Source organism: Pseudomonas sp. Y39-6 (assembly GCF_023651955.1).
GTDB lineage: Bacteria > Pseudomonadota > Gammaproteobacteria > Pseudomonadales > Pseudomonadaceae > Aquipseudomonas > Aquipseudomonas veronii.
On sequence record NZ_CP069594.1, the window covers coordinates 5090801 to 5321486 of the forward strand.

The window sequence follows — 230686 nt, forward strand, 5'->3', positions numbered from 1 at the left end:
GGGTCGGCGATCAGCGCTTCGAGCAGGTTGCGCCAATGTTCGGCCATGCGCGCAACGCGCGGCTCATCGAACAAATCGGTGCAGTAGGTCAGGCAGCATCCCAGGCGATGGTCAAGGTCGGTGACTTCCAGGTTGAGGTCGAACTTGGTCGCACGCGCATCGTTGGCCAGGTACTCGACGCTCATCCCGCCCAGTTGGCGGCGCTGCTGGAATTCCCAACGCTGCACGTTGCACATCACTTGGAACAGCGGGTTGTACGCCGCGCTGCGCGGTGGTTGCAGCGCTTCCACCAAATGGTCGAACGGCAGGTCCTGGTGAGACTGGCCCTCGATCACGGTGTGACGAACTTGCTCGAACAACTCACCGACGCTCATCTGCCCGTCGAGCCGGCAACGCAGTACCTGGGTGTTGAGGAAAGCGCCGATCAGCCCTTCGCTTTCCGGGCGAATCCGATTGGCCACCGGAGCGCCGATGCGCAGGTCGGTCTGGCCGCTGTAGCGGTAGAGCAACACCGCCAGCGTGGCAGTCATGCTCATGAACAGGGTCAGGCCGTGCGCAGCATTGAAGGCCCGAACGCGCGCGGCCAGTTCGTCGCTCAAATCAAAACGGTACAGCCCGCCGCGGTGGCTTTGCACCGGCGGCCGCGGGCGGTCGCCGGGCAGTTCCAGCAGCGGATGCTCATAACCCAATTGCGCGATCCAGTAATCGAGCTGGCGCTGGCGCTCGCCGGACTCCAGCCACTGGCGCTGCCACACGCTGTAGTCGAGGTACTGCACCGGCAGCGGCGCCAGCGGCGAGTCGCGCTCATCGATGAAGGCTTCGTACAGCGCGCTGAGTTCACGGGCAAAGATGTCCATGGCCCAGCCTTCGGTGACGATATGGTGCAAGGTCAGCACCAGGTAATGCTCCTGCGCGCCGGCCTTGACCAGGCACACGCGCAACAGCGGCCCGGTTTCCAGGTTGAACGGCGTGTGCGCCTCGACATCGGCCAGCTGCTGCAAGCGTTGCTCGCATTCGAGGTGGCTCAGCGCCGAGAAGTCCTGCCAGCCCATGCGCAGGCCGGTCTGCGCCGACACCTGCTGATGCGCCACGCCATCGACGCTCGGGAAGGTGGTGCGCAGGGTTTCGTGACGCATGACCAAGGCCTGCAACGCGGCCTCGAAACGCCCCACGTCGAGCACCCCGCGCAGACGCGCCATGCCGCCGACGTTGTACGCCGGGCTGTCCGGCTCCAACTGCCAGAGGAACCACATCCGCTGCTGGGAATAGGACAGCGGCACCGGCCGGCTGCGGTCGACCTGGGCGATGGCGGTCTGTTGGTTGCGTTGGCCGGCGGCCTGGATCTGCCCGACCTGCTCGGCAAATGCGCCGAGTTCGCTGGCTTCGAACAGGGTGCGCAACGGCAGCTCGACGTCACACGCCTGACGGGTGCGCGAGATGATTTGCGTGGCCAGCAACGAATGGCCGCCGAGGGCGAAAAAATCATCGCGCAGGCCGATCCGTGGCAGGCCCAGCACTTCGCGCCAGATCGCCGCAATCTGCTGCTGCAACGGGCTCTCGGGTTCAACGTGTTCGCGGGTTTGCCACACCGGCTCGGGCAGCGCACGGCGGTCCAGCTTGCCACTCGGGCTCAGGGGCATGGCGTCCAGGCGCATCAGGTGCGCAGGCACCATGTATTCCGGCAACCCGGCGGCCAGGGCGGCTTTGACGGTTTGGGCGTCGAGCGCGGCAGTGGCGGTGTAATAGCCGATCAATTGATCATCGCGCACCAGCACCACGGCCTGGGCGATACCGTCGAGGGCCAGCAGGCGCGCTTCGATTTCTTGCGGCTCCACGCGAAAGCCGCGCAACTTGACCTGCTGATCGAGACGACCGAGGTAGTCGAGCACGCCGTCAGCGCTCCAGCGTGCGCGGTCACCGCTGCGATACAGACGGCTGCCCGGCGCGCCCAAGGGGTCGGCGACAAAACGCTCGGCGGTGAGCCCGGCGCGGCCGAGGTAACCGCGTGCCAGGCCGATGCCGCCGATGCACAGCTCGCCCGGCACTCCCGCTGGCAACGGGTTGAGCTGTTCGTCGAGCACGCGGCAGATCACATTGCCCAGCGGTCGGCCAATCGGCGAGCGCTCGCCATCCTCGGCGCGGCAGTGCCAATGGGTGACGTTGATCGCGGTTTCGGTCGGGCCATAACGGTTGTGCAACTGCACCGCCGGCAACCGCGCAAGCACACGGTCACGCAACTCGGCGGGCAAGGCTTCGCCGCCGCAGAACAGACGGCGCAGGCTGGTGCATTCGGCCGCCAACGGCTCGTCGATAAACAGCTGCAACAGCGGCGGCACAAAGTGCAGAGTGGTCACGCCATGGGCCTGCACCAGTTGCGCGATGCGCTGCGGGTCGCGCTGCTCGCCCGGCCCCGCCAACACCAGGCGGCAGCCGGTGATCAGCGGCCAGAAGCACTCCCACACCGACACGTCGAAACTGATCGGGGCTTTTTGCAGCAGCACGTCGCTGTCATTCAGCGCGTAGGTGGCCTGCATCCACTGCAAGCGCTCGGCCAGGGCCGCATGGGTGTTGCCCACGCCCTTGGGCTGGCCGGTGGAGCCGGAGGTGTAGATCACGTAGGCGAGGTGCTCGCCGTCCAGATGCAGGCCCGGCGGCTGGGTCGGCCAGCGGTCGAGGTGCAGGCTGTCCATGGCGATCACGCACACGTCTTCGGCCGTGGGTAATTGCGCCAGCAACGCGGTCTGGGTCAGCAGCAGGTGGACGCCGCTGTCCTTGAGCATGTAGGCCAGGCGCTCGGCGGGGTAATCCGGGTCCAGCGGCACGTAGGCGCCGCCGGCCTTGATGATCGCCAGCAGGCCGATCAACAGTTGCGGCGAACGCTCGGCGGCGATGGCCACGCACACGTCGGGGCCGACGCCCTTGTCGCGCAGGTAATGGGCCAGGCGGTTGGCCTGGGTGTGCAGTTGGGCAAAGCTCAGGCTGCCGCCCTGCCAGACCAGCGCGGTGCGGTCCGAGGTGTGTTGGTTGAGCTGTTCGGGCAACCATTGCCGGGCCGGCGCGCAAGGCGCTTCGCTCCAGGGCCGCTGTTCGTCGTGTTGCATCAATTTGAGGTCGCCGAGGGCCCGCTGCGGTTGCTCGCACACGGCGTGCAGCAGGTTGATGAAGTGCTCGGCCAGGCGTTGGATGGTGGTGCTTTCGAACAATTCGTCGGCGTAGTCGAACGCCAGGCTCAGGCGCCCGTTGCGGTCTTCTTCGCTGTGCAATTGCAGGTCGAACTTGGCTTCGCGGCTGTGCCACGCCAGTTCTTCGGCGAGCAGGCCCGGCAGGCGACGCAAAGCGCCGAGGTCGCGCTGCTGATGGTTGAACATCACCTGGAACAGGCCCTGTTCACGGGCGTGGGGGAACGCTTCGAGCAGTTGTTCGAAGGGCAGATCCTGATGGGCCTGGGCGCCCACTGCCGCCTGGCGCGTGGCCGCCAACAGCTGGTTGAACGGCAGGCGCCCGTCCAGCTCGGCGCGCAGTACCAGGGTGTTGATAAAGAAGCCGACCAGGCCTTGGGTTTCCTGGCGCGGGCGGTTGGCGCTGGGCACACCGATGCGGATGTCGCGCTGGCCGCTGTAGCGGTAGAGCAAGGTCTGGAACGCCGCGAGCAACAGCATGAACGGCGTCGATTGGTTGGCCTGGGCAGTCTGGCGAATCGCCGCGCTGAGGCTTGCGCCCAGACGCACGCTGTGGCGCGAAGCACTGTTGCGTTGCCGCGCCGCACGCGGGTGATCGGTGGCCAGGCTCAAGGCCGGGTGTTCGTCTCCCAACTGCGCCTTCCAGTACGCCAGTTGCCGCTGGCCTTCGCCCTCGGCCAACCATTGGCGCTGCCAGTTGCCGTAGTCGGCGTATTGCACGGCCAGTGGCGGCAGTTGCAGGGGCTGGCCCTGGGACGCCGCGGCGTACAGGCGCGAGAACTCATCGATGAGGATATTCAGCGACCAACCGTCGGCGATGATGTGATGCAGCGTCACCAGCAACTGATGATCTTCGTCGTCCAGGCGCACCAGGCTCACCCGCAGCAACGGGCCGTTTTCCAGGTCGAACGCGGTGTGCGCCTGCTCCTCGCGGATCTGCTGCGCCCGGGCTTCGCGCGCGGCGGCGGGCAGGTCACCAAGGTCGATGACGTGCAAGTCGAATGCGCTGCTGGCCAACACCCGTTGGAAGGCTTGCCCATCCCGTTCGTAGAAGCGCGTGCGCAGGGCTGGGTGGCGCTGGATCAGGTGCGCGAAGCTGGCGCGCACCGCGTCTGCATCCAGCTCGCCGCGCAGGCGCAGGGCACCGGGGATGGTGTACGCGTGGCTCTGCGGGTCGAGTTGCCAGGTGATCCACAGGCGATTCTGTGCGAGGGATTGCGGCAGTTCATCCTCATGCGACAAGCACTGGATCGTGCCTTGGGCGACGCCGCCATCCTGCTGCAACTGTGCCACATCGGCAGCGAAGGCCGACAAGGTCGGCGCTTCGAACAGCAGGCGCAGGTTCAGTTCCAGGCCCAGGGTTTCGCGCAGGCGCGCAACCACTTGGGTCGCGCTGATGGAATTGCCGCCGAGCAGGAAGAAGTGGTCATCCGCCGCTACCGTCGCCACCTGCAACTGCTCGCACCAGATCGCCGCGATCTGGGTCTGCAAGGTGGACCCCAGCGCGACATCACTGGCCGCCCCTTGCAGACCGGGGAACTGCGCATAGCTGTCGAGGCTACCATCGGCGTAACGCAACGCACATGCCGAGCGCTGCAGCTTGCCGCTGGAGGTCTTCGGCAACGCGCCGGGGTTGAGCAACACCACCACGCACGGCGCCTCTTGATAGGCTTCGGCCACGGCTTGGCGGATCGCCGTGATCAGCGCTTGCGGCGCGAGGATTTTCTGCACGCTGCGGCTGATCTCAGCGGCGATACCGATGCCTTCCTGGCCCTGCTCATTCACCGCGAACGCCGCGACCCGGCCTTTGCGCACCACCTCCACTTCGCGCTCGATGGTCTGCTCGATGTCCTGCGGGTAGAGGTTGTGGCCGCGCACGATCAGCAGGTCTTTCAAACGCCCAGTGATGTACACCTCGCCCTCGCGGATAAAGCCCAGGTCGCCGCTGCGCAGCCAGGTGCGGCCGGCGTGCTGGACGAAGGTCTTGGCGCTGGCTTCGGGGTTGCGCCAGTAGCCGTGGGCAATGCTCGGGCCGCTGGCCCAGAGTTCGCCGACGCAGTTGTCAGGCAGTTCGCTCAAGGTGTGGGGATCGGCGATCAGCACCGCGTGGTCCGGCTGATGTGTGCCGCAACTCATGATCGCCGCGCCCGGCCCCGGCTCGGCGCGGTTGGCGGCCAGCGCCTGAGCATCCAGGCGCAGGCCCGGGATGCCGTGGCCACGGCGGCCGCCGGCGACAAACAGGGTTGCTTCGGCCAGGCCGTAGGAGGCGAAGAAGTTGTTCGCGGTGAAACCGCACGGGGCGAACTTCTCGGCGAAGCGTTCCAGGGTGTCGAGGCGGATCGGTTCGGAGCCGGAATACGCCACGCGCCAGCGCTTCAAATCCAGGCGTTCCAGGGCCGATTCGCTGACCCGTTCGCTGCACAAGCGATAGGCGAAATCCGGGCCGCCGCTGATGGTGCCGCCGTATTCGCTGATCGCTTCCAGCCAGCGCAAGGGCCGGCCGAGGAAGTACGCCGGCGACATCAATACGCAGGGCACGCCGCTGAAGATCGGTTGCAGCAGGCCGCCGATCAGGCCCATGTCGTGGTACAGCGGCAGCCAGCTGACGATCACGTCATCCGGGTTCAGGTCGATGCCGAAACCGCGCCGGATCAGCAGTTCATTGGCGACCAGATTGCCGTGGCTGACCTGCACACCCTTGGGCAAGGCGGTGGAGCCCGAGGTGTATTGCAGGAAGGCGATGTCGTCGGCTTGCACATCGGTGGCGACCCAGCGCTCGGCAAGCGCGCTGTCGAGGGTGTCGACCGCCAGCAGCGGCGGCGCGTTTTCGATCTGCGCCAAGTCATCGCCGAGGCTGGCGATGGTCAGCAACAGGCGCGGTTCGGCGTCGGCGATGATCGACAGCAAGCGCGCCTGGTGATGGTGACGAGCGGACTCCGGCGGATAGGCCGGCACCGCGATCACCCCGGCGTACAGGCAACCGAAGAACGCCGCCACATAGTCCGGCCCGCTGGGGAACAACAACACGGCACGGTCGCCCAGGTCGGCGTTGGCCTGCAGGGCGGCGGCGATGGCACGGGCGCGTCGGTCGAGGTCGCGGTAGCTGAGGACCACGTTGTGTTCGGCGGACTCAGCGAGGAAACGCAGAGCGATCCGCTCCGGAGTCTGCGCGGCGCGGCGTTGAAGGGACTGGGCCAGGGTGCGGGGAAGTTCGAAGGCGTCCATCATGGGGGTTCCTGCCTGAAATCGGCTTACGGGAAAATCGGGAAGGGTTCAGCCGGCGGTCAGTCGCCGCGCCGCGCCATTGCGCCAGCGCGCCAGGTGTTCCTCGGCGTAGCGCCGCACACAGCGCAGCACCGCGCTTTCGTGCTGCACCAGAAAGAAGTGGTGGCCGTCGAACAGGTCCAGGGAAAACCCGCTGGCGGCGTCTGCCTGCCAGTCGAGTAACTGGTCGGCGCGCACGCTGTCCTGCTTGCCGCCGAACACATGGATCGGCATGCCCAGCGGCTCGCGTCGGCCGTAGGCGAAGCTGCCGCACAGCAGGAAGTCGGCGCGCAGGATCGGCAGCATCAACTGCATCAATTCGCGGTTGGCCAGGGCTGCTTCGGCGGTGCCTTGCAGGTCGCGCAAGCGGGCGATCAGTTGCTCATCGGTCTTTTCGCGGGCGTACTCGCTGACGTCGCGCCGCGCCGGGCCGGCGGTGCCGGACGCAAACAGCGCCAGCGGCGCAGGCACGTTGCGCGCTTTGAGCGCGTGCGCCAGCTCGAACGCCAGCAGGCCGCCAAGGCTGTGGCCGAACAACGCGTAGGGGCCGTTCAGGTCACGACTGATTTCATCCGCCAACTGCGCGGCCAAGGCGCCGATGTCGCATTGCAACGGCTCGTCCATCCGCATACCGCGCCCCGGCAACTCCAGCGGGCACACCTGCAACCAGTCCGGCAGAACACGCCGCCAACGCACGTACACCATGGCGCTGGCCCCCGAATAAGGCAGGCAGAACAGGCGCAGTCGAGTCGGCGCGCTCATCGCTCGACGCCCCCCACCTGAAACGCGCCATATGCACGATAAAAACCCATCTCGCCCTCCTGCGGGTGCTGATCCTTGGCCGTTTTACCAACGAACCTGTCACCCAGAAGAACGGACGGCGCTGCCAAATAATTAGTCGTCGTGGACGAGCGAGACGGGGTTCACACCTTCAGCCCACGGACAAAATCAGTCAGACTTCTCATTTGACAATAATTATCATTCAGCATAATTTGTTGCCCGATGTGTAGGAGGCCTCAGCACGGACGCCCTCCCCTAACCTCTTTTGCGATCAAGGTGATTTCCATGACGGAACAAGTATCCACAGGCAGGTGCGACTCACCGCTGCTCCAGGCATTCGTCGATAATCGGCTGATTCTGGTAAAGATCGCAGCACGTATTACCGGCTGCCGCTCCCGGGCCGAAGACGTCGTGCAGGATGCCTACTTCCGGCTGCAATCGGCGCCGACGATCACCTCATCGTTCAAGGCGCAATTGAGTTATCTGTTCCAGATCGTGCGCAACCTGGCGATCGATCACTATCGCAAGCAGGCCCTGGAGCTCAAATATTCGGGGACCGAAGAGGAAGGCTTGAATGTGGTGATTCAGGGCGCGTCACCGGAAACTTCGCACATCAATTTCAACACCCTGGAGAACATCGCCGACGCCCTGACGGAACTGCCCCAGCGCACCCGCTATGCGTTCGAGATGTACCGCCTGCACGGCGTGCCGCAAAAGGACATCGCCAAGGAACTCGGCGTCTCGCCGACCCTGGTCAACTTCATGATTCGCGATGCGCTGGTGCATTGCCGCAAGGTGTCGGGCAGTCACAGCGATACATTTGCACGGCGGCTCTGAAACTCGCCCCGGCGCGAAGCCTGGTCTCCCGAAACCTCAGGGCACCGCCGTCACATCGATGCGATAGGGCTCGAATATCTTCAACAGCTCGCCGTCATCGCGCAAACGTTTGAGCAGGCCGGCAAACGCTGCGCTGCTGATCGGCGCCTTGGGCCGCAGCAACGCGTAGTGGTGGTACACCTGGTCGACGCGCTCCGAGATCAGGAACTGGGCGGCCATGTCGACGTTGCGCGCCAGAAAATCACTCAGGTACGAGCGGGTCACCAGGGCGATATCGGCGCGACCGCGCGCGACCATCAGCAGGTTGCTGTCATGGGAGTAGGTCAACGTCGCGTTGAAGTGCTCGGCCATGAACTTGGGGTCGGCATTGAAGTTGGCGAAGGCGTAGTGATAACCGCTGAATACCGCCAGGCGCTTGCCGCCAAGGCTGGCGAAATAATTCTGGTCGCGATCGGGCTCACGCTGGGCGACGAAGATTTCGGCATCTTCCAGGCCCATGTCGACCGTGGTGTGAGGAATCTTCTGCCAGCCCCAGTCGGGGTTTTCGAAAATCGCCACGTCGACCCGGCCCTGCTCGAAATCGCGAAAGCGTCGCGGGATCGAGGTCGGCACCAACACGAACTGATAATCGGTTTGCGAGGCGTTCAGGGCTTCGACCAACTGCGGCAGTAATCCGGTGTCGGCGCCCTGCTCGGGGCGCACGGTGTACGGCGGAAAATGCGCAGCGCCGATCCTCACCAATTGCGCAGCCGAAGCCGGCATCCACGCAACGGTGCCCAGTGCCCATAAAGTAAGTCCTGCAGCCAGTCGCCATGGCGAAAACATTAAGGCACACACCGTTTAACCTGCTGATGGCAATAAGCTAGGCGTTTTTGTCTGGCGAGACAACTTCCACCGGAAAATTAATAGCTTGCGCCTCAATCAGCCTTCAAAACCATCAACAACGCCTCTTCGGCCAACTGCTCGAGGGTCAAGCTGCCCTCGGCGCGGAACCAGGTGGTGGTCCAGGACAAGGCACCGGTGAGGAAGCGCCGGGCGATAAACACATCCCCCTTGATATAGCCGGCGGCCTTGGCCTCGCCCAGCACCTGCAGCCAGATCGCTTCATAGACATCACGCAAAGCCAGCACCTGGGCCTGGCCCTCGGCCGACAGCGAACGCCACTCGTACACCAACACCGCCATGGCTTCGCCGCTGCCGCCCATGATCGACTGCAATTCGCAGCGAATCAGCGCCAGCACGCGCTTGCGCACCGTGCTCGCCTCTTCCAGCGACGCACGCATCAGCGCAGTGTTGTAGCGGATGGTTTCTTCCATCACCGCGCGCAGGATCTCGTCCTTGCTCTTGAAGTGATGAAAGATGCTGCCGGACTGGATGCCCACGGCACCGGCCAGGTCGCGCACGGTGGTGCGCTCGAAACCCTTGTTGCGAAACAGGTGAGCCGCGGTTTGCAGCAACTTGCCCCGGGCGCTGTCGGGGTCGGTCAATTGGCCGCCGTCGACCATGGCGCGCATCACCCGCAGGGCTTTGTGCTCATCCATGCTGCTCTCCTTTACGTCTACTGACATCTTGGCCGGCAATTTAGGCCGTGCCTGCCAGCCAAGCAAGCGCTTGGCTGAAAACTTGTGCCCGGAGTTTACAAACCAAGCGCTTGCTTGGTAGTCTCGTCGCCAGCCATTCGAGGAAGGATTTCTCATGAGCAAGACGGTTCGCATCGGCTGCGCCAGCGCCTTCTGGGGCGACACCTGCACCGCCGCCGCCCAGTTGGTACACGGCGGCAAGCTGGACTATCTGGTGTTCGACTACCTGGCGGAAGTCACGATGTCGATCCTCGCCGCTGCGCGGATCAAAGATCCCCAGGCCGGCTACGCCACGGACTTTGTCGAGGTGCTGTCGCCGCTGCTGGCCGAGATCCAACGCCAGGGCATCCGCGTGATCAGCAACGCGGGGGGCATCCACCCCCAGGCCTGCGCCGCCGCCCTGCAAGCGGCCTGCGACGCGGCGCAACTGCCGCTGAAAATCGCCGTGCTGCTGGGCGATGACCTGCAGCCCCAACTCAAACACCTGCGCGGCAGCGTCGACATGTTCAACGGCGCGCCGCTGCCGCCGCTGTGCGTGTCCGCCAATGCCTACCTCGGCGCGCCGGGCATTGTCCGCGCGCTTGAGCTGGGGGCGGATATCGTCATCACCGGGCGGGTGGTCGACAGCGCGGTGGTCAGCGCTGCGTTGGTGCATGAATTCAACTGGTCATGGCAGGACTACGACCGCCTCGCCCAGGCCGCCCTGGCCGGGCATATCATCGAATGCGGCGCGCAGTGTACCGGTGGCAACTTCACCGACTGGCGCGACGTGCCGGATTACGAGCACATCGGTTTTCCCATCGTCGACGTCAGCGCCGACGGCCAGTTCACCGTGAATAAAGTCGCGGGCAGCGGCGGGTTGATCAGCGAGCTGAGCGTGGCCGAACAACTGCTCTACGAAATCGGCGACCCGCGCGCCTACTTGCTGCCCGATGTGATCTGCGATTTCAGCCAGGTCAAATTGCAGCAGCAAGGCAAACACAGTGTGCGTCTGCACGGTGCCAAGGGGTTGCCGCCGACCGCTCAATACAAGGTCAGCGCCACTTACCCGGATGGCTTTCGCTGCACCGCCAGTTGCCTGATCGCCGGGATCGACGCGGTGGCCAAGGCCGAGCGGGTCGCCCAGGCGATTATCGACAAGACGTCGGAGCTGTTCAGCCAGCGCGGTTGGGCGCCCTACACCGAGGTGAACATCGAACTGCTCGGCAGCGAAGCCACCTACGGCGCGCATGCGCGACGCCGGGACTGCCGCGAGGTGGTGGTGAAGTTGGCGGTGCGCCACCCGAGCAAGCCGGCGCTGGTGCTGTTCGCCCGCGAAATCGCCCAGGCCGCCACCGGCATGGCACCGGGGCTGACCGGCATCGTCGGCGGGCGGCCGACGGTGTATCCGTTGATTCGACTGTTTTCGTTCCTGATCGATAAATCGTCCTGTGAGCTGGCGATTGATTTGCAGGGTGAACGCCACGCTTGCGCGCTCCCGGCCAGCCACGCACTGGGCACGCCGGCGGCCGCCCTCGAACCGCCCAAACCCCAAGGCCGCGCCGATGCCAGCGTACCCCTGGTGAAACTCGCGGTGGCCCGTTCCGGCGACAAGGGCAACCACAGCAACATCGGGGTGATTGCCCGCGACCCGGCGTACCTGCCGTGGATCGCCGAAGCCCTGACCCCGGCCGTGGTCGTCGACTGGATGGGCCACGTGCTCGACCCGGTCCACGGTCGCGTCGAACGCTGGTACCTGCCCGGCAGCCACAGCCTCAACTTCCTGCTGGAAAACGCCTTGGGCGGCGGCGGCATCGCCAGCCTGCGCATCGACCCGCAGGGCAAGGCGTTTGCCCAGCAGTTGCTGGAAATCCCCATCGCCGTGCCGCAGCACATCGCCGATCAACTCACGTAAAGGAGCGTTGCCGTGGCCTTCGACTCGATCTTCAAAGCCGACCTGCCGGATGTCCTCAAAGGGGAGTCATAAACCATGCCGGTGATCGAAACCCTGATCGACGCCCACAGCCCAGACTTTGTGCGCAACCGCGAAGCGCTGCTAGCGAGCCTGCAGCAACTGCGCCTGTTGGAGCAGAACCTGTTGAGCAAGGCGCAGGAAGCCAAGCCCAAGTTCGACAAACGCGGGCAATTGCTGCCGCGTGAACGCCTCAACCTGCTGCTGGACCCTGGCGCGCCGTTCCTGGAACTGGCCAGCCTGGCCGGCTACAAACTCCATGACGACAAGGACGGCAGCGCCGCCGGCGGCGGGTTGATCGCCGGCATCGGTTACGTCAGCGGCGTGCGCGTGCTGGTGGTGGCGAATAACAGCGCGATCAAGGGCGGCACCATTTCCCCCACGGGCCTGAAGAAATCCCTGCGCCTGCAACAGATCGCGATGGAAAACCAACTGCCGGTGGTGACCCTCGCCGAAAGCGGCGGCGCCAACCTCAACTACGCGGCGGAGATTTTCGTCGAAGGCGCGCGCAGCTTCGCCAACCAGGCGCGCATGTCGGCCATGGGCTTGCCGCAGATCACCGTGGTCCATGGCTCGGCCACGGCGGGCGGCGCGTATCAGCCGGGGCTGTCGGATTACGTGGTGGTGGTGCGCGGCAAGGCCAAGCTGTTCCTGGCCGGCCCGCCGCTGCTCAAGGCCGCGACCGGCGAAGTCGCCACCGATGAAGCACTGGGCGGCGCCGAGATGCACGCGCAAATCGCCGGCACCGCGGAATACCTGGCGGAAAACGATGCCGACGGGGTGCGGATCGTGCGCGAAATCGTCAGCCTGCTGCCGTGGAACGAGCGCCTGCCGTCGATGCCCAAACGCACGTATGCCGAGCCGCTGTACCCCATCGACGAACTGCTCGGGCTGATCCCCGACGACCCGAAAAAACCCTACGACGTCCGCGAAATCCTCGCACGCCTGGCCGATGGTTCGAACTTCCTCGAGTTCAAGGGCGAGTTCGACGCACATACCGTGTGCGGCCACCTGCACATCCAGGGCCGCGCCGTCGGCGTGATCGGCAATAACGGCCCGATCACGCCCAAGGGCGCCAGCAAGGCCGCGCAATTCATCCAACTGTGCGACCAGAGCCGCACGCCGCTGCTGTTCCTGCACAACACCACCGGCTTTATGGTCGGCACCGAGGCGGAACAGCAAGGCGTGATCAAGCACGGCGCGAAGATGATCCAGGCGGTGACCAATGCACGTGTGCCCAAACTCACCGTGGTGGTCGGCGGCTCCTACGGCGCCGGCAACTACGCCATGTGCGGCCGCGGCCTCGACCCGCGCTTCATCTTCGCCTGGCCCAACAGCCGCACCGCCGTGATGGGCGGCGCCCAGGCCGGCAAAGTGCTGCGCATCGTCACCGAAGCCAAACAACGGAAAGACGGCCTGACCCCCGACCCCAAGATGCTCGACATGCTGGAACAAGTCACCGCACAAAAACTCGACAGCCAATCCACCGCACTGTACGGCAGTGCAAACCTATGGGATGACGGCCTGATCGACCCAAGGGATACCCGCACGTTGCTGGGGTTCCTGCTGGATATCTGCCAGGAAGCCGACATGCGGACGTTGCAACCGAACAGCTTTGGCGTAGCACGGCTCTAAAGTCATCAAGACAACAAAACCCTGCTGTTGCTCTGCTTTTGCTCTGCTTTTGCTCTGCTTTTGCTCTGCTTTTGATCTTGATCTTGATCTTAGGCGCCCCGTCAAACCACGCTGGCCGAACGCAGGCTTGAATCCGTGGGTAACCCGGCAGGACGCCGGGTTAGCCGTCCTGGGCCAGGGATGGCCCATGACGGCGGCCCACGGATTCAAGCCTGCGTTCGGGCACACCGAGCCTAGGCGAGGTGCCGAGTGGTGGGGCAAGAGCCCTTTTGGTTACTTTTGGGGCTCTTTTCCAAAAGTGACCCGCTGTAAGAGCGGAACCCATAGCAGCCGTTACCAAAGAAACGGATATGTACTCAACCCAAAAAAATGGTCGACCCAGAGGCCGCCATCGGGGGCAAGCCCCCTCCCACATTTGGAGCGAGGTGAGCCCAATTTCGAGCGAGGTGAGCCCATTGGATATCTACCCGCTGTAAGACCGCCAGCAAACCAGCTCCCACAGATGGAGCCATGCACACCCGAAGAACGCCCACACGGAGAACAATAAAAAATGATCTTCACCCAGGAACACCAGGCACTGCGCCGCACCGTCCGCGCCTTCGTCGACCGCGAGATCAACCCCCACGTCGACGAATGGGAAAAAGCCGGCCGCTTCCCCATCCACGATATCTTGCGCAAGGCCGGCGACCTCGGCCTGCTGGGCATCTCCAAACCCGAGCAATTCGGCGGCATGGGCCTGGACTACAGCTACTCCATCGTCGCCGCCGAAGAATTCGGCAGCATCCGCTGCGGCGGCATCCCCATGTCCATCGGCGTACAGACCGACATGTGTACCCCCGCCCTCGCCCGCTTCGGCTGCGACGCACTGCGCGAAGAATTCCTGCGCCCGGCCATCAGCGGCGAGCAAGTCGGTTGCATCGGCGTCTCGGAAGCCGGCGCCGGTTCCGATGTGGCCGGGCTGAAGACCCAGGCACGCAAGGACGGCGACGACTACGTGATCGACGGCAGCAAAATGTGGATCACCAATTCGCCGAGCGCCGACTTCATGTGCCTGCTGGCCAACACCTCCGACGACAAGCCGCACCTCAACAAGTCGCTGATCATGGTGCCGATGAACACACCGGGGATCAGCGTCAGCCCGCCCTTGGAAAAACTCGGCATGCACAGCTCCGAGACCGCCCAGGTGTTCTTCGACGGCGTGCGTGTGCCGCAACGCAACCGCATCGGCCATGAAGGCGCGGGGTTCATGATGCAGATGCTGCAATTCCAGGAAGAACGCCTGTTTGGCGCGGCCAATATGATCAAGGGCCTGGAGTCCTGCATCGACAGCACGATCGAATACTGCAAGGAGCGCCAGACCTTCGGCAAGGCGCTGATCGACAACCAGGTGATTCACTTTCGCCTGGCCGAACTGGCCACCGAAATCGAATGCCTGCGCGCCCTGGTCTACCAGGCCACCGAGCAGTACATCAAAGGCCAGGACGTGACGCGCCTGGCCTCCATGGCCAAGCTCAAGGCCGGGCGGCTGGGCCGCGAAGTCAGCGACAGTTGCCTGCAATACTGGGGCGGCATGGGCTTTATGTGGGACAACCCGGTGGCCCGCGCCTATCGCGATATGCGCCTGGTGTCGATTGGCGGCGGCGCCGACGAAATCATGCTGGGCATCATCTGCAAACTGATGGGCACCCTGCCGGGGAAAAAACCATGAACACCCTGCTGCTCGAACCCCATAACGGGGTGCTGCACATCACCCTCAACCGTCCGCAAAGCCGCAACGCGATGAGCCTGGAGATGGTCAATGAACTGCGCGCGGTGCTGGCGCAGTTGGACGATCAGGTGCGTGCGCTGGTGATCAGCGGCGCGGCCGGGCATTTCTGCGCCGGGGCGGACGTGAAAGACCTGCTCGGCGCCAGCGACAAGGCGCAATTGCAGGCGCTGAACCGCGCGTTCGGCACCTTGCTGCAGGAAGTTGAAGCCGTGCCCCAAGTGGTGATCGTGGTGCTGCAAGGCGCGGTGCTGGGCGGTGGCTTTGGTTTGGCGTGCGTCAGTGATATTGCGCTGGCTGATCACCAGGCGCAGTTCGGCTTGCCCGAGACCAGCCTGGGCTTGCTGCCGGCGCAGATCGCGCCGTTTGTGGTCAAGCGCATCGGTCTGACGCACGCGCGCCGGCTGGCGCTGACGGCGGCGCGGTTCGACGGGGTCGAGGCTGAGCGCTTGGGCGTGGTGCATTTTGTCGAGCGCGATCCGCAGGCGTTGGCCGAACGCCTGGATGAAGTGCTGGGCCAGGTATTGCGTTGCGCGCCGGCGGCGAATGGGCGGACCAAGGCCTTGCTGCTGGCCAGCGCGGAGCAACCGCTGGGGCCGTTGCTGGATCAGGCCGCCGCGTGGTTCGCCGAGGCGGCGACGGGCGAAGAAGGGATCGAAGGCACCCAGGCCTTTGTGCAACAGCGCAAGCCACGGTGGGCCGAATGAACAAGATCCTGATCGCCAACCGCGGCGAAATCGCCTGCCGCATCCAGCGCACCGCCCAGGCCTTGGGCTATCGCACCGTAGCGGTCTACAGCGACGCCGACGCCCAGGCCGCGCACGTGCAGATGGCCGACGAAGCCGTGAATATCGGCCCGGCGCCGGTGCAGCAGTCCTACCTGAATACCCCGGCGATTCTCAGCGCAGCCCAACGCACGGGTGCCGACGCGGTCCACCCCGGTTATGGCTTTCTCTCTGAAAACCCCGATTTCGCCCGCGCCTGCATAAACGCCGGGCTGACCTTTATCGGCCCCAGCGTCGAGGCCATCGAACTGATGGGCAGCAAGCGCCGGTCCAAACTCGCCATGCTCGAGGCCGGTGTCCCGTGCGTCGCCGGCTACCAAGGCAGCGCCCAGGACGACGCCACGTTGCAAATAGAAGCTGAACGCATCGGCTTCCCGCTGATGATCAAGGCCAGTGCCGGCGGCGGCGGCCGAGGTATGCGCCTGGTGCATCAGCGCGAACACCTGCAAGAGCAACTGCGCAGCGCCCGCTCCGAAGCCCTGAATGCGTTCGGCAGTGACGAACTGATCCTGGAACAGGCGCTGATCGAGCCGCGCCACGTCGAAATCCAGCTGTTCGGCGACAGCCACGGCAACCTGATCCACCTCGGCGAACGCGACTGCTCGGTCCAGCGCCGCCATCAGAAAATTATTGAAGAAGCGCCCTGCCCGGTGATGACCCCGGCCCTGCGCCAGGCCATGGGCGAGGCGGCGCTGAAGGCCGGGCGTGCGGTGAATTACGTCGGCGCCGGCACGGTGGAGTTCCTGCTCGACCGCGACGGCCGGTTCTACTTCCTGGAGATGAACACTCGCCTGCAAGTCGAACACCCGGTCACCGAACTGATCAGCGGCCTCGATCTGGTCGACTGGCAACTGCAAATTGCCGCCGGCCAACCGCTGCCGTTACAGCAAGCGCAGGTCAGCCTCAGCGGCCACGCCATGGAAGTGCGCCTGTACGCCGAAGACCCGGCCCAGGGCTTTCTGCCGCAAACCGGTGCGGTGTTGCGCTGGGAACCGGCCGCGGGCGTGCGGGTCGACCACGGGGTTCTCGAAGGTCAGCGCATCAGCCCGTTCTATGACCCGCTGCTCGGCAAGATCGTCGCCCATGGCGCCACCCGCGAGGAGGCGCGGCGCAAGCTGCTGCACGCCGTGGAGGACACGGTGCTGCTGGGCGTGGCGAGCAACCAGCAGCTGTTGACCGACCTGCTCAAGCACCCGAAGTTTATCCACGGCGATTTCAGCACCGCGTTGATCGCCGAACACTTCAGCGAGATCCGCCGCCCCCGCGCATCCGCCGAACAGTTGGCCCTGGCCGCCGCGCTGTTTTATCAACACAGCGCTCAGGCCCATGCCCCGGCCTTATCAGGGTGGCGTAACGGCGCTGACGTGCCGTGGAGCTATCAGTTGGCCGTCGACGATGCGGTCCAGGACATCACGGTCAGCGTCCTCGCCGACCATCACCTGCAGGCCAACGGCATCGACATCCGCCACCTCAGCAGCGACGGCCGCTGGGCCACCGCAGTGATCAACGGCATCCGCCGCCGCAGTGCCTACCACCTCGACGGTGCCCAGCTGTGGCTACCGGGCGTGAGCGTGACCAACCGCAACCACCACGTTGCCAACCGCCAGCCCCCAACCGGCGGCGGCAGGGTCGAGGCGCCGATGGACGGCGCCATCGTCGATGTGCGCGTGCGCGCCGGTGAACGCGTCACTCAGGGGCAACTGCTGCTGGTGCTCGAAGCGATGAAAATGGAGCATCCGCTGAAGGCCGGCATCGACGGCGTGGTCAAGGCCGTGCAGGTCATGGCCGGCGATCAGGTGCGCAATCGCCAGGTGTTGCTGGAGATCGAATAAAGCCTGGGCGGAACTACGCGGCCGGGCTACGCTCTATCCCCATCAGGACGGGAAGAGTACGGGAACCTGCACGATGCCTCATTGGCTGATTATTGACCTTGAAGCCACAACGGATGACGGCGGCTGGCCCGTGACGGAGATGGAAGTCATCGAGATCGGCGCAAGCCTGGTCAACCGCCAGGGCCGCGAGTTGGATCATTTCCAGCGTTTTGTGCGACCGCAGCGGCGTCCATTGCTGACGCCCTTCTGCCGCAAGCTGACCCATATCACCCAGGCGAACATGGACAGCGCCGCGCCTTTCGGCGATGTGTGGGCGCTGTTCGAGCGCTGGCTGGGCCAGCATCAGGCACACCTGGAAGGTTGGGCCAGCTGGGGCGACTACGATCGCCAGCAGCTCGAGCTGGAGTGGCAGCGCCATGGCCTGAGCAGCGCGCTGGCCCAAACGCCCCATATCAACCTCAAGCAACGCTTCGCCAAGGCCCGGCGCCTGGACAAGCCAACGGGGCTCAATAGCGCCCTGCAATTGGCGGGAATGCAGTTCAATGGCCAGCAACACCGGGCGCTGGAAGATGCGCGCAACACCGCACGCCTGTTACCGCTGATTTTGCCGGTCTAGGCAGCTCCCTTGCCCTTGGGCATACTGGCCGACCTTTCCAGACCCTTTTTCCGAGGATTCGCCCATGTTTAAAGTCAACGAGTACTTCGACGGCACCGTCAAGTCGATCGCTTTCGGCACCGCAGAAGGTCCGGCGACCATCGGCGTCATGGCCCCGGGTGAATACGAATTCGGCACCGCCCAGCGTGAAATCATGCACGTGGTATCCGGCGCCCTGACCGTCAAGCTGCCCGACAGCAGCACCTGGGAAACCTTCGCCGCCGGCAGCCTGTTCCACGTTCCGGCCAACAGCAAGTTCCAGCTGAAGGTCGCCGTGGACACCGCTTACCTGTGCGAATACCGCGGCTAAGCAATTCCCGCGCGAAAAAAATGCCCGTCTCGCAGGAGACGGGCATTTTTTTTGGGGGCGCATTATTCGAGGACAGTCACCGGCATGCCCACTTCCAGGCGGCCCACGCCATCGTTGACCAGGTTCTGGCCGAACATCGCGCCGTCTTCGGTCTTGCGATAGGCCTCCAGCGTCACGAACGGTTCGCGGTCGGCACTGCGCTCGCCGGTCTGCGGGTCGATGGTGGTCAGAATGCAGCGTGAGCACGGCTTGACCACACGAAACTCGACATCGCCGATGCGCAGGCGTTTCCAGCCGTCTTCGGCGAACGCATCGCCACCGTCGATCACCAGGTTGGGGCGAAAGCGCAGCATTTCCATGGGCCGACCGACGTGCCGGGACAGGTCGTCCAGGGAGGCCTGGCCGATCAGCAGCAACGGGTAACCGTCGGCGAACGCGACCTGATCATCGTCCTTGCCATAACCGGCTTGTGTGGTGCGCGCGCGCTCCAGCGGGATGTGGACCAGCCGCGTCGGCTTGCCGATAAAGTCGCTGACCCAGGCGGCGGCGGCATCGCCCGCATCCGGCACGCGCAAGGTGTCGCGCCAGATGGTCACACCGCGCAGTTCAGCCTCGCTGCCGGGCAACGCCACGTCCAGCGCTGCGTAGCCAGGCGAACTGAGGGTCAGGCCACCGCTGCGGTTCCACAGCGCCGACAGCTGGCTCATCGTCGCCACGGCGCGCTGCGTCAAAAAACGCCCGCTGGCTTCGTCCACCAGCATCCAGCGTCGATCGCCATCCAACCCGAGCTTGTCCAGGCCGATCTGCTGCAACGTTTCGGCCTTGCCGGATTTCAAAGGGTAACGGTACAGCGCGCTGAGACGGAGCATGAGCCTGCATTCCTGAGGGGCAAAACCGTCACCCTAAGGTCAAGCCGGCGCTTCGTCCAGCATCAGTCGCTGACGCACCACATCCACCAGCTTGTCCGGCTGGAATTTGGACAGGAAGTTATCGCACCCGACCTTCTTCACCATCGACTCGTTGAAACTGCCCGACAGCGAGGTGTGCAGCACCACGTACAGCTCACGCAGGCGTGGGTCATTGCGGATCTCGGTGGTCAGGCGGTAGCCGTCCATCTCAGGCATTTCGGCGTCGGTGAAGATCATCAGCAATTTGTCGGTCATCACCTGGCCGCTGTCGGCCCAGGCCTTGAGCATGTTCAGCGCCTTGAGGCCGTCACTGGCGATGTGCATCTTCACGCCCAACTGGCCCAGGGTGTCGCGCAACTGCGACAGCGCGACATTGGAGTCGTCCACCAGCAGCACTTCACGGCCACGGGCGCGCTCCAGTATCGGGTCATCGAGTTTATCGCGGGAGACCTTGGCGTTGTATGGCACGATCTCGGCGAGGACTTTTTCCACGTCGATGATTTCCACCAACTGGTCATCGACCTTGCTGATGGCTGTGAGGTAGTGCTGGCGCCCGGCGCTGGTCGGCGGCGGCAGGATGGCTTCCCAGTTCATGTTGACGATGCGATCGACACCGCCCACCAGGAACGCCTGCACCGAGCGGTTGTACTCGGTGACGATGATGGTGCTGTTGGGCCCCGGCACCAGCGGGCGCATGCCGATGGCCTGGGACAGGTCGATCACCGGCAGGGTCTGGCCCCGCAGGTTGACCACGCCGCACACAAACGGGTGGCGCTGAGGCATCAGGGTCAGCTTGGGCAGTTGCAAGACCTCCTGCACCTTGAACACGTTGATCGCGAACAGCTGCCGCCCGGCCAGGCGAAACATGAGAATCTCCAGGCGATTCTCACCCACCAATTGTGTGCGTTGATCTACCGTGTCGAGAATGCCGGCCATTAAAAGCTCCTGATATGCGCGCAGGTCGCGCTAAGGGATTATGCGGTTCGCTAAGCTTGTTATCGGCGGCAAGCGCCAGACCTTGACCCCTGTAAAATGCCACGCAAATCCATTGATGTCACACTGACATCATGCTTTACTGCACAGGCCTCTTCATTGGGCAGAATCGCAACATTGCGCGACATTCAAATCGGCGCAAGGTTCCGCTGCGTAAGGGATTCCCCTAGGCACAATCAGGCCCAACCTGATATTCGCGATATCTAATTGCCATTAATGTGACGCCATTCTCATTGCATGAATGGAGTCAGGCTTTTGTTTGCCATCGTAAGCCCAAGGCCCGCGGGCCTTCCGGACACTCACCTGTCGGCAATCGAAGTTGCGCAATCGGCCCCGATGACGAGGGCAGTGCGCGCCTCGCATGATCATTCAAATAAACGTCCTACTAAAGTATCAGAAGCGCCCTACAGATTTCAGTCATCTTTCAGCGGTAGTTTTACGCTATTCACGCAGTGCGACATCTCATCGCCCGACCGTATGCTGTGGAGACTTGCATGATGAATAGCGCGAACGAGTGGCAAACCACACTTCCCGAATTCCTGCTAGAGGCCGAAAAGCTGCTGAGAAAGTCGGAAGAGTGCCTGAGCCATCTGCATTTGATTCGTAATGACAGCGATGCCATCGACTGCATGAAATTCAGCCTCACGGCGCTCGCCGAAAAAGCCGATGACCTGGCTCTGCAGGCGATCAGCGAGTTCTCGCGACATATCCAGGACCTGATTGCCAACGCGCAGAGCCCTTTGCAACTGCACGATCAGGCCCTCGATGCCTTGAACAACTGCCTGACGTTACTGGCGTGGCAGCTGGAGTTGATCGACACCCGCACCGGTGAGTTGAGCCTGGATGAAAGTGAACAAACCTCACTGATTGCGACAGTCACTCTCCAGATCCCGCAGAAGGACTTCACCAATAAGCCGCAACAGCGTCTGCACCACGTTTCATGAATGACTGCGCCGTTAAGCACTAAGGTGTCGCTTTCACCCAGCGTCTTGCCCAAAAACGACAAGAATAACTAATGTGCCTTGCAATAAGTGGCGACAACCAAGTTGCCCGCGCTATAAAGCCAATCCATACCAAATAACCGCCAACATATAACTATTCTTAATAGGCATGCCCCCACTCCGTGCAAATGACGCCTGGCGACCAACGGTAAGCAAAGTGGTACCATGCCGCCCTCGAAGTGACCTAACGTCATGATGCATAAAACGTGAAAAGCATCCGCTATGTACGCCAGCCTCAAGTCACTCCTCGTCAAATCCGCTTCCCGCAGCAATGCCCGTCGACTGGTTCTCGTGTTGTGCCTGTGCTCACTGCTGCTGGGGCTGTGGGCCTACGCTCGCTCCACGCCCTTGCCATTGATGGTGTTGCTGATCAACGTGGCCACCCTGGTGCTGGTGGGCCTGCGCCAGTGGAACTCACGTAAATCGATCAAGTTCCAGCCCCAGGAACTGGCCGATCGCCTGTTGCAAGTCCAGGAAAACGAGCGGCACCGCCTCAGCCGTGAGCTGCACGACGATATCGGCCAATTGCTCACCGCCGCCAAGCTGCAAAGCGAATGGCTCAAGCGCCGCCTGCCGGAAGACCTGCAGGGCCAATGCACAGTGCTGTGCAACACCCTGAACGAGACCTTGGCCAAGGTGCGCGACGTGTCCGCCATTCTCAACCCGCGTCAGTTGGCCAGCCTCGGCCTGGAAGCCAGCCTGCGCGCGCACCTGCTCAAGACCCTGGGAAACACCTCGATTCATTGGAGCCTGGAATGCCAGCAACGGCTGACCGGCATTCCCGAAGAAATGGCCGTGGCCGCTTTTCGCATCACCCAGGAAGCGGTGACCAACATGCTGCGCCATGCCCAGGCGCAAAACCTGCTGGTTCGACTGCAACGCCTGCCCCAGGGCCTGTCGCTGTTTATCAGTGATGACGGCCAGGGCTTTTCGCCCGCCAGCAACCCAGGCCTGGAAGGCCAACGGGGCATGGCGGGCATGTCCGAGCGGATTGATCAACTGGGGGGCACCTTGTCCGTCAGCAGCCAGCCAGGCAAAGGCACCCGGATCGACGCACTTTTCCCCTGGGCGCCGCGCGCCCTCGAACGGGCCAGTCCCCTGAAGGTTCTCGAGTGACCCGCACTTTACTCCTGGTGGATGACCACGCACTGATCAGGGCCGGCGTCCGCGCACTGGTCCTGGACATTCCCGGCTACACGGTGATTGGCGAAGCCAGCGATGGCGCGCAGGTGCTGGAAACATTCAGCGCCCTGCTGCCGGATATCGTGCTGCTGGACCTGTCGATGAAACACACCGGCGGCCTGGATGCGTTGCACCAGCTCAAGACGGCCTACCCCAAGAGCAAGGTGCTGATCCTGTCGATGCACACCGACCCGGAGCTGATCATGCGTGCCCTGGAGGCCGGCGCCCATGGCTACCTGCTCAAGGACACCAGCGCCAACGAACTGGAGCAGGCACTGCTGGCGCTGAGCAATGACGAGCGCTACCTGAGCCCGGCGATTGCCCACACCGTGATCAGCCAGGCGCTGGTACGCAATCAGGCCCCGTCCTCCCCGGTCGTCCACAACCACAACCTCACCGCTCGCCAGTTGGAAATCCTGCGCCTGGTGGTGCGTGGCAAATCCACCCGGGAAATCGCCCACGGCCTCGGGTTGAGCATCAAGACCGTGGAAGCCCACCGCTCGCAAATCATGAAGCGCCTGCAGATTTTCGACGTGGCGGGCCTGGTGTTATTTGCCGTGCGCGAGCAGATCATCAGCCTGGACGACTAAGGGCGAACCCGGCGGCAGATGGACGCGCAGGGCCTTGGGCACGACCTCGAAATGCAGGTCATCGCCTTGCAGCGGTTCGCCATCCAGGTTGATATACAAACCTTGCGCCACCTTGATCTTGACCCATGGCAGGCGCGCGCGGACAAACATGGTGTCCAGGCCCCAGCCATTGTTCATCAGTTCACGCAGGGTGCCGACCACTTCCTGGGGGGCCGGCAAAATGCTGATGTCCAGCAGCCCATCGTCCGCCAGTGCGTCGGGGCACAGCACATGCCCACCGCCGGCCTGGCGGCCATTGCCGATGCCCAGCGCGAGCAGCTCGCCTTTCCAATGGAAATCCGGGCCTTCCAGCTCGCCATACGCGGCCTTCAACTCACTGAAGCGCGACAAGCCGGTGAACAGATAAGCCGCGCCGCCCAGCACTTTCTTCAGTTCTTCGGAGGTATTGGCGGTGACCTGGCTGCCGAAGCCGCCAGTGGCCATGTTGAGGAATACTTGCCCGCCGACGCGGCCGAGATCGATCGCCCTGGCCGGCACATCCAGCAACGCCAGGGCCTGATCGGGCTGCAGCGGCACACCGGCGGCGCGGGCAAAATCATTGGCGGTGCCCAACGGCATCAGCACCAGGCTCGCGTCGGTCCCGGCCTGGGCCATCGCCTCGGCCACATCGCGCAAGGTGCCGTCACCGCCGCCGGCAATGATGTGCGTGTACCCGCCGTCCAGGGCCTCGTTGACCAGCCGCTGCGCGTCGCCGCCCTCCCACGTCACCCGCACCGCCAGCTCCCAGCCCTGCTCACGCCGAGCCAGCACCGCAGCGCGCACGTCCTCGTTGAGGGCTTGCTTGCCGTGGAGGATCAACAGGGCTTTGTGGGTGGTCATGGGGGGAGCTCTCCTGGGGTCAAAGGTGCTTGAAGGATGTTGACCTTTGAGGAGATAAAAAAAGCCATCGGGTTTGCAATTTAATTGGCCAGGGGCGACGCCAGGCTGCTTTCCTGTAAGCGCGGGCAAGCCAGCGCCTACAGTTGGATCGCTAGATACCCATCAGCGCGCAATCAGCTTTTGTGCAACTTACTCATCAACTGCGCCTCAGCCTGGGTCAAGCCGCACGACTGCGTCAGCTCATCCACGGTCGCGCCCATGCCGACCAGCTTCGCCGCCTGGGCAAAAGACAGGCTGGAGGGATCACGCTGTTCAATCTGCGCCAGCTTGTCCGGCAACGGCCCGAGGATCGCGCGCAGTTCATGCACCTCATCCCCGACCCGCACCGCACTTTGCTGGAAGTGATCGACGCGCTTGGCCAACTCCACCACGCGTCGGTCACGCACGGCGTCGCGTTCGGCCTGTTGCACCACCCACTCGCGTTGCTGGCGCACGTAGCGCAGCAAAAAGGCCAACGTCCCGGCCCACAACAGGGCCAGGACGATCACCGCGGCTTCAAGGAACAATCAGATGCTCTCCAGTTCCGACCATTCTTCTTCGCTCATCATTTTGTCCAGCTCGACCAGAATCAGCAGTTCGCCGTTCTTGTTGCAGACGCCCTGGATGAACTTGGCCGACTCTTCGTTACCCACGTTCGGCGCGGTTTCCACTTCCGATTGGCGCAGGTAAACCACTTCGGCCACGCTGTCGACCATGATCCCGACCACTTGCTTGTCGGCCTCGATGATGACGATGCGGGTGTTGTCATTGACTTCGGTCGGTATCAGACCGAAACGCTGGCGGGTGTCGATCACCGTCACCACGTTGCCGCGCAGGTTGATGATGCCCAGCACGTAGCTTGGAGCACCCGGAACCGGAGCGATTTCGGTGTAGCGCAGCACTTCCTGCACGCGCATGACGTTGATGCCGTAGGACTCGTTGTCCAGTTTGAAGGTAACCCATTGCAGGATCGGATCATCCAAACCTTGTGCGGACGCTGACTTATTCATACCCCTGACCCCTTCAAATGCCGTTGGACACGGCGTGTGTGCTTCTTTGGCCGCACAACCGTGCGGCCGATCTTGTTCAATTAACTGCGTTGCTGGCCCGGCATCGACTTGACCGCGCCGCTGGCGATCAACTCGGCCAGTTCGGCGACGTCGAGCAACGCGCACATGTGTTCGATCACGGTGCCCGCCAACCAAGGGCGCTGGCCCCGTTGGCTGCGCCATTTGATTTCATTCGGGTCCAGGCGCAACGAGCGGCTGACTTGATGCACGGCCAGCCCCCACTCGTAGCCTTGCACCGAAATCACGTATTGCAAGCCCTGGCGGAAATCATCGCGGTAGCGGTCGGGCATCACCCAGCGCGCGGTGTCCAGCACCTTGAGGTTGCCGGCCTGGCTGGGCAGGATGCCGAGGAACCACTCCGGTTGCCCGAACAGCGGTGTCAGCTCCTGGCCTTCCAGGGAATAGATCGAGCCCAGGCACACCAGCGGCACCGCCAGGGTCAACCCGGCGACGTCGAACAGCAGGCATTCGAACGGCTCGGCGGCCCACGCCGGGCGGCCGTCGCCGGTGACCGGCGGCGGTGTGATGCTCGGCGGCAGGTGGACTTCAACCACCGGCTCGACCACCACGGGTGCGACCGGCACAGGCGCAACCACTACAGGCGCAACCACGACCGGTGGACTCGGCACCATCACCTGCGCATCACGCGCCTGTTCTTCCAGCACCGCCAACTGGAATTCATCCAGTGTGCTTTGTGCGTCTACGGCGGGTTCGAGGACCAGCAGCGGTTCCGGCAGTTCTTCCTCGGTCGCGTCCTGCAGCAAGGCATCCAGGTAGGATTCCAGTGCCAGTTGCGGCCGCGTCTTGACCTTGAGTTCGACAGGACGGTTCATCACGCCACCTGCGCCACAAGCTGTTGCGACAGCAGGTGCTTGAGCAGCGCGCGGTACGCCAGCACGCCGCGACTTTTACCGTCGAACTGCGAAGGGGTCAGGCCGGCGCGGCTGGCGTCGCGCAGGCGCGTGTCCACCGGGATATAGCCCTGCCAGATGGTGTCCGGGTAGGCATCGCGCAGTACGCGCAAGGTGCCGAGGGACGCCTGGGTGCGGCGGTCGAACAACGTCGGCACGATGCTGAACGGCAGCGCCTGTTTGCGTGAGCGGTTGATCATCGCCAGGGTGCTGACCATGCGTTCCAGGCCCTTGACCGCGAGGTGCTCGGTCTGCACCGGGATCACCAACTGCTGGCTGGCCGCCAAGGCGTTGACCATCAGCACGCCGAGCAACGGCGGGCTGTCGATGATCGCGTAGTCGAAGTCCTGCCACAGTTGCGCCAGGGTCTTGGCGATCACCAGGCCCAGGCCGCTCTGCCCCGGCGACTGGCGCTCAAGGGTGGCCAGGGCGGTGCTCGACGGCAGCAGGGAAATGCTTTCATTGCTGGTGGGCAGCAGCAGTTGCCCGGGCAGATCGCTCGGCACGCTGCCCTTGTGCAGGAACAAGTCGTAGCAGCTGTGCTCCAGCGCGTCCGGGTCGTAGCCGAAATAGCTGGTCATCGAGCCGTGGGGGTCCAGGTCGACCACGACCACGCGCTTGCCCGCCTCGGCCAGCAAGCCGGCTAAGGCGATGGAGGTGGTGGTCTTGCCGACTCCACCTTTTTGATTGGCAACTGCCCAGACTCTCATTCGGTTGATTCCTCCCGGCGGGCACAGGCGCGACCGAGACAGTGCATAGGTTATTGAGCCGGTGACGGAGAATTGACGGAGCTTTGCCGTACCGGCGGCTTTGCAAGGGCCGGTGCAGTTTGTGTGCCAGCCCGCTTCAATGCCGCGTCCGGGGTTGCATTTGCCGTGCCGGTGCCGGTCAGGCTGCGGCGCACATCCAGGTTGCGCGAGACCACCAGCACCACCCGGCGGTTGCGGGCGCGGCCTTCCGCCGTGGCGTTATTGGCCACCGGCTGGAACTCGCCGTAGCCGACCGACGCCAGGCGACCGGGGTTCACGCCCTGCATCGCGAGCATCCGCACGATGCTGGCCGCCCGGGCCGACGACAGCTCCCAGTTGGTCGGGTACTGCGCGGTACTGATGGGGATATTGTCGGTGAAGCCTTCGACGTGGATCGGGTTTTCAAACGGCTTGAGGATCGCCGCCACCTTGTCGATGATGGTGAACGCCTGGTCGCTGGGCATGGCATCGGCGCTGGCGAACAGCAGGCTCGAATTGAGCTCGATCTCCACCCACAACTCATTGCCGCGCACGGTCATCTGGTTGGAGCTGATCAAGTCGCCGAACGCGGCGCTGATATCGTCGGCGATGCTTTTCAGCGGGTCGCCGGTGCCGCCCATGCCGGCGGAGGTCTCATCGCTGTCGTTGACCAGCGGCTTGGCCGGGGTCACGGTCTTGGGCCGCTCTTCGCCGATCGGGATCGGCTTGAGCGAACGATCGGCGTCGTTGAACACGCCGATCAGCGCTTGGGAAATGACTTTGTACTTGCCTTCGTTGATCGACGAGATGGAGTACATCACCACGAAAAACGCGAACAGCAAGGTGATGAAGTCCGCGTAGGACACCAGCCAGCGTTCATGGTTGACGTGTTCTTCAGGCTCGCGACGGCGACGGCTCACAGACGATTACCTCCGCAAAACGAATCACCTGCAGGGGCGGGCTTGCTCGCGAAAAATCCGAGAGCAACGCGTTCGTCCAAAATGCCCGCGTCATCGTTGACGATTTTCGCGAACAAAGTCGCTCCTACACGTTTCATGTACATCAATCCATGAAGCCCTGGAGCTTCAATTCGATGGAGCGCGGGTTCTCGCCCTCGGCAATCGACAGGATGCCTTCGAGCAACATTTCGCGGTAACGCGACTGGCGCAGGGCAATCGACTTGAGCTTGCTGGCCACCGGCAACAACACCAGGTTGGCACTCGCCACACCGTAGATGGTGGCGACAAACGCCACGGCAATGCCGCTGCCCAGTTGCGACGGATCGGCGAGGTTGCCCATCACGTGGATCAGGCCCATCACCGCGCCGATGATGCCGATGGTCGGCGCGTAGCCGCCCATGCTTTCAAAGACTTTGGCCGCGTTAATATCGCGGCTTTCCTGGGTGTAGAAATCCACTTCCAGGATGCTGCGAATCGCCTCCGGCTCGGCGCCGTCCACCAGCAATTGCAGGCCTTTGCGCGCGTAGCTGTCGGGCTCGGCATCGGCCACGCCTTCCAGGCCCAGCAGGCCTTCCTTGCGTGCGGTGAGGCTCCAGTTGACCACGCGGTCGATGCCACCGGCCAGGTCGACGCGCGGCGGGAAAATAATCCAGATCAGGATCTGCATGGCACGCTTGAACGAACTCAAGGGCGACTGCAGCAATGCCGCGCCGACGGTGCCACCGATCACGATCAGCGCCGCCGGGCCGTTGGCCAGGGCGCCGAGGTGCCCGCCTTCGAGGTAGTTGCCGCCGATGATCGCGACAAACGCCATGGTGATACCGATCAGACTCAGTACATCCATCAGAGGCAGGCCTCCACCAAATGCCTGCCGATATCGTCCAGGCTGTAGATCGCGTCGGCCAGCTCAGCCTTGACGATGGCCATCGGCATGCCATAAATCACGCAACTGGCTTCGTCCTGGGCCCAGATCGCACTGCCGCCCTGCTTGAGCAGGCGCGCGCCTTCGCGACCGTCGGCGCCCATGCCGGTGAGTACCACCGCCAGAACTTTGTCGCCGTAGGACTTGGCTGCCGAACCGAAGGTGATATCCACGCAGGGCTTGTAGTTGAGGCGCTCATCGCCCGGCAGGATTTTGATCGCGCCACGGCCATCGACCATCATCTGCTTGCCCCCAGGCGCCAGCAGCGCCAGGCCAGGACGCAGGATGTCGCCATCCTCGGCTTCCTTGACGCTGATGCGGCACAGCTTGTCCAGGCGCTCGGCGAAGGCCTTGGTGAACGCGGCGGGCATGTGCTGGATCAGCACGATCGGCGCCGGGAAGTTGGCCGGCAGTTGGGTCAAGACCCGTTGCAGGGCAACCGGGCCGCCGGTCGAAGTACCAATGGCAACCAGCTTGTAGGCCTTGCGTTTCGGCGCCGGCGAATGGGCGCTTGGCGCAGGTGCCCGCGCGGGGGCCGCGGCAGGCCGGGCAACCGCTGCCGGCGCCGGGCGACCGAACGCCGTGCTGGTGGGCGCCGCCGGAGCCGCGACCGGCGCAGGCGCCGGGGCGCTGAACAGGCTGCGACGGTTGCTGCGCGAAATGCTGTGGACCTTCTCGCACAGCATCTGTTTGACCTTCTCGGGGTTGCGCGAGATGTCTTCGAAATTCTTCGGCAGGAAGTCCACCGCACCGGCGTCCAGCGCATCCAGGGTGACCCGGGCGCCTTCGTGGGTCAGCGAGGAGAACATCAATACCGGGGTCGGACAGCGCTGCATGATGTGTCGGACTGCGGTGATGCCATCCATCATCGGCATCTCGTAGTCCATGGTGATCACGTCCGGCTTCAACGCAATGGCTTGATCAATCGCCTCTTTACCGTTGGTGGCCGTGCCGACCACCTGGATCGTTGGATCGGCGGAAAGAATTTCCGAGACGCGGCGGCGGAAGAAACCCGAATCGTCCACCACCAGGACCTTGACTACCATAAACACTCCGTTAGGCGGGTCAGGCAATACCGCCCTGCCCCACCAGAATCAAATACGCCGTGCGGCGTAACGCTTGAGCATGCTCGGAACATCGAGAATCAACGCGATACGACCGTCACCGGTGATGGTCGCACCCGACATGCCCGGGGTTCCCTGCAGCATTTTGCCCAAAGGTTTGATGACCACTTCTTCCTGGCCGACCAGTTGATCGACGACAAAGCCGATGCGCTGGGTGCCCACGGAGAGAATCACCACATGGCCTTCGCGCTGCTCTTCATGGGCGGCCGAGGCGACCAGCCAGCGCTTGAGGTAGAACAGTGGCAACGCTTTGTCGCGCACGATCACCACTTCCTGGCCGTCCACCACGTTGGTGCGCGACAGGTCGAGGTGGAAGATCTCGTTGACGTTGACCAGCGGGAAAGCGAAGGCCTGGTTGCCCAGCATCACCATCAGGGTCGGCATGATCGCCAGGGTCAACGGCACCTTGATGACGATCTTCGAGCCCAGGCCCTTGGTCGAGTAGATATTGATCGAACCGTTGAGCTGGCTGATCTTGGTTTTCACCACGTCCATGCCCACGCCACGGCCCGACACGTCGGAAATCTCGGTCTTGGTCGAGAAGCCCGGCGCGAAAATCAGGTTGTAGCACTCGGTGTCGGTCAAGCGGTCGGCGGCATCCTTGTCCATCACGCCACGCTTGACGGCGATACCGCGCAGGATCGCCGGGTCCATGCCTTTGCCGTCATCGGTGATCGACAGCAGGATATGGTCGCCCTCTTGTTCCGCCGCCAGAATCACCTTGCCGTTACGGGACTTGCCCGCGGCTTCGCGTTCTTCCGGGGTTTCCACGCCGTGGTCGACGGCGTTGCGCACCAAGTGGACCAGCGGGTCGGCCAGGGCCTCGACAAGGTTTTTGTCGAGGTCGGTTTCTTCACCCACCAGTTCCAGGTTGATTTCTTTCTTGAGCTGGCGAGCCAGGTCACGAACCAGGCGCGGGAAGCGACCGAAGACTTTCTTGATCGGCTGCATCCGCGTCTTCATCACCGCGGTCTGCAGGTCGGCAGTGACCACGTCGAGGTTCGACACGGCCTTCTGCATGGCTTCGTCGCCACTGTTCAGGCCCAGGCGCACCAGGCGGTTACGCACCAGCACCAGTTCGCCGACCATGTTCATGATGTCGTCCAGGCGCGCGGTATCCACACGCACCGTGGTTTCGGCTTCGCTGGCAGGCTTGTCGGCCGCGGCGGCGGCCGGGGCACGCGCGGCAGCGGCAGGAGCTGCGGCAGCCGGGGCCGGGGCCGGCTTGGCGGCAGCAGGGGCCGCGGCTTTGGCCGGTGCCGGTTTGGCCGCCACCGGGGCTGCCGTCGCCGCAGCGCCAGCGGCCACTTCGGCGAACTTGCCCTTGCCGTGCAGTTCGTCGAGCAGGGCTTCGAATTCGTGATCGGAAATCAGCCCGTCGCCGGCAGGTGCGGCAGCGGCAGCCGCAGCAGCCGGTGCGGCAGCAGTTGCGGCAGCAGTTGCGGCAGCAGTTGCGGCGACTTCCGGCAAGGCATCGGCAGCAAAGGAGCCCTTGCCATGCAACTGGTCGAGCAACGCTTCGAATTCGTCGTCGGTAATGTCGGTGCCGGCGGCGGCGGTGGCTGCCGGAACTTGCGAGGTACTCGCAGGTGCTTGCGCCTCAGCCGCAGGTGCAACGGCGTCGGCAGCGAACTGGCCCTTGCCGTGCAACTGATCGAGCAGGGATTCGAATTCTGCGTCGGTAATGTCTTCGCCGGTCGGCGCGGCGGGCGCGGCCACTGCAGCGACCGCTTGCGGCGCTTCGGCTTCGGCCTTGACCGCATTGAGGGAGTCGAGCAGTTGCTCGAACTCGCTGTCGGTGACATCCGCTTCGGCTTCGACCACAGGCTCCGGAGCCGCTTCCACCACCGGCGCGGCCGCGGTGTCGGCAGGCTCCGCCAGACGCGCCAGGGCGGCCAGCAGTTCCGGGGTGGCTGCGGTGATCGGGGCACGTTCGCGAACTTCGCTGAACATGCCGTTGACCGCATCCAGCGCTTCGAGAATCACGTCCATCAGCTCCGAATCAACGTGACGCTCACCCTTGCGCAGGATGTCGAACACGTTCTCGGCGATGTGGCAGCACTCCACCAGCTCATGGAGCTGGAGGAAGCCGGCGCCCCCTTTTACAGTGTGAAAACCGCGAAAAATTGCATTGAGCAGGTTCGCATCATCCGGTCGGCTTTCCAGCTCGACCAGTTGTTCGGACAGTTGCTCTAAAATTTCGCCGGCCTCTACAAGGAAATCCTGAAGGATTTCTTCATCGGCGCCGAAGCTCATGGGTGTGCTCCTTAGAAGCCTAAACTGGATAACAGGTCATCTACGTCATCCTGACCTGACATAACGTCTTCACGTTTATCGGCATGAATCTGCGGACCTTCACCCTTGGCGAGATGTTTTTGTGGATCTTTTTCCGAGAGGATCGCTTCGCGGTCATGTTCGATGCCGGCAAAACGATCGACTTGGCCTGCCATAAGCACCAATTTGAGCAAGTTGCTTTCCACTTCAGTGACCAATTGGGTCACACGCTTGATCACCTGACCGGTGAGGTCCTGGTAATCCTGGGCGAGCAGAATGTCATTGAGGTTGCTGGACACCGTGTGGTTGTCCTGTTCGCTGCGCGACAGGAAACCCTCGACCCGACGGGCCAACTCACGAAACTCCTCAGCCCCCACTTCCCGACGCATGAAGCGGCCCCAGTCAACGCTGAGGGCCTGGGCTTCGTTGGCCATGCCGTTGACCAGGGGCGTGGCGTTTTCCACCAGGTCCATGGTGCGGTTGGCCGCCGCTTCAGTCAGCCTGACCACATAGGACAGGCGTTCAGTGGCATCGGTGATTTGCGAAATTTCTTCAGCCTGGGGCATGTGCGGGTCAATCTGAAAATTGACGATCGCACTGTGCAGCTCGCGCGTGAGCTTGCCCACTTCCTGATACAGGCCGCGGTCACGGGTCTGGTTAAGCTCATGGATTAACTGCACCGCGTCGCCGAACTGGCCTTTTTCAAGGCTCTCGACCAGTTGGTGAGCATGCTTTTTCAGGGTCGACTCAAAGTCCCCCTGTGACGTTTCTTTATGCTCCATAGCTCCCCCGCGATGGCATTAGCCGTGGATGCGTTCGAAGATTTTTTCGATCTTCTCTTTCAAGGCCAATGCAGTGAATGGCTTGACCACGTAGCCGTTGACCCCGGCCTGGGCGGCTTCGATGATCTGCTCACGCTTGGCTTCGGCGGTCACCATCAACACGGGAAGGCTGCGCAGTTTTTCATCGGCGCGCACATGGCGCAGCAAGTCGATACCGGTCATGCCGGGCATGTTCCAGTCGGTTACCAGAAAGTCGATGCTCCCGCTGTTGAGGATCGGAATCGCCGTAAGGCCGTCATCCGCCTCGACCGTGTTGGTGAACCCCAGGTCACGCAACAGGTTTTTTATGATCCGCCGCATCGTTGAGAAGTCATCAACGATGAGGATTTTCATGTTCTTGTCCAATTCGACCTCCAAGCAGTCTTAAAACGCGTCCAGCACCTGGACGCGCCATTTCAATCAACAGGCGTTACACAAAAAGGACTGCCCAGGGCACCACGAAACTCACCCGCGAAAACCAAGGGCCTCGCGGTAGTGTCTGCAGTGTCCCCACACTGCCTGTCAGCGCGCGCGCCACTCTCCCAGGCGTCCCCGCAAGCGGGCTGCGCACTGGCTGTGCAGCTGGCTGACACGCGATTCGCTGACCCCCAGGACCTCACCGATTTCCTTGAGGTTCAGCTCTTCGTCGTAGTACAGCGCCAACACCAGTCGCTCACGCTCCGGCAGATTGGCAATCGCGTCCGCCAGCGCCCCCTGAAAGCGTTCATCTTCCAGGTCGCGCGACGGTTCGAGATGAGCACTCGCGCCGTCCTCGTGCAGCCCTTCGTGTTCGCCGTCCTGCAACAGGTCGTCGAAACTGAACAGGCGGCTGCCCAAGGTATCGTTCAAAATCCCGTAATAATCGTCGAGACTCAATTGGAGTTCGGCCGCAACTTCGTGATCTTTAGCGTCGCGACCGGTTTTTGCTTCAATTGCACGAATTGCGTCACTGACCATGCGCGTATTGCGGTGTACCGAACGCGGCGCCCAATCCCCTTTACGCACTTCATCGAGCATCGCGCCACGGATACGGATACCCGCATACGTCTCGAAACTCGCACCCTTGCTCGCGTCGTATTTGGTCGATACTTCGAGCAGGCCGATCATGCCGGCCTGGATCAAGTCTTCGACCTGGACACTGGCGGGCAGGCGTGCCAGCAAGTGATAGGCAATGCGCTTGACCAGCGGCGCATAGCGCTCGATCAATTCGCCCTGACGGTCACGTGCCGAATTTTTGTAAAGGTTATAGCCGCTGGCTGTCATAGCACCGGTCCTGCGCTCGTCTGATGCACCAATCGCTCGACGAAAAACTCCAGATGCCCCCGAGGGTTGGCGGGCAACGGCCAGGTATCGACCTTCTGAGCAATAGCCTTGAACGCCAACGCGCATTTCGAACGAGGGAACGCTTCGTAGACCGCACGCTGCTTTTGCACGGCCTTGCGTACACACTCGTCATAGGGAACTGCGCCGACGTATTGTAAGGCGACATCGAGAAAGCGATCAGTGACCTTGGTCAACTTGGCGAACAGGTTGCGTCCTTCCTGCGGGCTCTGGGCCATGTTGGCCAGCACGCGGAAGCGGTTCATGCCGTAGTCGCGGTTGAGCAGTTTGATCAGGGCGTAGGCGTCGGTGATCGAGGTGGGTTCATCGCAGACCACCAGCAGGACTTCTTGCGCGGCGCGCACGAAGCTGACCACGGACTCGCCAATCCCGGCGGCGGTGTCGATCACCAGCACGTCGAGGTTGTCGCCGATATCGCTGAACGCCTGGATCAGGCCGGCATGCTGCGCAGGGCTCAAGTGGACCATGCTCTGGGTGCCCGAGGCGGCCGGCACGATACGGATGCCTCCAGGGCCCTGCAGCAGCACGTCGCGCAGCTCGCAGCGACCCTCGATCACATCGGCGAGGGTGTGTTTGGGCGTGAGCCCCAGCAAAACGTCAACGTTCGCCAACCCAAGGTCAGCATCCAGCAGCATGACACGACGGCCAAGCTCTGCCAGGGCCAGGGACAAATTCACTGACACGTTAGTTTTCCCGACGCCACCTTTGCCGCCGGTCACCGCGATCACCTGTACGGGATGCATGCTGCCCATTTTAATTCTTTACCTTGTCTTGCTTAGACGCAGGCTACATGGCTTGGCCGCGTGAATCGCTTGCAGACCATCGATGTAGATACATTTCATGGTGTTCATGCTGCCTCAACCCACCCGCTTTGCCGGGTTGTGGTAAAGGTCAGCGAACATATCGGCCATCGCTTCCTCGCTAGGCTCTTCTTGCATTTGCACGCTGACGGCACGGCTGACCAACTGATGACGGCGCGGCAGATGCAAATCATCCGGAATCCGCGGCCCGTCGGTCAGGTAGGCGACCGGAAGTTCATGACTGATAGCCAGGCTCAGCACCTCGCCCAGGCTCGCGGTTTCGTCGAGCTTGGTGAGGATGCATCCGGCCAGGCCGCAGCGCTTGTAGCTATGGTACGCAGCGGTAAGAACTTGTTTTTGGCTGGTGGTTGCAAGCACCAGGTAATTTTTTGCCTTGATGCCACGCCCGGCCAGGCTCTCCAGCTGCATGCGCAACGCCGGATCGCTGGCTTGCAGGCCGGCGGTATCGATCAGCACCACACGTTTGCGCAGCAACGGATCGAGGGCGTTGGCCAGGGACTGGCCCGGGTCGACGTGGGTCACCGACACATTGAGGATGCGGCCCAGGGTCTTGAGTTGCTCCTGGGCACCGATGCGGTAGCTGTCCATGCTTACCAGCGCGATGTTCTGGGCGCCGTACTTGAGCACGTAGCGCGCCGCCAGCTTGGCCAGCGTGGTGGTCTTGCCCATGCCGGCAGGGCCGACCATGGCGATCACGCCGCCCTCTTCCAGGGGTTCGAGTTCCGGGGTGACGATCATCCGCGCCAGGTGGGCCAGCAACATGCGCCAGGCCTGGCGAGGTTCTTCGATTTCGCTGGTCAGCGCCAGCAGGTCGCGGGACAACGGGCCGGACAGGCCGATGCGTTGCAGGCGACGCCACAGGTTGGCCTGTTGCGGCTTGCTGCCTTGCAGTTGGGTCCAGGCCAGCGAACCGAGCTGCACTTCCAGCAGCTCGCGCAGGCCGTTGAGCTCAAAGCGCATCGAGTCGAACACACGCTGGTCGACTGCGGCGGCCGGGGCAGGCGCGGCAGGACGCGGCGGTTCGATGAACGTCGGCTCGACCAGCGGCTCGGCGGCGGTCAGCGGCAGGCCGGCGAACAACTGGCGATTGGTGGTCGCATCGCTGTCGCCGCGCATGCTCAGTTCGGCCTGGGCCGAGACAATGCGCGAGGCCGTCTTGCGCAGCTCGTCTTCAAGCTCCATGTTCGGGACACGCGGGGCCAGCGCCGAAGGGGTGTAATCCAGGGCAGCCGTCAGCTCGACACCGCCGGCAATACGACGGTTACCGATAATCGCAGCGTCGGCGCCCAGCTCGTCACGTACCAGTTTCATGGCCTGACGCATATCGGCGGCGAAAAAACGCTTTACTTGCATAACCCACTACCTCAGCCGTTGGGCCCTACTGTCGCGACGATAGTCACTTGCTTGTTGTCAGGGATTTCCTGATAAGCCAAAACGTGCAAATTCGGCACTGCCAGGCGTCCAAACCGCGACAACATCGCTCGGACCGGGCCTGCCACCAGCAGAATCACCGGTTGGCCCTGCATTTCCTGACGCTGCGCTGCTTCGATCAACGAACGCTGCAGTTTTTCAGCCATGCTTGGCTCCAGCAGAACGCCCTCTTCCTGGCCCTGTCCTGCCTTCTGAATACTATTGAGCAATATTTGTTCCAACCTTGGCTCCAAGGTGATCACAGGCAGCTCAGACTCAATCCCTACAATGCTTTGTACGATAGCGCGGGATAATCCAACGCGCACGGCGGCCACCAACGCGGCAGTATCTTGACTCTTGGCGGCATTGTTGGCGATGGCCTCGGCGATGCTGCGAATGTCGCGCACCGGCACCTGTTCGGCCAGCAGCGCCTGCAGCACCTTGAGCAATTGCGACAGCGACAGCACGCCCGGCACCAGCTCTTCGGCGAGCTTGGGCGAGGCTTTGGCCAGCAAACCCATTAGTTGCTGGACTTCTTCGTGGCCGATCAGCTCGTGGGAGTGCTTGTACAGAATCTGGTTGAGGTGCGTGGCGACCACGGTGCTGGCGTCCACCACGGTGTAGCCGAGGGACTGCGCCTGGCTGCGCTGGCTGACTTCGATCCAGACCGCCTCCAGACCAAAAGCCGGATCTTTGGCGGTTATACCGTTCAACGTGCCGAACACCTGGCCCGGGTTGATCGCCAGCTCGCGGTCGGGGTAGATCTCCGCTTCGGCGAGGATCACGCCCATCAGGGTCAGGCGGTAGGCGCTGGGGGCCAGGTCGAGGTTGTCACGGATATGCACAGTGGGCATCAGGAAGCCCAGGTCCTGGGACAGCTTCTTGCGCACGCCCTTGATCCGCGCGAGCAATTGGCCGCCCTGGTTGCGGTCGACCAACGGGATCAGGCGGTAGCCGACTTCCAGGCCGATCATGTCGATCGGGGTCACATCGTCCCAGCCCAACTCCTTGGTTTCCTGGGCGCGGGCCGGCGACGGCAGCAGTTCCTGCTGGCGCGCGATTTCTTGCTGGGCCTTCACCTTGACCAAGTTCTGCTTTCTCCAGAACAGGTAGGCGCCACCGGCGGCCATGGCCGCCATGCTCAAGAACGAGATATGAGGCATGCCGGGCACAATGCCCATGATCGCCATGATGCCCGCCGCCACGGCCAGCGCCTTGGGCGAGGCGAACATCTGCCGGCTGATCTGCTTGCCCATGTCTTCGGAGCCCGACGCACGGGTCACCATGATCGCCGCAGCTGTAGATAACAACAGTGATGGCAATTGCGCCACTAAACCGTCACCGATGGTCAGTAGAGCGTAGACCTTGCCTGCATCGCCGAAGGTCATGCCGTGCTGGAAGATCCCGACCGCCATGCCGCCGATCAGGTTGATGAACAGAATCAACAGGCCGGCGATGGCGTCACCGCGCACGAATTTGCTGGCACCGTCCATGGAACCGTAGAACTCGGCTTCTTGGGCCACTTCCAGGCGACGCGATTTAGCCTGGTTCTGGTCGATCAGGCCGGCGTTGAGGTCGGCGTCGATGGCCATCTGTTTGCCGGGCATGGCGTCGAGGGTAAAGCGCGCGCTCACCTCGGAAATCCGCCCGGCGCCCTTGGTCACCACCACGAAGTTGATGATCATCAGGATCGCGAACACCACGATACCGACCACGTAGTTACCGCCGATCACCACCTCGCCGAAGGCCTGGATCACCTTACCGGCGGCGGCATGCCCGTCCTGGCCGTGGAGCATGACCACGCGGGTCGACGCCACGTTCAACGCCAGCCGCAACAACGTGGCGATCAGCAGGATGGTGGGGAACACCGCAAAATCCAGCGGCCGCAACGCGTAGACGCAGACCAGCAGGACCACGACGGACAAGGCGATGTTGAAGGTGAAGAACACGTCGAGCAGGAACGGCGGCATCGGCAACATCATCATTGCCAGCATCACCAGCAACAACAACGGCACACCCAGATTGCCCCGCGAGAGGTCAGTCAGGGTGCTGCGGGCCGTGCTGAGCATTTGAGAGCGATCTACCACCGGTACTCCTCGCATCCTTGAAGCAAACTTTTGACGCCGGGAGGCGTCCTGGAGGCGCTATTGCAAGAAGCCTTCCAACTTCTGTTCTCCGAGTTGGATCAGTGACTAGGGAGCAAGCGCCCTCGCCACAAGTGTTCGCCTGCAGAGGTTGCGAAACTTCCGATAAGTGTTTGAGGCTGCCCCTAGGAAACTCGCTCTCTAGTCTCCGTACTTCGCTGCACACGCAGCGGTCGGGCGTCGCGGCCCATGTAAATTCAGGCGCAAAGTGCCATTGTCCGCTTTCAGTTGACGTTTTTTTATCGTCTACTGTGCGGCGCTACGGTGGCTGTGCGCGGGATACCTTCGGGTATGCCGGTTTCCTGATTCCGGTCCGCGAACCTGCGTACAGCTGCCACCCCATCGCATCGCGGCGATCAGTGGCAGCTCCACTTAAATCAGGAGCGTCACAATGGTTAAACCAACCCCAAATCCCCCGCGCGGCACCAATACCCCACCCACCGTGCTGTTCACCCTCATCGACGGCATCAGCACCGAAGACCTGCTGGTCAACCTCACCGAAACCCTGGCTTGCGCACACGCCCTGACCTGCGACTTCGCCTTTGATCTGGAAGGATCACGGTGAGAAGGGGCGCTGGGAATTGCGCAATTGGTTGAGGTAGCGCGGTTATTGGCTGAGCGAGTACTGGATGACATCGAGCCATCAGCCGAGACAGAACTGGGTAAACCCTAGACAAGCGTCCAACCCAGTGATCGTTCCCGCCGATGGGAACGATCAACTTTTGCTTCAAGGGGACAGAGCGCTGATGGGCGCGGCGAAGGGATGCTATCAGTGGCGATCTTTATACAGGACGCACATTCTCGGCCTGCGGGCCTTTTTGGCCCTGCGTCACGTCGTATTCCACTTTTTGATTTTCTTCCAAACTTTTGAAACCGGTGCCGGTGATTGCTGAATAGTGGACAAACACGTCCGTGCTGCCGTCGTCGGGAGAAATAAAACCAAACCCCTTCTCCGCGTTAAACCATTTCACAGTGCCCGTTGCCATTGTCGTTCTCCGCACACTTCAATTAAGGACTTGCACAGCTGACATCAGATCAGCGTGATGTCGCATGCATAGACACCATCCGGTCGATGGATCATCTGAAACGCCACGTTCTGGCCCTCCGAAAGCTTGCATCCATCCGAACTGCGCAGATCTACCGACACGTCGTCTCCCCCGCTGTCCAGCGCAATCAAACCTTTTCCGTTCTGCGGGTCATAAGACTTAACCGTACCTGTGAATAGCTGCATTGCCCCACTTCCGACCTCTTGCTGCGCAGTACCTGAGGCAATGGAACCGTGAAAAGGCGATGCTGACTACTGTCAAAGTTGACAGGTAGACTGCAATTAACGACAAGCGGTAGAAGTGATGTGGCGAGCCCGCTTGCCCCAGAGGACACCTTGGCTGCACGTCAGGAATCGCGCCGCAAATCCGGCGGAATCGGCAGGTCCTTGAGCGGATCGGGGCGCTTGCCTTTGCCCGCACGATACTGGCGGATCTGGTAGACGTAGGCCAATACCTGGGCCACGGCCAGGTACAGCCCGGCGGGGATTTCCTGGTCGAGGTCGGTGGAGTAGAAGATCGACCGCGCCAGTTCCGGCGACTCCAGCAACAGGATGTCGTTGGCCACGGCGATTTCGCGGATTTTCAGCGCCGTGAAGTCGCTGCCCTTGGCCAGCAGCATCGGCGCGCCGCCCTTCTCCGGGTCGTACTTGAGGGCCACGGCGTAGTGGGTCGGGTTAGTGATCACCACGTCGGCGTCGGGCACCGAAGCCATCATCTTGCGCTGGGACATTTCGCGCTGCAGTTGGCGAATGCGCTGCTTGACCTCGGGGCGACCCTCCTGGTCCTTGTGTTCGTCGCGCACTTCCTGCTTGGTCATCAGCAGTTTCTTGTGGCTTTCCCACAGCTGGATCGGCGCATCCACGGCGGCGATCAGGATCAGCCCGGCGGCCATCCACAACGCACTCCAGCCCACCACTTGCACGCTGTGGATGATCGCCGACTCCAGCGGCTCATGGGCGATGCGCAGCAGGTCATCGATGTCGGAGGACAATACCACCAAGGCCACGAACAGAATCAGGATGAACTTGGCCAGGGCCTTGAGCAGTTCCACCAACGCCTTGGTGGAAAACATGCGCTTGAGCCCGGCGGCGGGGTTCATGCGGCTGAATTTTGGCGCCATGCTGCTCGCGGCGAACAGCCAGCCGCCAAGGGCGACGGGGCCGATCAGCGCGGCCAGGAGCAAGGTGATCAAAATCGGCTGCACGGCCAGGATCGCGATTTTCCCCGAATGCAGCAGGTACTGCCCCATGGCGCCGGGGCTGAGCAGCACTTCACGGGGCAGGCTGAAGTTGAGTTTCATCAACTCCATCAGGTCGAGCGCCAGGCCGCCGCCGTAGATCAGCAAGGCGCCGGCACCGGCCATCATCGTCGCAACGGTGTTGAGCTCTTTGGAGCGGGCAATCTCGCCCTTTTCCCGGGAGTCCTTTTTTCGTTTCTCCGTGGGGTCTTCTGTTTTGTCCTGACCACTCTCGCTCTCGGCCATGGCTCAGCGCGCCCGTGCCAGATCACGTAAGAACTGCAAGGCGTCGCTCGCCAGCGGTTGATACTGATTGAGAATGTCGGCCATGCCGATCCAGAAAATCCCCATGCCCAACACCAGGGTCAACGGGAAACCGATAGAGAAGATATTCAGCTGCGGCGCCGCGCGGGTCATCACCCCAAACGCGATGTTGACCACCAGCAGCGCGGTGATCGCCGGCAGCACCAGCAACAGCGAAGCGCCCAACACCCAACTGAGGCGCCCCACCAGTTCCCAGAAGTGATTGACCACCAACCCCGAGCCGACCGGCAAGGTGGTGAAACTTTCGGTCAGCACCTCGAACACCACCAGGTGGCCGTTCATGGCCAGGAACATCAAGGTCACCAGCATGGTCAGGAATTGCCCGATCACCGCCGCCGACACGCCGTTGGTGGGGTCGACCATCGACGCAAAACCCATACCCATCTGGATCGAGATGATTTGCCCGGCGATCACGAATGCCTGGAAGAACAGTTGCAGGGAGAAGCCCAGCAGCGAGCCGATCAGGATCTGCTCGGCAATCAGCATCAGCGCACTGAGGTCCAGCGCATTGACCGCAGGCATCGGCGGCAAGCCCGGCACCAGCACCACGGTGATCGCCACCGCGAAGTACAGGCGGATACGGCGCGGTACCAGGGTGGTGCCGAACACCGGCATGCTCATCAGCACCGCCGTGACCCGGAACAGCGGCAAGATAAACGACGCCACCCAGGTGCTGATCTGGGTGTCGGTCAACGCCAGCAGCGATTGCATGCGGTCAGCCGATCAACTGCGGAATACTGCCGTACAGCTGCAGGATATATTCCATGAAGGTTTGCACCAGCCACGGGCCAGCGACAATCAACGTGACCAGCATCACCAGCAGGCGCGGCAGGAAGCTCAGGGTTTGTTCGTTGATCTGAGTCGCGGCCTGGAACATCGCCACCAACAGGCCAACCAACAGGCTCGGCACCACCAGCACGGCAACCATCATCGTGGTCAGCCACAACGCTTCACGGAACAGGTCGACGGCAACTTCTGGGGTCATAGCCCTACACTCCGCCGAAACTGCTGGCCAACGTGCCGATGATCAGTGCCCAGCCGTCCACCAGCACAAACAGCATGATCTTGAACGGCAACGAGATGATCAGCGGCGACAGCATCATCATCCCCATGGCCATCAGCACGCTCGCCACCACCAGGTCGATGATCAGGAACGGGATAAAGATCATGAAACCGATCTGGAACGCCGTCTTCAGTTCCGAGGTGACGAACGCCGGCACCAGGATCGTCAGCGGCGCCTGGTCCGGCGTGGCGATGTCGGTGCGCTTGGACAGGCGCATGAACAGCTCAAGGTCGCTGGAGCGGGTCTGCGACAGCATGAAGTCTTTGATCGGGCCTTGGGCCTTGTCGATGGCGTCTTGCGCCGTGAGCTTTTCCGCGAGGTAAGGCTGCAGGGCTTGCTGGTTCACCTTGTCGAAGACCGGCGCCATGATGAACATCGTCAAGAACAGCGCCATGCCCGTGAGGATCTGGTTCGATGGCGTCTGTTGCAGGCCCAGGGCCTGACGCAGGATCGAGAACACGATAATGATGCGGGTGAAGCTGGTCATCAGCATGACAAACGCCGGGATAAAACTCAGCGCCGTCATGATCAGCAGGATCTGCAGGCTGACCGAATACTCCTGGGCCCCGGCCGCGTTGGTGCCAAGCGTAATCGCCGGGATCGACAACGGGTCGGCGGCGAACGCCAATGGCGCGGCCAGCCACAGCATGAGCGTCAATAAAACGCGCATTACTTCTTATCCTTCTGATCCTTGCCCAGCAACTCCATCAGGCGTTGGGCGAATTCTGGCGTGGCGGCTTGGGTCGGGGCGACGTTGACCGGGGTCTTGAGCACATGCAGCGGGGTGATGCGGCCGGGGGTGAGGCCCAGCAGGATCTGTTCCTCGCCCACCTGCACCAGCACCAGCCGATCACGCGGGCCGAGGGCGCGCGAGCCGATCATCTCGATGACCTGGGCGTTGCCCGGGCCAATGTTCTGCACCCGACGCATCAGCCAGGCCAGCACGAAAATCAGCCCGACCACCAGCAGCAGGCCCAGTACCAGTTGGGTCAACTGACCGCCGATACCGCTGCTCACCACCGGTGCCGCCGACGCGGCCGCTTGCGCGACCGGCTCGGCCGCGAGGGCGCTCAATGGCAGCGCCAGCAACAGTCCCGCCATCGAATACTTCATGTCAGCGCAGCTTCTTGATGCGTTCGCTCGGGCTGATCACGTCGGTCAGGCGAATGCCGAACTTTTCGTTGACCACCACCACTTCGCCATGGGCGATCAGCGTACCGTTGACCAGCACGTCCAGCGGCTCGCCGGCCAAGCGGTCAAGCTCGATCACCGAACCCTGGTTGAGCTGCAGCAGGTTGCGGATGTTGATGTCGGTGCTGCCGACTTCCATGGAGATCGACACCGGGATGTCGAGAATCACGTCCAGGTTCGGGCCGTCGAGGCTCACCGGGTCGTTGTTCTTCGGCACGCTGCCGAATTCTTCCATGGGCAGGCGGTTACTGGCCGGCGCAGTAGAGGCATCGGCCGCCAGCAGCGCGTCGATATCGTCCTGGCCGACATCGCCGGTTTCTTCCAGGGCCGCAGCCCATTCGTCGGCCAGGGCCTGGTCTTCGGCGGAAGTGTTTTCGTGTTCGGTAGCCATTACATGTCCTCGGCGGAGCAAACATTCATAAATAGGGGTGCATCAATACGGGTGACTCAACGCCGGTTGATCGGCTCCACCACTTGCAGCGCCAGGTTGCCCTTGTGGGAACCGAGCTTGACCTTGAACGACGGCACGCCGTTGGCGCGCATGATCAGTTCTTCCGGCAACTCGACGGGAATCACGTCGCCCGGTTGCATGTGCAAGATATCCCGCAGGCGCAACTGACGACGCGCCACGGTGGCGCTCAGCGGCACGTCGACGTCCAGCAGGTCTTCGCGCAGGGCCTTGACCCAGCGTTCATCCTGATCGTCGAGGTCGGACTGGAAGCCGGCATCGAGCATTTCGCGCACCGGCTCGATCATCGAGTACGGCATGGTCACGTGCAGGTCACCGCCACCGCCATCGAGTTCGATGTGGAACGTCGACACCACAATCGCTTCGCTGGGGCCGACGATGTTGGCCATGGCCGGGTTCACTTCCGAGTTGATGTACTCGAAGTTGACTTCCATGATCGCCTGCCAGGCTTCCTTCAAGTCGATGAAGGCCTGCTCCAGCACCATCCGCACCACCCGCAGTTCCGTGGGGGTGAATTCCCGGCCTTCGATCTTGGCGTGACGGCCGTCGCCGCCGAAGAAGTTGTCCACCAGCTTGAACACCAGTTTGGCGTCGAGGATGAACAACGCCGTGCCGCGCAATGGCTTGATCTTGACCAGGTTGAGGCTGGTAGGCACGTACAGCGAGTGTACGTATTCACCGAACTTCATCACCTGCACGCCGCCCACCGCCACGTCCGCCGAGCGGCGCAGCATGTTGAACATGCTGATGCGGGTGTAACGGGCGAAACGCTCGTTGATCATTTCCAGGGTCGGCATGCGTCCACGGACGATGCGATCCTGGCTGGTCAGGTCATAACTTTTGACGCTGCCGGGTTCGGCAGCCGTTTCGGTCTGTACCAGACCATCGTCCACGCCATGCAGCAGCGCATCGATTTCATCCTGGGACAGCAGGTCTTGCACGGCCATGTGGTGATCCTACTGCAATACGAAATTAGTGAAGAGCGCCTGCTCGACCACCACTTTGCCGAGCTCTTTCTGGGCCACTTCCTGCACGCTGGCAGTGACCTTCTGGCGCAGCATTTCCTGGCCCACCGGGGTGGCCAGGTTGTCGAAGCTTTGCGCGGAAAACAACATCACCAGGTTGTTGCGGATCACCGGCATATGCACCTTGAGCGCATCAAGGTCCGCCTGGTTGCGCGCCAGCAAGGTGATGCTCACCTGCAGGTAGCGTTGACGACCGTTCTGGTTGAAGTTGGCGACAAAGGCCGGAAGCATCGGTTCGAAGATTGCCGGTTGCTTGACGTTACTGGCAGTTTCGGCGGCGGGCGCCGGTTTGCTCGCACTGCTGTGCATGATGTACCAAGTGCCGCCCACGGAGGCGCCGATGGCCAGGACCAGGGCCAGGACAATCAACAGGATAAGCTTGAGCTTACCCTTGCCTGCAGGTGCTTTTGCTGCGTCGTCGCTCTTCGCCATGCCAATAATCCGTCACTATTCGGGGATTCATAGATCTACGGAAAGGCAAGAGCAAGTGTTATGCCAGAGTTGTCAGGCAGAGCAGGACAGCGGCCACGCCACAGATCCATTGTGGGAGGGGGCTTGCCCCCGATGGCGGAGTTCCAGTCGACCGATCCGTTGACGGGCACACCGCCATCGGGGGCAAGCCCCCTCCCACCTTTGGATTGCGATCGACTCAGGTCAGGCTTAATGGTCGTGATCATCAGGGGCAAGCCCCCTCCCACACTCAGGCCGGTGTTGGCCCTGAATCAGGCGTAGTAGTCGACGGCGCTGGAGCCGATCACGGTGGACGTCACCGGCGCGACGGCCGCTGCCACTTCGGCGTGATCGGCAACGTCGCCGTTGTCACCCCGACCGCCACGGCCACTGACACCGTTCGCCTGGTTCTGTTGCTGTTGGCTCTGACCCTGGCCCTGCCAGCCGCGGGATTGGTCGGACACGTTGACGTCGACCTGCCCCATGCCCTGCTGGGCGAACATCTCGCGCAACCGGCCGGACTGGCTTTCCAGCGCGTCACGCACCACGGCGTGACCGCTCATGAACGTGACCTGGGCCTGCTGGTCCGCTGTCATGTTGACCTTGATATCCAGGCGCCCGAGTTCGGCCGGTTGCAGCTGGATCTCCGCCGACTTGAGGTTGGCGCTGGACAGGTACATCACGCGGTTGACGATTTCCTCGGTCCAGCCGCTCTGGTGCATGGCCAGCGGTGCGTTGGTCACCGGCGGCAACGCGTTGGCGGTTTTCGGCGTGGCGGCCTGGGTCAGCGCGGCCAGGCGGTTGGCGAAGTCATCGACACGGGTGTCGCTGCTGGCGCCCTTCAAATCCTTGAGGCCTTCCTCGATCAACCCGCCAAAGGCTTTGTCGCCGCCCTGGTCGGTGCTGTCCTTGCTGGCTTGCTGATCCACCATGTTAGCCAGGCCCGTGGCGAAGTTCTGCGCGACAGTCGGCTGGTCCTGGGACGTCGGCGCGGCTTTCTGCGGCGTCTGGCTGCTGGCCGACACATGGCCGCCCTGCTCCATCGCCAGGCGTACCGCCGGCAGGGCGTCCAGAGGGTCTGCCGTGGGATCGAAGGCTGGCTTGGCCGCATCGGTCGCTGCCAACGGCGTCGTGACCAGCGGCTGGGCCTTGTCATCCTTGGCGGCGGCCGGGGCTGGCGTTTCCACCGGCACTGGCACCGGCACCGGCACCGCAACTGGCGTGACCGTGACAATCAACGCGGGGTCAACCACCGGCGCAACCGTCGGGTCTGCCGCAGGCTGCTGCGCCAGGGCGGGGTCGGCAGGCGGAGTTTGATCACTGCTGGCGCTGTCGGCCGGCTTGGCCGGCGGGTCGGCAGGCAAGGGTTTGCCGCTATCGGCAACCGCTGGCGTACCGGCGGCAGGTTTATCGTTGTTCGCGACAGGCTTATCGTTGCCGGCAACCGGTTTGGCACTCGCGTCGGCCGGCTTGTCGCGCGTGGGTTTGGCCGAGTTGTCGTCGGCCTTGGCCGAGGGCTTCGAACCTTGGCTGGCGAACACCTGAGCAAAGCCAGGGCCCTTATCCCGTGGCTCCGCAGCCGCCGCCGGTGGATTGGCGGCAGGCGCTTGAGGCTTGGCCGCGGAGGCAGCCTGAAGGAGCGAATTAGGGGCGACTGGCATAGGTAAGGTCTCCACTGCATGGGATCGGGGATGCAGTATCAGGAGATAGAGCAAGAGTCGGGCCAGCTCCTATCGAAAAGCCGTCCCGCGCCTGAAATTAAAGCTGGAAGCGCTGGCGCTCCGACTCATACAGCGGCTTGACCAGCGCAAACTCATGATCGATCTGATCGACCAAGGCCCCCAGGTCCGCCGCCGCCTCGACGGACTCAACCTCCAGGCGCTGGCACAAGTGCGCCAACCGCACCGCCCCGAGGTTGCCACTGCTGCCCTTGAAACTATGGGCGATAAGCGCCAATGCCTTGGCATCGTCGCGCGCCTTGCGCAGCGCTTCGACGCGCTTTTGCGAATCATCAAGAAAGGTATCGAGCAACTTGGGGTACTCGCCTTCCATGACTTCCTGCAAACCCGATAACACGTCCGGGTCCAGATGAACCTCAACCACTTGTTCGCTCCTTGATCAAGAATCGGCGGATTATGCCAGAGCCTCCCAGCAAAACTCCACGCAGACGCTGCGCCCGCCGTCGGACCAGCGTACATCGCTGCTCAGTTGCCGTACCAGGCTCAAGCCGCGACCGGACAGACGGTCGACATCCAGCGGGCGCGCCAGTACCTGTTCCACATCGAACCCGGGGCCGCTGTCTTCGATACGCAAGCTCATCCTGCCGCCGGTAACGGTGGGCGCCACCTGCACCTGCACGCGCACATAACCGCTGTTGAGCTGCATCAGCCGTTCGTTGCGCTCGCGGTAATACTGCGCGAACCCTTTGGCATCGCGCTTGAGCCGCGAGTCCAGGCCCAGCACGCCATGCTCCAGAGCGTTGGAATACAGTTCGGCCATCACGCTGTAGAGCGCCCCGCTCTGCTCGCGCAGGCCGTGGATCTCGAGCAGCAGTTGCAGCAGATAGGGCAACGGGTTGTAACGCTTGAGGGTCTCGGCGCGGAATTCAAAGCCCACCGACCAATCCAACGGGCACGACTGGCCGCTGTCGGCGTACAACGGCCCCGTCGCACGCATCGACTGGCCGGCCTGCAGGGTGATTTCGACCATGCTCACATCATCCCGCACCTCACCGCAAAACGCCGCCAGAGCCTGCTCGATATCCTCGAACAGGCGGTCGGGCTCGCGATTGGCGGCAAACACCTGCTGCAAGCGCTCGGCGCCGAACAACTGTTCGTTGGCGTCGGCGGTGTCCAGCACGCCGTCGGAGAGCAGAAACACGCGGTCGCCCAGGGCCATCGGCCAGACTTCGGTACGATCCTCGAACGCCTGTGCCGACAGCACGCCCAACGGCAAATGCCGTGACACCAACGGTGTCCGCTTGCCGGTGGCGACTTCGTGTACATAGCCATCAGGCATGCCGCCATTCCAGACCTCCACCACGCGCCGCTGCGTGCTCAGGCACAACAGCGCGGCGCAGCAGAACATGTCCACCGGCAGGATGCGTTTGAGCTTGGCGTTCATCTCCCGCAGGATCTGCGTCAGCCCGTAGCCCTTGGCCGTCATGCCGTAGAACACTTCCGCCAACGGCATCGCGCCGACCGCCGCTGGCAGGCCATGCCCGGTGAAATCGCCGAGCAGCACATGCATATCACCCGCCGGCGTGTAGGCCGCCAACAACAAGTCACCGTTGAACAGCGCATACGGCGATTGCAGGTAGCGAATGTTCGGCGCCGCGTTGATACAGCCGGAATGGGCAACCTTGTCGAACACCGCCTTGGCCACGCGTTGCTCATGCAGCAGGTAGTCGTGGTGCTTGGCGATCAGGTCGCGCTGCTGCAATACCGTGGCCTGCAGGCGGCGCAGGCGGTCCATCGCATTGATCTTGGCCGCGAGGATCAGCGGGTTGTAGGGCTTGGGCAAGAAGTCATCGCCACCGGCATCCAGGCATTCGGCCAGGGCTTCGCTTTGGCGCAGGGAGGTGAGGAAGATGATCGGCACCAGGGCTTCGCCCGCCAGTTGCTTGATCCGGCGCGCAGCCTCAAAGCCATCCATCACCGGCATCAGGGCGTCCATCAGCACCAGTTGCGGGCGTTCGCGGGCGAACAGGTCGACCGCTTCCACACCGTTGCTGGCGGTGAGCACGTGGTGGCCCTGGCGCCGGATGATGGTCGACAGCAACAGCAAGTCGGTGGCGCTGTCTTCGGCGATCAGGACGGTCAGCGGTTCGAGGACCGGAGCCAGAGCGCTCAATTGATATCGAACAGTTTATCGAAGTTGGATATCGCGAGGATCTTGCGCACGTCGGAGCTGATGTTGATCACCTGGACTTCCGCATCATCGCCCCCGGCATGATCGCGCAGCAGCAGGAGCATGCCCAGGGCGGAACTGTCCATGTAGGTGGTTTCCTTCAGGTCGACCACGTACACGTCCGGCACCTTGTAGAAACGCTCGTAGGCCTCACGAAAGATCTGGTGGCTGCCGAAATCGAACCGGCCTTTGATTGCAATCGTCAACTTTGTCCCATCCAGGGATACTTCTGACACGACTGACATGTGACTGCTTCCTTGTCATGGGTCTAGATAGAAGGTGTAGCAGGCGAATGGGCTATGGGCAACACGGCGAATCAAATATGGGAGACAAGCCCCTTCCCACATTGAACAGCGGGCCTGGCGCTAGTAGGGATTCTGCCGCGGCAGGCGCTGGGACAGCTCGTCGAGCAGCTTCTGCTCGCGCTTATCCTCGATCGCCCGCGCTTCGTCGATATAGCGCTGCACCAGCTTGCGCAAGCCTTCGACCCGGGCATACGCCTGCTGCCAGCTCTCGCGGGCCTTGTCGAGGTTGTTCTGGTGCCAGGCCAGGCTCTGGCGCTGCTGGCCGACGGCGGTCTCAAGTTGGTTGAGAAAGCCCTGGTAGCCCATCAGCCACTGGCCGGACACGCCTTTGGTGCCGCGCTCGATCCACTGCTGCTGGTACTCGCCGCGAAAGCGCTCCAGGTCGCCGAGCTTGCTTTCTGCCAGGCGCACCTGGCCCTGGAAGTAACCCAGGCGCTGGACCGCGGTTTTTTCGGCCTTTTCGGCCATGTCCACCACCGGGGCCAGGCGTGAGGAGCGGCTGCTGGCCATGGCTTAGCCGCCTGGCGCGGGGGCGAAGATGGACTGCAAGTGCGCTTCGCTTTCGCCCATGCTGATGTTGTCGTTGAGACCCTGGCGCAGGTAGGTGACCAATTGCGGTTGCAGGGCAATCGCCAGGTCGGTCTCACGATCGCCACCGGCCACATAGGCGCCGACGCTGATCAGGTCGCGACTCTGCTGATAGCGCGACCACAGCTGCTTGAACTGCTGGGCGCGGGCCATGTGCTCGGGCGTGACCACCGACGGCATCACCCGGCTGATGGAGGCTTCGATGTCGATCGCCGGGTAGTGCCCCTCTTCCGCCAGGCGCCGCGACAGCACGATGTGACCGTCGAGCACGCCGCGCGCCGAGTCGGCGATCGGGTCCTGCTGGTCATCGCCTTCAGACAACACGGTGTAGAACGCGGTGATCGAGCCCCCGCCCGCCTCGGCATTACCGGCGCGCTCGACCAGCTTGGGCAGCTTGGCGAACACCGACGGCGGATACCCCTTGGTGGCCGGCGGCTCGCCGATGGCCAGGGCGATTTCCCGCTGGGCCTGGGCGAAACGCGTGAGGGAATCCATCAGCAACAGGACGTTCTTGCCCTTGTCGCGAAAATATTCGGCGATGCGCGTGCAGTACATGGCCGCGCGCAAACGCATCAGCGGCGCATCGTCGGCCGGGGAGGCAACCACCACCGAACGCTTGAGGCCTTCTTCACCGAGGCTGTGCTCGATGAACTCCTTCACTTCCCGGCCCCGTTCGCCGATCAGCCCCACCACGATGATGTCGGCCTCGGTAAAGCGGGTCATCATGCCGAGCAACACCGACTTACCCACGCCGGTACCGGCGAACAGGCCCAGGCGCTGGCCGCGACCGACCGTCAATAAACCGTTGATGCTGCGAATGCCCACGTCCAGCGGCTGGCTGATCGGGTTGCGCTTGAGCGGGTTGATGGTGGGGCCGTCCATCGGCACCCAGTCTTCGGCCTTCATGCCGCCCTTGCCGTCCAGCGCGCGACCGGCGCCGTCCAGCACGCGGCCGAGCATGCTCATGCCCATGGGCAGGCGGCCGGTATCGGCCAGCGGCACCACGCGGGCACCGGGGGCGATGCCCGCCAGGCTGCCGACGGGCATGAGGAAAATCTTGCTGCCGGAAAAGCCCATGACTTCGGCTTCGACCTGCACCGGGTGGTAGCTGTCGTCGTTGATCACCAGGCAGCGGCTGCCCATGGCGGCGCGCAGGCCTTCGGCTTCGAGGGTCAGGCCGACCATGCGCAGCAGGCGCCCTTCGAGAATCGGCTGGCCGGGCAACCCAGTGGCCTCGATATAACCACCCAGGCGTTTGGCGAAGCTGGTGCGATCAAGGCGCATCGGCGGCGTCCAGGTCCACGCTCATGTCCGGTTCGGCCGGGTTCAGGAGCTGCTCGTGGACCTGATCCAGCAGTTGGGCCATGATCTGGCTGATGCGCGTTTCCACAGTGGCGTCGATGCGGCTGTATTCGGTCTCGACGCGGCAACCACCGGGCTGCAGATCGGCGTCTTCGACGATGCGCCAGGTTTCTTCATGGCGCTCGCGCAGGGCTTTGACCTGTTCGAAATCCTGCGGGTTGATGTGCAGCCGCACATTGCCGACGCCCAGGGGCAGCAGCTTGAGGGCTTCGCGCATGACGCTTTCGATCTGGCTGGAGTCCAGCACCAGCTCACGCTGGATCACCTGACGGGCGATGTGCTCGACCAGCCCGACCATGGCTTTTTCGATCTGCGAATCCTGCTCGGCGATGGGCTCGAACAGGCTGCCCATCAGGCGTTCGAGGCTGGCCAGCTTGACGCTCAAGGCGACCTCGGCTTCCTGGCGGACCTTGAGCGTGGCGCTGCGAAAACCATCTTTTTCGCCAGCGGCGAAGCCTTCGTTGTAGGCCTCCTGGCGGATGCTTTCCAACTCTTCCAGGGTCAGCGGCTGGACTTCCTCCAGCGGCACTTCTTCCATTTCCGCCGGCAGTTCTTCCACAGGCTCGGGTTCGGGCTCCGGCACATGCGGATCGAAGCTGGGCAACGACCAGATGTCGAACCCGCCCACGTCCCGCGCGCGAATCAGATCGCTGGGCGTCTCATCTTTGTTCGACATGCGAGGCGCCTTAGATCATTTCTTCGCCGCCCTTCCCGCCGAGAACGATTTCTCCGGCTTCGGCCATACGGCGGGCAATGGTGAGGATTTCCTTCTGGGCGGTTTCCACGTCGCTGACGCGCACCGGGCCTTTGGCTTCCAGGTCGTCGCGCAACAGTTCCGAGGCGCGCTTGGACATGTTCTTGAAGATCTTCTCCTTGACGCCTTCGTCCGAGCCCTTGAGGGCCAGTACCAGCACGTCGGAGGAGACTTCGCGCAACAGCGCCTGGATGCCGCGGTCGTCGACATCGGAGAGGTTGTTGAACACGAACATGAGGTCTTCGATCTGGCCGGACAGGGTGTCGTCGATCTCGCGGATCGAGTCCATCAACTGGCCTTCGACCGAGCTGTCGAGGAAGTTCATGATGTCGGCGGCGCGCTTGATACCACCCAAGGTGGTGCGCGAAGCATTCGAGTTGCCCGAGAACTGCTTCTCGAGAATCGTGTTGAGTTCTTTCAGGGCCGCCGGCTGCACGGTGTTCAACGACGATACGCGCAGGATGATGTCCAGGCGCACTTTATGGTCGAAGTGGCCGAGCACTTCGCCGGCCTGGTCCGGGTCGAGGTACGCCACCACGATCGCCTGGATCTGCGGGTGTTCGTAGCGGATCACGTCGGCGACGGCGCGCGGCTCCATCCATTTGAGGCTGTCGAGGCCGCTGGTGTTGCCGCCCAGCAGGATGCGGTCGATCAGGCCGTTGGCTTTGTCTTCGCCGAGGGCCGAGGTGAGCATCTTGCGGATGTAGCTGTCGGAGCCGACGCCCAGGCTGGTCTGGTCGCCGACGATCTCGACGAACTCGCTCATCACCTGTTCGACCTGCTCACGGTGAACGTTGCGCATTTGCGCCATGGCCACGCCGACCCGTTGAACCTCTTTGGGGCCCATGTGGCGCAGCACTTGGGCGGCGTCGGTTTCACCCAGGGACAGCAGCAGGACTGCGGCTTTGTCGACCTTGGTGAGTTTGGCAACAGCGGCTCGATTATCACTCATCTGCGTTAATCCACTCTTTCACGACCTGGGCCACACGGCCCGGGTCTTCTGCCACCAGACTCTTGATTGCGTTCAACTGAGCGTCATAGCCTTCGCTCGGGCTTGGCAACAGGATGCTTTGCGGGCCGCCGAGGCTGACGCGGTCGTTGGCCAGTTCGCCGTCCAGGCCGCCCATGCCACCCAACTCGACGTCGCCGCCAGCGAAGGCCGCCAGTTGTTTCTTGCCATTGCCGGTGATGTTGTTGAGCACCGGACGCAGTACGCCGAACACCAGCACCAGGATGAACAACACGCCCAGCACTTGCTTGACGATGTCCCAGAACCACGGCTGGGTGTAGAACGCCGCTTCGGCGATCACTTCGCCACGCTCGGCGGAGAACGGCATGTTGATCACGCTGACGCTGTCGCCACGGCTGGCGTCGAAACCGACGGCATCCTGCACCAGGCGGGTGAAGCGCGCCAATTCGTCGGCGCTCCACGGTGCGCGGGTGACGGCGCCGTCAGCGGCGTTGACCTTGACCTGGTCATCGACCACCACCGACACCGACAGGCGGTTGATCCGGCCCTGTTGCTGCTTGGTGTGGCTGATGGAACGGTCGAGTTCGAAGTTCTTGGTCGACTGGTTACGCTTGTCCGCCGGGTACGGAGCGAGCATCGGCTGGCCGGTGGCCGGGTCCATGATCTGTTGGCCGTTGGCGTCCAACAGTGGCTGGCCGGGAGCGATGGCGCCCGCGGTCGCGGCAGCGCCGCCGGTGGTTTGCGGTGCCGAGGCCGGGGCCGGCGGCTGGTTGCTCAGGGCACCCGGTACGCCTTGCGGGCCGTTGCTGGCGGTGCGTTGTTCGCTGGTGGACTGCTCGCTGCGCAGGGCCGGCTGGTCCGGGTTGAATTGCTCGGAGGTCGACTCGACAGCGCTGAAATCCACGTCGGCGGACACTTCAGCCTTGTAGCGGTCGTTGCCCAGCACCGGTTGCAGGATGTTGTGGACACGCTGGGTGAGCATGCTTTCCATGCGGCGGCTGTAGTCGAACTGCTTGCCGGCCTGGGTCAGCGCAGAGTTTTCGGCCATGTCGGACAACAGGTTGCCCTTCTGGTCGACCACGGTGATTTGCGACTTGCTCAATTCGGGAACGCTGGTGGCCACCAGGTTGATGATCGCCAACACCTGGCCAGGCTCCAGGGAGCGGCCGGAAAACAGTTCGACCAATACCGAGGCACTTGGCTTGCGCTCGTCGCGCACAAACACCGAACTCTTCGGAATCGCCAGGTGGACCCGCGCGCCCTTGACGTTATTGAGGCTGGAGATGGTGCGCGCCAGTTCGCCTTCCAGGCCACGACGGTAGCGGGTGGCTTCCATGAACTGGCTGGTGCCCAGGCCCTGGTCCTTGTCGAGGATCTCGAAACCGATGTTGCTGTCGGACGGGGTCACGCCGGCGGCGGCCAGCTTCATGCGCGCCCGGGCGACGTCATCGGCCTTGACCAGCAGTGCCCCGGAGTTGGGCTCCACGGTGTAGGCGATGTCGGCGGCGGCCAGGGTTTCCATGATCTGCTTGGAGTCCATACCGGCCAGGCTGCCGTACAGCGGCCGGTAATCGGGTTGCTGCGACCACAGCACCACAGCAAAACCAATCGCCACGCTGGCCGCCAGGCCGACCATCAGGCCCACCTGACGCAGCATGGTCATTTCCGAGAGGTTTTCCAGGAACGACAGGCCAAACAGCGGCGGCTTGCCGTCTGTCTTGGCGGGTACGTTGTCCACGACTGCTTCTGCCATGACTTAAATCTCGTCCTTAAACCGGCATCTGCATGATGTCTTGATAAGCCTGGACCAGTTTGTTGCGCACCTGGGTCAAGGCTTGAAAGGACACACTGGCTTTCTGCGAAGCGACCATCACGTCGGTCAGGTCCACGCCGCTCTTGCCGATCTCGAACGCGGTCGCCAACTGGTTGGAGGCTTGCTGGGTGTCACTGACTTTGTTGATGGCCTGGCCGAGCATATCGGCGAAACTGCTTTGGCCCAATTCCGGCGCTTGTGCGACGGATTTCGGTTGAGCCATGGCGTCCATTTGCATGGAGCGCATATCCAACATCAACCGATTGAACTCAATACCCTGGCTCATGACCTTCTCTCTCCGACGACCCGCAATTTTTTGACACTACGCAGCGGTTACTAGGGGTGGTAGCAACAAGGGTGCCAGCTCTGTATCAACCTGTAAGAAAAGGCGACAAAACTTGTCGACCTTGTTACCGCTCAGATAGCAAACAGATAAGCTTCCACGTCCATTCCCGCATCCCGCATCTGCGCCAACTTGTAGCGCAGGGTGCGTGGGCTGATGCCCAGGCGCTCGGCCGCTTCTTTACGGCGGCCGCGTTCGGCGCGCAGGGTGTCGATGATCATCTGGAATTCACGGCGGCGCAGATCGTCGCCCAGGGCCCCGGCGGATTCGGCTTCGGCGACCAGCGGCGCGGGCGCCAGGCTCGGTAACGGCGCGGCGCCGCTGCCCATGGCCAGGCAGAAGTCCTGGGGTTGGATCAAGCCGCCCTGTTGCAGAATCAACGCGCGCTGAATGGCGTTGTCCAGCTCCCGCACGTTGCCGGGCCAGGGGTAGCCGATCAGGCATGCCTGGGCTTCGGCCGACAGCCGCGCCTGAGCGTGCTTCATTTTTTTGACGTGGTTGTTCAGCAGGCGCTCGGCCAGCGGGATGATGTCCGCCGGGCGTTCGCGCAGCGGGCGCCAAGCCAGGGGGAATACCGAGAGGCGGTAGAACAAGTCTTCACGAAAGCGCCCCGCCGCCACTTCACCCGCCAGGTCGCGGTTGGTGGTGGCGACCACGCGGATATCCAGCTGGATCGGCTTGCGCGCACCGACCCGCTCCACTTCACGCTCCTGCAGCACCCGCAGCAGTTTGGCTTGCAAACCCAGGGGCATTTCCGAAATTTCGTCGAGCAGGATGGTACCGCCGTCGGCCTGCTCGAACTTGCCCGCCTGGGCCGCGATAGCGCCGGTGAAGGAGCCCTTTTCGTGGCCGAACAGCGTGGCTTCGAGCATGTTGTCGGGGATCGCCGCGCAATTGATCGCGATAAAGGGCTGCTGGGCGCGCCCCGATTGCTGGTGGATATAGCGCGCCAGCACTTCCTTGCCGGTGCCCGACTCGCCGGAAATCAACACGGTGGAATCACTGCGCGCCACGCGGGCCGCGAGCTCCAGCAATTGTGCGCTGGCCGGCTCAAAAGCAATCGGGCCGTCTGCCTCGCCGACAGGAATCACCCCCAGGGCATGCCGCGCCACCAGCTCGATCAACGCCTTGGGCTCGAACGGCTTGACCAGGTAATCCGCCGCGCCCTGGCGCATGGCATCCACTGCGCGCTCGACGGCGCCATGGGCGGTCATCAGCAGCACCGGCAACTGCGGCTGGCGTGCGCGCAGCAGCGCGAGCAACTGATGGCCGTCCATGCCAGGCATGTTCACGTCGCTGACCACCAGGCTGAAGGCCTCTTGCTCCACCGCCGCCAAGGCGTCCTCGGCAGAACCGACCGCCCGATAGTCATGGCCCGCCAGCAGCAGCGTGTCAGCCAATGCCTCACGCAGGGCACGATCGTCTTCCACCAACAGAACCTTGATAGCCATAGCCTTTTACTCCGCGCTTGCCGCGCATGAAAACAGCGGCAAGGTCATCAATGCACAAGTGCCACGCCCCAAGTGGGAACGCAGCTGCAATTCTCCCTGATGGGCGCGCGCCACAGCCTTGACCACCGTCAGGCCGAGGCCCGTACCGTTGGTCTTGGTGGTGAAAAACGGTTCGCCCAGGCGCTGCAGCACCTGCGGCTCGATACCGCTACCGCTGTCGCTGATGCACAGGCGCAGGGTTTGCGCACGGGCGTACACATGCACCTTGAGCCGCGCACCGGGGCCGCTGGCCTGGGTCGCGTTTTCGATCAGGTTGAGCAGCGCGCCCACCAGGGTGTCGCGGTTGCACAGCAATTCGCCTTGGTGGCTGTCGCACTGCCAGCGCACCTTGGCGTCCTGCACATGGGTGGCGGCCGCCGCTTGCAACGCCTGCATCAGGCCGGACGGCGTGATGCGGTCGGTCAGCGGCAATTCGCCGCGGGCAAACACCAGCATGTCGCGTACCTGGTGCTCCAACTCATGCAAGCGCTCCTTGAGGCGTCCGGCAAAACGCTGGTGGGTGTCGGCGGGCAATTGCTCATCAGTCAAATGACTGGCGTAGATCAACGCCGCCGACAACGGCGTGCGGATCTGATGCGCCAAAGAAGCGACCATCCTACCCAGCGACGACAAGCGCTCATGGCGCGCCAGTTGGTCTTGCAGGTGACGGGTTTCAGTCAGGTCGTTGAGCAGCACCAGTTGACCGGGCTCCGCGTCCAAGGAGCGAGTGGCGATGGACAAGCGGCGCCCATCCTTGAGGGAGATTTCATGGCCGTCATCTTCACGCGGCGCGAAGCAGCGGCTGATGACATGGCGCCACAGTTCGCCCTCCAACGGCAGTCCGAGCAGGTCGCAGGCGGCCGGGTTGGCTTCGCGCACACGGCCCTGGTCGTCGATGACGATCACACCGCCAGGCAACAGATCGAGCAGGTTCTGCAGACGGTTGGCCAGGCGCTCTTTCTCGGCCAGCTCTTCCATGCGCTGGGCACTGACCACCGCCAACTCGCCCTTGAGTTCGGAGACCCGCGCTTCCAGCAGGCTGTAGGAGTCGGTCAACTGGCTGGACATCTGACTGAACAGCGAGAACGCCTGCTCAAGGCCATGCCGGCTGAGCTGTTCGGCGGACGGGACAGGCCCCTGGAGTTCAGGGGCCGAAGGTAGTTGGGCGGCGTGGGGCATCATGCTCTCTCGCTTGGCTGACCGTCAGTTAAACGGAACGTTGCGAGGGCTGTAGCAATACCCGTGCCTAAAAAAATGCGCTTAGTTTTCAGTTACTTGAAAAACAGGCGTCAATCATCTGCCTGTTCATCACCGTCTCGACGGCTCATCCCGTACTTGCGCATCTTTTCCACCAGGGTGGTTCGACGGATGCGCAGGCGCTCGGCGGCACGCGCGACGATGCCGTTGGCGTCGTCCAGGGCCTGCTGGATCAACCCTTGCTCAAGGTTGCCGAGGTAGTCTTTGAGGTCAAGGCCTTCCGGCGGCAGCATCGCGGTGGCACCGAAGTCCGGGGTATGACCGTTGATGGCGATCCGCTCTTCCATGTCGCTGCGCAGGCTGTCCACCAGATGCTCGTCTTCTTCGTCGACGTAGCGGAATTTCTTCGGCAGCTCGACCACGCCGATCACACCGTAGGGATGCATGATCGCCATGCGCTCCACCAGGTTGGCCAGCTCGCGGACGTTGCCCGGCCAGCCATGGCGGCACAGGGACATGATCGCTGCCGAATTGAAGCGGATCGAACCGCGCTTTTCGTGCTCCATGCGCGAGATCAGTTCGTTCATCAGCAGCGGGATGTCTTCCACGCGCTCACGCAGCGGGGCCATCTCGATCGGGAACACGTTGAGGCGGTAATAGAGGTCTTCGCGGAAGCTGCCGACCTCGATCATGCTTTCGAGGTTCTTGTGGGTGGCCGCAATGATCCGCACGTCGACGCTCTGGGTCTTGTTGCTGCCCACGCGCTCGAAGGTGCGCTCCTGCAACACGCGCAACAGCTTGACCTGCATTGGCAGCGGCATGTCGCCGATTTCGTCGAGGAACAGCGTGCCGCCGTTGGCCAGCTCGAAACGCCCGGCACGGCTGGTGATCGCCCCGGTAAAGGCGCCCTTCTCGTGGCCGAACAATTCGCTTTCGAGCAGCTCTGCCGGGATCGCCCCGCAATTGACCGGCACAAAGGGCCCGTCGCGGCGCTTGGAGTGATAGTGCAGGTTGCGCGCGACCACTTCCTTGCCGGTGCCCGACTCGCCGAGGATCAGCACACTGGCGTCGGTATCGGCCACTTGCTGCATCATCTGGCGCACGTGCTGGATCGCCCGGCTGGTGCCGACGAGGCTGCGGAACAGGTTGGGTTCGCGGTGACGACCGCGCTCACGGGCCTGGTCGTACATCTCGCGATAGACCTGGGCGCGGTGCAGGGAGTCGAGCAATTTGCTGTAGCTGGGCGGCATTTCCAGGGCGGACAACACCCGGCGGCGCTGGTCTTCCGGCAGGTCGAGCGAAGAAATATCGCCCATCAGCAACACCGGAAGGAACTCATCCCAGGTTGACAGTGTCTTTAACAAGCCCAGAACTGCGCCAGGAGCGTTTACCGTCCCGATCAGTACACAAATGATTTCACGGCTCGAGGACAACGAGCTGACCGCCTGCTGCCAATCATGGCTACCGCAGGGCAGATTTTCTTCGCCAAGAAAATTTAAAATCACCGCTAAATCGCGGCGGCGGACGCTATCGTCATCAATCAGCAGAATTTTGGTTTCACGCCACATGCAATAGCAACTTCCCTAGTAAAACGCTCTGCCCCAGAGTGAGGGCAATCTAGACGTTTGTAAGATTTCTTACCTTACTAGACGTCTGAAATCTGAAAACAGCACTAGTTAAGTCAAAAATGCTGGCACAGTCAAATATATGACGCACCGTTCGGATTAACTGAGCCCATTCAGCCGAACAAATGGTAAACCTTTGACGCACTTTCCGCTCGGTTGATCTGCGACATCTCTTCGAAAATCGCCTGGCGCTCACCGGTCGTCACCTCAAGCAACTGCTGATACACCGCCAGCAAGCTCTCCAGCTTTTCCCGCAGGGCGTCCTCGTCCACCGGCGCTTCGCTGAGTACCTGATCAATCACCGCGCGACAGCCCAGGTCCAGTTCGCCAACGGCTTCCCAGTTGCGCTCCGCCAGCGCGCCGATCAGGGCTTCGCGGGTTTCATCGATGCGTTGCAGTGCTTGGCTCATGATCAGTTCCTCAAGGCCGAGGCCTTACTGTGCGGCACCTTGTGGTGCGGCAATGGCATCCCAGCCTTCTTTGACGGTAATCAACAGACGAGCGACTTCGTCGATCATGTCGACATCGTTGTGCAAATTGGCTTCCATCAGACGGTTGGTCATATAGACATATAGACCGTCCAATTGCTGGACGTATTCCTTGTTGTCGCTTTTTTCCGCATCCAGGCCATCACGAAGGCCAATGAGGATGTCAGAAGCCTTGCCGAGCATCAGGCCCTTCTGAGCGATATCGCCACGCGCCAGCGCCCCTTTGGCTTGCGCCATACGGTCCAGACCGCCCTCCATCAGCATTTGCACCAGGCGATGCGGGCTGGCTTCGGAGATCTGAGCATGGGAATTGACCTTCTGATATTGGCGAAGGGCTCTCATGGGATTCATGTTTCTACCTCGTGACAGGCAACAGCTAGATGGGTTGCAGTAACCATTATGTCGACTGGATCGCAAAAAACTTTAACCCGCCGGCGCTATAAAGAACAAAGCCCAGGTCAACGGACCCGGGCTTTTTCACGCACATTCAATCAGCTGCTGCTTTTGGAGTTGCTCAGCGCACTGAGCGTGCCAAGGATGCTGCTGCTCTGTTGCCGCAACTGCGCCACCAGCGTGTCCATGGCCGTGTACTTGCGGGTCAAGGAGTCCTGCATCGTCGTGAGACGATCATCCAGATCGGTTTGCTGCTTGGTCAGGTCTTTCAGGCTGTCGGCCAACGAAGTCGTGCGCGTCGCCAGAATCCCGGTGGAGGCCTTGGCGTAGCCATCGGTAGCCGCCGTCAGGCGCGCCAGCAAGCCGGTCTTGCCGCTGAAAATACTGTTGATGTCGGCAGCATTGGTGGCGACAGCCTTATCCCACTGCTTGCTGTCGATACTCAGCGCCCCGGTGTCCTGGTCGGTCGTGACGCCGAACTGCGCCAGGGACTTCAAGGTGCCGTTGCCGGACAGTGCGTTGAACTCGTTGCGGATCGCCGACTGCAAGGTACGCATGGTCGAGTCGCCAGTCAGGGTTGCGGCGATGGAGTTACCGGCAGCATCCTTGGTGACCTTGGTCTCGGCGTTCATGGCCTTGAGCAGAGCGTTGTAGGTGTCGACGAAGCCCTTGACCCCGGACTTCAGCGCGGTGGCGCTGGTGCTGACCGAGATGGTCATGGCGGTACGAAGCGGGTTGGTTGTATTCGGATCGTTGGCCGTGACCGTAGGCGACAGCGACAGCAACTTGATGCTTACCCCACTCACCGCATCCGTGATGCTGTTGGACTTGGACTCCGCCGCAATGCCATCGATAGTGTACTTGGCGTTCTGAGGCGGGCTGACTACCGTGTAGCCGGTATCAATCCCAGAGTTGCCCGACATCGTCAGGTCCGAACCGACCCCGCCATTGGTGGAGGTCAGGATCAGACGCGAACCGGTGGAGTCGGTGAGGATGTTGGCACTCAGGCCGGCGGTGCCGAACGTGGAGTTGATCGAATCACGCACCTGTTGCAGTGTCGCGCCTGCCGGCACACTCAAATCAAAGTTCTTGCCCGACTGCGTGATTGTCAGCGTTGTCGGCGTGGTGCCGGCGTTGACGACTGTCGACTGGCCACCGGCAAACGTTTTGGTCGATAGCTTCGAAGGCGTGGCCAGCTGGTTGACGATCAGCGAGAAGCTGCCGTTCGCCGCACCTTGGTTGGCCGTCATGGTGGCGACCTTTTCGTCCGAAGAGGTACCGGTCAAGCCGCTGAAGCTGTTATCGGTGCCCATGCTGGTCAGCGCACCACGAAAGGCGTCCAGGGCTGCCTGGATCTTGCCGATCGACGACAGCTGGGTAGTTGCCTTTTGCGATTGGGTGTTGATCTGCGCCTGTTTCGGCGCTCGCTCGGCATCCACCAGGGATTTCACAATTGCCTGGGTGTCGAAGCCCGACCCCACGCCAGTAATCGTTGTACCCGCCATCATCTTTCTCCTTTACGGTGGCTGCCGTTATCTTGACGAAGAACACTTCAAGCCGTAACAGCAACAATTTTCATGCCAGCTCAAGCCTTGTCGTCAAACAATACGTGACTGGCGCTGGACAAACTTTGCGCCAGCTTCAAGGCCGTTTCCGAGGGAATCTGGCGGATCACTTCACCGGTGTCGGTGGCAATGACCTTGACCACAACCCTATGGGTGGAATCATCAATGGAAAAATCCAGATTACGCTGGGCCGCTTGTACGAATTCTTTAATATCGGTGACCGCTTTTTCCAGATCGCCCTTTTGGGGCTTATCCGTGGTTGGCGCGGCCGGCTCAACCTTAGTCTTGTCTTTGTCAGCAACCACAGGTGCCACGGGGCCTTGAGGGGCCTGTGGCGGATAAGACAAGTTCAGTTTTACATTCATGTCCATGCCCAATCTCCTCTGATTGGAAAAGACGAAAGGGCACGTAAACGCGCCCCCCCATCATTTACCCAGTGCCGTGATTACTGAAGCAGCTTCAGTACAGCGGATGGCAGTTGGTTAGCCTGCGACAGGATCGCGGTGGAAGCCGACTGCAGGGTTTGCTGCTTGGTCAGTTCAGCGGCTTCGGAAGCGAAGTCGACGTCCTGAACAGTACTACGGGCAGATGTAGTGTTTTTCTGGATGTTGGTCAGGTTATCCACAGTGCTGGTCAGACGGTTCTGAACAGCACCCAGGCCCGAACGGGAGCTGGAGATGGTAGCGATAGCCTGGTCGATCACGGACACAGCGTTCTGAGCCTTGGTGGCGTCAGTCACGTCGGTCTGCGATACGGAGGTCTTGGCCGAGGCAGCGGAAGTCGCGGCACCGAAGAGACCGGTCACACCAGCACCTTCCAGGGAGTAACCCTTGGAGGAGTTCATGTTCACAGCACCGGTAGCGATGATGCCGTCAGCCAGGGCAGTAGCAGTACCGTAGGTACCGGAACCGTCTTTGGTCGCAACAGTGATGGTACCGGCAGCGGTCGAAGCGCTGAAGGCCAGGTTTTCACCAGTGTCGGATTTAACCGACAGAGTGCCTTTGGATTCATCGTAGTTAACGCTGATACCCAGTTTGGCGGAGTTCGACTTCAGTTGGTCAGCCAGGCTGGCGGTATCTTTCACACCGACGAACGTGGTGGCTTGGCCGCCAACGGTCATGGTGAACGAAGCCGGAGCAGCAGCAGCACCCGCGCCGACAACGAACTGAGCTTCAGTGCTGGCAGTAGCGCTCAGGCCACCGACGGCGCCACTCAGTTGGGCAGCGATGGTTTTAGCGGAAGCAGCGGCAGCTACGGTTACGCTGGTAGACTGACCGTTACCAGTCACAGCGATTGCGCCACCAGCAACACCAGCACCAGGGGTGATGCCCAGGCTGTTGATCTGCTGCGAACCGATGTTGTTGGCAGCAACGTTGTCCAGGCTTACGTTGATGGTTTCGTTAGCGTTGGCGCCAACTTGGATAGCTTTAGTACCGTACGAACCGTCCAGCAGTTTCTGGCCGCCGAAAGTGGTGGTTTGCGAGATACGGGTCAGTTCCGAAGTCAGAGCCTGGTATTCGTCGTTGTTCGACTTACGGTCGTCGGTGCTCAGGGAGCCAGTAGCCGAAGACAGAGCCAGGGTACGCATTTTTTGCAGAATGTCGGTCGAAGCCTGCATTGCGCCTTCAGCGGTTTGCGCGATGGAGATACCATCGTTGGCGTTCTTGACTGCTTGACCCAGGCCGTTGATTTGGCTAGTCATGCGGGTAGCAATACCCAAGCCGGCAGCGTCGTCTTTAGCGCTGTTGATACGCAGGCCGGAAGACAGGCGCTGCATGGAAGTGGCCAGGGAGCTGCCAGCTTTGTTCAGGTTGCCCTGGGTAGTGATGGAAGCAATGTTGGTGTTTACTGTTAAAGCCATGACGAAATCCTCGTTGGATGGATACTGCGGCTTCCGGCCCTGGCAACCGCCGGGTGTGGCCTAGAGAACCTACGTAATAGTTATCGTCGTGGTAGCCGGTTGCTTGAGGAGTTTTTTGATTTTTTTTACTAGCACCGTGCCACCCCTTGTAATTCAAGGGCTTAGTCCGGCAAAAAGGCCTGATTTCATTGGTTTTTCTGGCGCCAAATAAAAAACGCCGATGATCGTTCGATCATCGGCGTCTTCATGCTTGAAGCGCGTGCAACCTATTTAAGCGTCACGGACGATAGAGAATCGCCGAGCCCCAGGACAGGCCCACACCAAATCCGCTGATTGCCACGCGTTTCCAGGTGGAGTCCATCGCGTGCTTTTCCAGCAGCAACGGAATGCTCGACGACACGGTGTTGCCGGTCTCGACCATGTCCTTGATGAATTTTTCCACTGGCGCATCTTCGAAACGCCGCGCCACGGCGTCGACAATCGCCGCACTGCCCTGGTGAATGCAGAAGGCATCGATGTCGTCGGCCTTGAGGTCCGACTCATCGAGCAGCGCGTGCAAGTGCGCCGGCACTTTGAGCAAGGCGAAGTTGAACACCTGGCGGCCATTCATGAAGAACACGCCGTCGCTGACTTTCAAGTGCGGTGCGCCGGAGCCGTCGGTGCCGAACTTGGCCTTGCCGAGCAACCACGAGGCATCTTCACCCATCCAGGTCGCGGTGGCGGCATCGCCGAACAGCATGGTGGTGTTGCGGTCTTCCGGGTCGACGATCTTCGAATACGGATCGGCGGTGATCAGCAGGCCGTTCTTCAGGCCGGTGGCCTCCATGAAGCCCTTCATCGCGTAGATGCCATAGACGTAGCCGGAGCAACCCAGGGAAAGGTCAAAGGCAGCGACGTGAGTCGGCAGGCCGAGCTTGTCCTGGACGATGGCGGCGGTGTGGGGCAAGCCCTCTTCGTCGCCGTTCTGGGTGACGACGATCAGCGCGTCGATGGACTCACGCTTCAACTGCGGGTTGTTGGCAAACAATGCATTGACCGCTTCGACACACAGGTCGGAGGTCTCCTGCCCAGCTTCCTTGCGCGGCAGGAATGCCGACCCGATCTTGCCAATGATGAACTCTTCATCCTTGGCGAATTTGGCACCCTGGGCGTAATTATCGATCCCGTCGGCCGGCACGTAACTGGCGATGCTTTTTATGCCAATCATTGTGGCTTCCCAATACTAAATAGCTGGAGAACACCCCTCGGACGACGCCTGGAGTGCTGACAATAAAGGGGATAACCCCATGACAATTTCGCTGAAAGCCGTCCCGCAAGGACCCTGTGACGACTTATCCTTTTCATACGATACAGTGAAGATGCGCTTTATGACTCACAGGTCACTCAATTTTGTGCGGTTTATGCAAAACCTTTGAACAATTGAGCCGTAAAAACGACAACGGCCCACCCTGTTTCCAGAGCGGGCCGCGGTGTTGTCACGCTGAAATCACATTTTGCTGAACAGGCTCAACTGGGAAATTTTAACGAAGGCCAGCTGTGAAGCCTGCAACATGGTCTGCTGCAGCGTCAGATTGATCGCCGCCTCTCCCATGTCGACGTTAGCCAGGTCACTCATGGTGCTGGTGTTGGCCAGACCGACGCTGGTGTTTTCGCCGGACTGAATATCCAGGGCGTTCCCCCGCGCACCGATGTCACCGCGCACGTTAGTGATCTGGGACATTGAGTTGGCCAAGTTGCTGATGGAGGCATCCAGCACGTCCTTGAGCTTGACCGTCGCCGCCGGATTACCGTCGGCCGGCAGCTCCAGCGCCTTGCGCAATTGGCCGAGGGTGTCCAGCGCATTCTGCGTTTTCTGGGTATTGGCACCGACGGAAAACTGATCGCCCGCTTGTGGCGTACCGCCGCTGATGTCAAACGTCACCCCGGCCGCCGTCAAGGTCGTACCGCCACCGGTATCACCGGTGGCAATGGTTTTGCTAGCGGCCGTGTAGGGCTGGGCGTACACCTCGTAGGCGGTCGCGCTGGTGAACTTGATCAGCGCCCCGCTGTTGCTCGGGAACGTGCTGGCATAGTCCGTCTGGTTGGACACGGTGGCACCGTTCAATTGCGCAGTAGACGTGTTGCTTGGCGTGCGCGAGATACTGAACGTATCCGGCTTGGCTTCCAGGCTGAACGAGCGATCCTTGACCAGCGCATCGGAGTTGGCGCCCGGGGCAACATCCCCGAGGCCCATGGTGATGTCGAACTTCACCCCACGCAGTGCCACGCTGGTGCTGCCTTCCTTGGTGGCATCGAAGGTGCCGTTACCCGCAATCTCCGAGGTCACGTCAGTGCCGTTCTTATCGGACACCTTGTATTGGGTGCTGCTGGTAAAGGTCAGCTTGTACGGCTGGCCGTCGGCGAACTTGTTGGAGTAGTCGGCGCTTGAAGTCACCAAGCCGGCCGACAGCGCAACCTTGTTGTCATTGACCGTCGGCGGCACCGTCTGAGGCACAGGGGCAAGCCATGTGGCCTGGGTGCGACTGGTGTTGGCGGCGCCCTCCAGAATGGTCTTGCCGGTATCACCGGCGCTGATCTTCAACGTATTGGAGACTTGCAGGGTCAGCGGCGTTTCATCGCCTTGATAACTGTAAGTGCCGTCATTGTTGCGGCTGTAGGGCGGGGTCTGGGTCTTGGAACCGGAAAACAAGTAGTTGCCGGAAGAGTCCTTGCTGTTGAGCATGCCCAGGACCTGATCCTCGATCGCCCCGACTTCACTGGCAATCGAGCGGCGATCGGCATCGCTGATCGAGCCGCCGGCACGCAGGGCCAACTGAGTGGCGCGCTGCAAGGCATCGTTGATCGAGCTGAGCACGCTTTCTTCGTTGGTCAGGGAGTTTTTCAGGCTGGTGATATTGCCATTGAACTGACCCAGCATGTCTTTCTGCTGTTGCAACAACAACAAACGGGCGGCCGCCACCGGATCATCCGCGGCGGTTTGCACACGCACACCGGAACTGGCCTGATCCTGGGCCTTCACCACACTGGAATAGTTATCCGAATACTTGGCGGAACTGGTTTCGAAATACTGCTGTGTAGAAATTCGCATCGTCCCAGACTCCCTTAAAGACTATTGATCAGCGTAGTGAAGGTTTCTTGCGCAGCCTTGATGATCTGCGACGACGCGGTGTAATACTGCTGGAACTTGATCATGTCGCCCGCCTCTTCATCCAGGTTGACCTGGGACACCGAGTTGCGTGCGTTTTTGTTGGCCGTCAACAACGCGCCGGTGGCCGTGGTGTCAGTAGTGGCCGAGGCGGCCTTGGCCCCCACGGTGGACACCAGGCGGCTGTTGGCCGCGACCAGGCTCACCCCGCCCCCGCTGCCATCGGCCAGACCGACCGAGGCCTTGGTCTGCAGATTGAGCAGTTCCTGGGCATTGCGGTTGTCCGACCTGCCGGAAGCATTGAAAGAGAACGTGGTGCTGTCGCCATCGGTCGGCGAGCCGCCGACGGTCGTATCGAAACCGAAGCTCGCGGCCGGTACGACGAGCGCACCACTGGCATCGCGCATCGGTACGTTGACGGTGATCTTGTTACCCTGGCCCGGCACAATCGTGCCGCTGCCTATCGAGTTGCCCTGAGCATCGTTGAGCGTGTAGGCCTGGGTACCGTCGGCTGCCGGCTTGCCGAAGACCATCTTCACCGGCATTGAGTGTTCAATCCCGGCGCGCAGTTGAGCGGTAGTCGCGCCGCCATGAATGTCGATCGGCAGCGTCAGGCTCGGTGGTGTGAAAGTGCCAGTCCCCTGATTGGTTTTACTGCTTTCGCCCAGTAAAGGCCCGGCAAACGCGATTTTATTGGAGTCCGTCATATCGGTGCCGATATTGGTGGCGCCAGTCGCGGTGGGGCTGACCTTGAAGCTATCGCCCGCCGCCATCGCCCCCTTGCCATCCAACGCCAAGGTGAACCCATCGATCACCGGCGGCGGCGTGGTGGTGACGTCGAACGCGCCCATGGCTTTGCCGTCGGAACGCACCACGGTGTAATTGTTGGCGCTGCTGAAGGTGACCTTATAGTCATAGGTCGACAGCTTGCTGGTATCGGCGATGCTCACATTCAGGTTGCCGGCACTGCTGTTACCAACGGCGCCCTGGCTGCGCTGGGCAATCGCTGTCGCGCTGTTGATGTCCTTGAACAGCGAGGTGCCGAAGTCGCCATTCAGGTCCAGGCCTTGGCCCAACTGATTGTTGACCGTATCGGCCGTCGCCAGGGCGATACGCCCCAGATCGTTGATGGCCGGCATCAGCGCATCACTGCGATAACGCAGCAACCCGCCGATGCTGCCGCCGGACAGCACGTTGCCCAGGTCCACAGAGGTCCCGCCGCCCACGTTCAACTCAATGGTGTACTGGCTGGTGTCGCTCTTGCTCGGCACGGCGGAAATGCTGTTGGACTGGTCGCCCAGCACCAGGGACTGGCCCGAGCCGGTGCTGACACTGAACACACCGTTCTTTTCACTGGTGGTCACCCCCACCAGCTCATTGAGCGAGCGCACGGCTTCATTACGCGCATCCAGCAAATTGGCCGGCGCGGTGTTGGTCGAGCCCTGGACCTGACTGATCTGCTTGTTGAGCGAGGCAATCGAGGAGGTCAACTGATTGACCTGATCACTCATGGTGCTCAACTGGCCGTTGATCGACTCTTTCTGCTGGTTCAACTGGGAGGAGATCGAGTTGAACCGGTTGCTCAGGGTCTGCGCGCTGGTCAGCAGCACCTGCCGGGCGGACGTGTCACTGGGGTTGGCGGCCGCGGTCTGCACCGCGGAGAAGAATGCACTGAGTACCGAGGACATGCCGGTGGTCTTGTCCGACAAGGTCTTGTCGACAGCACTGACCTGATCGGCATAAGCCTTGGCATCGCTGTTGAGCGACGTGCTGTTCTGGTAGGCCGCGTCCAGGAATTCGTTATAGACCCGGCGCACATCCGCCAACGTCGTGCCACTGCCGATGAACACACCGCCGTACTGGTTCGAAGCGCTGGCGCTCTGAGTGGTCTGCTGACGCGAGTAGCCTGCGGTATTGGCGTTGGCGATGTTGTTACTTAAGACCGACAACGATCCTTGAGCGGCGTTTAGCCCCGACATCCCGATATTGAGCAAACTCATGATTCAGACCTTATAAATGAGTGGTCGCGCCCGCGGCAGCGTAGTTCTGGTAGCTGTTCATCGTTTTGGCAATCTGCGAAATCTTGCTGGCGTAATCCGGATCGGTGGCATAGCCGGCTTTTTGCAACTCGCGCACAAACTGTTCCGGGTTGTCGGCTGACTTCACAACTTCTTTATAGCGATCATTGCTTTGCAACAACGTCACCAGGTCATGGAAGCTGTCCTGGTAGGAATCGTAGGAACGGAACTGCGCCGTTTCCTTGACCATCGCGCCATCGCGAAACTCGCTGGTGATCGCGCGGGCCTGGCCGCCCTGCCAGCTCTGGCCGGCCTTGATACCGAACAGGTTGTGGCTGCTGCTGCCGTCGTCGGCACGCATCACCGACTTGCCCCAACCGGTTTCCAGGGCGGCCTGGGCCACCAGGTACTTCGGATCGACACCAATACGCGCCGCGGCAGCCTTGGCCATCGGCAACATGGTGGCGACAAATTCGTCCTGGGAACTGAAGGCTTTCTTCGCCGGGGCCAACGGCGGCTGGGCCACGGCGCGGCCGTAGACCTGCATGCGGCCGCTGGGCACGGCAAAACTGCGTGCGCTGCTGTTGATCACGTTGTCATCGGCGACGCTGTTACGCAGTGGCGCGCGATTGGCATCGATCGCGACCGGCGCGCTCGGCACGATGCCGGCGAGCAGTCGATCGGTCAGTTTGCTCGGCAAGGCGAGGCGGCGCTGGTTCATCAGAGCCACGTCGTTGGTGTGAGCGCTGGCGCCTTCGGGGACAGCCACGCGGTAGGCCCACAGTGGGCGCTGGCCATTGGAGCGGCCCAGCGGCCCGGTCGCCTGGGTGCCGGCGGCGATTTCCGTCGGTACGTCGACTTTCTTCACCGGCTCAGCCGCCGCCGGGCCCTGCAAGGTGGCCGCCTGGGCGTCCACCGGCTTGTTCTTCTGCATCTGACGCATCAGCACGTCGGCCAGGCCGATACCACCGCCTTCGCGGGACATCGAGACAGCCAACTGCTGGTCGTACATTTCCTGGTACTGCTTGGCGGCCGGAGTGTTCAGCGGATTGTCCTTGCCCAGGGCGTCGGTGGCCGAGCGCATCGACTTGAGCATCTCGCTGAGGAACAGCGACTCGAACTCCTGCGCCACTTTGCGCATGTTGCCGTCGCTGTTCTTGTCGGCGCCGACCTTGAGCTGGTTAAGCCGGTTCAGGTCGGAATAAGACCCCGAGTCCGCCGTGCTGCTGATCCCGCTGTTGCGCATATCCATGGCCATGGCCTCAGATCACAATCAGGTCGGCTTGCAAGGCGCCGGCCTGTTTCAATGCTTCGAGGATCGCCATCAAGTCGCCGGGCGCCGCGCCCACCTGGTTCACCGCGCGGACAATCTCGTCCAGGGTGGTGCCGGGGCCGAACTTGAACATTGGCTTGGCTTCTTGCTGGGCGTTCACCCGCGAGCGCGGTACCACGGCGGTCTGGCCATTGGACAACGGCCCAGGCTGGCTGACGATCGGGTCTTCGGTAATGGTCACTGTCAGGCTGCCGTGGGTCACCGCGGCCGGCGACACTTTGACGTTCTGGCCGATCACGATAGTGCCGGTGCGCGAGTTGATAATGACTTTGGCCACTGCCTGGCCGGGGTCGACCTCGAGGTTTTCCAGGATCGACAGGTAATCCACGCGCTGGCTTGGGTCCAGCGGCGCAGTGACCCGGATCGAGCCGCCGTCGATGGCCTGGGCGACGCCAGGGCCGAGCATGTCGTTGATCTTGTCGACCACGCGCTTGGCGGTGGTGAAGTCGGAACGGTTGAGGTTCAGGGTCAGGCTGTTGCCCTGGTTGAAGCCGCTGGGCACGGTGCGTTCAACCGTGGCGCCGCCAGGGATGCGCCCGGCTGATGGCACGTTCACCGTAATCTTCGAACCGTCGCGGCCTTCAGCGTCAAACCCGCCCACCACCAGGTTGCCCTGGGCGATGGCGTAGACGTTGCCGTCAATACCTTTGAGCGGCGTCATCAACAGGGTGCCGCCGCGCAGGCTTTTCGAGTTACCGATGGACGACACGGTAATGTCCACCACCTGACCCGGCTTGGAGAACGCCGGCAAGTCGGCACTGATGGACACGGCCGCGACGTTTTTCAGTTGCACGGTGCCCGAGCCCGACGGCACCTTGATGCCGAACTGCGAGAGCATGTTGTTGAAGGTCTGCAGGGTGAACGGGGTCTGGGTGGTCTGGTCACCCGTACCGTTAAGCCCGACCACCAGGCCGTAGCCGATCAACTGGTTAGAACGCACGCCGGAAATGCTGGCGATGTCTTTCAGGCGTTCAGCCTGGGCGACTGCGCTCAGCGACAGCAACAGTGCCGCCGCCATCAGCTGTTTGAATTTCAAAGTGGCCACCTAGAAAGGGAACAGCGGGCTAAGGAAGAAACGGTCGAACCAGCCCGGCTGACTCGCATCAGCAAACGAACCCGTACCCGAGTAGGTAATGCGCGCATCGGCAATACGCGTCGAAGGCACCGTGTTGTCGGTGGCAATGTCATCGGCACGGACCATGCCGGCGATGCGTACCAGCTCGTCACCACTGTTGAGGGTCATCCACTTCTCACCGCGCACGGCGATGATGCCGTTGGGCAATACATCGGCCACCGTCACGGTGATCGAACCGGTCAGGCTGTTGTTCTGCCCAGCGGAGCTTTTGCCGTTGGTGGCGCGGTCACCGCTGTAGCCGGCGCTCAAACTCAAGTCGCCACTGCCCAAGGGGTTGTTGGTGTTCGGCACGGCACCAAACAACGAGGTCAGGCCAATACCGGTCTTGCTGGTCTTGCCCACCTGCGAGTTGGCGTTCTTGCTGGCCGTGGTCTTCTCGTTGAGGGTGATGGTGATGATGTCACCGACCCGGAACGCCTTGCGGTCGCCGTACAGGTTCTGTTCGAAACCGGCCTGGTAGATCGAGCCGTTATTGGCCGCCGCCGGCAGCGGTGTGCGTGGCAACACCGGCGCGTAGTACGGGTCATTGGGTTTTGGCGTCGGGGCGACACAGCCCGCGAGCACGGCAATCCCACTCAATGCCAGAACGGAAACATAGCGATTCATGACCCTAACCTCACGGTGTTGCAGGCGCCCTCAGGAGCGCCCCATAGACTTGATTACAGATTCTGCGTAACGAACGAAAGCATCTGGTCGGCGGTGGAAATCACCTTGGAGTTCATCTCGTAAGCGCGCTGAGTGGTGATCATGTTGACCATCTCTTCCACCGTGCTGACGTTGGAGGTTTCCAGGGTGCTTTGCAGCGTGGTGCCGAAGCCGTTCAAGCCCGGGGTGCCGATTTGCGGCGCGCCACTGGAGGCGGTTTCCAGGAACAGGTTGCCGCCGATGGCTTGCAGGCCGGCCGGGTTGATGAAGTCGGCGGTTTGCAGGTTGCCGATCACTTGCGACGCCGGGTTGCCCGCCACGGTGATGGACACGGTGCCATCGTTGCCGACGGTGAAGGTCTGGGCATTGGCCGGCACGATAATGGCCGGTTCCAGGGCGAAACCGTTGGACGTGACGATCTGGCCGTTGGAGTCCAGGTGGAAAGAACCATCACGAGAGTAGGACGTCGTTCCGTCTGGTTGCAGGATCTGGAAGAACCCTTTGCCGTTGATCGCCATATCCAGAGGCTGACCGGTTTGCTGCAGGTTACCGGCCGTGAAGTTCTTCTGGGTGCCGACGATCTTCACACCGGTACCCAATTGCAGGCCCGACGGCAGTTCGCTGTCCTGGGTCGACTGGGCGCCTGGCTGGCGCTTGATCTGATAGAGCAGGTCCTGGAACTCGGCGCGATCACGTTTGAAGCCCGTGGTCGAAACGTTCGCCAGGTTGTTGGAGATGGTGGTCAGGTTGGTGTCCTGGGCGGACAGACCTGTTTTGGCAACCCATAGAGCCGGAAGCATGCTGTTCTCCTTCGTGCGCCTGTTTGTTGGCGCTGCGCCGCAAAATTAGTATTCAGTGAAACCGCTATCAGCTCATCGCCAGAACGCGGGTCATGGCCTGGTCGTCTTCTTTAGCGCTGTTCATCATCTTGATGTGCAGCTCGAACTGCTTGGAAAGCGCCAGCACCGCGGTCATTTCTTCCACCGCATTGACGTTGCTCGCCTGCAGGAACCCCGAGGTCAGCTTGACGTTCGCGTCGGCCTGGGCCGGCTGGCCGTCCTTGGTGTGGATGGTGCCGTCCAGGCCTTTGGTCATGTTCTTGAGGTCGGGCTGGACCAGCTTGATCCGGTCCACTTCAGCCATCACCCGCGGGCCTTCACCCATTGCGCGGATGCTGACGGTGCCGTCGGCGCCTACTTCGATCTTCTGCTGCGGCGGCACGGCGATCGGACCACCGTTGCCCATGATCGGCATGCCATTGCCGGCCCGCAGCACGCCGAGCGCATCCACATTCATGCTGGCGCTGCGCACGTAGGCTTCGCTGCCATCGGGGGTTTGCACGGCCATCCAACCGTCACCGCTGACCGCCACATCGAGGTCACGACCGGTTTCGATCATGGCACCCGGAGAGAAGTCGGTGGCAGGCCGCTCGGTCATGGCAAACGCCCGCGCCGGAAAGCTGTCACCGAACACCGGCATCGAGCGCGCCTGCTCAAGGTCACGCTGGAAGCCGTTGGTGGAAATGTTCGCCAGATTGTTGGCATGGGCCTTCTGTGCCAGAGCATTCTGGCTGGCGCCGGTCATTGCCACGTAAAGGTACTTGTCCACGCTCTATCCTCTTTCTGACGGACGCTTGCCGCCCACCGCTGTACTGATGAGGCTTAAGCAATTTGCGAACCAACTTTCAAAAAGTGCAGAAAGCCCAGGCGGGGCAAGGGTTTGCGGCAAGACGTGAAAAAAGGCAGGCCCAGGCGGAGTCGAAAAAACGGCGGAGTTATGCCGCAGACGGCAACGCTTGGTGTCCCGCAGGCTTTTCCCGGCGCTCAAGCGCTACGCATGGGTGGAGCGCGGAGCACGCCGAACCGCTGAAACACTTGGCAAGCCACTGGGCACTTGCCCTCCCCGTTGGCCACCTCGAAACGATGGGGCCGAGGTTTTGTTGTCCGACCATTACAAGCGCCAAAAAAACCATATGCCTGACGGCCCCGTAAATGCGTGAGTACATATGTAGCTGGCTTGATTTTTATAAAACCCAGACAAAGCCAACTCCAAACAAGAATAGTCCGATAGCTTTTTACATTTACTGATCAAAACCCACTTGGCGTTCAAATACAGCACCCGTAACTTCGGTGCGTCGCAAAGCGGTCACGACTACTTCCCGATCACTCGCACCTTATCAACTTATTATTTTCCAAGGATACTGAAATGCCTGGTATTGATAATGCACCCCATACGCACATGACGACAACTTGGCAAAAACAATTTTCTTATAACGAAATTCTAGACCGGTTCGAGCCATTAAGCAGCCTATCGCCCGAACAACGGCGCGAGTTGGAGGTACGCCCGGAGCTGAATCCTAACAATAAAGAATACTGGGAAAGCCGAGCTGGGGAATACGATGCCGGGACACTGCCGCCCTGTTGCGACCTAGACCCGACGACCTCGGCGTTCCTGGAGCTGCTGGACAACATCCCCGGCAGGACCATCGAGACCGGCCTGGGCGTGTCCGCCAACGATGTACGCAGCGGCAAGTTTGGAGCGTTATCGCACAGCGCACTCAGGGAACTGGAAAAACTGGATAAGAACCAAAACTACCAATTGGTCTCTCGCGTTAAAGAGGAGAATGACTCAATAAGCGGATCATTGGCATGGTTCCCTGAAAACGGCGGCAGCCCCATTGAAATCGAAAGTTCTACAGAGGGGACGGTATTTCCGCCCAATGGCTCAGCGTTGCTTGAACATATCGACTTATCAATGCTTATACCCACCTATAACAACGAAGGGATTTCTGCCAACGAACTGAGATCCGGAAAGTACGGGCGTCTTCCCCCGGAGATCAATCAGAGCCTTGAAAAACTGCAGAACCATAAAGACTACGCACTGACCACACTCTTTTCCCCCCCACCCAATGAAGCGCCTTACATGGCCTGGGTTGAGAAAGAAACAGATGACACCGTGCTCATCCATCAAGATCCAAGCTACGCGATGTATTGACGCCGCCGTGTCACCCCTCGCAGAAAAACCCTGGACATGGCGCCTATCGAGCAGCGTGTTCAGGGGTTTTGCCCTCCTTGCCCAAACCATAATCCCGCAACTTGTTGGCAATCGTTGTATGGGAGACGCCCAAGCGCTTGCCCAACTGCCGACTGCTGGGATGTTCGGCATACAGACTTTCCAGCACGGCCTTTTCAAACCGGCCGACGATGGCTTCCAGGCCGCCCTCCAGAGAGAAATCGCCAAGCGGCTGACGCACGCCATAGTCCGGCAGACGAATGTGTTCAGCCTTGACCGTCCCGCCCTCACACAGCGACACCGCCTGGAACAGGACGTTTTCCAGCTGCCGTACATTGCCCGGCCAGTGGTAATGGCTGAGTCGCTCCATGGCCGCCGAAGCCAGTTTGGGCAACGGGCAGCCGATCTGCCGGCTGGCTTGATCGAGGAAGTGTTCCACCAGCGGCGCCAGGCCATCGAGGCATTCGCGCAGCGGCGGGATATGCAGCGACAGCACGTTCAGGCGGTGATAAAGGTCCTGACGGAATTCGCCCCGCGCGCAGAGTTCCGAGAGGTCCACCTGGGTTGCGCAGATCACCCGCACATCCAGGTACACCTCTTCATCGCTGCCGACTCGGCGAAAGCAACCGTCCTGCAGGAACCGCAGCAACTTCACTTGCAGGCGCGCGCTCATTTCCCCGACGCCATCAAGAAATAGCGTACCGCCCGCCGTCAGCTCCAGCAGCCCCAGCTTGCCCTCGGCCCGTGCCCCTTCAAAAGCGCCGGGGCCGTAGCCGAACAGCTCGGTCTCGGCCATCGACTCCGGCAAGCCGGCACAATTGAGCGCCATCAACGGCGATTGGCCACGAGGGCTGGCCAAGTGACAGGCGCGGGCAAGCAGCTCCTTGCCGGTGCCGGTTTCGCCTTCTATTAGTAGCGGCGCATCCAGCGGCGCCATGCGTCGGGCCTCACGGACCACGGCAGCCATGACCTTGGAACTCTGGAAGATGCTGTCGAAGCCACGCAGCTCCTGCTTGCGCACATTGTAGATGCGCTCACCGACGCGGTCGGCACGGTGCAGGGTCAACACTGCGCCGGCCATGGCTTCGCTGTCGTCGTGTTCGGCGGATTGCAGCGGCGCGATGTCCGCCAGGAATACGTCACCCTTGACCTTGACCCGCAGGCCATTGATCCGCGATTTGCTCGCGCGCACCAGTTCCGGCAAGTCGAAATCCTCGGCGTAACGCGACAGCGGGATGCCCGGCACCTCGTCCACCCGCACCCCGAGCAACTGCGCGGCCGCGCGGTTAGCGGCGACGATCGAGCCGCCCATGTCGATGGACAGCACCGGAAACTCCAGGGCCCCGAGCAACGCATTGAGCTCCATATGCCGACGTTCGCTGGGCATGAGCCCCACACGCTTTACGCCAAACACCCCGGCAATCGCCTCGAACTGCGGGCGCAACGCCTGGAATTGCATGTTCACCAGATTCGGACAGAACAGGTAGATGGCATTGCCATGCTCACCGCCGACCTCGCCCTTGGCGACGTTGACGCCGTACTCCACCAACAGGTTGAGAATGTCCCGCAGGATGCCGATGCGGTTCTGGCAATGCACTTTGATACGCATGAAAAGGCCCGAAGAAGGGTAGGCGCCGCGTCTTTTTGTCGCTGGGCGCAGATAGTCGTCAAGATTATGTGACAGTCAGCCGTCTTTTCACAGCCCGACGCATCAATGAACGGCCAATCCGTAACGAATACTTTACGAATATCGGTAAACTTTCCTACAGCACCCTTGCGTAGGCCGCTGGAATCTCACCCCAATCGGGTTATCAATACGTACATCGCAGGACATAACAAGAACGAATGCCTAGCAGGAGAGCCGTATGAAGCAGACGCACTACGTGGCCCGCGAGCCCGATGCGCAAGGTTTTATCCACTACCCGCCGGAAGAACACGCGGTGTGGAACACCCTGATCACACGCCAGTTGAAGGTGATCGAGGGCCGGGCCTGCCAGGAATACCTGGACGGCATCGACAAGCTCGGCCTGCCCCTGGACCGCATCCCGCAACTGAGCGAAATCAACACGGTGCTGGCCGATACCACCGGCTGGCAAGTCGCCCGCGTGCCGGCGCTGATCCCCTTCCAGACGTTCTTTGAATTACTCGCCAACAAGCAGTTTCCGGTGGCGACTTTTATTCGCACCCGTGAAGAACTGGACTACCTGCAAGAGCCGGATATTTTTCACGAGATCTTCGGCCACTGCCCGCTGCTGACCAATCCCTGGTTCGCCGAATTCACCCACACCTACGGCAAGCTCGGCCTCGCGGCCACCAAAGAGCAGCGCGTGTACCTGGCGCGCCTGTACTGGATGACCATCGAGTTTGGCCTGGTGGATACGCCCGCAGGCCGGCGCATCTACGGTGGCGGTATTTTGTCGTCGCCCAAGGAAACGGTGTACAGCCTGTCGTCCGAACCCGAGCACCAGGCCTTCGACCCGCTGGAGGCGATGCGTACACCGTATCGCATCGACATCCTGCAACCGCTATATTTTGTCTTGCCCGAGCTCAAGCGCCTGTTCGATGTCGCCCAGGAAGACATCATGGGCATGGTCGAGCGCGGCATGCAGTTGGGTCTGCACGCACCGAAGTTCCCACCCAAACCCAAAGCGGCGTGAACCGTAGGTTTTGATACCAGGTGAATCTGTTCCCTGGCTCCGCGTTGCTTTAGGGTGACGCCACTGACGACCGTTTTCCAGACACTCGAATTCAGGACACCCCACATGACCACCTTGAACCAAGCCCACTGCGAAGCCTGCCGCGCCGATGCCCCGCAAGTCAGCGATGAAGAACTGCCGGTGCTGCTCAAGCAGATCCCCGACTGGAACATCGAAGTCCGCGATGGCGTCATGCAACTGGAAAAGGTTTTCCTGTTCAAGAACTTCAAGTTCGCCCTGGCCTTTACCAACGCCATGGGCGCCATTTCCGAAGCCGAAGGTCACCACCCTGGCCTGCTCACCGAGTGGGGCAAGGTCACGGTGACCTGGTGGAGCCACTCCATCAAAGGCCTGCACCGCAACGACTTCATCATGGCCGCGCGCACCGACGAAGTGGCCAAGGATGCCGAGGGCCGCAAATAATGCACTTCGATGCGATTGGCCGCGTGCCCGGCGACCCGATCCTCGGGCTGATGGACCTGTATGCCCAGGATGCCAACCCGAACAAGTTCGACCTCGGCGTGGGCGTGTACAAGGACGACCAGGGGCTGACACCGATCCTCCCTTCCGTGAAACTTGCCGAGCAGCGCCTGGTGGAGCAGCAAACCACCAAGACCTACATTGGCGGCCACGGCGACGCTGCGTTCGGCAGATTGATCAGCGAACTGGTGCTCGGCGCCGAGTCCACGCTGCTGCGCGCACACCGTGCCGGGGCGACCCAGACTCCAGGCGGCACCGGCGCCCTGCGCCTGAGCGCCGACTTTATCGCCCACAGCCTGCCCGGCCGCGGCGTATGGCTGAGCAACCCGACCTGGCCGATCCACGAAAGCATCTTCGCCAAGGCCGGGATCAAGGTCAGTCACTACCCTTACGTCGGCGCGGACAATCACCTGGATGTGAGCGCGATGCTGGCGACCTTGTCCACGGTGCCCGAGGGCGACGTGGTGCTGCTGCACGCCTGCTGCCATAACCCGACCGGTTTCGACCTGTCCCAGGCTGACTGGCGCCAGGTCCTGCAGATCGTGCGCGAGCGCCACCTGCTGCCGCTGATCGACTTCGCCTACCAGGGCTTTGGCGACGGCCTGGAGCAGGATGCCTGGGCGGTGCGCCTGTTCGCGAGCGAGCTGCCGGAAGTGCTGATCACCAGCTCCTGCTCGAAGAACTTCGGCCTGTATAGCGACCGTGTCGGCGCGCTGATCGTGTGTGCGGCGGATGCCGAAAAGCTGACGGATGTGCGCAGCCAGTTGGCGAATATCGCGCGCAACCTGTGGTCGACTCCGCCGGATCACGGCGCGGCAGTCGTCGCGACAATCCTCGGCGATGCCAAGCTGAAGGCGCAGTGGAGCGACGAAGTCGAAGCCATGCGCTCGCGCATCGCACAGTTACGCGCCGGGCTCGTGGAGGCCCTCGCGCCACACGGGCTGGCCGAACGCTTTGCACATATCGGCGCGCAACGTGGGATGTTTTCCTATACCGGCTTGAACGCCGAACAGGTCAAGCAACTGCGCGAGAAACACAGCGTGTATATGGTCAGTTCGGGGCGGGCCAACGTCGCGGGGATCGATGCGACGCGATTGACGCTGCTGGCGCAAGCCATTGCAGACGTTTCGCACACTTAACCGAAGAAATGCAAAGCCCAATGTGGGAGGGGGCTTGCTCCCGATAGCAATGGATCAGTCGCCAAATACAGTGACTGACACTGCGCGATCGCGAGCAAGCCCGCTCCCACTTGTTGGGCCGAGCCAGGCCTTAACCCGCGACCATCTCCGATTTCAGCTGCGCCTCTTTAGCCTGCGCATCCGCCAACCGATACAACTCGATATGCCCGTCCCAGTGCTCGATCAACGCCGAGCACGACTCCACCCAATCCCCGCAGTTGAGGTAATCCACCTCGCCCACCTTGCGAATCTCCGCATGGTGAATATGCCCGCACACCACCCCATGCAATTCGCGCCGGGTCACTTCATGGGCGATGGCTTCTTCGAAATCGCTGATAAAGCTCACCGCCGTCTTCACCTTGTGCTTCAGATACGCCGACAGCGACCAGTAACCGTAGCCATACCGCGCACGCCAGTGATTCAACCAACGGTTCAACGTCAGGGTGAACTCGTAGGCCGAGTCGCCGAGGAACGCCAGCCAGCGGTGATAGCGCGTGATCACATCGAACTGGTCGCCGTGGATCACCAGGAGATGGCGGCCATCGGCGGTGACATGGATGGCTTCGTCCACCAACTGGATGTTGCCCAGGATCAGCTTGGAGTAGCGACGCAGGAACTCGTCGTGATTGCCGGTGACATAGATCACCTCGGTACCGCGCTTGGCCATGGTCAACAGGCGGCGGATCACGTTGGTATGGGCCTGGGGCCAATACATGCCGCCGCGCAGTTTCCAGCCGTCGATGATATCGCCCACCAGGTACACCTTGTCGGCGTGGTAGCCCTTGAGAAATTGCGCCAAGTGTTCGGCCTGGCAATCCCGAGTGCCCAGATGTACATCGGAAATCCACAGGGTACGAACCCGTTGCTTGCGGCTGGGTGTAGCGAATTCGGCACGGGTCATGGGCATCCCTCGACGGTGTTTTCGCGAGCTTGCGCCCTGGCGATTAATAGCCCATGACAGCTGTGCGTCAGTCTGATGACAGCGCCCGCCGACGGCGAAGCGTTGTAGACTGGCAACCTGCTGCCCAGGAGAGCGCGATGAGAGCGTCCCTCACGCTACGCCACTACATCGAAGCACCCATTGCCCACAGCCATGACCATGCGCAGTTGGTCTTCGGCCTGTCCGGGCACCTGGACCTTGAAGTGGAGGGGCGCGGCAGCCAGGTCCGCGAGAGCAGCGTGATGGTGTTGCCCTTCTCGGCCCACCACACCTGCGGCAGTCGCGATGGCAGCCGATGCCTGGTGCTGGACGTGCCCACCGAACACTGGGTGCTGCAATCGTTGGGCGAGCATGCCGATGCCAGCCGCCGCCTGCTCGACCAACCGGCGCGTCTGGCCCTGGATTCGCGGCAAAGCCAGTTGGTGCAATGGCTGGCGCACAGCCCGGTGGACGACCCGCTGATCGTCCAGCAAGGCGCGGTACTGCTGCTGGCCAGCCTCAATCATCCGCTGGCTCCCAGCGCGCCGGGCCGCCGCCTGCCCTATGCCGCGTTCAATGCACATATCGAACGGCACGCCGCCCACCCTCTGCAAGTCGCGGACCTTGCACGCCTCGCCGACCTGTCGGTAGCGCGCCTGCATGCCCGTTTCATCGCCGAGTGCGGGCAGACGCCCATGGACTTCATCCGCAGTCGCCGCCTGCATAAGGCCTTGGGCCTGTTAAGGGAAACGCCGTTGCCCATCGGCGAAATTGCCGAACGCGTCGGCTATGCCTCGCAAAGCGCGTTTGCGGCAGCGATGCTGCGCGAATTCGGCGCCGCGCCCAGCGCGCTGCGGCGCACCACAAAATAGCGAGTCCTGCGCTAAAAATCGCCAGTCGGGCGACAGACACTCACGCCCCCAACCTCTAGACTGCGCGCCAGTCACCCCGTTGGTTCAAGGATCCCAATGACTCCCCGCTCAGCCCTCGGCGCCCTGCATATCGGCGCATTGATGTTTGGCCTCACCGGCGTATTCGGCAAACTGGCGGCCGCCTCGCCGACCATCATCGTGTTCGGTCGCGCCGCGTTTGCGGTGATTGCCCTGGCGATCTTTGCGCGGTTCGCCAGCAATGCGCCGTGGAAACAGCTGCAGATGCGCGACTGGCGCCGGCTGCTGATCAGCGGTGTATTGCTGGCGGCGCACTGGGTAACGTTCTTCATCGCGGTCAAAGTCGCCGGCGTGGCCGTCGCCACCCTGGGGTTTACCGCGTTCCCGGCGTTTACCGTGATCCTCGAAGGCTTGATCTTCCGCGAGCGCATCCGCGCCAACGAAGTGCTGCTGGTGGCCCTGGTCACGGTGGGCCTGGTGCTGGTGACACCGGACTTCAACCTCGCCAGCCAAGCCACGGGCGGCCTGCTCTGGGGCATCGCCTCGGGGTTGCTGTTCTCCCTGCTGTCACTGAATAACCGCGCCAGCTCCGGCCGGGTTCCAGCGGTACAGGCGGCGCTGTGCCAGAACGTGGTGGTCGCGCTGTGCCTGCTGCCCGTGGCGGCGCCGGGGCTGGCGGATGTGCGCGCGCTCGACTGGCTGTGGATCGGCCTGCTCGGTGTGTTCTGTACCGGCCTGGCCCACAGCCTGTTTGTCGCCAGCCTCGCGGTGATCAAGGCCCGCACCGCCTCGGTGGTGTTCGCCATGGAACCGGTCTACGGCATCACCGTCGCCTGGCTGCTGTTTGCCGAAACCCCGACCTTGCGCATGCTGTTGGGCGGCGCGCTGATCATCGTCGCCATCGTGCTTTCCGGCCTGCTGGGCAGCGCCAGCCAGGCCAAACAGCCGGCTGCAACGGCCTGATCTATACTCTGCCCATCCGCAACAGTGTGTCGTCGTCGACGGATAAAGACTTCTCGACGACAGCCAGGGTGTTTAACGGTGCTGCAAGCGAGTGGTCACGCCATTAACGCTATGCAGGAGTTGCATCATGGAAACACTTATCAGCTTGCTGGTTCAGATCATCAGCGGTGCCGTCGGCGGTAATCTGGCGGGGATGACCAAGCAGAGCCTGGGCACCGGGCTCAATACCTTCCTCGGCGGTGTCGGCGGCCTGGTGCTGGGCCAGCTCGTCTCGGCGCTGACGGGCACATCCGGCGGCGAAGCCATGGATGTGGCGACGGTCGGCAGCAACATCGTCGGCGGTGGCGTCGGCGGCCTGGTGCTGACGTGGGTCGTCGGTTTCATCAAGAGCAAGATGGCCGCCAAGTAGGGGCGCATCGCCCGGTCACCGCCCCTGTGCGGCGGTGACCTTCACACCTTGCGATCGTTGTGCCCCAGGTCGCGCTGCGGGTCGATCTGGTCGCGCACGCGCTGCTTGAGCACCTTGGCCTCCGGAAAGCCGCCATCGGCCTTGCGCTCCCAGATCTGCACACCGTCGCAGGTGATGCGAAAAGCGCCGCCGGTAGCCGGTTCCAGCGCCACTTTGCCCAGGTCGTCGGCAAAGGTACTCAACAGTTCCTGGGCCAACCATGCGGCGCGCAACAGCCACTGGCACTGGGTGCAATAGGTGATGACGATCTCGGGTTTATTCGGCGACATAATTTGACAGGTTCCTGGCGTAACGGGCTGGGAGGGTCGGGTGGCTATAATACCGGCCTTTATCGTCCAGCCCCGAGATTCATGATGCGCCGCCTGTTGTCCTGCCTGTTGCTGTGCCTGCTGCCCCTTCTTGCCGAGGCGGTTGAAACCCCACGCCCGAAAATCGGCCTGGTGCTGTCCGGCGGCGCCGCACGCGGGCTGGCCCACATCGGCGTGCTCAAGGCCCTGGAGGAACAAGGGATTCATATCGATGCAATTGCCGGCACCAGCATGGGCGCGGTGATCGGCGGGTTGTACGCGTCGGGCTACAAGATTGATGAGCTGGAAAAGCTCGCACTGGGTATCGATTGGCAGCAGGCACTCTCCGATGCGCCACCCCGGGAGGACGTGCCGTTTCGCCGCAAGCAGGACGACCGGGACTTCCTGGTCAAGCAGAAACTCAGTTTCCGCGACGATGGCAGCCTCGGCCTGCCGCTGGGCGTCATCCAGGGCCAGAACCTCGCGCTGCTGCTGGAAAGCATGTTTGCCCACAGCAGCAACACGCGAAATTTCGACAAGCTGCCGATCCCCTTTCGCGCCGTCGCAACCGATATCACCACCGGCGAAAAAGTGGTGTTCAGCAAAGGCCATCTGCCCCAGGTGATCCGCGCCAGCATGTCGATCCCGGCCGTGTTCGCGCCAGTGGAACTCGACGGCCGACTGCTGGTGGACGGCGGCATGACCGATAACATCCCGCTGGACGTGGCGCGGGAGATGGGCGTCGACATCGCCATCGTGGTGGACATCGGCACGCCGCTGCGCTCGCGCAAGCAACTGGCCACGGTGGTGGACGTGCTCAACCAGTCCATCACCCTGATGACCCGGCGCAATTCCGAAGAACAACTCAAGGCCCTGCACCCCAAGGATGTGCTGATCCAGCCGCCTCTGGCCGCCTACGGCGTCACCGACTTCGGCCGCGCCAAGGACATGATCGACGCCGGCTACCGCGCCACCCGCGCCCTCGATGTGCGCCTGGCCCACCTGCGTCCCGCCGAGCCGATCGACCCGGAACTGGTGGCCGCGCGCGCGCCGGGCGAACGGACTCCGATCATCACTTCGATCAGCGTGGAGAACGACTCGAAAGTCAGCGACGACGTGATCCGCTATTACATCCACCAAGCCCTCGGCGAGCCGCTGAACCTGAGCCGCCTGCAAGTGGACATGGGCACCTTGTATGGCCTGGATTACTTTGAACAGGTGCAATACCGCGTGGTGAAAAAAGGCCACGACAACACCCTGGTGATCAGCGCACGCGGCAAACGCAGCGGCACCGACTACCTGCGCCTGGGCCTGAACCTGTCGGACGACATGCGTGGCGACAGCGCCTTCAACCTCGGCGCCAGCTACCGCATGAATGGCATCAACCGCCTCGGCGCGGAATGGCTGACGCGGGTGCAGATCGGCGATCGGCAAGAGCTGTACAGCGAGTTCTACCAACCGATGGACACCGGCTCGCGCTATTTCGTCGCCCCTTACCTCAAGGCCCAGGCGCAGAATGTCGAACTGATTCTGGACAACGACCCCATCTCCGAATACCGCCTGGAACGCTACGGTTTCGGCCTGAACGTCGGGCGCCAGATCGGCAACAGTGGCGAGCTGCGTTTCGGCGTCGGCGAAGCCTGGGGCAAGGCGGATGTACGCATCGGCGACCGCGACCTGCCAAGCGTGAGCTTCAGCGAAGGCTTCTACGAACTGAAGTACTCCTTCGACTCCCTGGACAACGTGTACTTCCCCCACACCGGCGAAGACATCGGCCTGGCTTGGCGCGAATTCGAACCGGGGCTGGGGTCCGATCAACGCTACCGGCAATGGGAATTCAAGCTGGACAAGGCCATGAGCCACGGCCCGGACACACTCGTACTGGGCGGCCGCTACGGACGCACCATGGATAATACGGACGTGGTGATATCCAGCTTCCTACTGGGCGGCGCACGGCAGCTGTCGGGCTTCCGTCAGGACGCGATCTCGGGGCAGAACGTCAGCTTGATGCGCGCCGTGTACTACCGCCGCCTGACGCCGCGCTCATACTTGCCGTTGGATTTCCCGCTGTACCTGGGCGCGTCGCTGGAACGCGGACGAGCGTGGAACAACGACAATGAGTTCGACAGCGGTTATATCAACGCCGCGAGTATTTTCCTGGGCTTCGACACACCGTTGGGGCCGCTGAATTTCAGCTACGGGTTCAACGACGACAATCAGCAGGCGGTGTACCTGAACCTCGGCCAGACCTTCTGAAACGCTGACCGTAAAAACCAAGATGGGAACTGGCTGGCTTGCGATGGCGGTATTTCAGTCGCCAGATCAATTGACTGAATGTCCGTTATCGCAGGCAAGCCAACTCCCACCTATTCGATCTCTGTTGCGCCTGACGTCAGGACTTTTCCAGATTCGCCAGAATGTGCCCGTGCACGCGCATGCACACCCGCAGGTCCTCTTCATTCACGCCCACGAACAACTCATGGCGTAATGCAGTGGCGATGGTTTCAATCTGCTCGATCAACGGTCGGGCGCTGTCACACAGCAGGATGCGCTTGGCGCGCCGGTCTTCCACCACCGCCTGGCGCTGCACCAGCCCTTGGCTTTCCAGGCTGTCGAGCAAGCGTGCCAGTGTCGGCCCTTCGACGCCGACACTTTGTGCCAACTCACGCTGCGTCGGCGCTTCTTCGAAACGCGCCAAGTGCAGCAGCACCAGCCAGCGTGCCTGAGACAAGCCCAGCCCCGCCAAACGGCGATCCAGTTCGGCGCGCCAACCTCGGGACATTTGCGCCAACTGCATGCCAAAACGGTGTTGATCGGTTAACGGCATAAAAAACTCATGGTTTAGACTGAAAACAAAGTATGACTAATTATTAGTCAGCTAAGCATGAGCCATGTCAGTAGGCAAGCGCTCGTCTGTACTGATTCGTTTCATCGTCGCAATTGGCACACTAAATTTCGAACTCAGACTGCAACGCGGCACGCACACAGTACAAAACACCCTCGGGAACCCGACCCGTGAACAGCGGTGCAATCTCCGCAACTGGTGGCAGTTCGCCTTCACCATCCAGGAAGGCATCCTGGATTTCACCGAGCAAATCTTCTGGCAAATCAAGGGCCTGCTCTAACGACAACTGTTGCTTACCGATGGATTCGGCCAGCAGCGTGTAGACGTTTTTTTCCGAGCATTGCAACTGGCCAGCGATCTGGATCGGGGTCATGCCGGCTCGCGCCAGGCTGATCAATTCGTGGCGAATATCGGCAATTTCCTTCGGCGCTTCGGCCTGACCGCCGAGCACTTCGAGGAAGGCCTGGCCATAACGTTCCAGCTTGCGTGCGCCCACACCACTGACCCGGCCCATTTCGGCCAGGGTGGTCGGCTGCTCGCGCAACATCTCCAGCAAGGTCGAGTCGGGGAAAATAACGTAAGGCGGCACGCTGTGTTCCTGCGCCAGTTTGCGCCGCAGGGCACGCAAGGCTTCCCACTGTTCACGCTCCTCGAAGCGCACCAACTGGCTGGCCTGGCTGGTACTGCTCTTGGCGGTGGTCTGCGGCTTGAGGTCGCGGCGCAGTTCCAGGCTCACTTCCCCCTTGAGCAACGGCCGGCAACTGTCGTTCAGGCGCAGGCCGCCGTAGCCTTCGATGTCGATGTCCACCAGGCCGCGCGCGACCATCTGGCGGAACAGCGATCGCCATTCGCCTTCGGCACGGGCCTTGCCGACGCCGTAGACCGAGAGTTTCTCGTGGCCGAAGCTGCGCACCTTCTCATTGTCCTTGCCCAGCAACACATCCACCAGATGGCCGACGCCATAACGCTGGCCGGTGCGGTAGATGGCGGACAAACCCTGGCGCGCCGGTTCAGTGGCATCCCAGGTTTGCACGCCGTCGACACAGTTGTCGCAATGGCCGCAGGGTTCGGGCATGTCTTCGTCAAAATACGCCAGCAAGGTCTGGCGGCGGCAACGCGTCTCTTCGCAGAGTGACAGCATGGCGTCGAGCTTGTGCTGTTCCAGGCGTTTGTGGCGCTCGTCACCTTCGGAGTTCTGCAGCATTTGCTTGAGCATCACCACGTCTTGCAGACCGTAGACCATCCACGCATCGGCCGGCAGGCCATCACGCCCGGCGCGCCCGGTTTCCTGGTAATACGCCTCGAGGGACTTGGGCAGATCCATATGGGCCACGAAGCGCACGTTGGACTTGTCGATGCCCATGCCGAACGCGATGGTTGCCACCATGATCAGGCCTTCCTCGTTGAGGAAGCGCTTCTGATGATAGGCACGCAAGTCGTTGGGCAAGCCTGCATGGTAGGGCAGCGCCGGATAACCCTGCTCGCACAGGAAGGCGGCCACTTCGTCGACCTTCTTGCGCGACAGGCAATAGACGATGCCCGCATCGCTGCGCCGCTCGGACAGGAACGCCAGCAACTGCTTGCGCGGCTGCTCCTTGGGCACGATGCGATAGAAAATATTCGGCCGGTCAAAGCTCGACAGGAAGCGCTCGGCGTTCTGCAAATGCAGGCGCTCGACGATTTCTTCGCGAGTGCGCTTGTCGGCGGTGGCGGTCAGGGCGATACGCGGGACGTCGGGGAACAGTTCCGCCAACTGCCCCAACTGCAAATATTCGCGACGGAAATCATGCCCCCATTGCGATACGCAGTGCGCTTCATCGATGGCGAACAGGGCGATTTCCAGGCTCTGCAAGAAGGCCAGCATGCGCGGCTGCACCAGGCGCTCGGGGGCCAGGTAAAGCATTTTCACTTCGCCGCGCTTGATACGCGCGGCCAGGTCGCGCTGCTGTTCGGCGCTGAGCGTGGAGTTCAATGCGGCGGCAGCAACGCCGAGTTCCTCAAGGGTCGCCACCTGATCGTCCATCAGCGCGATCAACGGCGACACCACCACGGCAAGGCCGTTACGCAGCAACGCCGGCACCTGGAAACACAACGACTTGCCACCGCCGGTCGGCATCAGGACGAGGGCATCACCGCCATTGGCCACGCGCTCAATGATCGCACCCTGGCGGCCACGAAAACTGTCGTAGCCGAAGATGTCCTTGAGGACGCGTTGAGCCTGCTCGAGCATGTAAAACTCCAAATATCGCCGAAATCCCTCCATACAGGCTGGCCGAAAAAGCGCGTATCTACGGAAAATAATCCGTAAGCGAAGTTTTCTCGGGTTGGCGCTGGCCTGCAGGGGGCATCACAAAACGCGGCAGTATACCCGAGCGTCGGCCGGCAAAGGGCGCGGCTGACGAACAGCGGCCGCTATCTAAAACCGGCCAAATATGCAGTGTGGCTGGCCTGGGCGCTCAAGAAAGCCTAGAATTCAGCATCGTTTATTCCCAAGGTAGTCCTTCAATGTCCTTCGCTGAGCAACTAACCCGCCTGCAAGCCTTCCTCGACGCCGATGAGCTGCATGACGAGGCGCTGGACTACGTGGCCGCCCACGGCTACCTGACCGCCCTGTCGATTTCTTCCGACATCGTGCCGGACCGTGAGTGGATCGACGCCTTGTTCGCCGAAGAGCCTCATTACGCTGACGCCGCCCAGCGCGAAGAGATCGAAGCCACCCTGCTCGCCCTCAAGGCCCACATCGGTCGCCAACTGGCCTCCGACGAGGAATTCGAGCTGCCGTGCGACCTCGACCTGGGCGAAGAGCCGGACGACTCCGACCTGCGCGGCTGGTGCATCGGCTTCATGGAAGGTGTGTTCCTGCGCGAAGCCGCCTGGTTCGAAACCGCCGAAGAAGAAGTCAGCGAAATGCTGCTGCCGATCATGGTCGGTTCGGGCCTGTTCGACGACCAGCCGGAGTTCTCCGACATCGCCGCCGACGCCAATCTGATGGACGACATGATCGTACAGATCCCGGAAGCCCTGACCGCCCTGTACCTGCTGTGCAACGCCCCCGACGAAAAACCGGCGCTCCTCAAGCCACGTCACCACTGAGTCGCACGCCCGTGATCGCCATGGGCAAGCGCTCGCCGCTCCTGCGTTACGCACTGCTGGCCATCGGCTGGCTGAGCGTAGCGCTGGGGGTGATCGGCATCTTCCTGCCGGTATTGCCCACCACCCCCTTCCTGCTTCTTGCCGCCGCCTGCTTCGCGCGCAGCTCCCCGCGTTTCTACGCCTGGCTGGTGGAACACCCGCGCCTGGGCCCATGGATTCGCGACTACCTGGACGGCAATGGCATCCCGCTCAAGGGTAAGGTCTACGCTATCGGCCTGATGTGGCTGAGTATCGGTTTTTCCTGCTACCTGGTGCCTCTGCCGTGGGCCCGCGGCTTCATGCTGACCAGCGCGGTGCTGGTGACGATCTACATCCTGCGCCAGAAAACCCTGCCGCCGCGCTGAGCCTCTTTAACACCGTGCCCTGCGACATTAGTGCTCACAAGACCTTGGTCGACACTGACTAATCCCCAGGCATCATGCGAGACTGTCCAACCGGGCCCGAAATGCCTGGGCGTGTTTCTGTCCGGAGTTACCATGACGCTGTCCAGCGGGCTGATCGCCGCCGTTGCCTTGGCCTATATGGCCATTATGTTTTCCATCGCCTTTTACGGTGACCGCCGCCATGCGCCGTTGCCGCCGCGCATGCGTGCCTGGGTGTACAGCCTGTCGCTGGCCGTTTATTGCACCAGTTGGACCTTCTTCGGCGCCGTAGGCCAGGCGGCCGAACAACTGTGGGCGTTTATACCTATCTACCTGGGACCGGTGCTGTTACTGGTATTCGCCCCCTGGGTCCTGCAAAAGATGATTCTGATCAGCAAGCAGGAAAACATCACCTCCATCGCTGACTTTATCGCCGCACGCTACGGCAAATCCCAGTCGTTGGCGGTGGTGGTCGCGCTGATCTGCATGGTCGGCGTGCTGCCTTACATCGCCCTGCAACTGAAGGGCATCGTACTCGGGGTGAACCTGCTGATCGGTGCCGGCGCAGATGCCACCGGCACCCGCGCCCAGGACACGGCGCTGATCGTATCGCTGGTGCTGGCGCTGTTCACCATTGTCTTCGGTACGCGCAACCTCGACGCCACCGAACACCACCGCGGCATGGTGCTGGCGATTGCCTTCGAGTCGCTGGTCAAGCTGTTCGCGTTTCTCGCGGTCGGCGTGTTTGTGACCTACGGCCTCTACGACGGTTTCGACGACTTGTTCAGCCAGGCGATGCTGGCACCACGCCTGGAGGAATACTGGAACGAAACCGTCAACTGGCCCACGATGGTGGTACAGACCGGCGTCGCGATGATGGCGATCATCTGCCTGCCCCGGCAGTTTCACGTCACCGTCGTGGAAAACATCGACCCCCAGGATTTGCGCCTGGCCAAATGGGTTTTCCCTGCGTACTTGATCCTCGCCGCGCTGTTTGTCGTACCGATCGCCCTCGGCGGCAAAATGCTCTTGCCCGGCTCGGTGCTACCCGATTCCTACGTGATCAGCCTGCCCTTGGCCGAGGCCCATCCGGTCCTCGCCCTGCTGGCGTTCATTGGCGGCGCGTCGGCCGCCACCGGCATGGTGATTGTGGCGAGCATCGCGTTGTCGACCATGGTGTCCAACGACATGCTGCTGCCTTGGCTGTTGCGCCGCTCCAGCGCAGAACGGCCGTTTGAAGTGTTCCGCCACTGGATGCTCTCGGTACGCCGCGTCAGCATTGTGCTCATCCTGCTGCTGGCGTATGTCAGCTACCGATTGCTCGGCTCCAGCGCGAGCCTGGCGACGATCGGCCAGATTGCCTTCGCCGCGGTGACCCAACTGGCACCTGCCATGCTCGGCGCGCTGTATTGGAAACAGGCGAATCGACGCGGCGTGTTTGCCGGCTTGGCGGCAGGCACGTTCCTGTGGTTCTACACCTTGGTCCTACCGGTTACCGCGAAAAGCCTGGGCTGGTCGCTCAGCCTTTTCCCCGGCCTGACCTGGTTGCATTCCCACCCGCTTGGCTTGCCCCTCACGTCGCTGACCCTGGGCACCGTGTTCTCCCTGGCGGGCAACTTCACACTGTTCGTCTGGGTCTCGATGCTTTCGCGTACCCGGGTGTCCGAACACTGGCAGGCCGGGCGCTTCATCGGCCAGGAAACCAGCCAACGCGCCAGCACTCGCTCCATGTTGTCGGTCCAGATCAGCGACCTGCTGAGCCTGGCCGCGCGCTTTGTCGGCGAAGAACGCGCGCAGCAGAGCTTTATCCGCTTCGCCTATCGCCAGGGCAAAGGCTTCAACCCCAACCAGAATGCCGATAACGATTGGATCGCGCATACCGAACGCCTGCTGGCGGGTGTACTCGGCGCCTCTTCGACTCGCGCAGTCGTAAAGGCCGCGATTGAAGGTCGGGACATGCTGCTGGAGGACGTAGTACGGATCGCCGACGAAGCCTCCGAAGTGCTGCAATTCAATCGGGCCCTGCTGCAAGGCGCCATCGAAAACATCACCCAGGGCATCAGCGTGGTGGATCAGTCCCTCAAGCTGGTGGCGTGGAACCGCCGTTACCTGGAGCTGTTCAACTACCCCGAGGGATTGATCAGCGTCGGCCGGCCGATTGCCGACATCATTCGCTATAACGCCGAGCGCGGCTTGTGCGGACCGGGTGAGGCCGAAGTGCATGTGGCGCGACGTCTGCACTGGATGCGCCAAGGCCGCGCGCACACCTCCGAACGCCTGTTCCCGAATGGACGGGTGATTGAACTGATCGGCAACCCGATGCCCGGCGGCGGTTTCGTCATGAGCTTCACCGACATCACCGCGTTCCGCGAGGCCGAACACGCACTGACCGAGGCGAACGAGGGCTTGGAACGACGGGTCACCGAGCGGACACACGAGCTGTCGCAGCTAAACGTGGCGCTCACCGATGCCAAGGGCGTGGCCGAGTCCGCGAACCAATCGAAGACGCGCTTTCTCGCAGCGGTCAGCCATGACCTGATGCAACCGCTGAACGCTGCACGCCTGTTCTCCGCCGCCCTTTCCCACCAGAACGACGGCCTGTCGAACGAAGCCCGGCAACTGGTGCAACACCTCGACAGTTCGCTACGTTCCGCCGAAGACCTGATCAGCGACCTGCTGGACATCTCGCGCCTGGAAAACGGCAAGATCAACCCGCAACGCCAGCCGTTCGTGCTCAACGAACTGTTCGACACCCTCGGCGCCGAATTCAAGGCGCTCGCCCAGGAACAAGGCCTGCGCTTCCGCTTGCGCGGCAGTCATTTGCGCGTGGACAGTGACATCAAGTTGCTGCGCCGGATTTTGCAGAACTTTCTGACGAATGCTTTCCGCTATGCCGACGGCCCAGTGCTGCTGGGTGTACGCCGACACCAGGGCGAGTTGAGCCTGGAAGTCTGGGATCGCGGCCCCGGCATTCCGCAGGATAAACAGAAGGTGATTTTCGAGGAGTTCAAACGTCTGGACAGCCACCAGACCCGCGCCGAAAAGGGCCTCGGCCTGGGCCTGGCGATTGCCGATGGCCTGTGTCGCGTATTGGACCATCGCCTGAGCGTGCGCTCATGGCCGGGCAAGGGCAGCGTATTCAGCGTGCGCGTGCCGCTGGCTCGCAACCAGACCAGCACACCGGTCAAGACCGCGCAGGAAACCGGTCTGCCCCTGAGCGGCGCGCGGGTGCTGTGTGTGGATAACGAAGAAAGCATCCTGATAGGCATGCGCAGCCTGCTGACGCGCTGGGGCTGCGAAGTATGGACCGCCACCGACCAGGCACAATGCGCGGCGCTGCTGGCCGACGGCGTGCGCCCACAACTGGCGCTGGTGGATTACCACCTGGACCACGGCGAAACCGGCACGGAGTTGATGGGCTGGCTACGCACACAGTTGGCGGAGCCGATTCCCGGCGTGGTCATCAGCGCCGACGGTCGTCCGGAGATGGTGGCGCAAGTGCATGCGGCGGGGCTGGATTATCTGGCCAAACCGGTGAAGCCGGCGGCGTTGCGCGCCTTGCTCAGCCGGCATCTGCCCCTTTGATCAGCCACCTATTCGGGCAGGTGCGCCACCCCGTCGGAGTCGGTCATTGCCCGCTCCAGCAGGTCGGCGGGCAAGCTTTTGCTGGCGCGGGCGCCGAGCAACCTTAACTGTTCGGTGCGGCTGACCAGATTACCGCGACCATCTGTCAGCTTATTCCGCGCTGCGCTGTAAGCCTTATCCAATTGCTGCAGACGGTTACCCACTTCATCCAGGTCCTGGATAAACAGCACGAACTTGTCGTACAGCCAGCCGGCGCGCTCAGCGATTTCCCGGGCGTTCTGGCTCTGGCGTTCCTGCTTCCACAGGCTGTCGATGACCCGCAGGGTGGCGAGCAAGGTGGTGGGGCTGACGATGACGATATGACGGTCGAAGGCTTCTTGGAACAGGTTGGGCTCAGCCTGCAAGGCCGCCGAAAAAGCGGCTTCAATCGGCACGAACAGCAACACGAAATCCAGGCTGTGCAAGCCCTCCAGGCGTTTGTAGTCCTTACCGGCCAAGCCTTTGACGTGATTGCGCAGGGACAGCACATGCTGTTTGAGCGCCGCCTGGCCGATCACCTCGTCGTCCGCCGCCACGTACTGCTGATAGGCCGTCAGGCTGACCTTGGAGTCCACCACCACCTGTTTGTCACCGGGCAACATGATCAGCACGTCCGGCTGGAAGCGCTCACCGTCCGGACCTTTCAGGCTGACCTGGGTCTGGTACTCGCGGCCCTTCTCCAGGCCGGCGTGTTCCAGCACGCGCTCAAGGATCAGTTCACCCCAGTTGCCCTGGGTCTTCTGGCCTTTCAGCGCACGGGTCAAATTCGTGGCTTCGTCCGACAGACGCAGGTTCAGTTGCTGCAGGCGTTCAAGCTCCTTGCCCAGGGAAAAGCGCTCGCGGGCTTCATTCTGATAGCTTTCTTCGACACGCTTTTCGAAGGACTGGATGCGTTCTTTCAAGGGATCGAGCAACTGTCCGAGGCGCTCCTGACTGGTTTCGGCGAAGCGCTGTTCGCGCTCGTCGAAAATCTTCCCGGCCAGCTCGGCGAACTGCGCCCGCAATTCGTCCCGCGAGCCCTGCAGGTCGGCGAGGCGTTGCTGATGGCTGTCCTGTTGCTCGCGCAGCTCCGCACGCAAGGCCGCCGACAACGCGTCAAGGCGACGCAGTTCGGCTTCCTTGGCGCTGCGGTCGAGGTTCCAGGCGTGGGCGGCGTCGCGGGCATTGTCGCGATCGATCTGCAGCAATTCGACTTCGCGGCGCACGGCGGCCAGGTCTGCCTGCTTGGCGGCGTTGGCCTGGCTGAGGTCGCTGATTTCGTCACGGCTGGCGTCCAGTTGGGCCGCCAACCCTTCCTGGGCCAGTTGCGCGGTGGTCAGGCGCTCTTCAAGCAATTCCCAGCCGGCCATGCGCGCGGCCAGACGGCGCTGAAGCTGCCAGCACATGGCCAATAACGGCACTGCCGCGCCAGCAAGTCCCAGGGCAATACTGGTCCAGTCAAAAGCCATAGCCATGTCTGCCATCACCGAAAAAGAGCAAGGTTAACCAAGCAAGGGGGTTGAGGACAGCTCAGTCTTCGACCTGGCCCAATTCACGCTGGGCGCGGCGGTCACCGGCACGGGCAGCCAGGCGCAGCAGGTCGTGGCCGATGCGGCGGTCGCGGGCATTGTCGCATTCGCGGCACATCAATTGGCCGAGTCGGCTTTGCGCTGCGACCACGCCATCACGGGCCGGCTGTTTGAGCAAGCGCCCGGCAAAATGTTTGATGTTGGTGCTGTGACCAAGACGCGGGCTGTCGAGCAACCACAAGGCCACTTTCAAGGAGAAACGTTTGGGTGGGGTAACAACCGGAGGGGTGTCGGTAACAGAAGATGATACTGAGCGAAACTTCATAAAGCACTGCGGGACAGAACGGAAGGCGCGCCACTCTACTCTTTTTTTCGTACAGGTAAAGCCGAAAAAACCCTGCACGCCCGTGCTAGAGCAAGCGCTCGGGACAATCCACAGAAGCTGTGGATAACTCAGTGGACAACCCACCTTTAACTCGCGCAAAGCCCCATGGAATGGGGGCCGCAGTCAAACTGACGATTTTTTCACCAATAAAAAAAAGCGATATTTTTCATTGACTTAAATTTTCATTACAGGCAAATGGGGCCCGATGGAAACACTTGACAGAACGGTGACACATACCGTGAACAATGTGTACAAGTCCCTTTGCTCCGGTTATATCGCCAAGGTTTTTTGATCCGACATGGCTTGAATATGTTACTGGCACGGCCAGGCAGGGACTTTTCAAATTCAATGCGGGTCGCCACACTGCCGCACCTACAACGCAACCATGTACGGGTCGATGAAAGGAATTCTGTTATTCACCGTGTTGCTGCTGGCCATTTGCGCGACCTCCCTGGGAATCAACGCCGCTCTGCCTTCGCCGGACGGCGCATTGTTTGCGATCGCGATCCTGCTCTCCGCCGCGTTCACCGCCGCCAGCCTGTGCATCGAGTTGGGCGAGGGCCGGATCAATGACATGGGCGATGTCATGAAAATGATCGAGACCGGCCAGTCCCTGCGCCTGACCCTGGCCGCGTATGCGCTGGGCTGCTCGCTGGCGGCAGCCGTCACGGTGCTGGTGTATCACGGGGTGCTGGAGGGCTGACTGAAGTTTTTTTACCGATACGCTTCCATTCCCCGCTTCGATCCGTTACTATCCGCGGCGTTAGTACCAAGCTGAAAGTCAATTCTGGTCGAACAACTCCCCTGAACAACACGGGATCGACCACCTTGATGGTTTCCAGGTATCACTTGCGACGACACAGCCTTTGAACAAGCAAAGGGTGTCGCGAAGTCTCAATACTCTGACCGAACCAACCTGCCAATTGATCAGGATCTTCACCCCGGGCCCAGAACCTTAGCCCCTGTTGTGTTGCCTGCCCTCCTAAGTACCTACCTGCCAGCCCAAGCGCGCCTAAACTATTAGCGCTTCAAACTGGCTGCTTTGTTCCAGTCGGGTTCTTCGTTCGATCAATAGTGATCGACGTCACTGGAACGTTTTAACGTTGCGCGGTTCTTAACCGTGTCATTTGTAGGAACACCCATAATATGTCCACTCAAATCCATACTCAGGACGCCATTCGCGCCCTCACCAACGCTTTTGCACCAATGAACTGCCTGATCATGGCCGCTCGCAAAGGCTGCTTCAGCTTCACCCTGGTCAACGAACACGGCATCGCTCGTCACAGCGAACGCCTGTACCCCGATCAATACTCCAGCGCAGAGCCGCTGCAGGCCGTGATCGAGCGTACCCGTCAGGCACTGATTGCCTGATCGACCGAAGTCGCTGAAACCCAAAAACCCTGTTTAACAAGCAGGGTTTTTTATTGCCCGGTATTCAGGTTTTGAATATTTGCACTCAGCACGAATAGATATAAACGTTATAACTGAATAAAGAAGATGTTTTTAAAACAGTCCTTTACACCACGAATATGACACTACACTTCAACTCAAGCGGCATGATCCGCTTCCGACGGGCCTGAGATCCGATCCACCGCTGCCAAGCCCCCACCCGCTCAGGCTTCGTCGACCACTTTCACGGATAGAGGCGAGTATGGGTATCGCTGCCAGCGAATTGTGTCGTTATGTGATCAGGCCGACGCTTGTTTACCTCGGGCGCCACGACCAGACCGCTGAATCCCTGCTGCTGGGTATTGCCGCCAGCCAGTCGGAACTTGGCTCCGCCTTGCACGACCGTCGCGGCCACGGCCTCTACAGCATCTCCGACCAGCGTCACCGCGCCTTATGGGACACCTACCTGGCGCTGGACCCCGAACGCGCCAGCCTGGTACGCGGCTTGGCCAGCCAGCACGCCTTCCTTGGCGCGCCCCAGCTTGAGCTGACCGTCAACCTGCGTTATGCCACCGCCATCGCCTGGTTACTGGTGGAACAACAGCGCCCCGCCTTGCCCGAACCGGGTGACATATTGGCCATGGCGCGTATCTGGAAAGAAATATTTCACCCTCAAGGCCGTCTTCGCGATTTCACCCACGCCTGGAAAACCTGTGTTTCATCCATGAATCAGGTGACCTGCTGATCGGGCAATTTACAAAATCCGGTAAAATGCGGCGATTTTGGTAGGATTGTCCTACAAAACGGCTCTATCTCCTGTGTTACAGCCTATAGCGCGATGTGTAATTTGTTGATACTTTCCGCTGCGGTGATCACACGGAGTTCTAATAATGAAAAAAGTAATGCTCAAGACCACACTTAGCCTCGCCGTTGCCATGGCCTCTTCCCACGTCTTCGCAAGTGGCTTTGCCCTTAACGAACAAGACGTCGCCGGGATGGGTACGGGCTTCGCAGGACGCTCTTCTACCGCCGAAAACGCAAGCACTGTCTACGGTAACCCTGCTGGTATGGCTCGCCTGGAAGGCCAACAAATTACCGGTGGTTTCGCGGTGATCGATGCCTCCACCGATATCAAAGATGCCGGCGGCCGTTCCAGCGGGACCAACAAAGGCGACATGGTGCCTTTCACTGGCGTACCTTTCGGTTTCTACACCAACAAACTCAACGATCAATGGTCTATCGGCTTCGGTGTTTATGCACCGTTCGGCCTGAAAACCGACTACGAAAGTGGTTTCCAAGGTCGCGGGTTTGGTAGCAAGAGCGAAGTATCGGTCATCACCTTCCAACCGACTGTCAGCTACGCGTTCAATGATCGCGTGTCCATCGGTTTTGGTCCGACCATCAACCGTATCGACGGCACCCTGGAATCGCGGCCGAGCCTGGCTGGCCTGGGGATGCCAGGCGACAACAAAGTCAAAGTCAAAGGCGACGACACCGCCCTGGGCTTTAACGCCGGTATCCTGGTTCAAGCCACCGATACCACTCGCGTCGGCCTGACCTACCACTCGGCAGTGAAGTACAAACTCGAAGGCCACACCGACGTCACCAAAGCGTCCACGGTTCCATCACGAGTGCTGGCCAATAACCGCTACGACGCCTCATTGAAAGTCGACACGCCTGAATCCTGGGACCTGTCGGTGACTCAAGACCTCAGCGACGCCTGGAAACTGTATGCGGGTGCGACCTGGACTCGTTGGAGTCGCTTGAAAGACATCACCATCAAAAACGAAGGTGTGACAGCGGCTAGCGGAGGCGCATTGGCACCTGCGCTTGTCGGCACTATCACTGAACCGCAGAACTGGCACGACACCTGGGCTTACGCCTTGGGTACCTCGTATCAGGTCACCAAGCAGGTGGTACTGCGTACCGGCCTGTCCTTCGACCAGTCGCCAACCAACAACACCGATCGTTCGCCGCGCATTCCTACCGGTGACCGGACCATCTTCAGTGTTGGTATGGGTTACGCAGTGACGGAAGACCTGACCGTTGACGTGGCTTACTCCTACCTCAAGGAAGAGCCGGTCAAAGTCAACAAATCCAACGCACTGGGTTCCTACAGCTCCAAATACGAAAACAGCGCCAACGGTTTCGGCCTGGGCGTGACTTACAAGTTCTGACCTGCTTGCGCATAAAAAGCCCCGCTCTCCGGTAAAGGAGGCGGGGCTTTTCAATGGGTAACGATCAGGGTTTCGACGCCAACGCTGCCTCTACCGCCTTGAGCAAGTCCGGACTGTCCGGCTTGGTCAGGCTGGAAAAATTGGCGATCACCTTGCCCTGGCGATCCACCACGTACTTGTAGAAATTCCACTTTGGCGCGCTGCTCTGCTGCGCCAGCACCTTGAACAGATGCACTGCGTCCGGCCCCTTGACCGCCTGCGGCTCGGTCATGGTGAAGGTGACGCCATAATTCACGTAGCAGACCTTGGCGGTTTCCTCGCCGGTCTTGGCTTCCTGCTTGAAGTCATCGGACGGCACACCAATCACTTCCAGCCCCTGGTCCTTATAGCGCTGGTACAGAGCCTCAAGGCCTTTGAATTGCGGCGCAAAGCCGCAGAAACTGGCGGTATTGACGATCACCAAAGGCTTGCCGGCAAAGCGCTGGCACAGGTCGATGGATTCCTTGGCGCGCAACTTGGGCAACTGCCCCTCCAGCAACGGCGGGCAACTGGCGGCCATCGCCGCACCGCTAAAAGCAGCCATCAGGACGGGTACTGCAAGCCAGCGCATCTGCATGTCGTGTGTCCTTCAAAATAGTCAGACCACGAACTTAACAGATCGACATACCCAGTTGCATCAACGCCAGCCCACCGCGCTGCCAGCCCCACCATGCCAGAAGCAGCAGCAGCGTTGCCGCCGCGGCCCCAACGAACCAATACCCATTGGAACTCATGCCGCCTCCATCTGCGTCTGCAACCGCGCCACCGGCCGCTCGCGCACCGGCCAGTTCAGAGCGGCGGCGAGCAGGCTCAAGAGAATCGCCACTTGCCAGATCAAATCGTAGTTGCCGGTTCGATCATAGACCACCCCGCCCAACCAGCCACCGAGGAACGAACCGAGCTGATGGAACAGGAACACGATCCCACCGAGCATCGAGAGGTTTCGCACACCAAACAGCGTGGCGACCGTGCCGTTGGTCAGCGGCACGGTGGACAGCCACAGGAAGCCCATCGCCATACCGAACAGGTAGGCCGTGACTTCAGTCACCGGCGCCCACAGGAACAGCACGATCACCACCGCGCGCAACAGATACAAAGCGGTCAGCAGGCGCGGCTTGGACATGCGCCCGCCGAGCCAGCCGGCGGTGTAGGTGCCGGCGATGTTAAACAGGCCAATCAAGGCCAATACGGTGGTGCCGGTAGTCGCCGGCAAATGCTGATCGACCAGGTAGGCCGGCAGATGCACGCCGATAAACACCACTTGGAAACCGCAGACGAAAAAACCGAACGCCAGCAACCAGAACCCGGAGTGAGAACAGGCTTCCTTCAGTGCTTCACGCAAGGTTTGCTGGCCGGCCATCACAGGCAGCGGCCGATCCTTGAGCATGCTCACCAGCGGCAGAATCAGCGCCACCATCAAGCCCAACGCCAGCAGCGCCGCCGACCAGCCCAACCAACTGATCAAACCCAGGGTGCCCGGCACCATGGCGAACTGGCCGAAAGAACCGGCAGCGCTGGCAATGCCCATGGCGATGCTGCGTTTTTCCGGCGGTACCGCACGGCCGACCACACCCAGGATCACCGAGAATGAAGTGCCGGACAGGCCGATACCAATCAACAAACCGGCGCTCAACGACAGTGACCAGGCCGAGTCGGACATGCCCATCAATACCAGGCCGACGGCGTACAACACCCCGCCAACCAGCACGGCCTTGCTCGCCCCAAAACGGTCGGCCAGGGCGCCGGTGAACGGCTGCGCCAGGCCCCAGATCAGGTTCTGCAGGGCGATAGCGAAGGCAAACGTCTCACGGCCCCAGCCGAATTCGGCGCTCATCGGTGCCAGGAACAGACCGAAGCCATGCCGTACACCCAGCGACAACGCCAGGATCAGCGCACTTCCCACAAGAATCCAGCCACTGGTGCGCCACATCGAAGTCATTTCTTATTCTCCATTTACGGGTATATACCCGCTTGTAGTCGGACAAACCCGCGCTCAGGCAAGTTCATCCAGCAAGGCCAACAGGGTTTCGCGTTTTTCCGCGCCCAGCCGATCAATCAATTTCTGCTGCGCCGCTTCCCACGCTGGCAACGCTGCGGCCAGTCGTTCGGCACCGGCTTCGGTCAACAGCACCAGGCGGTTGCGCAGATCGTCGCCTTCGACCAACCGCACCAGGCCTTCGCCTTCCAGCACGCGCAGGTTGCGCCCCAAGGTACTGCGATCCAGGCCCATGGCGTCGGCCAGGCTGGAAATGCTCGGTTGATCGAGACGCTGCAAATTGCACAGCAGAGAATACTGGGCGACGTTGATCCCGAAGCCGTCGAGAGCGCCGTCGTAATGCCTGCTGACGCCACGGGCGGCACGTCGCAGGTTGGTGCATAAACATTGGGAGGCAAGCATGGAACGTGTATATACCCGCGATTAAGGAAATGCAAGCAAGTGTTACAGCGCCAATCCGACCACAACCGCCACTTCCAGCAGCTCCAGCAGGGCGCCAGCGGTGTCCCCGGTGGTGCCGCCGAGACGCCTGACCATCAACTGACGCAAGCCGATAAAACACAGCGCCGCGAGCAGGACCGCGATCCCACCGCTGAAACCACCGATCAGCAGGCAGGCCAGGCCGCTGAGGATCAGCACCTGCTGGCCGACAATCCTTGGTAAGTGGTCCGACAATGCCTGGCCCAATCCTCCGGCACGCACATAGCGCGTGGTGAGAAACAGCGCGAGCATCGACGCACGCCCGATCAGCGGCGCGAGGATCAGTGCCGCGCCGTTGTGCTGCTCGATCAGCGCCACCAGGGCGGTGAACTTGAGCAGCAATACCAGGCCGAGGGTGACCACGGCGATCGGCCCGCTGCGCGGGTCCTTCATGATGGTCAGGGTGCGTTCGCGATCGCCGAAGCCACCGAGCCAGGCGTCGGCGCTGTCCGCCAGCCCGTCCAGGTGCAAGCCGCCGCTGAGCAACACCCAGGCCGTCAGTAACAACGCGGCGTGCAGCAACAACGGCGCGCCCGCCAACGCGAGGTTCAGGCCCCACAACAGCAGGCCGAACAACAGGCCCACCAGCGGATAAAACAGCAGTGAGCGCCCCAGTTCCTGGGGTTGCGGCATGCCCGGCAGACGAATCGGCAGGCTGCTCAGGAACTGCAGGGCGATCCAGAACGGCAGCATGTTCAGCGCCCTTCCTTCAACGCGCCGTCGGCCGCAACCTGCAGGCTGAACAGTGCGCCATGGGCGACTTCGACATTCAGCAACTGCGCTCGGGGCAAACCGCGCGCCCGGGCCAGCAGCAGACGCATCACGCCACCGTGGCTGATCAACAACACACGCTGTCCGGCATAAGCCTGATGCAAGCGTGAGACCGCGCCGAGAACCCTATCGGAAAAGTCGCTGACACGTTCACCGTCAGGTGGCGTGAAGCTATAGGGGTCGGCCCAGAACGCGCCCAGCCCGTCGGCGTCGGTCTCCATCAACGCCGCCGCGCTCTGCCCTTCCCAGGCGCCGAAGTGCAGTTCCTGCAGGGCCTTTTCCAGGCTCACCGGCACCTTGAGTGTTGCGCCCAGTTCTTGCGCGAACCGCGCACACCGTTGCAGCGGCGAACTGATCAATCGGTCCCATGGGCCCTGCCCGGCCACCGCAGCACGCATCTGCGCCCAGCCGTTTTCAGTGAGCGCATCGTCGAGGCTGCCGCGCAGGCCACCGCCCAATTCGGTTTCGCCGTGGCGCAACAGGTCCAGGTGCAAGGTCATGCCGGGCGGTCCGCCACGGCGGCTTCGGCGAATGTCGCCATCTGCCCGTGCAGCGCGCAGGCCAGGCGCAGCAGTGGCACCGCCAACGCCGCGCCGCTGCCTTCGCCGAGCCGCAGGCCGAGTTCGAGCAACGGTTGCGCGTCGAGGCAGTGCAGCACGTGGCGATGGCCAGGCTCGGCGCCGCGATGGCCGAACACCAGCCACTCCCGGCACGCCGGGTTCAGCCGCGTGGCGACCAACGCCGCGACGCTGCAGATAAAGCCGTCCACCAGCACCACGATGCCGTCCTGGGCGCAGGCCAGATAGGCACCGACCAACGCCGCGATCTCCAACCCGCCGAGGTTGAACAGGGTGTGCAGCGCATCACCGCGTTGCGCGGCATGCACCGCCAGTGCGCGTTCGATGACGGTGACTTTATGGCTGACACCCCGGGTATCCAGGCCGGTGCCCGGCCCGGTCAAATCGCTCACCGGGCAATCGAGCAAGGCACACGCCAACGCGCTGGCGGCGGTGGTGTTGCCGATCCCCATCTCGCCGCCGATAAACAGCTGCGCGCCGCTCGCCAACGCACGGCGCGCGCTGTCGCGACCGGCCTGCAGCGCCAGCCGCCCTTGCGCCTCGGTCATCGCCGGGCCGTTGACGAAGTTGGCGGTGCCCGCTGCGATATTCAGGTGACGCACGCCGGGCAGGTTCAGCGACGGCGTCACCGTGCCGAGGTCGATCACTTCCAACTGCGCCGCCAGTTGCTGCGCCAATACGCTGATGGCCGCACCGCCGGCGACAAAGTTATGCAGCATCTGCCCGGTGACTGCCTGGGGATACGCCGACACACCTTCGGCCACCACACCGTGGTCGCCGGCAAAGATGGCGATCCACACCTGCTCCATCGCCGGTTTGACCCGGCCTTGCAGGCCGGCCAACTGCACCGCCAACGCTTCCAGGCGACCGAGGGAGCCGGCCGGCTTGGTCAATTGCTGTTGGCGCGCCAAGGCGTGTTGATACGCCGAAGCGTCGCTGGCCTTGCACGGGTTGAGCCACCAGGTTTCCGTCATAACGCAGTACCTTTCAAAGTCAGGGGCAGGCCGGCAACGGTCAGGACAACGCGCTGACACCGTTCGGCCAAGGCTTGATGCAGCCAACCGGCTTCATCCACATAGCGGCGAGTCAATTCGCCCAGCGGCACGACACCCAAACCGGTCTCGTTGCTGACAAACAGGATTTCACCTGGCAATGAGGCCAGGCTTTCGAGCAATTGGTCACGCTCAAAAGCCAGGCGCTCGGGGTTATCGAGCAGCAGCAGATTGGTCAGCCAGAGCGTGAGGCAATCCACCAGCAGGCAGCGCTCGGGCGTGGCGTTTTCGCGCAGCACCCGTGCCAGTTCGATCGGTTCTTCGATCAGGCCCCAGTGATCCGGGCGGCGCTGGCGATGCAGGGCGACACGCTGGTTCATCTCACCGTCCAGCGGTTGGCTGGTGGCGATATAAATGACGGGCAACGCGCTGTCGCTGGCGAGTTTTTCCGCCAGGCGGCTCTTGCCGGAACGGGCGCCGCCGAGAATCAGTTGGAGCATGGGATGGCACCTCGGTATTCGAGCCGGGCTCGGTCAACGGTGGGAGCTGGCGTGCCAGCGATGCAGACACCTCGGTGTCTCAGGCAAGCCCTCAAATCCCACACAACCTGCGCAACAGCGCGGTATCCAGATGCTGTTCCACCAGGTCCGCCAACCGTTCGATGTCGCGCTCGCGCAAGGCGTGGTAATCGACCTCTTGCACCGCCTGCACACCGGCCCAGCGCAACAAGGCGCTGCACGCGGCCGGGGTTTCGAATACACCGTGCAGATAAGTCCCGAGGATTTGCCCGTCGGCGCTCTGGGCGCCGTCATGTCGGCCATCGTCCAGATGCACAGCAGGACGTTCCAGAGCCGCGCCGGACGTCACGCCCGCATGGATCTCATACCCACTGACCTCGGCGTCCTCCAGCAACAGGCGCCCACGCACATTGCGCAACTGCTTCTCTTGCGCCAGCGTCGTACTGAACGCCAGCAGCCCCAGACCGTCACTGGAGCCGGCCGGCCCCTCGAGCCCGAGCGGGTCATGCACCTGCTCGCCGAGCATCTGCAACCCGCCGCAAATTCCCAGCACCTTGCCGCCGTAGCGCAAGTGCCGCGCCACCGCGGTGTCCCAGCCATTGGCGCGCAGGTACGCGAGGTCACTGCGCACGCTTTTCGAGCCCGGCAGAATAATCAGGTCGGCGGCGGGAATCGGCTGGCCCGGGCCGATGAACTGCAAGTCCACCTGGGGATGCAGGCGCAGCGGGTCAAAGTCGGTGTGGTTGCTGATGCGCGGCAACACCGGCACGACCACCTTGAGCACCTCGGCCGCCTTGTCGATCTGACGCTGGTCGATGCCGTCTTCGGCCTCCAGGTGCAGGTCCATCACGTAGGGCAATACGCCGACCACCGGTTTGCCGGTGCGCGCTTCCAGCCAATCCAGGCCTGGCTGCAACAAGGCGATATCGCCGCGAAAACGGTTGATGATGAAGCCTTTGACCCGTGCCTGTTCGGTCGGCGAAAGCAATTCAAGGGTGCCCACCAGATGCGCGAACACGCCGCCGCGATTGATGTCGGCGATCAGCAGCACCGGGCAATCCACGGCCTCGGCGAAGCCCATGTTGGCGATGTCATTGGCGCGCAGGTTGATCTCCGCCGGGGAGCCTGCGCCTTCGACCATCACCACCGGGTAGGCGTCGCTCAAACGCGTGTGGGACGCCAGCACCGCCTGCATCGCGATGGCTTTGTAGTCGTGATAGGCCACTGCGTTCATGCTGGTCACGGCGCGGCCATGGATGATCACTTGGGCGCCGGTGTCACTGTTGGGTTTGAGCAGCACCGGGTTCATGTCGGTGTGCGGCGCCAGGTTGGCGGCCTGCGCCTGCACCGCCTGGGCGCGGCCGATTTCGCCGCCTTCGGCCGTCACCGCGCTGTTGAGCGCCATGTTCTGCGGCTTGAACGGCACCACCGCCACGCCCTGGCGCACCAGCCAGCGGCACAAGGCGGTGACCAGGGTGCTTTTACCGGCATCGGACGTCGTGCCTTGCACCATCAGCGTACTCATACCGCGTCCTTGTAGGCGATCAGGGCCTGTTCCAGGCGCTGCCAATCGGCGTCGGTGTCGGGCAGGCCAAAACGCAGGCTGCTGTCGTGGACAAACAGGCGCAGCAGAATGCCGCGCTGGGCCATGAAGTTGTGCATGCGTTCGGCGTGAGGGGTGATCAGCCATTGAAACAGGGCGCAGCCGCCCTGGGGTTGGAAACCTTGGCGCTCGAGCAAATCGAACAAGCGCTGGCCGGCTTCCAGGCAACGGTTGCGTTGCCGGGTGTGCCCGGCGGTATCGCGCAGACACGCTTGGCCGATCACCCGCGTCGGCCCGCTGACCGCCCACGGCCCGACCTGTTCGGCCAACAGCTTGAGCAACTTGCGCTCCGCCAGCACAAACCCCAGGCGCACACCGGCCAGGCCGAAGAACTTGCCGAACGAACGCAGCACGATCAGGCCGACCTGATGGGCCTGGCCGGCCAGGCTCAGGTGCGGCGTGACGTCCATGAACGCTTCGTCCACCACCAGCCAACCGCCGCGCTGGGCCAGCCGCGCATGCCAGTCGAGCAGCCGTTGCGGGGTCAGGCTCAGGCCCGTGGGGTTATTCGGGTTGACCACCACCAGCACGTCCAGGCTGTCGAGAAAGAAGTCGACCTCCTGCTCCTGCACTTCGCGCACCACGTAGCCGGCGCGACGCCAGGCCTCGGCGTGCTCGGCATAGCAAGGTGACAGCACGCCGACCTTGCCGCCCCGGCGCAAGCGCGGCAGCAGTTGGATCGCCGCCTGGGAACCCGGCACTGGCAATAAATGCGCGGTGCCATAGTATTCGCTGGCGGCTTGCTCCAGACCGTCGTCGGTTTCCGGCAGACGCGCCCAGGCGCGCAACGGAATCTCGGGGACCGGCCACGGCCAGGGCGCCAGGCCGCTGGACAGGTCGAGCCATTCGGCCTCGGCAATCCCATATTCAATCGCCGCCTTACGCAGCCGGCCACCGTGCTCAAGCATACAATTGCCCCCCGACGCATAGGATCAGCAGCCACAACCATACGCCGCGCTGCACCAGTTGCCAGCCGCGGTCGATGGCGTCCGCATCCGCCGCCGGGCCTTCGCCCAGTGGCGGACGCTGGTGCAGCTCACCGTGATAGATCGCGGCACCGCCCAACTCGACGCCCAAGGCACCTGCCCCCGCCGCCATCACCGGACCGGCGTTGGGGCTGTCCCAAGTCGGGCCCTGACGGCGCCAGCATTTGATGGCCAGCCTGGTTTTACCGAGTACGGCGTAGGTCAACGCCACCAGGCGTGCCGGAATATAGTTCAGTACATCGTCGATCCTGGCCGCCGCCCATCCGAAACGCTCGAAGCGTTCGTTGCGATAGCCCCACATGGCGTCGAGGGTGTTGCTCAAGCGGTACAGCACCACGCCCGGCACACCCGCGACGACAAACCAGAACAATGCGGCAAACACCGCGTCGCTGCCGTTTTCCAGCACCGATTCGGTGGCGGCGCGAGCGACTTCAGTGCGATCCAGTTCACTGGTCTGGCGACTCACCAGGTAACTCACGCGCCGCCGGGCTTCGTCCAGGTCATCGCCGCGCAGGGCCTGGGCCACCGGGATCACGTGCTCGCCGAGACTGCGCATGCCGAGGGCACAGTACAACGCGAGGATCTCCAGCACCCAGCCGATGTAAGGCGCCCACGATAACGCGGTGGCCAACAGCGTCAACGGCACCACCGCAATAAACCAGGCGGTCACGCCATGGCTGCGCCAGCCACGGCCACCGCTGTTGAAACGCTGCTCGATGCGCGCGGCGAAGTTGCCGAACGCCACCAGCGGATGCCAGCGCCTGGGCTCGCCCAGCAGCGCATCCAGCGCCACCGCAGCGACACACAGCAAGGCCACACTCATTGACGCACTCCCCAGGTATTTTCATACAACATGTCACTCAGCGGGCGCGGTTCGGCCCAGCCTTCGAGCTGCAACATCGGTGCCGGATAGAACGCCTCGACCGGCCCCAGGCACAACACCGCCAAGGGTTTCGCGCCGGGCGGCAAGCCCAGCAGGTCGGCCAGGGCCTGCGGTTCGAACAACGACACCCAGCCCATGCCCAGGCCTTCGACCCGCGCGGCCAGCCACAGATTCTGGATCGCGCAGGACAGCGAGGCCATGTCCATTTCCGGCAAGGTACGCCGGCCGAAGATATGTCGCTCGCGCTCATCCATCAGCGCCGCCACCAGCACTTCGGCGCAGTCGTGGATGCCTTCGACCTTGAGCTTCATGAACGTATCGGAACGCTCGCCCAGGGCCTCGGCGGTGCGTATGCGTTCTTCCTCCACCAACTGTTGAATCCGCCCACGCAATGGGCGATCGCTGATGCGGATAAAACGCCACGGCTGCATCAAGCCGACGCTCGGCGCCTGGTGTGCGGCCTGGAGCAAGCGCTGCAGCAGTTCGGGAGCCACGTCACCGCCGCTGAAGTGACGCATGTCACGGCGTTCGGCGATGGCACGGTAGACGGCGTCGCGCTCGGCCTGGGGGAAAGCGTTGTCGGTCATGAGCCTATCGCGGGCAAGCCCGCTCCCACCGTGGATTCGTGCTGTTGCACAGCGTGCGGTGCGACTCGCTCGGGCGCAAACAGCGCGGCCACGGCCCGGGGGTTGGAGGGGAAGTAGAAGTGAACGTAGGAAGCGGTCAGCCGCCCCTGTCGATACACCGCCTCGGCCCCGCGCCCGCCATTGGGGCTCACGCCACGGGCAATGGGCACCCAGTCGGTGCTGGTCAGCGAGTGGTGATAGGTGTGCCCACGCAACACGCCCTCGGGCAATTCGACGCTTTGCAGAGCCAGCGCCGCGAGCTTCTTTTGCATCACCGCAGCGCCCTGCAGCAGGCCGACCAGTCCGGCGCGGAGGCCGTCGACATCGGTGAGCGAATCCAGCAGATAGAGCATGCCGCCACACTCGGCGAGCAGCGGTTTGCCGGCAGCGTGATGGGCACGGATCGCCTCCAGCATCGCGGTGTTTTCCGACAGTGCCTGGTGATGCAATTCCGGGTAACCACCGGGCAGATAGAGGCTGTCGGCGTCTGGCAATTGGCGATCATGGATCGGCGAGAAGAAGCTCAACTCGGCGCCCATCGCCCGCAGCAGATCGAGGCTGGCACCGTAAGTGAAGGCGAAGGCTTCGTCACGCGCGACGGCGATCCGCACGCCAGCCAGCAACGGTTCGGTGCGGGTTACCGGCGGTGCGGCAAAGGTGACCGGCGGCGGCAACGCAACCTCGCAGCTGCTGCCCAACGCTTGGGCGGCGGCGTCCAGGCGCAGGTCGAGGTCATTCAGTTCGCTGGCTTGCACCAGGCCCAGGTGGCGGCTGGGTAATTCGATAGCGGTCTCGCGGGACAGCGCGCCATACCAGCGCAGGCCTTCGGTGAGGCTGCCTTCGAGCAATTGCGCATGGCGCAGGGTGCCGACGCGGTTGGCCAGCACGCCGGCGAACGGCAAGTCCGGCTGATAGCGTGCCAGGCCGAGGGCCAGGGCGCCGAAGGTCTGCGCCATGGCCGTGCCATCGATCACGCCGAGCACCGGCACACCGAAGTGCCGCGCCAGGTCGGCGCTGGAAGGTGTGCCGTCGAACAGCCCCATCACGCCTTCGATCAGGATCAGGTCCGCCTCCCCCGCTGCTTCCCACAGTAGGCGGCGACTTTCCTGCTCGCCCACCATCCACATGTCCAATTGATACACCGGCGCACCGCTGGCGCGCTCGTGGATCATCGGGTCGAGGAAGTCCGGGCCGCATTTGAACACACGCACCTTGCGCCCCAGGTTGCGATGCAAGCGCGCCAGCGCGGCGGTGACCGTGGTTTTGCCCTGGCCGGACGCCGGTGCGGCGATCAAGACAGCCGGGCAATGGCGGGGCTGATTCAAAGTTCGACGCCTTTCTGTGCCTTGATACCGGCCTGGAACGCATGCTTGAGCATGCCCATGTCGGTGACGGTGTCGCCCATTTCGATCAGTTCAGGTTTGGCGCCACGGCCGGTGACCACCACGTGCTGCATCGGCGGGCGGGCCTGCAGGTCGCTGAGGACTTGATCGAGGTCGAGGTAGCCGTGCTTGAGCGCGATGTTCAGCTCATCCAGCACCACCAGGCCGATGCTCGGGTCTTGCAGCAATTGGCGGGACACCGCCCAGGCGGCCTCGGCGGCCGCGATATCGCGCTGGCGGTCCTGGGTTTCCCAGGTAAAGCCCTCGCCCATTACATGGAAACGCACTTGCTCGGGGAAACGGCGGAAGAACAGTTCTTCGCCGGTGCTGTTGCGCCCCTTGATGAACTGCACCACGCCGCACTGCATGCCGTGGCCCATGGCGCGGGCCAGCATGCCAAACGCCGAGCTACTCTTGCCTTTGCCGTTGCCGGTCAGCACCAGCAGCAAGCCGCATTCGTTCGGGGAATTGGCGATGCGTTCATCGATCACGGCTTTTTTGCGCAGCATGCGCGCCAGATGGCGTTCGTCGCGCTCGGGGGAATCGGTCATGGCAGCTCTCCGTTGGGGCTGGACAAAAAACGGCGGGCAGGAAAAAACAACAACAGACAGCCAAGCATCGCCCACCGTGATGCTGTTGGATGATCCAGGCCGGTCTCCGGGCTCATGAGTGGCGCGCTAGAGCGCACGCCGACGGCGCGCCTTCCCATATCGCAGGCGATACAGTGGCAAACAGCACCGTCTTGACTCATTTACCGTTGCGGGGGCAGCGCCGGAATCGCGGCAGCACTGTGTACAAGTGCGCTCACTCACCGGCTTCCCTGTTTCACTCAGTCGACCCGTGGGTCACAGAGCACCTGGAACAAGCGGCGAAGGTTAGTGGGTTGGGGGTGGAGCGTCAATTAAAGCTGGCCTTGCACTTGAACCATCGCCGCATCGGGCGCCTCTACCCTTACAGGCATCCAGGAGAAAACCATGCATAAAACAAGACTCGCCTTACTGATCATGCTCGCGGGCACCCTCGCCGCCTGCGGGGAAAGCTCGACCCTGAAGGTGTCCGATGGCACCGGGCCTTCACCGCAGCTGCCGGAGCCGAACAAGACCCTGATCCCCACCGTGAACATCGCTCCGGCCATCGGCTGGCCGGCGGGCACCCAGCCCACGGCCGCCGCCGGCACCCAAGTGGCGGCGTTCGCCGAAGGCCTGGACCACCCGCGCTGGCTGTATGTACTGCCCAATGGCGATGTGCTGGTGGCGGAAACCAACGCGCCGCCCAAGCCGGACGACGCCAAAGGCCTGCGGGGTTGGGTGATGCAGAAAGTCATGGGCCGCGCCGGCGCCGGTGTGCCGAGCCCGAACCGCATCACCCTGCTGCGCGATGCTGACCATGACGGGGTCGCGGAGACCCGCACCGTGTTCCTGGAAAACCTCAACTCGCCCTTCGGCATGACGCTGGTGGGCAATGACCTGTACGTGGCCGATTCGGACAAGCTGTTGCGCTTTCCCTATCAGACCGGCGAAACCGCGATCAAGGCCGCCGGCAGCAAGGTCATCGACCTGCCAGCGGGCAGCATCAACCATCACTGGACGAAAAACGTGGTGGCCAGCAAGGACGGCAGCAAGTTGTATGTGAGCGTCGGTTCCAACAGCAACGTCGCCGAGAACGGCCTGGAAGCGGAACAAGGCCGCGCGGCGATCTGGGAAGTCGACCGCGCCAGCGGCCAGCACCGTATCTTCGCCTCCGGCCTGCGCAACCCGAACGGCATGGCCTGGGAACCGCAGAGCGGCAAGCTGTGGACGGCAGTGAACGAGCGCGACGAGATCGGCAGCGACCTGGTGCCGGACTACATCACCTCGGTCCAGGATGGCGCCTTTTATGGCTGGCCCTTCAGCTATTACGGGCAGCACGTGGATGTACGCGTCACACCGCAGAACCCGGACCTGGTGGCCAAAGCCATTGCGCCGGACTACGCCGTAGGCCCACATACCGCCTCGCTGGGCCTGACCTTCGCCGAGGGCAGCAAACTCCCGGCGCCCTTTATCAACGGCGCGTTTATCGGCCAGCACGGCTCGTGGAACCGCAAGCCGCACAGCGGCTACAAGGTGATCTTCGTACCGTTCGAGGGCGGCAAGCCGAAGGGGCCGCCAGTGGACGTGCTGACCGGGTTCCTCAACAGCGAAGAACAAGCCATGGGACGACCGGTTGGCGTGGTCATCGACAAGCAGGGTGATTTGCTGGTGGCGGACGATGTGGGGAATAAGGTGTGGCGGGTTTCTGCGGCTAAGTAACTATTACAAATGTGGGAGGGGCGGTGCGACGATTCGACTTGCCCACGATAGCGGTGGGTCAGTCACTGAATGCATGGACTGACACGCCCTCATCGGGAGCAAGCTCCCTCCCACATTTGGATCCTGCTTTGGCTTAGGGGTTGCGGGCCAAGTGCTCAGCCGGCAACACGCGCTTGGCGCTCAGGTAGGCGTTCTGCCAGTAGGCTTTGGACAAGGTGTCCAGCTTCACCGTACCGCCCGTCTGCGGCGCATGCACAAAGCGCCCTTCGCCGACATAGATCCCGGCGTGGCTGACCTGCGAGCCGCCACCCGTGGCGAAGAACAGCAGGTCACCGGTTTGCAGGTTCTGTGCGCTGACGTCCTGGGCGCGCATCACGATCAGTTCGCGCGTGGTGCGCGGCAGAGAGATACCCGCGGCATCACGGTAGACAAACCCGATCAACCCGCTGCAATCGAAACCGGAGTCCGGCGTATTGCCGCCCCAACGATAAGGCGTACCGACCAGGCCCAGCGCGCGGAACAGCACGTCTTCAGCGACCGGCGAACTCTGGCTGGAATAGTTGAACACTGGTTTAGGCTTGGCCGCTACGGGCGCAGGCTGCGGGCGGCTTACGCAGGCGCTGAGCAGCGCGGCGCAAACAATAAGAATCAGGCGGGCCGAGGTCGACATGTGCAGAACAATCCTGGTCTGGATGCGGCTTTCGCTGCCGAACGCTGAAAACCAGAACGCGCAAGCATGGCTTGCGCGAACGGATTACAACAATGTCCAGAGATTCTAGCGCTTACACGTCAAACTTCAAGTATCACTTTAACTTTACTTGCTAGCGGTAATCGTCGTCGGGGCCATGGCAAGTGCGCGCTTGGCTTCGATGAAGGTTTTGCTCCAGTAGCTGTCGCCCAGGCTGTCGACTCGAACACCACCGCTGCGGCGGCTGCTGGAGTGGATAAACTGGTTATCGCCCAGGTAGATACCGGCGTGACTGACGCGACCGCGGCCACTGGTACTGAAGAAAAGCAGATCCCCAGGCTTGAGGTTGTTACGCGCGACCAACGGTGCATTCACGTTGATCATTTCGCGGGTGGAGCGTGGCAGGTTCATGCCAGCTTCTTCGCGAAACAGGTAACCGATAAAACCGCTGCAATCAAAACCGGCTTCAGAGGTACCGCCGAAACGGTAACGGGTCCCGATCAGGGACATGCCGCGTTCGAGGATGCTGTCGGCCAGAACGGGAAGCTGATAAGGCTTGTTGCCAGCGAAGGCGGCCAGTTCTTTTTCGGTTGCCAGCTCTTCCTCATAAACAGTGGAAGACTGCGCAGCAACGAATTTTGCCTGATTTTTATACTGTTGATTGTGCTGCTCGGCCACTTGTTGAGGGTGGGAGGCGCAACCAAACAACAGAGCGACAAGTGCGAGAGGCACGAGGGGTGCGAAGCGATTTAGCATGGGCACGACCGTGGCTGATGTGTAAAGAAGTCGAGACTATGCCTTCTATCACATCGATTTGCAAATTCAATCGTGATCCATGTGACTTACTGTTTGCGTTATGACATCTAAGCCCTTAATACCCTTTGCGCGTGTTTTGCGTGGTCAAGCCGGCCAAAACGCAGGTTTCCTGGCGCCTGAAATTTGCCGAAGCCCCCGAAATACAAGGGCTGGCTACCAGCCGAGGGTTTCCTTGAGGAAGGGAATCGTCAGCTTGCGCTGGGCCTGCAAAGAGGCCTGATCGAGCTGCTCGAGCAAATCGAACAATGCGCTCATGCTGCGGGTGCCGCGGGTGAGGATAAAGTGCCCGACCTCGTCGGTGAGGTGCAGGCCGCGACGGGATGCACGCAATTGCAGGGCACGCAATTTGTCCTCGTCGGACAGCGGGCGCATCTGGAAGATCAGCGCCAGGGTCAGGCGCGACTTGAGGTCGGCCAGCTTGACCGGCAACTCACGGGGCGAGGTCGAAGCCGCGATCAACAGGCGGCGCCCGCTGTCGCGCAGGCGGTTGAACAGATGAAACAGCGCCTCTTCCCAATCCGCCTTGCCGGCGACGGCCTGCAGATCGTCCAGGCACACCAGTTCGTATTGTTCGAGGTTGTCGAAAATCCCGATCCCGCGGTCCATCAACTCCGCCAACGGCAGGTAAACCGCCGGTTCGCCCATCTGCTCGAAGCGCAGGCACGCGGCCTGCAACAGGTGGGTGCGCCCCACGCCTTGCTTGCCCCACAGGTAGATCAGGCTTTCAGTCCACCCGGCGTCGGCTTCGCAGAGCCGCTCGACATAGCCGAGTGCTGCGGCGTTGGCGCCTGGGTAGTAATTGATAAAGGTGGCGTCGTCACGCAGACGCACACCTAAGGGCAGCTGAATCGGTTTCATGCTGACTGAACGGCTCCGATCGAACCGTTAGTGGCCTCTGTGAAAAGTTTGCAAAGTTTATACCCGTGACGCCGGGCGCACAATGCAGCAGACCATAAGCAAAATCAAAGGTTTGCGTTAACTTGTTGGATTTACGCAAATTGTTTGACGCCACAGCGCCAGAAACAACAAACCCGGCCTGGGCCGGGTTTGTGACACCGCGATTACAAATCGGGGTCTTCAACGCCCCCGTACATATCCGAATCCTTGTACAGATCGTGGACATGACGCACCAGCACCATGATCACCGCCGCCACCGGCAGCGCGAGCAGGATGCCGGTAAAGCCGAACAACTCACCGCCAGCCAGGATCGCAAAGATCACCGCGACCGGGTGCAGGCCGATGCGATCACCCACCAGCAACGGGGTCAGCACCATGCCTTCGAGGGCCTGGCCGACCATGAACACCGCGACAATCCCGAGCATCGGGTACAGGTCACCGCCAAACTGGAACAGCCCGGCCACCAGCGCCGCACCGATACCGATCACAAAGCCCATGTACGGCACGATCGCGGCCAGACCGGCAATCAAGCCAATCAACAGGCCCAGCTCCAGGCCGATCGCCATCAAGCCGGCGGCATAGATAATCCCCAGGGCCAGCATCACCAGCAGCTGGCCGCGCACGAACGCCCCCAAGACCTCATGACACTCCCCAGCCAGGGACACGATGCGCGCTTCACGGTCACGCGGCAGCAGGCTGCGGATCTTGGCCATCATGATGTCCCAGTCCCGCAACAGGTAGAACGCCACCACCGGGATCAACACCAGATTGGTCAGCCAGCCGATCAGCGCCAGGCTGGATGCCGTTGCCTGGCTGAGAACCACGCCGACGATGTCGGTGGTCTGGCCCATATGCTCGCTGATCGCAGCCTTGACCTTGTCGAACTTCCAGAAGCCATCCGCCAGCCCCAGCTTGGCCTGGGCCCACGGCATCGCCGTGTGCTGCAGCCAGTCGAGCATCTGCGGCGCCAGTTCATACAGACGGAACAACTGCTTGGCCAGCATCGGCACCAGCACCAGCACCAACGCCGTGATGATCAGCGTAAACAGCGCAAACACCGTGACCACCCCCAAAGTCCGCGACAGGCCGGCTTTCTCCAGGCGATCCACAACGGGATCGAACAGATAGGCGAGCAACAGCGCGACCAGGAACGGCGTCAGGATCGAATGCAGCAAGAACACAAAAACGCACAGCAGGGCGATCCCGCCAAGCCACACCCAACGACGCGTATCCGCCATACACCACTCCATCTTTTATCGGCTGCTATATAAAGCAGAACATTTACCAACGAAAACGCAGTTGCGCCTGCGGCTCAGGGGCGGCGACCGGCTGCGTGCCGTCCACTGGCGGTTGCGCAGCCAGTGCTTCACCCGCGGGAATCTCCTGCAACCTGGCCAGGCTCAGTTGAGTACGCAACTGATCGGCGCTGCCATTGACGCGATACACAATACGATTGCCATCCACGCGCTGCGGCTGGCCGCCAAACGGCTCGAGCAAGTGGCCCAACGCGGCGTAGCGCTCCAGGGTCATGCCCTGCACTTCGAGCAATTGCTCGGTGCTCGCGCCCGGCTTGACCACAAAGCGCGGCGCCAGTTTCTGGCTGACCGCCAGCATCACGGCATCGGCCACGGCGGCGGTGTCGGCGCCTTGCGCGGTGCCCTGCTCGCTCTTGTCGCCCAACCACAGGCGCCATTTGGCCTGCCATTGGCTGCCTTCCTGGCGCGCATGCACTGCGAGCATCGCATCGGCGCCGTAGCGTTCCGAGGCTGCACGCAACGGCGTGGCGTCCGCGCTTTCGAGGTTGGGCGCGGTGGCGACCACCTGTTCATCCAAATCACCCAACGGCAGGCGCAGCGGCAAGCCGCGATGTTGCGCCGCACGGCGCAGCGCCTGCGCGACGGCCTGGCCATCCCCGACCAGGTTGCTGCCGTCGGTGGAGTCATTCAGCCACCAACCCAGGATCGACGGCCGATTGCTGCCCCAGATCGACAAGCCGGCCTCACGCAAGGCGCGATCGGTGCTGACGGGGTCGAAATCCACTTGCAGGCTTTCCGGCGGGCCGGCGTCGTAGCCGTATTGCGTGATGATTTGTTGCGGGTCCTTGCGCACCGCCGCCAGGCCGGGGCCTTCGGCGGCCTTGGCGTCGCCAGTGAGGCGGATCACCAGGGTCTGTACGGCGCGCTGGGTCGCCTGGTCGCGTTCTTGCGGTGACTGGCTGCTGACCGGCTCCAGTACTTGATAAAGGCCATTGAGGGTTTCGGCATGACTCGCCAGGCTGACCAACGACAAGCAGCCTACAAAAAACACATTACACAGACGCATGGAAGATTCCCGAACGACAAAATTAGCGGCTGGAACAGACCGCGTGATCTCGGTTTGCCAAGGCTGTGACCACAGCGATCGGTAAAACATTCACGGGGTCTCGGTAAGTTTTCCTACTGTCATAACGATAGCGGGTTCAAGGCTATACCTTAATACGGAGCTGGGCAGACCCGATTAGCATTTTTTTAACCGGCTTTTTTATCTATGTGGCTCTGCCCGTCGGCCCGAGGATGGCCGCTGACCCTCAAGCCTGATAAAATCGCGCGCCTTCGCAGACCGTCAATGGCTGGGCCTTTTCACAAGAGCCCTTGCCCAATCGGTCGTTACCCCTGAATCCCCCCTAAAGGCCTGGATCATGAGCAAGCAACCCTCCCTGAGCTACAAGGACGCCGGTGTAGACATCGACGCCGGTGAAGCATTGGTCGAACGCATCAAGAGCGTCGCCAAGCGCACTGCGCGCCCCGAAGTCATGGGTGGCCTGGGCGGTTTTGGCGCCCTCTGTGAAATCCCGGCCGGCTACAAACAGCCCGTGCTGGTTTCCGGCACCGACGGCGTGGGCACCAAACTGCGCCTGGCCCTGAACCTGAACAAACACGACAGCATCGGCATCGACCTGGTCGCCATGTGCGTCAACGACCTGGTGGTGTGCGGCGCCGAGCCGTTGTTCTTCCTGGACTACTACGCCACCGGCAAGCTCAACGTCGAAACCGCGACCCAAGTGGTCACCGGCATCGGTGCTGGCTGCGAATTGTCGGGTTGCTCTCTGGTCGGCGGCGAAACCGCTGAAATGCCAGGCATGTACGAAGGCGAAGACTACGACCTGGCCGGCTTCTGCGTCGGCGTGGTCGAAAAAGCCGAGATCATCGACGGCTCCAAAGTGGCTGCCGGCGACGCCCTGCTCGCCCTGCCGTCGTCCGGCCCGCACTCCAACGGCTACTCGCTGATCCGCAAGATCATCGAAGTGTCCGGCGCCGACATCGAGAACATCCAGCTCGACGGCAAGCCCCTGACCGACCTGCTGATGGCGCCGACACGCATCTACGTCAAGCCACTGCTCAAGCTGATCAAGGACACCGGCGCGGTCAAAGCCATGGCCCACATCACCGGCGGCGGCCTGCTGGACAACATCCCGCGCGTCCTGCCCAAAGGCGCCCAGGCGATTGTCGACGTGGCCAGCTGGCAGCGTCCTGCGGTATTCGACTGGCTGCAAGAGAAAGGCAACGTCAACGAAACCGAAATGCACCGCGTGCTGAACTGCGGCGTGGGCATGGTGATCTGCGTGGCGCAAGAGCACGTGGAAAGCGCGTTGAACGTGCTGCGCGAAGCCGGCGAACAGCCTTGGGTCATCGGCCAGATCGCTGCTGCCGCCGAAGGCGCGGCTCAGGTTGAACTGAAGAACCTTAAGGCGCACTGATGTCTGCAACCTGTGATGTCGTGGTGCTGCTCTCCGGCACCGGCAGTAACTTGCAGGCCCTGATCGACAGCACGCGCACCGGCGACAGCCCGGCGCGCATCGCTGCGGTGATCTCCAACCGCAGCGACGCCTATGGCCTGCAACGCGCCAGGGAGGCAGGCATTGCCACGCGCACCCTGGATCACAAGGCTTTCGAAGGTCGCGAGGCCTTCGACAGCGCCCTGGTCGAACTGATCGACGCCTTCAACCCCAAACTCGTGGTACTGGCCGGCTTCATGCGTATCCTCAGCGCTGATTTCGTGCGGCACTACGCTGGGCGGCTGTTGAATATCCACCCTTCCCTGCTGCCCAAGTACAAAGGCATGCACACCCATCAGCGCGCCCTCGACGCGGGCGACAGCGAGCATGGCTGCAGCGTGCATTTTGTCACCGAGGAACTCGATGGCGGGCCTCTGGTCGTACAGGCAGTGGTTCCGGTAGAGTCTGACGACTCGGCGCAGACGCTTGCGCAACGGGTTCATACGCAGGAACACAGGATTTACCCGCTGGCTGTTCGCTGGTTTGCCGAGGGGCGGTTGATTCTTGGTAAACAGGGTGCATTATTGGACGGTCAGTTACTCGCGGCCAGCGGCCACTTGATTCGAACCTAGGAGATTTTATGCGTCGCGCCTTGCTCTTCGCTTTTGCGCTGTTCGCCTTGCCTGCGGTGCAAGCAGCAGATTTACATCCTTTCTCCGCCAGCTACACCGCCGACTGGAAACAGTTGCCCATGAGCGGTTCGGCCGAGCGCAGCCTGACCCACAATGGCGATGGCACCTGGACCTTGAACTTCAAGGCTTCCATGATGATTGCCAGCCTCACCGAAACCAGCGTGATCCAATTCGACAAGGACGCCCTGCAGCCGAAGAGCTACACCTTCGAACGCGGCGGCCTGGGCAAGGCGAAAAGGATCAACCTGGACTTCGACCAGACCGCCAAGAAAGTCACCGGCTTTGAAAACAAAGACCCGGTCAACGTTGCCCTGCAAAGCGGCATGCTCGACAAGTCGACCTACCAGTTGGCGCTGCAGCGCGATGTCGCGGCCGGCAAGAAGAGCATGAGCTACAACGTGGTTGAAGGCACCGACGTCGACACTTACGACTTTCGCGTGATCGGCCCGGAAAAGGTCCAGACCAAAGCCGGCTCCATCGACGCGATCAAGGTCGAGCGCGTGCGTGACCCGACCCAAAGCAAGCGCATCACCCAGATGTGGTTTGCCAAGGACTGGGGCGGCATCCTGGTTGCCCTGCGTCAGGTGGAAACCGACGGCAAGGAATACAACATCATGCTGCAAGACGGCACGGTTGACGGTCAGCCTGTCAAAGGCAGCTGATTGAACTGATACGTTGGAAAAGAGCCTCGCGCAATGCGGGGCTTTTTTTCGCCTGGAATATTCAGGCAAGGCCGTTATTGCCTGACGCAATCATGAAGCTTTTGTCATAAAACCCAGCCGCCTGTGGCGCAATGTCGCGGTTTACGCGGCCTGCACAATTGTTGCTATTTCTGTAAAGGACTGTTGCAGGAAAAATCGGTTTACTTAGCAAGCTAACAAAACATATAACAAATGCCTGCGACGACTTGCCGCAGATCAACCAGAGATTGGAGCAAGCAGATGACTGTAAAAGTGACTGAGCGCGACGACGAACATATGTCCCACGAAGCATTGGGCCATGGGATTCACATCTGGGACGTACACCAACAAGACCTGCTGGTCGGCATGTTTCATAACGAGAGCGACGCTCATAACTATAAAAACGAGCTCGAAACCCTTGAGATGAAACGCCAGGCACAAAGCTCCTGACTATTTGCCAGACTCAGGCGCCAGGCCCACGCAGCCTGGTTGCCTGAAAACAAAAACCCCGCCGGTGAGCGGGGTTTATTGTTTTACAGCCTTACCACATCAGATCATCCGGGATCTGGTAGGCGGCGTAAGGATCATCCTCATCCGGCACCTGGCTTTCGGTGAGGATATTGAGCTGGACGATACGCTCCGGCGCGCGCTCCTGGATCTTCAGCGCCGCTTCGCGCGGGATCACCTCGTAACCGCCGGCGTGATGCACGATCGCCAGGGAGCCGTTGCTCAGCTTGTTGCGCATCAGCGTGTTGACCGACAGGCGCTTGACCTTCTTGTCATCCACGAAGTTGTAGTAGTCCTCGGTGGTCAGCTTGGGCAGGCGCGAGGTCTCGATCAGTTGCTTGACCTGGGCCGTGCGGGCCTTGGCCTCGGCTTTCTCCTGCTGCTGGCGGTTCAGCTCCTGGTCGCGCTTGACCTTCTCGGCCATGGCTTCCTGGGCCAGGCGTGCCTGGGTGTCATCGGCCTCGGCCTGGCCTTTGTGGACCAGACGTTGATGTTTCTGTTTCTCTTTGCCGACCTGCTTGGCCTGCTTTTGGTTGACCAGACCTGCTTTGAGCAACTGGTCGCGAAGGGAAAGGCTCATGGTGCTTACTCACTTAGGCAACTGCTCAACCGCAGCTGGACACGTTCTTTTCCTGGCGTTTGGCTTCGCCCCACAGGGCGTCCAACTCTTCGAGGGTGCAATCTTCCATGGATTGACGCGTATCGCGCAATGCCTGTTCGATAAATCGGAAACGTCGCTCGAATTTGGCATTGGCACCGCGCAAGGCGGTTTCCGGGTCGACCTTGAGGTGACGGGCCAGGTTGACCGCGGCAAACAGCAGGTCACCGACCTCATCGGCGATGGCCACTGCATCGTTATCGGCCATGGCTTCGAGCACTTCATCCAGCTCTTCGCGCACGTTATCCACCACCGGCAACGCAGCGGGCCAGTCGAAACCGACCTGGCTGGCGCGCTTCTGCAATTTGGCGGCACGGGACAGCGACGGCAAGGCGGTGGGCACATCGTCGAGCAGGGACAGTTGCTCGGGGGCGCCGGACTTTTCCGCGCGCTCCTCGGCCTTGATCTGCTCCCAACGCGTCTTGACCTGCTCTTCGCTCAACTGCGGGATATCCAGCGGCGCGTACAGATCGCCGGTGGGGAACACATGGGGATGACGTCGAATCAGCTTGCGGGTGATGCTGTCGATCACCCCGGCGAACTCGAAGCGCCCTTCTTCCTGTGCCAGCTGGCTGTAATACACCACCTGGAACAACAGGTCGCCCAACTCGCCTTGCAGGTGATCGAAGTCGCCGCGCTCGATGGCGTCGGCGACTTCGTAGGCCTCTTCCAGGGTGTGCGGGACGATGCTCGCGTAGGTTTGCTTGATGTCCCACGGGCACCCGTATTGCGGGTCGCGCAGGCGATTCATCAGGTGCAGCAGGTCTTCAAGTGAATACATCATTCTATTTCCGATCAGGTATGAACACCGCCGATCAACTGTGGGAGGGGGCTTGCCCCCGATTGTGGTGGATCAACCAAGAATCTGGTACCTGACACTCCGCTTTCGGGGGCAAGCCCCCTCCCACATTCAGCCTGCATTCATCCAGATGCTCATGGGGTACGGTTGCGCCGCGTCTCGATGATGTTCGGCAACTGGGAAATCCGCCCCAGCAACCGCCCCAACGCGTCCAGCCCCGGAATCTCGATGGTCAGGGACATCAACGCGGTGTTGTCCTCCTGTTTGCTTGATGTCCCACGGGCACCCGTATTGCGGGTCGCGCAGGCGATTCATCAGGTGCAGCAGGTCTTCAAGTGAATACATCATTCTATTTCCGATCAGGTATGAACACCGCCGATCAACTGTGGGAGGGGGCTTGCCCCCGATTGCGGTGGATCAACCAAGAATCTGGTACCTGACACTCCGCTTTCGGGGGCAAGCCCCCTCCCACCTTTCAGACTGTGTTCATCCAGATGCTCATGGGGTACGGTTGCGCCGCGTCTCGATGATGTTCGGCAACTGGGAAATCCGCCCCAGCAACCGCCCCAACGCGTCCAGCCCCGGAATCTCGATGGTCAGGGACATCAACGCGGTGTTGTCCTCCTGTTTGCTTGATGTCCCACGGGCACCCGTATTGCGGGTCGCGCAGGCGATTCATCAGGTGCAGCAGGTCTTCAAGTGAATACATCATTCTATTTCCGATCAGGTATGAACACCGCCGATCAACTGTGGGAGGGGGCTTGCCCCCGATTGCGGTGGATCAACCAAGAATCTGGTACCTGACACTCCGCTTTCGGGGGCAAGCCCCCTCCCACCTTTCAGACTGTGTTCATCCAGATGCTCATGGGATACGGTTGCGCCGCGTCTCGATGATGTTCGGCAACTGGGAAATCCGCCCCAGCAACCGCCCCAACGCGTCCAGCCCCGGAATCTCGATGGTCAGGGACATCAACGCGGTGTTGTCCTCCTTGTTCGAGCGGGTGTTGACGGCCAGCACGTTGATCCGCTCGTTGAGCAGCACTTGCGACACGTCGCGCAGCAGACCGGAACGGTCGTAGGCACGGATGATGATGTCCACCGGATAGGTGAGCACCGGCACCGGGCCCCAGCTGACCTGGATGATCCGCTCCGGCTCGCGCCCGCCCAGTTGCAGCACCGAGGCGCAGTCCTGGCGGTGAATGCTCACGCCACGGCCCTGGGTGATGTAGCCGACGATGGCGTCGCCCGGCAGCGGCTGGCAGCAACCGGCCATTTGCGTCATCAGGTTGCCGACGCCCTGGATCTGGATATCGCCACGCTTGCCGGGCTTGTAGCCGGTGGCTTTGCGCGGGATCAGTTCCAGCTGTTCGTTGCCGCGTTCCGGCTCCACCAGTTGCTGGGCCAGGTTGACCAGTTGCGCCAGGCGCAGGTCGCCGGCACCGAGGGCGGCGAACATGTCTTCGGCGATCTTCATGTTGGCCTTTTCGGCCAGCTTGTCGAAGTCCACCTGAGGCAGGCCCAGGCGCGCCAGTTCGCGTTCGAGCAGGCTTTTGCCGGCGGCGACGTTCTGGTCGCGCGCCTGCAGCTTGAACCAGTGGACGATCTTCGCCCGCGCCCGCGAGGTGGTGATGTAACCCAGGTTCGGGTTCAGCCAGTCGCGGCTCGGCGTGCCGTGCTTGCTGGTGATGATCTCGACCTGCTCGCCGGTCTGCAGGCTGTAGTTGAGCGGCACGATGCGCCCGTTGATCTTGGCGCCCCGGCAGTTGTGGCCGATTTCGGTGTGCACGCGGTAGGCGAAGTCCAGCGGCGTGGCGCCCTTCGGCAGGTCGATGGCGTGGCCGTCGGGGGTGAAGATGTAGACCCGGTCCGGCTCGATATCCACCCGCAGTTGTTCGGCCAGGCCGCCGATGTCGCCGAGTTCTTCGTGCCACTCCAGCACTTGGCGCAGCCAGGAGATCTTCTCTTCGTATTGGTTGGACCCGGCCTTGACGTCGGTGCCCTTGTAGCGCCAGTGCGCGCACACCCCCAGCTCCGCCTCTTCGTGCATGGCGTGGGTGCGGATCTGCACTTCCAACACCTTGCCCTCGGGGCCGATCACTGCAGTGTGCAGCGAGCGATAGCCGTTTTCCTTGGGGTTGGCGATGTAGTCGTCGAACTCCTTGGGGATGTGCCGCCACAGGGTGTGGACGATACCGAGCGCGGTGTAGCAGTCGCGCATTTCCGGCACCAGCACGCGCACGGCGCGCACGTCGTAGATCTGGCTGAAGGCCAGGCCCTTGCGCTGCATTTTGCGCCAGATCGAATAGATGTGCTTGGCGCGGCCGCTGATGTCGGCGTCGACGCCGGTAGCCTGCAACTCGGCACGCAGCTGGCCCATCACGTCGGTGATGAAACGCTCGCGGTCGAGCCGGCGCTCATGCAGCAGCGTGGCGATCTGTTTGTATTGGTCGGGTTCGAGGTAGCGGAAGGACAAGTCCTCCAGCTCCCACTTGATATGGCCGATACCCAGGCGGTGCGCCAGCGGTGCGTAGATGTCGAAGACTTCGCGGGCCACGCGGTTGCGCTTTTCGTCGTCGGCGGTTTTCACCGCTCGGATCGCGCAGGTGCGTTCGGCCAGCTTGATCAAGGCGACGCGCACGTCGTCGACCATCGCCACCAGCATCTTGCGCAGGTTTTCCACCTGGCCCTGGGTGCCCAGCACCATGGACTGGCGCGGGCTGAGGCTGGCGCTGATGGCGGCCATGCGCAGCACGCCGTCGATCAGCTTGGCCACCACGGAGCCGAAGCGCTGGCCCACGGTGGCCAACGGGATATGCCCTTCACGCACGCCGCGATAGAGCACGGCAGCGATCAGCGAATCCTGGTCGAGCTTGAGATCGGCGAGGATCTCAGCGATTTCCAAGCCGGTGCGAAAGCTCGAAGTGCCTTCGGCCCACAGGTTCTTGGCCGCATTGTCTTGCTGTTCAGACTCACGAGCGAACTCGCAGGCTGCTTTCAAGGCTTCACGGTCCAGTGCCGGGTCGACACTGATGGCATGATCCAGCCATGCCTCGAGATTGATACTGCCGTCGGTGTTGATCGGCTGGTGTGCTCTCACCTGTACCATCTTGCTTACCTTCCCTACGACGCACCTTCGATGCGCCAAAAATCATCGCTGACCTGCTTTATCACTAAAGCTCACACACTCCCTGGCAGGTCACGGCCCAGGAGAATGCAGGCCAGTCGGATTAAACGGGCATCCTAGCCCGCCTCAAATAACGCCATCGCCTCGACATGCGCGGTTTGCGGAAACATGTCGAGGATCCCGGCACGTTTTAGCCGGTAACCCTGCTTGACCAACTCAACCGTGTCCCGCGCCAGCGTCGCCGGATTGCAGGACACGTACACCAGGCGCTTGGCCCCCAGGCTGGCGAGCTTGCGCACAACCTCCAGGGCACCGTCGCGAGGTGGGTCCAAGAGTACCGCAGAAAAGCCCTGTTTGGCCCATTCCGCGTCAGTCAACGACTGGGACAAATCGGCCTGAAAAAACTGCACATTATGCAAATTATTGCTGACGGCATTCAGCGCCGCACGCTCGACCATGGCCTGCACGCCTTCCACCGCGACCACTTCGCGCACCTGGCGCGCAAGTGGCAGGGCGAAGTTGCCCAGCCCGCAAAACAGGTCCAGCACGCGCTCATCGGCTTGCGGCGCCAGCCATTCGAGGGCCTGGGCCACCATCGCCGCGTTGACCCCGGCGTTGACCTGGACAAAATCGCCCGGCCGATACGCCAGCTCCAGAGCCCACGGTTCCAACCGATAACCCAGGGCCTGGTCAGGCTCGACCGGCTCCGGCTGGCCCTCGCCATGCAGCCACAACTGGGCCTCATGGAAGGCGCAGAATTCTTTGAGGATCAGCAGATCGGCGTCGGACAACGGCGCCATATGGCGCAGCAATACGGCGATGGACGACCCGCTGAACAGCTCCACATGCCCCAATGCCTGCGGTTTGCTCAAGCGCCGCAGCATGTTGGGCAAACGCTGCATGATCGGTTGCAAGGCCTGTACCAGCACCGGGCAATCGTCGATGGCGACGATATCCTGGCTGGCCACGGCGCGAAAGCCCACTTCCAGGGTCTTGGCCTTGGCGTCCCAGCGCACCGCCACGCGGGCGCGACGCCGATAGCCCAACTCCGGGCCACTCAAGGGTGCCGCCCACGCCTGCGGTTCGACCCCTGCCACACGCGACAGTTGCTCGGCGAGCATGCGCTGTTTCAGGGCAAGTTGTTCAGCATGGGGCAGGTGCTGCACGCTGCAACCGCCGCAACGGCCGAAGTGCGCGCACGGCGCCGGGCGCCGCAGTTCGCTGGGCTTGAACACACGCTCGGTGCGCGCCTCGACCACTTTGCCGTGGGCGCCCAATACCCGCGCTTCGACCTCTTCACCGGCCAGCGCACCGTTGACAAACCAGGTGCGGCCTTCAAAGAACACGATGCCACGGCCGTCATTGGCCAGGCGCTCGATGGTCAGGCGTTGCTTCTTGCCCACCGGAATCTGTGGGGTACGGCTGCCGCCCGTCGGCTGGAAGCGCAGGCCTCTCTCGTGCTTGGCCATCAGTTGGGTTCGTCGAAAATGCCGGTCGACAAGTAACGGTCGCCACGGTCACAGATGATCGCGACGATCACCGCGTTTTCCACTTCCTTGGACAATCGCAACATGCCGGCCACGGCGCCGCCGGAGGACACACCGCAGAAGATGCCTTCTTCACGGGCCAGGCGGCGCGTGGTGTCTTCGGCTTCACGCTGGGCCATGTCGATGATGCGATCCACGCGCGTGGCGTTGTAGATCTTCGGCAAATACTCTTCGGGCCAGCGGCGAATCCCGGGGATCGACGCGCCTTCCATCGGTTGCAGGCCGACGATCTGGATCGCCGGGTTCTGCTCCTTGAGGTAGCGCGAGTTGCCCATGATGGTGCCGGTGGTGCCCATGGAACTGACGAAATGGGTAATCGTGCCCTGGGTCTGGCGCCAGATTTCCGGGCCGGTGGTGGTGTAGTGCGCCTCGGGATTGTCGCCGTTGGCGAACTGGTCCAGCACCTGGCCACGGCCTTCGGCGGCCATGCGCTCGGCGAGGTCGCGGGCGCCTTCCATGCCTTCTTCCTGGCTGACCAGGACCAATTCGGCACCGTAGGCGGTCATCGCGGCCTTGCGCTCGGCGCTGCCATTGTCGGGCATGATCAGCACCATCTTGTAACCCTTGATCGCCGCGGCCATGGCCAGGGCGATCCCGGTGTTACCGGAGGTGGCTTCGATCAGGGTGTCGCCCGGCTTGATCTGCCCGCGCAGCTCGGCGCGCGTGATCATCGACAGCGCCGGACGATCCTTGACGGAACCGGCCGGGTTGTTCCCTTCGAGCTTGAGCAACAGGGTATTGCTGGTTTCACCCGCCATGCGTTGCAAGCGGACCAGGGGCGTGTTGCCGACGCAATCGGCGATTGTAGGGTACTGCAAGGTCATGGCGTATTCGCAATCCAGACTGCGGGGCGAACATCATACCGGGAAAGCCTGGCGCGCCATATCACGCAAAGTGCGGTGCTTATGGCTTAAAGGCATAAGCACGCAATCAGCCGGTCACGAAGCGGGTCCACTCCTCGCGCGTCAATTGCTCAATCAATTGCTCCTCGTCGTGCGCCCTCAAGGCTTGCACCTTACGCACCAGCAGCAGGTACGCGCCTTCGCTCATCTCCGCACTTTCGACTTGCGCCTGCGCACGCTCCATTTCTCGATCGTATTGCCCAAGGCGCGCGTCGAACCGCGATCGGTATTTACGCGCCAGAAACTGCCGCCAATATTCTGCTTGCACCAATAAAGCCGGCCAGTCGAACTGAGCCTCGGCGGCCACGATCATTCCGTGCATCCTGGTGATTGAGTTCGCATTGGGGCCGCCCAGTGTCCTGGCCAAACGCTCTTCGAATCCAAGGGGTAAATCCAGGCTGTGCGCCAACGCAATGCGGCTGGCAAGGATCATGCTGCTCACCACATCCCACGTTTGATGGCGGTCGAAACGCAACACCATCTCATCAATGGCCTGCAACCGTTTCAGGGCTCGAAAGTAATTCAAGAGTGGCGCGGCATCACCGTCCGTGTCGCGGGCGAGCAGTTCGATCGGCAGGAACTCAAGCTCCAGCGCATTGAGTGATAACAGCCAGCCATCCACCCCGCGATTGAGCTCGAAGCGGTGCTGAAACAGGATCACGGCCAGCTGCTCGTTATGGGTTGCACTCTCGATCAACTGCCACACGCGGCGCGTCAGGTCTTCTCGCAGCGCCCGAAAGCCGGTGGCGATGAGCGACGGATAGGCCGCGATACATGCCAGCAGCTCAAAAAAGCGATCAGACATCGGGCGTTGCTGCAGTTGCGCCCAAAGTGCCTGGTAGTGGGGAACCTCAGCGAAAGGCAGCACCGCCAACCATGTGTCGGGGCGTGTGGATGCCGCTGCGGGCTGGGCGCCCAGGCCAAAATCGATATCCGCCTGCCCCGGCCACTCACGGTAGCGGCGCATCATTTGCAGGGAGCCCTGTGAAAGCGGGTTGCCTTGCAAATTCATCGCTCGATGAACATTCGGGTAAATGAACAAATCGAGGCTGGTCAAGATCGATATTCGATTGTCACGCAAATCAAAGACCTCCAGTGATCGCAAGATGGCGGCGCCAAGGGGCAGGCTTTCAATTTGCGTATTGCGCAGGTTAAGCACGCGCAACTTCTTCAACCCATGCAGCTTCAAGCGCTGCCCCAGTCTCAGTGGGTTTACCGATAAATCCAGTGTCACCAGGCTGGTCATTTCAGCGAGCAGTATTACGTCCCCCAGTTGAAGCTTGAGCCGATTATTCGAGAGGTTGAGCAGCGATAAATAGCCCAGCTGTGCCAACCCGACGGGAAGGCGCTGCAGATGATTACCGTTGAAAAACACCCAGCGAAGCTGCGGAAAACACCTGAAAAAACTGGTTGGAATGGTTTCCAGCCGATTGTTTTTCAGGCTCAACAGTTTTACATGACCGAAATAGGCGCCCAGCGGCGGCAAATCATTTAATGCCAAGTCATCCAGGATGAGTTCATACGGTACCCCGCGAACGGAGTCTTCTTTAGCCCAGCAGCGCTGAATGCGCGCCGCCGCCTCACGTTGTGCGGGCAAGTCCTCGGGCTTACCCTGTCGGCACCATCGTTCAAGGTTGGCATTCAAGACGGCGCGCTCTCTGAACATGAAGTTGATCGCGCTTTCCCGCTCTCGGACGGAATCACTCAGGCCCTGGAGCAGCGCGAAGGCCTGCTCATCGGTTTTCGCCGGAAACAGCTGCCGCAGCTTGGCGACGTGTTCACGGTCCACCGGCCCCCAATGATCACCGCCGCTCAACGGGTAACCCATGCGCCCATCCGCCAGGCGCCGTGGCGGGACGTACCAGGGGCGTCGCTGTGGGTCGAACAGGCTGAGGGCGCGTTGCGAACGCTGTTCGATCTCCCGGCGCAGCGCATCGTGGGTGTAGTGCAGTGCTTCACGTTCAATCGACGGTAACGCGTCCAACAGCACCGCCAGGAACGCCCCGGGACGCCCGGTCGGTTGCCGTTCACCGTTCGCTTGAAGAATGTAGGCCTGATAATCCACGTCGACCGCTTCCAGTATCCGTCTGAGCGCGCCGTCGACCGGGCCGATGCTATCGATCAGGCGACCGCGCTCCCACACCTCGACCCGCAGGTGGTTCGGCCATCCGTCGATGTCCGGCAATGTATGCAGGATCAGTCTCGAGGTGTCTTCACTCGCTGCAGCCGGCAGATACAATCCCTCCAGCGCCCTGATCTTGCGCGCGACGCTCACCCGCCAACGCGCGGCCGACATCAGGCTCAAGGGGATGCGGCCGGCCTGCAGGCTGAGGCGCTCCTGCGCGGTGACGTCGCGCACCAGCTCTTCGGCGAGTGCCGCCGTCAAACTGGGAAAATCGCGCTGCAGCACCTGCGCCAATGGATCGCCCGATGGCTGCTGTTTTTGGCCCAGCGCCTTGAAAAACAGGCGCTCCATGTGAGGCCGGTTGCGCGCGACCTCGGCCTCGAGCACCGCGACCTGCTCGGCGCGGGTGGTCGCCGCCGGCCCCACCAACGTTTCGGCGCTGTCGACACCGACCTCGCCGAGCAGCCTGTCGAAAAAATCCCGCCCCGTATCCACGCCGGTGTTGATCCGTTGATGCCGCATGAAGCGCTCGACGGTCTCCACCACGATTGCCGGCGCGCGCTCATTGCGCAGATGTATCCGGCGCAGGACGTCCGCTGTCACCCCGCTTATCTGCTGAATCTGCTCGATGGCATCCGCCGGCACTGCGCGGGTAAACGGCCCCAGGCGCTGGAACGCCTTGGCGCCGTCCCACGTCAGCGGGTTTTCCCATTCGTGCCGCCAGGCGCCGGCACCGTTGTGGCTCAACAGCGGGGCATACGCATCGTTCAGGGACGGGTGCAATAGGCGCCATGGCTGCTCCGCCACCTTGAAATAAGCATCGTCCAGCCACAGGTAGCGCTCCGCCCCCAGGTGGTAAAGGCCAAGGGCATCGGGCTCTGCGGCGATACGGGCGGTATCGACGTGACTGACGTAGTGCGCGATCTCGCGCCGGTCGGGATAAAACGCGCCATCCGGCGCACGATGGCGCAACAGGGCGCGAGCGACCTGACGCCGAAAGTCGGCAACGCTGTGCTCCGCGCTCAAGCCGAGTAGACGCCGGTCATCGTCGGACAGCTGGCGCATGATCGCCAGATAGAAACCGTTGGCGCCACTCAGCATGGCGCCGGTGCGCGACTCACGGTGGTAATACGGCGAAAATCGCCCTTGGCCCTGATCAATGACCACCACGCTGCGGTCCTGCGCCCCCTGCGAAACATAGGGCAGCGCTTGCGTGGCCGGGCTGACGAGCAACGCCTGGGCGCTGCCGTCGCGCAGCACGCTGTGGGCGAAATGCGCGGCCCAATCCTGGGTTTGCCGGTCAAATCGGCGCGGATGAAAAAGCCCATCGACGATGGCTTCGCGGCGCGTCACCAGGCGTGCGGCGCGCAATGCGTCGTAAAGCGCCTCGGGTTGCAGTTGCGACTGCAGCAGCTGGGTTTGCTGATGCTCCGATAACGGGTGTTCGCGCAACACCTCGAGCAACCGCGCCATGCTCAGTTCGGGGTGCAAGGCCCGTAGTTGGGTAATCACCGCCGGTACGGGCTGGTCGGGGCTGACGCGCTCGGGCAACAATTTGAGTACCGACGCACTGGCGCCCACCGCGTCAGCACGGCAGGTGTCGGCAAACCGCGTGAGCGCGTCAAACAGGTCGTTCCTCAAGGCCTTGGCTTTCGTCGCCAATTGCTGGCGAAGCAACAGCGCGTCACCCGAAACAAGCGCCGGCACCAACGCCACAATGGCCTGTGCCACATGGGCGGTGAAGCGGCGCGGCGTGGCATAGGCGAACTCATGATTTTCCAGCGCGGTCAGCGTAACCACTGCCGTTGTCGCACGCGTTGCCTCCTTGTTGTAGCGACGCACCTCCAGGCCCTGATGGTCTTCAATGCTCAACGACATTCCCGCCGGCCAACCCTCCAACTGAGTGAGCAGCGGCGCCATGACGTCCAGCGCGTCGACGGGTGCGGGGCGGCTGGGGTCAGCGTCTGCGGCCAGCCAATCGATCAGCCGGTCGGCGCGCAACCGATGCACGGCGTCGACCAAAGACGCCGACGCTGGCGCGCCCTCCCATACCTGGTTCAAGGTCTCTGCCGAGGTCGCGCTCGTTTCGAGTAAAATCTCGATTTGCCGTGGCAATACGTCCTGGCTGCCGAGCATTCTTTCGAGCACCTGCGGGCTCGACAGATGCCGGTGTTCAGGCACGGCGCTGTAGCGCTGGGACAAGCGTTGATACAAGTGCTGATGGCGACGCAGCACGCTGCGCCCCAAACGCGTATGCAATCGACCACTGATCAGTAAATCGGCAAGGTCGGCAAACCCCTGGAGCAATTCGGCAGGCTCGCCGAGCAGCGCCTGCCGCCCCCCTTCGACCAACGCTTGCTCCATCGCTATGAACATCGCAAACGCCCTCACCCGTCCCAACCCTTTTAACGCCCCCGGCACCGGGATCAGCAGCACATCGAGGATTTCCCCGATCAGGGTCTGGAACAGCTCGATCATGGTGGGCATGAAACCGGGCGTCTGGTGCGCCAATTCCTGCAGATTGGCGCGACTGCGCTCGCGATAGAAATCGTTCAGGCTCAGCGCCGGGGACTTTTGCACGACGTTGCGCACATAGCCGACTTTATCGACGATGTTGACGCTCGGAATGACACGGGCCAGCCAGTCGACCAGTTTTTCCAACCCCTCAAGGTCGCGACGCGGCTGCGCGGTTTTACCGATTTGCTTGAGTCGCGCACAGTCACGCAGCCACATGATCTGATACAGCCAATCGACCCGCCCCGCGCGGTAGGCCGCATGAAACTCCGCATGAAACACCTCGCAGGCTTGCCGATGGCTGGCATGATGACGCAGCGACCCGCCGGGGCGATTCGGGATAAAACTGAAAGCCCCCTTGCAACCGCTGACGGAAAAAACGATGTGGGGAATGCTCAAGCTGTCGCCGGGAGGCTGGCCGGCGTAATGCCCGACCAAGCCGATCGATTGTGGTAACCAACTGATGTTGTCCGTCCCATGGGGCACGAAAAGCAGCATTTCCTCTACGCGCTCCCAGCGCGCTTCTCCCGCCAGCGCACGTTTCACCTGCTGGTATTTGTCCCGGTCGACGCGGCTGGCTTCGGTGTTTCTCAAGGCCTCGATGAGGGCGAACTCAAACTCGGCATTCGCCAACCGCATGATGCTGCTGCCCAGCGAGGCGTTGGCCTGCAGCGCCTGGTCGAGACGGCGACGCAGTTGCCCGCCGAGATCGAGCCGGCGCACCAGCGCAATGAATTCGCCGGCGGTCGCGTTGATGTTCCTGTCGAGGTAACTGGCATCGGCCAGGCCGGTGCGGCCGGGGTAGCTCCAGCCGGTCAGGCCGTCATAGTTCATACAGGCGGCGTCCCATAAGGTCACGCTAGAGATCTTGATCTCATCGCCTTTCAATTCGCGCCGGACGCGACCGGAGTGCTTGAGGTAGCGGGTATTGATCTTCGCCACCTTGGGGTCGATGTACTGGCCGGTCAGGGTTATCAACGCGCTGCGCAACGACTCCAGGGCATGTAGCTCGAACGCTTCGGTGAGTTGGCGGATGCCCTGCTCCATGGTGTGCTGGGCATCGATCCAGGCCCTTTGCAGGCGCACGTACTCACGTTTTTCGGCAAGATCGAGCCCGCCGAGAAGGCCGTCGAACTCAGCTCTCAAGCCATCCAGGGCTTGCAGGACTGACCACTCCAGGCCGGCCATCAAGGGTGCGCGCTGCTGCGCGATAAAAGCGCTCAGCGTGTCCTGCGGTGTGGGGGTAATCGGCTCGCTCATGGCTCTGCTCCTGAAAAGCTCAGCCTATCGCCTCGCCGTCAGCGTCTCAGGTAGCTATGTAGCGCCATGGATCAGCCGTGGTTCTTGTCGAAAACCGCCGGTCCCATCGCCGCAATCTGGCCCTCGATCAACGCATCGAAGGGTTTGAGTAACGGCTCGAAAGAAGTGGGCGCCTCCAGCACCTGCAACGCCTGCACAATCGCCTCCACCGTCGACAAGGCACCGGGGCCCGGCGCCTTGCGCAGCCGGTAGCGCGAGACGGCGCCCGCGGCCAGCGTCACCCTGGGCAGCGCCGCCAGCAGCGGGTTGAGGTGCAACAGCTTGCGCGCCTTGCGCCAGGTGCCGTCGGGGACCACCAGCAACAACGGCTCGTCACTCGGCCCATAAGCCTGCAGCGGCTGGGCATCGTCTGCCGGAAACAACAGGCGCGCCTGATAGCCGGGCGGGTTCAGCAAGCTCGGCAGATCGTCGAATACCTCGCCCACCACCAACTGTGCATTGTTCAAGCCCAACGCCGCCAACCGCGCGGTATTGAGCGCATGGTTGACCTCGCTCGGGTGCTGCAGCAGCAACACGCGGGTGCGACTGTCGAGGCTGGGGATCAGCGCGCACAGGCAATGGGTGGCGGGCCGCAGGCAACGGGAACACTGGGGTCTGGACATGGTTTTTCAGGCCTGGTTGAGCTGGGTTTTGAGCAAGTCGCGAAACGTCTGGATCAGCGGCTCGCGGCTACGGCCACGGCGCATGATCATCGAGAACGGCGCCTGGTAGCCGAAGGTCGCCGGCAGCAGCACGCGCAGGTCGCCCTTGTCGGCCCAGGCCTGGGCGTAGTGTTCGGGCAGGTAGCCGATGTAGGCGCCGGACAGCACCAGGATCAGTTGCGCCTCCATACTTTCCACGGTGGCGGCGCTGTGCTTGAAGCCGTGGCGCGCCAGTTCCGCCTGGCTCCAGTAGCCGCGCCCGACCATGCGCTGCTGGGTGATCACCTGTTCGGGGATGCGCCGCTCATTGAACAGCGGGTGCCGGGTGCTGCAATACAACCAGTGTTGTTCACGGTACAGCGGCATGTAGATCAGCCCGCTCATGCGGTTGGAGAACGCGCCGATGGCCAGGTCCAGGCGGTTGTCCTGCACGCCCAGTTGCAGTTCGTAAGGGCTCAGCACCGACAAATGCAGGTGCACCGCCGGGTGTTCCAGGCTGTAGGCGCCGATCACCTCGGCGAACGGCAGGGCCTTGTCGCTGACGGTGGAGTCGAGCACGCCGAGCTTGAGCGTGCCGCGCAGCTCGCCTTTGAGCGCGGCGGCGTATTGCTCGAAACCTTCCAGTTCGCCCAGTAGCCGCAGGGTCTCCTGATGGAACAACTCGCCCTTGCTGGTCAGGCTGAACCCGCCCCGGCCACGGTGGCACAGCACCAGGCCCAACGCCGATTCGAGCTGGCTCATATAGGTGCTGATCGCCGAGGTCGACAGGTTGAGTTCGTGCTGTGCATTGGCGAACCCCTGGTGGCGCACGACGCTGACGAAGATGCGCAGGAGTTTCAGGTCAGGCAAGGCGTTGGCCATGGTCGGCTCCGGGGAGGTGATCGCAGTAGTCTACCTGCCGGCATTAGTTTAGAAAAATCTGAACTAAGTATTTGCCTCTGCCGATTCTTCCCACCCCGGGCTTTTCGCAGAATCGGCCGCTAATAAACACAACACGATGAGGCAATCCCGTGGACAAGATTTTCCACCAACCACTGGGCGGCAACGAAATGCCGCGCTTCGCCGGCATCGCCACCATGATGCGTCTTCCCCATTTGCAATCGGCCAAGGGCCTGGATGCGGCCTTTATCGGCGTGCCGCTGGACATCGGCACCTCGCTGCGCGCCGGCACCCGCTTCGGCCCCCGGGAAATCCGCGCCGAATCGGTGATGATCCGCCCGTACAACATGGCCACCGGTGCCGCGCCGTTCGATTCGCTGTCGGTGGCCGATATCGGCGACGTGGCGATCAACACCTTCAACCTGCTCGACGCCGTGCGGATCATTGAAGAAGCCTACGACGAGATCCTCGAACACAACGTCATCCCCATGACCCTGGGCGGCGACCACACCATCACCCTGCCGATCCTGCGGGCGATCCACAAAAAACACGGCAAGGTCGGGCTGGTCCACATCGATGCCCATGCCGACGTCAACGACCACATGTTCGGCGAGAAGATCGCCCACGGCACCACCTTCCGCCGCGCAGTGGAAGAAGGCCTGCTCGATTGCGACCGCGTGGTACAGATCGGCCTGCGCGCCCAGGGCTACACCGCCGAAGACTTCAACTGGAGCCGCAAGCAAGGCTTTCGCGTGGTGCAGGCCGAAGAATGCTGGCACCACTCCCTCGCGCCGTTGATGGCCGAAGTGCGCGAAAAAGTCGGTGGCGGCCCGGTGTACCTGAGCTTTGACATCGACGGCATCGACCCGGCCTGGGCGCCCGGCACCGGCACCCCGGAAATCGGCGGGCTGACCACTATCCAGGCGATCGAAATCATCCGTGGCTGCCAGGGCCTCGACCTGATTGGTTGCGATCTGGTAGAAGTTTCGCCGCCTTACGACACCACCGGCAACACCTCGTTGCTGGGCGCCAACCTGCTGTACGAAATGCTCTGCGTACTGCCCGGCGTGGCGCACCGCTGATGAGCACCCATGAGGTGTTGAAAGCGGCGGCCGACCTAGTGTCGGCCTTCGCACGCAACGACCGCGAGGCTTACTTCGGCGCATTCAGCGCCGATGCCAGCTTCGTGTTCTACACCCTGCCCCAGCCGCTGCTCAGTCGCGATGCCTACCAGGCATTGTGGGACAGCTGGCGTCGGGACGAGGGGTTCGAGGTGCTGTCCTGCGTCTCGAGCAACGCCGTTGTCAGCCTGCAGGGTGATGTGGCGATTTTTATGCATGACGTGGCCACCGAGCTGCGCATGAACGGGGAGCAATTCAATAGCCAGGAACGCGAGACCATTGTCTTCAGACGGCAAGGGTTGGACGTACAACAAAAACAAGGCCTGTGGCTGGCCTGTCACGAACATTTGTCCGCTATGCCGGAAGGGCTGCCGCCCCCTTAGCCAATGTGATCGGAGCTGATCATGAATAATAAAAACAACGAAAACAGTATTCGCAAGATAGAAACCAACGGGGTCGAACAGATCCCGGACCATGAACGTACCGCCGGGCCCAAGGACCTGTTTCGCCTGATCTTCGGCGGTGCCAATACCTTTGCCACAGCGGTGCTGGGTGCCTTTCCGGTGCTGTTCGGCCTGTCGTTCCAGGCCGGTGTCTGGGCGATTGTGCTGGGCGTGCTGGTGGGTGCGCTGATCCTGGCGCCCATGGGCCTGTTCGGGCCGATCAATGGCACCAACAATGCTGTGTCGTCCGGGGCGCACTTCGGTGTCCACGGGCGGATCGTCGGCTCGTTTCTGTCATTGCTGACGGCGATTGCCTTCTTCTCACTGTCGGTGTGGAGTTCGGGCGATGCGCTGGTCGGCGGTGCGAAGCGGCTGATCGGCCTGCCGGAAACCGACCTGACCCTGGGCCTGGCCTACGGCGTGTTTGCCATCCTGGTGCTGACGGTTTGTATCTACGGCTTTCGCTTCATGCTGTGGGTCAACCGCATCGCGGTGTGGGCGGCGAGCCTGCTGTTTCTGCTGGGGATCTTCGCGTTCGCGCCGACCTTCGACAGCCACTTCGCCGGCAGCGTGGCCCTCGGCCAGAGCGGTTTCTGGGCCGCGTTTATCGGTGCGGCGCTGGTGGCCATGAGCAACCCGATCTCCTTCGGCGCGTTCCTCGGTGACTGGTCGCGCTACATCCCGCGTGAAACGCCGAAAATTCGCATCATGCTGGCGGTGGTCGCGGCACAGATCGCCACCTTGATCCCGTTCCTGTTCGGCTTGGCCACCGCGACCATCGTCGCGGTCAGGGCACCGGACTACATCGCGGCCAACAACTACGTCGGCGGTCTGCTGGCGGTGGCGCCGAGCTGGTTCTTCCTGCCGGTGTGCCTGATCGCGGTGATCGGCGGCATGTCCACCGGCACCACGTCGCTGTATGGCACGGGGTTGGACATGTCCAGCGTGTTCCCGCGCCTGCTGTCGCGGGTCAAGGCCACGCTGCTGATCGGGGTGATGTCTATCGCCTTCATCTTTATCGGACGTTTCGCCGCCAACCTGGTGCAGAGCGTGTCGACCTTCGCGGTGCTGATCATCACCTGCACCACCCCGTGGATGGTGATGATGATCATCGGCCTGATCGTGCGTCGCGGCTTCTACTGCCCGGACGACCTGCAGGTATTTACCCGCGGCGAACGCGGCGGGCGCTACTGGTTCAGCCATGGCTGGAACTGGCGCGGCCTGGGGGCCTGGATTCCGAGCGCGTTGGTGGGGCTGTGCTTCGTCAACCTGCCGGGGCAGTTTGTCGGGCCATTGGGCAACCTCGCCGAGGGCATCGATATCAGCCTGCCGGTGACATTGGGGCTGGCCTCAGTGGTGTACCTGAGCTTGCTGCGCCTGTTCCCGGAACCGGCTGCCGTGTACGGCCCTACCGATCCACGCAGCGAACGCACGGACGTGCACGCTGAACCGGCGCTGCAAAAAGCCGCCTGATTTCCATAAAAAAGATAATCGGAGACCCGCCGTCATGGCTTTGGATTTATTCGTCGTACTCATCTACGCCGCCGGCATGCTCGTGCTCGGCTATTACGGCATGCGCCGCGCCAAGACCCACGAAGACTACCTGGTCGCCGGGCGCAATCTCGGCCCGTCGCTGTACATGGGCACCATGGCCGCCACGGTATTGGGCGGCGCGTCCACCGTCGGCACCGTGCGCCTGGGGTATGTCCACGGCATCTCCGGCTTCTGGCTGTGCGCCGCGCTGGGCATGGGGATCATCGCGCTGAACCTGTTCCTGGCCAAGCCGTTGCTGAAGCTGAAAATCTTCACCGTCACCCAGGTCCTGGAAAAACGCTACAACCCCATGGCCCGCCAGGCGAGCGCGGTGATCATGCTGGCCTACGCGCTGATGATCGGCGTGACCTCGATCCTGGCCATCGGCACCGTGCTGCAGGTGCTGTTCGGCCTGCCCTTCTGGATTTCGGTGCTGCTCGGCGGTGGCGTGGTGGTGATGTACTCGACCATCGGCGGCATGTGGTCGCTGACCTTGACCGACATCGTGCAGTTCGTGATCAAGACCGTCGGCCTGATGTTTATCCTGCTGCCGATCTGCCTGTACCGCGTCGGAGGCTGGGACGAACTGGTGGCCAAGCTGCCAGCGTCGAACTTCAGCTTCACCGCGATCGGCTGGGACACGATCATCACCTATTTCATGATCTACTTTTTCGGCATCCTGATCGGCCAGGACATCTGGCAACGGGTGTTCACCGCCCGTGACGAAAAGGTCGCCCAGTACGCAGGCACTTTCGCCGGTTTCTACTGCATTCTCTACGGCCTGGCCTGTGCGTTGATCGGCATGGCGGCCCATGTGCTGATTCCCGATCTGGATAACGTCAACAACGCGTTCGCCGCGATCGTCAAAGTGTCGCTGCCCGATGGCATTCGTGGGTTGGTGATTGCGGCGGCGTTGGCGGCGATGATGTCGACGGCCAGCGCCGGCTTGCTGGCGGCGTCCACCGTGTTGACCGAGGACCTGCTGCCACGTTTGCGCGGCGGCAAGCAGTCGAGCCTGAACATCAACCGCCTGTTCACCCTGCTGACCGGTATCGCGGTGCTGGGCATCGCGCTGGTGGTGAACGATGTAATCAGTGCCCTGACCCTGGCTTACAACCTGCTGGTGGGCGGCATGCTGATCCCGCTGATCGGGGCGATTTTCTGGAAGCGCGCGACGACTTCGGGGGCGATTACGTCCATGACCCTGGGCTTCGTGACGGCGTTGGTGTTCATGTTCAAGGACGGCTTGGACGCGAACACGCCGATCTACTACAGCCTGGCGGTGGCCTTGGTGAGTTTTGTCGGGGTGAGCCTGTTGTCGCGCCGACCTGAAACGGAACCGGCGCGGGCCGCCTGAACAAGCACGCGGGAAATCAGGTTTTCTTCAGCGGGTGCGACGTCGGATGTCGCACTCGTTTTTTTTTGCGTGGCGTACCAAGCATCGCGAGGGCGGGTTTGCTTGCTCCCACACAAGCCCGTTCCTACACAGATTCTGCGGTGTTCCGACGACTGCGGTTCAACGCCGACGTGGACGACGCTGCTCATCATCCGTGCGAATGGGCACCGGCTGCAGCGGGGGCTCGATCAGGCCCAGCGCAACGCCAAGGTCGTGGAGCCAGGTTTGGATTTTCTCTTTCATGATTGCCCCCTTTGAGGGTAGTGCGGGTCGGCGGAAATTCTTTCGCCTCTTCCTACAAATAGTAGCCCTAACTCCTACACATTGCATGAACGAAACCACAACGAACTATTACCAAATTCATGCAAATACGACAGATCGGTCAGGCGATCGCCCGGCTATCTTGCGGGAACCCTGCCTGGCCTTCGCGCTGCAGTTCGATCCATGCGTTGAGATTAGCGCCGAGCATACCCTTTCGCCACATCAGCCAGGTGGTCGCAGTGGCAAAAGGCTCAGATAGGGGATGAACGGACACGCTGTCCTTGCCTGGCAGGCTGTCGAGCATGGATTCGGACATCAAGGCCACGCCGGAACCGGCGATCACGCAGGCGAGCATGCCTTGATAAGACTCGATCTCAATGGCACGGCCCATCGCCACGTGCTCGTGGGAAAACCACGTCTCCAAACGTCGGCGATAGGAACAACTGCGTCGGAAGGTGAACACTGCGCGGCCGGCAACATCCTGAGGGCCGAGTACTGGCGGGTGGTCGGCTTCGCAAATCAGCATCAGCTTTTCGTCGCACAAGGGCACACCGTCCAGGGACGCGATAGTCAGCGGGCCGTCGACCAGCGCCGCGTCGAGACGCCCGGTGATCAAGCCTTCGAGCAGCTCGCCGCTGGGCGCCGATTGCACCTGCAGATTCACCATCGGATACGCCTTGTGATAGCGCGCCAACAGTTTCGGTAAGTGAATCGCGGCGGTGCTGTACATGCTGCCCAGCACAAAGTCACCGGCCGGTTGCCCGCCTTGCACGGCACCGTGGGCTTCGTCGTGCAGCGCCAGCAGACGGGTGCTGTAGTCCAGCAACACTTTGCCCGCAGGGGAAAGCTGCAGGCGTTGACGTTCACGAACGAACAACTCGACGCCCAGTTGCTCCTCCATCTGCTTGAGCCGGGTCGACAGGTTCGATGGCACGCGGTGCAAGCGCTCGGCAGCGCGGGTGATGGAGCCCTCTTCCGCCACGGCCTGGAAAATGCGCAATTGACTGAACTCCATACCTTTCTCCAAAACTGAACAAGTTGCTCACTATTATTCATTTTTACAGAAAGTCAATCCGCCTTAGCCTGCATGTCATTCGCTTTCCCGCAGGAAACCTTGCACATGTCGCCGTTGACTCGCCTCCTCGCCAGCTTTATCGCCCTGATGATGGCCATGGGCATTGGCCGCTTCGCCCTCACCCCGCAAATGCCACATCTGCTCAGCGAGGGGCAGATTGATCTGACCGGTGCCGGGCTGATCGCCGCCGCCAACTACCTGGGCTACTTCGTCGGCGCGGTGGATTCGATTTTCGCGCGCAGCCATCACCCTGTACGCGGTCGCTTGTACGGCGGGTTGTGGTTGTGCGTGCTGCTGACCCTGGCGTCGTACTGGGCCCATGGGTTCTGGCCGCACCTGCTGTTGCGCTTCGGCACCGGCGTGGCCAGCGCCTGGGCGCTGGTGATGATCACCAGCCTCAGCCAACCGCTGGCGATTGCCGCCGGGCGCCCTGGTGTTTGCCGGGCCGGGCCTGGGGATTCTGTTGACCGGCCTGCTCGCGCTGGGTTCGAACCTGCTGGGACAAAGCTCCGCAACACTGTGGCTGGTCTACGGCGGGGTGGCGCTGCTGATGCTGCTGGCGATCCTGCCTTTCCTGCCTCAACCGAGCGTCACTGACACGCCCGTCAGCGACGCGAGCAGCAATGCGAGCATCGCGCACCTGGGTTGGGTTTATTTCCTCTACGGCCTCGGCTACATCATCCCGGCGACCTTTCTGTCCCAGATGGCCAGCGCGCAGTTCAAGGGCGCCTGGCAGGCAGACCTGTTCTGGCCATGCTTTGGCCTGGCGGCTGCGCTCGGGGTGGTCGTGGCGAGCCTGCGCCGCAAGGCCGCGAACACAACCCGCCGCTGGCTGATGACAACCTTATGGTTGCAAGCGGCGGGCGTATTTACCTGCTTGCTCGGCAACGGCTGGGGCCTGGCGCTGGGCGTATTGCTCTGCGGCGCACCGTTTCTGGCGTGTATGCAGTTGGTGATGGCACGCTTGCGCGAGGTGGCGCCCCACGGCTACCAGCGCAGCACTGGGGTGCTGACCGCGAGCTTTGCCATCGGACAACTGAGCGGCCCATTGCTCGCGTCGGTGAGCAGCCACCTGAGCGGCGGCCTGCAACCGGCGCTGGTGATCGCCGGTTGCGGGTTGTTATTGGCCGGCGCGCTGTTGCTGCGCCCGGCCGCGGCAGTCAGCCAGCCATCAGCGGCGTTGGCACGCGAGCCTGTTCGCGCCGAGCGAGCACCAGGAAAAACAGCCCACCCAGGAAGCAACCGGTGAACCAGGCGAAGTTGGCCATGCCCTGCAAGGCCGGGGTGAACGTGATCGCGACACCCACCAGCGTCGCCGGCAACAGAGCCTTGACCGCCGTCCAGTTCACGCCGCCGTCGAAGTAATAACGCCCGCTCGGGCTGTCATCGAACAGCGCATCCACGTCGATCTGCTGTTTTTTGATCAGGTAGAAGTCCACCAGCAAAATCCCGAACAACGGCCCGATAAACGCGGCGAGGATGTCCAGGGTGTAGTGGATCATCAGCGGGTTGTTGAACAGGTTCCACGGGGTGATAAAGACTGAAGCCACCGCTGCAATCATGCCGCCGGCGCGCCAGCTGATTTTGCTCGGCGCAACGTTGGCGAAGTCGAACGCCGGGGACACGAAGTTGGCGACGATATTGATGCCGATCGTGGCCGTGACAAAGGCAAAGGCGCCCAGCAACACGGCCATGCTGTTGTCGATACGCGACACGGTGGCGATCGGGTCGTGGAGCATTTCACCGAATACCGGCAAGGTGCCCGAGACGATCACCACGGTCACCAGGGAGAACGCCAGGAAATTCACCGGCAGCCCCCAGAAATTACCGCGACGCACATCCTGCATGCTGCGACAGTAGCGGCTGAAATCGCCGAAGTTCAGCGTCGGCCCGGAAAAGTACGACACCACCAACGCCGTCGCCACAATCACCTGGCCAAAAGCCTGCCAGCCCGACAAGGACTTTTCCGCCAGGGTAAAGCTGATATTCGCCCAGCCCGCCTTCCACACGATCCAGCCGGCCAAGGCGAACATCACCGCATAGACCACTGGCCCGGCCCAGTCGATAAAGCGCCGGATAGACTCCATGCCCGCCCAGAATACGGCCGCCTGCAACACCCACAAGCTGAGGAAACCAAACCAGCCCAGGTAGGACAGGCCCGCGAAGTGCGGCTCTGCATACACGGCCATCTGTGGGAAAAAGCGCAGCACCACGATGATCAGCGCACTCGACGCCAGATACGTCTGAATCCCGTACCACGCCACCGCGATCAAGCCGCGTATCACCGCCGGAATATTCGCACCGAACACACCAAACGCCAGTCGGCAGATCACCGGGTACGGTACAGCCGCTTGCTGGCTCGGCCTGGCCACCAGGTTAGCGATCAATTGCACGATGCAAATACCCGCGAGCAACGCAATCAGCACCTGCCAACTGGCCAGCCCGAGGGCGAACAGGCTGGCGGCGAAGACATAGCCGCCGACGCTGTGTACGTCGCTCATCCAGAAGGCAAAGATGTTGTACCAGGTCCACTTCTGCGGCAGTGGGCCCAGGTCCTGGTTGTACAGGCGCGGGCTGTAGCCTTTGGGCAATTGTTCGGTCATCGCTTGGCTCCTCGAAATACCCGCCTGCGCTGCCGTAACGGGATGCATACGGAAGGCGGCGCGGTTTGTATACGAAAGAGTCAGCAGAATGCGTGCCAATGGCACACAATCCCCACGGGGCGGGGTACCAAAGGATGTATCGAGAGTTAGATCGGTGTATACCGCTCAGCAACGGTGCACGCCTTAATCCTGTACACAATCACTTGCACACCCGTTGTGCACACAGGTGCCTGACTGCGCACTAGGCGGCGCTGAGGAATGTGTTCAAGTTGCTCAGGTCATCTGCGCCGTAGGCCGACAGAACAAGGATTTACGGGGCATCGGCACAGCTTCTGTAGGAGCGATTCGCTCCTACAGAAGAGCAAACCGCACTCAGCTCAGTTCAATGCGATCGGCATGAATCACAATCTGGCCCTGCTTGTAGAGCGCACCAATGGCCTTCTTGAAGTTGCCTTTGCTGACGCCGAACAAGTTGCTGATCACCGCCGGGTCGCTTTTATCGCTGACCGGCAGGCTGCCGTTGTTTTCGCGCAACTTGGCGAGGATCTTCGAGTTGAGGCTGGAAGCCGCTTCCTGGCCGACCGGTTGCAGGCTCAGGCTGATATTGCCGTCGGCGCGGATTTCCTTGATAAAGCCTTTCTCTTCCTTGCCCGGGCGCAGGAACTTGAACACTTCGTTCTTGTGGATCAGGCCCCAGTGCTTGTTGTTGATGATCGCCTTGAAGCCCATGTCCGTGGCCTCGGCCACCAGCAGGTCGACTTCCTGGCCAACCTGGTAGTTGGCGGGCGTCTTGTCCAGGTAGCGGTCAAGGCGCGCGGTGGCGGTGATGCGCTTGGTGTGCTTGTCGAGATAGACATGCACCACGCAATATTCGCCAGCGGTCAATTGACGCTTTTCTTCCGAATACGGCAGCAACAGATCCTTGGGCAAGCCCCAATCGAGGAAGACACCGATGCTGTTGACTTCCACAACTTTCAAACTGGCAAATTCGCCAACTTGAACTTTTGGTTTTTCAGTGGTGGCGATAAGTTTGTCATCGCTGTCCAGATAAATGAATACGTTAAGCCAGTCTTCATCTTCACTGGGAATATCTTTGGGGATATACCGATTAGGCAAGAGGATTTCACCGTCTTGCGCACCATCCAGGTACAAACCAAAGTTAGTGTGTTTAACCACTTGCAAGCTGTTGTAGCGCCCGACTAAAGCCATTTCCAATACCCTCATTGCGTGGGCGGCATTCTACCCGAGTTGCGTCCGGCACGCGCGCACGCCTGAAAATTCGCGGGTTCGCATAGCATTCTACCGGCACCGCCCCGCTCGTCTGATCAATCGGCTGAATTCCGCCGCGCCGGCGGCGCCCGACAGACCGCGTGGTTTCGAGTTAAAACAGTAAGTTAGAGGCTTATTTCGACGACGAACTTTGCCGGTTTCAGCCAGCGCACCAAATACAAGGGGATATTTACCAAGCAATTGTCAAGCATTTCCTGTACGATGCCTGGCCAAGTTAATTTTCTACAGGTTAGTGGCCGCCATGCGCGTAAAAGCATCCAACAGCAAAGCAAAGCCAGCTCCCGCCGTCGAAACCAGCGAGTCGATCAACAGCCAGATCGCTGCGTTCCTCAAGTCCGGTGGCGAAATCCAGCAGATTGCCAAGGGCGTCAGCGGCCAGACTTTCGGCCCGTCCAAGCAGATCAGCCTGGGCAAAAAGTAAGCTGACCGCGCAACACACCTGGTCCCTAAGCGTCTTGCCAGCAAGGCGCTAGGACTAGAGCCCGAAACACCCCATTGCTTCTCCCGCGACACAAAATCGACCAACGGACCTCACCGCCTGGCATTCGCCGGTATGCTTGCACACGTCTAGCACGGGCATCTGCCTGATACCTTCCGTTACTGCTCCTCGCTTTTCATGGAGTGAAGCATGCTCAAAACCTGTATTTTCCTGATCGCCGCCCTCGCCGCCAGCCCTTTGGCCGAAGCGCAGATTTTCCAGCGCGAATTGGGCGACTTCGATCTGAAACTGGGCACCACGCCCAGCCGCAGCATGGCCCAGGGCCTGGTCAAGCCGACATCGCCGGGCAGCGACGCCTTCCACGGCGGCCTCGACCTGAGCCACGACAGCGGCCTGTACGTCGGCCAGTTCTCACCGAACATGGGCCTGTCTTCGGCGAGCAACCTTGAAATCGACTCGTACATGGGGTTCAAACACCCCTTCGACCAGACGCTCGGCTACGAAGTAGGGTTGATCCACTACAGCTATCCCTCGCTCAGCCCCCTTGACAGCCAGGAGTTCTATGGCGGCCTGAACCTGCTGGGCAATCGCTTCGGCGCGTCCTTCAGCAACGACCCCGACCGCCAGGACAGCACCCTGTTCGCCGACCTTGGCGGCACACAGCCGTTCGGCATCGGCGTCAGCATGAAGTACACCACGCATCAACTGGGCAGCCCGGTCTCGGTGGACGGCGGTTCGATCCGCAGTTTCAGTGACTGGTCGGTGCAATTCTCACGGGCGTGGATGGGCGTTGACCTTGACCTGATCTACAGCGACTCCAGCCTCAACGGCGGCGACTGCTCGGCCTACTCGGGACACAATTCGCAATGCGATGGGCTGTTGACCTTGAAGGCAGCGCGGACGTTTTATTGATGGGCTGAACTGTCGCACCCAGCGCGGGTTCACATGCATTAACCCCCTCTGCGCAAGGACCCGCCCATGCTGAGCCGGCTCAATTTTCTGCTGCCATTCGTGATCCTGAGCCTGGTGCTTGGCGGCTGCAACCGCGTGGGTTTGGCCTACCGCAATCTCGACGTGATCATCCCGTGGACCCTCAGTGACTACCTGGACATGAATGCCGGGCAGAAACGCTGGTTCAACGACACCCTCCAGCAACACCTGGCCTGGCATTGCACCACGCAGTTACCGGGTTATCTGGACTGGCTCGACCGCCTGCAACAGATGGTCGACAACCATCAGGTCAGCGACAACGCCTTGCAGAGCCGTACCGACGAAGCCAAACAGGCGGTGAGCGAGATCGCGCGCGCGATCACACCGTCGGCGGTCCACTTGCTGCGCGGGCTGGACGACCAGCAGGTCAAGGACATGAACGACGCCCTGGCCAAAGACCTGCGCAAGCGCCAGGACGAATACCTGAAACCGCCCCTGCCGCGACAGATCCAGGCGCGCGCCGAGCGCATGAGCAAGCGCCTCGATGCGTGGATCGGGCCGCTCAGCGCCAGCCAGCAGCAACGGGTGGTGGCCTGGTCTGCGGAGCTGGGTGACCAGAACCAACAGTGGATCGGCAACCGCGCCCGCTGGCAGGCGCAGTTCATCGACGCTGTGCAACAACGCCACGACCCTGACTTTGCGCAGAAAATGCAACAATTGTTGGTGGACCGCGAACGCGCATGGACCCCGGAATATCGGCAGGCCGATGCCCAGACGGAAACAGCCGCGCGCAGCCTGATCGTGGATCTAATGGCGCAAAGCAGCGTACAACAACGCCAGAAATTGACGCACAAAATCGCGGGCGTGCGCAGCGATTTCAAGGCGCTCAAATGCCTCAACGCCGCCGCAGACTAGAACGTGGGAGCAACATCGCGCCCACAGGCCCTTCAGGCAATCGCCGCCTTGGACGCCACGTCGTCGAACGTCGCCGGTTCCAGCGCATCCGCCTGCTCATCGAGCACCTGACGCGGGTGAGCGTGGCCCGGTATCGAGCTGTCGATCAACGCCAGCAATTGGGCTCCTCGTGGCGTCAGGATAAAGTTCTCACCATTACCACCCTCGTCCTCGGGCCGCGACTCGATAAACCCGCGCTTGAGCAACAGCGCCTCGTAATCCGCAGCGGTTTTTTTCAACACATCCAGATTGCCGGTGGACTCGCCCGCCATGACCTTCTCGGCGGCCTCCTGCTCGGCGTACTTACGCGGGGCAAAGCTGCCCTCGCCATTCTGCACTTCATGCAACAGCCGTTCGATCAGATCCCAGTTGTAAGTCGTCATCCTGATTCCTCCTGCGGGCCAAAAGGAAAAGCAGCCCGTTCAGAGTTGGGACACGTCTCGTCAGCGGCCGTTCAGCCGAATGGACAGGCGTCACTTCTGTGTACTTTCCAGACGTTCGCCGCCTCAACTGGGCGGAAAGAAGCTGCGGCCAAGGCAAAAAACCGCAGGCAAAAAAAAACCGGACAGCGTCCGGTTTTTTTATCGCGGCCCAGCCTTATTCGGCAGCCGGTGCTTCTGGCTTGCGGCGCTTGAGCGGCGCCATGCCGTCCTTGCTGACCAACGACAGGTTGTCGGTCTTCGGCCGGTTGGCGATCTTGCGCTTGGTCGGCGACTTGGCGCCGGCCTTCTTCTTGTCACCCTTGCCGTCGACTTTTTTCTTCTTCACGCCTACGGCCTTGCCCGAAGCCTTGACCTTCTTCGGCCCGGTGTAGGTGCCTTTGACTTCCTTGATGGTGCGGCGCTCGAACGACTGCTTGAGATAGCGCTCGATGCTCGACATCAGGTTCCAGTCACCGTGGCAGATCAGTGAGATCGCCAGGCCATCGTTGCCGGCACGCCCGGTGCGACCGATACGGTGGACGTATTCGTCGCCGCTGCGGGGCATGTCGAAGTTGATGACCATGTCCAGGCCGTCGACGTCCAGGCCGCGCGCGGCGACGTCGGTGGCGACCAGGATCTTCACCCCGCCTTGCTTGAGGCGGTCGATCGCCAGCTTGCGGTCCTTCTGGTCTTTCTCGCCGTGCAGGACGAACGCTTTGTAATCCTGCGCCACCAGGCGGCCGTAGATGCGATCAGCCGCAGCGCGGGTGTTGGTGAACACGATGGCCTTCTGATAGGTCTCGTTGGCCAACAGCCAGTTGAGGATCTGTTCTTTGTGGACGTTATGGTCAGCGGTGATGATCTGCTGGCGCGTGGTCGCGTTCAGGTCGCTGACATTGTTGACCTGCAGGTGCTCGGGGTTGTTCAGGACCTTGGCAACCATGTCGCGCAGGGTCGAACCGCCGGTGGTGGCGGAGAACAGCATGGTCTGCTGACGATTCACGCACTCGGCCACCAGGCGCTGCACGTCATCGGCAAAGCCCATGTCGAGCATGCGGTCGGCTTCGTCGAGCACCAGCACTTCGACTTCCTTGAGGTCGAGGTTGCCAGCGTTGAGTTGCTCGATCATGCGGCCCGGGGTGCCGATGAGGATGTCCGGGACCTTGCGCAGCATGGCGGCCTGGACCTTGAAGTCTTCGCCACCGGTGATCAGGCCGGACTTGATGAAGGTGAACTGCGAGAAACGTTCGACTTCTTTCAGGGTCTGCTGGGCCAGCTCGCGGGTCGGCAGCAGGATCAGGGTCTTGATGCTGACGCGGACTTTGGCCGGGCCGATCAGGCGGTTAAGAATAGGCAGGACGAAAGCGGCCGTCTTGCCACTCCCGGTTTGAGCCGTCACCCGCAGGTCACGCCCTTCGAGCGCGAGCGGGATGGCCGCTGCCTGCACAGGCGTAGGCTCGACAAATTTAAGCTCGGCCACGGCTTTGAGCAGGCGTTCGTGCAGGGCGAATTGGGAAAACACGGGTGCTACCTCGAAGAAATACAAAATATCAGCTGCATAGGGTAACGGTTTCGAGCGTCCAAACCGAGTTTCTTTACGCGAACAGGGCTAATCAGCTGCTTTTTTGTTAAGGCGTTTGTCTGTAACGCCAATGTAGCTGTACTTAAATGCTCTAATCGACCGGTCTTGTCTTACAGAAGAATCGGTTTCACCCATGGATATCAAACAGCTCTGGCTCAACGTCAAAGACCTTTGGAATGCCCTCGATGAACACCCGCTGCTGCATTCCAGCCTGGGCTTGCTGGTGTTGTTGGTGGTGGCGCTGTTGCTCGGACGGGTGGCGCGTTACCTCATCCTGCATGCGGTCAAATTGCTCGGCCGGCAACCGGCCCTGCACTGGCTCAACGACCTGCGCCACAACAAAGTCTTCCACCGCCTGGCGCAGATGACCCCGTCGCTGGTGATCCAGTTCGGCCTGCACCTGGTGCCGGACCTGAGCAAGACCGCAACGCTGTTCATCGGCAACGTGGCGTTGGCGTTCACCATCCTGTTCGTGGTGCTGGCCATCAGCGCGTTGCTCAACGCCCTGCTGGACATCTATGCGCGCACCGAACATGCGCGTACCCGCTCGATCAAGGGCTATGTGCAGTTGGCGAAGATGATTCTGTTCGTGTTTGGCGCGATCATCATCGTCGCCACCCTGATCGACCGCTCGCCGCTGTTGCTGCTGTCCGGCCTGGGTGCGATGTCGGCGGTTATCTTGTTGGTCTACAAGGACACCTTGCTGTCGTTCGTCGCCAGCGTGCAGTTGACCAGCAACGACATGCTGCGGGTCGGCGACTGGATCGAAATGCCCCAGGTCGGCGCGGACGGTGACGTGGTGGACATCACCTTGCACACGGTCAAGGTGCAGAATTTCGACAAGACCATCGTCTCGATTCCGACCTGGCGCCTGATGTCCGAGTCGTTCAAGAACTGGCGCGGCATGCAGGCCTCCGGCGGGCGTCGGATCAAGCGCAGCCTGTTTATCGATGCCAGCGCCGTGCGCTTCCTGCGCGACGATGAAGAAGTCCGCATGACCCAGGTCCACCTGCTCACCGACTACATCAGCCGCAAGCAGGCCGAACTCAAGGCCTGGAACGAAGCCCAGGGCCAAAGCGCGCAGTTGTCGGCCAACCGCCGGCGCATGACCAACCTCGGCACTTTCCGCGCGTATGCCCTGGCTTACCTGAAAAGCCACCCGGACATCCAGCCGAACATGACCTGCATGGTGCGTCAGATGCAAACCACCGCCCAGGGCGTGCCGCTGGAAATCTACTGCTTCACCCGCACCACGGCGTGGTCGGATTACGAGCGGATTCAAGGGGATATCTTCGACTACCTGCTGGCGGTGCTGCCAGAATTCGGCTTGAGCCTGTATCAACAGCCGAGCGGCACGGACCTGCGCAGCGGGCTGTTCGCAATGACGCAGAACACCACGACCGCCCAAGCGCTGGAGCGCTGACAAGGCAGACGGCGCGGGGCTCGCGTGCCCCTCGCCTGTCGAATCACCACGCGCCCCCGCGCCCAATCAGGCCTTGCGCTACAGGCCAGGCCAACTCGGTAAATAACCGAGGAACATGTCTAGTTGCCGCACGCGGCAAAATCAAACCGACGCCGCAACTAAGAAAACTCTACCTATACGTTTAGTGAATTTCACTATTCAGGCACCCGGTTTTTAATCTGTTTTTAGAAAAACCAAAGCTATAGCATCTGGCCATCGAACAACTCTGTGAGAAGGCGTTACTTATGTTATGGACAACTAAGCTTTCAGATGATGCGGCACACTTTGTATTAAGTTCGGATGCGGAAGCATTGACTCATTACTGCGGTGCAACTGCCTTTTCTCAACCTCGCGACTTTTATACCGACAGCCCCTACCAGCGGCCTTCAAGGCCGCAGGACGTGACCGATTCGATTATCAGCAGTTGCCTGACAAGCGAGCAACTCTCACACAGCCAGCATCTTTTGGCGCAACGTTTATTATTGAATATCTATGAGCAAGACTTGGTCTTTTTACCCAAGCCGCCCATGGCGCTGGATCTCAAGGTATTCAAGGAATTTTATGACCCATTGCATGCCGCGTCGGGTAAAAAGATTCGTCCGTTATTGGAGCACTACCTCTACAACTGGCTCAAGGAAGAGGTGCACATCAACGGCCCCTGGTGCCTGGACGCCTTTGTCGCCCACACCGACAAGGTCTTGGACGATGTGGCCCGCTCCGACTCAAAACTCCATGAGGTCCTGACCACCAGCCGCCATCCCGAACGTGCCGCACGGTTCTTCATGACGCAATGCGCCGGCGACTTCCTCAGTGAAGCCTCGGCCATGGCGCGCAATGTGCTGGGCAACAGCGGCGTGTATACCAGCGAGCTGTTCAAGATACTGATCGACGAATACGGCTACGGCATCGACAAGAAAAAGCACAGCACCATTTTTGAAGACATGCTCAAAGACATGGACATGTCCCATCACGTGCATCACTACTGGCAGTTCTATACCCCGGCCTCGCTGTCGCTCACCAACTACTTCCACTACGTGTCGGCCAACCATGGCGAGCTGTTCCGCTATATCGGCGCCATGTACTACACCGAAGCCACACTGGCCCTGACCACCCAGCATCAGTCACGCGCCATCAAGACCATCTTCAACGGCACCGTCTCCACCGAATACTTCGACGAGCACTCACACATCGATGTGCATCACGGAAGAATGGCCCTGCAACGCCTGATCCTGCCGATGATCAAGCAGTTCGGCAACGCGATCATCCCCGACCTTATCCGCGGTTTCGAGGAGTTCCGCTTACTGCAGGACATCGCCGACGAAGAGCTGTATGCCCATATCAAGTGGCATGACGAGTTGGACGAACACCGTGCCCAAGCCAGCGCCCTCCAAGGCCGCAAGCCAGTGGACCTGACGATCACCGAGCCTGAACACGAGCTTTCGGTGCTGCACACCCACCCCAACGACGAGCTGTTCTGGGTCGAATCCGGCGAGCTGGATTTCGTCGCCAGCCCCGAACTGAGCGTGCGCCTCAAGGCCGGGGAAGGCGTGGTGATTCCCAAGGGCATGCTGCATGGCACCCGCGTCGTCAGCCCGTCCTGCACTTACACCGTCACGGCCATTTGAGGACGCCGCCCCATGAAAGCCATCAGCCTGAACCTCAGCCATACCCACTATGTGGCGGTGGAAGGGAAAACCTACTTTCTCAAGCGCCATGCACATTCGACTCAACTGCTGCCGACCGCCTGCCCCCATCGCGGCGGCCCGCTGCACATGGGGGAAGTGACGGGTGACGGGCAAAGCGTGATCTGCCCCTGGCACGACAACGCCTACAAGGTCTGCAACCTGGAAAAGAAGTCGCTGCCCACCGTTCGCGTCAGAAACCAGATCAGCACCGTCATTGGTGACACCGAGCGGTGCGTGCCTCTCCTTAAACTCTCTCGTTACGACTGATGGTGCCCATGAATAATAAATCGACCCTTGCTGCGTTTTATTCGATCGTGACCCTCTTCACCGGCCTGGACATGGCGATTGTGATTGCCATGGTCTGGTTCGGCCTGGAGACCACCGGCTCGACCTTCCTGGTGGGCGCCACCTTATGCGTGGCGACCGTGGTGCCGTATCTGTGCGAGCAGTACATCGGCCGGTTCTTCACCATTGAACTGAGCATGAAACGGCTGTTGTACATTCGCCTGACCGCGTTCGCCGCCGTACTGGGGCTGTCCTTTACCGACGCGGCGCTGTTGCCGATCGGCTTCCTGGCGATTGCCTTCGTGGTGGGGGTCACCGACTACTTCACCATCAGTACCCTGGAATCGAAAAACACCAAGCTGGTGCTGGCCGGGCTGACCAACAGCGACACCTCGGCGCGCTTGATGCAAACCTCCATCCAGATCGGGGCCTTTGGCGGTGCGCTGCTGGGCGGGGTGATTGTGGATGTGTTCACGGTCAACCAGACCCTGCAGATCATCAGCCTGGGGGCGATCCTGTCGTTGGCGGCGATTCTTTTTGTCGCGGCCACGCCCACCGCCGACACCACCGAGCAAGTCGCCGACACCCACACGGCGCAGTCTCTACAGTTGCCGCGCAACCTGTACATCCTGATCATCGTGTTGAGCATGATCGGCTTCCATATCGGCGCCTTCAACAGCCTGGTGCCGATCGTGTTCCAGAAGCTCAACGAATGGAACGCCACCCTGTTTGGCGTCGCCAGCGGCCTGGCGGGCCTCGGTGCGTTCAGTGCCGCGGTGCTGCCACGGATCAAGCTCAACAGCTACAGCGCGATCCTGCTGGTGATCCTGGCCGACGTGGCAATCGTCTATTTCCATAACCTCTACGTGATGATGGCCGCCGCTTTCCTGCTGGGTTTCTGCATCAACAGCCTGCGCATCCAATTGCGTAAAACCCTGATCGAGTCGGCGCCCAACGCACGGATCGCCGACGTGATCGCCGCCAAAAGCTCGCTCTACTACCTGCTGGTCAGTGGCTCGGCGCCGATGATCCTGACGTTCTTCACCACCACAAGCTTCCTCGGCCTCGAAGGTGCGCGCGTGCTGATGATCGTCTCCGCCGCGCTGTTGGCCGCTGCCGTACTGGCGTGGAACCTCACCCCTGCCGTCGCGGCCACCGCCACCACAAAATAGGAGTACCTGCTTTGGAAACCGTACTGATCGTTGACCCGTTCTCCACAGGTAAACTCTACGCGCCCTTGCTCAAGGCTCAGGGCGTGAGGTGCTTTGCCGTGATTTCCACCGACAGCTTGCCCGCGCATTTCACCGATGACCTGATCAGGGAAAACTTCGAGGCGGTCTACCACTGGGAAGAGGGTTTGCTGGAGATCCTCGAACCGCTGTCACTGAGCGCCGTGATCGCCGGTTGCGAAACCGCGATCTACCTGACCGACTACCTCACCGAAGTCCTGCGCGTTCCCGGCAACAGCCGCGTCACCAGCGACCTGCGTCGCAACAAGTTCTCCATGCAGCACGCCCTGAAAAAACACGGGCTGGCGAACATCGAATCACAACTGCTGAGCTCGCCGACGCGCATTGCAGAGGTGGTTGCCACGCTGGACGACAAGACCACCTACGTGGTCAAGCCGCTCAATTCCGCCGCCACCGAAGGCGTGGTGTTTGCCCAAGGCCGGGCCGGCGTCAAGAGTGCCTTGGACACTGCGGCCTGGCAGCGCAAAAACGACCTGGGGGAAATCAACCTCGGTTTCATCGTGCAGCCGTTCGTATCGGGCCCGGAATATGTGGTGGATATGGTCGCCTTTGACGGCGTGTACATCATTGCCTCGGTGTGCAGGTACACCAAGGTCCAGAGAAACGGCAGCATGTTTGTCTACGAAAGCCTGGACACCCTCGACCCCCGCGCCGAAGACCTGCAACCGCTGACCGACTATGCCCGCCAGGCGGCCGCGGCGCTGAGCATCGAGGTCGGCCCGATTCATATGGAGATCATCTGGTCTGCCCACGGCCCGGTGATGATTGAAGCCGGCGGCCGCTTGCATGGCGGCATCGCACCGCTGCTGTTTCAACAGGTGTATCACCCGGATTTGCTCTCGCTGGCGATCGACAGCTACCTCGGCCGCCCACGCCCGCGCGCCGATGCGGTCAGCCAGATCAGCCACGGTCGGATCGGGTTCTTCTGCTCCGATGAACAACGCACCTTCGCCGCACCCTCGCCGCAGGCCCTGCAGAGCGTAATGGAGGACGAGGCCTATTGCGGCCACCGCTACTTCATCCGCCCGGGCGACACCACGCCGGTCACGATCGACTTCGCCACCTGTCCGGGGCTGTTCTGGCTGCAACACCTCTCGGCGCCGCAACTGGACATCAGCAGCGCCAATCTACGTAAACAGCTGTGGTGTTAAGACCATGAAAAGTCGTTTGATCATCCGAAAGTCAGCCAGTGATCTGGGCATCAACAACGCGTGCGCGGCGGTTATCGAAGACATTACCGTGTCGGACGACCAGAGCTTCGTCAGTGTCCTGCAAAGCAACCTGAATCACGTTGCGTCCCACCTCAACGAGCTGGACTCCAACGTCATTTACGAAGGCTTTGCCAAGCAACTCAAGAAGCTCGGCTACGAAAACACGGTGAGCGCCAACGAGAAACTGTTGCGGCGCTTCATCGCCAAGGGCGTATACCCCATCAACAACATCGTCGATGCCTATAACGCCGTGGCGATCCGGCATGGGGTCAGCATCGGCGTACACACCTACCATCGGCGGGACGACATCTACGTCATGCGCTCGGAGGCGCCCAGGGCTTTCCGCCCGCTGTTCGCCAAGAAGGAGATTACGATTCCAGCGGGCGATATCGTCTATACCTGCGGTGACGTGCCCCTGGCGAGCATCGGCAAGGTCGACGCCGACGCCCATGACTTCAGGCTGACGAAGGACTCGTCGAGCCTGCTGGTGGTGGTGCTGGGGCACGACGATACGCCGTTGGCCTTCAACCAGGCCGTCATCGAAGAGTTCGTCGACACCCTGCGCCAGCGAATGCCGGCCTTGAGTCATCACTTTCTCGAGACCGTACACGATCACGCCTGAGGCTGGAACCGCATAGCCGCTGCCAGAACAGCAGCGGCTACCGCCAGGCCTTGAGCACCGGGTTGACCACCACCTCGCGCACATGCTCGATCTTCAGCAGGTTGTCCTTGAACACCATCAGCTCTTCAAAGTTGCGGTATTTGACCTCGAGCATCATGTCGACGTCGCCGAACAGCGAATAAGCCTGAACCACTTCACGGAACTGGTAGATCTTCGGAAACACCAGGTGGCAGTTGCTGCCATTGAGCGTGAGCATCAAAAACGCCGATTGCTGGGCTTCTTCATCGGCGGCGACGTTGATGGTGAAGCCGAGGATAATGCCCTTCTCGATCAGTTTCTGAACCCGCGATTCCACGGCGGTTCGCGACTTGTGAACTTGTCGCGCCAGCTGCGCCAGGCTGACCCGGGAGTCGTCCTTCAAGGCAGCAATGATCTGTTCGTCAACCTTGTCCACTCTGCCGCCCCCACACTTTTCTCTTCTATAACAGACTTTCATTCCCGCTCACGCCTGCCCTGGGCCTATCACCTCGCAGACTGTACGCCAGGCCCGGGCTTTATGCCCAACCGACTGATCCACACTGCCGCCAGAATCACCAAGCCGCCCAGGGCCAGGCGGCCCAACGGCTCGTGCTGGTTCCAGATCAACAGGTTCAATAACAGCCCCACCGGCACATGCAGGTTGTTCATCACCGCCAGGGTTCCGCCGTTGACCAGGCACGCGCCCTTGTTCCACCAGTACATGCCCAGGGCCGTGCTGACCAGCCCGAGGAACACCAGCACGCCCCACTGCAGCGGCGCTTCGGGGAGGAAATCAGCCTTGCCGAACACCAGGAATGCCGGCAACACCACCAGCAGCGCACCGAGGTAGAAATAACCGAAGCGCCGGTAGTGCGGCAGATCACTGGGGTAGCGCGCCACCAACTGCTTGTACATGACTTGCCCGGCGGCGTAGGTGAAGTTGGCCAGTTGCAGCAGCAGGAAGCCCCCAAGGAAGTGCGGGGTGACTTGATCGAAGCGGATGACCGCCGCACCCGCCACCGCGACCAGCGCGGCGACCAGGGCCCAGGGGTTGAAGCGCCGGTTGAGGGCGTCTTCGATCAGGGTCACATGCAGCGGCGTGAGGATGGTGAACAGCAGCACCTCGGGCACCGTGAGCACGCGAAAGCTCAGGTACAGGCAAACGTAGGTCACGCCAAATTGCAGCGCACCGATGACCAGCATGCCGCGCATGAAGGTCGGCTGCACCGAGCGCCAGCGCGTCAGCGGAATGAACACCAGCCCGGCCAGCAGCACGCGCACCAGCACCGCGAAGTAGCTGTCGACGTGACCGGCAAGGTATTCGCCGATCAAGCTGAAGGAAAATGCCTGTATCAGGGTGACAACCAGTAAGTAGCCCATGCGCGCCTCGTATCGAATGGGCGGGACATTAAAGGTTTTCGGCGGCTCACGAAACTCGGCGCAAAAAAAACCCGACCTCGCGATAGCGGCAGTCGGGCAGGAGCACTCAGGAGCAACAAGTGCAAAGGGAGGTTTTTACGCGGACTTGAAGGGTTTGCGTGGTGAGATATAAACACCGCGCGATTATGTGACGATTAAAGGATCACGCGACTTGCGCCAGCAACGCCTTGGCGTGGTTGATGCCTTTTTCCTGGAAGTCGCCACTCAGGTTCACCCCTTCGGCGTGAATGAACGTCACGTCATGAATCCCGATGAATGCCATCACCTGACGCAGGTAAGGTTCCTGGTGATCGGAGCTTGCGCCGGTGTGAATCCCGCCCCGGGCGGTGAGCACGATGGCCCGCTTACCGATCAACAAACCCTGGGGGCCGGTGGCCGTGTATTTGAAGGTCACACCTGCACGCAACACGTGATCCAGCCAGGCTTTGAGGGTGCTGGGGATGGCGAAGTTGTACATCGGCGCCGCCATCACCAACACGTCGGCGGCGAGCAATTCATCGGTCAAGGTGTTGGAGCGATCCAGGGATGCCTGTTCGCTGGCGCTGCGCTGATCCGCCGGTTTCATCCAGCCGCCGAGCAGGTTGGCGTCCAGGTGCGGAAGCGGGTTGAGCGCCACGTCGCGCACGGTGATCTGATCCGCCGGGTGCGCAGCCTGCCATTGGCTGATGAACTGCCGGGTCAGTTGGCGGGAGATCGAATCCTGCTGGCGGGCGCTGCTTTCGATGATCAGTACGTTGGACATGGCTGCGTAGGCTCCATCTGTAATTGCTGTAAGTCGATGGAGAAAAGATTAACCAGAGCCAATTCGATAAAAAAGCGCAAAAAACTGCTACAACCCATCTAGAAATTTGTTTATAAGCGGAGTATTGCTGTAGGCATGCTCCGCTGTCGCTTTATTTCGGTGCACATTCCAGTGCGATACGCATCTTGATGATCGCGCGGTTGAACTTGACGGTGGTGTTGGTGCTTTTGCCCGCCGGCACGCTGACAGTACGGCGACGGGGTGATTCCGGGCCGTTGGTGAAAGTCACCGAACACAGCGCGTCGCGCGTGCCGTAGTTGTTCAGTTGGATCGAACTGATGTCACCGTCCACGTCGGACGCGGTGTAATCCACGCTCACGCCGTCGATCTTTTTTGTCACATCGATGGGGTAGGCAAACGCACTGAGCGGCAGCAGTGCCAGCACCACACAACACAATTTTCTCATTCGGCAGTCTCCAATAAGGACTGTCAGCTTAGGACAAGAGGAGCTCATCTTGAAAGCGCCCCGCGTTACCCTCGATCAATGGCGCACGTTGCAAGCCGTGGTCGACCATGGCGGCTTCGCCCAGGCGGCCGAAGCGCTGCACCGTTCGCAGTCCTCGGTGAGCTACACCGTGGCCCGCATGCAAGACCAGCTCGGGGTGCCGCTGCTGCGCATCGACGGGCGCAAGGCCGTGCTCACCGACGCCGGCGAAGTGCTGTTGCGCCGCTCCCGGCAGTTGGTGAAAAACGCCAGCCAACTCGAAGACCTCGCCCACCATATGGAACAGGGCTGGGAAGCCGAAGTACGCCTGGTGGTCGATGCCGCCTACCCGAATGCACGCTTGGTGCGCGCCCTGACCGCCTTTATGCCGCAAAGCCGCGGCTGCCGCGTGCGCCTGCGCGAAGAGGTGTTGTCGGGGGTTGAAGAGCTGTTGATCGAAGGCGTGGCCGACCTGGCGATCAGCAGCTTCAACATCCCCGGCTATCTCGGCACCGAGATGAGCAACGTGGAGTTTGTCGCCGTCGCTCACCCCGAGCATGCCTTGCACCGCATGAACCGCGAACTGAGCTTCCAGGACCTGGAAAGCCAGATGCAAGTGGTGATCCGCGACTCCGGGCGCCAGCAGCCGCGCGATGTCGGCTGGCTCGGCGCCGAACAGCGCTGGACCGTCGGCAGCCTCGCCACGGCCGCCAGTTTCGTCGGCAGCGGCCTGGGCTTTGCCTGGTTGCCCCGGCACATGATCGAGCGCGAACTCGCCGAAGGCGTGCTCAAGCAGCTACCCTTGGAGCAGGGTGGCAGCCGTCACCCCACGTTCTACCTGTACTCGAACAAGGACAAACCCTTGGGGCCAGCGACGCAGATCCTCGTGGAGCTGCTGCGCACATTTGACACCGCCCCCCTGGATGCGCCTTTCGCCGCACCGCAGCAAGCCTGAAACGGAGTTCATGCATGGCCTGGTTCGAACATGAAGGGTGCAGCCTGCATTATGAGGAATATGGTCACGGCACCCCGCTGATTCTGATCCACGGCCTGGGCTCCAGCAGCCAGGATTGGGAACTGCAGATTCCGGTGCTGGCCCGGCATTACCGCTTGATCGTGGTGGATGTGCGTGGCCATGGGCGTTCCGACAAACCCCGGGAGCGCTACAGCATCAAAGGTTTCACCCTCGACCTGATCGCCCTGATCGAACACCTGGACCTGCCCGCCGCGCACGTGGTGGGCTTGTCCATGGGCGGCATGATCGCGTTTCAACTGGCGGTGGACGAACCGGCGCGGGTCAAGAGCCTGTGCATCGTCAACAGCGCGCCCGAGGTCAAGGTGCGCAGCGCCGACGATTACTGGCAATGGGCCAAGCGCTGGACCCTGGCACGCGTCCTCAGCCTGGCCACCATCGGCAAGGCCCTGGGCGACCGGCTGTTTCCCAAACCGCAGCAAGCCGACCTGCGCCGCAAGATGGCCGAACGCTGGGCAAAAAACGACAAACGTGCTTATCTCGCCAGCTTCGATGCAATTGTGGGCTGGGGCGTGCAGGAACGACTTTGCAGAATTGCCTGTCCAACCCTGGTCATCAGCGCCGACCACGACTACACCCCTGTGGCGCACAAAGAAATCTATGTAAAACTGCTGCCCGATGCGCGGCTGGTGGTCATCGAAGATTCCCGCCATGCCACACCCTTGGATCAACCCGATGTCTTTAACGCTACCCTGCTCGATTTTCTAAAGACAGTCGAAACCACTACCCAGGATCACTGACCCATGCTGAAAAAAATCGCCTTCTTTGCCGGTTCCGTTCTGTTCGCTGCCAACCTGATGGCCGCCGAGCCCGCCAAGGCGCCCCACGTATTGATCTCCACCACCAACGGCGACATTGAAATCGAACTGGACCCGGTCAAGGCGCCGATCAGTAGCAAGAACTTCCTGGCCTACGTCGACAAGGGCTTCTACACCAACACGATTTTCCACCGTGTGATCCCGGGCTTCATGGTCCAGGGCGGCGGGTTCACCGCGCAGATGGCGCAAAAAGACACCAACCCACCAATCAAGAACGAAGCCAGCAACGGCCTGCATAACGTGCGTGGCACGCTGTCGATGGCCCGCACCTCGAACCCGGATTCGGCCACCAGCCAATTCTTCATCAACGTCGCGGACAATGCCTTCCTCGATCCAGGCCGCGATGCCGGTTATGCCGTGTTCGCCAAAGTGGTCAAAGGCATGGACGTGGTCGACATCATCGTCAACTCGCAGACCACCACCAAACAAGGCATGCAGAACGTGCCAATCGATCCTGTCCTGATCAAGTCGGCCAAGCGCATCGACTGAGGTCCGCAGGTAGTTCCGCGCGGCGCTCACAAGGCGTCGCGCGCCTTTGAACAGGAGAGCCCGCCGGGCGGGCGTCAACCCTAATGCTCTATCGTCGTTTCGAACAACTGATCGATATTTTCCGCGACGCGCCCAGCGCCGCCCCTCCCGATAAAGTCCTGCCTTTCTACCTCTACTACCTGCGTCAGGTGTGGCCGTGTTTCGCCGCGCTGTTGGTGGTGGGCCTGATCGGCGCACTGATCGAAGTCGCGCTATTCAGCTACCTGAGCCGCATCATCGACCTGGCCCAGGGCACACCGCCCGCGAACTTTTTCCAGATCCACAGCACCGAGCTGATCTGGATGGGCGTGGTCGCCCTGCTGCTGCGCCCGATCTTCGGCGCCCTGCATGACCTGCTGGTCCACCAGACCATCAGCCCCGGCATGACCAGCCTGATCCGTTGGCAAAACCACAGCTACGTGCTCAAGCAGAGCCTGAACTTCTTCCAGAACGACTTCGCCGGGCGCATCGCCCAGCGCATCATGCAAACTGGCAACTCCCTGCGCGATTCCGCCGTGGCGGCCGTGGATGCGATCTGGCACGTGGCGATCTACGCCATCAGTTCCCTGGTGCTGTTTGCCGAAGCCGACTGGCGCCTGATGATCCCGCTGGTGACCTGGATCGTCTGCTACAGCCTGGCATTGCGCTACTTCGTGCCGCGGGTGAAAGCGCGTTCGGTGATTTCCTCCGAGGCGCGCTCCAAGTTGATGGGCCGCATCGTCGATGGCTACACCAACATCACCACCTTGAAGCTGTTCGCGCATACCCAATCCGAGCAGGAATACGCCAAGGAAGCGATCATCGAGCAGACCGAAAAAACCCAGTTGGCCAGCCGCGTGGTGACCAGCATGGACGTGGTGATCACCACCATGAACGGCCTGCTGATCGTCACCACCACCGGCCTGGCCCTGTGGTTGTGGACCCATTCGCTGATTTCCGTGGGCGCGATTGCCCTGGCGACCGGCCTGGTGATTCGCATCGTCAACATGTCCGGCTGGATCATGTGGGTGGTCAATGGCATTTTCGAAAACATCGGCATGGTGCAGGACGGCCTGAAAACCATCGCCCAGCCGCTGGCCGTGGTCGACCGCGACAACGCTCCACGCCTGACCGTGCCCCATGGCGAAGTGCGCTTCGAGCAGGTGGATTTCCACTACGGCAAGAAGAGCGGGATCATTGGCGGCCTGAACCTGACCATCGAGGCCGGTGAAAAAATCGGCCTGATCGGCCCCTCCGGCGCAGGCAAATCGACCCTGGTCAACCTGCTGCTGCGCCTGTACGACCTGCAAGGCGGGCGCATCCTGATCGACGGCCAGAACATCGCCGAGGTCGCCCAGGAAAGCCTGCGCGAACAGATCGGCATGATCACCCAGGACACGTCGCTGCTGCACCGCTCGATCCGCGAGAACCTGTTGTATGGCAAGCCGGACGCCAGCGACGAGGAGCTCTGGGCGGCCATACGCAAGGCGCGTGCCGATGAATTCATCCCGCAGCTGTCGGACGCCGAAGGCCGCACCGGGCTGGATGCCCATGTGGGCGAGCGCGGCGTGAAACTGTCCGGCGGGCAACGCCAACGCATCGCCATTGCGCGGGTGCTGCTCAAGGATGCGCCGATCCTGATCATGGACGAAGCCACCTCGGCGCTGGATTCGGAAGTCGAAGCGGCGATCCAGGAAAGCCTGGAAACCCTGATGCAAGGCAAGACGGTGATTGCGATTGCGCACCGGTTGTCGACCATTGCGCGGATGGACCGCCTGGTGGTGCTGGAGAAAGGCCAGATCGCCGAGACCGGCAGCCATGCCCAGTTGCTCGCCCACGGCGGGTTGTATGCGCGGCTGTGGCAGCACCAGACCGGAGGCTTCGTCGGCATCGACTGAAACTGCCGGGCCTACACAACTCAAAAGGTGGGAGGGGGCTTGCTCCCACATGGGTGTCCTGGATTTGTGCCGCAACCGTGCTGTACTCAGTGCAGTGCCAAGACGGGCGCTGAAGTAAATCGCAGGGAGCATCACTGATTTACTGATTCGGTAGAGCGATCTATCAAGGACGGGTACATGTCTTTGTTCAAGCGTTCAGTCACAGAAGGTTTAGGTACGTTTTGGCTGGTGCTGGGCGGTTGCGGGAGTGCGGTGTTGGCCGCGGCGTTTCCCGCAGTCGGCATCGGGTTGTTGGGGGTGGCCCTGGCCTTCGGGCTCACGGTACTGACCATGGCGGTCGCCATCGGGCACATCAGCGGTTGTCACCTCAACCCGGCGGTATCGGTGGGGCTGGTCGTGGGCGGCAGGTTTCCGGCCAGGGAGTTACCGGCGTACATCGTTGCCCAGGTCATTGGCGGCATTATCGCCGCTGCGCTGTTGTATGTGATCGCCAGCGGCAAACCGGGGTTCGAACTGGCGTCAGGCCTGGCCTCCAACGGCTATGGCGAGCATTCGCCTGGCGGCTATTCAATGGCAGCGGGGTTTGTCTGTGAGCTGGTGATGACAGCGATGTTCGTGCTGATCATCCTCGGCGCCACCGACCCGCGTGCCCCGAAGGGCCTCGCCCCCATCGCCATCGGCCTGGCGCTGACCTTGATCCACCTGATCTCGATTCCCGTGACCAACACCTCGGTCAACCCGGCCCGCAGTACGGGACCGGCGCTGATCGTGGGCGGGTGGGCGATCCAGCAATTGTGGATGTTCTGGCTCGCGCCGATCCTCGGCGCGGTGATCGGCGGCGTGGTCTATCGATGGTTGGGCAAGGAAGAGCCGGCCTGAGGCAAAACGGGTTCAGCCCTGCCGATACGGCAGGGCTGCCCTCGCTTCTTCGGCATACGCCAGAATCCCCACCCGCTCGCGCTCCAGGAAGTCTTCGACGGCCGTCTTCAACCCTGGATGACGCAGGTAGTGCCACGACCGGGTGATCACCGGCTCGAACCCGCGAATCAATTTATGCTCGCCCTGGGCACCGGCATCGAAGCGCTGCAAGCCGTGGGCGATGGCGTAATCCATACCTTGGTAGAAGCAGGTTTCGAAATGCAGGCGGTCGAATTCCGCCAGGCAGCCCCAGTAACGCCCAAAGAAGCTGTCGCCGCCGATCAAGCTGAACGCCATCGCGACCGGGCGCGTGCCTTGTTTGGCCAGCACCACGCGGATCGCTTCGGGCATGCGTTCGGCCAGCAGGCTGAAAAACGCACGGGTCAGGTACGGCGCCTGGCGGCGCACCGCGTAGGTGTTGGCGTAGCAGGCGTAGACGAAATCCCACTGCGCCTCGCTCAGTTCATGGCCTTGCAACCATTCGAACTCGATGCCCTGCCCCGCCACCTGTTCGCGTTCCTTGCGCATCTGTTTGCGCTTGCGCGAACTCAAGGCGTCAAGGAAGTCCTGGAAATCCCGGTAGCCGCGGTTCTGCCAGTGAAACTGACAGCCCAGGCGCGGCAACCAGCCCGGCTGTCGGGCCAGGGCGTCATCCGCCAGCGGGTCGGTGAAGTTGATATGGGCGCTGGAGAGCCCTTCGATTTCCAGGTAACCGGGCAGGCTGCCGAGCAACTCGAAACCGTCTTCAGCGCTGGCGGCCAACAGGCGCGGGCCGCTGACCGGGCTGAACGGCACGGCGACCAACAGCTTGGGGTAGTAATCGATGCCGGCCCGCTCGCAGGCCTGCGCCCAACCGTGGTCGAAGACGTACTCGCCAGAGGAATGCCATTTGCGATAACCGGGCAATGCCGCCACCAGCCGATCACCGTCCCAGTGCAGTAAATGCTCAGGCTGCCAACCCGAATGCGGGCCGAGGCTGGCGCTGTCTTCCAGCGCGCTCAGGAACGCATGTCGCACGAAGGGCTGGGCCTGCGGCACCAGGGCGTCCCAGGCCTGCGGGGCGATTTCGGACAGGCTGTCCAGGCGTTGCAGCGGCATCGGCATCCTCACTACTTCAGGGCGTGAAAGCCTCGCGAGTATCGCTTATCGCCGCTGCCGACACACCTCCAAATCGCCGGACAAGGCTCTAAACCAATAGTTCCGTTCATAAATAATTTGTCATCTACCTGACATCAGTTCGCCACTGCGCCGTCATAAACGATCGCGATACTGACGCCTGTTTTTAGCGCGCCTGGTTCTACCCCGGCAGTTATTTTTTCCGTCCGTCATCGGTCGGTTGTGTCCTGGATGGTTTGCCATCCCTCCTCACTTTCGGAGATTGATATGCGTCTTGCTTCCACTAAAACTGCGGCGGCCCTTTGTGGCGGCTTGCTGCTGGCCCTGAGCGTTCCGGCCAGCGCTGCAGTCGACGCTAAATTGCTCGACATGCTCAAGGCCAACGGTCAAATCTCGGCTTCGCAGTACACTGAACTGCAAGCTGAGCTGGCCAAGGATCAGAAAGAAAAGCAGATCGCACAGCAAGCTCAACAAGAGACCAACGAACAGATCGCGGCCACCGCGAAAAAAGCCAACGACCTGAGCGTGTTCGACCAGAAACTTGCCTGGGCCGCCAAGACCCAGTTCAAGGGTGACGTGCGCTTCCGTCAGGAAACCGTGAAGATCCAGGGCGAATCCAACAACGGTGGCCGTGACAAGGACCGTCAGCGCATCCGTGCCCGTCTCGGCGCCTACACCGAGATCAACGACCAGGTCGACACCGGCATTCGTATCGCCACCGGCAGCAGCGACGATGCGCGCTCCACCAACCAGGACCAGGACAACTACTTCGACAAGAAGTCGATCTGGCTGGACCTCGGCTACATCGACTACCACCCGAAGCAGATCAAGAACCTGCACGTCATCGGCGGCAAGATGCTCCAGCCATGGGTAAACATGGGCGACGTGATCTGGGATAGCGATATCAACCCGGAAGGTCTGGCCCTGACCTACAAATACCCGCTGGGTAGCAGCGCCGAGCTGTTCGGCAGCCTCGGTAACTACAACCTCAAGGACAACGTCGACGGCGACGGCGTGCAATTCCGCCACGACCTGCGCCTGACTTCCGGCCAGTTGGGCACGCGTTTCTCGGTGACCGACAACCTGAAAATGACCCTGGGCGGCAGTATCTACGCCTACCAGAACGACGAAAACAGCACCTGTACGAGCAGCACCACGCCTTGCGCACTGGCGGTCAACGGCAACTCGGCGAACGAACAATTCCGTCTGTACGAAGGTTTTGCCCAAGCCGACATCGGTGGCCTGGCCGTGCCGCTGGCGTTCTACGGTCAGTACGTGAAGAACAACGATGCTTCCAACGATCAGGACACCGCCTGGTTGCTGGGTGCCAAGTCCAAGGTGTTCGGTTTCAACCTGGACTACAACTACCGCGATACACAACGTAACGCTGTGGTAGGCGCCTTCACCGATTCGGACTTCGCCAACGGCACCACCGGTTCGCGCGGTCATAAGATGAAGGTCAGCTACGACATCGACAAGAACTTCGCTGTCGGCGCCACGTACTTCCTGACCAAGGCTGACTACGCCAGCCGCACGCAGCGTGATGCCAACACCAACACCCTGCAGTTGGATGCTGAAGCCAAGTTCTAACTGTAAGTGCGACACGCCTTGGGCCAGGATGGCCCGGGGTGGCTGTAACAGCCTGGCGTGGGTGAATCGGTCCCCATCATCCGTCCGATTCCCCCACGCGAGTCTGTCTTCCCCCCGCCGTTACTGATCCTTGCGCCGCTCGGCGGCCAGCCGTTCAGCCAAGGCATCCACATCCTGTACCGGCGCCTGCGGCATGATCCGCAATGTGGCCTGCAGCAAGCGCATCTGACGGATAAAACGCCGGCAATTAGGGCAGAACATCAAGTGATGACGCACCAGCAGCCGCTCGCGAAAGGTCAACTGACCATCGAGAAAGTCACTGGAACGCGCCACTTGCTCTTTACACGTCAACATTCGCCGGTTTCCTCAAAATGCTCCACCGTGGCGAAGACTTTAAGCCGTGCGCGATGCAACAGCACCCGCACATTGGAGAGCGAAAGCGTCAGAAGATTACAAATCTCCTCCAACTCCAGGCCCTGGCGTTCACGCAGCACCAGTACGCTGCTTTGCAATTCCGACAAGCTCAGCAACGTATGTTCCAGGCATTTGCGCAGTTCGTCCTCCGTGAGCAGGGCTTCCGGGGTGTCCTGGTGCCAGGCAAAAGGGGCGACCGCCCAGTGACCGTCATCCGCGCTGAAACGCTCATCGCCGATCGTGCCGTGGGGCGAGGGCAAATCATCGAGCAACACTTCGCGACGATTCTGTTTGTAGCGGCTCTTGGCGGCATTGGCGGTGATGGTCAGCAGCCAGGTCTTGAGGCTGGAGCGCCCTTCGAACTTGGGCAGGTTGCGTACCACCGACAGCCAGGCGTCCTGTACCACTTCGTCGGCATGACGCTGACCGGCAATCGCGTAGGCCACCGCGCGCATGGCGCTTTGGTATTGGCTGACCAATTCCTTGTAGGCCCGCTGCTCGCCCTTGAGCAAGCGTTCAAGCAGGTGCGCGTCGTCCGCTACTGCCATTCGAGACCTCGGTTTCCAAGTGAGAACGCGATCGGTGTGGGGGCTGGTTTGCCAGCGCCCACATTTGACCGCGGCGAGCCGCAGGATCAGCGTTTGCGCAGGATCACGCTGCCGATCGAATAGCCAGCGCCAAACGAGCTGAGTACCGCCACGGCGCCTTTGGGCAGGTCGTCCTGGTAAGTGTGGAACGCGATCACCGAACCCGCCGAACTGGTGTTGGCGTAGGTGTCGAGAATCACCGGTGCTTCTTCCACCGTGGCTTCACGCCCCAGCAGCTTCTTCACGATCAGGTGGTTCATGCTCAGGTTGGCCTGGTGCAGCCAGAAGCGCTTCACGTCGTTCACGTTCAACTGGTTTTCCGCCAGGTGCGTGCCGATCAACTCAGCGACCATCGGGCAGACATCCCGGAAGACTTTACGGCCTTCCTGCACGAACAGCTTGTCGGGCGCGCCGATGCCCTCTTCCGCCGCGCGGTTGAGGAAGCCGAAGTTGTTGCGGATGGTATTCGAGAACTTGGTCAGCAGCTTGGTGCTGACCACGTCGAACTGGTGCTCGGAGGTCGCCAGGTCAGCGCGTTCGAGGATCACCGCAGTGGCCGCGTCACCGAAAATGAAGTGGCTGTCGCGGTCGCGGAAGTTCAAGTGGCCGGTGCAGACTTCCGGGTTGACCATCAGGATCGCCCGGGCCTGGCCCAGCTTGATGCTGTTGGCGGCGTTCTGGATGCCGAAGGTCGCCGAGGAACACGCCACGTTCATGTCGAAGCCGAAACCGGCGATGCCCAGGGCTTCCTGGACTTCGATGGCGATGGCCGGGTAGGCGCGTTGCAGGTTGGAGCAGGCGACGATCACCCCGTCGATGTCGGCGGCGGTCTTGCCGGCGCGCTGCAGGGCCTGTTCGGCGGCGCCGATGGCCATCTGGCAGAGCACCGACCATTCGTCGTTGCTGCGCTCGGGCAGGCGCGGGGTCATGCGCTGCGGGTCCAGGATGCCGTCCTTGTCCATCACAAAACGGCTCTTGATGCCCGACGCCTTCTCGATGAAGGCTGCGCTGGACTCCGTCAGCGCCTGCACGTCACCGCGCTCGATGGCGGCGGCGTTCTCCGTGTTGAACTGCTGCACGTAGGTATTGAAAGACTGCACCAGCTCTTCGTTGGAGATGCTGTTGGCCGGGGTGTACAGGCCAGTGCCGCTGATGACGACGTTATGCACGGTCGTTCCTCTAAATCTGTCAGGCAGAAGATATTGGTACCGTCGTACCAAACTGTAAGTCGTTTGATTCCGTCCAGCGGGCATCAAACTGGCAACGCTTTATTCCATCACGCCGCGGCTGCACACCAGCCCATCACGACGCTCCCGGCATTTATAACCGCGAAGTTTGCCACAACCCTGGGGATTTGGCGCCATATCCCGGATAAGCGCCATTGCCCATTGGTGTGATTACGCTTCGACCAGGCTCCATTGCTTGCTCAGGCGCTTGTCGGAAATCGGCACCCGGGTGCCCAACTGCTGGGCAAACAACGACACCCGATATTCCTCCAACCACCAGCGATAGAGCGCTAGCTGGGGGTCGTGCTTGCCTTCCTGAGCATGCTTGTTCAAACGGTTCTGGTACTGCGTCCACAGGCCCGCCAGCTCGCCGCTCCACACCCGATCTTTTTGCACCTGGCTGGGCAGTTTTTCCAGACGCAGCTCGATCGCCTTGAGGAAACGCGGCAACTCCTTGAACCACTGCGCCGGAGTTTCGCGCACAAAGCCGGGATAAACCAGATTGCTCAGTTGCAGCTTGATATCGTTCAAGGCCACCGCCTGGGCCAGGTCGATCTTACCTTTGAAGCGCTTTTGCAGGCCGTGCCAGAGTTTCAACACGTCCAGGGTCAAGCGCGCCAGGCGCTCGGCGTGCTCGGTCCAACCGCCACGCTTGCGCTCGGCCAGCGCCGCCAGCCCGGCGCCGTCACGCGGCAGGCTGGCTTCGCCTTCCAGCACGCAGCTGTCGAGGCTGGCCAGCAAAATATCTTCCACCAGCGCCTCGATGCGCCCCAGTTCGCGGTACATCAGGCCCAGCTCGGTCAGGCCGGGCAATTTGCCGCGCAGGAATTTTGCCGGTTCGGCCAATTGCTGCATCAGCAGGCGCTGCAAGGCCCGACGGTGCTGGAACTCGGCCTCGGCGGCGGTGGAGAAACGTCCTTCCTTGACCGTACCGTTTTCTTCCACCAGCGCCGGGTACACCGTCATCGACAGCCCGGCGATCTTTTGCTGGGTCTTCTCGGCCACCGCCGCGAACACCTTGGCTTCCACCGGCTGTTGGCTTTTTGCCGTTTGCGGCACGGCCAACGCGGCCTGGCTGGCCTCGGCAAAGCGCGCGGTCAGTTCGGCCAGGTCGCGGCCTTCGCCGAGAAACTTGCCCTGGCCGTCGACCACTTCCAGGTTCATCTTCAGGTGGCTTTCCACCTGCTGCGCGGCCTCGGCCCAGGCTTCATCGCTGACGCGCGCGCCGGTCATGCGCAGCAGTTCGCGCCCCAGCGCCTGGGGCAGCGAGCCCTGGGCGAATTCGATACGTTGCAGGGCGGCCCTGACGAAGTCCGGCACCGGCACGAAATTCTTGCGCAGGGCCTTGGGCAGGTTGCGCACCAAGGCGATGCACTTGGCTTCGATCACCCCCGGCACCAGCCATTCCAGGCGTTCGGCGGGCAAGGCCGGCAACAGCGGCGCCGGCACGCGCAAGGTCACGCCGTCACGCGGGTGGTTGGGTTCGAAGTGGTAACTCAAGGCCAGCGCCAGGTCGCCCAGGTGCAGGGTGTCCGGGTAATGCGCGGCGGTGACTTCGCTGGCGTCGCGGGCCAGTACGTCTTCCTCGCGCATGATCAACAATTGCGGGTCTTTCTGGCTGTTGACCTTGTACCAGCTGTCGAACGTCGCGGTCTGGTGGATCTCCGCCGGCAAGCGCGCATCGTAGAACGCGTACAGCGTCTCTTCGTCGGCCAGGATGTCGCGCCGACGCGCCTTGGCTTCCAGCTCGTCGAGCTGCTCCAGCAACTGCTGATTGGCGGTCAGGCACTTGGCCCGGGACTGGATTTCGCCGCGCACCAGGCCTTCGCGGATAAACAGCTCGCGCGACACCACCGGGTCGACCGGCCCGTAATGCACCGGCCGGCGCCCGACCACGATCAGCCCGAACAGGGTGATCTGCTCGAACGCCACCACTTGGCCGCGCTTCTTCTCCCAATGCGGTTCGAAGTGGTTTTTCTTGATCAGGTGCCCAGCCAGCGGTTCGATCCAGTCGGCATCGATCTTCGCCACCATGCGTGCGTACAGCTTGGTGGTTTCGACCAGCTCGGCGGTCATCAGCCACTGCGGACGTTTCTTGCCGATGCCCGACGACGGGTGAATCCAGAAGCGCCGCTGACGCGCACCCAGGTAATCGCCGTCTTCGGTTTTCTGCCCGATCTGACTGAGCAGGCCCGACAGTACGGCTTTGTGCAGTTTCGCGAAGTCGGCCGGGTCCTTGTTGACGGTCAGCTGCATGTCGCGGCAGATCAGGCTCAACTGGCGATGGGAATCGCGCCACTCGCGCAGGCGCAGGTAGTTGAGGAAGTTCTTGCGACACCAGTTGCGCAGCGGGCTGGCGGTCAGTTCCTGGCGCTGCTCTTCAAAGCCACGCCACAGATTGACCAGCCCGGCGAAGTCCGAATCGGCGTCCTTCCATTGTGCGTGGGCCTGGTCGGCGGCCTGTTGGCGTTCCGGCGGGCGCTCGCGCGGGTCCTGGATCGACATGGCGCTGGCCACGATCAGCACTTCCTGCAGGCTGCCCAGCTTGGCGGCTTCAAGCAGCATGCGGCCCATGCGCGGGTCCACCGGCAGGCGCGCCAACTGGCGGCCCAGCGGGGTCAGTTGGCTGTTGCGGTCGACCGCCGACAGTTCTTGCAGCAGGTTGAAACCATCGCTGATGGCCTTGCCGTCCGGCGGTTCGATAAACGGGAAGTCGCTGATTTCGCCCAGGCGCAGGTGCAGCATCTGCAGGATCACAGCCGCCAGGTTGGTGCGCAGGATCTCCGGGTCGGTAAATTCCGGACGGCCGATAAAGTCTTCTTCGCTGTACAGCCGGATGCAAATCCCCGGCTCGACCCGGCCGCAGCGGCCTTTACGCTGGTTGGCGCTGGCCTGGGAGATCGCCTCGATGGGCAGACGCTGCACCTTGGCGCGGTAGCTGTAGCGGCTGATGCGCGCGGTGCCGCTGTCGATCACATAACGAATGCCCGGCACGGTCAGCGAGGTTTCGGCGACGTTGGTCGCCAGCACCACGCGCCGGCCCGGGTGGGACTGGAAAATGCGCTGCTGTTCGGCCGGTGACAGGCGCGCGTACAGCGGCAAAATCTCGGTGTGCTTGAGCTGGGCCTTGCGCAGCATGTCGGCGGCATCGCGAATCTCGCGCTCGCCCGGCAGGAACACCAGCACGTCGCCAGGGCTGCGCCGCTCGCTGCGCTCGTAGGCGGCGATTTCATCGAGGGTGGCGAGGATCGCCTGGTCGACGGTCAAGTCGTCCTCGACGCGGTTGCCCTCCTCGTCCTGTTCCAGGGTCAGCGGGCGATACCAGGTGTCCACCGGGAAGGTGCGGCCCGACACTTCGACAATCGGCGCATCGTCGAAATGCTTGGAGAAGCGCTCCAGGTCGATGGTGGCCGAGGTGATGATGACTTTCAGGTCCGGGCGACGCGGCAACAGGGTTTTCAGGTAGCCGAGCAGGAAGTCGATGTTCAGGCTGCGTTCGTGGGCTTCGTCGACGATGATCGTGTCGTAGCGTTCGAGGTAGCGGTCGTTCTGGGTTTCCGCCAGCAGGATACCGTCGGTCATCAGCTTGATCAGGGTGTTGGAATCACTCTGGTCTTCGAAGCGCACCTGATAACCGACCAGTGCGCCGAGCGGCGTGGCCAACTCTTCGGCAACCCGGCTGGCGACGCTGCGCGCTGCGATCCGACGTGGCTGGGTGTGGCCGATCAGGCCGTATTGGCCACGACCGATCTCCAGGCAGATTTTCGGCAACTGGGTGGTCTTACCCGAACCGGTCTCGCCGGCGATGATCAGCACCTGATGCTTGAGCAACGCCGCCTTGATTTCGTCGCGCTTGGCGGCGATCGGCAGGCTGTCGTCGTAGCGGATCAGCGGCAGGCTGGCGCGCCGCGCCGTGACCTGGGCGCAGGACGCCTGCATGCGCGTCACCCACTGCGCCAGCTTCTCCTCATCGGGCTTCTTGCGCAGCTCGAGCAACTGCCGCCGCAAACGGTGGCGGTCGGCGAGCATGGCGTGATCGAGGTTTTTCAGCAGTTGGTCGATAGCGGGCGCTTGGTCAGTCATCAGGTGCGTTTTGGTCGTCTATTTATGCAGGGGGCGGATTGTCGCAGAAAACCGCCGGCATGCGCGCCCCTCATTCGTTCTCGCGTTCCTTGCGCCGGTATGGAAACACATCGATGACCTTTCCGGCGCGAATCGCGTCCTGCAGGCCCTTCCAGTAGTCAGCATCGTACAACTCGCCGTGCAGTTGATCGAACAGCTTGCGCTGGCCGGCGTCGGCGAACAGGAACGGCGGGAACTCTTCGGGGAACACATCCAGCGGGCCGATGGAGTACCAGGGCTCCGAGGCCATTTCATCCTCCGGCGTGCGGGGCGCGGGGATGTGGCGGAAGTTGGCTTCGGTGAGGTAGCAGATCTCGTCGTAGTCGTAGAACACCACGCGGCCGTGGCGGGTGACGCCGAAGTTCTTCAGCAGCATGTCGCCGGGGAAAATGTTCGCCGCCGCCAGTTGCTTGATCGCCAGGCCATAGTCTTCCAAGGCTTCGCGCTCCTGGGCGGGGCTGGCGTTGTCGAGGTAGAGGTTGAGCGGGGTCATGCGCCGTTCGGTCCAGCAGTGGCGGATCAGCACGGTGTCGCCTTCGACGGCAACGGTGCTGGCGGCCACGTCGAGCAATTCGGCCAGGCACTCGGGCTCGAACTTGCTCAACGGAAAGCGAAAATCGGCGAACTCCTGGGTATCGGCCATGCGCCCGACGCGGTCCACGCTTTTGACCAAGCGGTACTTCTCGATCACGGTGGCGCGACTGACGTTTTTCGACGGCGAGAAGCGGTCCTTGATGATCTTGAACACCGTGTTGAAGCCCGGCAACGTAAACACGCTCATGACCATGCCGCGGATACCGGGAGCCATGATGAACTGATCGTCGGTGGTGGCCAGGTGGTTGATCAGCGCGCGATAGAATTCCGACTTGCCGTGCTTGTAGAAGCCGATCGAGGTGTACAGCTCGGCAATGTGCTTGCCCGGCAGGATGCGCTTGAGGAAGCCGATGAACTCCGCCGGCACCGGCACGTCGACCATGAAGTAGGAGCGGGTGAAGGAGAAAATGATCGACACATCGGCTTCGTCGGTGATCAGCGCGTCGATCTGGATGCCCTGCCCTTCGCGGTGCAGCAGCGGAATCACGAGGGGCCACTGCTCGTCACGGGTGTAGATGCGTCCGACAAGGTAGGCACCCTTGTTGCGGTAGAGCACCGAGGAAAACAGCTCGACCTTCAGCTCAGGGTCCTTGCACACCCAGTCCGGCAGGTTCTCGCGCAGTTGCACTTCGAGGCGGCGCAGGTCGGCCGGCAGGTCCGCGTAAGGCTCGCTGAAGCTGTAATCAGCGAAAATCTGCGCCAGCATGTCGGAAATTTTGCCGACTGGGGTGTAGACCCGGGTTTGCGCCGCCCTCGCCCGGCGTAGGCTCGGCCGCGTGGTGTGGACGAACATGCAGCCGTCACTGATCAGGTCATGGCTGAACAGGCCACAGAAGATCGAGTTGTACCAGGTCTCGGACAGCTCATCGTCAAAGCGCAGGTCGATCAGGCCGATGTAGGCGCTTTTCACCAACGGCCAGGCCTCGATGTCCATCAGGGTGGCGTCATCGAAGCTCGCCCGCAGGCGGCTCGTCACTTCGCTGACTTTCTCCTCATACAGGTTGATACGCGCCGCCGAAGCCGCCTGGCCCTGCTGCCACTGGGCCTTTTCGAAACGTTCACGGGCACCATCGGTGATCTGGCGGAAGTGCTCGCGGTAATCGTCGAAGCCATCGAGGATCATCTGGGCGATAGCGAGGGCGGGTGTGCGCTGCGACATGCGGGAAACCTCGGACGGGTATCTGAAAGCCCAGAGCTTAGCCAGTGAATGCAGGCAGGAGAAGCAGTCATTTAGCATGTTGGTTTGTGGACTTTCGTTCATTTCGCCGATTGATGGGCGTTGCTGGAAACACTCAGCGCTGCCCCCCGCGCAAATTGGCCAGCAGAGGCCGGTGACGCGGTTTTTCCGGTAATCAGCGATTGTGTCGAGCCGGGCGCTGGGCAACACTCCCCGTCCGATTGATGTAGGAGTTTTCCGTGAGACCTGTCGACACCCTATACCTGCTGGGGCTGGCCGCGATCTGGGGCGCGAGTTTCCTGTTCATGCGTATTATCGCCCCGGAAATCGGCACGCTGCCGACCGCGTTCTTCCGCGTGTCGATTGCCGCCGCCGGGTTGCTGGTGATGCTCGCGGTGATGCGCGTGAACTGGGACTTCCAAGGCAAGTTCAAGACCATCCTGCTGCTGGGCGTGATCAACTCCGGCATACCCGCGACCCTGTACTCCGTGGCGGCCCAGGTGTTGCCGGCGGGTTACTCGGCGATCTTCAATGCCACCACGCCGTTAATGGGCGTGCTGATTGGCGGATTGTTTTTCAGCGAACGCCTGACGCCATCGAAAGTCGCCGGGGTGTGCCTGGGCCTGTTTGGCGTGGGCGTGCTGACCCGCGCCGGGCCGGTGGCGTTTGACCTGGAATTGTTGATGGGCGCGTTGGCCTGCTTGTTGGCCACCACTTGCTACGGCTTTGCCGGGTTTCTCGCGCGCCGCTGGCTGGATCAGCGCGGCGGGCTCGACAGTCGGCTCGCGGCCCTGGGCAGCATGCTCGGCGCGACCTTGTTCCTGCTGCCGCTGTTTGCCTACAGCGCCATCGTTCATCCGCCGGCAAGCTGGGGCGGCTGGCACGTGTGGTTGTCGTTGCTCGGGTTGGGGCTGATGTGTACGGCGTTTGCCTACGTCCTGTACTTTCGCCTGCTGACAGCCATTGGCCCGGTGCGATCGATGACCACCACCTTCCTGATCCCGCCGTTCGGGGTGCTGTGGGGTGCGTTGCTGCTGGATGAGCCGCTGTCGATGGCGCATCTGTATGGCGGGGTGCTGATTGCGGGGGCACTGTGGTTGGTGTTGCGGGTGGGCAAGTCAACCAGGTGAGCGTCGTGGCCGACGCATCGATTCACCTACCCTGAGCCCCGCTGAAGAGGCATAGTGCACGCCATCGGGAAATGACGCGGAATGAACCATGAATCACGCTATACATGAACGGGCCGTAAACACACTCGTTCTTTTGGCCTTGTCGGCCTCTTTCGTCATCGGCAATTTTCTTTGGCAAGGCCATGATAGTTTTAACCTCTGGGATGAAGGGTTCCTGTGGTACGGCGCGAAGCAAATCATTGCCGGGCAAATTCCGATCCGTGACTTCATGGCTTATGACCCTGGCCGATATTTTTGGTCTGCAGGCTACTTTTCCCTTGTAGGCGATACGGGAATCATGGCACTGCGCGCCTCCGTGGCGATGTTTCAAGTATTGGGCGTATATGCAGGGCTTTGGACCATCGCCATTGCGTTACGAGGAAACTCTCTCAAAAAGCTCGCTTTTCTATGTATCACCGGCCTTGCGCTCATGGCCTGGATGTACCCACGGCACAAGATTTTTGATATTTCGATTTCAATGATCATCGTTGCAGGCCTGACTTACCTCCTGCTTAACCCGACAGTAAAACGCTACTTCCTGCTTGGCGTGATCATCGGTCTCGCGGCCGTATTTGGCCGTAATCATGGCGTATACGGCGCCGTGGCCAGCGTAACGGCCATGAGTTGGCTCGCCATTAGGGCATCCGATCAGGGGCAACGATTCAAGGGCGTCCCGGCCTGGGCAGCGGGAGTGGCCGTAGGCTACCTGCCGGTCATCGCCATGTGTTTGTTCATACCCGGTTACTTCTCAGCCTTCATAGACACGATTGTGTTCATGCTCGAACAAGGCAACACCAATCTGCCGCTACCCGTCCCCTGGCCTTGGACCGTTGGCTTCGGAACCGCCGGCGTAGTCATCGAGACCAGATGGTTCCTCATCGGCCTCTGCTTCATGGCATTGCTGGCATTCGGTATTGGCGCACTGGGCTGGGTGTTTAAAGAACGGCTGCGAGGTAGACCCGTGCGCCCTGAACTGGTGGCCGTGGCTTGCGCAACGCTTCCGTATGCCCACTTTGCCTTTGCAAGGGCAGACGTCGGCCACCTCGCGCAGGGCATTTATCCGATGCTCCTCGGTATCTTCATCCTTTTGGCCACACTCAGAACGTGGGCGTCAAAACTGATACTGAGTGTGCTTACCGCCGCTGTCAGCTTGTTCATACTTGCCGCCTGGCAGCCTGGAATACTCGCTCGCACCCAAGATGGCTGGAGGCAGATCAACGTCTCGGGTTCGACCATATCCATGGACCCCGGTACCGCCGATGCGGTACAGCTCCTTAGGGACCTGACTGGCCGTTATGCCCCAGAGGGCCGAACGGTGCTGGTCCTGCCGTTCTGGCCCGGCGCCTACCCCTTGCTGGAACGGGAAGCGCCCCTTTGGGAGATATACGCACTTTCACCGCGCACCGAGGACTTCCAGCGCGCGGAAATCGAACGGATAAAGAATGCCGACCCAGGGTTCGTGCTGGTCTTCAACATGGCGATGGACAGTCGGGAAGCGTTGAGATTTTCCAATTCCCATCGATTGATGGACGACTATATCCGCGCCCATTTTGAACCGGTTCAGCCCACGCCTGATCCGGCCTACCAGATTTATAAAGCGTTACCCAAGGCGAAAATAAACCCGACCAGTGAAAAGGTTGTAGATTGATCGACAAATAGCCAGTTGATTTGTAAACTCGCCGACCGCGAGCATTGACATCGTTACATAGCGCCAACCTGAAAATTGACGCTCGCTCTGGTAACTGAAATTATTATGGATGAGGATGGATCGGTTTTGGTTAACTTTGATCGAAGCCTAGTCGGATTATCTGGCAGGCATGTAGCGATGGCCGTCGTTGCACTAATGTTTCTTACCTACTTATGGATAGGTGTTATTCCACTCCACGAAGGTGCGGGCTGGGACGGGAACGATTATGTCGCGTATGTAAAGTTACTGGCGACTGGTGTACCGATCACTAACGACCCGTATCGACTCGTCAGAATGTCAGGGTTTGTTCAATTGATGCCTTTCGCCTGGCGCGGAGAAGGGAAGGAAACACTGGTTTTCATTCAGCGGTTGTTCAACATCGGCATTATGGCCGTCGGAACAGGCTGTTTGTTCAGCTGCTTGCGGAAATTGGGCGTGACGCCGCACAAAGCCATTTTATCCGTGATCCTGTTTACATTCAGCTGGGCAAGTTTGGTAATCCCAGTCTTTTATCCGATCCTGAGCGACAACCTGGCGATCCCTTTTAGTTGTATTGCCTTGTGGTGCTGGGTTAATCAGAAAAAATTTGCCCTGCACATTATATGCGCCTGGTTTGTCTGGTTGTTCCCAGCGCTATTTGTTGTCCCACTGGGGTTAATTGCCTTTCCCTACGGCACTATTAACAACACCACGATCAACATCAAGCAAGTTAAACGTATACAAAAATCATTATTTGCACTGTTTTTAGTGATTGGGCTCCTAGCTTACCATCACTTCATGAAAGATATCACCACGCTGAAAATCTCCACTCATATTATCAGCGGCGGGCAAACAGCCCTCGTGGGCTTCATACCGCTCTCACTCTTGGTCCAGTGTATCATTATCGCGTTGCTCGCCTGGATTGCCGCGAGCATTGCGTGCAGCCCGCAACTCTATCGAGGCCTCAAACTTCAAAGCCTGGTGCTGGGCGTCTGTACGGTCGCCATCAGCTTCCTGGTCATGCGTTCCGTGATTGATTTTTCGACCGGTTTCCAAGGCCCGCCGCTGACCGCAAACCTGATGATGCAGAGCGCCGGGGCGCCTCTTAAACCCTGGATATCGCATTTCCTTTACTTTGGTTTCTGCGTTCTGATTGTGGCCATGTACTGCATCCGATGGTCGTTCAACGGCGACCGTACAGTACCGATCGGCCTGCTGGTGATATTCATGCTGTTCTCTCCACTCTTGAGTTTTGGCTCCGAGAGCCGGCAGTGGATCGGGATCTTTCCGGTGGCCATTGTGATCTACGCGCTGATGGAGATTAAATGGCGGCAGCAGGTGTTTCTTGCGATAGTCGCTGTCCTCTCTCTCTTCACGTTGTACGGGCTCAGGGACGCGTCTCAGGCTGCAGTCGAGCAAACCCTGGGGCTGCAAAGCTCCGAATGGCAGTACTACTTCGGTCGTCAAGGCCCGTGGATGTCTGTGGAGTCTTACGAGTCTGGCGTGGTTGCACTGATCATGGTGGCCATCACTTATCTTTACCTGGGTGTAACGGGTAACAAAAAAATGGCCGTACCCGATACCTGAAACTCATGACACAAGCGTCAAAAAGCCCGCCGTTGCGGGCTTTTTCATGGGCATAAAAAGGTATCTCTGCGCTCCCGAACGAATCGACATGCGAAATCCATTGACGGCCGGCGGCCATGGGCCCTCTGGCCGCACGTTATAGAAAGACGGGCAAACTTTCCACGCCAGCACTTTTACTTATAACTTTATAAAGCGCGGTCAATTAAATATTAATGACATTCGAAAACCGAAAAAACATAACCTCATCATCAAGCCCGAGCGGCTACCGCACTGAAAACCTTCACACTGGTTATCCAATGCCTTGTTTTAAAACATGCAGGGCGCGTCGCGGGGTCTAAAACCAGCTCCCAACCCGCGCAGGAGATACTCAACAGACGCGGTATCAATCAGTACCTGCTCACCGACGGCCCGATAAAAAGGCACGACGTGCGCCATCCAGCCATTCCCCCACTCTTGTACTGTGCTGCCAACCACTACATAATCCGACCGCTGAGGTTGATGTCTTTAGCAACAGGGACGGAGACTGTGCCGTCGATAAATCGTCAGTTTTCGCGATACGCCGATAGCACTGCCAAGCATTTATATAGTTAAGAAATCAATGCTATACACACACTGACACCCCTCAGGAAAAACCATGTACAAGATGATTGCGGCAATAAGTTTTCTCGCTTTAACTGCAGCGACAATGACAGGATGCAACGACAAGGATGGGAGCAAGGGAAATGCAGCTGCCGGTAAGACCACTTATTACCCATCAGACAAATGCACCTTTGACACCATCGGTGGAAAGACCGGCGCAAGCGTTTATGTGCCGCGAGGCGTTGTACAATTCACCGGCTGGGCTATCGACACCGTTAACCAAAGTTCGCCAAAGGAACTCAAACTTCGCCTGATCGGCTACAAGGGTGATCCCGCCACCTTCAAGGAATATACCGTTGTTGATCGCCCGGACCTGGTGAAGGCATTCAACAATCAAAAACTCTTGAAAGCCGGTTTCTCCTTCAAGGCCGATTTATCTGCGTTGGAACTCGGTGGTTACAGCGTCTCCATTGAGATCCCTGGAGAAAGCTCCTCGCTTCTGTGCCAATCCAAAGCGTTGCTGGTCATCGAATAACCCTGAAAGCGGCTGCCATTCTCGAAGGTACCGTCAACGGTGCCAAGAGCATGGGCCTCAAGGCGCGGCGCTGGAGCCTAAAGGCTTTACGCCATTGAAATGCGGAATTCAACGCAACAAAAAAGCCCCGGGACACCTCGCCGCATTCGCAGCAAGAGGTCCCGGGGCTTAAATTTGCCTGACGGTCAGGTGACGGCAGGCGCTTGGCACTGCAGTGTCAGCCTTTATCCATCAACCGCGTTTCGGGGCCGTGGAGAACACGTACCTGGAAAGAACAAACGTCATCGGTACCGTGATCGCGATCGCGATTAACGGAGCGACACGGCTATCAAGCCCAAGTTTCTCAACCCACACCCAGAGAATCAAAAGGCTGGTGAGGTATTGCGCCAGATAAACTAACGGAAATAAAGCGACCGATTTGATGCCCTGATGACTCTTGAAAACAAAGTACCGATTGAGGCTGTACGCAAGCACTATCCCGGCCACGTACGCGACCGTATAACTTGTTTTATAGGACAACACATTCAACAGCAGTAAATAGATTCCGTAGGTGACGAGAGTATTGAAACCGCCCGACACCAGGAACCGGGCAAAATCCACCTGCAGGATTTTAGCCGCTGCGCGCTTGATTCCAGGCATCATCGAGCGTTGGCAATCAGCGATTTGAATTCATCGTAGTTGCGGATGTAGTCGGCCGAATCGTAGTAATGCGACGCAAACACCATCAGCACTGCATCATGGGAATAACGATACTGGATGCCCCATGTCATCGGTGGCAGGTAAATACCCTTGTTGGGCTTATCCAGCACGAACTCTTCGCGGTTCCTGCCGTCGTCCGCGACCACATGCACCGAGCCTTTGACGGCAACCAGAAACTGGTGGCAGACCTTATGCGCATGTTCGCCGCGTGTTTCTGCGGTAGGCACGTCATACACTAGGAAATAACGTTCCGATTTGAACGGGATGGTGCGCTCGAATTCACCCGCGGACAGGCTGCCGCGAATGTCAGCGACTTCAGTCATCGTGTGCAACGTCACACCGCTGACCGTGGTTTGGACCACGCCCGGCTTGCTGGCAACCTTTTCAGCCCCCTCCTGGGAGGTGCTGACAGGCTTGGCATCAACGTAGCCGATAATTTTCGCAGGGTTGCCAACAACGATAGCATTGGGCGGGATAGAACGCGTGACCACCGCACCTGCGCCGATCATTGCGTTGGTGCCAATGGTCAGGCCCGGAAGGATCGTGCAGTTGGCGCCCAGCGAGGCGCCCTTGCGGATGATTGTGCGATCGAAGGCCTGCGGGTAGACCTTGCTGCGCGGAAACAGGTCATTCGTGAAGGTTGCATTCGGACCAATGAAGACGTCGTCTTCAATGGTGATGCCATCCCAGACCTGCACGCCGCATTTGAGCGTGACGCGGTCGCCGATGATCACATCGTTTTCAATGAACACGTTGTCGCATACGTTGCACTCACTGCCCAGGGAGGCCCCAGGCAGAATGTGCGCGAACGCCCAGACTCGCGTGTCTTTACCAATATTCTCGGATTCGCACAGTGCATGACTGTGAACGAAGTATTGCTTAGTGCTGCTCATTCTTATCTCCAAAATCTTCAACGCGCATTGGGATCGCCAAGGGTCGATTTTTTGTATTTTCGTAGGTACGCCATGCATAGGAGCCCACGATGCCCAGCCCCAGGAGATTCAAGCAGCCAAGGAAAGTGATTGTCAGCATGATCATCGCGTAGCCCGGCACTTCGATCATGCCGTGCAGCTTCGCCGCCAATGTGAAAACGCCGAACACCGCCGCCAGCACCGACCCGAAAGCGCCGACGCGGGTCAGCAACCTGATGGGCAGGTCCGTGAAGGAAAACACGCTGTCCATCAGGTAATTGACTTTCTTGCGCAGGGTCCAGGCCGAAGTACCGTGAACTCTTTCTTGACGAGTGTAGGTCACGACTTTGCGGCGATAACCCAACCAGAAAATCTGCGCGATCAGCGAGCTATGTCGCTCATCCAGCGTCAGCAGTGTGTCCCTGAATGCCCGATTGCAGGCAAACATATCGACGCCGCCCGGTGGAATCTCGGGGATGACATACCGGCGGTAAAGGCCCCAGAAGAGGCTGGACGCCATGCGACTGCCCCACGGGTCCTGCCGCCCTTCTCGAACACCAACGACAACATCGGTGTCCTGGCCCAACAGCACGCGGTTCATTTCAAGAACCAGTTCAGGCGGCTCCTGCAGGTCCGCAGCCATCACCGCAAATCGGTCGCCGCTGCCATTTTGCAACCCTGTACGAATAGCCATGAACGAGCCAAAGTTCTTCGACAGCAAAATGAGCTTGGATCGGAAAGGCTGCGCAGGCAGCTTCTCTCGCAAAATCTCATAGCAACGGTCCGGACTGCCGTCCACAACGAACACAACCTCAAGGTCGTTATCAAGCTGCGTATTCAGGCCAGCTATGGCGACGAGCAGATCGGGAAGATTGCCCTCGTTGCGATATACGGGGATGACCAACGTCAGCAAGGTTATTTCCCCTCAGAGAAGTAAGCAGTGACGGCCTCGATCACGCGATCGACTTCTTCGTCGGTCAGGCCAGGGTAGCAAGGCAGCGAGATAACCGTGTCACACGCTTGCTCGGTCACGCTCAAAGCGGCTGGCGTGGCAGCGTAAGCCGGTTGCTTGTGGTCAGCGATCGGGTAATGGATGTCGGTGCTGACGCTCTTTTCTTTCAACGCTGCAGCAAACTCCGCTCTCGCTTTCACACGCACGACGTAGAGGTGGCCTACATAATCTTCGCCGGTGGAGCACGGCAATTGCATATCCAGTGCCGCGAACGCCGCGTTGTAGCGCTTGGCGATCGAACGACGTTGCTCGTTCCAGGTATCCAGATGCGGGAGTTTCACACGAAGGATCGCGGCCTGCATTTCGTCAAGGCGGCTGTTGCGGCCGCCAGGGACGGACACTTGGTACTTTTGAGTCCAGCCGTATTGGCGCAACTGACGGATGCGAGTCGCGAGTTCGTCGTTATCGGTGACCACTGCGCCACCATCACCCAGGGCACCAAGATTTTTGGTGGGGTAAAAGCTGAAGCACGCAATCGTGCCAAAACTGCCGGCCTGTTTGCCATTGCGTCGCGCACCGTGGGATTGGGCGCAATCCTCCAACACCGGGACGCCGGCAGCCGAAGCGATACGGACGATTTCCTCGATGTTGGCCAGTTGACCGTAAAGGTGCGTCACGATCACCGCTGCGGGTTTGCTGTCCAATACGGCAGCAAGAGCTTTCGGGCAAATAGTCAAGCTGGTCGGGTCGACGTCAACGTACACAGGCTCTGCGCCGACCGCATGAATCGCGGTGCTGCCGTAGAAACCAGCGTTGGCAACGGCAACGACGTGGTGGCCGGACTCAACGCCAAGGCCCTTCAACGCAAGCTCAAGCGCATCTGAGCCGTTGGCAACACTGATGCAGTGCTTGATGCCTACATAGTTTGCGAATTCCTCTTCGAACAGCTTCACCTCGTTCCCGAGAACGTACCAGTGGCTGTCCAATACAGCTTTCAGAGGGGTGACGAAATCAAGGCCAGCGTTTGCCTTGACGGCCGAAAAAAGAACGATATTTTCCATAAAAAGTCCAAAAGTCACTGAGCAGGATGGTTGGCCTTGTCACAAAGGCTTGGCATTGCGAACAGCTGTAGAGATGAGGTGAGGGTGTAGAGAGTGACCTTGCAACCCTCTGTGTTGAGTGAGCGGGTAACCTGACCCGAATAGCCTGTGCGCAATGCCCTTGGAGCATTAAGCGCCTTGGCGACATCAGGCCGATCCTGGTCGACCGCCAATACGCCAATGACCTTTTCATTTTCAACGGCGATCACAAACTCCGGCGTACCGGCGCTTTCCGGCACATACGTCCAGCCGCTGAGCTTCCAGCCGTTGTCAGCCTTGGAACCCTGGTCGATATTGCCCATCGCCGACGCATCGGCAGCGCGCGGCAGCGTCAGGTACGCCTGCGCCGTTTCAGGCACAACCAGCCGACTGGACACTTCATCCTGAGCCAATGAAAACTTGCTCGAAGCGCCTTTACCGAGGCTTTGATAAAAAGCGTTCTGAATCGCACCACCGATGACCGACGCCTTCAGATTTCCGGCGGCAGTGATATTGACGCTCCAACTCAACAAATTGCTCAGCACCATGAAGACAAGCAACACGACCAGGGCGATGCCGATTTTCTTCGCAGCACCGGTGTTTATTGGTTCATGCTCGATCATTTGGCCATCCTTTCTATCAGCCGCTTGGCGGTCAACGAAAGAAGAAGGCCTAGAAAGGGAATGGTCACAAACAAGTACCTGCCCTGCGGCTGCGGAAGTGAGTTTTGAGAAGCAATGAGGCTGAATAATGTCATGGCGGGAAACAGACCAATGATCATAACAAGGGGCAATACGTAATCCAGCGCGATGTCCCGCTTGGACTCTGTGGTGTTCAACGGTTTGATCTGGTCAAGTGCTACGCAAATAGCGCCGACCAGGGCAAACGCTGCCAATTGGTAATAGGCAGTGGGGATGAATAAATTCATCCAGCCCGTCACAGAGAAATAGCTTTTCAAGGTCAACCCCAGCCACGGCCAAAGGTTCGCCATGTTCAAGAAGTGGTGCTCACACCGTAAGTAGCAAGTACCAAAACCTGCGGCAGGATTGAGCCTGTGCAGATTGACGAACTCGATCTGGCCGGATATGCCCGATATTTCGCCATATTTGTGATAGACAAGCACCAGCATGGGTGCGGCCAGCACAATGGCGGCGACGATCATCGTGGGCATATGCGTCAGCACGTGCTTGTTCTTGAACACGCGCACCGACGCGACCATGACGAAGGCAAACACCAGCGCTGGAATAAAATACAGCTTGGCCATCAACATCAGGCCGATTGCCAGCCCAAAATACAGCGCGCGCTTGCGGGTGGGTGACTGTATGAAACTCGTCAGTGTGCTGATCAATAGCGCAATACTTGCCAGCCCATAGGCATCGCTGTTCAGATAACAGAACACAAACGTCACTTGTGGAATCAGGGCAATAACGCCGGCAATCAGCGCCGACATGGCTGGCGACAACCCGCTCGCGCGGGACGTGCGGAACAGCGCGCAAATGAATACGCCGCCCAGAATCCAATTGAAGCTGCGGGCACCCAGGTAGAGCATGTCAGGCGACACTATCCAGCTGCTCACATACGTGGTTGCCAAGGCGCCCAGGATGTGTGGAAAAGGAAGCCCGTGGTACCAGAACTCGCCCTTTTGCCAGGTATGCCCGGAAATAGCACCCACGAAGGACTCATGCGGCTCGGTAGCGAGCGGCAAGGCATGCGCTGCGTTCAGGTACTCCAACAAGTAAAAATGGGTCGACTCGTCGGGCGCACCATTGAAGGCAATGCCCAACGACCAACTCGCAACCACCAGAAAGTAACACGTTGCCAGTAACTACTGCCAGCTAAAGTCAGATAAGCCTGTAGTACTACAAGTTCGAATTTCATTACCCACTATCAGGCCTCTGTGCTTAATCAAAATGAGTCATCTCGCGTGCAAAACTGCTTACAATTTTACGCGAGGCGGCCACGCCAAACCGAAATCTTCATGATCCAGGGTAAGGTTCGGATTGTATGTATAGTCTTCCTGGATCTTCGGCCAACGCGCCTGAACATACAGAACCTCTTTGGAAAAACGCTCCTTCTTCTCAGGCGTATCCTCAAGGCCGCGTGTAGCCGACTCATGATGATACAACTCGGCAAAAGGCGTCCAAACATTGATGTAGCCCGCTTCCTGAACCCTCAGGCAGAAGTCGACATCATTGAACGCAATTTTGAGGTTCTCTTCGTCCAGCCCACCCACTTGCTCGAAAATAGACTTCTTGACGATCAGGCACGCCGCAGTGACTGCCGAAAACTCCTGAATCAGCGCGGCCCTGCAGAAGTAGCCGTAGTCGCCTTTTGGCAGGTACTTATGCGAGTGCCCTGCGACACCGCCAACGCCGACCACGACGCCGCCATGCTGCAGGCGATCATCCGGGTACCAAAGGCGTGCCCCGACGGCGCCGATGTTTGGCTGCAGTGCAATAGACACCATCTCATCCAGCCACTCTGGTGTGATGACCTCAATGTCGTTGTTGATCAGTCCGATCAACTCACCGCGAGCCATTCTGACGGCACCATTATTTAAAGCCGAGTAATTGAACGGCCCATCGTCACGCATCACTCGAATATTATCTTGCTGATCGAGTTGGGCGAAATATTCTAGAGAGATGGGATCATCCGATCCGTTATCGATCAAGATAATTTCATAGTTAGTGTAGGTCGTCAGTTGCTGAATACTGTCAATGCACTGTTTTACCAGCGCGCAGGCGTTACGCGTGGGAATAATCAGCGTGACTAACGGCTCCACTGCGGGGCGGGCATAGTGAACCCGGTACATGCCCATCGGCAGCAGTTCGGTACGACCGATATTACCTTTGCGCTGCAGGTGCTCATCCAAGGCCTTGACGCCAGCAAGCGCTGCGTAGGGCTTTTCGTCGCCTGCCATTGCAGTACTGCCCGCGTGAATCCGCCAGTGGTAGAGCACCCGTGGAATATGCACGATTTGACTGCGATTGAGTTTCTCGGAGCAGCGCAAGGCAAGATCGTAGTCTTGAGCGCCTTCAAAGCCCGTGCGAAAACCACCAACCTCTTTCACCAGATCGGAGCGATAAACACCCAAATGGCAAACCATGTTCTGGGAGCGAAACAGAAACTCGTTCCAATCCGACTTAAAGTAAGGCGAACTGCGCTTGCCAGCAGTATCAATCTTGTCCTCGTCAGAATAAATAACACCTACATCCGGGTTGTCATGAATAGCACGGGCAACCCAATACAGAGCGTTCTCCGGCAGAAGGTCATCATTGTCCATCAAGGCAATGTACTGGCCCGACGCTAATATCAGTGCAGAATTGCTGGCGTTGGAGATATGACCATTTTCCTCTCGGAATACTACCTTGATACGCTTGTCTTGAGCCTTGAGTGACTCAAGATAGGTAATCACCTGCGCATCGGTGGAAGCATCATCGGCTATGCACAACTCCCAGTTCTTGTAGAGCTGCGACTGAACGCTCTCGACCGCTTCACGCAACAGGTCCAAAGGCGGATTGTAAACAGGCATGATGATCGAAATCAGCGGATTGGTTTTCCACTTGCGGATCTCTTCACTGATTTTCCAACGGCCGTTATCATCCATGGTGTCGTAATACTCGACCCACCGCGAATAGTCGTGGCGGTCGGGCACTTCACGGGTCTCCTGGCCAACAAAGGCAAAGTTACTTGCCCCGGCAACCCAAACTACCCGCGCCTTCAAGCCTGCAGCGCCTTGTTGGCGCCACACCGCGATCGCCTTGCGTGCTGTACTGCGTAGTCCACCACCTCGACGGATCACCGCTGGCAATAACCGCCACACCCTTTTAACTTGGCTAACGCGCCTTAAAAGATTGCGAAAGGGCGCGGTCGCCTTCCAGCTGGATGATAACTGCATGGCAATAATGTGCAAATTCAAGTTATGGATATGCGTGTCTTTCTGAACCTGCTGCAACCGCAATTGCTCTTCGAGGTTGCAGATGTGAGTATCCTTATCCTTCAAAGACCCTTGCCATTTGGCCAACGTATTTTGAAACTCTTCATCTTTAAGAGCTACCTGGTGATGCAGCGTCTCGATAATCTGTAGCCGCTCCACTTCTGAATGTGCATGTTCGAGCGCCGTAGAAGCGATGAATTCTTCGATCTGTGAGTCTTTTTCGCCCAGCGCAAGATTGTATTGCTCAGTCAGGAGCTGAAGGGCTGCCTTATGCTCCTCACTGAGAAGCTGAATGGAGACTTTGGTCTCTTCACTCAATAGACGAAGTTGCTCAACGACTGCCTGAACCTCTCTGTCTTTTTCTCGAGTAGTTTGAGCGATTACCTCGGTATAATTTGAAGTAATAGATGTCTTCAACAACCCAAGCACGTCATTGATTTGTCGATTAGAGTCGACAATCAGATCAAGCTTGCTATTTGAGTCAAGAATCTGGTCAAGTTTACTGCTTGAGTCCAGAATTAGATCGAGCTTGTTTTGCAGTTCGAAATTAGGATTTGTCAGTTCAGATTGATTCAGCACATTAATCTCTTGAGCAAGCTGCTCTTCCGTGAGTAAAGTAAGACTTACTTCCAGCTCAAGCAGGTCTATGCCACTGAGCACTTCACCAGCTAAAGGAATCGCTAAACTCGGATCATCACTCAGCGCCAGATAAAGCGTATTGCGACCAACTTGGGGAATTCGCACGGCGGATGCAATGACAAGCGGATGACTAATGTCATCCTGCCACTCCATAACCGTTTCGCCGCTAGAGTACACCTTGATGGTATGAATGGAAAAGCTTTGACGTCGGTTGATCGGGTCAAACCGCAACTGCACACCAGGTGGCAAGCCAGGAGGGAGGGTAAACCGGATCAGTTGACGCCCATCATCGACCACTTGGAGCAACGAAGACTCTTCTGAAAAGTGACCAGCTGTATCACTCACATAGAGTTTTGCGTGCTTGGAGGGCGGGTACACAGCTCCCAGTTTGTGAATAATTGCTTCGGGTGACCAGTTGAGAAACTGATTTGCGTCGGCACCGGTAACCCGCTCTTGAAAGGCAGCTTCGGTAGCGATATAGCGTGTGAGGTCCTCAGCGCTTATATCCATATCTGCGCTTGCTAACAGCTGCGTCACGAACTCCTGACGACTGATCGTAGAAGCACTGGGGTAGAAGGGATTCGCAGCGGCCATCAGCAAAAGTAGTGCCCGCATCATCAAATAGCCGAGTTCAACCCCCTCATCCATCTCCCACTCGATATCAATAAACTGCGGCTTATTGCGCTCATCGATTACGATGTTTTGCGGGACGGCATCAATATAACGGCCGGGAAGCAGAGACTTGGCTGAAGAAAGTTTTACGTCAGAGCCCTCTTCATCCAGTAGTATTTGCAGACAAGCCAGATACTTCTGTAAAAAGGGGGTAAACCCTTGCACGCTCCAGTCGCGGCGCGCAGCAACATTTAGGAACTCAAGGCTGAGCACGCTGCCTTTCGCGTAGGCGTCCACGCGGGGAAGCACATATTTGAAGCCGTCGTCGAGGTTCGCTTGCGCCTCATCGCCTATTAGATTACCCAGCTTTCTATAGTGGACCTGAATACCCTGCGGCGTTTTAACAAACAATGACTCCTTACAGTAGCGAGTCTTTCTACCCGTGCTGTAATGGTAGGCAAGCACGTCAGTGTCGAAAGGTTCGCTGTTTTCGGAAGACGCCACGACCAAGAAAGAGTTGGCTAGGTCCATGCCCAGACTATTGTCGATGACAACGGACCAAGCCTTCTCGAGGTTGAAAGTGGTCAGCTCTGGAAGCTGTGGGTCTTTCTTGACGTTCTGCCACGCCAAGGCAGAGGCATCGAAATCGTCGCATCCGAAGCCACTCTCAGTAATGATCGAGTTGGGTAGTTTATAATCCGGACTCGGCGCCAGAAAACTCGAAGCGGTAAACCCGGCTCGGGTGACAAGGTCCTTGAGCTCCTTCTTACCATAGGTTTTGGGCTGCCCATGTTCGTATCGGCCTTCGATGCCATACATTGTAATGCCGACATGGTCTTCAGGCGCACCCGCAAAATACTTGAGCCCCAACTGGTTTTCGATGGCGATGAAAAGATGCCCATCAGGCTTGAGCAATTGACGAACGCGCATCAGCATCGCCAAGGCGGGATCTTCCGCATTACTGAACATGCTTGCGTACTCGAGTACGCCAATAAGCGTGATGACATCGAATTGCTCATCGACCTTGAAATCGTCGAATCGCTCAGCCAGAACAGTTACGTTATCCAGTTCACGCGTGCGGCTCGCAGCTATTCCCGCCCGTCGAGGGCTGCCTTCCAGGCATAGAAGGTCTGCTCCGCATTCGCCGAGATAACGACTGATAGCGCCGCAGCCGGCACCGATTTCCAACACGCGAGACTTGAACAAGTGCTCAAACGGACGAAGGATATTAGCGCGTGTGGCGCTTAGGTGATAAAGCTTTGCCCAGTCGGTGCAGTACTGCGGAAGCTCATCTGACAAGACAGACACGTCTTTGGCGTTATGAATTATACCTGCGAGTTCAGCTTCGGAGCTATCACCATCACTGTAGGCAATACCCTGAAAATCAGAGCGCACCCACACATTTGTTTCACCATCCTTGGTATAACCATATTGATCGAGTTTAAACATTTGGGTCTACCGGATCGATTGTCATAGCAGCGGCAAGGTCAATCAGCCCCAACAACTTGGGAGTGGGTTCGACAACCAAATGAATGGAGTCATAACGCCTATCATGGGGAATGATGTCTTCGCCCTCTCTAGAGGCGATCCCTAAGGAAATAAAATAATCACCAGTCGCTAGTCTGTTTACGAACTTCACGCTGGCGATGGCCACGTTCCCAGACTCTCCCATGGATCGGGTTTCGGTACACTCCAACAAATAGGAGTTCGTGCCGTAGACCGTTACACCTTCCTTGGTTTTAATGGTGAATCCGAGAATTGGGTTAATCACTGGACGGTTAAACTTAAATGACACACCGAGTACAACTTCCTCACCCGACTCTATGCTCGCCGGAAACTCACGTCCGTTCGCACTCAAATGAAAATCCATTAACGTAGCAGCCCCATCCCCCCAACGATATTCATGTGGGTTATAGCCGATACGTGATGCATAAACATCGCTTTCCAGAGACAAGTGTAGAGTTTTCTCGATTAGCGCCACGGGCTCTGCGGTCACCGCCGCAGGGTTCGAAGGCTCATCAGCACTGGTATTACGACCAAACAAAATGTCGGTGTAGCGATTGATCACCGGGCGTGACTCTCCGATCATTTCAACCCGGCTTTGTTCCAATAGAATTGCGCGCGAGCAGTGCGTCACTACTTGCTCGCTGGAATGGGTCACTAGCAGGATACTAGTTCCGTTCTCTTTAAGCTGGCGCAGACGCTCGAAGCATTTGGCTTGAAATCGGGCATCACCTACCGAGAGCGCTTCATCCACAACAAGAATCTCAGGATCGACTTGTGCCTGGACTGCAAACGCAAGCCTGACCGCCATACCACTAGAATAGGCCTTCACCGGCTGATCGAGAAATTCTCCGATGTCCGCAAAACTGGCAATAGCATCAAAGCGATCGTTCACCTCATTACGCGTCAGGCCCAGAACCGCTGCGTTCAGGTAGACGTTTTCACGCCCAGTAAACTCAGGGTTGAAGCCTGAGCCCAACTCGAGCAATGCAGCGATACGCCCACGCGTTTCAATTTCGCCCATCGTCGGCGTCAACGTGCCACAAATGATCTGCAGCAGTGTGGACTTGCCTGATCCATTGCGACCTACGACACCTACCGTTTCGCCTTTTTTGACTTCAAAACTGATGTCACGCAGGGCCCAGAACTCTTTGCCATAGGTGGTGACTTGATCGCCCGCCCACCGCTGGAAACGCGGCACGATAGCTTGTTTCAGGCGATCACGAGGTTTGTCATAGGTGTAAAAACATTTGGAGACATTCCGAACGCTGATTACCGATTGATCAGATGACATCAGCGAACCCTTTACGTGTCTTTTGAAAGAACCAGAAGCCAATTGAAGCAATAAGTACCCCAATGACGATAGCCACACCTAGACTGCCCCAATGCGGGAGGTGGCCGAATAGCAGGACACTTCGACTTTCCTCAATTATGTAAGTCAGCGGATTGAGTTTTAGCCATGGCTTATAAACTTCAGGCAGCGCTGCTACCGGATAAAGCACAGGAGAAAGAAACAACAAGACGGTGGTAAGGACCGTAATCACGTGACCTACATCTCGCAGATAAACACCCAGCGAGGCCAACAACCAGCTTATTCCTAGGGTCGCTAGTATCAGTGGCACCAGGATCAAAGGAAACAGGAGTGCCGTCCAATAGAGTTGGCCGGTGATCAAGAACTGGGCGGCCAGTAATACGATCAGACTGATACAGCTATGGAACAGTGCAGAACCCAGGGTAATGACCGGCAAAATCTCCAACGGGAAGACTACTTTTTTTACATAGTTACTGTTGGTCATCACCAGAGAAGGTGCACGGTTAGCGCATTCAGCAAACAACCCATGAACGATCATGCCCACAAACAACAGGATCGCGAAACCACCTTTACCGGTATCAACACCGACCCAGCGAGATTTGAAAATCTCAGAGAACACGAAGGTATAAACCGCAAGCATCAGGATCGGGTTAAAAAATGACCATGTCAGCCCCATGACCGAACCGCGGTAGCGTCCGATCACTTCGCGCTTAGTCATTTGTGAGATCAACGAACGATTTTTCCAGAGGCTGGCCACCATGCTGACCGGCCCAGCTGAAGGTTTCAGGTGCGGGTCCACTATTCAAACACCTCAGCGTTAACAAAACGCGGGGCATTTGCATCTTTGGCGGACAGGGTGGGTGAATCGAAAAACGGCCAATCGATTGCGACGTCGGAATCGTTCCACGCCAGGCTCCGTTCGTGCTCAGGAGCCCAGTAGTCCGTGGTTTTGTAGAGAAATTCAGCACTCTCTGAAAGCACCACAAAGCCATGTGCGAACCCTTCTGGAATCCAGAGTTGAGACCTATTGCTGGCGCTAAGATGCGCCCCCACCCACTTGCCAAAGGTGGCAGAGCTTTTGCGCAGATCGACGGCTACGTCAAACACCTCGCCATGGGTGACCCGTACCAGCTTTCCCTGGGGCTGTTTGATCTGATAGTGCAAACCGCGAAGTACACCCTTTGCCGATTTGGAATGGTTGTCCTGGACGAAATTAACGGACTTTCCGACAGCCGCCTCGAACACCTTCTGATTGAAGCTTTCATAGAAAAAGCCCCGCTCATCCCCGAAAACTTTCGGCTCAAACAGAAAAACGTCCGGGATGACAAGTGGGGTAGCTCTCATCTTTAAAATATCTCCAAAGTGTAGCCAGCGCTGGTTTTTCGGCGCTGCTGGTCAAAAAGTGATTTCAAGGCAACTACAAAAAAAAGCTTGGCGAACGCCCTATAAAAAAATCTTTTCGTGCAGGAGGCGCTTCAGATATTGACCGTAACCATTCTTGGAGAGTGGCGCCGCGAGTTTTTCCAGCTGCTCAGCATCAATCCACTTCTGCCGGAACGCAATCTCTTCAGGGCAGGCCACTTTAAGCCCTTGGCGGTGCTCAAGTGTGGCAATGAAGTGACTGGCCTCAAGTAACGATTCATGGGTGCCGGTATCCAACCAGGCGTAACCGCGACCCATGATTTCCACAGAGAGCTTGCCTCGCTCCATATAAATACGGTTTAGGTCAGTAATTTCCAGCTCGCCACGAGGTGAAGGCTTGATGCCCTTGGCAATCTCGACCACATCTTGGTCATAGAAATAGAGCCCCGTTACCGCATAGTTGGACTTGGGCTGAAGCGGTTTCTCTTCCAGGCTGATTGCCTTACCCTGGTCGTCAAACTCGACGACACCGTAACGCTCCGGATCATTCACGTGATAAGCAAAAACACTGGCGCCATCTTGGCGATGCATGGCGCTGTTGAGCAGCTCATTGAAATGATGACCATGATAGATATTGTCGCCCAGCACCAGTGCTGACAGATCGTTGCCGATAAAATCCTCACCAATGATAAAAGCTTGGGCCAGACCATCCGGGGAGGCCTGCACTGCATAAGAAATACTCAACCCCCACTTGCTACCATCGCCTAACAATTGCTCAAAGCGAGGCGTGTCCTGCGGCGTCGAGATGATCAATATGTCGCGAATACCCGCCAGCATCAGCGTGGTCAGCGGGTAGTAGATCATCGGCTTGTCGTAAACCGGCAGCAATTGCTTGGAGATTGCCAAGGTTGCAGGGTGCAGGCGTGTGCCTGAACCACCGGCCAAAATGATTCCTTTACGTTTAAGCATGTTCATTTCTCTAGAATTTCTATAAGCATCCGTGCCACACCGTCCTGCCATTCAGGCAGGCGCAATGAGAAGGCATTCTGCAGTTTTTGAGTGTCGAGTCGGGAATTGCCAGGGCGTTTGGCCGGCGTCGGGTAAGCCGCGGTGGTGATCGCGCCCACGTTGGCCGGTTCGACCTTGAGCTGCACCCCCGCCGCTTGCGCCTGTTCGAGCACGAAGCGGGCATAGCGGTGCCAGGTGGTCTCGCCCGCTGCGGCGAGGTGATACACCCCGCTCAACTGCGGGTTTGAGCCCATGGTGCGGATCGCGTGAGCGGTGACGTCGGCCAGCAGGTCCGCCCCGGTGGGCGCGCCGAACTGGTCGTCAATCACGTTCAGGCTGTCTCGCTCGATGGCTAGGCGCAGCATGGTCTTGGCGAAGTTGTTACCGCGCGCTGCGTAGACCCAGCTGGTACGGAAGACCAGATGTGCACAACCACTGGCCTGAATGGCCTGCTCGCCTTGCAGCTTGGTCGTACCGTAGACGCTCAGCGGCCCTACCGGGTCGCTTTCCAGCCAAGGGGTGTCGCCGGTGCCGGCGAACACGTAGTCGGTGGAATAGTGCACCAGCAGGGCATTCAGCTTCAGCGCCTCGGCGGCCAGTACCGCCGGGGCTTCTGCGTTGACACGCAGGGCCTGGGCAGGCTCGCTTTCGGCTTTGTCGACGGCGGTGTAGGCGGCAGCGTTGACGATGACGTCAGGCGCAAACCGCTGCACGGTCGCGGCCAGCCCCAGCAGGTCGTTCAGGTCGCCGCAGTAGTCCTGGCTTTTCGAGTCGAGCGCAAGCACTTGGCCCAAAGGGGCCAAGCTGCGTTGAAGCTCCCATCCCACCTGGCCATTTTTGCCAAGTAGAAGGATCCTCATGCCGAACGCTCGGCGTAGTTTTTTTCTACCCATTCGCGGTACGAACCCGATTGGATATTGCTCACCCAATCTTGGTTGTCCAGGTACCACTCTACGGTTTTGCGAATACCGGTCTCGAAGGTCTCAGCCGGCTTCCAACCCAACTCACGCTCCAGTTTGCGCGCGTCGATGGCATAACGGCGGTCATGGCCAGGGCGGTCCGTCACGTAAGCAATCTGATCGCTGTAAGGCTTGCCATTCGCTTGAGGGCGCAACTCATCGAGCAAGGCGCAAACGGTGTGAACGATGTCCAGGTTTGGCTTTTCGTTCCAGCCGCCCACGTTATAGACCTCGCCCACAGTGCCCGCTTCCAGTACTCGGCGGATGGCGCTGCAGTGGTCTTTTACGTACAGCCAGTCACGAATTTGCTGACCGTCGCCGTACACTGGTAGCGTTTTGCCTGCCAGTGCGTTGACGATCATCAACGGAATCAGTTTTTCCGGGAAATGGAACGGCCCATAGTTGTTCGAGCAATTGGTCGTCAGTACCGGCAAGCCATAGGTATGGTGATAGGCACGAACCAAGTGGTCGCTTGCAGCCTTGCTCGCCGAGTAAGGGCTGTTAGGCTCGTACTGGTGAGTTTCGGTGAACGCTGCATCATCTTTGGCCAGGGAGCCATAGACTTCGTCGGTCGAAACATGCAGGAAGCGGAAGGACTGCTGTGCATCGGCATCCAGGCCTTTCCAGTAGGCACGTACCGCCTCCAGCAAACGGAAGGTACCGACGACGTTAGTCTCGATGAAGTCTTCCGGGCCGTGAATGGAGCGGTCAACGTGCGACTCGGCAGCGAAGTTCAGGATAGCGCGCGGCTTGTGCTCAGCGAGCAAGCGCTGCACCAACTGGCTATCGGCGATATCGCCCTGTACGAATACATGGCGCTTGTCACCCTCCAGCGAGCTGAGGTTCTCCAGGTTGCCGGCATACGTCAGCTTGTCCAGATTAATGACCGGCTCATCCGCCTGGGCTACCCAGTCCAATACAAAGTTTGCACCGATAAAGCCAGCACCGCCGGTTACTAAGATAGTCATTGAGTCAGATCTTTTTCAGTAGTGTTGCAAAAATTAGCCCGAGGTTCCCCATCAGTGTCTGCCGGTATAAACCGGCCGACCGAAACCCCAGCACTCGTCTAAATAACGTTTGACTCCGCGCACATTTAAAACGCGCAAGAGTCGTTCGATGCTCTTCGCAAAGACGATGCTGCATGGCTTCGAGTGCGCGAATATTCAGTTCGTTCCACTCGTAAAAACGTCCTTGAAAGATCATCCGTAGCCGAACCAGGCGAGCTGCCCAGCTGGAGTTGCTGCCAATCAGATTTTCATCATGCTGGCGGTACTGCATTCTAGGCTCGGGATCATAGTGAACGATGCCTCCCGCCCCCGTGACAAGCTGATACGCCCACCAATCGTGAGAAGGCACTACTACGTCCGCACCCGCCTCCACAATCAGCTTGCGAGCAGCCTGGTTAAAAACCATCGTATTGCCGCCCGCGATACTCTGAACCAACGCGTTAGAGAAATGCGGAGGCAGGGAGAAAAGCGGTGAAAAACCAAGCGCCCCCCCCGAGTCGCCTACCAACTGCGTGCGACCACAGTAAAGTGCAGGCACATCCGAAGGCTGGCTCTGCAACCAATCAACCGCCACCTGCAGCTTTTCATCATTCCAGATATCGTCTTGATCGCACCATGCAAAATAATCAGCCTGAATATCGGTCCGACAAGTCAACGAGAGAAAATTGGCGACGAAGCCTTTTTGAGGGCCAGATACCACGCTTAGCCGGTGACTGCCCCAACGACTACAGTATTGCTGAAAAATCGCCAACGAACTGTCTTTGGAACCATCGTCCGAAATGACTAACGTCCAGTCACGATGCATCTGCCGCTCAATAGAGTCGAGCTGTTCCGCAAGAAACGTCTCACCATTGTACGAGCACATCAAAATTGCGACTTTTGCAACGCAAACGTCGTTAGGCAGAGCATTGGAAAGGCTGCGCGATGCGAAAATAGACACAATATCCCTTGGGAGCGCACTACATATCCTGCTGGGAGGTAGGATATAGGCCGACAATAAGGTGAGAATTATTACAGTATTAGTTTGTAAGGGCAATCTTACTTGTGACCGGCGGTCAGCCACCGGGAGCCCGTCACGCGCCCTACGATGAGGCATTGCACCTCTAGCCCGCAGCTCCTTGCCTGAGCCTCCAGATCGTATCAAGCCCCGCTTCCAAAACCGTGGCGCGCCGATGCTCCCGCGCTAGCAGCGCTTCGACCGAATGAATAGGAGCAAGCTTACAAACAACCACCCGAAAAAACTCTTCCGCCCGCCCCCCAGAGGTCGGTAAACGCCGCGAAAGGCATGACTCATATTCAGTTATGATGCGTCGAAAACTCCAACCCCGAGTGCCGACTGATCTATATCAACGAACGCGGAATCGCCGAAGCTGCGCACTGGATGAGCAACTCGATCCACTTCATTATCAAGTTCACGACAAACCTTCGGCAAACTCTACAAAACATTTACCGCCCCTCATTCAAAATATGCAACAAGACGGCTTTGTCAAATGAAATATGAGTGGCGTTGAAACTGGAGCTGGAATGAATACCAAGACCATCGCTATTACCGGCGAAGGTTTCTGCGGCTCGACGCTGGCAGCGCAGTTATTACGCCACCCGCCGGTCACCCCTCTAAAAATTCTGTTGATCAACCGGCCGGGCAGTATGGCCCGAGGTATCACTTACAGCACCCAAGCGCCCGCGCATGTACTCAATGTCCCGGCAGGCAGAATGAATGCTCTGGCCGGCGAAGACGACAGCTTTTACGAGTATGTAAAACGCAACAACGCCACCGCTACCCCAGGCTCCTTTGTAGAGCGGCGCCTCTACGGTGACTATTTGGAAGCGTTGCTTCAACACGCGTCACGCAACGCAACACCGGGCTGCGAGTTGCACGAAGTGATTGGGGAAGTGGTCAAGATAATCCCCCAGCCAAATGCCGCTGGCGCACTTCTCTTGATGGATAACGGGGAACACTTTCGGGCCGACAGTATTGTTTTAAGCATTGGCAGTTGCGCACGCCAGGCGCCTTCGATTGCACCCGAATATCGGCAGTTCTACGAGAACCCGGGCTACGTGCATGACCCATGGCAACCGGGCGCACTCGACAGTATTGGCGCAAACGACCCGGTCTTCCTGATAGGCAGCGGGCTGACAATGCTCGACGTCGTACTTGATTTGCGTGACCGGGGACACACCGGCACTATCCAGGCCGTTTCGCGCCGGGGCCTGCTCCCGCAGCCTCACCGCGAATTGAACGCGCACCCCGCCTACGATGAAGGGCTGGCACAGCACATGTTGACCGATTGCACGGTGCGCCACTATGTACGTGCCGTCCGTGACGCGGTTCGCCAGCACGCGCAAACCGGCGGAGACTGGCGCGACATCATTGGTGGCCTGAGGTCCGCTACCCAGCAGCTGTGGCATGCATTGCCGCTTGATGAACGCCGGCGATTCCTGCGACATGTACGCCCTTACTGGGATGCCCATCGCCATCGTTGCGCTCCACAACCAGGCGCGCGCATGCACACCGAGCTTGCCCGCGGCACACTGAAGCTGGCGGCCGGACGCATCGTCGGCTACACGTCCAACCCTCACAATGTGAGCGTTGCTGTACGCCGACGTGGCGCCAGCACCGTGGAACAGTTGGAGGTCAAAGCGGTGATAAATTGCACGACGCCAGCACTGGACCTGCGCCAATTGGACGACCCGTTGCTCAAGTCCCTGCGCGCAGATGGCCTGTTGGTACCTGATGCACTTGGGACAGGCATGGACATCGCACCGTCGGGCGCACTGCTCAATTGCAATGCAGTGCCGTCAGACTGGTTGTATTACGTCGGCCCTTTCCTCCAGGCCCGGGACTGGGAAGCCACCGCAGTACCTGAACTGCGTGAATACGTGCAACGCTTGGCGCTCGAGCTGAACACTGCACTTACCCAGCACTGAATCACACATCGACGGACGCCCGCTTTAGAGGGCGCCCGTCAGCGCTGACTCAGTGATCATTCAACCTTTACGAAACACAAACCCCAACCCAACAACGATCAACCCCATCCCCAGCAGGCTCAACCACGCGAGCCGATTGCCAAAGATCAGGTAATCCATCACCGCCGTCACTGCAGGCACCAGGTAGAACAGGCTGGTGACATTGACCAGGTTGCCGCGGGCGATCAGGCGGTACAGCAACAGCGTCGCCAGCAGCGACACCACCAGGCCCATCCACAGCACCGGCAGGTAAAAACCGGCGGTGTGTTCAAAGTGGAACGGCTGGAACGGCACGAACACCGAGCACAACACCAACCCGGCCAGGTATTGCACGGGCAGCGTGCCCAACGGGTTATCGGTGATGCGCTTCTGCATGATCGAGCCGATGGTCATGCTTGCCAGGGCCAGCAAGCCGAACAGCATCCCGGCCAGGGACATCCGCGACAGCCCGATGCCTTGGTACACCACCATGATCAAGCCGGCCAACCCCAGGCCCAGGCCGAACATCCGGCGCCAGGAACGCTGGCGCTCCATCAGCACCACGGTCAGGATCGGCTGCACGCCCATGATGGTCGCCATCATCCCCGGCGTGACGTTGAGGTCCAGGGCCAGCAGATAGAAAATCTGGTACGCCCCCAACAACACCAGCCCCGTCGCCGCCGCATACCACAGCGGCTTGCCGGGTTGTGGCAGTTTCAGCTTGAGGATCGGTACCAGCATCACCAGCCCCGCCAGGGCGATGGCAAAACGGATCAGCAAAAAGGCAAAGGGCGACGCATGGGCCAGGCCCAACTTGGAGAAAATCGCCCCGCTGCTCCACAGCAATACGAACAGGCTCGTCGAGGCCGCCGCGGCCACGGATTGTTTTGACATAACAGACATGGTTACCACCTGTAATCAGGCAAAAAAGCCGATTCAGCCAAGCAAGGCTGAAACTCAGTAGGTTTTTTTCAGGCGGGCATAGGGCAACAGCAATCAGCTGATCAGCCCGAAATGCCAACACCCGGCGGTGATACGACTGCGTACACCGGCGTGCTACTGACAGGTGGGGGGTAGTGGCTGATCTGCGCAGGCTGCAGGTTCCCGCACGGCACGACCACAGCGCTGGACGCTGAATCGACTACCGCTATGCACAGGAATGCAGGCATGGGCTGATCTTTTGAGGAGGTGAAGACGCGGCGACTATAACCAACCGCCGACATATTTTGCAATCGCTCCGGCAGCGCTCTTTTCGCGTGACGGCATTTTCATTTTGGCGCCGGAACCCACTCGCTATACTACCGAGCAGTTTTTTCCAAGGATGTCACATGACCGCATTGCCCTGGGTGTATCTCGTCCTCCTGTCCATCGGCTATGCACTGGCGTTGCTCTACGGCCAACTGGGTGTGCTCGCGGCCATCTCCGTGGCGCTGTTGTTGATCGCCGGGTATGCGGTACGCCAACAACGTACCCCGTGGGCGCGCTACGTCGGCCACGGGTTGTTCATCGTCTTGGCCTTGGGCCTGGCGATGCACTGGCTACCGGGGTTCTACAACGGGCGCGGTATCGCCCCCCAGCGTTTCAGCGCCGATGCCGTGCCCTTCTCGATGTACCTCAACCAAGACAAACCACTGATCGGTTTCTGGCTGCTGCTGGCCTGCCCGTGGATTGTAGCGCGGCGTTCATTGCGCCTGTCGATCTGCGTCACCGCCCTGGCGCTGGCGCTGACGGCCATCGCAGCCCTGGGCGGCGCGGCGTTGCTGGGGATCATCAGTTGGGCGCCGAAGTGGCCGGAGCAGGCGTGGCTGTGGGTGCTGAATAACCTGTTGCTGGTGACGCTGGTGGAAGAAGCGCTGTTTCGCGGCTACATTCAGGGCGGCCTGAGCCAGCGCCTCAAACACTTGCCCTACGGCGAAAACCTCGCATTGCTGCTGGCCTCGCTGCTGTTCGGCCTGGCGCACCTGAGCGCGGGCTGGCAGTGGGTGCTGCTGGCCAGCATCGCCGGGGCCGGTTATGGCCTTGCCTATCGTTTTGGCGGCCTGGGTGCGGCGATTGCCACGCATTTCGGCCTGAATTTGCTGCATTTCGGACTGTTTTCCTACCCAATGCTCGCCGGCTGATTATTACGAAAATAAGTTAAATAAATGATCGCCACCGCCGATACCCCTTGAAAGCCTTGCGGATTGAATAACCATGCGTAATAACCAGCCCGTTACCCAGCGCGAACGTACCTTCCCCGCTCAGCAACGGTTGATCTCCACCACAGATGCCAAGGGTGTCATCACTTATTGCAACGACGCTTTCGTCGAAATCAGTGGTTTCTCCCGCGACGAATTGGTGCGTGCCCCGCATAACCTGGTACGCCACCCGGACGTTCCGGCGGCTGTGTTCGCACACATGTGGTCCACGCTCAAGCAAGGCTTGCCATGGATGGGCATCGTCAAGAACCGCTGCAAGAGCGGCGATCACTACTGGGTCAACGCCTATGTGACGCCGGTGTTCGATGGCAACCAGGTGGTCGGCTATGAATCGGTGCGTATCAAGCCCACCGCCGAGCAGGTCCGCCGGGCCGAAGCGCTCTACCACCGCATCAATCAGGGCAAGTCCGCCATTCCCCGGCGGGACAAGTGGCTGCCGGTGCTGCAGGACTGGCTGCCGTTTATTCTGGTCAGCCAATTGAGCTTCATGATTGGCGCATCGCTCAATTCCCACTGGGGCTTTGCCCTCGCGGCAGGGTTGTCGGTGCCGCTGGGCCTGCTGGGCCTGAGCTGGCAACAGCGCGGCCTCAAGCGTTTGCTGCGCCTGGCCGAACAGACCACCTCCGACCCGTTGATCGCGCAGATGTATACCGACAGCCGTGGCGCCCAGGCGCGACTGGAAATGTCGATCCTCAGCCAAGAGGCACGTCTGAAGACCTGTCTCACGCGCTTGCAGGACACCGCCGAACACCTCAACGAGCAGGCCGCGCAGTCCAACACCCTGGCGCACAACAGCTCCAGCGGCCTGGAACGCCAGCGTGTGGAAACCGAACAAGTGGCTACCGCGGTCAACCAGATGGCGGCGACCACCCAGGAAGTCGCCAGCCATGTGCAGCGCACGGCCGATGCCACCCAGGAAGCCAATCGCCTGACCGGGCGCGGCCGCGATATCGCCGGGGAAACCCGCGAGGCGATTCAGCGGCTGTCGGCCGCGGTTGGCGAGACCGGCGTGACGGTCACCCAACTGGCCAAGGACAGCGATGAAATCGGCGGCGTGGTCGACGTGATCAAAGGCATCGCCGACCAGACCAACCTGCTGGCCTTGAACGCCGCGATCGAAGCGGCGCGTGCCGGTGAAATGGGCCGTGGTTTTGCGGTGGTTGCCGATGAAGTCCGCCAATTGGCGCAGCGTACCGCTGAATCGACCGGGCAGATCCATACCCTGATCGCCAAGCTGCAGCAGACCGCCGCCGCTGCCGTACAAACCATGGACGCCGGGCATCGCCAGGCCGAAGAAGGCGTGGCGCGGGTGATGGAAGCGGACCAGGCACTGGTGGGCATCAGCGAAGCGGTGGCCAACATCACCGACATGACCACCCAGATCGCCGCCGCCACGGAAGAGCAAAGCTCGGTGGCCGAAGAGATCAGCCGCAATATCAGCACCATCGCGCTGTTGGCGGACCAGACCTCGGAACAGGCATTGAACTCGGCGCAGTTGAGTGAAGAGCTTACTGTTACCGCCAATACTCAGTATTCGCTGGTAGAGCGTTTTAACCGTTAAACCGCTATCGGGGGCAAGTCGAATCGTCGCACCGCCCCTCCCACATTTAACCGCGTACACCTCATGTGGGAGGGGGCTTGCCCCCGATAGCGCTCTAACAGGCGCCGATAAACTGAGCCACTCGCACCGCCGCCGCCTCCAAATGCTGCTCATGGCTGAACCCTGAAGCCTTCAACGGTTTCAAATCATGATCCCCCGCCGCCAGCCACAGCACCTCGATGCTCGGTGACAAGTCATACCCCTGCACCGCGACTCGATTACCCAAGGCATCGCGTTCGCCCTGCACAATCAATGTCGGCGTGTTCAACCCGGCCAAATGCGCGACTCGCGGCTTTTCCGGCTTGCCCACCGCATAGAACGGATAGCCCAGGCACACCAAGGCATCGGCCTCCAATTCATCGGCGAGCAAACTGGCCATGCGCCCGCCCATGGACTTGCCACCAATGGCCAGTTTCCCAGCGGCATGGCGTCGCACCTCGGCATACACCTCGCGCCAGCTTTCCAGCAGTTTCGGCGCCGGGTTGGGCGGGCGTTTGCCCCCGTCCAACCGGCGCTGGGCCATGTAGGGAAACTCAAAGCGCACCACATTGACGCCATGCCTGGCAAGGCGCGCAGCCATGTCGTTCATGAAAGATGAGTCCATCGGTGCACCGGCGCCGTGGGCCAGGATCAGCGTCACAGGCGTATGCGCTGACGCACCCGAGGCGATATCCCACAGCCAGCCATGCTCCTGCACACACCGTGCCCATTGATCCCCGTCAATACTGGCCTTGTGCTCTTTGCCCATGCTTACCTCGCTTTTTAGTCTGCCTATAACTCCAGCCCAAGTGTCGCATCTGCTTGGGTTGAACCGTGGATGGGGAACCATGAACACTACTTTAAGTACCGCCTATAACTACAAGGTGGTCCGCCAATTCGCGATTATGACGGTGGTGTGGGGCATCGTCGGCATGGGGCTCGGGGTTTTTCTCGCGGCTCAATTGGTGTGGCCTGCACTCAACTTCGACTTGCCTTGGACCAGCTTTGGCCGCTTGCGCCCGCTGCACACCAACGCGGTGATCTTCGCCTTCGGGGGTTGCGCGCTGTTTGCCAGCTCCTTCTACTCGGTGCAGCGCACCTGCCAAACCCAGCTGTTCGCGCCGAAAATCGCGCAGTTCTGCTTTTGGGGCTGGCAACTGGTCATTGTCCTGGCAGCGATCACCTTGCCACTGGGTTACACCAGTTCCAAGGAATACGCCGAGCTGGAATGGCCGATCGACATCCTGATCACTATCGTCTGGGTGGCTTATGCCATTGTGTTCTTCGGCACTGTGGCCAAGCGCAATACCAAGCACATCTATGTCGGTAACTGGTTCTTCGGTGCGTTCATCATCACCGTGGCCATCCTGCATATCGTCAACAACCTGGAAATCCCGGTCAGCCTGACCAAGTCCTACTCGCTGTACGGCGGTGCGACGGATGCCATGGTGCAGTGGTGGTATGGGCATAACGCAGTAGGTTTCTTCCTGACTGCCGGCTTCCTCGGGATGATGTACTACTTCGTACCCAAGCAAGCCGAACGTCCGGTGTATTCCTATCGCCTGTCCATCGTCCACTTCTGGGCGCTGATCACCCTGTACATCTGGGCCGGTCCGCACCACCTGCACTACACCGCGTTGCCGGACTGGGCACAGTCGTTGGGCATGGTGATGTCCCTGGTGCTGCTGGCACCAAGCTGGGGCGGCATGATCAACGGCATGATGACCCTCTCGGGCGCCTGGCATAAGCTGCGCAGCGACCCGATCCTGCGCTTCCTGGTCGTCTCGCTGGCGTTCTACGGCATGTCGACGTTCGAAGGGCCGATGATGGCCATCAAGACCGTCAACTCGCTGTCGCACTACACCGACTGGACCATCGGCCACGTACACGCCGGCGCGCTCGGCTGGGTGGCGATGATCTCCATCGGCGCGCTGTATCACATGATCCCGAAAGTCTTCGGCCGCGAGCAGATGTACAGCGTCGGCCTGATCAACGCGCACTTCTGGCTGGCCACCATCGGCACCGTGCTCTACATCGCCTCGATGTGGGTCAACGGCATCGCCCAGGGCCTGATGTGGCGTGCGATCAACGAAGACGGCACCTTGACCTACTCCTTCGTCGAAACCCTGGTGGCCAGCCACCCTGGCTTCGTCGTGCGACTGGTGGGCGGTGCGGTGTTCCTCAGCGGCATGTTGCTGATGGCTTACAACACATGGCGCACCGTGCGCTCGGCACAACCTGTCGAAGCCACCCCTGCCGCGCAGACGGCCTGAGGAGTCAGTGATGAAACACGAAACGATTGAAAAGAACGTCGGCCTGCTGATGCTGCTGATGGTGCTTGCCGTGAGCATCGGCGGCCTGACCCAGATCGTCCCGCTGTTCTTCCAGGACGTGACCAACAAACCGGTGGAAGGCATGAAGCCCTACACCGCGCTGCAACTGGAAGGCCGCGACATCTACATCCGCGAAGGTTGCGTACAGTGCCACTCGCAGATGATCCGTCCGTTCCGTGCCGAGACCGAGCGCTACGGGCACTACTCGGTTGCGGGCGAAAGCGTCTGGGATCACCCGTTCCTGTGGGGCTCCAAGCGTACCGGGCCAGACCTGGCGCGCGTCGGCGCACGCTACTCGGACGACTGGCACCGCGCGCACTTGTACAACCCGCGCAACGTAGTGCCTGAGTCGAAAATGCCGGCCTACCCATGGCTGGTGACGGCACCGCTCGACAGCAGCCACACCGAAGCCAAGCTCAAAGTGATGCGTACCCTCGGCGTGCCCTACACCGACGACGACATCAACGGCGCAGTGGCCAGCCTCAAGGGCAAGACCGAGATCGACGCGCTGGTTTCGTACCTGCAAGTCCTCGGCACCGCCATCAAGAGCAAGAGGTGAGCCATGGGATTTGAATTCGATGCGGGCACCATCCGCGGCCTCGGCACGCTAGTCGTCGCCATCGCCTTTATCGGCCTCTCGCTGTGGGTATTCAACAACCGACGCAATGCGGAATTCGAGCAGGCACGCCTGCTGCCGTTTGCCGACGAACCCACCGCCACCCCATCCGACGCTCAAGAAGCGCCTGCAACAAGGAGCAATCGGCCATGACTACCTTCTGGAGTACATGGATCTGCGTACTGACCATCGGCAGCCTGATCGGCCTGACCTGGCTGCTGTTCGGCACCCGCAAGGGCGAGACCAAGGGCAGTGTCGACCAGACCATGGGCCACGCCTTCGACGGCATTGAGGAATACGACAACCCGCTGCCTCAGTGGTGGTTCATGCTGTTCGCCGGCACCCTGCTGTTCGCCGTCGGCTACTTGATCCTCTACCCGGGCCTGGGCAACTGGAAAGGCGTCCTGCCGGGCTATGAAGGCGGCTGGACCTCGACCAAGGAATGGGACAAGGAAATGGCCAAGGCCGACGCCAAGTTCGGGCCGATCTTCGCCAAATTCTCGGCCATGCCAGTGGAAGAAGTCGCTAAAGACCCACAAGCGCTGAAAATGGGCGGACGCCTGTTTGCCTCCAACTGCGCGGTGTGCCACGGCTCGGATGCCAAGGGCGCGTATGGCTTCCCGAACCTGGCGGACAATAACTGGCGCTGGGGCGGTTCCGCCGAGGCGATCAAGACCACCATCATGGGCGGTCGCCATGCGGCGATGCCGGCCTGGGGCGAAGTGCTGGGCGAAGACGGTGTGAAAAACGTCGCAGCCTATGTGCGTCACGACCTGGCCAAGTTGCCATTGCCCGCCGACAGCGGTGCCGACCTGGTCGCCGGCCAAGCCACGTTCAACACCACCTGCGTGGCCTGCCACGGTCCGCAAGGCCACGGCACCGAAGCCATGGGCGCGCCGAACCTGACCGAGCCAAGCGGCTTTATCTACGGCACCAGCCTGGCGCAGTTGCAGCAAACCATTCGCCACGGCCGTCAAGGCCAGATGCCGGCGCAGGAAGTGCTGCAAGGCAATGACAAGGTTCACCTGCTGGCCGCTTATGTTTACAGCCTCTCCCACAACGCTGACGGCGCAACGCCGCAACGCCAGGCAGAGTAACGCTCCACCCCTGAACTGCCGCCCCTGATCCGGGGGCGGTAGCTCAACCCTCCTACGCGACCAAGTGTCGCACCCTTCCAAAGCACTGCTTTCCCCTCCTGCCATTCGGGTCTACGCTTGTCTGCACAGCGGATCGGTACAGACCGGTCGACGGTCGACTTGCACGCGCTGGGTTGCATACTTCTGCAGGGATGACAGGCGCAAAGGCTGGCAGCGACCGGCTGTCGTGCCACTGACCGTTCATCGCTTCAGCAGCGTGTCGACACACAGCGAGTCACCCGCCGACGCGTCACGCAAAAATTCCTGTCCGATCGATCAGTTTTTGATTTCGGATTTTGTCCTTACATCAAACATGGAAAGGGCGCAGAATCTGGCGTGGCACGCATTGACACAGGTCACCCTTGCGTTGCAATGGCACCTCGGTTTCTACATACTTGCGACCGATTTTTACCTATAAAAAAACCTAAACCGTGGAACCTTAGAATGAGCACAGCAATCAGTCCGACTGCTTATAACTATAAGGTAGTCCGCCAGTTCGCCATCATGACGGTGGTCTGGGGGATCCTTGGCATGGGGCTCGGGGTCTTCATCGCCTCGCAACTGGTCTGGCCGGAATTGAATTTCGGCCTGCCATGGACGACCTTCGGCCGCCTACGCCCGCTGCACACTAACCTGGTGATTTTCGCCTTCGGCGGATGTGCATTATTTGCCACCTCCTACTATGTCGTGCAGCGAACCTGCCAGACGCGACTGATTTCCGACGGCCTCGCCGCCTTCACCTTCTGGGGATGGCAAGCCGTGATCGTCGGGGCCGGCATCTCGTTGCCGCTGGGCTACACCACCACCAAGGAATACGCCGAGCTGGAATGGCCCATCGCCATTTTGCTCGCGATTGTCTGGGTGATCTACGCGGTGGTGTTCTTCGGCACCATCGCCAAGCGCAAGACCAAGCACATCTATGTGGGTAACTGGTTCTACGGTGCCTTCATCCTGGTGACGGCGATGCTGCACATCGTCAACCATGCGTCGTTGCCGGTCACCCTGTTCAAGTCCTATTCGGCCTACGCCGGAGCGACGGATGCGATGATCCAGTGGTGGTACGGCCACAACGCCGTGGGGTTCTTCCTCACCACCGGTTTCCTGGGGATGATGTACTACTTCGTGCCGAAACAGGCCGAACGTCCCATCTACTCTTACCGTCTGTCCATCGTCCACTTCTGGGCGCTGATCACCCTGTACATCTGGGCCGGTCCGCACCACCTGCACTACACCGCGCTGCCGGATTGGGCACAGTCGTTGGGCATGGCGATGTCGATCATCCTGCTGGCGCCAAGCTGGGGCGGCATGATCAACGGCATGATGACCCTCTCGGGCGCCTGGCATAAGCTGCGCACCGACCCGATCCTGCGCTTCCTGGTGGTTTCGCTGGCGTTCTACGGCATGTCGACCTTCGAAGGGCCGATGATGGCGATCAAGACCGTCAACTCGCTGTCGCACTACACCGACTGGACCATCGGCCACGTACACGCCGGTGCGCTCGGCTGGGTAGCGATGATCTCCATCGGCGCGCTGTACCACATGATCCCGAAAATCTTCGGGCGTGCGCAGATGCACAGCGTCGGGTTGATCAATACGCACTTCTGGCTGGCCACCATCGGCACCGTGCTCTACATCGCCTCGATGTGGGTCAACGGCATTACCCAAGGCCTGATGTGGCGTGCGATCAACGATGACGGCACCCTCACCTACTCCTTCGTCGAAGCGCTGCAAGCCAGCCACCCGGGCTACATCGTCCGTGCCCTGGGCGGCGCGTTCTTTGCCTCCGGCATGCTGTTCATGGCCTACAACGTCTGGCGCACCGTGCGTGCCTCCGACCCTGCAGAAGCCGAAGCCGCCGCCAAGATCGCCGTTGTGGGAGCCCACTGATGAAGCACGAAGTAGTCGAGAAGAATATCGGCCTGCTGGCCTTCTTCATGGTCATCGCCGTGAGTATCGGCGGCCTGACCCAGATCGTTCCGCTGTTCTTCCAGGACGTGACCAACAAGCCGGTCGAAGGCATGAAACCGCGTACCGCCCTTGAACTGGAAGGCCGCGACATCTACATCGCCAACGGCTGTGTCGGCTGCCACTCGCAGATGATCCGTCCGTTCCGCGCCGAAACCGAACGTTATGGCCACTACTCCGTGGCCGGTGAAAGCGTGTGGGACCACCCGTTTCTGTGGGGTTCCAAGCGTACCGGGCCGGACCTGGCCCGTGTCGGCGGACGCTACTCCGATGACTGGCAACGCGCGCACTTGTACAACCCGCGCAACGTTGTGCCTGAGTCGAAAATGCCGGCGTACCCGTTCCTCGTGGAAAACAAGCTCGACGGCAAGGACACCGCGAAGAAGATGGAAGTCTTGCGCACCCTGGGCGTGCCCTACACCGACGAAGACATCGCCGGTGCAGCCGCAGCCGTGAAGGGCAAGACCGAAATGGACGCATTGGTGGCCTACCTGCAAGGCCTTGGCACCATCATCAAAAGCAAACGGTGATTCTTCATGGATATCGGGATGATTCGTGGCCTGGGCACCGTTGTCGTGATGGTGGCCTTTATCGGCCTGGCGCTGTGGGTGTTCAGCCCCAAGCGCAAGTCGGAGTTTGACGACGCAACCATGCTGCCCTTTGCGGATGACCCCGAAGCCATCAAGCACGTCGAGCAAGCTTCTAGGAGTAACAAAGAATGACTACGTTCTGGAGTCTGTACGTCACAGTCCTCAGTCTGGGTACCATTTTCGCCCTGACCTGGCTGCTGCTGTCGACCCGCAAGGGCCAGCGCGCCGAGCAAACGGACGAGACTGTCGGCCACTCGTTCGACGGTATCGAGGAGTACGACAACCCACTGCCGAAATGGTGGTTCATGCTGTTCGTCGGCACCATCGTCTTCGCCCTCGGCTACCTGGTGCTGTACCCCGGCCTGGGCAATTGGAAAGGCCTGCTGCCGGGCTACAACTACCTCGACAACGACAAGCAGACCGCCTTCGCCAACGGCCAGACCGGCTGGACCGGCGTGCATGAGTGGGAAAAGGAAATGGCCAGGTCGGACGCCAAGTTCGGGCCGATCTTCGCCAAATTCGCCGCGATGCCGATTGAAGAGGTTGCCAAAGACCCGCAGGCCCTGAAGATGGGCGGCCGTCTGTTTGCCTCCAACTGCTCGGTATGCCACGGTTCGGACGCCAAGGGAGCCTACGGCTTCCCTAACCTGACCGACGCCGACTGGCGCTGGGGCGGCGAGCCCGCGACCATCAAGGAAACCATCATGAAAGGCCGCCACGCGGTGATGCCGGCCTGGGCCGAAGTCATCGGCGAACAGGGCGTGGCCGACGTGGCGGGCTTCGTGGTGACCAACCTCGACGGCCGCAAACTGCCGGAAGGCGCCAAGGCCGATGTGGCCAACGGCGGGAAACTCTTCGCCGCCAACTGCGTGGCCTGCCACGGCCCGGCCGGTAAAGGCACGCCCGCCATGGGCGCACCCGACCTGACTCACCCGGGCGCGTTCATCTACGGTTCAAGCTTCGCCCAACTGCAGCAGACCATCCGTTACGGCCGCCAGGGCCAGATGCCTGCACAGGAATTACTGCAAGGGAACGACAAGGTGCATTTGCTGGCCGCATATGTTTACAGCTTGTCCCATGGGGATAAGAAGGCTCAAGAGCAGTAAGCTTCATCAGAAACACAAAAGCCCCGTACAGTACAAACTGGCGGGGCTTTTTTCTGGCAGCTATATGGGCCAATGAAATCGATGCGTTGATCGCCGCTACTGCTCTGGTTCATGGGTTAACCCATGGGACGAATAACCGCTCCACGCGCAAAAACCGTCCATACTTCACAAGTCAATTGATCCACGTCACCTACACCATCAATTGATTTCCCCCAACGCGACCAAAGGTCGCACCCTTTGCGCGTCATCGGGGGCGTATCATTACGCCACTGCAAGACCCTTCATTTGACCCCGACCGGCACGTACTGGCCGAGGCAAATCTCCACCGCCGTGGGATGCAATGATGAGCAAGCAAATACCGGTACAAGACGTTACTCCACCTGCCAAAAACTCCAACAACGGTGTCGACCTCTACGCGTCGCGAGAGAAAATCTACACCCGCGCCTTCACGGGCCTGTTCCGCAACCTGCGCATGCTTGGCGGCGCCGGTCTGTTCCTGCTCTACTTCGGCACGGTGTGGCTGAACTGGGGTGGTCACCAGGCCGTGTGGTGGGACCTGCCGGAACGTAAGTTCTTCATTTTCGGGGCGACCTTCTGGCCCCAGGACTTCATCCTCCTCTCGGGCATCCTGATCGTCGCGGCCTTTGGCCTGTTCTTCATCACGGTGTACGCCGGGCGCATCTGGTGCGGGTATACCTGCCCGCAAAGCGTGTGGACGTGGATCTTCATGTGGTGCGAAAAAGTCACCGAAGGCGACCGTAACCAGCGCATCAAGCTGGACAAGGCGCCGATGGGCGCCAACAAGTTCCTGCGCAAGTTCAGCAAACACACGCTGTGGCTGCTGATCGGTTTTGTCACCGGCATGACCTTCGTCGGTTATTTCTCGCCGATCCGCGAACTGGTGTTCGACTTCTTCACCGGCCAGGCTGATGGCTGGTCGTATTTCTGGGTCGGTTTCTTCACCCTCGCCACCTACGGCAACGCCGGCTGGCTGCGCGAGCAGGTGTGCATCTACATGTGCCCCTATGCACGCTTCCAAAGCGTGATGTTCGACAAAGACACCCTGATCGTCTCCTACGACCCACGTCGTGGCGAAGTGCGTGGCCCGCGTAAAAAAGGCGCCGACTACAAAGCCCAGGGCCTCGGCGATTGCATCGATTGCACAATGTGCGTGCAGGTGTGCCCGACCGGCATCGACATCCGCGATGGCCTGCAGATCGAATGCATCGGCTGCGCCGCGTGTATCGACGCCTGCGACAACATCATGGACAAGATGGATTACCCGCGCGGCCTGATCAGCTACACCACCGAGCACAACCTGTCGGGGCAGAAAACCCACAAGCTGCGTCCGCGCCTGATCGGCTATGCGCTGGTATTGCTGGCGATGATGAGCCTGTTGGCCACGGCATTTTTCATGCGTCCGCTGGTGGGTTTCGACGTCAGCAAAGACCGTGTGCTGTACCGCGAAAACGCTGAAGGACGGATCGAGAACGTCTACAGCCTGAAAATCATGAACAAAGACCAGCGCGACCACACGTATGTGCTTGATGCTGCCGGGCTGCCGGACCTCAAGCTGCAAGGCCGCCGCGAAATCAAGGTGGCTGCCGGCGACATCGTCAGCATGCCGGTCGAACTGTCGAGTGCGCCGGAGCAATTGCCGTCGAGCACCAACGAGGTGAAATTCATCCTCAAGGATGCCGATGACGCCAGCGTCCACATTGAAGCCAAGAGCCGATTCATCGGCCCACAAGTTCGTTAACGAGAGAGCTGAACAATGCCCGTAGCCACTGCCGCAAGCCCCTGGTACAAGCACCTCTGGCCCTGGATCATCATTGGTATCCTGGCCTGCTCGGTGACCTTGACCTTGTCCATGGTGACCATTGCAGTGAACAACCCGGACAATCTGGTCAACGACAACTACTACGAGGCCGGCAAAGGCATCAACCGCTCCCTGGACCGCGAACGCCTGGCCCAGACCCTGCAACTGCGCGCCAAGGTGCATCTGGATGAGCTGACCGGTGAAGTCGAACTGCACCTCACCGGCTACAGCAACCCGAGCACCCTGGAACTGAACCTGATTTCGCCGACTCAGCCCGAGAAGGACCGCAAGATCAACCTGGCCCGCAGCGACAGCGAACCCGGTCGCTACATCGGCCAGGTCACCGACAAGGTCGAAGGTCGGCGCTTCGTCGAACTGCTCGGCGTGGAAGGCGACAGGACCTGGCGCTTGTTCGAAGAAGAACAGGTCAACCACGACAAGGACTTGCTGCTCGGGGATGAACCGCTGCAGGGTGCTGAAGACCTGAAGAAGTAAACAGGCTGCGCTTCACGCATCGCGGGCAAGCCCGCTCCCACATGGACACCGCGATCCACTGTGGGAGCGGGCTTGCCCGCGATGAGGCCCTACCCGCCACCAAAGATCTAACGCCATGACCACCCCAACCCCCTGCTACCACTGCGCCCTGCCCGTTCCACCCGGTAGCCGCTTCACCGCCGTGATCCTCGGCGAGCGCCGCGAACTCTGCTGCCCGGGCTGCCAGGCCGTGGCCGAAGCGATCGTGGCGGGCGGGTTGGAAAGCTATTACCAGCACCGCAGCGAAGCCTCGGCCAACCCCGAGGCACTGCCGGTGCAATTGGTCGACGAACTGGCGCTGTACGACCGCGCCGATGTGCAAAAACCCTTCGTGCGCCACGATGGCGAACTGGCCGAAGCCACGCTGTTGATGGAAGGCATCAGTTGCGCGGCCTGTGGCTGGCTGATCGAAAAACACCTGCGCAGCCTGCCCGCCGTGGCCGAGGCGCGCCTGAACCTGTCCAACCATCGCCTGCAGGTACGCTGGGCCGACGGGCAACTGCCGCTGAGCCAACTGCTCAGTGAGCTGCGCCATATCGGTTACGCCGCCCACCCCTATCAGGCAGATCGCGCCGCCGAGCAATTGGCCGGCGAAAACCGTCTGGCCTTGCGCCAACTCGGCGTTGCCGGGTTGCTGTGGTTCCAGGCGATGATGGCGACCATGGCCACCTGGCCGGAATTCAATATCGACCTCAGCGCCGAACTGCACGTCATCCTGCGCTGGGTCGCGATGTTTCTGACCACGCCCATCGTGTTCTACAGCTGTGCGCCGTTTTTCAAGGGCGCCATGCGCGACCTGCGCACCCGCCACCTGACCATGGACGTGTCGGTATCCCTGGCCATTGGCGGGGCTTACCTGGCCGGCATCTGGACCGCGATCACCGGCGTCGGTGAACTGTATTTCGATGCGGTGGGCATGTTCGCGCTGTTCCTGCTGGCCGGCCGCTACCTGGAGCGGCGGGCCCGCGAACGCACGGCCGCCGCTACCGCGCAGTTGGTCAACCTGCTGCCTGCCTCATGCCTGCGTTTGAACGCTGAAGGCCAGAGCGAACGCATCCTGCTCCCCGAGCTGGCCCTGGGCGACCGCGTGCTGGTTCATCCCGGTGCCGTGCTGCCGGCGGACGGGGTGATTCTCGACGGCCAGTCGAGCATCGACGAATCCCTGCTCACCGGCGAATACCTGCCGCAACCGCGTCAAGTCGGCGATGCGGTAACGGCCGGCACCCTCAACGTCGAGGGTGCGCTGACCGTCGAAGTGCGCGCCCTGGGCCACGACACGCGCCTGTCCGCCATCGTGCGCCTGCTGGAGCGGGCCCAGGCCGAGAAACCGCACCTGGCGCAAATCGCCGATCGCGCCGCACAGTGGTTCCTGCTCGGCTCGCTGGTCGCCGCCGTGCTGATCGGCCTGTTGTGGTGGCAGTTGGACGCGTCGCGGGCGTTCTGGATCGTCCTGGCAATGCTGGTGGCGACCTGCCCGTGCGCGCTGTCGCTGGCCACGCCGACCGCCCTGACCGCCGCCACCGGCACCCTGCACAAACTCGGCCTGCTGCTGACCCGCGGCCATGTGCTGGAAGGCCTGAACCAGATCGACACGGTGATTTTCGACAAGACCGGCACCCTCACCGAAGGGCGCCTGGCGCTGCGTGCGATCCGCCCCCTGGGAGCGTTGAACAGCGACCAGTGCCTGGGCCTCGCCGCCGCCCTGGAAAATCGCTCAGAACACCCGATCGCCCGTGCCTTCGGGCGCGCGCCCCTGGCCGCCGACGAAGTGCTCAGTTCCCCCGGCCTCGGCCTGGAAGGCTGGGTGGGCGAACGTCAACTGCGCATCGGCCAACCGGGCTATGTGTGTGAACTCAGCGGCTGCCCGATCCCCGCCGCGCCGGATGAAGCCGGGCAATGGCTGCTGTTGGGCGACCGCGACGGCGCCCTCGCCTGGTTCGTCCTGGATGACCGCCTGCGCAGCGACGCCCCGGCCCTGCTGGCGGCCTGCAAGGCACGCGGTTGGCGCACGCTGCTGCTGTCGGGCGACAGTTCGCCGATGGTCGCCAGCGTCGCCGCTGAACTGGGCATCGACGAAGCCCACGGCGGTCTGCGCCCCGATGACAAGCTGCAAGTGCTGCAACAACTGCACAAGGAAGGGCGCAAAGTGCTGATGCTCGGCGATGGGGTGAACGATGTGCCGGTGCTGGCCGCCGCCGATATCAGCGTGGCCATGGGCTCGGCCACCGACCTGGCAAAAACCAGCGCCGACGCGGTGCTGCTGTCCAACCGCCTCGACGCCCTGGTGCAAGCGTTTACCTTGGCGCGGCGCACCCGTCGGGTGATCATGGAGAATCTGCTGTGGGCCGGACTGTACAATGGCCTTATGCTGCCGTTTGCCGCGCTCGGCTGGATCACGCCGATCTGGGCCGCGGTCGGCATGTCCCTCAGTTCGTTGACCGTGGTGCTCAACGCCCTGCGCCTGACTCGCCTGCCGAGCGCGCCGACCGCCAGCGCCCCCTCAGTAACCCGCCCGTTGCCGGCTTGAGCCGCGCGGGCATGGAGTGCAGATGCCAGCTTTATACGTGATGATTCCGGCGGCGCTGCTGATTGTGGCCATCGCCATCTACATCTTCTTCTGGGCGGTGGACAGCGGCCAGTACGACGACCTCGACGGCCCGGCCCACAGCGTGCTGTTCGACGATCAGGACCCAAACCACCTGGCCGCCGTCGACGAGGCCAACAGCCCCGAGCCCCCGACCGACCCGAAAGATCCACCCCATGCTTGATCTGGCGCCGCTGCTGGTCTCCGCGCTGATCCTTGGCCTGCTGGGGGGCGGCCATTGCCTGGGCATGTGCGGCGGCCTGATGGGTGCGCTGACCCTGGCGATCCCCAAGGAGCAACGCAGCCGCAGGTTCCGCCTGCTGCTCGCGTACAACCTGGGGCGCATCCTCAGCTACGCCACCGCCGGCCTGCTGATCGGCCTGGCCGGCTGGGCCGTGGCCAACAGCCCGGCGGCGATGTTCATGCGCGTGCTGGCCGGCCTGCTGCTGATCAGCATGGGCCTGTACCTGGCCGGCTGGTGGAGCGGCCTCACCCGCATCGAAAGCCTCGGTCGCGGCCTGTGGCGGCACATCCAGCCGGTTGCCAACCGTTTGCTGCCGGTGTCCAGCCTGCCCCGCGCCCTGCTGTTGGGCGCGCTGTGGGGCTGGTTGCCGTGCGGGTTGGTCTACAGCACCCTGCTGTGGGCCGCCAGCCAAGGCAATGCGCTGGACAGTGCGGTGCTGATGCTGGCGTTCGGCCTGGGTACCTGGCCAGTGCTGCTGGCGACCGGGCTGGCCGCCGAACGCGTCACGGCATTATTGCGCAAACGCAGTGTGCGTACCGCCGGCGGCGTGCTGGTGATTCTGTTCGGTATCTGGACCTTGCCCGGCCCCCATCAGCACTGGCTAATGGGCCACTAAAAGGCCATGTGGCATAGCGCCGCTCCCCGTTGACGCAAATCAAGATGCCATATCCGCCACGCCCCTAGACTCGGCCGACTAGTCTATCCGGGGGAACGCCCGCATGCTCGACGCCATTCGTTGGGACAGCAACCTGATTCATCGCTACGATTTGGCGGGGCCACGCTACACGTCCTACCCCACCGCAGTGCAATTCGACAGCCAGGTCGGCTCCTTCGACCTGCTCCACGCCCTGCGCGACAGCCGCAAGGCTGCACGCCCGTTGTCGCTGTATGTGCACGTGCCGTTCTGCGCCAACATCTGCTACTACTGCGCCTGCAACAAAGTCATCACCAAGGACCGCGGCCGCGCCCAGCCCTACCTGCAGCGCCTGGAACAAGAGATCCAACTGATCGCCTGCCACCTCGATCCGAAACAGACCGTGGAGCAGCTGCATTTCGGCGGTGGCACCCCGACTTTTCTCAGCCATGACGAACTGCGCCAGGTGATGGCCTGCCTGCGCAAGCATTTCAACCTGCTCGATGACGATTCCGGCGACTACAGCATCGAGATCGACCCGCGCGAAGCCGACTGGGCAACCATGGGCCTGCTGCGCGAGCTGGGCTTCAACCGCGTCAGTATCGGTCTGCAAGACCTCGACCCGGAAGTGCAACGGGCGGTCAATCGCCTGCAAAGCCTGGAAGAAACCCGCGCCGTGATCGATGCCGCGCGCACCTTGCAGTACCGCTCGATCAATATCGACCTGATCTACGGCCTGCCCAAACAAACCCCGATCAACTTCGCGCGCACCGTGGAAGAAGTGATCAAGTTGCAACCGGATCGCCTGTCGGTGTTCAACTACGCGCACTTGCCGGAACGCTTCATGCCTCAGCGGCGGATCAACGCCGATGACCTGCCGTCCCCGGCGGCAAAACTGCAGATGCTGCAAACCACCATCGAACAGTTGACCGACGCCGGCTACCGCTACATCGGCATGGACCACTTCGCGCTACCGGACGACGAATTGGCCATTGCCCAGGAAGAAGGCACCCTGCAACGCAACTTCCAGGGCTACACCACCCACGGCCATTGCGACCTGATCGGGCTCGGGGTGTCGGCCATCAGCCAGATCGGCGATCTGTATTGCCAGAACACCAGCGACCTCAATAGCTACCAGAACGCCCTGGCCGACGCGCAACTGGCGACCAACCGCGGCCTGGTCTGCACCACGGACGATCGGTTGCGGCGGGAAGTGATTCAGCAATTGATCTGTAATTTCAGCCTGACATTCGAGCAGATCGAACAGGCGTTCAATATCGATTTTCGCGGCTACTTCGACGAGATCTGGCCGCAACTCGAAACGATGGCCGACGACGGCCTGATCGAACTGGACGCACAAGGCATTCGCGTTCTACCGGCCGGGCGGCTGCTGGTGCGCTCGGTGTGCATGGTGTTCGATGCCTACCTGGAACATCAGAACCGGCAGCGCTTTTCGCGGGTGATCTGAAGGTTCTATGCCATCGCCAGGGAGGCCGCCTTCATGGCGTCTTCGCCGCTCAGGCCTTTCATGGCTTTGGCCAGCGAGGCTTGCGCGGTCACCAGGCTCGCCTGCAGTGCGCTGAGTGAGGCTTGCAGGTTGCTGGCCTTGACCCGCGCCTGGTCAGGCGTCAGGCTCGTGTCCGCCATCACTGCGGCCAGCTCGGCCTGTTTCTTGGCGATCTGCTCCTTGATCTGACGGATCATTTTCAGCGTCTGCTGAATGTTATCCGGCAGGCCACTCTCTTCGATATCGCTGTTGGCTTTCTTCGCGGTACCCGCCGCCTTCAACGCCGCTCCGGAAATAGTCACGGTCACGCCCTCGACCGCCTTGGCCGGACGCAGCGGCGCCGACGTGGCGTCCTCAAGTGCTTTGGCGGCCTTGGCTTCTTTAGCCTCCGCCACCAGGTCCTTGGGCTCGCGAACCGCCGGAACCGGCAGCTTGGCAGCAGAGTTTTCACCGATGGAAAGCATGATGTGAGCCTCCAGGCTCTAAGGGACACTGACTTGTATCGGCATCGATACAATAATCTTTATCCCGGCATCGGTTTTTCGTCCATGCTGGCCTCTTCTACCCACAGTGCGTTACCCTTATGTCTTATGTGTGTTTTCCCACAAGGATTTAAGAAATGTCCGAGCCCGTTAAGCTGCGCGCTAACAGCCAGGCCCATTGCAAGGATTGCAGCCTGGCCCCCCTCTGCTTACCACTTTCATTGAATCTGGAAGACATGGATGCGCTGGACGAAATCGTTAAACGTGGACGCCCACTGAAAAAAGGCGAGTTTCTATATCGCCAGGGCGACAAGTTCGATTCTGTCTATGCAGTACGTTCGGGTGCATTGAAGACCTTCAGCCTGAGCGACAGTGGCGAAGAGCAGATCACCGGCTTCCACCTGCCGAGCGAGCTGGTCGGGTTGTCGGGGATGGACACCGAGATTCATCCGGTGTCGGCTCAGGCACTGGAGACCACATCGGTGTGCGAAATTCCTTTCGAACGCCTGGACGAACTGGCCCTGCAACTGCCGCAGCTGCGCCGCCAACTGATGCGTGTCATGAGCCGCGAGATCCGGGACGACCAGCAAATGATGCTGCTGTTGTCGAAGAAAACCGCCGACGAGCGCATCGCCACCTTCCTGGTCAACCTGTCGGCGCGGTTCCGTGCCCGTGGTTTCTCGGCCAACCAGTTCCGCCTGAGCATGTCGCGCAATGAAATCGGCAATTACCTGGGCCTGGCGGTGGAAACCGTGTCCCGGGTATTTACCCGTTTCCAGCAGAACGAACTGCTTGCCGCCGAAGGCAAGGAAGTACACATCCTCGACCCGATCCAGCTGTGTGCGTTGGCGGGCGGCTCCCTGGAGGGCTGATCCAGACACTTGCGGCCGCGCCAATCGGCCAGGCCGCAAGGTATACTTCGAGTCCGTTTTTCGCCCCTGGACTCTGCGACGATGACCTTCGATTCGTTCGACATCAAATCCCTGATCCGCCCTGTCATCGACTTCCCCAAGCCTGGGGTGATCTTTCGTGACATCACGCCACTGTTCCAGTCGCCCAAGGCCCTGCGCCTGGTGGCCGACACCTTCGTCCACCGCTACGTCGAAGCCGATTTCAGCCATATCGGTGCGATGGATGCCCGGGGTTTCCTGATCGGCTCGATCATCGCCTACCAATTGAACAAACCGCTGATCCTGTTCCGCAAACAGGGCAAGCTGCCGGCCGACGTGTTGGCCGAGGGTTACCAGACCGAATACGGCGAAGCCTTCCTCGAAGTGCATGCCGACAGCCTGTGTGAAGGCGACTCGGTGCTGATCTTCGATGACCTGATCGCCACCGGCGGCACGCTGATCGCCGCAGCAAACCTGGTGCGGCGCATGGGCGCGAAGGTGTTCGAAGCGGCGGCGATTATCGACCTGCCGGAACTGGGTGGCACACAACGCCTGGAAGATATGGAGATTCCGACGTTTTGCCTGACGCAATTTGCGCTGAGCGAGCGTTGAGGATTATCACCGACACCACACAACCCATGTGGGAGCAAGCCCCCTCCCACACCTTGACCTGCCGCGTGGCTTAAAGCGCGATGGGTTTGCGACCGGCAAACGAATGCGCCAGGGTGCCGCCGTCCACCAACTCCAGCTCGCCACCCAGCGGCACACCGTGGGCGATCCGCGAGGTGACCAGGCCTTTGTTGCTCAGCAGTTGGGCGATGTAATGCGCGGTCGCTTCACCCTCCACGGTCGGGTTGGTGGCCAGGATCACTTCAGTAAACGTGCCCTGCGCTTCGATCCGCGCCACCAATTGCGGAATGCCGATGGCTTCCGGGCCCAGGCCGTCCAACGGCGACAGATGGCCTTTGAGCACGAAATAGCGCCCGCGATAACCGGTCTGTTCCACCGCGTACACGTCCATCGGCCCTTCCACCACGCATAACAGCGTGTCATCGCGACGCGGGTCGGCGCATTGCGGGCAGAGTTCTTCCTCGGTGAGGGTGCGGCACTGGCGACAGTGACCAACGCCCTCCATGGCCTGGCTCAAGGCCTGGGCCAACCGGGTGCCGCCGCTGCGATCACGCTCCAGCAGTTGCAGCGCCATGCGCTGGGCGGTTTTCTGGCCGACACCGGGCAAAGTGCGCAGGGCGTCGATCAGTTGGCGAATCAGGGGGCTGAAGCTCATGGGCGAAGGGTCCGACAAAACAACGAGACGCGGTTTATACCCGCGCCCCGGATTAGCGTCAAATGCTCAATCCTGCGCGACGCGCACCACCAACTTGCCGAAGTTGCGTCCTTCGAGCAAACCGATAAAGGCTTGAGGCGCGTGTTCCAGGCCGTCGACCATGTCTTCGCGGAACTTGATCTTGCCGTCGCGTACCCACGGCGCCATGGCGCTGAGGAATTCCGGCTGGCGATCGCCGTAGTCATCGAACACGATAAAGCCCTGGATACGCACGCGCTTGGTCAGCAAGGTGCGTTGCAGCGCCGGCAGTCGATCAGGGCCGCTGGGCGCTTCATGGGCGTTATAGCCGGCGATCAGCCCGCATAGCGGGATCCGCGCCTTGGGGTTGAGCAGCGGCAGCACGGCATCGAACACCTTGCCGCCGACGTTTTCAAAGTAAATATCCACGCCCTTGAAACAGGCGAGGGCCAATTCATCGGCGAAGTTCTCGCTTTTGTGATCGATGCAGGCATCAAAGCCCAGCTCATCCACCACGTAACGGCACTTGTCGGCCCCGCCCGCGACACCCACCACGCGCAGGCCCTTGAGCTTGGCCACCTGGCCCACCACCGAGCCCACCGCACCGGACGCGGCCGCCACCACCAGGGTTTCGCCGGCCTTGGGCTGGCCGATGTCCATCAGGCCCATGTAGGCGGTCATGCCCGGCATGCCCAGCACGCCCAACGCCATCGACGGGCTGGCCAGACCGTTGGGCACCGGCATCAGGTTGCGACCGTCGCTAATGCTGTGGCTTTGCCAGCCGGTGGAGCCGACCACCAGGTCGCCCGCTTCAAATTTCGGGTTGCGCGACTGCTCGATACGGCTGACAGCGCCACCCGTCATCACTTCGTCGATTTCCACCGGAGCGGCGTAGGACGGAGCATCACTCATGCGCCCGCGCATGTAGGGGTCGAGGGACAGGTACAGCGTCTTCAACAGAACTTGGCCGTCTGCCAGTTCCGGCAGGGTCACACGTTCGAGGCGGAAGTTTTCCGCGGTTGGCGCGCCGTGAGGGCGCGAGACCAGGACAATGCGCTGGTTAAGCATCGGTTCTTGAGGCATCGGGGGGCTCCGTTATCGAGGGTCGAATTCAATGGCATCAAGTGCAGACACTGGCCAAGGCACCGAGGTTCGACAAAGTTACCCTTGCGTAGCCGCTACGCAGGGGAAAACAGCCAAAAAAAAATGCCAGGCGCGATGCCTGGCATTCCAGTCTAGCTAAGGCTGGCCGATCAGAACGGCAGTTTCATGCCCGGTGGCAGTTGCATGCCAGCGGTCACGCCGGACATTTTGTCCTGGCTGTTGGCTTCGATCTTGCGCACTGCGTCATTGACGGCCGCGGCGAACAGATCTTCCAGCACTTCACGGTCGTCATCGCTGACGCCTTCGAGCAGGCTCGGGTCGATGCTCACGCGCTTGATGTCGTGACGACCGGTCATCACCACGCTGACCATATCGCCACCGGCTTTACCGGTGACTTCGGCGTTGGCCAGCTCTTCCTGCATCTTGGCCATCTTTTCCTGCATCTGCTGTGCCTGCTTCATCAGGCCGGCCATGCCACCTTTCATCATGGGAATCACCTCAAAAGTACGTGGATCAATAAGTAGCCCGGTGTCATGACGCCTGGGGCACCGGGGCTTCGACAGGTTCAATAGTATCGTGACGGACGACCGCGCCGAACTGTTGCATCAATTGTTGGATGAGCGGGTCACCGTGGATCGACTCCTCGGCCTCGCGCTGGCGATTGAGGCGTCGGCGGGTTGCGGCCTGGGCCGGGGTTTCCTGCTCGGGCTTGATCAACTCGATGGTGATGCTCAGCGTGCGCTCATGATACTGGTTGAGGGCATCGTTGAGCCGGCGCTGCTGGGTCGCGTTGAACAAGGCGCTGTGGGCCGGGTCCAGGTGCAGCAACCAGTGGTCGCCCTCGATGGCGATCAGGGTGCAGTTGGCGGCGATGCTGCCGGTCATGCCGGAAATCGGCAGCTTCGGGAACAGCTCCAGCCATTGCAGGGCCAGGCCGGTGGCCGGCGCGGCAGCGGGTTCCGCTTCGGGCTCGGGGGCCGGCTCGGCGGTGTGTTCGCTGGCCAGTTCGTCGAGGTAGCTGTAGGCCGAATCGATGTCCGGCTCGATGTAGTCTTCGTCCAGCGGCGGTTCGTCGTCCAGGTCGATGCCGGGCGTTGCGGCGTCCACCTGGGCGACGGTCGGCTCGGGGACGGGCGCACTGACCCATTCCGGCGCATCCGGTACCACGCTGTCCGGCATTGGCGTAGGCATCGGCGTCAGCTCGGGCTGCTCGCCGGCGGTTTCCAGCACGGGCTCCACGGCGGGCTGCAGCTCGACCTCGGGTTCAGCCTCTGCCGGGGCATTCCAGGGCAGGTCGACCACCGGGGCCGGTTCGGGCTCGACAACCGGCACCGGCGCGATCACCGGTGCGACAACCACCGGCTCAGGCACCGGCGCAACCGGCGCAGGCGCAGCAACCGCTGGCGCGACCACCGCCGCGCCAGCCACTGAGTTGGCGGAATCAACTGTGGCCTGGCTGATCCCCACTGGCTTTAGCGGCTGTCTCGGCGCGTCCGTCGCGTCGGCGGGGCGGAAGGCCAGCATGCGCAGCAGGACCATTTCGAAGCCGCCACGCGGGTCTGGTGCGAGGGGCAAGTCGCGGCGACCGATCAGGCCCATCTGGTAGTAGAACTGCACGTCTTCGGCGGGCAACGCCTGGGCCAGGGCCAACACGCGGTCGCGGTCGCCGTGGCCGTTGTCGACGCCTTCGGGCAGGGCCTGGGCGATGGCGACGCGGTGCAGCACGTTGAGGATTTCCGAGAGCACACCGTTCCAGTCCGGGCCTTGTTCCGACAAGTGGCGCACGGCTTCGAGCAACGCCTTGGCGTCGCCTTCGATCAGCGCGTGCAGCACGTCGAACACCTGGCCGTGGTCGAGGGTGCCGAGCATGGCACGCACATCGGCGGCCATGACCTTGCCTTCACCAAAGGCGATGGCCTGGTCGGTGAGGCTCATGGCGTCACGCATCGAACCATCGGCGGCACGGCCGAGCAGCCACAGCGCGTCGTCTTCGAACGGTACGTTTTCGACACCCAGCACGTGGGTCAAGTGCTCGACCACGCGCTCCGGGGTCATGTTTTTCAGGGAGAACTGCAGGCACCGCGACAAAATCGTTGCAGGGAGTTTCTGCGGGTCGGTGGTCGCCAGGATGAATTTGACGTAGGGCGGCGGCTCTTCCAGGGTTTTCAACAATGCGTTGAACGAATGACTGGAAAGCATGTGGACTTCGTCGATCAGGTAGACCTTGAAGCGGCCACGGCTCGGCGCGTACTGCACGTTATCGAGCAGCTCGCGGGTATCTTCAACCTTGGTGCGGCTCGCGGCGTCGATCTCGATCAGGTCGACGAAACGCCCTTCGTCGATCTCGCGGCATACCGAGCAGGTGCCGCAGGGCGTCGAGGTGATGCCCGTCTCACAGTTCAGGCACTTGGCAATGATTCGGGCAATGGTAGTCTTGCCGACACCGCGAGTACCGGTAAACAGGTAGGCGTGGTGCAGCCGTTGGCTGTCCAAGGCATTGATCAGAGCCTTGAGCACATGGGTCTGGCCGACCATTTCGCGGAACGAGCGCGGGCGCCATTTACGTGCAAGAACCTGATAACTCATCGAAAACCGTCGCAACTGAGAAGCGGAAGCCGGTAATGCTAGCGGAGCAAGGGGGAAATTGCATCCGGCACGCTTGCCTTATCTGCCTAAGATTGCCTGAGCGGCCCCGAAAAGGCCTGAACCCGGAGAGTGTATGCGCGTAGTCCTGGGCGCCTTATGGATGCTCACCACCGCCAGCCTTGCGGCGCCCGCACCGTTGCGTTTCTCGGTTTCCGACAGTTGGGCGATGCCTATGGTGCAAGTGGAGGACGGCCAGCCCACCCAGGGTATTTTGTATGACCTGATGTCGAGCCTGGCCACCCAGGTCGGCCGCCCGGCCGAGTTCCACGTACTGGCGCGGGCGCGCATTGCCGCGGCCATGGCCCATGGCGACATCGATGTGCGCTGTTATGTCGCCCAGGCCTGGCTCGACAACCTGTCTGGCGACTACCTCTGGAGCCTGCCGTTGCTGGTCCAGCGCAACGTATTGGTCAGCGTCCGCAACCAGCCGGTGCAATTGGCCCGGCTGGCGCCGCAGTCGATCGGAACGGTGCTCAATTATCGCTACCCCACGCTCGACCCATTGTTCGCCAAAGGCCAACTGAGGCGCGACGACGCCCGCAGCGAAGAACAAGTCCTGCACAAACTGGTGGCCGGGCGCTTCAAGTATGCGGTGAGCAATGAATGGATCGTCGACCGCTTCAACCAGCACCTGCCGATGGAACAGCGACTGCACAAAGTCGCCGTCATCGAGGAGCAAAGCCTGGGCTGCGCCGTGCGCAACGACCCGGACCTGCCGGTGCAACAAATCCTGCGCACCCTGCTGCGGATGAAGATGTCAGGCGAAATCGACGACATCATCCAGCTGTACACCGGCGAAAACGCCGTGCCCCTGCACGCTCCTGACAAGAACTGACAGCGCCGCCTTTTAGACTGGGCTCAACCACCCCGTCCTCAAGGAGCCTCCATGAACGCCGTCGCCCAATACTTCCTGCTGTATGTCGACAGCCCCGCCACCAGCGCCAACTTCTACAGCCGCCTGCTGGACAAGCCACCGGTTGAATTGAACCCGACCTTCGCCCTGTTCATTCTCGATAATGGCGTCAAGCTCGGCCTGTGGTCGCGCCACAGCGTAGAGCCGGCCACCCAGGTCACGGGCGGTGGCGGCGAATTGGGTTTCCCCCTGCCCGACAACGCCGCCGTGGATGCCCTGCATGCCCAATGGCTGGCGCGGGGCGCCACGATCATCCAGTCACCGACCGCCCTGGACTTTGGCTACACCTTTGTCGCCCAGGACCTCGACGGTCATCGGTTGCGCGCGTTCTGCATGAGCAACTGAGCCGCGCCGCCAACGGCCTTCGAGGCTGATGGCCGCCACACTGGCGAGCACGATCATCGCGCCGAGCATCACCTGCCCGGCGACGTGCTCGCCCAGCAATATCGCCGCCATCGCCATGGCCACCGGCGGAATCAAGTACATCGCCACCGATGCACGGCTGACCTCGACATGCTTCAACACATAAGCCCAGGCCAGGTACGCCAAGGCACTCGGGAAAATGCCCAGCACCAGCACCGCCAGGTTTTCCGGCCAGGGCGTCTGCGCCACGGCGGCGGGCAGGCCTGGCAGGTTCACGCAGAGCATCAAGGTGCCCGACCACACCATGTAGCACGCCAGGGTCAGCGGGCTGTAGCGGTGGGCACAGTGTTTCTGGATGGCGAAATACACGCTCCATGACACCGCCGCCAGCAGGATCAACAGGCCACGCGGGTCGATGTCGCCCACGCCCTGCTCACCCCAGATCACCACCAGCACGCCAAGCAACCCCAGTAACACACAGCTCCAGCGCCAGACACTGACCCGCTCCCTCAAGCCAAAAAACGCGATCAGCACACTGAACAGCGGCGCCGACTGCGCCAATACACTGGACGCCGCCGCCGTGACCCATTGCTGCCCATAGTTGAGGCAAGTGTGATGCAGGAACACCCCGAAAAAACCCAGCACCAGCAACCACGGCACATCTCGCAGGCGCGGCCGACCGATATCCAGCACCAACGCGACGCCGCCCATAAACACCGAGGCAATCAAAAACCGCAGCAACGCCAGTTGACCCGGACTGTAGCTGCGCAGCCCCATGTGTACGCCAATCGGCGAATAGGCCCAGCAGAGGATCACGCTGGCGATGACTAGCGTAAGCTTTAGGCGTGACGGGGAATTCATCAACGGCATCCAGAAACAGAGAAGGAATGCCGCCAGTCTTGGCCGGGTCACGCCGTAGGACAATTAAGCGTTTCTGACTTCTGAAATCAGTGGAACTGAGCAATGGAAATGGCCCAACTGAAGATGGTGCGAGCCGTGGCGCAAACCGGCAGCGTGGCTCAGGCCGCGGCGCAATTGCATTGCGTGCCGTCGAACATCACCACGCGCATCAAACAGCTGGAAAACGAATTGGGCACGCCACTGTTCATCCGTGCCGGACGCGGGCTGGCGATCAGCGCCGCCGGTGAAATCTTCCTCGATTACTGCGAGCGCATCCTGGCCCTGGTGGACGAATCCAAACGCGCGGTGGACGCCAACGCTATCCCGCGGGGCACCTTGCGGATCGGCGCAGTGGAGTCCAGCGCCAGCGGCCGCCTGCCACCGCTGCTGGCGGAATACCATCGACGCTACCCCGACGTCAGCCTCGAACTGGTGACCGGCGCCTGGGGCCAACTGCTCGACGACCTGCAACACCACCGCCTGGACGTGGCGCTGGTGGCCGCCGGCAACAAACGCTCCAAGCTCGAACACAGCGTGGTCTACAGCGAACGCCTGGTGCTGATCGCCAGCGCCTGCAGCGCACCGATCAAGCGTGCCGAGGACCTGGCAGGGCGTACCCTGCTCGTCTGGCCGCCCGGCTGCCCTTATCGCGCCGCCTTGGAAAACTGGGTCAAGCCCCATGACTTCAAGCCGACCATCGCCAGCTATGCCAGTTGGGGCACGATCATCGGCTGCGTCAGCGCGGGGATCGGCGTGGCGCTGGCGCCGGAGGGCATTCTGGCGCGCTATGAGCAGGCCAATCAGCTGGCGTCATACCGGTTCGAAGAACTGGCGGCCGTGGATAACCTGCTGTTCTGGCACAAAGACACCCAGCGACATCTGGCCCGGGATGCATTCGCCGGGCTGCTGCGCGAAACCTTCGGCCAACCCTGAGCGAACATCAGCTTTTCGGGGCAGCCAATCGCGCGTACTGATCCTGGCTGATCCAGCCGATGAACGACCGATCCTGAGCATTGACGAACTCGACCTGGGCCCAGCCGTCCTTGAACGCCAGCACGCCGACCACATCCCCTTTGACGATATACGCACGCTTGGCCGCCTTGGCGCCCGGGGTCCTCAGCAAGTAGGCCTTGTCGGCGGACACGGTCACCAGGCCGATCCATGGCTTGTTGGCAGTCTGGCTCAGGTCCAGGCCGGTGGCGATTTCCGGCATCAACACACTGATGCAACCGGGATGCTGACGACCCTGTTCGACGGTCAGGGTCACGCCGTCGGACGAAGGCGCCACGCTGCCGGGGTAGGCATCGTCAAGCCAGGTGGTCAACGCGTCGGGCTGGCCCTGCAGGTAGAATGCGCAACCACGGGTCACGCCCTCGCCCAGTTCTTCGGCGTAGAAACCTTCGACCTGATGCTCGGGCGTCACCGCCAGCATCAACCCTTCGTACTTGCCCGAATGCAACACAGCGGAACCGGCGAATACCGGCGCCACGGCACACCACGACAACACACCCATCGCGAGATAACGGATCATCTTATTTTTTCCTCTCAAGTGCGTCGTAGGCTTTTTTCATGAGGTCATCATAGTTGCCGTAGTCCTCGCCGTTATAGTTACGGGCCATGGCGGTAAAGTCTTTGGCTTTCATGGCTTTCATCAATGCCGGGCTGTGGCTGCACAAGGCGAGGAAAGCCTTTAGTTGATTACCGGCATTAACTTTTAATGCGGCAACGAACTCAAATACGCTTGTGTAACCGCATGCCGCGAAATTGAACCCCATGATCTGAAACATGCCCCATGACGCCGACATCAAGGCAGCTTCCTGATTCAGCGCAAATGCGGTGGCCATGGTTTCCCAGGCCTTGATCTGATCCTTGTTATTGACCTGCCACTGCGGCCCGGCCTTTCTGACGTAGGGGTACGACAGCAACGGGTGCGCCTGGTCGTAGATACGCTTGGTGTACTTGCGAAACTGGTGCCCCTCAAAGGCGATCACCGGCAACTTGGCCGGGCCGAACCCGGAACGCCCACCCGATTCCACTGTGGCGAAGGCCCTGATGATATTGACGGAAATACCATTGCCCAGCTGCGTAGCGGCGTTCTGGAAGTCGCTATCGCTCAGGGTCATGCCCCCGTCGCACGTGGCCTGAAGTATCAACTGCCGATTGCGCCGCTCGGCCTCGACCATCGCGCGCATGCGGTCCAGGTACACATTGACCGTGGCCTGCACCGCATCGCCGCTGTTGCTGCCGAACACATTGAGAAAGCTCGGGATACGCATCGTCGGGAAGGCCTTTACCGGCACCTTCACCGCTTCCTCGATCAGGCTGTTGAACGTGCGGCCGGTGGGGTCGATCACGCCATCGGGATGGGCGTACTTGAGATGACGGAACTGATACTGGCTGATGCACTGCACCAATTGGCCGTCGCACTTGCCGTTTTCAGCCAACGGAAACCCCATCTTGGGGATGATCAAATTGAATAAATACTGAATGCACTGAACATCGGCGGGCAAGTTACGGGCTTTACCGGGCGCGCCAACTGAAGCACTGATAAGACGGGGTAACCCTTGCAGGCTTTTCATCACAGACATCCTTGTTAGTTAAAGAAGTGATAGCACTTCAATATCAAATCAGCACCATTGTCATACTCTGAAACAAGTGGCCGGCGGAAACTAACAAGGTGCTTTGAGGTTGTCCAGCAGGGCTTTTAAAAGGTGTGAATTGGCTGTCGAACGATGGATAGCGGTTGGAATTATCTTCCGCCGATTATCTACCACCCTCAGGAACGCCCAGGATGCGAGGGAGTCATCCCCGCCAGCTTTACATAGCGCTTTCGTCATTTCTCTTTAGTATGCTGTACCCCCCCGGAATGCAGAGGGATAGATCCTATGCCTGGCCAGAGAATGAAATCGGAGAAACGACTGTGAGGCTCGACAAACTGCGCGTGCAGAATTACCGCTGCTTTGGAGAGTTCGAGATCGACTTCGACCCTCATCTGACCATATTGATTGCTTCCAACGGAGGCGGTAAAACCACCATTCTGGATGCTGCGCGAGTTGCTCTATGGCCTTTTGTAAAGGGTTTTGACCTCGGTAGCCAGACCGGAAAATCCGCGACAATTCAAATCGACGACGTGCGCCTTGCACACCTTGCCAGCGGCAACATGGAGCCTCAAATTGCCAGCGTCATCGAGGCCTGGGGTCCGTGGGGACCAGACGAACTTGAAAACAATTGGTTGCAGCAGCGCACAAGCTTGAAGAAGTCGACCAATACCCTTGGCGACACAGGCTCGAAAGCACTGACTGGATACAGCAAGTCTCTTCAGGAAAAAGTACGTCGCGATGAGCCCGTCGTGTTGCCGCTGATAACTTACTTAGGGACGTCCCGACTCTGGTTCGAGGGCCGTTTCACCTCCGCAGCGGCTCAAACTACTCTCGACAAAACTGAGTACTCTAGAACCTCAGGCTATCTGAATTGCCTCTCCTACTCTTCGAGCTTCAAAACTTTCACAGCATGGTATGGCTGGATCTATCGCAGCTATCGGGAAGCACAGGTGATCGCCCTCGAGCGCAACGCAGAGCTGTCCGACCTAGGCATTCGCTTCGGACAGATCATCAGGTCCGTAAAAGAAGCCATTGACCGATTGATACAAGGCCCGACCGGCTGGCACAGCCTGGAATACAGTGAGAGCCATCAACAGCAACTGATCATGCATCACCCGGAACAAGGCATATTACCTGTAGAGATGCTGAGCGATGGACTGCGCAACGCCATTGCCATGGTTGCTGACCTTGCCTTTCGGGCCTGCAAGCTCAATCCGCACTTAGGGGACCAGGCCCCCTCACAAACGCCCGGTATCGCCTTGATCGACGAAGTGGATATGTTTCTCCACCCTCACTGGCAACAGACAATCCTAGGGTCATTACGAGCCGCTTTCCCAGCCATGCAATTCATTGTGACCACTCATAGCCCACAAGTATTGAGTACTGTGCGGCGCGAAAACATTCGAGTGATTGGCAAGGATGTGCATGGCAACTTGATCGCCTCTCCTCCACTGGCAATGACCTACGGTGAACCCAGCAGCAGTGTTTTACATAGCGTCATGCAGGTAGATCCGCAGCCACCCGTTATTGAAAAGCCCGAGTTGTTGCAACTCACCGAATGGGTGGACAAGGGGCGCTATGACGAGCAACCCGCAGTTGAATTGATGGAACGGCTGACAGCAGCACTGAGTGAACAGCATCCCCAACTGCAACGCCTACAGCGCAGCATCAAGCGGCAGCGGGCGCTTAAAAGATGAGGGCTATTCACAAGCGAGGCAACGGCCCTTATCAATTGAACAACTCACATGCAAATCCCCCCATCACAGCCAAAGCGGCGACGAGTCGCTGGGCGGGGTTCGGCTCTAAACAGCAAGTGCTTGGTTACCTGTTAGAGGAGCAATATGGCCTGTGTTGCTACAGTGAGATTCGACCCGATCTGATCGGACTAGGGTTGCATATAGAGCACGTCGAAAACAAAAGTCAGAATCCCCAACGCACATTCGATTACAGCAACCTGGCCGCCTCATCCTTGGATAGCGAGACCGATCTGCACACGTTCAAAGGCCAGGCGTCAGAGGTATTTGGCGGACATGCGCTTGGAAAATCGAGCGCAGTCGATATCAATCGCTTTGTGTCCTGTCATCAATCCGATTGCAGCCGCTTCTTCGCGTACCTGTCCGATGGGCGCATAGTGGCCGCTGACGGACTGTCCGCACAAGAGAAGGACCGAGCCAAATACACCATTGACCTGCTCAATCTGAATAGCCCCTTTCTTCAGGAGTTGCGGTATCAGTGGTGGAGCGAATTGGAAGCGCTTTTCAACGAACATATTGATCAGGATATGAGCCTGCACTGCCTTGCAGGCATTGACCTTGCACCGAGAGGAACACAACTGAGCCCGTTCTTCAGCATCACACGAAACTTTTTTGGCAACATTGCTGAAGAGGTGCTGGAACAGGAAGCTCCTGATTTGAAGTAATCGAGGCCAGTAACTCAGTCAACGACTCCGGCATCAGTAGAACGCGATAAAACTC

At 61.0% G+C, this 230686-nt stretch carries 209 protein-coding genes, 6 pseudogenes and 1 riboswitch (1 of these 216 only partly in view); of the genes and pseudogenes, 80 read left to right on the forward strand and 135 right to left on the reverse strand.

Annotated features, from left to right (window positions below; translation table 11 throughout):
- Together JN756_RS23065 and JN756_RS23070 are read right to left on the reverse strand one after the other, a co-directional pair.
- On the reverse strand, positions 1-6407 hold the 5' end (the start) of the coding sequence (locus JN756_RS23065) for a non-ribosomal peptide synthetase (RefSeq protein ID WP_201021415.1). It extends 6490 nt beyond the left edge of the window; only the first 6407 of its 12897 coding nucleotides appear in the window; it begins with the start codon at positions 6405-6407; the stop codon falls past the left edge of the window.
- Positions 6408-6452: 45 nt separating this feature from the next.
- Positions 6453-7205, reverse strand: a complete 753-nt coding sequence (locus JN756_RS23070; protein ID WP_108524675.1) for a thioesterase II family protein — start codon at positions 7203-7205, stop codon at positions 6453-6455.
- 303 nt (positions 7206-7508) lie between these two features.
- Here JN756_RS23070 and JN756_RS23075 point away from each other — a divergent pair, with 303 nt between their 5' ends.
- Positions 7509-8060 (forward strand): RNA polymerase factor sigma-70, encoded by a 552-nt coding sequence (locus JN756_RS23075; protein ID WP_017845800.1) that lies wholly within the window; start codon positions 7509-7511, stop codon positions 8058-8060.
- Positions 8061-8096: 36 nt separating this feature from the next.
- Here the strand turns inward: JN756_RS23075 and JN756_RS23080 are convergent, their stop codons facing one another.
- Together JN756_RS23080 and JN756_RS23085 are read right to left on the reverse strand one after the other, a co-directional pair.
- A complete protein-coding gene (locus JN756_RS23080; protein WP_079444439.1) occupies positions 8097-8885 on the reverse strand; it encodes a substrate-binding periplasmic protein in 789 nt (262 codons plus the stop codon).
- A 92-nt stretch (positions 8886-8977) separates the two neighbouring features.
- Entirely contained in the window at positions 8978-9601 is a 624-nt protein-coding gene (locus JN756_RS23085) for a TetR/AcrR family transcriptional regulator (protein ID WP_201021416.1), read from the reverse strand.
- A gap of 154 nt (positions 9602-9755) precedes the next feature.
- On the opposite strand from JN756_RS23085, the gene JN756_RS23090 reads away from it, so the two are divergent.
- From JN756_RS23090 to ppnP, 7 genes are all read left to right on the forward strand, one after another.
- The gene (locus JN756_RS23090; protein WP_046382539.1) at positions 9756-11534 is read left to right on the forward strand and encodes an acyclic terpene utilization AtuA family protein; all 1779 of its coding nucleotides are present in this window, start codon (positions 9756-9758) and stop codon (positions 11532-11534) included.
- Between the two features lie 75 nt (positions 11535-11609).
- Positions 11610-13226 carry a geranyl-CoA carboxylase subunit beta gene (atuC, locus tag JN756_RS23095; protein WP_128192340.1) on the forward strand — a complete coding sequence of 539 codons (1617 nt, stop codon included), beginning with the start codon at positions 11610-11612 and terminating at the stop codon, positions 13224-13226.
- A gap of 550 nt (positions 13227-13776) precedes the next feature.
- A complete protein-coding gene (atuD, locus tag JN756_RS23100; RefSeq protein ID WP_108524677.1) occupies positions 13777-14934 on the forward strand; it encodes a citronellyl-CoA dehydrogenase in 1158 nt (385 codons plus the stop codon).
- Positions 14931-15698 carry an enoyl-CoA hydratase/isomerase family protein gene (locus JN756_RS23105; protein ID WP_079444443.1) on the forward strand — a complete coding sequence of 256 codons (768 nt, stop codon included), beginning with the start codon at positions 14931-14933 and terminating at the stop codon, positions 15696-15698. The genes atuD and JN756_RS23105 overlap by 4 nt, the downstream gene beginning before the upstream one ends.
- Positions 15695-17608 carry an acetyl/propionyl/methylcrotonyl-CoA carboxylase subunit alpha gene (locus JN756_RS23110; protein WP_442966359.1) on the forward strand — a complete coding sequence of 638 codons (1914 nt, stop codon included), beginning with the start codon at positions 15695-15697 and terminating at the stop codon, positions 17606-17608. The genes JN756_RS23105 and JN756_RS23110 overlap by 4 nt, the downstream gene beginning before the upstream one ends.
- A gap of 73 nt (positions 17609-17681) precedes the next feature.
- A complete protein-coding gene (locus tag JN756_RS23115; RefSeq protein WP_046382534.1) occupies positions 17682-18224 on the forward strand; it encodes a 3'-5' exonuclease in 543 nt (180 codons plus the stop codon).
- A 64-nt stretch (positions 18225-18288) separates the two neighbouring features.
- Complete coding sequence (ppnP, locus tag JN756_RS23120) at positions 18289-18573, forward strand: pyrimidine/purine nucleoside phosphorylase (RefSeq protein ID WP_017849400.1); 285 nt, start codon at positions 18289-18291, stop codon at positions 18571-18573.
- Positions 18574-18635: 62 nt separating this feature from the next.
- Here the strand turns inward: ppnP and JN756_RS23125 are convergent, their stop codons facing one another.
- Complete coding sequence (locus tag JN756_RS23125) at positions 18636-19442, reverse strand: MOSC domain-containing protein (RefSeq protein ID WP_046382533.1); 807 nt, start codon at positions 19440-19442, stop codon at positions 18636-18638.
- A 39-nt stretch (positions 19443-19481) separates the two neighbouring features.
- Positions 19482-20417: a chemotaxis protein CheV gene (locus JN756_RS23130; RefSeq protein WP_046382532.1), complete on the reverse strand. Its 936-nt coding sequence runs from the start codon at positions 20415-20417 to the stop codon at positions 19482-19484.
- Positions 20418-20968: 551 nt separating this feature from the next.
- Here JN756_RS23130 and JN756_RS23135 point away from each other — a divergent pair.
- The 3 genes from JN756_RS23135 to JN756_RS23145 all read left to right on the forward strand — a co-directional run bounded on the left by JN756_RS23135 (position 20969) and on the right by JN756_RS23145 (position 23247).
- Complete coding sequence (locus JN756_RS23135) at positions 20969-21418, forward strand: hypothetical protein (protein WP_169865368.1); 450 nt, start codon at positions 20969-20971, stop codon at positions 21416-21418.
- Between the two features lie 279 nt (positions 21419-21697).
- A complete protein-coding gene (locus JN756_RS23140; RefSeq protein WP_046382531.1) occupies positions 21698-22591 on the forward strand; it encodes a sensor histidine kinase in 894 nt (297 codons plus the stop codon).
- Positions 22588-23247 carry a response regulator transcription factor gene (locus JN756_RS23145; protein ID WP_017849395.1) on the forward strand — a complete coding sequence of 220 codons (660 nt, stop codon included), beginning with the start codon at positions 22588-22590 and terminating at the stop codon, positions 23245-23247. Before JN756_RS23140 ends, JN756_RS23145 begins: the two co-directional genes overlap by 4 nt.
- Here JN756_RS23145 and yegS read toward each other — a convergent pair.
- The 15 genes from yegS to flhA all read right to left on the reverse strand — a co-directional run bounded on the left by yegS (position 23206) and on the right by flhA (position 38615).
- Positions 23206-24126, reverse strand: a complete 921-nt coding sequence (gene yegS / locus JN756_RS23150) for a lipid kinase YegS (protein ID WP_046382530.1) — start codon at positions 24124-24126, stop codon at positions 23206-23208. The two genes, JN756_RS23145 and yegS, sit on opposite strands and share 42 nt — an antisense overlap.
- 173 nt (positions 24127-24299) lie before the next feature.
- On the reverse strand, positions 24300-24692 hold the full coding sequence (locus JN756_RS23155) for a DUF2802 domain-containing protein (protein WP_046382529.1): 393 nt from the start codon (positions 24690-24692) through the stop codon (positions 24300-24302).
- Entirely contained in the window at positions 24693-25175 is a 483-nt protein-coding gene (locus JN756_RS23160; RefSeq protein WP_046382528.1) for a chemotaxis protein CheW, read from the reverse strand. It abuts the gene before it with no gap.
- 80 nt (positions 25176-25255) lie between these two features.
- The gene (locus JN756_RS23165; protein ID WP_017849391.1) at positions 25256-26068 is read right to left on the reverse strand and encodes a CheW domain-containing protein; all 813 of its coding nucleotides are present in this window, start codon (positions 26066-26068) and stop codon (positions 25256-25258) included.
- A complete protein-coding gene (locus JN756_RS23170) occupies positions 26068-26856 on the reverse strand; it encodes a ParA family protein (RefSeq protein WP_017849390.1) in 789 nt (262 codons plus the stop codon). The genes JN756_RS23165 and JN756_RS23170 overlap by 1 nt, the downstream gene beginning before the upstream one ends.
- Before the next feature lie 50 nt (positions 26857-26906).
- The gene (gene motD, locus JN756_RS23175; protein ID WP_017849389.1) at positions 26907-27794 is read right to left on the reverse strand and encodes a flagellar motor protein MotD; all 888 of its coding nucleotides are present in this window, start codon (positions 27792-27794) and stop codon (positions 26907-26909) included.
- A 142-nt stretch (positions 27795-27936) separates the two neighbouring features.
- A complete protein-coding gene (locus tag JN756_RS23180; protein WP_017849387.1) occupies positions 27937-28677 on the reverse strand; it encodes a flagellar motor protein in 741 nt (246 codons plus the stop codon).
- Positions 28677-29801 (reverse strand): protein-glutamate methylesterase/protein-glutamine glutaminase, encoded by a 1125-nt coding sequence (locus tag JN756_RS23185; protein ID WP_017849386.1) that lies wholly within the window; start codon positions 29799-29801, stop codon positions 28677-28679. Before JN756_RS23185 ends, JN756_RS23180 begins: the two co-directional genes overlap by 1 nt.
- Positions 29802-29849: 48 nt before the next feature.
- Entirely contained in the window at positions 29850-32135 is a 2286-nt protein-coding gene (locus JN756_RS23190; protein ID WP_201021418.1) for a chemotaxis protein CheA, read from the reverse strand.
- 11 nt (positions 32136-32146) lie between these two features.
- The gene (locus JN756_RS23195; protein ID WP_017845401.1) at positions 32147-32935 is read right to left on the reverse strand and encodes a protein phosphatase CheZ; all 789 of its coding nucleotides are present in this window, start codon (positions 32933-32935) and stop codon (positions 32147-32149) included.
- Between the two features lie 18 nt (positions 32936-32953).
- Positions 32954-33328 (reverse strand): chemotaxis response regulator CheY, encoded by a 375-nt coding sequence (locus JN756_RS23200; RefSeq protein ID WP_003192908.1) that lies wholly within the window; start codon positions 33326-33328, stop codon positions 32954-32956.
- A gap of 168 nt (positions 33329-33496) precedes the next feature.
- Positions 33497-34237: an RNA polymerase sigma factor FliA gene (fliA, locus tag JN756_RS23205; RefSeq protein ID WP_017845400.1), complete on the reverse strand. Its 741-nt coding sequence runs from the start codon at positions 34235-34237 to the stop codon at positions 33497-33499.
- Positions 34234-35067 carry a flagellar synthesis regulator FleN gene (gene fleN, locus JN756_RS23210; protein ID WP_003192912.1) on the reverse strand — a complete coding sequence of 278 codons (834 nt, stop codon included), beginning with the start codon at positions 35065-35067 and terminating at the stop codon, positions 34234-34236. Before fleN ends, fliA begins: the two co-directional genes overlap by 4 nt.
- 105 nt (positions 35068-35172) lie before the next feature.
- Positions 35173-36489 (reverse strand): flagellar biosynthesis GTPase FlhF, encoded by a 1317-nt coding sequence (gene flhF / locus JN756_RS23215; RefSeq protein ID WP_046382525.1) that lies wholly within the window; start codon positions 36487-36489, stop codon positions 35173-35175.
- An 11-nt stretch (positions 36490-36500) separates the two neighbouring features.
- On the reverse strand, positions 36501-38615 hold the full coding sequence (gene flhA, locus JN756_RS23220) for a flagellar biosynthesis protein FlhA (protein WP_057003874.1): 2115 nt from the start codon (positions 38613-38615) through the stop codon (positions 36501-36503).
- 466 nt (positions 38616-39081) lie between these two features.
- Here flhA and JN756_RS23225 point away from each other — a divergent pair.
- Positions 39082-39363 (forward strand): annotated as a pseudogene (locus JN756_RS23225) (DUF6124 family protein).
- 109 nt (positions 39364-39472) lie between these two features.
- Here JN756_RS23225 and cspE read toward each other — a convergent pair.
- From cspE to JN756_RS23405, 36 genes are all read right to left on the reverse strand, one after another.
- Positions 39473-39676 (reverse strand): transcription antiterminator/RNA stability regulator CspE, encoded by a 204-nt coding sequence (gene cspE, locus JN756_RS23230; RefSeq protein ID WP_017845394.1) that lies wholly within the window; start codon positions 39674-39676, stop codon positions 39473-39475.
- Between the two features lie 44 nt (positions 39677-39720).
- Positions 39721-39921, reverse strand: coding sequence for a cold shock domain-containing protein (locus JN756_RS23235; protein ID WP_057003871.1), 201 nt, complete (start codon positions 39919-39921; stop codon positions 39721-39723).
- A 161-nt stretch (positions 39922-40082) separates the two neighbouring features.
- Complete coding sequence (flhB, locus tag JN756_RS23240; protein ID WP_017845392.1) at positions 40083-41219, reverse strand: flagellar biosynthesis protein FlhB; 1137 nt, start codon at positions 41217-41219, stop codon at positions 40083-40085.
- Between the two features lie 3 nt (positions 41220-41222).
- Positions 41223-42008 (reverse strand): flagellar biosynthetic protein FliR, encoded by a 786-nt coding sequence (fliR, locus tag JN756_RS23245; protein WP_057003870.1) that lies wholly within the window; start codon positions 42006-42008, stop codon positions 41223-41225.
- A gap of 4 nt (positions 42009-42012) precedes the next feature.
- Positions 42013-42282 carry a flagellar biosynthesis protein FliQ gene (gene fliQ, locus JN756_RS23250; RefSeq protein ID WP_003175300.1) on the reverse strand — a complete coding sequence of 90 codons (270 nt, stop codon included), beginning with the start codon at positions 42280-42282 and terminating at the stop codon, positions 42013-42015.
- A 4-nt stretch (positions 42283-42286) separates the two neighbouring features.
- Complete coding sequence (gene fliP, locus JN756_RS23255) at positions 42287-43030, reverse strand: flagellar type III secretion system pore protein FliP (protein WP_046382522.1); 744 nt, start codon at positions 43028-43030, stop codon at positions 42287-42289.
- Entirely contained in the window at positions 43030-43473 is a 444-nt protein-coding gene (gene fliO, locus JN756_RS23260; protein WP_201021419.1) for a flagellar biosynthetic protein FliO, read from the reverse strand. Before fliO ends, fliP begins: the two co-directional genes overlap by 1 nt.
- A gap of 1 nt (position 43474) precedes the next feature.
- Positions 43475-43942, reverse strand: a complete 468-nt coding sequence (gene fliN / locus JN756_RS23265) for a flagellar motor switch protein FliN (RefSeq protein WP_017845388.1) — start codon at positions 43940-43942, stop codon at positions 43475-43477.
- Between the two features lie 56 nt (positions 43943-43998).
- Positions 43999-44967: a flagellar motor switch protein FliM gene (fliM, locus tag JN756_RS23270; protein ID WP_017845387.1), complete on the reverse strand. Its 969-nt coding sequence runs from the start codon at positions 44965-44967 to the stop codon at positions 43999-44001.
- Positions 44968-44976: 9 nt separating this feature from the next.
- Entirely contained in the window at positions 44977-45477 is a 501-nt protein-coding gene (gene fliL, locus JN756_RS23275; RefSeq protein ID WP_017845386.1) for a flagellar basal body-associated protein FliL, read from the reverse strand.
- Positions 45478-45767: 290 nt separating this feature from the next.
- Positions 45768-47156: a flagellar hook-length control protein FliK gene (locus JN756_RS23280; RefSeq protein ID WP_201021420.1), complete on the reverse strand. Its 1389-nt coding sequence runs from the start codon at positions 47154-47156 to the stop codon at positions 45768-45770.
- Between the two features lie 97 nt (positions 47157-47253).
- The gene (locus JN756_RS23285) at positions 47254-47598 is read right to left on the reverse strand and encodes an Hpt domain-containing protein (protein ID WP_017845384.1); all 345 of its coding nucleotides are present in this window, start codon (positions 47596-47598) and stop codon (positions 47254-47256) included.
- 30 nt (positions 47599-47628) lie between these two features.
- Positions 47629-49347, reverse strand: coding sequence for an ATP-binding SpoIIE family protein phosphatase (locus JN756_RS23290; protein ID WP_177032100.1), 1719 nt, complete (start codon positions 49345-49347; stop codon positions 47629-47631).
- Complete coding sequence (locus JN756_RS23295) at positions 49344-49649, reverse strand: STAS domain-containing protein (RefSeq protein WP_017845382.1); 306 nt, start codon at positions 49647-49649, stop codon at positions 49344-49346. The genes JN756_RS23290 and JN756_RS23295 overlap by 4 nt, the downstream gene beginning before the upstream one ends.
- A gap of 120 nt (positions 49650-49769) precedes the next feature.
- Positions 49770-50219: a flagellar export protein FliJ gene (gene fliJ / locus JN756_RS23300; RefSeq protein WP_017845381.1), complete on the reverse strand. Its 450-nt coding sequence runs from the start codon at positions 50217-50219 to the stop codon at positions 49770-49772.
- Between the two features lie 3 nt (positions 50220-50222).
- On the reverse strand, positions 50223-51581 hold the full coding sequence (gene fliI, locus JN756_RS23305; protein WP_017845380.1) for a flagellar protein export ATPase FliI: 1359 nt from the start codon (positions 51579-51581) through the stop codon (positions 50223-50225).
- Positions 51571-52335: a flagellar assembly protein FliH gene (gene fliH / locus JN756_RS23310; RefSeq protein WP_017845379.1), complete on the reverse strand. Its 765-nt coding sequence runs from the start codon at positions 52333-52335 to the stop codon at positions 51571-51573. Before fliH ends, fliI begins: the two co-directional genes overlap by 11 nt.
- Positions 52336-52345: 10 nt before the next feature.
- Positions 52346-53365 carry a flagellar motor switch protein FliG gene (fliG, locus tag JN756_RS23315; protein WP_010563975.1) on the reverse strand — a complete coding sequence of 340 codons (1020 nt, stop codon included), beginning with the start codon at positions 53363-53365 and terminating at the stop codon, positions 52346-52348.
- The gene (gene fliF, locus JN756_RS23320; RefSeq protein WP_017845378.1) at positions 53358-55136 is read right to left on the reverse strand and encodes a flagellar basal-body MS-ring/collar protein FliF; all 1779 of its coding nucleotides are present in this window, start codon (positions 55134-55136) and stop codon (positions 53358-53360) included. Before fliF ends, fliG begins: the two co-directional genes overlap by 8 nt.
- A gap of 16 nt (positions 55137-55152) precedes the next feature.
- Positions 55153-55482, reverse strand: coding sequence for a flagellar hook-basal body complex protein FliE (gene fliE, locus JN756_RS23325; protein ID WP_046382518.1), 330 nt, complete (start codon positions 55480-55482; stop codon positions 55153-55155).
- Positions 55483-55613: 131 nt separating this feature from the next.
- Positions 55614-56990 carry a sigma-54-dependent transcriptional regulator gene (locus JN756_RS23330; RefSeq protein WP_017845376.1) on the reverse strand — a complete coding sequence of 459 codons (1377 nt, stop codon included), beginning with the start codon at positions 56988-56990 and terminating at the stop codon, positions 55614-55616.
- A gap of 6 nt (positions 56991-56996) precedes the next feature.
- Positions 56997-58208: a sensor histidine kinase gene (locus JN756_RS23335; RefSeq protein ID WP_201022322.1), complete on the reverse strand. Its 1212-nt coding sequence runs from the start codon at positions 58206-58208 to the stop codon at positions 56997-56999.
- 110 nt (positions 58209-58318) lie between these two features.
- Positions 58319-59794, reverse strand: coding sequence for a sigma-54 dependent transcriptional regulator (locus JN756_RS23340; RefSeq protein ID WP_046382517.1), 1476 nt, complete (start codon positions 59792-59794; stop codon positions 58319-58321).
- Positions 59795-59964: 170 nt separating this feature from the next.
- Positions 59965-60261, reverse strand: a complete 297-nt coding sequence (fliT, locus tag JN756_RS23345; protein ID WP_057003867.1) for a flagellar protein FliT — start codon at positions 60259-60261, stop codon at positions 59965-59967.
- Between the two features lie 24 nt (positions 60262-60285).
- A complete protein-coding gene (gene fliS, locus JN756_RS23350) occupies positions 60286-60690 on the reverse strand; it encodes a flagellar export chaperone FliS (protein WP_057003866.1) in 405 nt (134 codons plus the stop codon).
- Positions 60691-60830: 140 nt separating this feature from the next.
- Positions 60831-62237, reverse strand: coding sequence for a flagellar filament capping protein FliD (fliD, locus tag JN756_RS23355; protein WP_169881310.1), 1407 nt, complete (start codon positions 62235-62237; stop codon positions 60831-60833).
- A gap of 80 nt (positions 62238-62317) precedes the next feature.
- Complete coding sequence (locus JN756_RS23360; protein ID WP_057003864.1) at positions 62318-62668, reverse strand: flagellar protein FlaG; 351 nt, start codon at positions 62666-62668, stop codon at positions 62318-62320.
- Positions 62669-62742: 74 nt separating this feature from the next.
- A complete protein-coding gene (locus JN756_RS23365; protein WP_057003863.1) occupies positions 62743-64158 on the reverse strand; it encodes a flagellin N-terminal helical domain-containing protein in 1416 nt (471 codons plus the stop codon).
- A gap of 277 nt (positions 64159-64435) precedes the next feature.
- Positions 64436-65365, reverse strand: a complete 930-nt coding sequence (locus tag JN756_RS23370; protein ID WP_057003862.1) for a ketoacyl-ACP synthase III — start codon at positions 65363-65365, stop codon at positions 64436-64438.
- Positions 65366-65644: 279 nt separating this feature from the next.
- On the reverse strand, positions 65645-67246 hold the full coding sequence (locus tag JN756_RS23375) for a flagellar hook-associated protein 3 (protein ID WP_128192332.1): 1602 nt from the start codon (positions 67244-67246) through the stop codon (positions 65645-65647).
- A 14-nt stretch (positions 67247-67260) separates the two neighbouring features.
- Complete coding sequence (flgK, locus tag JN756_RS23380) at positions 67261-69303, reverse strand: flagellar hook-associated protein FlgK (RefSeq protein ID WP_057003860.1); 2043 nt, start codon at positions 69301-69303, stop codon at positions 67261-67263.
- A gap of 10 nt (positions 69304-69313) precedes the next feature.
- Positions 69314-70579 carry a flagellar assembly peptidoglycan hydrolase FlgJ gene (gene flgJ / locus JN756_RS23385; protein WP_046382509.1) on the reverse strand — a complete coding sequence of 422 codons (1266 nt, stop codon included), beginning with the start codon at positions 70577-70579 and terminating at the stop codon, positions 69314-69316.
- A 4-nt stretch (positions 70580-70583) separates the two neighbouring features.
- Complete coding sequence (locus JN756_RS23390; RefSeq protein ID WP_164887039.1) at positions 70584-71672, reverse strand: flagellar basal body P-ring protein FlgI; 1089 nt, start codon at positions 71670-71672, stop codon at positions 70584-70586.
- Positions 71673-71699: 27 nt separating this feature from the next.
- Positions 71700-72395: a flagellar basal body L-ring protein FlgH gene (flgH, locus tag JN756_RS23395; protein ID WP_046382507.1), complete on the reverse strand. Its 696-nt coding sequence runs from the start codon at positions 72393-72395 to the stop codon at positions 71700-71702.
- A gap of 53 nt (positions 72396-72448) precedes the next feature.
- Entirely contained in the window at positions 72449-73234 is a 786-nt protein-coding gene (gene flgG / locus JN756_RS23400; RefSeq protein WP_046382506.1) for a flagellar basal-body rod protein FlgG, read from the reverse strand.
- A gap of 67 nt (positions 73235-73301) precedes the next feature.
- Entirely contained in the window at positions 73302-74042 is a 741-nt protein-coding gene (locus JN756_RS23405; RefSeq protein WP_046382505.1) for a flagellar basal body rod protein FlgF, read from the reverse strand.
- Between the two features lie 597 nt (positions 74043-74639).
- On the opposite strand from JN756_RS23405, the gene JN756_RS23410 reads away from it, so the two are divergent.
- Positions 74640-75428 (forward strand): hypothetical protein, encoded by a 789-nt coding sequence (locus JN756_RS23410; RefSeq protein WP_046382504.1) that lies wholly within the window; start codon positions 74640-74642, stop codon positions 75426-75428.
- Between the two features lie 43 nt (positions 75429-75471).
- Here the strand turns inward: JN756_RS23410 and JN756_RS23415 are convergent, their stop codons facing one another.
- Complete coding sequence (locus JN756_RS23415) at positions 75472-77055, reverse strand: sigma-54-dependent phenylalanine hydroxylase transcriptional regulator PhhR (protein ID WP_017845359.1); 1584 nt, start codon at positions 77053-77055, stop codon at positions 75472-75474.
- 256 nt (positions 77056-77311) lie between these two features.
- Between JN756_RS23415 and phhA the strand changes: the two genes are divergently transcribed.
- From phhA to JN756_RS23430, 3 genes are all read left to right on the forward strand, one after another.
- Complete coding sequence (gene phhA / locus JN756_RS23420; RefSeq protein WP_177030441.1) at positions 77312-78103, forward strand: phenylalanine 4-monooxygenase; 792 nt, start codon at positions 77312-77314, stop codon at positions 78101-78103.
- 105 nt (positions 78104-78208) lie between these two features.
- Positions 78209-78565 (forward strand): 4a-hydroxytetrahydrobiopterin dehydratase, encoded by a 357-nt coding sequence (locus tag JN756_RS23425; RefSeq protein WP_017845357.1) that lies wholly within the window; start codon positions 78209-78211, stop codon positions 78563-78565.
- Positions 78565-79761: an amino acid aminotransferase gene (locus tag JN756_RS23430; protein ID WP_046382502.1), complete on the forward strand. Its 1197-nt coding sequence runs from the start codon at positions 78565-78567 to the stop codon at positions 79759-79761. Before JN756_RS23425 ends, JN756_RS23430 begins: the two co-directional genes overlap by 1 nt.
- Positions 79762-79891: 130 nt before the next feature.
- Here JN756_RS23430 and JN756_RS23435 read toward each other — a convergent pair whose 3' ends face one another.
- Positions 79892-80701: a UDP-2,3-diacylglucosamine diphosphatase gene (locus JN756_RS23435; RefSeq protein ID WP_057003858.1), complete on the reverse strand. Its 810-nt coding sequence runs from the start codon at positions 80699-80701 to the stop codon at positions 79892-79894.
- 137 nt (positions 80702-80838) lie between these two features.
- Between JN756_RS23435 and JN756_RS23440 the strand changes: the two genes are divergently transcribed.
- The 3 genes from JN756_RS23440 to JN756_RS23450 all read left to right on the forward strand — a co-directional run bounded on the left by JN756_RS23440 (position 80839) and on the right by JN756_RS23450 (position 82981).
- Entirely contained in the window at positions 80839-81591 is a 753-nt protein-coding gene (locus JN756_RS23440; protein ID WP_169883693.1) for an AraC family transcriptional regulator, read from the forward strand.
- A gap of 96 nt (positions 81592-81687) precedes the next feature.
- Positions 81688-82572: a DMT family transporter gene (locus tag JN756_RS23445; protein ID WP_046382500.1), complete on the forward strand. Its 885-nt coding sequence runs from the start codon at positions 81688-81690 to the stop codon at positions 82570-82572.
- Positions 82573-82699: 127 nt separating this feature from the next.
- Positions 82700-82981, forward strand: a complete 282-nt coding sequence (locus JN756_RS23450; RefSeq protein WP_046488286.1) for a hypothetical protein — start codon at positions 82700-82702, stop codon at positions 82979-82981.
- Between the two features lie 41 nt (positions 82982-83022).
- On the opposite strand, the gene JN756_RS23455 is transcribed toward JN756_RS23450, so the two are convergent.
- Positions 83023-83310: an Rdx family protein gene (locus JN756_RS23455; RefSeq protein ID WP_046382498.1), complete on the reverse strand. Its 288-nt coding sequence runs from the start codon at positions 83308-83310 to the stop codon at positions 83023-83025.
- Positions 83311-83394: 84 nt separating this feature from the next.
- Between JN756_RS23455 and JN756_RS23460 the strand changes: the two genes are divergently transcribed.
- Positions 83395-85584 (forward strand): patatin-like phospholipase family protein, encoded by a 2190-nt coding sequence (locus tag JN756_RS23460; protein WP_108524699.1) that lies wholly within the window; start codon positions 83395-83397, stop codon positions 85582-85584.
- A 136-nt stretch (positions 85585-85720) separates the two neighbouring features.
- On the opposite strand, the gene JN756_RS23465 is transcribed toward JN756_RS23460, so the two are convergent.
- Positions 85721-86155, reverse strand: coding sequence for a MarR family transcriptional regulator (locus JN756_RS23465; RefSeq protein ID WP_017845349.1), 435 nt, complete (start codon positions 86153-86155; stop codon positions 85721-85723).
- Positions 86156-86276: 121 nt separating this feature from the next.
- Positions 86277-88403 (reverse strand): DNA helicase RecQ, encoded by a 2127-nt coding sequence (recQ, locus tag JN756_RS23470; protein WP_017845348.1) that lies wholly within the window; start codon positions 88401-88403, stop codon positions 86277-86279.
- A gap of 275 nt (positions 88404-88678) precedes the next feature.
- Here recQ and JN756_RS23475 point away from each other — a divergent pair, with 275 nt between their 5' ends.
- The 3 genes from JN756_RS23475 (at position 88679) to JN756_RS23485 (ending at position 93273) form a co-directional block, all read left to right on the forward strand.
- On the forward strand, positions 88679-89266 hold the full coding sequence (locus tag JN756_RS23475; protein WP_017845347.1) for a UPF0149 family protein: 588 nt from the start codon (positions 88679-88681) through the stop codon (positions 89264-89266).
- Between the two features lie 20 nt (positions 89267-89286).
- Complete coding sequence (locus tag JN756_RS23480) at positions 89287-89670, forward strand: YbaN family protein (RefSeq protein ID WP_026139819.1); 384 nt, start codon at positions 89287-89289, stop codon at positions 89668-89670.
- Positions 89671-89802: 132 nt separating this feature from the next.
- Positions 89803-93273, forward strand: a complete 3471-nt coding sequence (locus tag JN756_RS23485) for a hybrid sensor histidine kinase/response regulator (protein WP_201021421.1) — start codon at positions 89803-89805, stop codon at positions 93271-93273.
- A gap of 8 nt (positions 93274-93281) precedes the next feature.
- On the opposite strand, the gene JN756_RS23490 is transcribed toward JN756_RS23485, so the two are convergent.
- Both JN756_RS23490 and JN756_RS23495 read right to left on the reverse strand, forming a co-directional pair.
- Positions 93282-94646: a DNA recombination protein RmuC gene (locus JN756_RS23490; RefSeq protein ID WP_164887036.1), complete on the reverse strand. Its 1365-nt coding sequence runs from the start codon at positions 94644-94646 to the stop codon at positions 93282-93284.
- A 175-nt stretch (positions 94647-94821) separates the two neighbouring features.
- A complete protein-coding gene (locus tag JN756_RS23495; RefSeq protein WP_057003854.1) occupies positions 94822-95145 on the reverse strand; it encodes an SEL1-like repeat protein in 324 nt (107 codons plus the stop codon).
- 457 nt (positions 95146-95602) lie between these two features.
- On the opposite strand from JN756_RS23495, the gene JN756_RS23500 reads away from it, so the two are divergent.
- The 4 genes from JN756_RS23500 (at position 95603) to JN756_RS23515 (ending at position 98771) form a co-directional block, all read left to right on the forward strand.
- Positions 95603-95908: a hypothetical protein gene (locus JN756_RS23500; protein WP_057003853.1), complete on the forward strand. Its 306-nt coding sequence runs from the start codon at positions 95603-95605 to the stop codon at positions 95906-95908.
- 443 nt (positions 95909-96351) lie between these two features.
- A complete protein-coding gene (locus tag JN756_RS23505) occupies positions 96352-96576 on the forward strand; it encodes a hypothetical protein (protein ID WP_017845341.1) in 225 nt (74 codons plus the stop codon).
- Positions 96577-96856: 280 nt separating this feature from the next.
- Positions 96857-97339 carry a hypothetical protein gene (locus JN756_RS23510; RefSeq protein ID WP_046382493.1) on the forward strand — a complete coding sequence of 161 codons (483 nt, stop codon included), beginning with the start codon at positions 96857-96859 and terminating at the stop codon, positions 97337-97339.
- Positions 97340-97484: 145 nt separating this feature from the next.
- The gene (locus JN756_RS23515; RefSeq protein WP_057003852.1) at positions 97485-98771 is read left to right on the forward strand and encodes an OmpP1/FadL family transporter; all 1287 of its coding nucleotides are present in this window, start codon (positions 97485-97487) and stop codon (positions 98769-98771) included.
- 64 nt (positions 98772-98835) lie between these two features.
- Here the strand turns inward: JN756_RS23515 and JN756_RS23520 are convergent, their stop codons facing one another.
- The 14 genes from JN756_RS23520 to cobO form a co-directional block, all read right to left on the reverse strand.
- Positions 98836-99387, reverse strand: coding sequence for a glutathione peroxidase (locus JN756_RS23520; protein WP_017845338.1), 552 nt, complete (start codon positions 99385-99387; stop codon positions 98836-98838).
- Between the two features lie 34 nt (positions 99388-99421).
- A complete protein-coding gene (locus JN756_RS32130; protein ID WP_017845337.1) occupies positions 99422-99544 on the reverse strand; it encodes a hypothetical protein in 123 nt (40 codons plus the stop codon).
- Complete coding sequence (locus JN756_RS23525) at positions 99541-100740, reverse strand: MFS transporter (RefSeq protein WP_162231515.1); 1200 nt, start codon at positions 100738-100740, stop codon at positions 99541-99543. Before JN756_RS23525 ends, JN756_RS32130 begins: the two co-directional genes overlap by 4 nt.
- 63 nt (positions 100741-100803) lie before the next feature.
- On the reverse strand, positions 100804-101208 hold the full coding sequence (locus tag JN756_RS23530) for a MarR family winged helix-turn-helix transcriptional regulator (protein WP_017845335.1): 405 nt from the start codon (positions 101206-101208) through the stop codon (positions 100804-100806).
- A 42-nt stretch (positions 101209-101250) separates the two neighbouring features.
- Entirely contained in the window at positions 101251-101979 is a 729-nt protein-coding gene (locus JN756_RS23535) for an adenosylcobinamide-GDP ribazoletransferase (RefSeq protein ID WP_017845334.1), read from the reverse strand.
- Positions 101980-101981: 2 nt separating this feature from the next.
- Positions 101982-102557 carry an alpha-ribazole phosphatase family protein gene (gene cobC, locus JN756_RS23540; RefSeq protein ID WP_057003851.1) on the reverse strand — a complete coding sequence of 192 codons (576 nt, stop codon included), beginning with the start codon at positions 102555-102557 and terminating at the stop codon, positions 101982-101984.
- Complete coding sequence (cobT, locus tag JN756_RS23545; protein ID WP_201021422.1) at positions 102554-103609, reverse strand: nicotinate-nucleotide--dimethylbenzimidazole phosphoribosyltransferase; 1056 nt, start codon at positions 103607-103609, stop codon at positions 102554-102556. Before cobT ends, cobC begins: the two co-directional genes overlap by 4 nt.
- Entirely contained in the window at positions 103606-104127 is a 522-nt protein-coding gene (gene cobU, locus JN756_RS23550; protein WP_079444470.1) for a bifunctional adenosylcobinamide kinase/adenosylcobinamide-phosphate guanylyltransferase, read from the reverse strand. The genes cobT and cobU overlap by 4 nt, the downstream gene beginning before the upstream one ends.
- A 91-nt stretch (positions 104128-104218) precedes the next feature.
- On the reverse strand, positions 104219-105670 hold the full coding sequence (locus tag JN756_RS23555) for a cobyric acid synthase (RefSeq protein WP_017845330.1): 1452 nt from the start codon (positions 105668-105670) through the stop codon (positions 104219-104221).
- On the reverse strand, positions 105667-106656 hold the full coding sequence (gene cobD / locus JN756_RS23560) for a threonine-phosphate decarboxylase CobD (protein WP_017845329.1): 990 nt from the start codon (positions 106654-106656) through the stop codon (positions 105667-105669). Before cobD ends, JN756_RS23555 begins: the two co-directional genes overlap by 4 nt.
- Positions 106649-107557, reverse strand: coding sequence for an adenosylcobinamide-phosphate synthase CbiB (gene cbiB / locus JN756_RS23565; RefSeq protein ID WP_017845328.1), 909 nt, complete (start codon positions 107555-107557; stop codon positions 106649-106651). Before cbiB ends, cobD begins: the two co-directional genes overlap by 8 nt.
- Positions 107554-108204 carry a 5,6-dimethylbenzimidazole synthase gene (gene bluB / locus JN756_RS23570; protein ID WP_046382487.1) on the reverse strand — a complete coding sequence of 217 codons (651 nt, stop codon included), beginning with the start codon at positions 108202-108204 and terminating at the stop codon, positions 107554-107556. Before bluB ends, cbiB begins: the two co-directional genes overlap by 4 nt.
- Positions 108201-109568, reverse strand: a complete 1368-nt coding sequence (locus JN756_RS23575) for a cobyrinic acid a,c-diamide synthase CobB (RefSeq protein ID WP_201021423.1) — start codon at positions 109566-109568, stop codon at positions 108201-108203. Before JN756_RS23575 ends, bluB begins: the two co-directional genes overlap by 4 nt.
- Positions 109565-110176 (reverse strand): cob(I)yrinic acid a,c-diamide adenosyltransferase, encoded by a 612-nt coding sequence (cobO, locus tag JN756_RS23580; RefSeq protein WP_046382485.1) that lies wholly within the window; start codon positions 110174-110176, stop codon positions 109565-109567. The genes JN756_RS23575 and cobO overlap by 4 nt, the downstream gene beginning before the upstream one ends.
- An 80-nt stretch (positions 110177-110256) precedes the next feature.
- Positions 110257-110500, reverse strand: a riboswitch (cobalamin riboswitch).
- A gap of 99 nt (positions 110501-110599) precedes the next feature.
- On the opposite strand from cobO, the gene JN756_RS23585 reads away from it, so the two are divergent.
- Entirely contained in the window at positions 110600-111913 is a 1314-nt protein-coding gene (locus tag JN756_RS23585; protein ID WP_169883698.1) for a PQQ-dependent sugar dehydrogenase, read from the forward strand.
- 133 nt (positions 111914-112046) lie between these two features.
- Here JN756_RS23585 and JN756_RS23590 read toward each other — a convergent pair whose 3' ends face one another.
- The 5 genes from JN756_RS23590 to JN756_RS23610 form a co-directional block, all read right to left on the reverse strand.
- A complete protein-coding gene (locus tag JN756_RS23590; RefSeq protein WP_201021424.1) occupies positions 112047-112583 on the reverse strand; it encodes a C40 family peptidase in 537 nt (178 codons plus the stop codon).
- Between the two features lie 144 nt (positions 112584-112727).
- Positions 112728-113357, reverse strand: coding sequence for a C40 family peptidase (locus JN756_RS23595; protein ID WP_046382483.1), 630 nt, complete (start codon positions 113355-113357; stop codon positions 112728-112730).
- 213 nt (positions 113358-113570) lie between these two features.
- Positions 113571-114275 (reverse strand): DnaA regulatory inactivator Hda, encoded by a 705-nt coding sequence (gene hda, locus JN756_RS23600; protein ID WP_017845321.1) that lies wholly within the window; start codon positions 114273-114275, stop codon positions 113571-113573.
- A 203-nt stretch (positions 114276-114478) separates the two neighbouring features.
- Entirely contained in the window at positions 114479-115552 is a 1074-nt protein-coding gene (locus tag JN756_RS23605; RefSeq protein WP_046382482.1) for an AI-2E family transporter, read from the reverse strand.
- 43 nt (positions 115553-115595) lie between these two features.
- Entirely contained in the window at positions 115596-116636 is a 1041-nt protein-coding gene (locus JN756_RS23610) for a DUF2066 domain-containing protein (RefSeq protein WP_128192295.1), read from the reverse strand.
- 355 nt (positions 116637-116991) lie between these two features.
- Between JN756_RS23610 and purM the strand changes: the two genes are divergently transcribed.
- The 4 genes from purM to JN756_RS23630 all read left to right on the forward strand — a co-directional run bounded on the left by purM (position 116992) and on the right by JN756_RS23630 (position 119890).
- The gene (gene purM, locus JN756_RS23615) at positions 116992-118050 is read left to right on the forward strand and encodes a phosphoribosylformylglycinamidine cyclo-ligase (RefSeq protein WP_017845318.1); all 1059 of its coding nucleotides are present in this window, start codon (positions 116992-116994) and stop codon (positions 118048-118050) included.
- Positions 118050-118700 (forward strand): phosphoribosylglycinamide formyltransferase, encoded by a 651-nt coding sequence (gene purN, locus JN756_RS23620; RefSeq protein ID WP_017845317.1) that lies wholly within the window; start codon positions 118050-118052, stop codon positions 118698-118700. Before purM ends, purN begins: the two co-directional genes overlap by 1 nt.
- Positions 118701-118708: 8 nt before the next feature.
- On the forward strand, positions 118709-119422 hold the full coding sequence (locus tag JN756_RS23625; RefSeq protein WP_046382480.1) for a DUF3108 domain-containing protein: 714 nt from the start codon (positions 118709-118711) through the stop codon (positions 119420-119422).
- A 279-nt stretch (positions 119423-119701) separates the two neighbouring features.
- A complete protein-coding gene (locus JN756_RS23630) occupies positions 119702-119890 on the forward strand; it encodes a hypothetical protein (protein ID WP_017845315.1) in 189 nt (62 codons plus the stop codon).
- A 91-nt stretch (positions 119891-119981) separates the two neighbouring features.
- Here the strand turns inward: JN756_RS23630 and JN756_RS23635 are convergent, their stop codons facing one another.
- The 12 genes and pseudogenes from JN756_RS23635 to JN756_RS23680 all read right to left on the reverse strand — a co-directional run bounded on the left by JN756_RS23635 (position 119982) and on the right by JN756_RS23680 (position 134438).
- Positions 119982-120527 (reverse strand): DUF2058 domain-containing protein, encoded by a 546-nt coding sequence (locus tag JN756_RS23635; RefSeq protein WP_017845310.1) that lies wholly within the window; start codon positions 120525-120527, stop codon positions 119982-119984.
- A 25-nt stretch (positions 120528-120552) separates the two neighbouring features.
- Positions 120553-121386: a nucleoside triphosphate pyrophosphohydrolase gene (gene mazG, locus JN756_RS23640; protein WP_128192322.1), complete on the reverse strand. Its 834-nt coding sequence runs from the start codon at positions 121384-121386 to the stop codon at positions 120553-120555.
- 152 nt (positions 121387-121538) lie between these two features.
- Positions 121539-121673 (reverse strand): annotated as a pseudogene (locus tag JN756_RS32480) (ACT domain-containing protein); the annotation flags it as partial.
- Positions 121666-121749 (reverse strand): annotated as a pseudogene (locus tag JN756_RS23645) (nucleoside triphosphate pyrophosphohydrolase); the annotation flags it as partial. The pseudogenes JN756_RS32480 and JN756_RS23645, both read right to left, overlap by 8 nt.
- A 153-nt stretch (positions 121750-121902) precedes the next feature.
- A pseudogene (locus tag JN756_RS32485) lies at positions 121903-122037 on the reverse strand (ACT domain-containing protein); the annotation flags it as partial.
- Positions 122030-122113 (reverse strand): annotated as a pseudogene (locus JN756_RS23650) (nucleoside triphosphate pyrophosphohydrolase); the annotation flags it as partial. The pseudogenes JN756_RS23650 and JN756_RS32485, both read right to left, overlap by 8 nt.
- Positions 122114-122266: 153 nt before the next feature.
- Entirely contained in the window at positions 122267-124510 is a 2244-nt protein-coding gene (gene relA, locus JN756_RS23655) for a GTP diphosphokinase (RefSeq protein WP_250690860.1), read from the reverse strand.
- A 134-nt stretch (positions 124511-124644) separates the two neighbouring features.
- Positions 124645-125997, reverse strand: coding sequence for a 23S rRNA (uracil(1939)-C(5))-methyltransferase RlmD (gene rlmD / locus JN756_RS23660; protein ID WP_046382479.1), 1353 nt, complete (start codon positions 125995-125997; stop codon positions 124645-124647).
- A complete protein-coding gene (gene cysM, locus JN756_RS23665; RefSeq protein WP_017845306.1) occupies positions 125997-126899 on the reverse strand; it encodes a cysteine synthase CysM in 903 nt (300 codons plus the stop codon). The genes rlmD and cysM overlap by 1 nt, the downstream gene beginning before the upstream one ends.
- A gap of 106 nt (positions 126900-127005) precedes the next feature.
- Positions 127006-132876 carry an NEL-type E3 ubiquitin ligase domain-containing protein gene (locus JN756_RS23670; protein WP_201021426.1) on the reverse strand — a complete coding sequence of 1957 codons (5871 nt, stop codon included), beginning with the start codon at positions 132874-132876 and terminating at the stop codon, positions 127006-127008.
- Between the two features lie 71 nt (positions 132877-132947).
- Positions 132948-133538, reverse strand: coding sequence for a tRNA-uridine aminocarboxypropyltransferase (locus JN756_RS23675; protein WP_108524715.1), 591 nt, complete (start codon positions 133536-133538; stop codon positions 132948-132950).
- A gap of 6 nt (positions 133539-133544) precedes the next feature.
- Positions 133545-134438 (reverse strand): LysR family transcriptional regulator, encoded by an 894-nt coding sequence (locus JN756_RS23680; protein WP_017845303.1) that lies wholly within the window; start codon positions 134436-134438, stop codon positions 133545-133547.
- A gap of 149 nt (positions 134439-134587) precedes the next feature.
- On the opposite strand from JN756_RS23680, the gene speB reads away from it, so the two are divergent.
- The 4 genes from speB to JN756_RS23700 are packed head-to-tail and all read left to right on the forward strand — an operon-like array spanning position 134588 to position 138910.
- Positions 134588-135538, forward strand: a complete 951-nt coding sequence (gene speB, locus JN756_RS23685; protein WP_017845302.1) for an agmatinase — start codon at positions 134588-134590, stop codon at positions 135536-135538.
- Positions 135538-135960 carry a YybH family protein gene (locus JN756_RS23690; RefSeq protein ID WP_057003843.1) on the forward strand — a complete coding sequence of 141 codons (423 nt, stop codon included), beginning with the start codon at positions 135538-135540 and terminating at the stop codon, positions 135958-135960. Before speB ends, JN756_RS23690 begins: the two co-directional genes overlap by 1 nt.
- 21 nt (positions 135961-135981) lie before the next feature.
- Positions 135982-137493 (forward strand): purine-cytosine permease family protein, encoded by a 1512-nt coding sequence (locus tag JN756_RS23695; RefSeq protein WP_057003842.1) that lies wholly within the window; start codon positions 135982-135984, stop codon positions 137491-137493.
- A gap of 34 nt (positions 137494-137527) precedes the next feature.
- Positions 137528-138910 (forward strand): sodium:solute symporter family protein, encoded by a 1383-nt coding sequence (locus JN756_RS23700; RefSeq protein WP_017845299.1) that lies wholly within the window; start codon positions 137528-137530, stop codon positions 138908-138910.
- 159 nt (positions 138911-139069) lie between these two features.
- On the opposite strand, the gene JN756_RS32135 is transcribed toward JN756_RS23700, so the two are convergent.
- Together JN756_RS32135 and ptrR are read right to left on the reverse strand one after the other, a co-directional pair.
- On the reverse strand, positions 139070-139192 hold the full coding sequence (locus tag JN756_RS32135) for a PA1414 family protein (RefSeq protein ID WP_017737772.1): 123 nt from the start codon (positions 139190-139192) through the stop codon (positions 139070-139072).
- Positions 139193-139331: 139 nt separating this feature from the next.
- Positions 139332-140225 (reverse strand): putrescine utilization regulator PtrR, encoded by an 894-nt coding sequence (gene ptrR, locus JN756_RS23705; RefSeq protein WP_169881325.1) that lies wholly within the window; start codon positions 140223-140225, stop codon positions 139332-139334.
- Positions 140226-140330: 105 nt separating this feature from the next.
- Between ptrR and JN756_RS23710 the strand changes: the two are divergent.
- Positions 140331-141534: pseudogene (locus JN756_RS23710) on the forward strand (YbfB/YjiJ family MFS transporter).
- On the opposite strand, the gene JN756_RS23715 reads toward JN756_RS23710, so the two are convergent.
- Both JN756_RS23715 and JN756_RS23720 read right to left on the reverse strand, forming a co-directional pair.
- Positions 141446-142888 carry an NCS1 family nucleobase:cation symporter-1 gene (locus tag JN756_RS23715; RefSeq protein ID WP_079444480.1) on the reverse strand — a complete coding sequence of 481 codons (1443 nt, stop codon included), beginning with the start codon at positions 142886-142888 and terminating at the stop codon, positions 141446-141448. The pseudogene JN756_RS23710 and the gene JN756_RS23715 sit on opposite strands and share 89 nt — an antisense overlap.
- 372 nt (positions 142889-143260) lie before the next feature.
- A complete protein-coding gene (locus JN756_RS23720) occupies positions 143261-144097 on the reverse strand; it encodes a CvfB family protein (RefSeq protein ID WP_028617391.1) in 837 nt (278 codons plus the stop codon).
- A 322-nt stretch (positions 144098-144419) separates the two neighbouring features.
- On the opposite strand from JN756_RS23720, the gene JN756_RS23725 reads away from it, so the two are divergent.
- The 3 genes from JN756_RS23725 to JN756_RS23735 all read left to right on the forward strand — a co-directional run bounded on the left by JN756_RS23725 (position 144420) and on the right by JN756_RS23735 (position 146462).
- Positions 144420-144599: a PFL_1563 family small protein gene (locus tag JN756_RS23725; protein WP_003193095.1), complete on the forward strand. Its 180-nt coding sequence runs from the start codon at positions 144420-144422 to the stop codon at positions 144597-144599.
- Positions 144600-144806: 207 nt separating this feature from the next.
- Positions 144807-145529, forward strand: coding sequence for a TorF family putative porin (locus JN756_RS23730; protein ID WP_046382473.1), 723 nt, complete (start codon positions 144807-144809; stop codon positions 145527-145529).
- 66 nt (positions 145530-145595) lie between these two features.
- Positions 145596-146462 (forward strand): DUF6279 family lipoprotein, encoded by an 867-nt coding sequence (locus JN756_RS23735; RefSeq protein ID WP_201021427.1) that lies wholly within the window; start codon positions 145596-145598, stop codon positions 146460-146462.
- Between the two features lie 32 nt (positions 146463-146494).
- On the opposite strand, the gene JN756_RS23740 is transcribed toward JN756_RS23735, so the two are convergent.
- Positions 146495-146884, reverse strand: a complete 390-nt coding sequence (locus JN756_RS23740) for a hypothetical protein (protein ID WP_046382471.1) — start codon at positions 146882-146884, stop codon at positions 146495-146497.
- Positions 146885-147098: 214 nt separating this feature from the next.
- Positions 147099-148445: a DEAD/DEAH box helicase gene (locus JN756_RS23745; RefSeq protein ID WP_017845291.1), complete on the reverse strand. Its 1347-nt coding sequence runs from the start codon at positions 148443-148445 to the stop codon at positions 147099-147101.
- Positions 148446-148638: 193 nt separating this feature from the next.
- Between JN756_RS23745 and JN756_RS23750 the strand changes: the two genes are divergently transcribed.
- The 6 genes from JN756_RS23750 (at position 148639) to JN756_RS23775 (ending at position 155020) form a co-directional block, all read left to right on the forward strand.
- The gene (locus tag JN756_RS23750) at positions 148639-149928 is read left to right on the forward strand and encodes a mechanosensitive ion channel family protein (RefSeq protein ID WP_046382470.1); all 1290 of its coding nucleotides are present in this window, start codon (positions 148639-148641) and stop codon (positions 149926-149928) included.
- A 440-nt stretch (positions 149929-150368) separates the two neighbouring features.
- Positions 150369-151592 carry an iron-containing redox enzyme family protein gene (locus tag JN756_RS23755; RefSeq protein WP_236255055.1) on the forward strand — a complete coding sequence of 408 codons (1224 nt, stop codon included), beginning with the start codon at positions 150369-150371 and terminating at the stop codon, positions 151590-151592.
- Positions 151593-151604: 12 nt separating this feature from the next.
- Positions 151605-151919: a Rieske 2Fe-2S domain-containing protein gene (locus JN756_RS23760; RefSeq protein ID WP_017845288.1), complete on the forward strand. Its 315-nt coding sequence runs from the start codon at positions 151605-151607 to the stop codon at positions 151917-151919.
- A gap of 8 nt (positions 151920-151927) precedes the next feature.
- Positions 151928-153109, forward strand: a complete 1182-nt coding sequence (locus JN756_RS23765) for an MFS transporter (protein ID WP_128192299.1) — start codon at positions 151928-151930, stop codon at positions 153107-153109.
- 11 nt (positions 153110-153120) lie between these two features.
- The gene (locus JN756_RS23770; protein ID WP_046382467.1) at positions 153121-154338 is read left to right on the forward strand and encodes an ATP-grasp domain-containing protein; all 1218 of its coding nucleotides are present in this window, start codon (positions 153121-153123) and stop codon (positions 154336-154338) included.
- A gap of 4 nt (positions 154339-154342) precedes the next feature.
- Positions 154343-155020, forward strand: a complete 678-nt coding sequence (locus tag JN756_RS23775) for a phenylalanine--tRNA ligase beta subunit-related protein (protein WP_017845285.1) — start codon at positions 154343-154345, stop codon at positions 155018-155020.
- A 37-nt stretch (positions 155021-155057) separates the two neighbouring features.
- On the opposite strand, the gene JN756_RS23780 is transcribed toward JN756_RS23775, so the two are convergent.
- The 4 genes from JN756_RS23780 to JN756_RS23795 form a co-directional block, all read right to left on the reverse strand.
- Positions 155058-155474, reverse strand: coding sequence for an Lrp/AsnC family transcriptional regulator (locus tag JN756_RS23780; protein WP_017845284.1), 417 nt, complete (start codon positions 155472-155474; stop codon positions 155058-155060).
- 68 nt (positions 155475-155542) lie between these two features.
- On the reverse strand, positions 155543-156418 hold the full coding sequence (locus JN756_RS23785; protein WP_017845283.1) for a carboxylate/amino acid/amine transporter: 876 nt from the start codon (positions 156416-156418) through the stop codon (positions 155543-155545).
- A 202-nt stretch (positions 156419-156620) separates the two neighbouring features.
- Complete coding sequence (locus JN756_RS23790; RefSeq protein ID WP_017845282.1) at positions 156621-157220, reverse strand: FMN-dependent NADH-azoreductase; 600 nt, start codon at positions 157218-157220, stop codon at positions 156621-156623.
- A gap of 151 nt (positions 157221-157371) precedes the next feature.
- A complete protein-coding gene (locus tag JN756_RS23795; protein WP_026139816.1) occupies positions 157372-157686 on the reverse strand; it encodes a hypothetical protein in 315 nt (104 codons plus the stop codon).
- Positions 157687-157735: 49 nt separating this feature from the next.
- Here JN756_RS23795 and JN756_RS23800 point away from each other — a divergent pair, with 49 nt between their 5' ends.
- From JN756_RS23800 to aqpZ, 5 genes are all read left to right on the forward strand, one after another.
- Positions 157736-158659, forward strand: coding sequence for a PA3225 family LysR-type transcriptional regulator (locus JN756_RS23800; RefSeq protein WP_017845280.1), 924 nt, complete (start codon positions 157736-157738; stop codon positions 158657-158659).
- Between the two features lie 14 nt (positions 158660-158673).
- On the forward strand, positions 158674-159477 hold the full coding sequence (locus JN756_RS23805) for an alpha/beta fold hydrolase (RefSeq protein WP_017845279.1): 804 nt from the start codon (positions 158674-158676) through the stop codon (positions 159475-159477).
- A 3-nt stretch (positions 159478-159480) separates the two neighbouring features.
- Complete coding sequence (locus tag JN756_RS23810) at positions 159481-160044, forward strand: peptidylprolyl isomerase A (RefSeq protein WP_017845278.1); 564 nt, start codon at positions 159481-159483, stop codon at positions 160042-160044.
- 83 nt (positions 160045-160127) lie between these two features.
- On the forward strand, positions 160128-161960 hold the full coding sequence (locus JN756_RS23815; protein ID WP_046382464.1) for an ABC transporter ATP-binding protein: 1833 nt from the start codon (positions 160128-160130) through the stop codon (positions 161958-161960).
- 177 nt (positions 161961-162137) lie between these two features.
- Positions 162138-162839: an aquaporin Z gene (aqpZ, locus tag JN756_RS23820; protein ID WP_126588855.1), complete on the forward strand. Its 702-nt coding sequence runs from the start codon at positions 162138-162140 to the stop codon at positions 162837-162839.
- 12 nt (positions 162840-162851) lie between these two features.
- On the opposite strand, the gene JN756_RS23825 is transcribed toward aqpZ, so the two are convergent.
- Complete coding sequence (locus JN756_RS23825; RefSeq protein WP_079444486.1) at positions 162852-163976, reverse strand: GNAT family N-acetyltransferase; 1125 nt, start codon at positions 163974-163976, stop codon at positions 162852-162854.
- Between the two features lie 285 nt (positions 163977-164261).
- Between JN756_RS23825 and JN756_RS23830 the strand changes: the two genes are divergently transcribed.
- Complete coding sequence (locus JN756_RS23830) at positions 164262-165584, forward strand: putative porin (protein ID WP_057003834.1); 1323 nt, start codon at positions 164262-164264, stop codon at positions 165582-165584.
- A gap of 120 nt (positions 165585-165704) precedes the next feature.
- On the opposite strand, the gene JN756_RS23835 is transcribed toward JN756_RS23830, so the two are convergent.
- The 5 genes from JN756_RS23835 to aceK form a co-directional block, all read right to left on the reverse strand.
- Entirely contained in the window at positions 165705-165938 is a 234-nt protein-coding gene (locus JN756_RS23835) for an anti-sigma factor family protein (RefSeq protein ID WP_017845273.1), read from the reverse strand.
- Positions 165932-166546: an RNA polymerase sigma factor gene (locus tag JN756_RS23840; RefSeq protein ID WP_017845272.1), complete on the reverse strand. Its 615-nt coding sequence runs from the start codon at positions 166544-166546 to the stop codon at positions 165932-165934. Before JN756_RS23840 ends, JN756_RS23835 begins: the two co-directional genes overlap by 7 nt.
- An 86-nt stretch (positions 166547-166632) precedes the next feature.
- Positions 166633-167754, reverse strand: coding sequence for a beta-ketoacyl-ACP synthase III (locus tag JN756_RS23845; protein ID WP_017845271.1), 1122 nt, complete (start codon positions 167752-167754; stop codon positions 166633-166635).
- Positions 167755-167982: 228 nt separating this feature from the next.
- On the reverse strand, positions 167983-171894 hold the full coding sequence (gene hrpA, locus JN756_RS23850; protein WP_201021428.1) for an ATP-dependent RNA helicase HrpA: 3912 nt from the start codon (positions 171892-171894) through the stop codon (positions 167983-167985).
- A 70-nt stretch (positions 171895-171964) separates the two neighbouring features.
- On the reverse strand, positions 171965-173686 hold the full coding sequence (aceK, locus tag JN756_RS23855) for a bifunctional isocitrate dehydrogenase kinase/phosphatase (RefSeq protein ID WP_046489433.1): 1722 nt from the start codon (positions 173684-173686) through the stop codon (positions 171965-171967).
- Between the two features lie 257 nt (positions 173687-173943).
- On the opposite strand from aceK, the gene JN756_RS23860 reads away from it, so the two are divergent.
- From JN756_RS23860 to JN756_RS23875, 4 genes are all read left to right on the forward strand, one after another.
- Positions 173944-174834, forward strand: coding sequence for a DMT family transporter (locus tag JN756_RS23860; protein WP_104902676.1), 891 nt, complete (start codon positions 173944-173946; stop codon positions 174832-174834).
- An 88-nt stretch (positions 174835-174922) separates the two neighbouring features.
- On the forward strand, positions 174923-176521 hold the full coding sequence (locus tag JN756_RS23865) for a hypothetical protein (RefSeq protein ID WP_104902675.1): 1599 nt from the start codon (positions 174923-174925) through the stop codon (positions 176519-176521).
- Positions 176522-176698: 177 nt separating this feature from the next.
- The gene (locus JN756_RS23870; protein ID WP_201021429.1) at positions 176699-178126 is read left to right on the forward strand and encodes a hypothetical protein; all 1428 of its coding nucleotides are present in this window, start codon (positions 176699-176701) and stop codon (positions 178124-178126) included.
- A gap of 634 nt (positions 178127-178760) precedes the next feature.
- Complete coding sequence (locus tag JN756_RS23875) at positions 178761-179240, forward strand: hypothetical protein (protein WP_177029532.1); 480 nt, start codon at positions 178761-178763, stop codon at positions 179238-179240.
- A 231-nt stretch (positions 179241-179471) separates the two neighbouring features.
- Here JN756_RS23875 and JN756_RS23880 read toward each other — a convergent pair whose 3' ends face one another.
- The 14 genes from JN756_RS23880 to JN756_RS23945 form a co-directional block, all read right to left on the reverse strand.
- Complete coding sequence (locus tag JN756_RS23880; RefSeq protein WP_104904522.1) at positions 179472-179879, reverse strand: GtrA family protein; 408 nt, start codon at positions 179877-179879, stop codon at positions 179472-179474.
- A complete protein-coding gene (locus JN756_RS23885) occupies positions 179879-180832 on the reverse strand; it encodes a WxcM-like domain-containing protein (protein ID WP_104902670.1) in 954 nt (317 codons plus the stop codon). Before JN756_RS23885 ends, JN756_RS23880 begins: the two co-directional genes overlap by 1 nt.
- A complete protein-coding gene (locus JN756_RS23890) occupies positions 180819-181769 on the reverse strand; it encodes a glycosyltransferase family 2 protein (protein WP_104902669.1) in 951 nt (316 codons plus the stop codon). Before JN756_RS23890 ends, JN756_RS23885 begins: the two co-directional genes overlap by 14 nt.
- The gene (locus JN756_RS23895) at positions 181766-182863 is read right to left on the reverse strand and encodes a DegT/DnrJ/EryC1/StrS family aminotransferase (RefSeq protein WP_177029531.1); all 1098 of its coding nucleotides are present in this window, start codon (positions 182861-182863) and stop codon (positions 181766-181768) included. The genes JN756_RS23890 and JN756_RS23895 overlap by 4 nt, the downstream gene beginning before the upstream one ends.
- Positions 182864-182877: 14 nt before the next feature.
- Positions 182878-183504 (reverse strand): hypothetical protein, encoded by a 627-nt coding sequence (locus JN756_RS23900; RefSeq protein WP_236255056.1) that lies wholly within the window; start codon positions 183502-183504, stop codon positions 182878-182880.
- Positions 183501-184664 (reverse strand): glycosyltransferase family protein, encoded by a 1164-nt coding sequence (locus tag JN756_RS23905; protein ID WP_236255057.1) that lies wholly within the window; start codon positions 184662-184664, stop codon positions 183501-183503. Before JN756_RS23905 ends, JN756_RS23900 begins: the two co-directional genes overlap by 4 nt.
- A gap of 153 nt (positions 184665-184817) precedes the next feature.
- Positions 184818-189518, reverse strand: coding sequence for a glycosyltransferase (locus tag JN756_RS23910; protein ID WP_201021430.1), 4701 nt, complete (start codon positions 189516-189518; stop codon positions 184818-184820).
- Positions 189511-190866 (reverse strand): ABC transporter ATP-binding protein, encoded by a 1356-nt coding sequence (locus tag JN756_RS23915; protein ID WP_104902666.1) that lies wholly within the window; start codon positions 190864-190866, stop codon positions 189511-189513. The genes JN756_RS23910 and JN756_RS23915 overlap by 8 nt, the downstream gene beginning before the upstream one ends.
- A complete protein-coding gene (locus JN756_RS23920) occupies positions 190856-191683 on the reverse strand; it encodes an ABC transporter permease (RefSeq protein WP_104902665.1) in 828 nt (275 codons plus the stop codon). Before JN756_RS23920 ends, JN756_RS23915 begins: the two co-directional genes overlap by 11 nt.
- Positions 191683-192228: a dTDP-4-dehydrorhamnose 3,5-epimerase gene (gene rfbC, locus JN756_RS23925; protein ID WP_104902664.1), complete on the reverse strand. Its 546-nt coding sequence runs from the start codon at positions 192226-192228 to the stop codon at positions 191683-191685. Before rfbC ends, JN756_RS23920 begins: the two co-directional genes overlap by 1 nt.
- 99 nt (positions 192229-192327) lie before the next feature.
- Positions 192328-193215 (reverse strand): glucose-1-phosphate thymidylyltransferase RfbA, encoded by an 888-nt coding sequence (rfbA, locus tag JN756_RS23930; protein ID WP_104902663.1) that lies wholly within the window; start codon positions 193213-193215, stop codon positions 192328-192330.
- 2 nt (positions 193216-193217) lie between these two features.
- Positions 193218-194114, reverse strand: a complete 897-nt coding sequence (gene rfbD, locus JN756_RS23935; protein WP_177029529.1) for a dTDP-4-dehydrorhamnose reductase — start codon at positions 194112-194114, stop codon at positions 193218-193220.
- On the reverse strand, positions 194111-195181 hold the full coding sequence (rfbB, locus tag JN756_RS23940; RefSeq protein ID WP_177029528.1) for a dTDP-glucose 4,6-dehydratase: 1071 nt from the start codon (positions 195179-195181) through the stop codon (positions 194111-194113). Before rfbB ends, rfbD begins: the two co-directional genes overlap by 4 nt.
- A gap of 4 nt (positions 195182-195185) precedes the next feature.
- The gene (locus JN756_RS23945; RefSeq protein WP_236255058.1) at positions 195186-196160 is read right to left on the reverse strand and encodes a glycosyltransferase family 2 protein; all 975 of its coding nucleotides are present in this window, start codon (positions 196158-196160) and stop codon (positions 195186-195188) included.
- 584 nt (positions 196161-196744) lie between these two features.
- Between JN756_RS23945 and JN756_RS23950 the strand changes: the two genes are divergently transcribed.
- Complete coding sequence (locus JN756_RS23950; RefSeq protein ID WP_201021431.1) at positions 196745-198148, forward strand: FAD/NAD(P)-binding protein; 1404 nt, start codon at positions 196745-196747, stop codon at positions 198146-198148.
- Positions 198149-198208: 60 nt separating this feature from the next.
- Here JN756_RS23950 and JN756_RS23955 read toward each other — a convergent pair whose 3' ends face one another.
- Positions 198209-199069 (reverse strand): DMT family transporter, encoded by an 861-nt coding sequence (locus JN756_RS23955; protein ID WP_201021432.1) that lies wholly within the window; start codon positions 199067-199069, stop codon positions 198209-198211.
- A gap of 425 nt (positions 199070-199494) precedes the next feature.
- Between JN756_RS23955 and JN756_RS23960 the strand changes: the two genes are divergently transcribed.
- Positions 199495-200286, forward strand: coding sequence for a CPBP family intramembrane glutamic endopeptidase (locus JN756_RS23960; protein WP_057003830.1), 792 nt, complete (start codon positions 199495-199497; stop codon positions 200284-200286).
- 73 nt (positions 200287-200359) lie between these two features.
- A complete protein-coding gene (locus JN756_RS23965; RefSeq protein ID WP_057003829.1) occupies positions 200360-201925 on the forward strand; it encodes a methyl-accepting chemotaxis protein in 1566 nt (521 codons plus the stop codon).
- 94 nt (positions 201926-202019) lie between these two features.
- Here JN756_RS23965 and JN756_RS23970 read toward each other — a convergent pair whose 3' ends face one another.
- The gene (locus JN756_RS23970) at positions 202020-202712 is read right to left on the reverse strand and encodes an alpha/beta family hydrolase (RefSeq protein WP_108524729.1); all 693 of its coding nucleotides are present in this window, start codon (positions 202710-202712) and stop codon (positions 202020-202022) included.
- A gap of 79 nt (positions 202713-202791) precedes the next feature.
- On the opposite strand from JN756_RS23970, the gene ccoN (JN756_RS23975) reads away from it, so the two are divergent.
- The 14 genes from ccoN (JN756_RS23975) to hemN all read left to right on the forward strand — a co-directional run bounded on the left by ccoN (JN756_RS23975) (position 202792) and on the right by hemN (position 216972).
- Positions 202792-204216, forward strand: coding sequence for a cytochrome-c oxidase, cbb3-type subunit I (gene ccoN, locus JN756_RS23975; RefSeq protein ID WP_126588850.1), 1425 nt, complete (start codon positions 202792-202794; stop codon positions 204214-204216).
- A 10-nt stretch (positions 204217-204226) separates the two neighbouring features.
- Positions 204227-204835, forward strand: a complete 609-nt coding sequence (gene ccoO / locus JN756_RS23980; RefSeq protein WP_017845262.1) for a cytochrome-c oxidase, cbb3-type subunit II — start codon at positions 204227-204229, stop codon at positions 204833-204835.
- Positions 204836-204838: 3 nt separating this feature from the next.
- A complete protein-coding gene (locus tag JN756_RS23985; RefSeq protein ID WP_017845261.1) occupies positions 204839-205045 on the forward strand; it encodes a cbb3-type cytochrome oxidase subunit 3 in 207 nt (68 codons plus the stop codon).
- Positions 205042-205989 carry a cytochrome-c oxidase, cbb3-type subunit III gene (gene ccoP / locus JN756_RS23990; RefSeq protein ID WP_057003828.1) on the forward strand — a complete coding sequence of 316 codons (948 nt, stop codon included), beginning with the start codon at positions 205042-205044 and terminating at the stop codon, positions 205987-205989. Before JN756_RS23985 ends, ccoP (JN756_RS23990) begins: the two co-directional genes overlap by 4 nt.
- Positions 205990-206472: 483 nt before the next feature.
- Entirely contained in the window at positions 206473-207915 is a 1443-nt protein-coding gene (gene ccoN, locus JN756_RS23995) for a cytochrome-c oxidase, cbb3-type subunit I (RefSeq protein ID WP_017845259.1), read from the forward strand.
- Positions 207915-208523, forward strand: a complete 609-nt coding sequence (ccoO, locus tag JN756_RS24000; RefSeq protein ID WP_017845258.1) for a cytochrome-c oxidase, cbb3-type subunit II — start codon at positions 207915-207917, stop codon at positions 208521-208523. The genes ccoN (JN756_RS23995) and ccoO (JN756_RS24000) overlap by 1 nt, the downstream gene beginning before the upstream one ends.
- Positions 208524-208529: 6 nt before the next feature.
- Complete coding sequence (locus JN756_RS24005; protein ID WP_016775513.1) at positions 208530-208715, forward strand: CcoQ/FixQ family Cbb3-type cytochrome c oxidase assembly chaperone; 186 nt, start codon at positions 208530-208532, stop codon at positions 208713-208715.
- Complete coding sequence (ccoP, locus tag JN756_RS24010; protein ID WP_017845257.1) at positions 208712-209689, forward strand: cytochrome-c oxidase, cbb3-type subunit III; 978 nt, start codon at positions 208712-208714, stop codon at positions 209687-209689. Before JN756_RS24005 ends, ccoP (JN756_RS24010) begins: the two co-directional genes overlap by 4 nt.
- A 343-nt stretch (positions 209690-210032) precedes the next feature.
- Positions 210033-211448 carry a cytochrome c oxidase accessory protein CcoG gene (gene ccoG / locus JN756_RS24015; RefSeq protein WP_017845256.1) on the forward strand — a complete coding sequence of 472 codons (1416 nt, stop codon included), beginning with the start codon at positions 210033-210035 and terminating at the stop codon, positions 211446-211448.
- Positions 211449-211463: 15 nt separating this feature from the next.
- Positions 211464-212003 (forward strand): FixH family protein, encoded by a 540-nt coding sequence (locus JN756_RS24020; protein WP_017845255.1) that lies wholly within the window; start codon positions 211464-211466, stop codon positions 212001-212003.
- A gap of 115 nt (positions 212004-212118) precedes the next feature.
- On the forward strand, positions 212119-214569 hold the full coding sequence (locus JN756_RS24025; protein ID WP_046382457.1) for a heavy metal translocating P-type ATPase: 2451 nt from the start codon (positions 212119-212121) through the stop codon (positions 214567-214569).
- A gap of 22 nt (positions 214570-214591) precedes the next feature.
- Positions 214592-214810: a cbb3-type cytochrome oxidase assembly protein CcoS gene (gene ccoS / locus JN756_RS24030; protein WP_046382456.1), complete on the forward strand. Its 219-nt coding sequence runs from the start codon at positions 214592-214594 to the stop codon at positions 214808-214810.
- Positions 214803-215486 (forward strand): sulfite exporter TauE/SafE family protein, encoded by a 684-nt coding sequence (locus JN756_RS24035; RefSeq protein ID WP_046382455.1) that lies wholly within the window; start codon positions 214803-214805, stop codon positions 215484-215486. Before ccoS ends, JN756_RS24035 begins: the two co-directional genes overlap by 8 nt.
- 103 nt (positions 215487-215589) lie before the next feature.
- Positions 215590-216972 (forward strand): oxygen-independent coproporphyrinogen III oxidase, encoded by a 1383-nt coding sequence (gene hemN / locus JN756_RS24040; RefSeq protein ID WP_017845251.1) that lies wholly within the window; start codon positions 215590-215592, stop codon positions 216970-216972.
- A 5-nt stretch (positions 216973-216977) separates the two neighbouring features.
- Here hemN and JN756_RS24045 read toward each other — a convergent pair whose 3' ends face one another.
- On the reverse strand, positions 216978-217475 hold the full coding sequence (locus JN756_RS24045; protein WP_079444494.1) for a hypothetical protein: 498 nt from the start codon (positions 217473-217475) through the stop codon (positions 216978-216980).
- A gap of 155 nt (positions 217476-217630) precedes the next feature.
- On the opposite strand from JN756_RS24045, the gene fnr reads away from it, so the two are divergent.
- Positions 217631-218365 carry a fumarate/nitrate reduction transcriptional regulator Fnr gene (gene fnr, locus JN756_RS24050; RefSeq protein ID WP_017845249.1) on the forward strand — a complete coding sequence of 245 codons (735 nt, stop codon included), beginning with the start codon at positions 217631-217633 and terminating at the stop codon, positions 218363-218365.
- 81 nt (positions 218366-218446) lie between these two features.
- The gene (locus tag JN756_RS24055) at positions 218447-218995 is read left to right on the forward strand and encodes an adenine phosphoribosyltransferase (RefSeq protein ID WP_017845248.1); all 549 of its coding nucleotides are present in this window, start codon (positions 218447-218449) and stop codon (positions 218993-218995) included.
- Between the two features lie 70 nt (positions 218996-219065).
- Here the strand turns inward: JN756_RS24055 and recR are convergent, their stop codons facing one another.
- From recR to dnaX, 4 genes are all read right to left on the reverse strand, one after another.
- Positions 219066-219668 carry a recombination mediator RecR gene (recR, locus tag JN756_RS24060; RefSeq protein ID WP_017845247.1) on the reverse strand — a complete coding sequence of 201 codons (603 nt, stop codon included), beginning with the start codon at positions 219666-219668 and terminating at the stop codon, positions 219066-219068.
- Between the two features lie 66 nt (positions 219669-219734).
- Positions 219735-220769: an NADPH-dependent curcumin/dihydrocurcumin reductase gene (gene curA / locus JN756_RS24065; RefSeq protein WP_046382453.1), complete on the reverse strand. Its 1035-nt coding sequence runs from the start codon at positions 220767-220769 to the stop codon at positions 219735-219737.
- Positions 220770-220939: 170 nt separating this feature from the next.
- Complete coding sequence (locus tag JN756_RS24070; RefSeq protein ID WP_017527493.1) at positions 220940-221278, reverse strand: YbaB/EbfC family nucleoid-associated protein; 339 nt, start codon at positions 221276-221278, stop codon at positions 220940-220942.
- Positions 221279-221321: 43 nt separating this feature from the next.
- Positions 221322-223376: a DNA polymerase III subunit gamma/tau gene (gene dnaX, locus JN756_RS24075; RefSeq protein WP_201021433.1), complete on the reverse strand. Its 2055-nt coding sequence runs from the start codon at positions 223374-223376 to the stop codon at positions 221322-221324.
- Positions 223377-223509: 133 nt separating this feature from the next.
- On the opposite strand from dnaX, the gene JN756_RS24080 reads away from it, so the two are divergent.
- A complete protein-coding gene (locus JN756_RS24080) occupies positions 223510-224271 on the forward strand; it encodes a substrate-binding periplasmic protein (RefSeq protein WP_057003822.1) in 762 nt (253 codons plus the stop codon).
- Between the two features lie 51 nt (positions 224272-224322).
- Positions 224323-224694 carry a VOC family protein gene (locus tag JN756_RS24085; protein WP_046382451.1) on the forward strand — a complete coding sequence of 124 codons (372 nt, stop codon included), beginning with the start codon at positions 224323-224325 and terminating at the stop codon, positions 224692-224694.
- On the opposite strand, the gene JN756_RS24090 is transcribed toward JN756_RS24085, so the two are convergent.
- Positions 224608-225573, reverse strand: coding sequence for a DMT family transporter (locus tag JN756_RS24090; RefSeq protein WP_108524733.1), 966 nt, complete (start codon positions 225571-225573; stop codon positions 224608-224610). The two genes, JN756_RS24085 and JN756_RS24090, sit on opposite strands and share 87 nt — an antisense overlap.
- A gap of 102 nt (positions 225574-225675) precedes the next feature.
- Between JN756_RS24090 and JN756_RS24095 the strand changes: the two genes are divergently transcribed.
- Positions 225676-226545 carry a LysR family transcriptional regulator gene (locus JN756_RS24095; RefSeq protein ID WP_201021434.1) on the forward strand — a complete coding sequence of 290 codons (870 nt, stop codon included), beginning with the start codon at positions 225676-225678 and terminating at the stop codon, positions 226543-226545.
- Positions 226546-226552: 7 nt separating this feature from the next.
- Here JN756_RS24095 and JN756_RS24100 read toward each other — a convergent pair whose 3' ends face one another.
- On the reverse strand, positions 226553-227143 hold the full coding sequence (locus JN756_RS24100; RefSeq protein ID WP_057003818.1) for an SH3 domain-containing protein: 591 nt from the start codon (positions 227141-227143) through the stop codon (positions 226553-226555).
- Position 227144: 1 nt separating this feature from the next.
- A complete protein-coding gene (locus JN756_RS24105) occupies positions 227145-228191 on the reverse strand; it encodes an N-acetylmuramidase family protein (protein WP_108524739.1) in 1047 nt (348 codons plus the stop codon).
- A 341-nt stretch (positions 228192-228532) separates the two neighbouring features.
- Between JN756_RS24105 and JN756_RS24110 the strand changes: the two genes are divergently transcribed.
- Together JN756_RS24110 and JN756_RS24115 are read left to right on the forward strand one after the other, a co-directional pair.
- The gene (locus JN756_RS24110) at positions 228533-229909 is read left to right on the forward strand and encodes an AAA family ATPase (RefSeq protein ID WP_267907257.1); all 1377 of its coding nucleotides are present in this window, start codon (positions 228533-228535) and stop codon (positions 229907-229909) included.
- Positions 229906-230631: a retron system putative HNH endonuclease gene (locus JN756_RS24115; protein ID WP_234427216.1), complete on the forward strand. Its 726-nt coding sequence runs from the start codon at positions 229906-229908 to the stop codon at positions 230629-230631. Before JN756_RS24110 ends, JN756_RS24115 begins: the two co-directional genes overlap by 4 nt.
- Positions 230632-230686 lie beyond the last annotated feature (55 nt).

Coding starts and splice junctions, on each gene's coding strand:
- JN756_RS23070 (WP_108524675.1), bottom strand. CDS start 7,205: ATGAGCGCGCCGACTCGACTGCGCCTGTTCTGCCTGCCTTATTCGGGG.
- JN756_RS23075 (WP_017845800.1), top strand. CDS start 7,509: ATGACGGAACAAGTATCCACAGGCAGGTGCGACTCACCGCTGCTCCAG.
- JN756_RS23080 (WP_079444439.1), bottom strand. CDS start 8,885: ATGTTTTCGCCATGGCGACTGGCTGCAGGACTTACTTTATGGGCACTG.
- JN756_RS23085 (WP_201021416.1), bottom strand. CDS start 9,601: ATGGATGAGCACAAAGCCCTGCGGGTGATGCGCGCCATGGTCGACGGC.
- JN756_RS23090 (WP_046382539.1), top strand. CDS start 9,756: ATGAGCAAGACGGTTCGCATCGGCTGCGCCAGCGCCTTCTGGGGCGAC.
- atuC (WP_128192340.1), top strand. CDS start 11,610: ATGCCGGTGATCGAAACCCTGATCGACGCCCACAGCCCAGACTTTGTG.
- atuD (WP_108524677.1), top strand. CDS start 13,777: ATGATCTTCACCCAGGAACACCAGGCACTGCGCCGCACCGTCCGCGCC.
- JN756_RS23105 (WP_079444443.1), top strand. CDS start 14,931: ATGAACACCCTGCTGCTCGAACCCCATAACGGGGTGCTGCACATCACC.
- JN756_RS23110 (WP_442966359.1), top strand. CDS start 15,695: ATGAACAAGATCCTGATCGCCAACCGCGGCGAAATCGCCTGCCGCATC.
- JN756_RS23115 (WP_046382534.1), top strand. CDS start 17,682: ATGCCTCATTGGCTGATTATTGACCTTGAAGCCACAACGGATGACGGC.
- ppnP (WP_017849400.1), top strand. CDS start 18,289: ATGTTTAAAGTCAACGAGTACTTCGACGGCACCGTCAAGTCGATCGCT.
- JN756_RS23125 (WP_046382533.1), bottom strand. CDS start 19,442: ATGCTCCGTCTCAGCGCGCTGTACCGTTACCCTTTGAAATCCGGCAAG.
- JN756_RS23130 (WP_046382532.1), bottom strand. CDS start 20,417: ATGGCCGGCATTCTCGACACGGTAGATCAACGCACACAATTGGTGGGT.
- JN756_RS23135 (WP_169865368.1), top strand. CDS start 20,969: ATGATGAATAGCGCGAACGAGTGGCAAACCACACTTCCCGAATTCCTG.
- JN756_RS23140 (WP_046382531.1), top strand. CDS start 21,698: ATGTACGCCAGCCTCAAGTCACTCCTCGTCAAATCCGCTTCCCGCAGC.
- yegS (WP_046382530.1), bottom strand. CDS start 24,126: ATGACCACCCACAAAGCCCTGTTGATCCTCCACGGCAAGCAAGCCCTC.
- JN756_RS23160 (WP_046382528.1), bottom strand. CDS start 25,175: ATGAATAAGTCAGCGTCCGCACAAGGTTTGGATGATCCGATCCTGCAA.
- JN756_RS23165 (WP_017849391.1), bottom strand. CDS start 26,068: ATGAACCGTCCTGTCGAACTCAAGGTCAAGACGCGGCCGCAACTGGCA.
- JN756_RS23170 (WP_017849390.1), bottom strand. CDS start 26,856: ATGAGAGTCTGGGCAGTTGCCAATCAAAAAGGTGGAGTCGGCAAGACC.
- JN756_RS23180 (WP_017849387.1), bottom strand. CDS start 28,677: ATGGATGTACTGAGTCTGATCGGTATCACCATGGCGTTTGTCGCGATC.
- JN756_RS23185 (WP_017849386.1), bottom strand. CDS start 29,801: ATGGTAGTCAAGGTCCTGGTGGTGGACGATTCGGGTTTCTTCCGCCGC.
- JN756_RS23190 (WP_201021418.1), bottom strand. CDS start 32,135: ATGAGCTTCGGCGCCGATGAAGAAATCCTTCAGGATTTCCTTGTAGAG.
- JN756_RS23195 (WP_017845401.1), bottom strand. CDS start 32,935: ATGGAGCATAAAGAAACGTCACAGGGGGACTTTGAGTCGACCCTGAAA.
- JN756_RS23200 (WP_003192908.1), bottom strand. CDS start 33,328: ATGAAAATCCTCATCGTTGATGACTTCTCAACGATGCGGCGGATCATA.
- fliA (WP_017845400.1), bottom strand. CDS start 34,237: ATGACAGCCAGCGGCTATAACCTTTACAAAAATTCGGCACGTGACCGT.
- fleN (WP_003192912.1), bottom strand. CDS start 35,067: ATGGGCAGCATGCATCCCGTACAGGTGATCGCGGTGACCGGCGGCAAA.
- flhF (WP_046382525.1), bottom strand. CDS start 36,489: ATGCAAGTAAAGCGTTTTTTCGCCGCCGATATGCGTCAGGCCATGAAA.
- flhA (WP_057003874.1), bottom strand. CDS start 38,615: ATGCTCAGCACGGCCCGCAGCACCCTGACTGACCTCTCGCGGGGCAAT.
- cspE (WP_017845394.1), bottom strand. CDS start 39,676: ATGGCAACGGGCACTGTGAAATGGTTTAACGCGGAGAAGGGGTTTGGT.
- JN756_RS23235 (WP_057003871.1), bottom strand. CDS start 39,921: ATGCAGCTATTCACAGGTACGGTTAAGTCTTATGACCCGCAGAACGGA.
- flhB (WP_017845392.1), bottom strand. CDS start 41,219: ATGGCCGAGAGCGAGAGTGGTCAGGACAAAACAGAAGACCCCACGGAG.
- fliR (WP_057003870.1), bottom strand. CDS start 42,008: ATGCAATCGCTGCTGGCGTTGACCGACACCCAGATCAGCACCTGGGTG.
- fliQ (WP_003175300.1), bottom strand. CDS start 42,282: ATGACCCCAGAAGTTGCCGTCGACCTGTTCCGTGAAGCGTTGTGGCTG.
- fliP (WP_046382522.1), bottom strand. CDS start 43,030: ATGCGCGTTTTATTGACGCTCATGCTGTGGCTGGCCGCGCCATTGGCG.
- fliO (WP_201021419.1), bottom strand. CDS start 43,473: ATGAAGTATTCGATGGCGGGACTGTTGCTGGCGCTGCCATTGAGCGCC.
- fliN (WP_017845388.1), bottom strand. CDS start 43,942: ATGGCTACCGAACACGAAAACACTTCCGCCGAAGACCAGGCCCTGGCC.
- fliM (WP_017845387.1), bottom strand. CDS start 44,967: ATGGCCGTGCAAGACCTGCTGTCCCAGGATGAAATCGATGCGCTGCTG.
- fliL (WP_017845386.1), bottom strand. CDS start 45,477: ATGGCGAAGAGCGACGACGCAGCAAAAGCACCTGCAGGCAAGGGTAAG.
- JN756_RS23280 (WP_201021420.1), bottom strand. CDS start 47,156: ATGCCAGTCGCCCCTAATTCGCTCCTTCAGGCTGCCTCCGCGGCCAAG.
- JN756_RS23295 (WP_017845382.1), bottom strand. CDS start 49,649: ATGTCAGTCGTGTCAGAAGTATCCCTGGATGGGACAAAGTTGACGATT.
- fliJ (WP_017845381.1), bottom strand. CDS start 50,219: ATGGCCAGCAGCCGCTCCTCACGCCTGGCCCCGGTGGTGGACATGGCC.
- fliI (WP_017845380.1), bottom strand. CDS start 51,581: ATGCGCCTTGATCGCACCAGCTTCGCCAAACGCCTGGGTGGTTATATC.
- fliH (WP_017845379.1), bottom strand. CDS start 52,335: ATGTCGAACAAAGATGAGACGCCCAGCGATCTGATTCGCGCGCGGGAC.
- fliG (WP_010563975.1), bottom strand. CDS start 53,365: ATGAGTGATAATCGAGCCGCTGTTGCCAAACTCACCAAGGTCGACAAA.
- fliF (WP_017845378.1), bottom strand. CDS start 55,136: ATGGCAGAAGCAGTCGTGGACAACGTACCCGCCAAGACAGACGGCAAG.
- fliE (WP_046382518.1), bottom strand. CDS start 55,482: ATGAGCCAGGGTATTGAGTTCAATCGGTTGATGTTGGATATGCGCTCC.
- JN756_RS23330 (WP_017845376.1), bottom strand. CDS start 56,990: ATGGCTATCAAGGTTCTGTTGGTGGAAGACGATCGTGCCCTGCGTGAG.
- JN756_RS23335 (WP_201022322.1), bottom strand. CDS start 58,208: ATGCCCCACGCCGCCCAACTACCTTCGGCCCCTGAACTCCAGGGGCCT.
- JN756_RS23340 (WP_046382517.1), bottom strand. CDS start 59,794: ATGTGGCGTGAAACCAAAATTCTGCTGATTGATGACGATAGCGTCCGC.
- fliT (WP_057003867.1), bottom strand. CDS start 60,261: ATGAGCCAAGCACTGCAACGCATCGATGAAACCCGCGAAGCCCTGATC.
- fliS (WP_057003866.1), bottom strand. CDS start 60,690: ATGAATCCCATGAGAGCCCTTCGCCAATATCAGAAGGTCAATTCCCAT.
- fliD (WP_169881310.1), bottom strand. CDS start 62,237: ATGGCGGGTACAACGATTACTGGCGTGGGGTCGGGCTTCGACACCCAG.
- JN756_RS23360 (WP_057003864.1), bottom strand. CDS start 62,668: ATGGACATGAATGTAAAACTGAACTTGTCTTATCCGCCACAGGCCCCT.
- JN756_RS23365 (WP_057003863.1), bottom strand. CDS start 64,158: ATGGCTTTAACAGTAAACACCAACATTGCTTCCATCACTACCCAGGGC.
- JN756_RS23370 (WP_057003862.1), bottom strand. CDS start 65,365: ATGATTGGCATAAAAAGCATCGCCAGTTACGTGCCGGCCGACGGGATC.
- JN756_RS23375 (WP_128192332.1), bottom strand. CDS start 67,246: ATGCGAATTTCTACACAGCAGTATTTCGAAACCAGTTCCGCCAAGTAT.
- flgK (WP_057003860.1), bottom strand. CDS start 69,303: ATGAGTTTGCTCAATATCGGGATGTCGGGGCTAAACGCCGCTCAAGGA.
- flgJ (WP_046382509.1), bottom strand. CDS start 70,579: ATGGCCATGGATATGCGCAACAGCGGGATCAGCAGCACGGCGGACTCG.
- JN756_RS23390 (WP_164887039.1), bottom strand. CDS start 71,672: ATGGCGGCGGCACTGTTGCTGTCGCTGAGCGCAGTCGCCCAGGCTGAA.
- flgH (WP_046382507.1), bottom strand. CDS start 72,395: ATGAATCGCTATGTTTCCGTTCTGGCATTGAGTGGGATTGCCGTGCTC.
- flgG (WP_046382506.1), bottom strand. CDS start 73,234: ATGCTTCCGGCTCTATGGGTTGCCAAAACAGGTCTGTCCGCCCAGGAC.
- JN756_RS23410 (WP_046382504.1), top strand. CDS start 74,640: ATGCCTGGTATTGATAATGCACCCCATACGCACATGACGACAACTTGG.
- JN756_RS23415 (WP_017845359.1), bottom strand. CDS start 77,055: ATGCGTATCAAAGTGCATTGCCAGAACCGCATCGGCATCCTGCGGGAC.
- phhA (WP_177030441.1), top strand. CDS start 77,312: ATGAAGCAGACGCACTACGTGGCCCGCGAGCCCGATGCGCAAGGTTTT.
- JN756_RS23425 (WP_017845357.1), top strand. CDS start 78,209: ATGACCACCTTGAACCAAGCCCACTGCGAAGCCTGCCGCGCCGATGCC.
- JN756_RS23430 (WP_046382502.1), top strand. CDS start 78,565: ATGCACTTCGATGCGATTGGCCGCGTGCCCGGCGACCCGATCCTCGGG.
- JN756_RS23435 (WP_057003858.1), bottom strand. CDS start 80,701: ATGACCCGTGCCGAATTCGCTACACCCAGCCGCAAGCAACGGGTTCGT.
- JN756_RS23440 (WP_169883693.1), top strand. CDS start 80,839: ATGAGAGCGTCCCTCACGCTACGCCACTACATCGAAGCACCCATTGCC.
- JN756_RS23445 (WP_046382500.1), top strand. CDS start 81,688: ATGACTCCCCGCTCAGCCCTCGGCGCCCTGCATATCGGCGCATTGATG.
- JN756_RS23450 (WP_046488286.1), top strand. CDS start 82,700: ATGGAAACACTTATCAGCTTGCTGGTTCAGATCATCAGCGGTGCCGTC.
- JN756_RS23455 (WP_046382498.1), bottom strand. CDS start 83,310: ATGTCGCCGAATAAACCCGAGATCGTCATCACCTATTGCACCCAGTGC.
- JN756_RS23460 (WP_108524699.1), top strand. CDS start 83,395: ATGCGCCGCCTGTTGTCCTGCCTGTTGCTGTGCCTGCTGCCCCTTCTT.
- JN756_RS23465 (WP_017845349.1), bottom strand. CDS start 86,155: ATGCCGTTAACCGATCAACACCGTTTTGGCATGCAGTTGGCGCAAATG.
- recQ (WP_017845348.1), bottom strand. CDS start 88,403: ATGCTCGAGCAGGCTCAACGCGTCCTCAAGGACATCTTCGGCTACGAC.
- JN756_RS23475 (WP_017845347.1), top strand. CDS start 88,679: ATGTCCTTCGCTGAGCAACTAACCCGCCTGCAAGCCTTCCTCGACGCC.
- JN756_RS23480 (WP_026139819.1), top strand. CDS start 89,287: ATGGGCAAGCGCTCGCCGCTCCTGCGTTACGCACTGCTGGCCATCGGC.
- JN756_RS23485 (WP_201021421.1), top strand. CDS start 89,803: ATGACGCTGTCCAGCGGGCTGATCGCCGCCGTTGCCTTGGCCTATATG.
- JN756_RS23495 (WP_057003854.1), bottom strand. CDS start 95,145: ATGAAGTTTCGCTCAGTATCATCTTCTGTTACCGACACCCCTCCGGTT.
- JN756_RS23500 (WP_057003853.1), top strand. CDS start 95,603: ATGAAAGGAATTCTGTTATTCACCGTGTTGCTGCTGGCCATTTGCGCG.
- JN756_RS23505 (WP_017845341.1), top strand. CDS start 96,352: ATGTCCACTCAAATCCATACTCAGGACGCCATTCGCGCCCTCACCAAC.
- JN756_RS23510 (WP_046382493.1), top strand. CDS start 96,857: ATGGGTATCGCTGCCAGCGAATTGTGTCGTTATGTGATCAGGCCGACG.
- JN756_RS23515 (WP_057003852.1), top strand. CDS start 97,485: ATGAAAAAAGTAATGCTCAAGACCACACTTAGCCTCGCCGTTGCCATG.
- JN756_RS23520 (WP_017845338.1), bottom strand. CDS start 99,387: ATGCAGATGCGCTGGCTTGCAGTACCCGTCCTGATGGCTGCTTTTAGC.
- JN756_RS32130 (WP_017845337.1), bottom strand. CDS start 99,544: ATGAGTTCCAATGGGTATTGGTTCGTTGGGGCCGCGGCGGCAACGCTG.
- JN756_RS23525 (WP_162231515.1), bottom strand. CDS start 100,740: ATGTGGCGCACCAGTGGCTGGATTCTTGTGGGAAGTGCGCTGATCCTG.
- JN756_RS23530 (WP_017845335.1), bottom strand. CDS start 101,208: ATGCTTGCCTCCCAATGTTTATGCACCAACCTGCGACGTGCCGCCCGT.
- JN756_RS23535 (WP_017845334.1), bottom strand. CDS start 101,979: ATGCTGCCGTTCTGGATCGCCCTGCAGTTCCTGAGCAGCCTGCCGATT.
- cobC (WP_057003851.1), bottom strand. CDS start 102,557: ATGACCTTGCACCTGGACCTGTTGCGCCACGGCGAAACCGAATTGGGC.
- cobT (WP_201021422.1), bottom strand. CDS start 103,609: ATGACGGAAACCTGGTGGCTCAACCCGTGCAAGGCCAGCGACGCTTCG.
- cobU (WP_079444470.1), bottom strand. CDS start 104,127: ATGCTCCAACTGATTCTCGGCGGCGCCCGTTCCGGCAAGAGCCGCCTG.
- JN756_RS23555 (WP_017845330.1), bottom strand. CDS start 105,670: ATGAGTACGCTGATGGTGCAAGGCACGACGTCCGATGCCGGTAAAAGC.
- cobD (WP_017845329.1), bottom strand. CDS start 106,656: ATGCTTGAGCACGGTGGCCGGCTGCGTAAGGCGGCGATTGAATATGGG.
- cbiB (WP_017845328.1), bottom strand. CDS start 107,557: ATGAGTGTGGCCTTGCTGTGTGTCGCTGCGGTGGCGCTGGATGCGCTG.
- bluB (WP_046382487.1), bottom strand. CDS start 108,204: ATGACCGACAACGCTTTCCCCCAGGCCGAGCGCGACGCCGTCTACCGT.
- cobO (WP_046382485.1), bottom strand. CDS start 110,176: ATGACCGATTCCCCCGAGCGCGACGAACGCCATCTGGCGCGCATGCTG.
- JN756_RS23585 (WP_169883698.1), top strand. CDS start 110,600: ATGCATAAAACAAGACTCGCCTTACTGATCATGCTCGCGGGCACCCTC.
- JN756_RS23590 (WP_201021424.1), bottom strand. CDS start 112,583: ATGTCGACCTCGGCCCGCCTGATTCTTATTGTTTGCGCCGCGCTGCTC.
- JN756_RS23595 (WP_046382483.1), bottom strand. CDS start 113,357: ATGCTAAATCGCTTCGCACCCCTCGTGCCTCTCGCACTTGTCGCTCTG.
- hda (WP_017845321.1), bottom strand. CDS start 114,275: ATGAAACCGATTCAGCTGCCCTTAGGTGTGCGTCTGCGTGACGACGCC.
- JN756_RS23605 (WP_046382482.1), bottom strand. CDS start 115,552: ATGGCGGATACGCGTCGTTGGGTGTGGCTTGGCGGGATCGCCCTGCTG.
- JN756_RS23610 (WP_128192295.1), bottom strand. CDS start 116,636: ATGCGTCTGTGTAATGTGTTTTTTGTAGGCTGCTTGTCGTTGGTCAGC.
- purM (WP_017845318.1), top strand. CDS start 116,992: ATGAGCAAGCAACCCTCCCTGAGCTACAAGGACGCCGGTGTAGACATC.
- purN (WP_017845317.1), top strand. CDS start 118,050: ATGTCTGCAACCTGTGATGTCGTGGTGCTGCTCTCCGGCACCGGCAGT.
- JN756_RS23625 (WP_046382480.1), top strand. CDS start 118,709: ATGCGTCGCGCCTTGCTCTTCGCTTTTGCGCTGTTCGCCTTGCCTGCG.
- JN756_RS23630 (WP_017845315.1), top strand. CDS start 119,702: ATGACTGTAAAAGTGACTGAGCGCGACGACGAACATATGTCCCACGAA.
- JN756_RS23635 (WP_017845310.1), bottom strand. CDS start 120,527: ATGAGCCTTTCCCTTCGCGACCAGTTGCTCAAAGCAGGTCTGGTCAAC.
- mazG (WP_128192322.1), bottom strand. CDS start 121,386: ATGTATTCACTTGAAGACCTGCTGCACCTGATGAATCGCCTGCGCGAC.
- relA (WP_250690860.1), bottom strand. CDS start 124,510: ATGGTACAGGTGAGAGCACACCAGCCGATCAACACCGACGGCAGTATC.
- rlmD (WP_046382479.1), bottom strand. CDS start 125,997: ATGGCCAAGCACGAGAGAGGCCTGCGCTTCCAGCCGACGGGCGGCAGC.
- cysM (WP_017845306.1), bottom strand. CDS start 126,899: ATGACCTTGCAGTACCCTACAATCGCCGATTGCGTCGGCAACACGCCC.
- JN756_RS23670 (WP_201021426.1), bottom strand. CDS start 132,876: ATGAGCGAGCCGATTACCCCCACACCGCAGGACACGCTGAGCGCTTTT.
- JN756_RS23675 (WP_108524715.1), bottom strand. CDS start 133,538: ATGTCCAGACCCCAGTGTTCCCGTTGCCTGCGGCCCGCCACCCATTGC.
- JN756_RS23680 (WP_017845303.1), bottom strand. CDS start 134,438: ATGGCCAACGCCTTGCCTGACCTGAAACTCCTGCGCATCTTCGTCAGC.
- JN756_RS23690 (WP_057003843.1), top strand. CDS start 135,538: ATGAGCACCCATGAGGTGTTGAAAGCGGCGGCCGACCTAGTGTCGGCC.
- JN756_RS23695 (WP_057003842.1), top strand. CDS start 135,982: ATGAATAATAAAAACAACGAAAACAGTATTCGCAAGATAGAAACCAAC.
- JN756_RS23700 (WP_017845299.1), top strand. CDS start 137,528: ATGGCTTTGGATTTATTCGTCGTACTCATCTACGCCGCCGGCATGCTC.
- JN756_RS32135 (WP_017737772.1), bottom strand. CDS start 139,192: ATGAAAGAGAAAATCCAAACCTGGCTCCACGACCTTGGCGTTGCGCTG.
- ptrR (WP_169881325.1), bottom strand. CDS start 140,225: ATGGAGTTCAGTCAATTGCGCATTTTCCAGGCCGTGGCGGAAGAGGGC.
- JN756_RS23715 (WP_079444480.1), bottom strand. CDS start 142,888: ATGACCGAACAATTGCCCAAAGGCTACAGCCCGCGCCTGTACAACCAG.
- JN756_RS23720 (WP_028617391.1), bottom strand. CDS start 144,097: ATGGCTTTAGTCGGGCGCTACAACAGCTTGCAAGTGGTTAAACACACT.
- JN756_RS23725 (WP_003193095.1), top strand. CDS start 144,420: ATGCGCGTAAAAGCATCCAACAGCAAAGCAAAGCCAGCTCCCGCCGTC.
- JN756_RS23730 (WP_046382473.1), top strand. CDS start 144,807: ATGCTCAAAACCTGTATTTTCCTGATCGCCGCCCTCGCCGCCAGCCCT.
- JN756_RS23735 (WP_201021427.1), top strand. CDS start 145,596: ATGCTGAGCCGGCTCAATTTTCTGCTGCCATTCGTGATCCTGAGCCTG.
- JN756_RS23740 (WP_046382471.1), bottom strand. CDS start 146,884: ATGACGACTTACAACTGGGATCTGATCGAACGGCTGTTGCATGAAGTG.
- JN756_RS23750 (WP_046382470.1), top strand. CDS start 148,639: ATGGATATCAAACAGCTCTGGCTCAACGTCAAAGACCTTTGGAATGCC.
- JN756_RS23760 (WP_017845288.1), top strand. CDS start 151,605: ATGAAAGCCATCAGCCTGAACCTCAGCCATACCCACTATGTGGCGGTG.
- JN756_RS23765 (WP_128192299.1), top strand. CDS start 151,928: ATGAATAATAAATCGACCCTTGCTGCGTTTTATTCGATCGTGACCCTC.
- JN756_RS23775 (WP_017845285.1), top strand. CDS start 154,343: ATGAAAAGTCGTTTGATCATCCGAAAGTCAGCCAGTGATCTGGGCATC.
- JN756_RS23785 (WP_017845283.1), bottom strand. CDS start 156,418: ATGGGCTACTTACTGGTTGTCACCCTGATACAGGCATTTTCCTTCAGC.
- JN756_RS23790 (WP_017845282.1), bottom strand. CDS start 157,220: ATGTCCAACGTACTGATCATCGAAAGCAGCGCCCGCCAGCAGGATTCG.
- JN756_RS23795 (WP_026139816.1), bottom strand. CDS start 157,686: ATGAGAAAATTGTGTTGTGTGGTGCTGGCACTGCTGCCGCTCAGTGCG.
- JN756_RS23805 (WP_017845279.1), top strand. CDS start 158,674: ATGGCCTGGTTCGAACATGAAGGGTGCAGCCTGCATTATGAGGAATAT.
- JN756_RS23810 (WP_017845278.1), top strand. CDS start 159,481: ATGCTGAAAAAAATCGCCTTCTTTGCCGGTTCCGTTCTGTTCGCTGCC.
- JN756_RS23815 (WP_046382464.1), top strand. CDS start 160,128: ATGCTCTATCGTCGTTTCGAACAACTGATCGATATTTTCCGCGACGCG.
- aqpZ (WP_126588855.1), top strand. CDS start 162,138: ATGTCTTTGTTCAAGCGTTCAGTCACAGAAGGTTTAGGTACGTTTTGG.
- JN756_RS23825 (WP_079444486.1), bottom strand. CDS start 163,976: ATGCCGCTGCAACGCCTGGACAGCCTGTCCGAAATCGCCCCGCAGGCC.
- JN756_RS23830 (WP_057003834.1), top strand. CDS start 164,262: ATGCGTCTTGCTTCCACTAAAACTGCGGCGGCCCTTTGTGGCGGCTTG.
- JN756_RS23835 (WP_017845273.1), bottom strand. CDS start 165,938: ATGTTGACGTGTAAAGAGCAAGTGGCGCGTTCCAGTGACTTTCTCGAT.
- JN756_RS23840 (WP_017845272.1), bottom strand. CDS start 166,546: ATGGCAGTAGCGGACGACGCGCACCTGCTTGAACGCTTGCTCAAGGGC.
- hrpA (WP_201021428.1), bottom strand. CDS start 171,894: ATGACTGACCAAGCGCCCGCTATCGACCAACTGCTGAAAAACCTCGAT.
- aceK (WP_046489433.1), bottom strand. CDS start 173,686: ATGTCGCAGCGCACACCCGCCCTCGCTATCGCCCAGATGATCCTCGAT.
- JN756_RS23865 (WP_104902675.1), top strand. CDS start 174,923: ATGAATCACGCTATACATGAACGGGCCGTAAACACACTCGTTCTTTTG.
- JN756_RS23870 (WP_201021429.1), top strand. CDS start 176,699: ATGGCCGTCGTTGCACTAATGTTTCTTACCTACTTATGGATAGGTGTT.
- JN756_RS23875 (WP_177029532.1), top strand. CDS start 178,761: ATGTACAAGATGATTGCGGCAATAAGTTTTCTCGCTTTAACTGCAGCG.
- JN756_RS23880 (WP_104904522.1), bottom strand. CDS start 179,879: ATGCCTGGAATCAAGCGCGCAGCGGCTAAAATCCTGCAGGTGGATTTT.
- JN756_RS23885 (WP_104902670.1), bottom strand. CDS start 180,832: ATGAGCAGCACTAAGCAATACTTCGTTCACAGTCATGCACTGTGCGAA.
- JN756_RS23895 (WP_177029531.1), bottom strand. CDS start 182,863: ATGGAAAATATCGTTCTTTTTTCGGCCGTCAAGGCAAACGCTGGCCTT.
- JN756_RS23900 (WP_236255056.1), bottom strand. CDS start 183,504: ATGATCGAGCATGAACCAATAAACACCGGTGCTGCGAAGAAAATCGGC.
- JN756_RS23910 (WP_201021430.1), bottom strand. CDS start 189,518: ATGTTTAAACTCGATCAATATGGTTATACCAAGGATGGTGAAACAAAT.
- JN756_RS23915 (WP_104902666.1), bottom strand. CDS start 190,866: ATGTCATCTGATCAATCGGTAATCAGCGTTCGGAATGTCTCCAAATGT.
- rfbC (WP_104902664.1), bottom strand. CDS start 192,228: ATGAGAGCTACCCCACTTGTCATCCCGGACGTTTTTCTGTTTGAGCCG.
- rfbA (WP_104902663.1), bottom strand. CDS start 193,215: ATGCTTAAACGTAAAGGAATCATTTTGGCCGGTGGTTCAGGCACACGC.
- rfbD (WP_177029529.1), bottom strand. CDS start 194,114: ATGAGGATCCTTCTACTTGGCAAAAATGGCCAGGTGGGATGGGAGCTT.
- rfbB (WP_177029528.1), bottom strand. CDS start 195,181: ATGACTATCTTAGTAACCGGCGGTGCTGGCTTTATCGGTGCAAACTTT.
- JN756_RS23950 (WP_201021431.1), top strand. CDS start 196,745: ATGAATACCAAGACCATCGCTATTACCGGCGAAGGTTTCTGCGGCTCG.
- JN756_RS23955 (WP_201021432.1), bottom strand. CDS start 199,069: ATGTCTGTTATGTCAAAACAATCCGTGGCCGCGGCGGCCTCGACGAGC.
- JN756_RS23960 (WP_057003830.1), top strand. CDS start 199,495: ATGACCGCATTGCCCTGGGTGTATCTCGTCCTCCTGTCCATCGGCTAT.
- JN756_RS23965 (WP_057003829.1), top strand. CDS start 200,360: ATGCGTAATAACCAGCCCGTTACCCAGCGCGAACGTACCTTCCCCGCT.
- JN756_RS23970 (WP_108524729.1), bottom strand. CDS start 202,712: ATGGGCAAAGAGCACAAGGCCAGTATTGACGGGGATCAATGGGCACGG.
- ccoN (WP_126588850.1), top strand. CDS start 202,792: ATGAACACTACTTTAAGTACCGCCTATAACTACAAGGTGGTCCGCCAA.
- ccoO (WP_017845262.1), top strand. CDS start 204,227: ATGAAACACGAAACGATTGAAAAGAACGTCGGCCTGCTGATGCTGCTG.
- JN756_RS23985 (WP_017845261.1), top strand. CDS start 204,839: ATGGGATTTGAATTCGATGCGGGCACCATCCGCGGCCTCGGCACGCTA.
- ccoP (WP_057003828.1), top strand. CDS start 205,042: ATGACTACCTTCTGGAGTACATGGATCTGCGTACTGACCATCGGCAGC.
- ccoN (WP_017845259.1), top strand. CDS start 206,473: ATGAGCACAGCAATCAGTCCGACTGCTTATAACTATAAGGTAGTCCGC.
- ccoO (WP_017845258.1), top strand. CDS start 207,915: ATGAAGCACGAAGTAGTCGAGAAGAATATCGGCCTGCTGGCCTTCTTC.
- JN756_RS24005 (WP_016775513.1), top strand. CDS start 208,530: ATGGATATCGGGATGATTCGTGGCCTGGGCACCGTTGTCGTGATGGTG.
- ccoP (WP_017845257.1), top strand. CDS start 208,712: ATGACTACGTTCTGGAGTCTGTACGTCACAGTCCTCAGTCTGGGTACC.
- ccoG (WP_017845256.1), top strand. CDS start 210,033: ATGAGCAAGCAAATACCGGTACAAGACGTTACTCCACCTGCCAAAAAC.
- JN756_RS24020 (WP_017845255.1), top strand. CDS start 211,464: ATGCCCGTAGCCACTGCCGCAAGCCCCTGGTACAAGCACCTCTGGCCC.
- JN756_RS24025 (WP_046382457.1), top strand. CDS start 212,119: ATGACCACCCCAACCCCCTGCTACCACTGCGCCCTGCCCGTTCCACCC.
- ccoS (WP_046382456.1), top strand. CDS start 214,592: ATGCCAGCTTTATACGTGATGATTCCGGCGGCGCTGCTGATTGTGGCC.
- JN756_RS24035 (WP_046382455.1), top strand. CDS start 214,803: ATGCTTGATCTGGCGCCGCTGCTGGTCTCCGCGCTGATCCTTGGCCTG.
- hemN (WP_017845251.1), top strand. CDS start 215,590: ATGCTCGACGCCATTCGTTGGGACAGCAACCTGATTCATCGCTACGAT.
- JN756_RS24045 (WP_079444494.1), bottom strand. CDS start 217,475: ATGCTTTCCATCGGTGAAAACTCTGCTGCCAAGCTGCCGGTTCCGGCG.
- fnr (WP_017845249.1), top strand. CDS start 217,631: ATGTCCGAGCCCGTTAAGCTGCGCGCTAACAGCCAGGCCCATTGCAAG.
- JN756_RS24055 (WP_017845248.1), top strand. CDS start 218,447: ATGACCTTCGATTCGTTCGACATCAAATCCCTGATCCGCCCTGTCATC.
- recR (WP_017845247.1), bottom strand. CDS start 219,668: ATGAGCTTCAGCCCCCTGATTCGCCAACTGATCGACGCCCTGCGCACT.
- curA (WP_046382453.1), bottom strand. CDS start 220,769: ATGCCTCAAGAACCGATGCTTAACCAGCGCATTGTCCTGGTCTCGCGC.
- JN756_RS24070 (WP_017527493.1), bottom strand. CDS start 221,278: ATGATGAAAGGTGGCATGGCCGGCCTGATGAAGCAGGCACAGCAGATG.
- dnaX (WP_201021433.1), bottom strand. CDS start 223,376: ATGAGTTATCAGGTTCTTGCACGTAAATGGCGCCCGCGCTCGTTCCGC.
- JN756_RS24080 (WP_057003822.1), top strand. CDS start 223,510: ATGCGCGTAGTCCTGGGCGCCTTATGGATGCTCACCACCGCCAGCCTT.
- JN756_RS24085 (WP_046382451.1), top strand. CDS start 224,323: ATGAACGCCGTCGCCCAATACTTCCTGCTGTATGTCGACAGCCCCGCC.
- JN756_RS24090 (WP_108524733.1), bottom strand. CDS start 225,573: ATGAATTCCCCGTCACGCCTAAAGCTTACGCTAGTCATCGCCAGCGTG.
- JN756_RS24095 (WP_201021434.1), top strand. CDS start 225,676: ATGGAAATGGCCCAACTGAAGATGGTGCGAGCCGTGGCGCAAACCGGC.
- JN756_RS24100 (WP_057003818.1), bottom strand. CDS start 227,143: ATGATCCGTTATCTCGCGATGGGTGTGTTGTCGTGGTGTGCCGTGGCG.
- JN756_RS24105 (WP_108524739.1), bottom strand. CDS start 228,191: ATGAAAAGCCTGCAAGGGTTACCCCGTCTTATCAGTGCTTCAGTTGGC.
- JN756_RS24115 (WP_234427216.1), top strand. CDS start 229,906: ATGAGGGCTATTCACAAGCGAGGCAACGGCCCTTATCAATTGAACAAC.